This window comes from Aeromonas sp. FDAARGOS 1414 (assembly GCF_019047065.1).
Taxonomy (GTDB): Bacteria; Pseudomonadota; Gammaproteobacteria; order Enterobacterales; family Aeromonadaceae; genus Aeromonas; species Aeromonas veronii_A.
In genome coordinates, this window is sequence record NZ_CP077210.1 from 4220001 (window position 1) to 4430000 (window position 210000).

Sequence of the window (210000 nt, forward strand, 5' to 3'; positions counted from 1 at the left end):
GGTGAAAGTGCGTAGGTGGTGTTTCTAGGCAAATCCGGAGACACAACACTGAGACACGAGACGAACACACTACGGTGTGGAAGCCATTGATGCCCTGCTTCCAGGAAAAGCCTCTAAGCTTCAGATTACAAGTCATCGTACCCCAAACCGACACAGGTGGTCGGGTAGAGAATACCAAGGCGCTTGAGAGAACTCGGGTGAAGGAACTAGGCAAAATAGAACCGTAACTTCGGGAGAAGGTTCGCTCTTGATGGTGAAGTCCCTTGCGGATGGAGCTGTCGGGAGTCGCAGTGACCAGATGGCTGGGACTGTTTATCAAAAACACAGCACTCTGCAAACACGAAAGTGGACGTATAGGGTGTGACACCTGCCCGGTGCCGGAAGGTTAATTGATGGGGTTAGCGCAAGCGAAGCTCTTGATCGAAGCCCCGGTAAACGGCGGCCGTAACTATAACGGTCCTAAGGTAGCGAAATTCCTTGTCGGGTAAGTTCCGACCTGCACGAATGGTGTAACCATGGCCATGCTGTCTCCACCCGAGACTCAGTGAAATCGAATTCGCCGTGAAGATGCGGTGTACCCGCGGCTAGACGGAAAGACCCCGTGAACCTTTACTACAGCTTGGCACTGAACATTGAACCTACATGTGTAGGATAGGTGGGAGGCTTTGAAGGCGTGACGCCAGTTGCGCTGGAGCCGTCCTTGAAATACCACCCTTGTATGTTTGATGTTCTAACGCAGGGCCCTGAATCGGGCTCGCGGACAGTGCCTGGTGGGTAGTTTGACTGGGGCGGTCTCCTCCCAAAGAGTAACGGAGGAGCACGAAGGTTGGCTAATCCTGGTCGGACATCAGGAGGTTAGTGCAATGGCATAAGCCAGCTTAACTGCGAGACGGACAGGTCGAGCAGGTACGAAAGTAGGTCATAGTGATCCGGTGGTTCTGAATGGAAGGGCCATCGCTCAACGGATAAAAGGTACTCCGGGGATAACAGGCTGATACCGCCCAAGAGTTCATATCGACGGCGGTGTTTGGCACCTCGATGTCGGCTCATCACATCCTGGGGCTGAAGTCGGTCCCAAGGGTATGGCTGTTCGCCATTTAAAGTGGTACGCGAGCTGGGTTCAGAACGTCGTGAGACAGTTCGGTCCCTATCTGCCGTGGGCGTTGGATGATTGAAGGGAGTTGCTCCTAGTACGAGAGGACCGGAGTGAACGAACCTCTGGTGTTCGGGTTGTCACGCCAGTGGCACTGCCCGGTAGCTAAGTTCGGAATCGATAACCGCTGAAAGCATCTAAGCGGGAAGCGAGCCCTGAGATGAGTCATCCCTGACCCCTTGAGGGTCCTAAAGGGCCGTTGGAGACCACAACGTTGATAGGCGGGGTGTGTAAGTGCAGCGATGCATTGAGCTAACCCGTACTAATTACCCGTGAGGCTTAACCATACAACACCCAAGAAGTGTTCTAAGGCTTGTAGCGAATGAACGAACTACTCAAATTCAGTGGTAATGACAAAGCAAACTAGCCAAGTTGTTATTCACATCAGCTTTCCAAGATTGAAGAATTTGCCTGGCGGCCATAGCGCCGTGGAACCACCTGATCCCATGCCGAACTCAGAAGTGAAACGCGGTAGCGCCGATGGTAGTGTGGCATTCGCCATGCGAGAGTAGGACACTGCCAGGCACCCAATTAAACGGTGATGTGAAGAATCACGTCACTGGCTGCGAGGATGACACCTCATAAGAAGCGGCAAATGATTTAGCGCAAGCTAACCGAATGCGGAGCGGTAGTTCAGTCGGTTAGAATACCGGCCTGTCACGCCGGGGGTCGCGGGTTCGAGTCCCGTCCGCTCCGCCACTAATTTGAAGGCCTTCCCTGATGGGAAGGCCTTTTTGCTATGGGCGGTTTTTGCCCATAAGTCCCACTAGTTTGCACACCAGAACCAACACAAAGCCCAGTCTCACGACCGCGCGTTGGTGTTTTTAGCGTGTTAAACAGCCAGTATTAGCATTTATCTGCAGGAAGAGAACTAAAAATCCTGTCATTTCCTCCATTTTCTATCTATATCAAGCCCTTATCTGATGGATTACTGGCTATTTTAACTGGTTTACTTTTGGCCAAACTCTGTTCATGGCGCGCGATTAGGGTTGTATCTCGCTTATAACTCGGTAGAGTAAGGGCATCTTGAGTTTGCCTGTCCCGCGCCGAGTTTGCCGGGTTCCAGGTGTAACTTGGCCAGTTTTTATCAACCTTAAGTCAGTGGTATCGATATGGAACAAGTAAACAAGTCCACCTTCAGCGATGTACTGGAATATGTGCGTATGTCCCGTCGCCAGAACAAACTCAAGCGTGAAATTGCGGATAACGAGAAAAAGATCCGTGACAACCAGAAGCGCGTGCTGCTGCTCGACAACCTGAGCGACTACATCAAGCCGGGCATGAGTATTGATGATGTGCAGGCGATCATCGCCAACATGCGTGCCGACTATGAAGAGCGCGTGGATGACCACATCATCAAGAACGCCGAGCTTTCCAAAGAGCGTAAAGAGCTGAGCACCAAACTGAAGGGCATGAGCTCTCACAAATAAGCGTTGCGCTTTCGCTTAAGAGACACCGGCCACTGGCCGGTGTTTTGTTATCAGCTCTGATCTCTGCCACTCCTGCAACAATCGGCTCCCCTTTTTAGAATTGCCCTGTTACCATCACTACAAAGCGGTCAATAGTTTCAAGCCATTGACTTGAAAAGACTAAGCTTGAGTGAAACACAATAAATTGCGCAACCATGGTGGGGCTGATATGGGCGCATCAGAACAGACGGATTTGACACAAGTGGCATCTCAAGATTCATCTGTCCAGACCTCGGACGGGAACCCAAAGCGCAAGCGTCGTCCCTGGTGGCGTTGGCTGTTCTGTTTTCTCTTTTTATTGTGCCTGGGGGCGGTGATCGCTCTGGTTGGCTATGAGATGAAAACCTCGAAGCTGCAATCTCAGGAGATCTCCCGCTATGCCGCCAAGCTCACCTATCAGGTCGAGCCAGGCCAGAGCAAGCAGATCGCTTTCCCTGAGGATGGCCCGTTCGACAAGCGGCTCGGCTATGTGCAACTGCCGATGATGCAGGAGCGTTTGCTTCAGCGGGGCTATGAAGTCAGCAAGCAGGTGCATTTCTCCGACGCGCTCTATGACTACGCCAGTCGTGGCTTCTTCGTGCCCTATACCGAGAAGGTGCAGGCTGGCCTGACGTTGCACGATTGCCGCGCAGAACCTTTCTATCAATTCAAGTATCCGACCCATCACTATCCGGATTTTGACTCCATTCCGCCTCTTGTCATCCAGTCGCTGCTCTTTATCGAGAACCGCGACTTGCTGAGCAACGAAGAGCCGTTGGCCAACCCGGCGGTCGACTGGCCCCGTTTTGCCAAGGCCGCGCTCTCTCAAGTGGGCAAGGCGCTCGATATGCAGGATCAATCTGCCGGTGGCAGTACCCTGGCGACCCAGGTGGAGAAGTATCGCCACTCGCCGGATGGCCTGACCCTGTCGCCGACCGAGAAGATCCGTCAGATGGCCTCTGCCAGCGTGCGGGCTTATCGTCTCGGGCCGGAAACCCTCGAAGCGCGCAAACTGGTCGCCTGGGCCTACCTCAACTCGGTACCGCTCTCGGCTGCGCCGGGATATGGTGAAGTGCATGGTCTGGGAGATGGTCTCTGGGTCTGGTTTGGTGCCAATGTTGATGACGTGAACCGTCTTCTGGACCCCGCCCGCAACCAGAACACACCGCTGGCCGAACAGGGGCTTGCCCTGCGTCAGGTCGTCTCGCTGATGATTGCGCACCGCCGTCCCTCTTACTATCTGGCTCAAGGGCGAGAGGCATTGGCTACCCTGACCGACAGCTACCTGCGCCTGTTTGTGCAGGAGGGAATGATCACGCCACCTCTGATGGAGGCGGCGCTCAAGGCCAAGATTACGTTTCGTGACTTCCTGCAGTCCCCGGCTATCACCCGGGTGAACAACAACAAGGGGTTGCAGGTTGCCCGTACTCGCCTGAGCCGTCAGCTCGGAGTACAGCTCTATGACCTCGACCGGATGGATCTGACCGCCGATACCAGCCTCAACATGCCGTTGCAGAACGAAATCTCCCGTTATCTGCAACAGCTGGCCGACCCGACGTTTGCCGCTCAGGTAGGGCTGTTTGGTGAGCGCCTGCTCTCGCCGGAGAAGACCGGCGATGTGCGCTACAGCTTCACCCTGTTCGAGAAGTCGCCGGATGGGTTCAAGGTGCGGGTACAGACCGACAACACCGATCAGCCGTTCGATATCAACGAAGGCTCCAAGCTGGAGTTGGGCTCAACCGCCAAGTTGCGGGTACTGACTACCTATCTGGAGATCGTGGCCGAGCTGCACGACAACTATGCCGGGATGCCGGTCGAGAATCTGCGCAAGCTGGCTGCCGTCTCTCAGGACAACCTCAGCCGTTGGGCCATCTCCTATCTGATGACGGCTCAGGACAAGAGCCTGCCTGTGATGCTGGAAGCGGCGCTGGATCGCAAATACTCCGCCAGCCCCAACGAAGGGTTCTTTACCGGTGGCGGCATGCACACCTTCAACAACTTCCGCCGCGAGGATAACAATCGCATTCCGACGTTGCGTGACTCTTTGCGTGAGTCGATTAACTTGCCCTTTGTACGGCTGATGCGCGATATCGTGCGCTACAGCCTCTACAAGGAGGGCAACCGTGCCCAGTTGCTGAAGGACGACAAGGATCCCCGTCGTCAGGAGTATCTGGCCAAATTTGCCGACAAAGAGGGCCAGACCTATCTGCTGCGCTTCTGGCGCAAATATCGCGGCAAGACTCCCGAGGAGCAACTCGATACCTTCCTCGACGGTCTAAAGCCGAGTGCGGTACGTCTGGCGGCGGTTCACCGCTACCTGATGCCGGAAGCCAGCGAAGCCGCATTTGCTGCCTTCCTGGCGGAGCGGTTGCCGCGAGAAAGGCTGAGTGCCAAGCGGATTAATCAGCTCTACGTCAGCTATGGCCCGGGCAAGTATTCACTACCGGATCAGGGCTACATCGCCCGGGTTCACCCGCTGGAGCTGTGGTTGCTGGCCTATCTCAAGGAGTTCGACAAGGCCACCTTTGCCGATGCGGTGGCAGCCAGTCGTGACGAGCGGCAAGAGGTCTACAGCTGGCTGTTCAAAACTCGCCATCGCAGTGCCCGTGATAGCCGGATCCGCACCATGCTGGAGGTTGAAGCCTTCCTCGATATCCATCAGCGCTGGGCCAAGCTCGGTTATCCGTTCGACCATCTGGTGCCTTCGCTGGCGACCGCGTTGGGTAGCTCCGGCGACCGCCCGGCAGCACTGGCCGAGCTGATGGGGATTATCCAGAATGGCGGTATCCGCTCGCCAACCTTGCGTATCGAGCACCTCTCGTTTGCCAAGGGAACGCCCTTCGAGACCGAGTTTGAGCCGCAGCACACCGAGGGAACCCGGGTGATGCCAGCAGAGGTGGCGGCCGCCCTGCGCAGTGCGCTCTCCAAGGTCGTTGAAGGGGGCACGGCAAGACGTATAGCTGGTGCCTTTACCCTGCCGGATGGCACTGTGCTGCAGATGGGGGGCAAGACCGGGACTGGGGATAACCGCATCGAAACTGTGGGTCGTTATGGCAACGTGACCAGCTCGCTGGCGCGCAACCGCACCGCGACCTTCGTTTTCTATCTGGGTGAGGATCACTTCGGTACCCTGACCGCCTATGTACCGGGTAGCCAGTCTGATAAGTTCCGTTTCACCTCGGCGCTGCCGGTACAGGTGCTCAAGGGGATGGCTCCCCTGCTGACGCCTTACCTGCAACCGGGCTCCCATACCCAGTGTCTGGCGAACCAGTGATGCGCACGAATTACCGCTCATCACGCAGATAACTGACCAGAAAAAACGGGGAGGCTGACAGCCTCCCCGTTTTTATTTCCTTATCGGACGCAGCAGCGCTCGATTGCGATCAGGCGTTCAGTACGAACTGCTCGATCACCTGAGCCACACCATCTTCATCGTTGCGGGCAGTGGTGTGCTGGGCGAGCGCCTTGATCTCGTCGGTGGCATTGCCCATCGCCACACCGAGGCCTGCGTATTCGATCATGTGGCGATCGTTGCCCGCATCCCCGACGCAGATCACCTGAGCGGCGGTCAGGCCAAGGTGCTCGGCCAGCGCGGCCACGCCGGTTCCCTTGTTGCTCTGTTTGTTCATGAACTCGAGGAAGAAGGGGGCGCTCTGTACCACGGTATAGTGCTCATAGAGCTCTGCAGGCAGTCGCTCGATGGCGCGGGAGAGCTGGGGCGGCTCGTCGATCATCATCACCTTCATGATCTGCTCGTCGGCAGGCAAGGTGGCGAAGTCGATCAGATTGATCGGCATGCCGATAAGGCGAGATTCGTGCTCGGTGTAGGTGCTGACACGGGGACTGATCAGGCCGCGGGTGACCGAGAAACCATGGACGTTCACTTCCAGCTCATCAGCCAGTTTGGCGACGGCGCTGGCGTCACTGCCGGTCAGCAGTTGGCTGCGGATGATGCGCTGATCGGCCACCTGCTGCACCAGGGCGCCGTTGTAGCAGATGACGTAGTCATGCTCTGTGGTGAGGCCGAGCTCTTCCAGATAGCGGCTCATCCCTTCCAGCGGGCGGCCGGAGGCCAGCACTACGGTTACCCCTTTGGCGCGCGCGGCACTGATGGCGGCGTGGGTGCGGGGAGTAATCTGGCCCTGCGGGTTGAGCAGGGTGCCATCCATATCCAATGCGATCAGCTTGTACATCTCTCACTACCTGAGTCTGGCTGGCCCGCCCGGTGGGGCCAAGGAAGTGGCGAGTGTAGCGAAAATCGACGGCGGGATCACGGTCGATGCGGATGGTTCACCTAGCTGTGCCCCTCGTAAGGGGTCATCTCCAGCTGCTCGTCGTGAATAGTCAGGCGGGTAGGGCCTCGGGTGATGGTGACTTTGCGTTTGAAGCAGGCCATCTCGACCTCGATGCCGGAGAACAGATGCTGGGTGGCGATCACCTCCATTTGTGCCATCAAGCTCTGCATCTCTTCATGGTTTGTCGTGATCTGTTCGTGGATGAGGGTCAGCTCTGCCAACTGGTGATCCCGGATTGGTTTGAGTTTGCGCAGGGTATCCGGATTGCGTTTATCGCCGGGCAGTTGCAGCAGCCTCATCACCAGCGCCTTGATCTTGTCGAGTTGAGCTTGGCACTCCTGCTGACGAACCTTCAGCTGGGTCTCCTGCTCCTTGTGGGTGAAATAGCCACCGAGGATCTGCAACCGGGTATGGTTGGCGGCCTCGGCCCCCAGGCTGGGGGCCATGATGAGACGGTTGGCTATGCTGGTGCCACCCAGCAGGGTGCCTTTGCGCATGCTGCTGTCACCCACCTTGATATCCTGCCCGCTGCGGCTATAACAGTGGCTGAGCTGACTCTGGATCTGGATGTCGCCCCCGGCTTCAAGTTGCGCATACTGGGCGTAGCTGGCGTGGATCTCCCCCTGCGCATTGAGCTGACAGAGGTACTCCCCTTGCTCGTTGCGGCGTCCTATGATGCCGTGGCGAACCGTGATGCTGCCGCCGGCCTCGATCACGCCCCCTTCAATAAATCCACCGATGACGATATCGCCGCTGACCCGCACCTTCATGCCTGGATTGACGTCGCCATTGACGATTAATCCCCCTTCAAAGGTAATGTGGCCGTGGCGAACATCTACCTGTTTGACGGTGAGCACTTCATCCACCTTCATGCCCGCTTTCTCCTGACAGGGCAGGCCTGCCCGACCGGCGATCAACAGATCGGGATCGTCGGGGGAGATAAAGGTGCCCTCGCCAGCGCTCATCGGGCTGTCCTTGCCATTCTTGGCGGGCAGCTCCTGGCCTGTCACGGTAAAGCCGGGCACTCCCTGGGTGGCCGGATGACGTCGCATCAAAGGCGCCCCGGCTTTGACGGTGACGATGGAGCCGAGATCCCGCAGGTCGACTTTGCCATGATCCAGTTCCTGTGGTTTGAGGATCCGTTCGGCCGGAGTCTCCACCAGCCGCTCGTAACGGGTGTCCTCACCATTTTGTGCAGGTTGACCACGAGCGATGACCAGCTTGAGCAGGGTGCCGGGGGATGCCTCCTTGGCGGACTGGATGGCGGCGGTGAGCAGGGCGTCACTCACCCCCAGTTTGATCTCGCTCTGGCCGATTGCCTCTTGCAGTTGTTCCAGCGTGATGTACTTGCCACCCCAGTCTGCGGTGATCTGGGCGATGGCACTCATTCGATCTTTCTCCACCATCATGGCAAGTCTGGCATCCTGGCGCTTGCCAATCGGTATGGGGCTGGTAGGCGCGGGGGCTACGGGATTGCTCAACAGGGTATTGAGCAGGCTGATGGCCTGTTTGATCCCCTCGGGCAGCGGCTGATAGCGGCGACAGTTGGAAGCGAGCAGCAGAGCCTGCACATCCTGTTCCGTGACAGGTTTGGTGAGACCGGCGGCAATCCGCAGGCAGACCAGTTCCATATCGCTTGATAGCAGCAGCCACTCTTTGCTTAACACCGCATCTCCTTGCCTGGTGGGGAGAGGGGGGCTCGGTTTTCCCCTCTACTGTCATTTAATCTCTCTGTGATGAATAAAGCGAGTCGCCAACCCTGAGAGTGGGCAGTATTCAGATATTTCTTCTGAATGGTCAATGAATTGAGGTCGGATCGGTGACAAGAGACGGATAAATCGTGGTCGTATAAATGGCGTTCTGTTCGGTGATGACGCCAAGAGGGATGCCGGAGAGTGACCGGATATATCAGCCAGCGGCATGGCCTGCACTGGCCGGGTGAGGGATTGTGGTTAACCGCCGCGTTGTGTCGTTCTGTCCAGCGTGAGGTACTTGCCGAGTACCGGCTCGTCCAACAGGTGGCGGCGCAGCATGTCGAGGGCGGCAAAGGCGAGGATCTTGCGGCGGCTCTCCGGGTCGGGGTGGCTGACCTTGACTGTCTGACCGATGTGCATGCCATCGGCGCTGAGCAGCAGTGGCACTCCCTCTGGCCCCTCTCGCCCTATGGTCAGTTGCAGGCCCGCATCGGTCGTCGGTAGCTGCGCCAGCTCATCGGCCAGTTGTGTACTGAAGTTGGCCTCCAGCCGGGGATGGCCGTGACAAAGCGCCAGCAGGGCGCCGCCACTCTCTCCCTCCAGCAGAGACAGCGGCCTGCCTTGCAGCAGCGCGAGGATCTGCTGCGCCGGTTCCGTATCTCCGCAGCCAACCAGCCAGGGGCGGACCGTATCCAGCAGTCGGCGCTCGGCACTCTCCATATCAGCGGCACTGGCGCCGTGGCCGATCAGTTTCAGCTCGATAAGGGGCATGGAGGATCGGTAACCCAGCTCGATACCCATCGGCCAAGGGGCGCCATCCAGCATATCGCTGAGGGCCGACTCCGAGACGCCGAAGGTGTAAAAGCGACGCAGCTCGGTATCGATCTGTGCCCCGGCCAGCTGTTTGAGGCGCGGCAGAATTTGCTCGCGCACCATCTGCTTGAACTCGAACGGCACGCCCGGGGTGAAGAAGAGCTGGCTCTGGCCACTTCGCACCACAAAGCCGCAGGCGGTGCCGACCGGGTTGTCGAGGATCTCGCACCCCTGTGGCAACCAGGCCTGTTTGGCATTGCTTTGTGCCATGGGGCGGCCACGGCTGGCGTAGCGCGCTTCGATGGTAGCGAGCCAGTCGGGGAAGAGGGTGAGCTGCTGGTCAAAGGCCTCGGCTGCCGCCTGAGCGGTGAGGTCGTCGGCGGTGGGCCCGAGCCCGCCACACACCAGCACCACCTCTGCGCGGCTGGCACTCTCTTGCAGCACCGTTTTCAGGTCGGCGAGGTTGTCCCCCACCGTCAGGCGACGGCGCACCTGCCAGCCCTGCTCCAGCAGCAGAGCGCTGAGCCAGGCCGCGTTGGTATCCACCACCAGACCCGTTACTATTTCGTCTCCGGTACTGATGATCTCGATACGCATGGCGGGCTCCTTGGGTGAAACGGGTGACAACGGTTGGCCTCTGGCCAACACAATCAGGCTTTGTTGTGCTCGAAGTAGTAGCTGATCCGGGTACGCGGATTGAGATACTCGAACACGGCGGGCGGCAGCCGTTTGGGGTGGATCACCTTGGCGATCGACAGTTCGGCTTGCTGCAGGTCGATGATGGCGGCTTCCTGACGGGGAATGCGCGGATCGTAGACCAGCACCGAGGGGTAGAGCAGGCGGGAAGCGTTGACCGACATTACCAGCCCCACCTGACCGTTGGAGAGTTGCACCACGCTGCCGGGGGGATAGATCCCCATCAACCGGATCAGCATGCTGAGGTACTCCGGATTGAACTGGGCCTTGCGCTGCTTGTAGAGGCCGCTCAGGGCCGAGTAAGGCACCTTGGCCTGCATGTGGCAGAGGTTATCGTACTCGTTGATCAGAGACACCATCTGGGTGAGCTGATCGAGCTGGCCACCCTTGAGCCCTTCCGGCCCGCTGCCATCGAGATATTCGTGGTGGTGCAGCACTATCCCCTTCGCTTCCGACGGGAAATCCTTGGCCAGATTGAGCAGATCCAGCCCGTAGCGCGGGTGCTGGGCCATCAGGTTCTGCTCCGGCCTGGTGAGCGGCTCGGTCTTGCGCAGGATCTGGCTCGGGATCTTCAGTTTGCCGATGTCGTGGAACAGCGCCCCCATACCGATATGGCGGATCTGGTCGGCCGACATGTTGCACTCCTTGGCCAGCAGCATGCTGAGTACGCTGACGTTGAGGGAGTGGAAGTAGAGGTTGTTGCCATCCTCGCTGTCGGAGACCAGATGGAGCACCATCTCGTCCACCGAGAGCAGCTGTTCTGTCATGGCGTTGACCAGCTCCTGCGCCTCGCCGATGGCATTGAGGGGGCGGGACTGGAGCTTGCTCATCACGCTGCGCACCTGGGCCAGCGACTGCTGAAACTGTTTCTCGCACTGCTGCAGGTTGCGACGATACTGCTGCAACTGCTCGATGCGGCGGTCCTTCTCCTGCTGCATCTGAGCCTGGCGCTGGGCGGCGTCTGCGCTCTCTTGTGGTTGAGGCTGTACCTGATTGAGGGGCTTGGGCGGAACGTCGCTCTTGTCGGGAATGATGGTGACCAGTTTCAGACCGAGTCGGCGAATGAGCTCGATCTCCTCTTCATTCTTGATCTTGAAGCTGGAAAACAGGAAGGGGTGTTCGCGCCACCCCAGTGGCAGGGAGACATAGTTGCCGACTTGCAGTCGATCTACGGAAATCTTGATACCGGTCATTATCTTGGATGCAGGGGAGATACTGAGCCGTATGCTAGTCAAAGGCGAGAGTGAATACAAAAGGTATCTGATGACAGGGTGGGAGCTTTATTATAGGCTTCTGGATGTCCAGACATATTTACCGATGCAGTACAGGGAGTAAGCATGCCGATCAAGATCCCGGATCAGTTGCCCGCAGCCGAAGTGTTGGGGCAGGAGAACATCTTCGTGATGACGGAATCCCGGGCCGTCACCCAGAACATCCGCCCGCTGCGGGTACTGATCCTCAATTTGATGCCCAAGAAGATTGAGACCGAGATCCAGCTGATGCGGATGCTCTCCAACTCGCCGCTGCAGGTGGATGTGGATCTGCTGCGCATTGATGACAGGGAGTCAAAGAACACGCCGCAGGCCCATCTCGAGAACTTCTATCACGACTTCGAGCAGGTGCGTGGCAACAACTACGACGGCATGATCATCACCGGGGCGCCGCTTGGGCTGGTGGAGTTCGAGGAGGTGGTCTACTGGCCGCGCATTGTCGAGATCATCGAGTGGTCCCATCAGCACGTGACCTCCACTCTGTTTCTCTGCTGGGCGGTGCAGGCGGCGCTTAAAGCCTTGTATGGCATGGAGAAGCAGACCCACGGCGAGAAGCTCTCCGGGGTTTATCGCCACCACCGCCTCGACGAGCATGAGCCGCTGCTGCGCGGTTTCGACGACGAGTTTGTCGCCCCCCACTCCCGTTATGCGGCGTTTGATGGCGATCTGATCCGTGCCCAGACCGACTTGCAGATCTTTGCAGAGTCAGAAGAGGCGGGGGTTTATCTGGCTGCGACCAAGGATTGTCGTCAGGTGTTTGTCACTGGCCATCCGGAGTACGATGCTTTGACACTGGATGGGGAGTATCAGCGTGATCTAGCGGCGGGGCTCGACCCGGCCATTCCGGTCAACTACTACCCGAATAACGATCCGAGCCGGACGCCGCGCGCCAGCTGGCGCAGCCATGGTCATCTGCTGTTTGCCAACTGGCTCAACTACTACGTCTATCAGCTCACCAGTTATCGGGTGGAGGATATCGGCAAGGTCTTCACCTACGACCAGGGGGGCAAGTAGTCAGTCGCCCTGCTCCAGCCGCTCGGCCAGCTGGTCGAGCCATTGGCGGTGGCAGGCTAACGCGAATGCCTTGGGTCTGTGGGCCTTGATGGCGGCCATCGCTTCTTGCTGCGGCTGGCCGAGGGTCATCAGTAGCGCGGCGGCGACCAGCCCGGTACGACCGCTGCCCCCTTTGCAATGGATGACCAGATGCTTGCCATCCCCCAGCAGCTCGCGCAGCTGCGGCAGTGCCTGTTGCCAGGCGGCCTCGAAGGCGGTGTCGGGGGCCAGATCATCCTCGATGGGCAGATGGAACCAGCGCATCCCTTCGTGCTCGACCTGCTGGCCGAGCGGCGCCAGTTCGAGTCGGGTCAGCTCGGCGCTCGTCATCAGGGTCACCACCCCGTGGGCACCGGCCAACCGCAGTTGATCGAGCGCCAGGGTCAGCGGCACCTGCTGGGTGCCGGGGCAGGGAGTCAGCAGTAACTGGCCATCGACACGGGGAACCTCAAGGCTCCAGAAGGGGTGAAACGGGTGCATGGCGGATCCTCGCGTAGTGGCCGCAGGTCTGCGGTCGGTGAATGGCGCCAAGGATAGGCGGGGCCGGAGGGATGTCAATGGCCGTTGTGTTTGCCCCGGTTTACGGGCAGAGTCTAAAAAATTGAGCGGTTCAAGGAGTTAAGATGAGAAACCTGGATCAACTGGATTTGGATATCCTGGCCCATCTGTTTCGGGATGCGGGCATGACCAACAAGGATCTGGCCGCGCTGGTGGGCGTTGCCCCCTCCACCTGTCTGGAGCGGGTGCGCAAGTTGCAGCAGGATGGTGTGCTCAAGGGCGCACACTGCGAAGTGGATTATCAGGCCCTAGGTGGTCACATTCAGGCCATGGTCTCCCTGCAGCTGGCCCGCCACAGCCGCCAGATCATCGATGCTTTCCGCGATGCCATTCTGGCGCTGCCCGAAGTGATCAGCCTGTTCCACATGGGGGGCAAGGATGATTTTCTGGTGCACCTCTGTGTCTCCGATACCGAGCACCTGCGCAACTTCGTCTTCGATCACTTCACCTCCCGCGAAGAGGTGGTGCACCTCGAAACCTCGCTGGTATTCGAGCACAAGTTCAGCCGCTCCCTGCCCTGCTTTCCCCAGCCATAACGGCCTGTGGGCCGACGGTATGGATAGATGGAAAAAACCGCCAGCTGGCGGTTTTTTCTATTCTGCTATGGGTTGAAGCAGCACGAGCGGCTCAATTGGCGGCGGTGCGTTCATCCTTGGCCGTCTGATAGAGGCTCTTCTGATAGGCCATGCTGCCCCACAGGGCAAGACCGAGAGCATCCTCCTTCAAGGCGTCCGGCTGCGCCGCCAGAGTCAGCTTCTCGCTGGCATTGTCGTAGACATAGCCCTCTGCTGCCCGTTCCGGTTGCAGGATCACCACATCCTTGCCGCGCATCAGGGCGAAGTTCTTGTCGTACTGCATGATGGCGCGCCCCGGCCAGTCGGCGGGCATGCGGGTCAGATCCTTGCCGAGCATGGGGTAGTCGGCACTGATCCCCATCAGGGAGAGCAGGGTCGGCGCCATGTCGATCTGGCTGACGATTCGCGGATCCTTCCTCGGTGCAATGCCGTCACCCACAATGACGCCGGGGATATGGAAGCGGGGAATGGGCACCAGACTGGCGCCACCGACCCGGCTGTCGTGATCGGCGATGACCAGGAACAGGGTGTCCTTCCAGTATTCGGACTGTTTCGCCCTCTTGAAGAACTCGCCGATGGCGTAATCCGCATACTTGGCCGCGTTGTTGCGGGTCTGCTTGGGCTGCTCGAAGAGTTCGATGCGGTTGTCCGGGAATTCAAACGGATCGTGATTGCTGGAGCTGAACACCAGACTGAAGAAGGGTTTACCCTCCTTGTGCAACGCCTTGAAGGTCTCGTCGGCCTTGGCCATCAGATCCTCGTCGGAGGCCCCCCATGACCCTTTGAACACCGGATTGTCGAAATCCTTCTGCTCGACGATGGTGGTGAAGCCATTGCCGAGGAAGAAGCTGCGCATGTTGTCGAAGTGACTCTCGCCGCCATAAATAAAGCTGGTGTCGTAACCCCGCTGTTTGAGCAGATCCGCGATGGTGAAGAAGTTGGTCTGGCTCTTGCCGAGTTTGACCACCGACTGTGCCGGGGTTGGCGTGAAGCCGGTCAGTACTGCCTCGATACCACGCACCGAGCGGGTGCCGGTGGCGTAGAGCTGCTCGAAGGCCCAGCCCTGCTGCGACAGGGCATCGATGTTGGGGGTGAGCGGCAGGCCACCGAGGGAGCCGACAAACTGGGCACCCAGACTCTCCTGCAGCAGGATCACCAGATTCTTCGGTTTACCCTGGAAGCTCGCCTGGTTGAAGGTCTGGCTGGGCAGCAGCTCGGAGTTGAAATCACTGGCCGGACGGCCACTCTCCTTGCGCATGACTTCGAGCACCTTCTGCTCCGTCATCTCGCCGTAAAACTGGCCGGCATCCTCCTCGGCGCCCATCTGCTTGATGGCAAAGAAGAGGGAGTAGGCGGAGTTGACGGTGAGCGAGTTGACCAGCGGATCCTCGGCAAAGGCGACCATGGCCGGGTTCAGGGCGCGGTGGCCGAGACTGGAGCGGGCACCGAGAAAACCTATGGCCAGAATGAGCAGTGCGAAGGCCGGACGCAGATACCAGCGGGGGAAGCTGAGGCCATGCACCAGACGGCCGCTCAGCCACCAACCGCCGGTCAGCACGGCGCCACTGAAGAGTAACGCCAGCAGCAGCTCGGCTTTGCGCCCCGCCCACAGCATGGCGAACACCTCTTTCGGATAGATGAGGTACTCCACATAGAGACGGTTGGGACGCACGCCATATTCGGTGACAAACGAGGGGGTGGAGATCTCGAGGAACAGCATCAGCCAGAGTCCGACGGTCAGCCAGACGCGCATCAGTTGCAGCCAGCCCCGGCCGATGGCATGGGGGCCTGCCAGCAGCAGAGTGAGCATGGCGGGGACACCCCAGACCCAGCAGAGGGTCGCAAAGTCGACCCGGATCCCTTGCAGCAGCATCTCCTGCCAACCGGCCACGGCATCCACCCGTTCCAGTTGCCAGAGACCGAGGGCGATTCGGCTGAAAGAGAGAGAAAAAAGCGCGAGCGCGCAGAAGACGGCGAAGGGCCAGAACGGGCCGAGTCGCTGTTTTAGATCTGTCATGTTTGTTCCTGAATGAGACTGTAAACGTCTGTCCACAGACGTTTTTTTAGTTGTTGTGAGGTTATGACAGATCGAATTGGTTAAGGTTGCATTCAAGTTTGTTAAAAGTCGGCATTAACACATTTATCATCTAAAAATGTGATGTCGCGCCACTAATGAGCACAGCATAATCTGCTGGGTAAAATGTGAGCCACAGCGTGTATGGATGGAGCGCTGGTGTTTATAATTGCCGCGAATTATCTCAATCGGAGCCGAAGGGATGCCGGTCTTTATCGATGTCGAGTATGTGCGGGGATGGCGCCTGTTTCTGGTGTTATCGGATGGCACCACGGGTGTGCTGGATCTGACCCCCTGGCGAACCCAGCCGCTGTTTGCAAAGCTGGAGAGCGAGCGTCACTGCGCCCGGGTCTTCATCAACCGTCACCACCAGCTGGAGTGGCCTGTTGGCTGCACGCTATCCGCCCATGAGGTCTATCACCTCATCTCTCCCATCGATGAGCGGGAAGCCTTCAGCTAATCCCCATTTTTTGTGAGCCAACGCCAGATTCCTGTTACTGGAATGTTTGCCCGTTTGCCTTTCTGAGCCAACTTGGGTAAAACCTGCGCAACATTTTGCCAACTTGCCTTCGCTTCACCTGACAGAGGCTTGCCGCTTTCGCGCCGCAGGCCTTTTTTGCGGCCTGATGGCAAACCTTTCCCTTGCTGAAAGGTTTGGTCGGTTGAATGAAAATAACAAAATAAACAAATACATAAGGAAAATGTATGGCTTGTCATATGCGCACACCTCTTGCCCTGCTGGTGGGCGGGCTCGCCTGTCACGGCGCTGCCGGTCAGGAATCGGTTCAACAGCTGGATCCCATGGTGGTGGTGGCAACCCGCCCCGCCAGCACACTTGAAGTGACGCTGGATCCCAAGAAGCCCGGTTCCCCCATGCCCGCTGCCGACGGCGCCGGTTATCTGAAGAATGTCACCGGCATGAGCATGGTGCGCAAAGGGGGGCTCGGTGGCGACCCTGTACTGCGGGGGATGGGGATGTCCCGCCTCAACGTGCAGATGGATGGCGGCATGCTGGCCGGTGGGTGTGGTGGCCGGATGGACCCGCCCACCGCCTATGTGTTCCCCCAATCCTTTGACCGGATCCGGGTGCTGAAGGGGCCGCAATCCCTCGAGCAAGGGGCTACGCTGGCGGGAACCGTGCTGTTCGAGCGGGACAGACCCGAGTTCACCGCACCGGGCCTCAAGGCCGATGCCTCTGCCCTCTTTGGCAGCTTCGGCCGCGATGATCAGATGGTCGACATGACGGCAGGCTCGACCGACGGCTATCTGCGCGGTCAGTTCACCCACTCCGATAGCGACGATTACCGCGATGGCCATGGCAACAAGGTGCGCTCCTTCTATCGCCGCGAGAACGGCACCGCCCAGCTGGGCTGGACGCCGGGGGAGCACACCTGGCTGGAACTCACCGCCGAGCGCAGCAACGCCCGCGCCGCCTATGCGGACCGCACCATGGATGGCCCCATGTTTGATCGCGAATCCTTCGGGCTGAAGCTCAAGCAGGAGCAGATCACCACTCACTGGCAGCGCAGCGAGCTGACCCTGTGGGACAACTATATAGACCACATCATGGACAACTTCAGCCTGCGGCAAAACAGTGGCATGAAGATGCTCTCCAACCCGGATCGCCGCAACACCGGCGGTCGCTGGGCCAACGACATCGCCTTGCCAGCAGACTGGCTGCTGACCGCCGGGCTCGACAGCAACCGGGATCAGCACCGCAGTCGGAGTGGGGTCGACTATGCCACCAAGGATCGCCAGCGCACCCTGCGTTTCGAGCAGCAGGGCGGCTTCGCCGAACTGGGTCGTCAGCAGGGGGCTCACAGCTACAAGGGCGGTTACCGTCAGGATAGGGTAGAGACCACCCGCTATGGCGCCGGTGAACAGACCCTCTACCGCGATACCCTGACCCTGAACAGCGGGTTTGGCCGCTACGAGTACCAGTGGTCGCAACGCTGGTCCAGCTATCTGGCGTGGGGGCAGGCAGAGCGGGCGCCGGACTACTGGGAGCGCAGCAAGGACAGCACCCCGTTCACCCTCAACCCGGAGCGCAGTCGCCAGTGGGATGCGGGGTTGGCTTTGCGCAGCCGCGAGCTGGACCTGACCCTCTCCCTCTTTAGCGCCGATATCAAGGACTACCTGCTCTACAACAGCAAGTCGAACAAGGTGCGCAATATCGATGCCCAGACCCGGGGTGGCGAGCTGGAGGGGCGCTGGCAGTTTGCCGAGCAGTGGCGTCTCGATGGTGGTTTGGCGGTGGTCTACGGCGAAAATCAGAGCGACAACAAGCCGCTGGCCCAGATGCCGCCGCTTGATGGCAAGCTGGCATTGGGCTGGCAGCCGGACGAGGCGCTGAGCTTTACCTTGCTGGGGCGCGCGGTGGCGGCGCAGGATCGGGTGGACGTCGGTTCCGGCACGGTCGCGGGTCAGGATCAGGGGGAGACTCCGGGCTTCTTCACCATGAACCTGAGCGGCGCCTGGCAGTTTGCCAAAGGGTGGCAGCTTTCGGCCGGGGTGGACAACCTGTTCGACACCTTCTACTACGAGCACCTCTCCAAGTCGGTGCACGCCAGTCAGGCGGGGTTGGGCTATGAGCAGAGCGGCCGCATCCCCGAGCCGGGCCGTTCCTACTGGCTCTCGCTCAACTACCGTTTTGCTTCGGCAGGGGTGCTATAACCAGTTGAGTCAGATAACGTTTTCAGTCACAGACACCGCTGTGTGAACATCGCTATCATGGTGAAAAACAGGCGTATCAGACGCCTGCTCTCACAGCGGGAACATAACAATGAAACAGGGAACGTTACGCTATGGCGGCCTGCTCGGGGCCGCCCTGTTACTTGCGGCTTGCGGCGGCAGCGGTAGTTCAGGTGGGGAGAGTTCTCCCCCCGTCGTCAATCCGCCGGTCACCCACCCTCCGGTTGCCACGGCCAGTCGTGCCTGCTATGGCGACGATCAACCCGCCTGCAACCTGCGCATCTATCAGGTAATGGTGGAGTCGTTTGCCGATGGTGACGGCAGTGCCAACTACGGCGTCGGCTATGGCCCCTCCCAGCACAACGGCGATCTGCAGGGGATCATCGACAGTCTCGACCACATCAAGAGTCTCAACGTCAACGCCATCTGGCTCACCCCGGTGTTCGACTCCTGCGCGGGGCAAGGCGGCGATAATAAGCTCGATGCCACCGGCTACTTCGCCTGCGACTTTTTTACCGTGGATCCCAACTTTGGCAGCAATGCCAAGCTCAAACAGCTGGTGGATGGGGCGCACCAGCGCGGCCTCTATGTCTTCCTCGACGGGGTGTTTGGCCACGTCAACAAGGTGGGGGTGAGCAAGCCCTCGCCAGAGGGGCGTCTGCCAGCCCTCACCAGCGGCGGTGCGGGTTATCCCGGCCAGCTGGTGGATTACAGCAAGCCGGAGAGCCTCGCCTACTTCAAGGAGGTGGCCCGCTATTGGGTCGAGCAGTACGGTATCGACGGCTGGCGCCTCGATCAGGCCTATCAGCTTGGGTTGGATGATTGGCGCGCCATTCGCAGCGAGGTGGAGCAGGCCAGCGCAGCGCGCAAGGCGGCAGGGCAGCAGTGGGGCACCCTCGGCTACATGGTGGGCGAGGTGTGGAAGGGGGCTGATGACATTCGCGCCCAGGCTTACGGCAGTAGTGACAATCCGGCGCTCTCCTCAGCCTTTGACTTCCCGTTGCGCTACGGCATCGTGCAGGCGCTGGCGGTCGAGGAGTCCGGCAAGGGCGGGCAGGGGGCCAGCCTGCTCGACGCCAGCTGGAACAAGGTGGAGAACTACCCGAATCACGCCATGCCGAACCTGATGCTGGGCAACCATGATCTGGTGCGTTTTGGTGATCTGCTGGAGCGCGGCAACTTCAAGTCGACCGAGTACTGGCAGCGCCACAAGGCGGCCTTCAGCTTTATGGCGGCCCGCTCCGGCCCCATCACCTTCTACTATGGCGAGGAGTTTGGCGACGAGGTGCCGGGCTTTGCTGCCAAGGTCAGCGGTGACTGCGCAGCGCAGGGCTTGTGCGACGATCATGTGGCCCGCAGCGACGGCAAGGTGCCCGCTGTCACCGGTTTTGTGCCGGGTAGCGAACAGGCCGAGCTGAAAGAGTGGCTCGCCCAGTTGCTGGCGATGCGTGCTGCCCACCCCGCCCTCTATCAGGGAGAGCGAGTCAAGCTGGTGGCCGAGGGCAGTCTCTATGGTGACATCAAGCAGACGGCGGGGGAGCAGATAGTCTACCTGCTCAACCTCTCCACCACGGCGCTCAGCTACAACCTGCCGACGGGCAAACTGCGCAGCGGCAGCGCGCTGGTGGATCTGCAAAGCGGCGAGAGTCTGGCCATCGGCGGCAGCAGCGTGACGGTGGAGATACCGCCCTTGAGCGGGCGTTTCCTGCGTCTGCAATAAGTCAGCCACAGCACGCTTTGATATGAGAGAGGGCCCCATCGCGGGGCCCTCTCTGCCATTGTGGGCGACAACGTCATGGCGGGGTTATGCGGTGCTCTGGCCCCGGTTCTCCAGCCGCTGGCGGAAGGCGCGGGCCAGTCGCTCGTAGAGATCCTGCGCCTCCTTGTCTTCGATATCGCCGCGGATCCAGGGGTTGTCGACGATCTCCAGCAGCACGCAGTCACGCCCTTGCTGGCGCAAGTCGAGCCCGTAGAGGCCATTGCCGAGCTGATGCACTGCGCGGCGAGCGGTCTGCAGTACCCGCTCCGGCACCTCGTTGAGCGGCAGCGCCTCGATGCGGCTCATGTCGAGGGGGTGCTTGCGGCGGCGAATGCGGTTGCCCGGTTCGGGCCGGTAGCGGCGGCAGGCGAACAGCGGCGAGCCGTCGAGAAAGCCGATGCGCCAGTCGAACTCGGCGGGGATCCGGCTCTGCACCAGCAGCAGGGCGGATCTACTCAGCCCCTCGTCCAGCAGGCGGGCCAGCTGCTGCTCGTCGCTGGCCATGGCGAGATCGCGCCCCTGTGCGCCGTCGGGCACCTTCACCATCAGCGGCAGGCCGAGCCGTTGCACCAGCTCGTCCACATGGTGGCGGCCGCGGCGGGTCACCACCATGGTGGGCGGCATGGGCACGCCGCTGCGCACCATCAGCTCGTAGAGATAGAGTTTGTTGCTGCAGGCGAGGATGGCGCGGGAGCTGTCGATCACCGGCATCTTCAGCTGTTCGGCACGGTGGGCGAATTCGAAGGTATAGTGACCGACCGCGGTTTCGGCACGCAGCCAGAGGGTGTCGAACTCCGGCAGCCGCTCGATGGCCGACGGTGGCAGGATCTCGGCACGGATGCCTTGGGCAGCAGCAGCCCGGATAAAGCGCTCCAGCGCCAGCCCGTCACTGCTGGCACGGCCATCATCGGGGTCGACCAGAATAGCGAGCTGGTAGAGCGGCGCCGCCTGCTCCTCATCACCGGTCCCCACCAGCGCCTGAGCGTGGTGCAGCATTAACTCTTTCTCGCTTGGGCTCAGCGCCAGTGGTGACAGGCTCTGCTGCTGGCGCACCGACCAGCCGTGGCGACCGCGCTTGAGGGTCAGCTCCTGCAGCGGCAGCTGGCTCAGGCCATAGTAGTAGCGGGCCAGCCCCGCCAGCTCGCTCTGTTCACACTGGCCGAAGATGGCGCGCACTCTAATTCGATCCTCGCTCTGCTGGGCCAACCATCCTTGCGCCTTGCGCCACAGCTTGGCCGGTGGCTGCTGGGGTTGCAGTCGGCTGATGGCTTGCAGACCAGGCAGGCAGTGGTGGCCGCGGGCCTGGGCCAGCAGCGAGCAGTAGTAGCCTGCGCTCAGGTGCTCCAGATTGCGGCAGAGGTTGATGATGCGGGGTCGGCCGCCGGTGGTCGGCACGCCATGTTGCAGATAGGTGCGGGCGGTCAGCAGATAATCGGCATGGCAAGGCCAGTCGCCCAGCTCTTCGACGATGACATAGGTACTCATATTTTCGGCTCCACAGATCAGACTGCCTGAACAGGCAGGATCCCCAGTGGGCTTCGATGCACCGACAAGCACGACAATGGCGCGAGGGGAAACAAGAGGTTACAGTGCCTAATATGACTCCTTGGTAACTTGTGATACAAGCCGCATTTTTGGTGCTGAGGATAAATAACCGAACAAGGACTCCCCGTGTTGACCGTACGTGCGGCCCGAACCGATGATCTGGGCGCCATCGTTAATCTTGAACGCTACTGTTTTCCTCCCGAAGTCGCCTTTGGCCGCAGCCGCTGGCACTATCTGCTGGCCCACGCCAAGGGGCGCACTCTGTTGCTGCTGGACGAGAAACATCAGCTGATGGGCTATCTCTGCCTGCTGGAGCACAGAGGCTGGGATCGGCTGGTCATTCAGGCGCTGGCCATCCGCTGGACGGTGCGCCGTCTGGGCTGGGCCCGCCGCCTGCTGGAGCAGGTGATCCGCGAAGGACAGGAGGCTGGCTGGGGGGCGATTCGCCTCGAAGTAGGGGATGCCAACGAAGAGGCGCTGGCGCTCTATCAGGGATTGGGATTTCGTCCCCAGCAGCGGCTGGCGGACTACTATGGCCGCGACCAGCATGCGCACCGGCTGGTGCTGCCGCTGGTGAGCGACGAGGAGCGTGAGCGGCGCAGAGTGGCTCGCACTCAGGCTCGCAAGCCGTCTTCACGGGCCAACTGATCATGTTGAACGAGCAGAATCGAGGAGCAGGATGAGCTGCGACAACTGCCTTGCCACCGCCATCAGAGCCAAGCTGGGGCGCTGCCCGGTCTGTGCCATCCAGACCTTTGTCATCGGTCTGAGTGGCTGGCTGGTCTGGTGGTGGTGCGGCGCCGATACCTCGGTTAACGCCCTCACCGGCCTGCTGTTTGCGCTGGGTGGCTCGGGCTTGTTGCTGCTCCATCTGGTGGTATTTGTCTGGCGCAAGGCGACCGGACGTGAATTGAGCGATGAATAAATCAGATTGGTTTCAACAACATAAATAACAATATCGGTTGAGATAATGGAGGTTCAGATGATTGCAATGGTAACGGGCGCCTCGTCCGGTTTTGGTAAAGCCATCAGCCGCCAGCTGGTGCAGGCGGGCTACAAGGTGATCGGTACCGGTCGCCGTGCCGAACGGCTGGCTGCGCTGGCCGACGAGCTGGGCGAGCAGTTTCTGCCGCTGGCATTCGACGTGCAGGAAAAGGCGGCTACCCGCGCCGCCATCGCCGCTCTGCCAGCCGAGTGGAGTGAAGTGGATCTGCTGGTCAACAACGCCGGCCTGGCGCTGGGGCTGGAGCCGGCCCACAAGGCGGATCTGGAAGATTGGGAGCAGATGATCGCCACCAACATCAGCGGTCTGACCCTGCTCACCCGATTGCTGCTGCCGGGCATGGTGGCGCGCAATCGCGGCCACGTCATCAATATCGGCTCCATCGCGGGCACTTACCCCTATCCGGGCGGCAACGTCTACGGCGCCACCAAGGCATTCGTGAAGCAGTTCAGCCTCAACCTGCGCGCCGATCTGGCTGGCACCGCCATCCGCGTCACCAACGTGGAACCGGGCCTGTGCGGCGGCACCGAGTTCTCCAACGTGCGCTTCCACGGTGACGATGCCAAGGCGGCTTCCGTCTATCAGGGGGTGGAGGCTATCCAGCCGGAAGACATCGCCAATACCGTGCTCTGGGTGAGCCAGCAGCCGGCTCACGTCAACATCAACAGCATCGAGATCATGCCGGTGGCCCAGACCTTCGGCCCGCTCAATATCAGCCGTCGCTGATCGCTGCATTGGTTGAAACAAAGAGGCTCCCGTGGGAGCCTCTTTGCATTGGCGAGCCGTTCATAGGCTCATGATCTTCTTGAACTCCTCCGGCGAATACTCCTTCTCGCTGCTCTTGGTCAGATCCGTCATCAGCTTGTAGCGCAGGTCTTTGGCCATCTGATAGGTCTTCTCCAATTGGCCATAGGAGTAGTCGGCGGCCAGCCCGATGGCGGTGGCCTTGTCGCTGGCGTAGGCCTGCTTGAGGCTCTTGTCGAGCAGCGCCACCTCCTTGTAGAGCTTGCTGCTCTCCTTACTCCAGACGTTTCGCAGCAGCGGCTGGTATTTGTCCGGATCGGTGTTGGCCAGCGCGGTCAGGCTGCGGAACTGCCAGTAGGCGGAATCATCGGAGTAGCTGTCGCTGCCGGTGCGATAGGGCAGGGGATAGTTTTCCAGGGTGTTGTAGAGCGGCACCATCACAGATTCGGCCAGCACGCCATAGCTCTGCCAGATGAGCCCCTGCAGCTCTTTGGGCATCTCCTTGCGCAGCTGGATGACGTGGGATTCCAGCTGGCGATCGACGCGGATTGGCCGCTCCGCCTTGCCCGCGAGCGGCGTGCCGTCATAGGTGGCGCTCAGCACCCTGGCCACGTCCGGCACGGCGATGGGGGCATCCGGCTTCATAAACAGTGGATATTGCGCCTGCCGGGTCGCCTGTTTGTGGGAGGCAGTCAGCATGTTCTGGCCGAGCCACTCCCGATCCACGTTGTAGGGGTCGGCGATGACCCCGAACGCCTTGGCGAAGTTGAAATCGTTCGGGTCGGCGTTATCCAGCAGTTTGTGCTCGCGCACGAACTCCAGCAGCTTGGGCGAGTGCAGCACATCGGCGCTGTCGAGATTGACGCCGTGAATGCGCAGGCCGTTGGCCACCATGGCGTAGCTGTCGTCCGGCACCCGCACCGCGATCCAGTGGTGGCCGGAGCCAATTTCCATCAGCCAGGCTTCGTTCACATCCGCCAGATAGAGGCTGTTGCCCTCACCGGCACCATATTGCTCCACATAGCGGCCGAGCAGCTCGACCCCCTCTTTGGCCGTCCTGGCCTGCGGCAGGAGCAGGGTCGGGATGATGGCTTCAATCACTCCCTTCTCGATCAGCGGATCGGCTTTTTGGGCCTTGTCGTTGACCTCAGCACTGGTGGTGGCCGAGATGGCGACGTTGAACTCGTTGATGCCGCGCTCTTCATAATATTTGCCTGCCGGATCGCTGGTTGTGGCATCCCAGTCGTGGATGGCGGAGTAGGCAAAAAATGCTTTGGGCATAGGCACTTCCAGCCCGTTGCCCAGCTTCCAGAGTTTGCCCTCGTTCTGCTGCGCGGGCCGGAAGGCGAGGTACTTGTTCCAGTTGTTGACGCCAAAATCCTCGTTTCTGGCAATCATTACGCTGCCGTCCAAGCTGGCTCCCTTGCCGACAATAAGGCCGGTACAGGCGTCGGCACTGGTGCCAAGCAGGGTGAGCAGGGTGGCGGAGAGAAGACTCAAGGTGTGTTTTTTCATAGGTGTACCCGAAGGGTTGCGGTGAGTGAGAGCTAGACGAGGGGATGAGGTGTGGGGAGGCTGCAACTCCGAACTGGCAGCGGAGTGAGCACGACAGATTGGTCTGCCTGTTATTGGTTTTTCGAACAGATCATCCATGACACGGCTGGCTGGTTGTGATGTGCGCCAAAATTGTATTTCCGAGTGGTTGTTTATTTTGTGATCAAACAGATGTTCATGACTTTTCTCTGGCATCGTGGCGCGTGGACGGCAAAATGTGCCAAAACAGCGTGAACCGGCAGCAGATGAGTCATGATTCTGACGCCTGTTTGCGTGGGGGACGTGGTGAGATCCGCCATCTCTCTGGATCTCGCACTATCTGACAAGTTGGCCTGTAACTTGCTGGTTTAATTGATAATGGTGGGGCCTGACGCCCCATGTGACCGGATCAGCCTGTGCCCATTGCCGCAGATGCGCACCGAATTGGAGCCCCCATGGATATCAAACCTTACAGCCAGCAGCTTGCCCAGAGCGCATCCAACAACCGCGCCCTCGCTACCCTCAACAGTGCCAGTAGCGGCGGTCAGGGCGGTGGCTGGGAGGAGATGGTCAGCCTCTCCACCCAACGCATGACCGGCCAGGCCCAGCAGGTGCTGACCTACGAACATCTGGCCAAGAACAACAAGTTGCCACCGGCGCTGGATATGAGCTCCGACAAGGGGGGCGTGGTGCAGCAGCTGGTGGACAAGGCGCTTGGTTTCGATCGCAAGAAGTTCAACGAGATCGAAGAGAAGCTCAAGACCATCGCCGATAACAAGAAGCTGACGCCGGAAGAGCGTGCGGAGCAGAGCAAGCCGCTCAACGAGCAGCGAGAGGCGATGCTCAAGGAGGCGATGGATCGCCTGACCGGCAAGAAGAGCTCATCCAAAGATGAGGCCAAAACTGCCTGATCCTGCCGCTGTTCTGAGATCTACCCGGTCGGCACCGATGGGCCAGTGTCGACCGCCGATGGGCAAGCTTCTGCCACCTCTTTTGACCTCACCTCCCCACAGGCGCACAATGTCCGCGCATTGAGCCAGTCGAGGAGTCCGCCGTGTACAACTTCCAATATGCCAATCCGACCCGCATCTGTTTCGGCGAGGGGCAGATCGCCAGCCTGCCCGAACTGATCCCGCCCGGCAGCCGGCTGCTGGTGCTCTACGGCGGTGGCAGCATCAAGCAGAACGGGGTGTATGAGCAGTTGATCCGGGCGCTGGAGGGGGTGACGTGGCAGGAGTTTTCCGGCATCGGCGCCAACCCCAGATTCGAGCTGTTGATGGAGGCTGTGGCGCAGGTGAAGCGCGAGCGCATCGATTTCCTGCTGGCGGTCGGTGGTGGCTCGGTAGTGGATGGCACCAAGTTTGTTGCGGCGGCCGCCTGCTACGAGGGGGATGATCCCTGGGATATCTGCGGTAAACAGGCGAGTGTGCATAAGGCGCTGCCGATGGGCTGTGTGCTGACCCTGCCAGCCACCGGCTCCGAGAGCAATCCCACCTCGGTGGTGAGCCGGGGGGATGTGAAGATCTCCTTCAGAAGCCCGCTGGTGCAGCCGCAATTTGCGGTGCTCGATCCGGCGACCACCTACAGTTTGCCGCCGCGCCAGACCGGCAACGGGGTGGTGGATGCCTTCGTCCATATTGCCGAGCAGTACCTCACCTTCCCGGTCGGCGGCGAGGTGCAAGATCGGCTGGCAGAAGGCCTGCTGCAGGTGCTGGTGGAGAACGGCCCCAAGGCGCTGGCTGAGCCGACCAACTATCAGGTGCGGGCCAATCTGATGTGGGCGGCCAGTCTGGCACTCAACGGCCTTATCGGTTGCGGAGTGCCGCAGGATTGGGCCTCTCACGCCATCGGCCATCAGCTGACGGCGCTCTACGGGCTCGACCACGGCCAGAGTCTGGCGGTAGTGCTGCCTGCCCTGCTGCGGGAGCGGGCGAGTCAGAAGCAGGACAAGCTGGCGCAGTTTGCCGAACGGGTGTGGCATTCGACCCGTGAGGACAAGGCCCTGCGCATCGAGGAGGCAATCATCCGCACCGAGCAGTTCTTCCAGAAAATGGGGCTGGGTACCCGGCTGGCCGACTATGGCCTCAGCGAAAGTTGCATTCCGGCGGTCTGCTCCAATCTCAAGCGGGTGGGGCGCACCGCGCTCGGTGAGCAGCAGGATATCGACCCGGATCGGGTGGCACGCATTCTCGCCCGCGCGCTATAAGCCGGCGCCGGTTTGTGTCCCTGGCTGATTCATTTTCCCAATTAAAGAGGGCCGCTTGTTGCGGCCCTCTTGCATGACGGGTTAGCCGATCACTCGGTGCGCGCCTTCAGATAACCGGCGTAATCCGGGATCTGCACGCTGAACGCCTGGCGCATATGGGGGCTGTCCATGATGAAGTCGGCGGTCGCTTCGTTGGTGGCAACCGGGATGTTCCAGACTGCCGCGAGGCGGAGCAGCGCCTTCACATCCGGATCGTGAGGCACCGCATTGAGGGGATCCCAGAAGAAGATCAGCACATCGATCTTCCCTTCGGCGATCAGGGCGCCGAGCTGCTGGTCGCCCCCCATGGGGCCGGAGAAGAGGCAGGTGATGGGCAGTTGCGCCTTCTTGCCGAGCATGGTGCCGGTGGTGCCGGTCGCATAGAGATGGTGGAGCTTGAGCTCCTCCTTGCGGCGCATCACCCAGTTCAGCAGAGGGGTTTTCATGTTGTCGTGAGCCACCAGAGCCACCCGTTTGTGGGGCGCCATCTCGCGTGCAATCTGTTCCATGGAAATCGTCCGTAGCATTGTTATTGGCAGAGAGCCGTATCCTAATCGAAAGCCATGGCAGATGCTGTGTCGGGCGTATTAACTGTGATCCTGTCGAAAAGTTTTCGGGTCATGGCTGCTCAAATGGAGAGACCCGCGCTGGCGGGTCTCTTTGCTTGCTGGCCTGCCTGGCTCAGGAGCCGTGGTGCAGTTGCGACTGCTGGTAGTTCTCCAGCCCGATGCGATCGATAAGGTCTAGCTGGGTCTCCAGCCAGTCCACGTGCTCCTCCTCATCCTCCAGAATCTCCTGGAACAGGTCGCGGCTGATGTAGTCCTGCACCGACTCGGCATAGGCGATGGCTACCTTGAGGTCGGGGATGGCATCCATCTCCAGCGACAGGTCGCAGCGCAACATCTCTTCGACGGTCTCGCCGATGCGCAGCTTGCCCAGATCCTGCAAATTGGGCAGCCCTTCGAGAAACAGCACGCGCTTGACCAGCTCGTCGGCGTGTTTCATCTCATCGATGGACTCGTGATACTCCTTGTGCCCGAGCGCCTTGAGGCCCCAGTCATCGTAGATGCGGGCGTGCAGGAAGTATTGGTTGATGGCAATCAGCTCATTGGCCAGCACCTTGTTGAGGTGGGCAATGATCTTGGGATCTCCTTTCATCGACAGTGCTCCTTGGTTCGTGCCTGAGGCTTCGATCGTTAGAGCTTAGTCCAGAAAAGTGACAACAAGCGGTCTGGCGAGCCAGCTCGCCTGAGAAAAGGGGTGACCCTGTTGGCGGGTCGCATCAGAAAAGAGGTGTCCGGATCAGGCCACTTCGTAGTAGAGCACGGGTTGCTCCTGCTCCATCTTGTCGAGTTCGGCGGCGATGATCTCCATGGTCATGCGCACGCATTTGCCACATTGGGCGCCCACCTCGAGCGACTGCTTGAGCTGGCGGAATTCGCTTTTACCTGACTGCACCGCTTTGCGGATCTGGGTATCTGTGATGCCGCGGCACAAACAGACGTACATGATGGTCACCTCTTGTGGAATGAGATGAAATCTAAATGAGAATGGTTCGTAGTGCAAATAACCATTGGTAATAAGATCCCCTGCTTGCCACTGTGCAACCCCTTGGGGACAATGCTGGCAACCAGAGGAGATCACCATGCTCAAGAAACTGTTCAGCGCCCTGTTCGGGGGCGAGCCGACCAAGGCGCCGGAAGTCACTCCCACCGAATATGCCGGCTATCTCATCTATCCGGAACCCATGGCGGAAGGGGGGCAGTACCGACTGGCGGGCCGCATCACCAAGGAGTTGGACGGCGTGCTGCAAACCCACCGTTTCATCCGCTCCGATCTGTTTGCCAATCCGGCCGATGCCGAGCGTTTCATGGTGCAGAAGGCCCACACCTTTATCGATCAGATGGGAGATCGCATGTTCGAGCCCCGCAAACCGGCTGACAGCCAGGCTTCATGACGCCGCAAGAGCTCAACAGCCTGCGCGAGGCGCTGGCCCGCGCCGGCGAGCGGCGCCTGATCTGGCTGGAGGGGGAGGAGGCCGAGTGCATTGCCCGCGTCCAATCCCTGCTCGGCGAGACCGTCTTCTGGCTGGGTGCCGGGCCCGAGTGTTATGCCCCGCAACCCGCTGCCAAGGCGCTGCAGCGGCTCGGTCAGGAGTGTGACACGCTGGTGTTCAACGCCTTCAGCGGCTTTCACCCCGACGCCTTCGGGGCGCTGGCGGGCACTCTATGCGCCGGTGGCTTGCTGTTGCTGCTGACCCCGCCCAGAGTAGAGTGGCCTTCATGGCCGGATCCTGACCGGATCCGGCTGGTGGCCCAGTCGGAGGAGGCGAGCCGTGCCGGCCACGGCTTTATCGCCCGACTGGTGCGGTTGCTGGAAGGTGATCCAGCCCTCTCTCTGGATCCGCCGGTTTGCTCGCAGCCGTGGCAACCGATTGGGCCCGAGCGCAGGCTGAGCAGCGATCAGGCACGGGCACTGCCCGCCATCCACAAGGTGTTGCATGGTCATCGCCGTCGGCCGCTGGTGCTGAGCGCCGACCGCGGTCGTGGCAAGAGTGCGCTGCTGGGGCTGGCTGCCGCCGAGCTGCTGCGCCAGCAACCCTCGCTGAACATAGTTGTTACGGCCCCCTCGCAGGCGACGGTGGCGACCCTGTTTGCCCACGCCGCTTGCGGGCTAGATACTACGCCTGACCAGCTGGCAGGGCTGAGCTACTGCTCGCCGGATCGGCTGGTGCACGAGGCGATAAATCCCGATCTGCTGCTGGTGGATGAAGCGGCCGCCATTCCGACCCCGCTGCTCGAGGCCATGCTTGCCCGCCACAGTCGCATCGTGTTTGCCACCACCGAGCACGGTTACGAGGGGACGGGGCGCGGTTTTCACCTGCGCTTCAAGCGTGTGCTTGATAGCCAGACCCCGGAGTGGCAGGAGATCCACCTCTCTGAGCCCATTCGCTGGAGTGAGCGCGATCCGCTGGAGCCGCTGATTTTCCGCCTGCTCGGCCTCAATGCCGAAGTGGCAACTCCCTTGCCACCGACCAACCCGAGCTGGCGTCTGGTCAGCCAGGAGGCGCTGGCGAGCGACGAGGCGTTGCTCAACCAGCTGTTCGGCCTGCTGGTGCAGGCCCACTACCAGACCACGCCGAGCGATCTCAGATCGCTGCTGGAGAGCCCGGATCTCGACATCCATCTGCTGGAGCAGGATGCGAGCCTGCTGGGAGTGGCGCTGGTGGCGCGGGAAGGGGAGATAGATCCCGAACTGGCCGAGGCGATCTGGGCCGGGCGCCGCCGTCCGCGCGGCCATCTGCTGCCCCAGTCGCTGCTGGCCCATGCCGGTTTCAAAACCGCGGGGGCGCGCAGCTACGCCCGGGTGATGCGTATCGCCATCCATCCCGAGCTACACCGCCACGGGCTGGGTTCGCTGCTGCTTGGCAGGCTTGAAGAACATTATCGTCAGGCGGGGATCGATTACCTCGGTTCTGCCTTTTCGGCCAGCGCCGACCTGCTCCCCTTCTGGCGCAAGGCAGGACTGACGGTGCTGCGCATTGGTCTGCAACGGGATGCCGCCAGCGGCTGCCACGCAGCCCTGCTGCTAAAGGCGCTGAAACCCGAGCATGAGCCCGAGCTGGATCAGTGGCAGCAGCGTTTCATTCGCCAGTTGCCGACCTTGCTGGCGGGTGAGTTGAGCGAGCTGGATCCCGAGCTGGTATGGCAATGTCTGCAAGGCTGCACCGCTACCGCAGCGGAGCTTGGCGAGTTCGAGCGCGACGAGATTGAGTGCTTTGCCCTGCATCACAAGCCGTTTGAACTGAGCCAATCCAGCCTGCAGTTGTGGTTGGCGCGCAATCTGGCTGTGCTGGCTTCACTGACTCCTGAAGAGCGTTATCTGCTGATCGCAGCCATCTGGCAATATGCCGACTGGGGAAGACTGGCCGCGAGGTTGCAGCTGGCGGGCAAGCCCGCCGTGATCAAGAGGTTGCGGGCACTGCTGGCGCGCCTCCTGACCTCCCCTACCACTCGATAGGTTTGCCCTGCCAGTCGAGAAAACTCAGCTCGCCATCCGGTTGCAGCCGGTTCATCAGGTTAACCAGATGGCCAGCCACCCCCTCGGGACTCTGCACGTTTCCCGCTGGTACATTGGCGTGAAACGGGCGAGAGAGTTGGGTATCCACTGTGCCGGGATGGAAGGCCAGCAATTTGACGCCGGGGGCCCGCCGGGCCAGCTCGATGGCGGCACACTTGAGCAGCATGTTGAGGGCGGCCTTGGATGCGCGATAGCTATACCAGCCGCCCGCTCGGTTGTCGCCAATGCTGCCGACCCGAGCGCTGAGAACGGCCAGAGTGCAAGGCTCGCGGCCAAACAGCGGTAACAACTGGCTGATCCAGCGCAGCGGCAGCAAGGCGTTGGTCTGGTAGAGGCGGGTCATGGCATCCAGATTGATTGCTTCTAGTCGCTTCTCTGGCTGGATCTCCCCCTGATGCAGGATGCCATTGCAGATCACCACCCTGTGCGGTTTCGGTGCAAACTCCGCGATGCGGGCCACCACTTCTGTCATCTGCTCATCGCTGTAATCACAACATAGCCAGTGCAGACCCGGCGATGAGAGGCCAGCAGGTGCGGGCTGACGGCTGATGGCAATTACTGGCCCGACACCCGCCGCCAACCAGTGTGTCACCAGAGCCGCCCCGATACCGCCAGAAGCGCCAATCACGACTATGCCTTCACTCATCTCAGGCTCCTTGTGAGTTCATGATGGATTTCACCATCTGCCAATGTTGTCCTGATTGGCAGATACGCTCCCGCCAGTCTGCGGGATCAAGCGGTTAACGCTGCAATCTTGCCGAGATCCGAGCCGTTGGGTGAATTCCATTCCTATACTGAGGGAAAACCGCAGCGGTCTGCTGCCCGCGCAACCAGAATGAGAGTCACCATGATGTCCAAAGATGGGGAAGAGCGTAAATCTATCCTGACCGAAAGTGGCACCAACGAGCTTGAGATCATCGAGTTTCACCTCAAGAAGCAGCTACCGGACGGTCGTGAAAAAACCGCTTATTACGGGATCAACGTCGCCAAGGTGCGCGAGGTGATCCGGGTGCCGGAGACCACAGATTACCCCAATGCCCAGCGTCATATGGTGGGGGTATTCTCCCTGCGGGATCGCCTCATCCCGCTGGTGGATCTGGCGGGCTGGCTCGGCATCAAGACCAACCCTGACCCCAGCCACAAGGTGGTGATCGTCACTGACTTCAACAAGATGGCCAACGGCTTTTTGATCGATAGCGTCAGCAGGATCCACCGGGTCTCCTGGGAGGATGTGGAGTCCCCCAGCCAGTTTCTGGAGGCGGGGGAGAACGACTGCGTGGTGGCAGTGGTCAGGCGCGATGGCAACCTCATCATGATCCTCGATTTCGAGAAGATCATCGCCGATATCAACCCCGAGCTCAGCATGGAGAAGTACGACGTCACCCAGGACCGCAAGGTGCTCATCGACGATCGCATGATGGCGCTGCGCCAGGGCAAAACCATTCTGGTGGTGGACGACTCGGCCTTTATCCGCAAGATGATCGAAACCACCCTGCGCACCGCCGGTTACAACGTGATCACGGCCAAGGATGGGGGAGAGGGGCTGGAGATGATGACGGATTTCGATCGTCTGGCCCAGGAGGAGAGGATGCCGGTGACCGGCTTCGTCAATGCGGTGATCACCGATGTGGAGATGCCGCGCATGGATGGCATGCACCTGCTCAAGCGACTGCGGGATGCCCCCTCCTACAAGGAGATGCCCATCGTGATGTTCTCCTCCCTGATGAGCGATGACAACCGTCAGAAAGCCCTGCAACTGGGGGCCAACGATACCATTACCAAGCCCGAGATAGGGCGCATGGTGGGGATGATGGATCACATGCTGCTGGGAATTGCCCCGCCTTCGCCCGCCAACAACATCTGACCTGCCATTAACTTGCCATTGGCCGGTCGAATCCACTGATTGGTTGCCTCAAGCGGCCACTCCTTGCCAAGGAGTGGCCGCGCTGTTTTGGCTGTTTACTGCGATCCCGACGCCCCTTGTCTCCCGGATATGATTTGTGTAATGATAATTATTATCATTTGTTGGTGTGAAGCATATGACAGCAACCTGGGTGAAGGGATGGGTCGAGTCGACCGAAGGCGGCAGCAGCATGAGTCACTGGAAACAGCAGACCAGAGAGGGCAACCGGCTGTTTGACTGCGGCGAGTATCATCAGGCGCTGGCTCATTATCAGCAGGCGCTCTGGCTGGCTCGTCAGCAATTGGTGCAGTGGCATGACGCCGATGAGGCGGTGGCGGCGCTGGTTGTGGCTCACCACAATCTGGCGGATCTGCTGGTGGCCATGACTCTGCCCGATCGCGCCGCCGACCTGCTCTGCTATGTGCACGACTGCCTGCTGGCGACCTGTCACTCCCCCGCTTGCTCCTCTCGCCTGCGAGAGGCGGCTTTGCGCCATACCCGCACAACCCGTGCCGAGTTGCTGACGTTCGTACAGCGCCACGGCAGCCACGCCGGGATCATGCGCTCGCTCGGTCACTGCCTGTGTCAGAGCGAGCCCCCATCCCGGCTCCATTAATCCGAACAGAGGTCATCATGAGCCATACCCTGCCAGCCCTGAACTATGCCTACGACGCACTGGAACCCCATATCGATGCACTGACCATGGAGATCCACCATAGCCGTCATCACCAGACCTATATCAACAACCTCAACGCCGCACTGGAAAAGGCGCCCGAGCTGGCCGCACTGCCGGTAGAGGAGCTGCTGCGCCGCTTCGATACTTTGCCCGCCACCTTGCAGGGGGCGATACGCAACCATGGCGGCGGCCATGCCAACCACTCCCTGTTCTGGCTGGTGATGAGCCCGCAGGGGGGCGGTGAGCCGGGCGGTGAGCTGGCTCTGGCCATCGAGCGGGAATTAGGGGGATTCGATGCCTTCAAGCAGGCCTTCACTCAGGCGGCCCTGAGCCGCTTTGGTAGCGGCTGGGCTTGGCTGGTGGTGGACAAGGCGGGCAGATTACAGGTGGAGAGCAGTGCCAATCAGGATAGTCCCCTGATGCATGGCCATACCCCGATCCTGGGGCTGGATGTGTGGGAGCACGCCTACTATCTCAAGTACCAGAACAAGCGTCCTGACTATATCGCAGCCTTCTATCAGGTGGTGGATTGGGCCGAAGTGGCCCACCGCTATCAGGCGGTGCGAGGCTGACCTGGTCGCTGGGAATGGGTGTACAGGCTCACCGCCACAACTCGAGCTGTAATACCAAGACCCGCCAGTTGGCGGGTCGTCTGTTTATGGTGTGGCAGTGCTGGCGCTGGCGGCTGAAGGGGCCACCGGCAATGTGGGCAGGGCCGCGCTGGGCGTCTTGGCGGTGGTTTTTGCCGCGGATTTGGCGGGAGTGACCGGCTCAGTCGTTGCCGCAGCGGATAAAGCTAGCGTGACTTGTTCAGTCACGGCCGAGGAAGATGGAGTAGCTGACTCGGTGGCAACAGCGGCAGATACTGCCGCTGGCTTGGCCTCATCCACCGCCGGTTTGGGTTGTTTGAGGCAGGGTTGCAGGCTGCCGATGGTACTCAGTGACTGGCAAGGCACAGGCAGACCGATGGGGACCGGTGCCCCGAGGAACTTGGGTCCCTTGTCCAGCACATAGAGATCGAGCAGCCCCATCAGGCGGGCAAAGACTTCCCGTACCCGGGTGCGGATCCCCTGATAGGCGCTGGGATCCTCGGCATTGAAGCCGACCGCGTCGATACCGAAATGGCGGGCGATGAAAATGGCCCGCTCGTTATGAAAGCCCTGGGAGACCACGGTAAAGCGCTCCTGGCCGAATACCTCTTTGGCGCGAACCACTGAGTCGAGGGTGCGAAATCCGGCGAAATCCATATAAATGGCGGAGGCGGGGATGCCCGCCTTGATCAGGGCGCGGCGCATCTGGCGCGGCTCGTTGTACTGCACGGTAGCGTTGTCACCGGAGACGATGATGAAGTCCACCTTGGCATTGTTGTAGAGCTCGGCCGCCGCCTTGATACGGTATTTGAAGTAGTGGTTGGGGCCGCCACCGGAGAGATACTTGGAGGTACCCAGCACCACCGCAACCCGGTTGTAGGGCACCTTGTCCACCCGATCGTAGGTGTAGTGACGGGCATCCGAGACGATCCACTCGCTGTAGCCCAGCAGCATGGCAATCAGGGCCAGCAGCAAAACGAGGCAGGCGAGGAGGATCTTGGCAAACTTCTTCATGCGCGGTGCGGTCAGGGTCTGAAGTTGGGAGTGGCTATCGGCATTCTATTACAACTCGGCCGCTGGCGTCAGGCTTGATAGCGGGCGGGCACCTCATTCGGGCAGAGGTTGTCGCAGCAGAGGCCGGGAGAGCGGGAGGATAAAGCGAGGGGCTGCGGTGGCAGCCCCTCTGGACGGTGAAGGTTTATCAGTAGGCGGAGTCATTGCCCTTGCAGGCGTCTGACTCCTTGTTTGCTTGCCACCAGGGTAGCAGATCCCGGGCGAGCCACGCCTGATAGGCGTCGCTGTCGTTGGCGATCAGGCGGTCCAGCTCCCCTTCGAAGTCGCTCATCGCCTGCTGTCGATCCGGATTGCGCAGCGCCTGTGCCAGCGCCAGCCAGCTGGCGCCGCGACCGGTATCGTTTAGGAAGCGGTGCACGGTATAGGACCAGGAGTAGACCATCTCGCCACCCTGCTCGTAGTCAAGGTGGAGGATAGCCGCCAGTGTCGGGCGCTGGTTGGCGGGGCGGTTTGCCACGTTATCCAGACCCCGGGCAAAGCACTGACCGTGGGCGATGTACTCTGCAACCCCCTCGGCCCACCAGGTAGTGCGGTTGAGCGGATAGTGGCCGAAGCTGCCGTACTGGTTGAAGCGGCCGTCGAGATAGTGAACGTACTCGTGGCGCAGGTTCCACACCTGGAAGGCGGGGCGTTTCCACTCCGCCTCATAGGCGAAGAAGCGGGCCTGATTGCCGGGGCGAGCCGGATCCCCCTCGATATAGATGCCGCCATTGTCGGTGGAGACGCCAAACAGCGCGCTGCCGTAGCGGCCCCAGTCGGCGGAGGAGTTGAAGATCACCAGCTCCAGCGCCTCGTTGTGATCATCGGCCACCGGTTGCCAGCCAGTCTCCATCTGCTGGTGGAAGCGCTGCTCTTCATCACCCAGCTCGCGGCAGATCCCTTCGGCCTGAGCCAAGGTCAGATCCTGGGCGCGCAGACGCAGGGTGGGTGAGCAGGTGTGCTCGAACGGCAGAATATCTTCCATGCGGATCGGGGTACAAAGCCCGGCAAACTCGCCGCTGACACAGGCTTCGCTGGTGCGATCCGTGTAGGTGAGGTAGTAGCTGGAGAGGGTCAGGGAAACCTCTTCCAACATGGCGGCCGGATGCTGGCCGCCCGGGACCAGTCCCTGCTGGCGCATGATGGCGATGACATCGCGATCCAGCTGCTGGCGATAGGCAATCGCCTTATCCGGGCTGGTGTGATGGAGGTAGCGCATCATCTGGTAGAGGCGGCTATGGGCATCGAGGATGTTGTTGAAGATAAACAGATCCCGTGAGCCATCGCGCTGTTTCCAGAGGGCCAGCTCGCTCAGGCCCAGTTGCAGCAGGCTCTGGCGCAATGCCGCCTCCTGTTGCATCACAGCTGTGCTGAAGTCTGCTTGCTGACCGTAAGAGGCGCTCTGATCGACCAGATTGAGCAGCTCGAACAGGCCATCGGCCCAGGGTTTGTGGCCATTGATCTGCGCCGCATGTTGCACCGCATAGCCGAGCGCCTGGTTGAGCTGGGCCAGCATGGGGGCGGCACTCTGGCGGAAGGCGGCTTGGCCAAGCTGTCCCTGCGCCGCTACGCTCCAGGCTTCCAGCACTGTGCCAGCCTGATCCTGCGGTTCAGCTCCCAGCAGCAGGGGATGGTTGAGCAGATCAATCATCACCCCGGCCAGTGCCCGGGCAGCCTGATCACTCTCTTTGCCAACGCCGCCGTGGTAGTTGTGGGCGCGCACATAGTAGAGCAGCTTGTCCATTGCCGGATGGGTCGGCTGGTTGGCCGCCAGCAGGGCACGCATGCCGCGCACCACCGCCATCAGCTTGGCGTCATCGTGGCCGTAATCCGCCTGCCAGGCAGGACTGTTCTGGCCGCTCACGTCGGCTACCAGTTTGGCGGCATCGCTGTCGAGCAGATCCACATCGGGCTGCTCGGGCTCGGAGCAGAGACGACCGTTGGCGCGGCGGCACTCCAGCTGCTCCTCCTTGCTGGCCAGCACGATGGGGCGATTGAGCACCCGGCTCTCCTGCCACGCTTTGCTCTCTGGCAGGGGTTGCCACTCGCCGCCGGCGACCGGGTATTGGTAGCCGCTATCTTGCAACGTTACCTGAACCTCGCTGCCAGCGGGGATCACCTGACGGCAGATGCGATAGCGGATGGTGTTGCTCCCCTCCTTGCGCTCCTGCGGCTCATCACACTCCTGCTGAGGCGTGAGCTGATCCAGCTGCCACTGATAGCGGCGCCAGACGTGGATCTCGCTGACCTGAGCGGCAGCCTGACTGCCTGCCACCGGTTGCAGACGGAAGAAGATCTGCTCCAACCGGCCATCCCGCTCGCTCGGGGTCTCTTCAAGTACCTGCAACTGCTGCCAATCCTGCGGCTGATAGTGCCACTCCGGCTCGGCGCAGCGGCCTTGTGCGTTGAGTTCGCAGCGATCCAGCTCCCTTTCACTCTGACCCAGGATGATGGCTTGCGGCAGCGGCAGGCGATCCTGCCGTTGGGCGGTCGGCGTGCCCGCCAGTTGCTCCCAGCGACCCTGCTTGAGGCCATAACCAAAGTCATAACTGCTGGCCGGGATCAGCTTGCCCGCCGGAATCCGATCTTCACAGCGCACGAAGCGGATCTGCCAGCCCGCATCTACCTTGAGCTGCGGCTCGCCACACTGCTGTTCGGCCAGTGCGGCGAGATCGCTACTCTGCCAGTCGAAGCGACGGTAGACCCTGAGCTGCTGGTAAGGAGCATTGCTGCTGCGCGCCTTGAGCTCGTAGGTGATCTCGGTGATGCGCGCGGCCAGTTGCCGGCTCGATTCGCCAGTCAGCTGATACTGTCGCCAGTCATTGGGGGAGTAGTTGGCTTGCGCCGAGGATGTAGCCAAAAGCAGGGGGCCTGCCAGCAGCAGCCACCCGGTACCTGAACGGTTCATTTTTATCCCTTTGTTCTTGTTTGTGTATTGTCTTGCGAGTAATCGCAAGGCAATTTAAACAGTTCCAAAGGGATATCAATTGCCAATTAAAAATCAGATAAATCAATAAGATGGTGACTTTTTGAGTCTGTTCGAGATATCGTGGGTTGGCGCCGCAGTGAGGACTCACATGTTTCTTTTTTTGTTTTCAAAGAAGATCGGGAAATTGTGAGTCCGATCTCATTCAGCTTGTCGTGCCCGAGTGGTCTGTTGTCGGGCTACCTTGCCCAGCAGTTGGCGAGAGGGCTTGAGATTGCCGCCAAGATCGGGCCAGGGGAGCCAGTGGTCGGGCACCATAAAGCCGGGCAGGGTGCTGCGGATCCAGGCTGCCAGTTCGGAGTCGGGAACCGGCTCACCGTGCCAGTCGATAAAGGCGGCGGGGCGTTGGCCCCACTCGTCGCTCGGCACCGGCACCACCAGTGCCTGGGCGACAGCGGGGTGATCCACCAGTCGCTGCTCTATGGTCTCGGGCTGGATGTTTTCGCCACCCGAGATAAAGAGGTTATCGAGCCGTCCCTCTACCAGCAGTTCCCCTGCCGCAGTGAACCTCCCCTTGTCGCGGGTATGAAACCAGCCTTCGTCATCGAGCGGCAGTTCCAGCTCGCCATCTCGGTAGTAACCGGCAAACAGGGTGGCGCCGCGCACGCAGATCTCCTGCTCCCGGATGCACACCTCCCGCCCCGGTAGCGGTTTGCCAACTACGCCTGCATCGCCGGGGATAGCGGTGCAGACCTGACTGCCCATCTCGGAGAGACCATAACTCACCTTGGGTTCGAGCCCCATGGCGCAGAGGCGGCTCACCAGCGGTTGCGGGATGGCGGCGCCACCGAGCAGCAATTCGCGCAGGCGGGTACGGGCGGGATCAAAACCCTCTGCCAGCAGGCGCCAGAGCTGGGTCGGCACCAGCGAGAGATGGGTAATGGGCTGCTGTTCAAGCCGCGCCTTGAGCGGCTGACTGCGATCGTCCAGCACCAACGTGGCGCCCGCCAGAAAGACCCGAAACAGGATGGCATAGCCGCCGACATGGAACAGCGGCAGGGAGAGCAGCCAGCCGCAATCCTCATCGAGGGGAATGAGGCTGGCAGAGCCGCGTGCCGAGGCCAGGTGGTTGCAGAGCCGGTGCACTACCGCTTTTGGCTTGCCGCTGGAGCCCGAGGTGAGGATCATGTTGTTGAGCTGGGTCGATGCCAGCGGCCATGTTTCCTCGCTTGCTGGCAGTTCGCGCGTGAAGTCGAGCTGCAGGGGCTGCCAGTTGCCTGCCGGGCTCTCCCCTGCCGACCAGAAGGCATCGGCATCGAGTTGTACCGCCAGCTCGTGCTGTTTTTCGAGAGGAAAGGCGGGGTTGAGCGGGCAGAACACCACGCCGCTGCGCACGCAGGCCCATGCCAGCAGCACATCTTCCAGCGCACCGCGCACCACCGCTGCCAGATGATCGCCACGACGCACTCCGGCCTGTTCCAGCTGTTGGCACAGGCTGTTGAGGCGGGCATCGAGCTGGCGGTAACTGAGGGGCGAGGCGGCGTGGATTGCAATGCGGTTCGGGGCTGTGATTGCCCGGTGGCGTACCGGGCAAGGTGTCTGTTCGGGTGAACGGGAGGGGTCAATCACGGTAATACAGTTGCTCCAGTCGGCTCAGGTCCGGTTTGCCATCTTCCCCCAGCAGATTGCCTGCCATCCAGCGGCGGGTATCCAGCCCCGGCGCCTGTTCCGGTGCCCACTCGCCTGCCAGATGAAAGAGCTGGTTCAGGCCCAGATCCGATTCGAAACAGGAGGAGATGATCACCTTGAGCCGCAGTTCGCGGGCGCGGGCGATCAGCGCTTCGCAGTTGGCCAGCGAACCGAGCAGGGTGGGCTTGAGCACCAGCGCGCGCAGTTGCGGGATCGGCTCCCACGGCTTGCCCTGCGCCAGCAGCTCATCCAGCGCCACCGGCATGCCGGTGCGGTTGGCGACAAAGGCGATGTCGGCAAAGTCGGCGCAGGGGTCTTCCAGATACTCGATGCGATTCGGGTCGAGGTGGCCGCAGAAGGTCCACGCCTCCTCGCGAGTCCAGCCCTGGTTGGCATCCAGCACCAGCTTGAGGGAGGGGAGGCGGTCGCACAGCAGGCGGATCAGCGCCAGCTCGTCACGCATCGGGTAGCGTGCCACCTTCAGCTTGGCCTTGCCGGGTGTGCGGTGCAGCCACTCTTTCCAGTTGCGCAGCAGCTCCTGGGGGGAGCCTTGAATGAGGGGATAGGGCTCCGGCAGCGGGTTGCGCTGCTCGGGCCATGTCCGGCGCGCGCAGTCGAGGCCAAATTGCACCGACGGCAGCACGGGGTTCGGGGTGTCGCCGGCGGCCAGGGCCGCCAGCGCGGCAAGGGCTTCTGCCTCTGCCTGTTGCAGGCTCTCTTTCGAGAAGCCGGGCAGGGGGGCGATTTCCCCCCAGCCGTCGTTGATGCGCACCAACAGCCCCTCTCGCGCCACCTCCACCTTGCCGTGAAAGGTCAGGGGCTGGGTAAAAGGCAGTTGATAGCGATACAGGGCGAGTGTCATCAGGGGTTCCGCTTGTATTTGGAGAAGTCGGGGCGACGCTTTTCGTTGAAGGCGTTGCGGCCTTCCTGACCCTCTTCGGTCATGTAGAACAGCATGGTGGCATTGCCCGCCAGCTCCTGCAAGCCCGCCTGACCATCACAGTCAGCGTTGAGGGCCGCTTTCAGGCAACGCAGCGCCATCGGGCTGTTTTGCAGCATTTCGCGGCACCAGCGCACGGTTTCACGTTCCAGATCCGCCAGCGGCACAACGGTGTTGACCAGACCCATGTCGAGGGCTTGCTGGGCATCGTACATGCGGCAGAGGAACCAGATTTCGCGGGCCTTCTTCTGGCCGACGATGCGAGCCATGTAGGAAGCACCCCAACCACCATCGAAGGAGCCCACTTTCGGGCCGGTCTGGCCAAACTGGGCGTTGTCGGCGGCGATGGTCAGGTCACACATCATGTGCAGCACGTGGCCACCACCGACCGCGTAACCGGCCACCATGGCCACCACAGGTTTCGGGCAGGTGCGGATGTCGCGCTGGAAGTCGAGCACGTTGAGGTGGTGAGTCCCCTCGTCATCACGGTATCCACCGTAGTCGCCACGGATCTTCTGGTCGCCACCGGCGCAGAAGGCTTTCTCGCCAAAACCGGTCAGGATGATGGTGCCTATCTGATCGTCATAACGGGCATCGGCCAGCGCCTGCAGCATCTCTTTGACGGTGCGGGGGCGGAAGGCGTTGCGCACCTGGGGACGGTTGATGGTGATCTTGGCAATGCCATCGTTGGACTTGTGATAGAGGATGTCCTCGTAACCGGCGGAGCAATCCTGCCACTCAACCGGAGCGTACAGTTCCGCTTCCGTCATTGCTTCAATCATGTTTTTTTCCTTCTGATCTGGGAGAGTGCAGTTGAGCACCGAGTTGACCACTGAGTTGAGCAATCCCGGCATGTTGAACAGGTGCATACAGTTCAGCTTCCGTCATTGCTTCAATCATGACTCGTCTCTTCTTGTTGGTTGACCCACTCCGCGAGGAGTCGGGCAAAGTTATCAGGCTGATGGGCGTGCAGATTATGGCCGCCATCCAGCACCAAGTGGTTGATTCTGCGATTTTGGTTCGCCAGCTGGCAAGCCAGCTGATGGAATTTGTGATCCCGCTTACCACTCACATAAGTAACCGGCAGCTGGCTCGCCATGAGCCAGGGGACGAGATCCGGCTGCTTGCCGAGCGAAGTGGCGCGCAGCATGGTGGCGATGCCCTGACCGTCGTTGCCAAGGCGGCGGGCGATCTGGCTGGCCCGGGCCGCATCGTCAAGATCGGCAAACACCCCTTGCCGGTACCAGTCTGCCAGCACGTCAGCCAGGGGCTCCTGCTCGAAGCGCTGCGCCCACAGTTCATCGTGCTGGATGCGGGCGGCCCGCTCATTGTCTGGTAGCCCCGGGTGGCAGTTCTCCAGCAGCAGCCCCCGCAGCCCGGCGGGCTCGCGGCTGGCGTGATAGAGGGCCAGTCGCCCACCCAGCGAGTAACCTGCCAGCAGATAGCGTTCAATGTTGCGGCTGGCCAGCTCGGTGACCAGCCACTGGTGGCTCTGCTCAAAGTCGCTGACGTTGAGATCGCTATGCTGACTGTGACCCGGCAGATCGAGGGCGATGCAGCGGATGGCGGGCAGCCGGTCGATCACCGGTTGCCAGTCGCCGCCATCCCCCAGCAGACCGTGCAGCAGCACCAGCGGCACATTGGCATCTTTATTTGCCACGGATGGCGGCCCCCAGCGCCTTGAGATCATCGGCCACCTGCTCGCTCGGTACCCGGATCTCGATCAAGGTAACGCCATGTTGGAGGGCGGCGCGGTAATCGCGTTCGAACTCGGGCAGGGTGGTCGGCGCCCGATAGGCGAGGCCAAACATGGCGGCGGCATGTTCAAAGCTGAGGCCGTGGGGCAGCCGGTAGTAGCTCTCCAGCAGCTCCCCTTCGGTGGGCACCGGTAACATACGAAAGATGCTGCCGCCATCGTTGTTGAGCAGGATCACCACCAGCGGTCGGCTCGCCTTGCTGAGCAGGGCGAGGCTATTGAGATCGTGCAGGGCGCTGAGATCCCCAAGCAGCAGGGTGGTGGGCTCATCGCTGCCCGGCTCTATCGATTGGGCAAACCCGTAGGCGGTGGCGATCAGGCCATCGATGCCGGAGGCGCCACGGTTGGTCATCACCCGGCTCGGCCCCTTGCCCGTTTCGCCGAGCATATCCATCAGTCGTGCCGGCATGCTGTTGCCGACAAACAGTTGGCCTTCGATCAGGCGGTTGAGGCGATGGCAGACCCCAAGCTCGGAGAAGTGCTCGCAGGCAGCGGCGATCTGCTGGCTGGCGTTGTGTTGCAGCTCGGCCAATGTGTGCCAAGGGGCTTGTGTGGTGACCGGATGGGCCGCAGCAAAGGCGCTGGCACTGCAGAGCAGCCGGTTGCGCAGCCGGTAGTCGGGATCGAGCCGCGCCGGTTGCGGATCCACCAGCCAGTAATCCTGCCATGAATGGTGTTTGATGAACTGGCCAAGCCGCTTGGAGACAAGCCGCGCACCAAATTGCAGCAGCACCTCGGCGCGGCCCAGCTCGGCGACGAATTCAGGGTCGTTGAGCGCCATATCCATATGGATGAGGTTGCGGCAATCGAAGCGGATCTGGCTCTGCAGATCCGCCAGCAGCGGCCAGCCAAGTTGCTCCGCCAGCGCGGCGGCGGCCTGTGCCTGCTTCGGGTCGGTAATGCGACCAGCCACAACGATGCCGCGCTGTTGGCGAAAGGTTTCCCACTCCGCCTGAGGTGGGCAGGTCGGCTCGTTTTGCTGCCACGGGCTCCAGGGCTTGCGCGAGCCGAGCCAGTCGCCGAGGGGGGCCAGATAGTCGGAGAAATCCTGATAGTGCTCGCCCGGGTAGAGGGGCTCGGGGTACATGCAGTTGAAGTGCACCACCCCGGGGGTGAGCGCCTGTTTGGCCAAGGCTTGGTCCACCGAACTCAGCACAAACGCCGCCGGAATGGTCGGGGTGGGGCTCGGCAGGTTCTGCTGATAGACGGGGTAGCGGCCGAAGATCCCTTGCTGGTCGATCGCCTGATTGGCGCCGTTGTCGATAAGTTCGTGAGGACGATCGGCGGAGAGAATAATCAGCGGCACGCCGGTGAGCTGGGCCTCTGCCACGGCGGGCCAGAGGTTGGCTACCGCGGTGCCCGAGGTCATGATCACCGCCACCGGCCGGTTGCTCCCCTTGGCCAGCCCCAGCGCCATAAAGCCGAGGCCGCGCTCGTCAAAGTGCAAGTGACGACGAAAGCCCTGATGGGCCGCGGCGGCCATGGTCAGCGGCGCAGAGCGGGAGCCGGGGGCCAGCGCGATGTCGCGCACCCCGAGGCGAAAGAGCTCCTCCAGCAAGAGGGAGGACCAGACGTGGTTGAAGGTGGCGTGCTGGCTCGAAAACGGGGGGCAAGCAAACTCTTCGCTGGCAGGCTCTTTACGGGTGGGCATAGGGGCTCTCGTAGCGTGAAAAGGGTGAATGACTATCCCAGCAGGGAGAGCACATTGGCGATCTTGTTGTCGAGTTCGGCCCACTCGGCGACAGGCTCGGAACCGGCGACAATGCCGGCACCGGCAAACAGGGTGACGCTGCCCGGCTGAATGCGGGCGCTGCGAATGGCGACCGAGAACTCCGAGGTCTCCCGGCTCAGCATGCCGCAGGCACCGGCGTACCAGCCCCGATCGTAGGGCTCGAACTCGCGGATAAAGGCGAGCGCTGCCTCGCGCGGGGCGCCGCCCACCGCCGGCGTCGGGTGGAGGGCGTCGAGCAACTGCCAGTCGCAGACCCCGGGCTTGAGCTCGGCTTCGATATCGCACTTGAGGTGTTGCAGCAGCCGCAGTTTCAGAATGCGCGGCTCGGTCAGGGTGGCATCGTGGGTCAGTGGCGCCAGACGGCTGAGGATGTCGGCATGTACCAGCCGGTTCTCCAGCCGGTTCTTGCTGTCGGCCAGCAGCTCGGCAGCCAGTTGGGCATCCACCTCTTCATCGCCGGAGCGGCGGATGGTGCCCGCCAGCGCCTCGGTAAAAAGGTGGCGATCTTCCCGGCGGTAGAGCCGCTCGGGGGAGCAGGCGATAAAGGCCTGCTCGGGGGAGAATTGAAAACCGAAGTGGAAGCAGTCCTGGGCGTGGCGGGCCCACTGGTCGAGCATGGCCCAGGGATTGATATCCGCATCATGGTTCGGACTGGTCAGCACGCTCTCCCGCGACAGCACCACCTTGGGGGTGTGGGCCTGAAAATCGGGGGCGGTGACGCGCTCCACCAGCGTTTGCCACTGGGCGGGGCCGGGGCAATCCTGTCGCTGCCAGGGCTGCTTTTGCAGGGCGGGCAGCGGGGCTTCCGGGCGCAGGGCATCGAGGGCGGCTTCGGCCACCTGCAGTTCGGCCTCGAGATTGTTTTCATTCAGCCATAGGTTGAGGCAGAGACTGACGCACTCGCCACGGCGCACCAGCTCGATGCGGGGTAGCACGAAACGGCAGGGGCCAAACCCTTGCCAGCCGGATTGAGCCGGATCAAACGCCAGTCCGCCATAGTAGCGGGGGCTGTCGTCATGATGCTGGTTGGCTGTGTTAGTGCACACCTGCTTGATGGCGTGCGGCTCGGTCAGTTCATGGATGGCGCCCAGCGCGACATACTCGGGACGAGCCTCTCCACGGGCCTGCCAGTAGATGCGGGGATAGAGGGTTTGCGCCGCGAGCCAGCCCAGAAAGGAGCGGATTTCGATCGCCACTCGCAACCGTACGAAGCCGCTGACGTTGCTGTGACGCAGGGCGTCCAGTTGTTGCTTGATATGGGTCTGAGCCAACATGGATTCTTTTCTGAGCCGGGTAGTAACGAGCGATCCGGTAGCTGGATGCCGTAGGTTTATGCCAAAGGGCGATGATTTCCTATATATTATCTGCCCATTCGTCCATGTAAATCGCCCGCGGGAGCTTCACTCTCCGGGGCCAAGTATACCCAAATCCGGTTCGATAACCCTTAACACGATCAATATCCGATTGTTTGGCCATCACAAAATGACAAATACCTTCTCTGTTTGGTTGCTGGCGGCGCGTTTGCGAACATTGCCGCTCGCCTGTTCTTCCATCCTGCTGGGCTCGGGGCTGGCTGCCAGTCGTGGCGCCTTCGATGGCACCATCATGGCGCTCTCGCTGCTGACCGCCATCCTGCTGCAGATCCTCTCCAATCTGGCCAACGATTACGGCGATGCGGTTTCCGGCGCCGACAACGGTGAGCGGATCGGCCCGCAGCGGGCGGTGGTCTCCGGTCTTATCACCAAAAAGCAGATGTGCGTGGCGATGGGGCTGACTGCGCTAGCGGCGGTGGCCAGTGGCCTGCTGCTGCTGGGCTGTGCCTTCGGCGGCCAGTGGCTGCAGATTTTGGCATTTGTGGTGCTGGGTGGCGCGGCCATTGTCGCGGCGGTGACCTACACGGTCGGCAAGACCCCTTACGGCTATCGCGGGTTTGGCGATATCTCGGTGTTCCTCTTCTTCGGTCTGCTTGGGGTGCTCGGCTCCTACTACCTCTTCACCAAGACGCTGGAGTGGGATCTGTTGCTGCCTGCCACCGCCTGTGGCCTACTGGCCACCGCCGTGCTCAATATCAACAATGTGCGTGATATCGAGACCGACGCCGCCAGCGGCAAGATCACCCTGGCAGTGCGCCTTGGCCGTAACCGCGCCATCGCTTATCACTGGGTACTGCTGGGGGCGGCGCTGCTGGCAACCATCGCCTTTATCCTGATCCAGCCCGCCAGTTTCTGGCCGTGGATCTTCTTGCCCGCCATGAAGCCTCTCAGCGATGCGGCCCGCACCTTGCGCGAAAGCTACGATGGCGAGGTGCTGACCGGTTCCCTCAAGAAGACCGCCATCAGCGCCTTTCTGTTCAGCCTGCTGTTCTCCATCGGGTTGGCGCTCTCCTGACAGCTGGTCGCAGCTCGCCAAGGCGAACAATAAAAAGGGCTCCCGAGATGGGAGCCCTTTTTGGTTTTGGCCGGTTTAGCTGGCGCGCACCATTTTGAGCGTGTGGCGGGAGAATAGCAGAGTATCCAGCAGCCAGATGGCAACCATGGAGGCGCCCACCAGCGGGAAGGCGATCCCCAGCAGGATCAGCAGGGTGATGGCACCGCGCATCGGCGGCAATTTGGCGGGCAGTGGCGGCGCGGCGAGACGGCCCTGCGGACGGCGGCACCACCAGATCCACAGACCACTCACGGCGCTGGCCAGCACCATCAGGCAGATAAGCAGCATGGCGAGCTGATGGGGCCAGCCGTAGAGCTTGCCCATGTGCAGCATGACGCCGCTCTCCACCGTTTTGGCGACCGGGCCGTAATCCTGCCAGCGCACATCGGCCAGCACCTTGCCACTGTATTGATCGATATGCAGGGTAGTGTCGTTGCGCGGATCATCGGCAAAGATTGCGATGGTATAGACACCGGTGGTGCCGATCGGCGGGGTGATGCTGTACCCCGGACTCACCTTCCGGGCTGTGGCGATATCCACCACCTGTTGCAGCGGGATCCGCTGGCTGGCCATCACCACACCCTCGTGCTCGCCGTGGTTCATGGCGCCGTGATCGTGCCCCTCATCGACCGGCTGCGAGCTGGGCATAGGGGTGTTCTCCACCGCCCAGGGGACGGTCTGCTCATGGGCCTGATTCAGGGTGCGGGCCAGCGGTGCCGATTTGGGCACCTCGTTCCACATGGCGGCGGGGAAGCGGTTCCAGACCGCAGCAAACTGATCGCCCCAGAAACCGGTCCAGGTCATGCCGCTCAGCAGCAATAGCAGCAGGAAACCGGCTCCCCAGAAGCCGACCACGGCGTGCAGATCCCGCCACCAGAGGCGTCCGCGCTGGTTTACTCTGGGCCAGAGGATGCCGCCCACCCCGGGCCCCTTGCGTGGCCACCAGAGGTAGAGACCGCTCAGCAGCAGTACCAGCCCCCAGCCTGCCGCCAGTTCGATCAGCCTGTCCCCCGTGGTGCCGAGCAGCAGGTCGGCGTGCAGGGAGCGAGCCACCGCTTGCAGATTCCACTTGTTGTCCATGGTGCCGAGCAGGGCGCCGCTGGCGGGATCCATAAACAGGGTCAGTTCCTGTTCACCCCGATTGACGATGAACTGAGCGCTCAGGTCGGGAGCGGCAGGTGGCAGGTATTTACGCAGGCTGGCATCGGGCATGGTCATCATCGCCTTGGCCAGCAGCTGGTCGGCACTCAGGGTCTGGCTGGCGGGGGCGACCTTCATCAGCTCGGGGTACATCAGGTTGTCGAGCTGGGGTTTGAACAGATAGACGATCCCGGTCAGTGACAGCAGGATCAGGAAAGGGGCGACAAAGAGACCGGCGTAGAAGTGCCAGCGCCAGATCCGTTGGTAATGACTCGAGTCCCTGTTTTTCATTGCACATCCTTGTTGGGGTGTCAAACCTTTCGGCAGGTGGAATGTTTGTGGCGGCGCGGATAATAGCAGTAACGTTTCGTTAACTGCAATCGCACATCTTGAGATCGATTCAGTGCGGGCTGTCGGTAACATGAGGTGCCGACGGTTTGCTGGATAGGATGAGCACGCTTTGGGAAAAGCCTGTTTGCTGCTGGACTTTTCCTTATAAATTATTACCTTGTGGTAACAATTTGCAGGCGATGGTGGTGGTAACGGAATGGGAGCAGTCATGCAGCCACATGGGCAATTCGACATGGAGCGCAGGGGCCAGATGCTGATCTGCCGCCCGAGTGGCCCCTTCAATCTGGCTGGTGCCATGGCCTATGAGGCGCGCTTTCGTCACGAACTGGCCGGATTGATGGATGGCCCCTGGGGGATTGTCGAGGTCGCGACCGAGTTTGAAGCGGCCGGGCCCGAGGTGCTGGCCCGTTTTCGTCGCCAGTTTGGCTGGTGTGCCGAGAGTGGGTGTCAGTTTCTGGCGGTGGTCTTCGTAGGGGGCTTCAAGCGCTATCTGGCGGATAACATCTTCAAGGGATTACCCTTTCGGGCGGTACGTTACTTCGAGCAAGAGGCAGCGGCCATCCAGTGGCTGGGAGAGCAGCTCAACACCGCTCCCTGTGAACCTGCGCACGCTTGACCACCTCGCTCACCGTTTGGACGGGTTTCACTCCAGCTTGATAAACCACTTGTCCCGTTCGTCAACGCAGTCGGGTTCACCCATTTCGAATTCGCGGCAGATCAACGGCCGCACCTCGTACTCGTACATGGATGGGGCACATCATCGTGGTGAGTGCATTCGAGGATCCTGGTCAATCCAGCTTGATAAACCACTTGTCCCGTTCGTCAACGCAGTCGGGCTCACCCATTTCGAATTCACGGCAGATCAGCGGCCGCACCTCGTAGATACGGCACATCATGGTGTTGCGGTCGAGGGCCGCACACCAGCCATCGTCCAGCCGGCGCATGACCGGTATCTCGCCATCCCGTTCCAGTACATAACGGTCCGGCACGCCGGTATCGGTAAAGAGCATCACTTCGAGGCGGCAGCAGCAGGCTTCGCAGTTTTGGCAGCTCACATCGGTTTGGATTGCTTGGGTCATGGTGCCTGTCTTGCCGCATGGCGGCATCGGAGATATGAAACAGGCGCCTGTCAGGCGCCTGTGGTCTGGCTAACGACTTGCAAAGAACCTTAGCCCAGTTTGCGGGCGCGGTAGCTGCGCCCCTTGATCTTGCCTTCCTGCAACCGCTTGAGGGCGGCGCTCGCCACGCTGCGCTTCACCGCGACGTAGGAGTACTGCTCGGAGATCTGGATCTTGCCCACGTCGGCGCCGGCAATGCCGCCTTCACCGGTCAGGGCACCCAGAATGTCACCGGCCCGCACCTTGGTCTTGCGGCCTGCATCGATGGAGAGGGTCACCATCTGCGGGGCGATCGGCTTGATGTCGCGGCCGATGCTGTCGAGATCACCCAGCGGCATCGGAGCCTGCTGGTACTCTTCGATAAAGTTGACGCGTTGGGCCTCGTTCGGCTGATAGAGACTCAGGGCCAGACCCTGCTGGCCGGCGCGACCGGTACGGCCGATGCGGTGCACGTGCACTTCGGGATCATAGGTCAGCTCGTAGTTGATGACGGCGCCCAGCTCCTTGATGTCGAGGCCGCGGGCCGCCACGTCGGTGGCCACCAGAATGGTGGCGCTGCCGTTGGCAAAGCGCACCAGCACCTGATCCCGCTCGCGCTGCTCCAGATCGCCGTTCAGCGCCAGCGCCGAGAAGCCCTTGGCGGCCAGATGGTCGGCCACGTCGTTACAGGCGCGCTTGGTGTTGCAGAACACCACGCAGGAGCTGGGCTGGTAGTGGCTCAGCAGCCAGGTGAGGGCGTCGAGGCGCTGACCGGCAGGCACTTCGTAGAGCTTCTGTTCGATGGCGCTCCCCTCGTGCAGGGACTCCACGCTCACCTCGACCGGACTGCGCTGCACGCCGCGGCTCATTTGGGCGATCCCTTCCGGATAGGTCGCGGAGAAGAGCAGGGTCTGACGTTGCTGGGGGGCATAGCTGATGACCCGGTTGATATCTTCGCCAAAGCCCATGTCCAGCATGCGATCCGCTTCGTCCAGCACCAGCGTCTTGAGGCCGGATAGTTCCAGCGTGCCTTGCTCCAGATGCTTGAGAATGCGACCCGGGGTGCCAACGGCGATGTGGGCACCAAAGCTCAGGGTGGCGGACTGCGGTGCGGTCGGGGTGCCGCCGCACAGGGTCACCAGCTTGACGTTGGGCAGGGCGCGCGCCAGACGACGGATCTCGGTGGCCACCTGATCCGCCAGTTCGCGGGTCGGGCAGAGCACCAGCGCCTGCACTTCGAGGCGGTTGACGTTGAGCTTGGCCAGCAGGCCGAGGCCGAAGGCGGCGGTCTTGCCGCTGCCGGTTTTTGCCTTGGCGATCAGGTCTTTGCCATCGAGCACCAGGGGCAGGCTCTGGGCCTGGATCGGGGTCATCTGCAGGTAACCCAGGCTGGTGAGGTTCTCTTGCAGGGCGGGGGAGAGATTGAGGCTGCTAAATTCGCTGTTGTTCACAAAAGGACTCTATTTCGGAGAAAACGGGGATGCGCGAGCGCTAAGGCCGCGCATCATACCAGAATGTGGCACCGGATGTGGCGGATTTTTGAACGGCTGGCCATGGGGGGCACATTATGGGGGTATTTGTTGCCAGATTGGTTGTGAGCAATATGTGAAAGGATATCGGGGTAATTATTCAAACATGCGTGTAATTATTTATTGCGGATAAACGTTTGCCATTTCTGTTGTTTAAATATAATGGTTGAAAAATATTCTATTGGCGAGTGTGGCATTAAGCACAATGTTGCGAAAATGATATAAAGATATTTTGGAGGGCCATGAAAATGCCATTTTAATTATGTAATATCATGTTTTTTAATGAATTTGTCGTCGTCAAAGTTGTGCGATTAATATCAGGTTGTTGCGTAATTAATTTAAAAACGTTTGTATTATCCTGCATGCATATTATTACACGGGATTGTGATGACTCTCTGATTTTTAAATGTGCAAATGTCTATGATGGCGCCGGTCGAAAATTACAATTCACTCAGGTGCTACAGGTATGGAATACGTTCACTTTGTGCTCGGACTGGTGATGGTCCTCGCTCTTTCTCTGCTGGCTAACCGCCACAACTGGAGACAGATCAAGCTGCGTTATATCGGCCAACTGCTGGTGGTCGAGCTGGCGCTGGCCTGGTTCATGTTGAACTCGGAAGTGGGTCTGGCTGTGGTGGGTGGCTTCGCGGCCGGCTTCACCAAGCTGATGGAGTTTGCCAAGCAGGGAACCGACTTTGTATTTGGCGGCATGATGAATGAAGGTTCATTTACCTTCTTCCTGATGGTGTTGATGCCCATCGTCTTCATCTCCGTGTTGATCGGTATTCTGCAGTACATCCGCCTGTTGCCGCTGGTGATCCGCGGTATCGGTACCGTGTTGGCCAAGATCAACGGCATGGGCAAGCTGGAGTCCTTCAACGCCATCAGCTCCATGATCGTCGGTCAATCCGAGAACTTCATCGCGCTCAAGAACATCCTGCCGCACCTGAACGAGAAGCAGATGTACACCCTGGCGGCAACGGCCATGTCCACCGTCTCCATGTCCATCGTCGGTGCCTACATGCAGCTGATCGAGCCGCGTTACGTGGTGGCTGCGCTGGTGCTCAACATGTTCAGCACCTTTGTCGTGCTGTCGCTGATCAACCCCTACGAGCCGGACAATACCGTGACCGATGCCAAGGCGCTGGCCGAGGGCGACGAGCACCATACGCCGAAGAGAGAGAACTTCTTCGAGATGCTGGGCGAGTACATCATGGCCGGTTTTTCCGTGGCCGTTATCGTGGCGGCCATGCTGGTGGGCTTTATCGCCTTGATTGCCCTGGTCAACTACCTGTTCGAGCTGGCGTTTGGTGTCAACTTCCAGTACGTCATGGGCTACCTCTTCTATCCAATCGCCTGGATCCTGGGTATTCCGAGTGGTGAAGCGCTGCAAGCGGGTTCCATCATGGCGACCAAGCTGGTGACCAACGAGTTCGTGGCCATGATGGATCTGGGCAAGATTGCTGCCGAGCTCTCCCCGCGTACCGTCGGCATCCTCTCCATCTTCATGGTCTCTTTCGCCAACTTCAGCTCCATCGGCATCATCGCCGGTGCAGTAAAAGCGCTGAACGAAGAGAAAGGCAACATGGTTTCGCGCTTCGGTCTGAAGCTGGTCTACGGTTCAACTCTGGTCAGCCTGCTCTCTGCTGTTATCGCAGGCATCATGATCTGATCCTCTAGTGCCATCTGCCACGGTTTGAGCCCCTGACCTCGTCAGGGGCTTTTTTATTTCTGGCTTACAGGCGCCAGCCGCACCACCAGCCGGCAACCAGCAGGGTGAGGGTGCAAAAGCCGGTTTCGATGGCGCCGCCACTGCGCAGCGGCCAGCCCGGCAGGCGGTAACGGCGCTTGATGGGCCAGAAGAGCGGAATGCCCGCCGGGGTGAGCCAGTCCCCCAGCAGATGGCTGAGGTAGCCGACGATCAGGGCATCCTTGACCCCCATGGGCAAGGTGTCCGGCGGCAGGCTCTGGTTCAGCCCCCAGATGGCGGCGGCGACCGCCAGCAGACTGTGGGTGAAACCGCGATGGCCGAACAGCCGCGACAGAGGTTTCGAGATCCACGGCAGTCGCTGCCCCAGCACAGATTTGGGGTGGTCGAGGTCGGGCAACAGGGCGCTGGCCAGCGCGGCAGGGATGGTCTGCCACAGACTGGCATCTGCCAGGGCCGGAGTGAGCTGCAGTTTGTGGGCGATCAGGGTGCAGGTAACGGAGAAGAGCAGGTGCCCTTGGGCGGTCATGATGATTACGGCGTGGACAAGATGGCGGCGCATCTTACCAGCCTGACGGTTGTGGTCAGCTCTTATTTTAAAAATCAGGATGTTACGGCGAAAAAGCGCCCAAATTGGGCGCCTTTATAGCCTATTTATAACTTGCCTTTGACCAGCCACTTGTCGAGGGCGTTGGCGAAGCGCTGCTTGTCGGCGGCATTGAAGGGGGCCGGGCCGCCGGTTTGCACGCCGGCCGAGCGCAGCTCTTCCATAAAGTTGCGCATGCCGAGCCGCGCCTTGATGGTCTCGCGGGTGTAGATCTCGCCACGGGGGTTGAGCGCCTCGCCACCGGCATCGATCACCCAGGAGGCGAGGGGGATATCACCGGTGATCACCAGATCGCCGGGCTGAACCTGCTGGGCGATGACATGATCTGCCACATCGAATCCCTTCTCCACTTGCTGGGTTTTGATGAAAGGCGAGGGGGGCACCCGCAATCCCTGATTGGCCACCAGGGTGGTGACGACCTGGGCGCGGTGGGCGGCGCGGTAGAGGATCTCCTTGACCGGAATGGGGCAGGCATCGGCATCAACCCAGATGGGCATGGCATGGTTTCCTGTAGTGAAAGCGGATGGAAAACGAGAGCGGCCATGTTAACACAGGCCTCCCCTTCCCGGCGCGGGGCTGAGTCGGCCCCGCCTTTGGTGTAAGCTGGGGCCAGCACATGAAACGAGAAGGAGACGAGATGGATCGGGTGCCCGGTGAAGTGATTTATGCCCTGACCCTGGATGGCAAGGGGGGCATGGCGCCGCTGATGGCGGGAAGCGAAGTCCCGGCGGGACATCCCGGCTGGCTGCATCTGGATTACGGCAATCCCGATTCGGCGCGCTGGCTGTTGCAGACCCCCTTGCTCAGCGAGGCGGCCAGGGAGTCGCTGCTCGGCCAGAGCAATCGTCCCAAGCTGGTGCGGATGGGGGAGACGGTGCTGCTGATCCTGCGCGGCATCAACCACAACAAGGATCACAGGCCCGAAGAGATGGTGGCGCTGCGCATCTTCATCACCCCGGATCTCATCATCAGCAGCCGTCGTCGTCCGCTGCTCTCCGAGCAGGATGTCTTCAACCAGCTCAAGCTGGGGGGCGGCGCCGATACCCCGGCCGACTGGCTGGTGGAGATTTGTGATGCCCTGACCGATCGGGCGGGGGAGTTTGTCGAGGAACTGCACGACAAGATCCTCGATCTGGAGGAGATGGTGCTGATGCGCGACATGCCCGCCAATGGCCGCTTGGCGCTGATCCGCAAGCAGCTCATCATGATCCGCCGCTACCTCTCCCCCCAGCGGGATCTGGTGGCGCGCCTTGCCAACGAGAAGATCAGCTGGCTGGATGAGGATGATCGCCGTCGTCTGCTCGATATCGCCGATCGGCTGCGGCGCTGGCTCGACGACCTCGATGCGGGAGTGGCACGCACCGCTGTGCTGGCAGACGAGATCAACAATCTGATGGCGGAGGCGACCAACCGCCGCGCCTACCAGATGTCGGTGATGGCGCTGCTCTTTTTACCTGCCAGCTTCCTGACCGGCCTGTTTGGCATCAACCTGGGGGGCATTCCCGGGGCCGAGAATCCGACCGCCTTCTGGGTCTTCTGTGGTTCGCTGGTGGCGCTGGCCAGCGGGCTGGCTATCTGGCTCAAACATCGGCGCTGGTGGTAAGGAGGCATAACCCATGTGGCAATCAATTGGTCTGACCCTACTGCTGTTGCTGGGGCATACCCTGATCCGGCGGCTGATTCACAAGAGCCTGCTGGCGCTCGGTCAGAGCAGGCAGGTGAGCGAGAACCGGGTGCTCTACGTGGCCCATGTGTTCCACTTCCTGCTCGGCTGCGCCACCTTGCTGGTGCTGGCCGGGGTGTGGGGGCTCGACTTCTCCCGACTGGTGGTGCTCGCGTCCTCCTTCTTTGCGGTATTGGGGGTCGCCATGGTCGCCCAGTGGTCGATCCTCTCCAACATCACCGCCAGCATCACCATCTTCTTTGCCTTCCCCTACAAGATTGGCGACCGGATCCGCATCCTCGACAAGGATGATTCGGTCACCGGCGTCATCACCGAGATTGGCCTCTTCTACGTGCGGGTGCGTGATGACAACGGCGATCTGGTCACCTATCCGGCCAACCTGATCCTGCAAAAGCCGGTCAGAAAGCTGGAGGGCAAGGTGGCGGAACCGCTGCAACCGGAGTAGCAGGACATTTGCTGCCGGGGGGCTGGGCGTAGCGAGGAGTGATGCTCTGGTGTAAATCCACCACGCCTTCATTCGACACAGGCTATTGTGGATGCGTGCTGCGGCCACAATAGCCAGAACGACTCAACAGTTGGCTCCGCAGCTAGATCTCCTGTTGTGAGAGATCGGCCTGCGGCTTGTGTTGCCAGATTGCGCCGAGCAGCAACTTGAGCAGCAGTCCGGGCGGGTTGTCCAGCAGTTTGCCGGACTCCAGCAGCAACTGGCCATCGGCGCGAAATCCGAGGCTGGCATCTATGGTGCCATCCTCCGAGACCACCTGGATCAGGCCATTGAGGGCGGAGCGTTCACCGGGCTGACAGCGCAGCCGCAGTTCGCGGGGTTCCCCCAGCAGAGTGAAGGCGCGGCTCAGCGGGGGTGAGTCTTCATAATCGGGCCAGTTGAAGAAGTGATACTGTTCGGCCAGGGCGCCAGCCTGCTGGCAGAACTGGTCGAACAGCTGCCCGATCGCCTGATACTCCTGATCGAGTCGTCTTGCCTGCTCTTCAATCCGTTTCATTGCTTACTCCTTGTCTATCCACTTGATCAGACATTGCTTTTCTGACCCCGTGACTGCCGTTTTCCAGATATGAGGCCAAATGGCCGCGAGGTCTGTGAGCCGGATCGAAGTTTCAGTCTGAAAACGTTATCTTGTTGAAACTGGATGGTTTTTTTGCCCTCTCGCTCACATTTGAATCGATTGCCGCTGATTAATATGGCACCGCCTGGCAATGACCGGGTGCTCGACTATCGAGACTAACTACAGCGGGAATTATAAAAATATGGATATGAAAAAGACCAAAGTGGCGCTGGTAACAGCCTCACTGCTCGCGCTTTTGTCTGGCTGTAATGACAACAGCTCTGATGCCTCCGGTGTGAACCCCGTCCCCCCTACACCGCCTACACCTGAAGTCACCGATGGGCCTGTCGCTCGTCTGCCCAAGATGGATCCCCCGAAAGAGTTGCTGGTCGCCGGCGATAATCAGGTGGTCATTGCACTGGTGGATACCCAGTCGGCAGCCAAAGGGGCCAAGGCACCGTTTGACAGCTACAGCCTGCACCTTTGGAACAACGACGCCTGCAAGGCAACGGCAGATAGCGGTCTGAATACCGGGTGGGATGACAAGAGCAAGACACCGGCCACCGCCGACAGCTTTGGTCCGGCCTGGGTCGTACCGCTCAATAAGGTGGAAGGGTGCATCAACTTTATCGCCCGCAACGGCGATCTGGCCAACCTGACCGGCAGCGATATGAAGGTGATCTTCAGTGAGCACCCGGATCGCACCGTGGCCATCGTTGCAGGCAAGAAAGATCTGTTTGGCAGCCGTGCCGAAGCCTTTACCGCCGCCTTTGGCGTGGCGGGGGCCAGCGCTCATCTGATCGATGGCAATACCCTGATTTGGCAAGGGGGCAAAGACAAGCCCCACGTTCGCCTCTATTACACCGACTCGGGCACCATCAAGGCCAATGCCGATGGGGTGTTCGATTTCCCCTATATCAGCCTGACCGCGACCAGCCTGACTGCCGAGCAGCAGGCCAAATATCCGCACCTCAAGGATGCGGCCGCCTTCGCCCTGCCTGCCGGTAAAGATCTCAAGCCCCTGCTCAAGGGGGAACTGGTGGCTATCGGCACTGATGCCGACGGTATCCTGCAGGGGGCGACCCTGGTGCAGAGCGCCGGCGCTCTCGATGCGCTCTATGCCCCAGAGGCGACCAAGCTGAGCTATGGCGCAGTGGTAGAGGGTAACCGGGTGACCTTCCGCCTCTGGGCGCCGACCGCCAAGTCGGTCAAGTTGGCCCTCTACAACGCCAGCCACCAGAAGAGTGGTGAGGTGGCCATGACTTTCGACAGCGCCAGCGGCAGCTGGAGTTACGAAGGGGGCAGTGAGCTGATCGGCCAGTTCTATCGCTACGATATGGAGGTCTACCATCCGCTGAGCCGCAAGGTTGAGCACTACGAGGTGACCGATCCCTACTCCCTGAGTCTGGCGATGAACTCCGAGTTCAGTCAGGTAGTGGATCTCGACGATCCGGCCCTGAAACCGGAAGGGTGGGACAGCCTCAAGGCGCCCCACAGCCAGCAGAACCCCGCCGATATCACCATCTATGAGGCCCATGTTCGTGACCTGACCGGTAACGATGCCTCCACCGATGAAGAGAAGCGCGGCAAGTTTGTCGGCCTGACCCAGCCCGACTCTGTACCGGTCAACCATCTGAAAGCGCTGGCAAAGAGCGGCGTCAGCCACTTGCACCTGCTGCCGGTGTTCGATATCGCCACCGTCAACGAGGATCCGGCCAAGGTGGCCAATCTCGGCGATGACTTCAGCAAGCTCTGTCAGGTCAATCCGGATGTGAAAACATCCAAATTTGGCGGCTATTGCGGTGGCGGCCAGACCGTGGGAGATGTGCTGGCCGACCTGCAAGGGGGCGACAGCAAGGATAATCCGCAGGTGCAGGAGCTATCCGGTTACCTGCGCGGCGTCGACTCCTTCAACTGGGGTTATGATCCCTACCACTACACCACGCCGGAAGGCTCCTACGCCACCAACGCCGAGGGCACCAAACGTATTCTGGAGTTCCGCGAGATGGTCAAGGCCATCAAGCAGAACATCGGCATGAACGTGGTGATGGATGTGGTCTACAACCATACCAACGAATCCGGGCTCGGCCCCAAGTCGGTGCTCGACAAGATAGTGCCTTGGTACTATCAGCGCCTCAATCCGGAGACCGGCTCGGTGGAGAACTCCACTTGCTGCTCCAACACGGCGCCGGAACACGCCATGTTTGCCAAGCTGATGGATGACTCCCTGGTCACCTGGGCGCGCGACTACAAGATCGACGCCTTCCGCTTCGACCTGATGGGCCACCATCCGAAAGATCAGATGGTGCAGGCGCTGGCCGCGGTGAAGAAGGTCAATCCCGAGATGTACTTCTACGGCGAGGGGTGGAACTTCGGCGAAGTGCAGGATGACAAGCGCTTCGTGCAGGCTACCCAGAAGCATCTGGGCGGTACCGGTATCGGCTCCTTCTCCGATCGCTTGCGCGATGCGGTGCGCGGCGGCAGTCCGTTCGACGGTGGCGATACCATTCGCAAGACCCAGGGTTTTGGCAACGGTGCCTTCGTCGATCCTAACGAAATGAGCAAGGTGGATCTGGCGACGGCCTTGCACCAGTCCGATCTGGTGCGGCTCGGCATGGCGGGCAACCTCAAGGAGTTCGTGCTGACCGACAAGGATGGCATGCCGAAGAAAGGCGCCGAGATCGACTACAACGGTCAGCCTGCCGGTTATGCCCAGGATCCGGTGGAAGTGCAGAACTATGTCGACAAGCACGACAACCAGACCCTGTTCGACAACCTGATCTACAAGGCGCCTGCCGGAGCCGATCTGGTGCGGATGCAGGGGGTCTCGCTGGCGACTGCCATGCTGGGTCAGGGCATTCCCTTCACCCACGCCGGTGTCGAGCTGCTGCGTTCCAAATCCATGGAGCGGGACAGCTATGACTCGGGCGACTGGTACAACAAGGTCGACTACACCCTGGGCGACAACAACTTCGACAAGGGATTGCCGCGCAAGGACAAGGATGGCGACAACTATCCACTGATCGAGCAGGTGCTCGGCAAGCATGCCAAGCCGGGCTCGGCCGAGATGGCGCAGATGGTGAGCTTCTATCAGGAGCTGGCGGAGCTGCGCAACTCATCCCGCCTGCTGCGTCTGGGCAGTGGCGCCGAGGTGATCAAGCGGGTCGACTTCCGCAATACCGGCCCGGATCAGGTGCCGGGCCTTATCGTCATGACTGTGGATGATGGCGTCAGTGCCGGAGCGGATCTGGATCCGGCCATCGACGGTCTGGTGGTGATGATCAACGCCAGCAACCAGAGCCAGAGCATCGGCGACTTCCGTGACGGTAACGATCAGCCGATCGATCTGAGCGGTATGGTGCTAAGCAGCAAGCATCGCGCAGTCGACAGCATCGCCAGCGGCGCCGCCTATGATAACGGCCAGCTGACGCTGGGGGCCTGGTCTGCCGCTGTGTTCGTCAAGCCGCAGTCTGGTGCACAGGGTGCGGGCCTGCCGGTCAGCAAGAAGACCGACCTGAGCACCCTGCCACCGTTTGGCAACACCGATGTTTATCTGAAGGGGTTCCTCGATGAGTGGGGCAACACCAACCAGATGACCTTCAGCGGCAACTTTATGTACGAGTTCACTACCGAGGTGAGCACCGACAAGCTGGGTACCACCAACGTCAAGATCGCTGACGCCAGCTGGGGGCCGGTCAACTACGGCAGCTGTAACGCCGGTGACAAGCTGGTGGTTGGCACTCCGCTGACCCTTTGCAAGGGGGGAGAAACCGGCAATATCGGTGTCGATCTGGCCAAGGCAGGCAGCTACAAGTTTGTCTTTACCGCCATGAACAAGGACAAACCGACCCTGAGCGTCAGCTTCACCGAGCCTGTGCAGAGCTGCAAGGTGCTGGATACGGTGGCGGGCAATCCGCTTGGCTACAACCTGTTCGTCAAGGGGGAGCTCTCCGGCTGGGGAGCCCAACCTCAGTACCAGCTGAGCTACAAGGGGATGGACGGCGATCTCGCCATCTATCAGGCGGCGTTCAACTACGCTGGCAGCACCGAGTTCAAGGTCGCCAACGAGGACTGGAGCAAGGAGTACCTGCTCAACGGTGGCGGCGCGGTGAACGCTGAAACCGGCTATTCGTTCGCCTTTTCCAAGGGGGGCAGTGCCAATAACAGCATCACCCTGCCGCAGGGGCTGTGGAGTGTGCTGGTGAAGGTTGACCCGGCTGGCGTCAAGGCGGGCACAGCCGTCATTCAGGAGTGCAGCGTCAAGTAAGCAAGCCATTGAGTCCGGGGGATGGCTCGGCGCCCCCGGGTTGAATTCCACCTTGCCAAGGGTGGGATAACTCCGAGAGAGTAAGCAAAGCGCGACTGCCGACCGGCAGGCGCGCTTTTTCTTTTACGGGGTGCCGTGAGAGAAATGAGAGGAAAAAGAAAAGCCGTCCCGGTTGGGGGACGGCTTTTGGCTGGGATGCTATCGGCTGGCTTAACGCTTGCGCAGCAGCCGCAAGGCGTTGGCGGTCACCAGCGCTGTGGCGCCGGTATCGGCCAGCACCGCAATCCACAGACCGGTGATGCCGAGCAGGCTGGTGACCAGGAAGATGGCCTTCAGCCCCAGCGCCAGCGCGATATTCTGGTGAATATTGGCCAGTGCCGCCCGCGACAGCCGGATCATCGCGGCAATACCGCCGAGCTGGTTGTGGGTCAGCGCCGCATCTGCCGTCTCCAGCGCCACATCGGTGCCGCCCCCCATGGCTATGCCGATACTGGCCCGCTTCATGGCGGGGGCATCGTTGATGCCATCGCCGATCATCGCGACTTTCTGCGAGCTGGCGAGCTTGGCAATTTCATTGACCTTGCCCTCCGGCAGCAGACCGGCGCGCCAGCCCATGCCCAGCTCGGTGGCGATCGCCTCGGCGGCACGGGGGTTATCCCCGGTTAACATGATGCTGTTGAGCCCGAGTCGGTTGAGCTCTTGCAGCGCGGCTGCCGCCTCCGGCCGGATCTGATCCCGCAGCGCCAGCAGGGCGACCGGCAGCGCTTGGTCGCCGCTGCTCTGGCAGAGCACCACGACGGTCTTGCCCTGCCGCTCCAGCGAAGCAATCCGGGTTTGCTGTTCCACATTCAGGGTCGCCACTCGGCTCGGTGCCAGCAGTTGCCACAGTTGACCGTTGATGCGTCCCTCAACCCCCATGCCCGGCAGTGCGCGCAGGTCGCGAGCCTCCGCCAGCGTCAGCCCCTGTTCGGTCGCGTTGGCGACCACTGCGCGGGCCAGCGGGTGGTGGGAGCCCTGCTCGATGGCAGCCGCCAGTGCCAGCAACTCGGTCTCCGGTTGGCCATTGAGGCTCACCAGCTCGGTCAGTTGCGGCTTGCCCAGGGTCAGGGTGCCAGTCTTGTCAAAGGCGACGGTGTCGATATGGGCCAGTCGCTCCAGTGCGGCCCCCCCCTTGATCAGCGCCCCCTGACGGGTTGCGGCGGCCAGCGCCGAGGTGACCGCTGCCGGGGTGGAGATGACCAGCGCGCAGGGGCAGCCAATGAGCAGCAGCGCCAGCCCGCGATAGATCCACTCGTCCCAGCTCTGGCCGAAGGCAAGGGGCGGCATCAGCACCACCAGCAGGGCGACCAGCATCATGGCCGGGGTGTACCAGCGGCTGAAGCGGTCGATAAAGCGCTCGATGGGCGCGCGCTGGCTTTCGGCCTCCTCGATGAGGTGCAGAATGCGGTCGATGGCGTTGTTGCCGGGCTCGGAGACGACTTCAAGGCGCAGTACCCGATCGGCCGCCAGACTGCCGGCCGGCACCTTGTCACCCTGACGGCGTTCCACCGGAATAGACTCACCGGTCAGGGCGCTCTCGTCAAACGCACCGAGTTCATCGAGCAGGCGGGCGTCGGCAGGTAGACGGGCACCCGGGGCGATTTCGATGATATCGCCGGGACGCAGCTCATCGGCGGCGACCTCTTCCCGCACCTCGCCCTCGGCAGTGGTACGGATGCGCAGCGCCTTGTCGGGCACCAGCGCCATCAGGGCGGTCACTCCGGCCCGGGCGCGTCCGGCGGCGTAGGCCTCCAGATGCTCGCCCAACATGAACAGCAGCAGCACCATGGCCGCTTCGGCGGTTTCGCCGAGAAACAGGGCGCCCAGGGCGGCGACCGTCATCAGGGTCTCGATGGCGAAGGGGGAGCCGCTTTTGGTCAGCGCCCACGCCTTGCGGGAGATGGGCCACAGCCCCCAGAGGGTCGCCAGGGTAAAGAGTGGCTGACCGAGCTCTTTCGGCAGCAGGGCGGCGACCAGCATCAGACCCGCCAGTGATAAGGGTTGCCAATATTTGCCCAAAAAGTTACCGAATAGATTGCCCTGCAGGGACTGTTGTGAAGCTTGCTTGCGGCCAGCTGCCTGCTTGTCAGCACTTTCCCCCTTGAGCTGGAAACCGGCGGCCAGCACGGCGGCGGTGACGGGATCGGGAGAGAGGCCGGGGGCCAGATCCACTACCAGCTTCTCGGTGGCAAACAGCACGCGTGCCTGCTGCACGCCGCTCACCCGGCAGACGGCTGTCTCGATCTTGCGGGCGCAGCTGGGGCAATCCATCCCCAATACCTGCCAGCTGTGGCGGCTGTTGCCTTGCACCGGCGCAACCAGCGGGTCGGCAGGGGGCATATCATGCTCATGCTCGTGAGCTGGTGATAAGGAGGCGCTGCAGCACGCTTGATCGTGACAGCCTCCTCGGGGAGGCTCTTCATCCCCGGGGGATTCATTGCCGTCACGGGATGCGTGCTCATGAGGCGTCTGGGTTGAACAGCAACTGACGGGTGTGGTGTTGTCGCAGCAGTGGCTATCGTGGTGATGTTCACTCTGGCCGGAGGCCGCCTTGCTGACGGCCTTGATGGGGGCGGCGTGCTGATGATTGCAGCAGGATTTGCTCATGATGAGTCCCTCTTGATGGATCCCGCCCCTGCGAGATCCCTGATTACCGAGAAGGAGTCTAAACCTTGGTGTTAAGTCCAAGGTCAACCCCTTTATATCCCTTGTCTTCGCGGGTGTTTGTCTGGTCCCGCCGCCCCTATACTGATCACTCGGATTTTTACTACACCAATAAAGGACATAACACATGAGCAACTCAGTCACTCTGCAAGGCAACCCGGTTTCCGTCGCTGGTCACTTCCCGGTCGCCGGTGAGCAAGCCAAGCCCTTCTCCCTGGTGGCCAAGGATCTTTCCGACGTGACCCTGGCAAGCTTTGCCGGTCAGCGCAAAATCCTGAATATTTTCCCGAGCGTCGATACTCCCACCTGCGCGACCTCTGTGCGCAAGTTCAACGAGCAGGCCAGCGCGCTGGATAACACTGTCGTGCTGTGCATCTCCGCCGATCTGCCGTTCGCCCAGTCCCGCTTCTGCGGCGCCGAAGGTCTGGACAAGGTAGTGACCCTCTCCACCCTGCGCGGTGCGGCCTTTATGGAAGATTACGGCGTTGCCTTCTCTTCCGGCCCGCTGGTAGGTCTGACCGCTCGCGCCATCGTGGTACTGGATGGTGACAACAAGGTGCTGCACAGTGAGCTGGTCGCAGAAGTGGCCGACGAGCCGAACTACGCCGCTGCGCTGGCCGTGCTGTAAGGCTGCAAGCCATAAAAAATCCCGCTTCGGCGGGATTTTTTATGCGGGAATTGTCTGTTCAGGGTGTTGCGGGCGGGGTGGTCGCCGGTTCAGCCTTGGCGGGTGGGGAGGGTTGCCACTCCACATAGGGGCGGTGGATCTTCTCGTAGATCTCGGCCAGTTTGCCGGTGGCGGCGAGTTGCTCAATGGAACGACTTAAAAATTCGTCTATTTCATCCCCGCCCCCCCCTTTCTGGATGATGAAGACATCCTCGAAATCACCAAAGAATTCACGGCGAATATTGGTCAGCTTCAGATTTTTCAGCATCAGGTCCGCCTCTTCTTGTGCCCAGACAAAGGCGTCTATGCGACCCCGAGACAGTTTGCGCAGTGACTGCTCGATACTCATCGAGCGCTGTACCGAGAAGGGCATATAGTCGGGAACGGCTTCAATCAGCAGATCCCGTTTGGTGGGCACTATGCCATAGGCCATATCTGTGGTGACCGGATGGGCCGTATTGCTGTAAATCACATGGGCCACCTTGCCAAAGCTGCGGGTACTGAAACGGTAGGGGAGCATATCGACCTCCCTGAGATTGCGGATGGCGGGCAGACCGAGATCTGCCTTACCAGCGATCACTCCGGCCATGGCCCGGGCGATGGGATAGATGGTGATCCTGATGGTCACATCGGGATGAAGATCGTCGATGGCGCGCACTAAATCAACGAAAGGTCCTGTCTTGTCGGCATTGATCAGTCCCGGCAGCTCACCGAGATGCGCGTTAAGAGTACGCACCGGTTTGGCCTGTTCGGCCGCACTGTCGCTCGCCGTGCTGCCGGACAGGCCGAGCGAGATGCTGCCAAGCAGCGCACTGGTCAGCAGCAGGATGGGGATGTGTCTGGTCATGACAGTTTTCTCTGTGATGGGTCAGCTCAAGTGTAGTCAGCCCGTTGCAATCCCCCCCTTGGCCTGGCCATCATTGATAGGGTTTTACTTCTCGGCCCCCGCTCACTAGACTTCGCCTCCCACTTCTCTTTGTTAACGTAGCGCCATGACCTTTCGCGAACTTGCCCTCCATCCCGCTCTGCTGGCCTCTTTGCCCGCCACCTTGCAGACGCCGACCCGCATCCAGCAGCTGGCGATTCCGGCGGCGTTGGCGGGGCAGGATCTGCTGGCACTGGCCCAGACCGGCAGCGGCAAGACGCTGGCGTTTGGTTTGCCGCTGCTGCAACGGCTGGATCCTGCCTCCAGCCAGGTGCAGGGTCTGGTGCTGGTGCCAACCCGCGAGCTGGCGATTCAGGTATCTGCCGCGCTTAAAGAGGGGGCCGAGGCGCTGGGATTGTGCATCGTGACGTTGTGTGGGGGCGTTGCGCAGGAGCGGCAACAGGCCGAACTGGCGCAGGGGCCACAGCTGCTGGTGGCTACACCCGGGCGGTTGCGGGATCTGCTGACCCAACAGTTGCTGGGGCTGGATGGTCTGCAGCTGCTGGTGCTGGATGAGGCGGATCGCCTGCTGGAGATGGGCTTTGCTCCCGACATCAAGGCGCTGCTCGGCTTTATTCCGGCGGATCGCCAGACCCTGTTCTTCTCCGCCACCTTGCCTGCCGAGCTGGAGGCGCTGGCCAACGGCCTGCTGCGTGAGCCAACCCGTATCGAGGCCACACCCCTCAACAGCGTGGTGAACGAGATCGAAGAGCGACTCTATCTGGTCAACAAGAGCAGCAAGGTGCCGGCGCTCATCAGCCTGCTCAAGGAGCAGGCGTGGCCGCAGGTGCTGGTCTTTATCAGTGCGCGGGATGATGCCGACGGGGTCGCCAGAAAGCTGGCCAAGGCGGGCATTGCGGTGGCTGCTCTCCATGGCGAGAAGGAGCAGGCGGTGCGCGAGCAGGCGCTCAATGATTTCAAGGAGGGTCGGGTGCGGGTGCTGGTGGCCACCGACCTGATGGCGCGCGGCATCCATGTGGAGGCGCTGCCGCTGGTGATCAATCTGGACTTGCCCGCCAGTGCCCCTGTCTACGTTCACCGCATCGGGCGTACCGCCAGGGCTGGCCGCGAGGGGTTGGCCATCTCGCTGGTTTGTCATGGCGAGAGTGACATGCTGCAAGCCATCCGCACCCTGACCGGCCGCGAGCTGCCGCTGGGAGATCTGGCGGGATTCCCGGTCACCGACCAGCCTGCCAGCGGGGAGGGCAAACGCCCCCCTCGTGACAAGCAGGCCAATCGCCGTACTCAGGCCAAACGCAGCGTCAAGCAGTTCAAGGGCAAGACGCCGCGCAGTTGACCGTCAGGCTCTGGCCAGCGGGTAGGTGAAGAGCGCCAGATGGGCGAAGTTGAAGGCGAAGTGGATCAGGATGGCCACGGAGAGTCGCCCGCTGAGCTGGAATACCAAGCCGTAGCAGCAGCCTGCCAGGGTCGCAAACAGCGCCAGCAGTGGGCCACCGGGCAGGTGGATGGCTCCGAACAGTAGCGCGGCCACGATGATGCCAATCCAGGGGCGGTAACGCTCGGTCAGCCCCTGCTGAATAGCGCCTCGAAACAGCGCCTCTTCCGCCACGCAGGTGAACAGCAGGTTATTGAGTGCAAACAGCCACCACCAGTGGGGCAGACCCACTTCCGGTTTCAGTGCCCCCAACTGCCAGGCGATGACCAGCAGGGCACCCAGCGGCAGCAGTAACAGAGCCAGCGGACGCCAGCGGATAGCGCCTCCCTTACCAAGCAGCGTCGAACAGGCCAGCAGCAGCCCAAAGAAGAGCAGTGGCTTGTCGAGGTTCAGATACATGTTGAATGGCACACTGGCGGGGCCTGCCAGTACCTGATCCAGCACCTTGAGATTGCTGAAACCGGGGATCAGGTGCAGGGTCAGTGCCACCGCCCATGCCAGCAGGGCTGACCATGCGAGGGGGCGGCTATGGCCGGAGAAGGTGGGCAGACGCCAGGCCAGCAGCAGGGCTGCCAGCGTCACCAGCAGTGCGGTCGTGGTGATGCGATCCAGCCAGAGCGCCAGCAGCAGAGCCACAGCAAGCAGCAGGAAACCTGGCAGGCGTTGGCGTGCCATACAGAGCAGGGTGGCCAGTGCCAGTGCTGCCCAGATCAGTATGTCAGGTAGGGGTAACATCGGAACTCCTCTGTAATAAAAGCGCTGCACCTTAGCAGGGGCGTTGGCGCAAAGGCAACCAGACCGGGTTATTTGGGTCAGCCTCCTATACTGAACTGGAGAGTAAAGAGAGGGATGGCGATGAAGCACTATGGCTGGTTGTTCTGTTGTTGGTGTGGATGGTTGTCATGCGCCCCCCTGTCGCTGGTAACCGGAGATTTTTCGCCCTATTCCGGGGCCGGGCTGCCTGATGGTGGGCAGAGCACCCGGCTGGTGACGACCCTGCTGCGCGAGGCTGGCTATGACGAGCTGAAGGTGGATTACCTGCCATGGAACCGGGGCTACGAGCTGGTTCGCAACGGCCTGGCATCCGCCACCTTCCCTTATGCCTGGACGCGTGAGCGAGCCAAGCTGTTCTATTACAGCGCCCCCATTCATATCGATCACCTCTCCTGGTTCACCTATCGTGGCAGTGATGCGGTACTCGATGGCAAGTGGCAGGGGTTGAGAGTCTGTATTCCCGCCAGCTGGAGCACCAGTCACGCAGATGAGGTGATTGCCCGTTTTTCATTGCGGCTCACTCGCCCCAAGAGTTTGGTGCAATGTCTGCAACTGCTTGAGCGGAAACGGGTTGATCTGATGCCGATGAATGATGCGGTGACGGCGGACGCCAGCATGCAGGTGTTCGGCGACCCGAACTATCTGCAACCGCTCCCCTATTTTCGCCAGCGGGATACCTTCTATTTGCTGGTGTCGCGCAAGATGCAAAATGGACGCGAACTGATAGAACGCTTCAACGAAGCCTTGGCTGCGGCACGTGCCAGTGGCCATTACGACCAACTGGTTCCCTGGGGACAGCCACGTCTGCTGCGCTGTGAGCAACCCTGAGTCAGAGCAGATTGGCACCAATTAAAAAGCCGGAGCAGTGGCTCCGGCTTTCTTTATGCCTTCAGGGGCGATTAGCGGCCTGATTCTGCGATCACGCGGGCGATGATATCGGCGCGCTTGCCGGCTTCCAGTTCGCCCAGGGCGATCAGGCCAGCCTTGAAGATGACGTTCTTCGGCAGGCTGACGTCGTCCAGCGTGGCGATCGCTTCAACGTGCATGCCGTTCAGACGGCTGGCATCGCGCGGGCTCAGGTTGACCTGAGTGTTCATCACCTGCTTGCCTTTCTTCTTGGCAGGTGCAGCCGCTTTCTTGGTGGATTCCTGTTCTTCGTCTTCCGGCAGTTCGTCATCAAAATCGTAAATAGACATAGTCAATCCTGTTGAGTTAGGCAAAAGGGCACGTTTGCCCGACATAGTAATCCGACATTGGGTCAATCAGCCCATATCCTCGTTACGGATAAAGGCGCGCCAGGAGCCGAGCACCTGGGCAAAATCTTCCAGCCCGCACATGGCCAGCTGTTCATCATCGTAGTAGGCGAGATCGTCAAGATCCTCACCCAGCTCGATGTTGAGGGCGTTGGCTTTCACCTCCGCCTCTTCATGGGTCAGCAGCAGGGAGTAGTCACCGCCGTTGAGCCGGTATTCGACTCGGGTGCGGTTGGAGAGCTGATCAATGATGGAGAAGAGCTCGTCGAGCTTCTCCTCATCCTTGCCAACCTCGTCGATCAGCCACTGACCGATGGCTTCATGGCCCATGGAGAACCGGGCGCGATAGCCACCAAACGGGTCGCGGCGAAATTCATAATCCATAGCACAGTCCAAATCGGAGGGATGGGCCATCACGGGCAGGCGGGTGCAAGCACGCAATTCCTGCTCCATGGCGGGGCACACATCGGGTAAAGTGGCCTATTCTAGCGATCCCCCTCTCGCTTGTCTTGATGATGTGGCATCTTTGCGCCCATGTGCCCTGAATCGCCTCGTGGTGACGTAGCCAGATCAGCCCCTTGTCCGGAGATGTTATGCAGCTAAACGATAACCTTGCCCGCCAGATCGTCGCGCGGGCGATGAAGATCCTGTCGTTCTCGGTCAATGTGATGGATGAGCCACAGAGACTGGTCATCGCCTCTGGTTATTCCCGGTTGGTTCAGCGGAGTACCTATGCAGCTAAATGACATGCTCGCACGCCAGATTGTGAGCCGGGCGATGAAGATCCTGTCGTTCTCGGTCAACGTGATGGACGAACACGGCCTCATCATTGCGTCCGGCAATCCGGAGCGGATCCATCAGCGTCACGAAGGGGCCGTGCTGGCGCTCACTGAAAACCGGGTGGTGGAGATTAGCGAAGCGACAGCCCTGCAGCTCAAAGGGGTGCGACCAGGCATCAATTTGCCCATCTCCTATCAGGGGGAGCTGATCGGGGTGATCGGCATCTCCGGCGATCCGGAGGAAGTGCGTGCTTACGCTGAGCTGGTGCGAATGACCGCCGAGCTGATCCTGGAGCAGGCGGCGCTCACCGAGCAGCTGCAGTGGGACAAGCGCCACAAGGAGGAGCTGGTGTTGCAGCTCATTCGTGGTGAGGGGCGAGTCGATCAATTGCAGCAGGCGGCCCGTTTTCTCGGACTGGAGTTGGCCCAGCCTCGGGTGGTGGCCGTGCTGGCGCTGGAGGAGGCGGATCCGGCTCGTCTGCGAGAGCTGGTCCATCAGCTGGAAAATCCGGAGCGGGACAATCTGGTCGCCATCAACGGGCTCGACGAGATAGTGGTGCTCAAACCGGCGCAGTTGAGTGAGGGCGTCTGGCAATCGGCGCAGGAGCGCAGCCGGATCAAGCAGTTGCTGGCCCGCATTCCCCACTTCAAGGTGCATATCGCGGTGGGCGATTACTTCGCCGGGATCGACGGGCTGGCGCGCTCTTACCAGACGGCGCGGGATACATTGCGCCGTGGCATGCGGCAGGCGCCGCGCAAACAGGTCTACTTCTTTGAGGACTACCGTTTGCCGGTGCTGCTGGGGAGTCTGGCGGACTCCTGGCAGGCGGATCAGCTGCGCGCACCGCTGCAGAAACTGGCCCGGGAAGATGGCAAGGGGGCGCTGCAGAAGACCCTGCGCCACTATTTCTTGCAGGATTGTGATCTGCATCGCTGTGCCGAAGCGCTGTTCATTCACCCCAATACCCTGCGCTATCGGCTGGGGCGGATAGAGCAGATAACCGGGTTGAATTTCAACAAGTTAGACGACAAATTTTTGCTCTATCTCGGCCTTAATCTCGACTTGTGATTGTGAAGTTGGACAAAAAACCACTTTTACATGACGCAATTTTTGGTTTGTAAGCCAAAGTATTCTGATTGCAGATCTCCATAATGGCGGCCATTCACTCCCATTGAAGGTGTCCGTCATGATCCCGGTTACAGCCCTTGGCGCCATCGCGGCGCTCTCCATCGCCATCATCCTCATTTTGAAGAAGGTGCCGCCCGCTTACGGCATGATCGTGGGTGCCCTGGCCGGTGGCCTGATTGGCGGTGCCGATCTGACCCAGACCGTCGCCCTGATGATCGGCGGCGCCCAGGGGATCACCACTGCGGTGATGCGGATCCTGGCGGCCGGTGTGCTGGCGGGTGTACTGATCGAATCGGGCGCTGCCACCACTATCGCCGAGACCATCGTCAAGAAACTTGGTGAAACCCGCGCCCTGCTGGCGCTGGCGCTGGCAACCCTGATCCTGACTGCGGTCGGCGTATTCGTGGATGTGGCCGTTATCACGGTCGCCCCCATCGCGCTGGCCATCGCCCGCCGTGCCGACCTCTCCAAGGCGGCCATCCTGCTGGCGATGATCGGCGGCGGCAAGGCGGGTAACGTCATGTCCCCCAACCCTAACGCTATTGCCGCGGCTGATGCCTTCCATCTGCCCCTCACCTCTGTGATGGCGGCGGGCATCATTCCGGGTCTGTTCGGTCTGGTGATGGCCTACTGGCTGGCCAAGCGTCTGAACAACAAGGGCAGCAAGGTTGCTGCTGATGAGGTGGTGAGCTTTGCCGGTGCCAAGTTGCCAGGCTTTGCCGCCGCCATCAGTGCACCGCTGGTCGCCATCCTGCTGCTGGCTCTGCGTCCTGTTGCCGGTATCGTGGTGGATCCGCTGATTGCGCTGCCCCTCGGTGGTCTGGTCGGCGCCCTGATGATGGGTAAATTCAGCAAGGTGAACCAGTTTGCGGTATCCGGTCTCGCCCGCATGGCGCCAGTCGCCATCATGCTGCTGGGTACCGGTACCCTGGCAGGCATCATCGCCAACTCCGGCCTGAAAGATGTGCTGATCAGCGGCCTGACTGCCTCCGGTCTGCCCTCCTACCTGTTGGCGCCCATCTCCGGTGCCCTGATGTCACTGGCAACCGCCTCGACCACTGCCGGTACCGTGGTGGCCTCCAACGTATTCAGCTCCACCCTGATTGAACTGGGGATCAGCAGTCTGGCTGGTGCGGCGATGATCCATGCCGGTGCCACCGTGTTTGACCACATGCCCCACGGCTCCTTCTTCCACGCCACCGGTGGCAGCGTCCACATGGGGGTGGGTGAGCGTCTGAAACTTATCCCTTACGAAACCGCAGTCGGTCTGACCATTGCTACTGTCTCCACCCTGATGTTTGGCGTGTTTGGCCTCGCCTAAGGAATTGATATGAAAATTGTTATTGCCCCCGATTCATTCAAGGAGAGTCTGAGCGCCATGGCGGTGGCTGATGCCATCGAGGCCGGTTTCAAGCAGGTGCTGCCGAACGCCACCTACGTCAAATTGCCGATGGCCGATGGCGGCGAGGGCACTGTGCAATCGCTGGTGGATGCCACCGGTGGCCGCATCCTGCCGGTTGAAGTGACCGCGCCCCTTGGCAACAAGGTGCAGGGCTTCGTCGGCCTGCTGGGTGATGGCGAGCGCGCCGTCATCGAGATGGCCGCTGCCTCCGGCATCCATCTGGTGGCGCCCGAGCAGCGCAATCCGTTGCTCACCTCCAGCTTCGGCACCGGCGAGCTGATCCTGGCCGCGCTGGAGATGGGGGTGAAGCACCTCATTCTCGGTATCGGCGGCAGCGCCACCAATGACGGCGGTGCCGGCATGATCCAGGCGCTAGGCGGCAAGCTGCTCAAAGCGGATGGTGCGCCTATTGCTCTGGGTGGCGCAGGTCTCAGTGAGCTCGCGACCATCGATCTGAGCAGTCTGGATCCGCGTCTGAGTGAGCTGGTTATCGAGGTGGCGTGCGATGTGAACAACCCGCTGTGCGGCCCGAAAGGCGCCTCTGCGGTGTTTGGCCCGCAAAAGGGGGCGACCCCCGAGATGGTGGCGCAACTTGATGCCAACCTCTCCCGTTATGCCGACTGCATCGAACAGGCGCTCGGCAAGCAGGTGAAGGATATTCCGGGGGCGGGCGCTGCCGGTGGCATGGGGGCCGCGCTGGTCGGTCTGCTTGGTGCCGAGCTCAAGCCCGGCATTCAGATCGTGATTGAAGCCCTGAAGCTGGCCGATGAAGTGGCCGATGCGGATCTGGTCATCACAGGCGAAGGTCGTATCGACAGCCAGACCATCCATGGCAAGACGCCAATCGGTGTCGCACGTTGCGCCAAGCAGTTCGGCAAGCCGGTGATCGGTATCTCCGGTTGCCTGACCGACGATTGCGGTGTGGTACATGATCACGGGCTGGACGCGGTATTCGCCGTGGTCAACCGCGCCATGTCTCTGCCGGAGGCGCTGGAGAGCGCCAGCACCAATATTCAACTCACTGCGCGCAACGTAGCGGCGCTCTATCAGCTCAAGGGCTGATCCGGTTCGGCCGATGCGCGCCATCGGCCACTCAATATCCCCGTTTGGGGCATCTCCCATCCCGCGAGATGTCTGACTGCCCTGGCACTTATTTGCCGATCCATCGTGATCGGCTCTTTTCTTTCCGTTCCTTTGTCTTGCCATACTTTTGACTCCATGGGTCAGCGCGGTTTTGATAGGCGCACATCTCCCTTTACGGCATAGTGGTCGTACCAAATACAAGGAGAGACTCATGTTCCTGCTGACCCTGGGGGTTGCGCTGTTTACCCTGATCCATCTCTACCCCTGTTTTGCGGTGGCCCATCGGGCGCGGCTACGCGAGCGGCTGGGTGAGAATCGCTACAAGGGGCTTTTCTCCCTGCTGGTGTTTATCGCCATCGCCTGCATCATCGCCGGTTGGCGCTCGGCCAGCTCGCTGCCGCTCTACTTCCTGCCGGAGTGGGGGCCGATGACCATGACGGTGATGATGCCCTTTGCGCTGATCCTCTTCTTCTCCGGCCAGGGGCCCAACCATCTGCGCCGTTGGCTGGTGCATCCCCAACTGCTCGGTACCCTGCTCTGGGCGGTGGCCCATCTGCTGGTCAACAGCGAGGCGCGCTCTCTGGTGTTGTTTGGCGGCATCGGGCTGTGGGCGCTGGTGAGCATGGTCTGGATTTCGGTGCGGGACTGGCAGCGATATCCCCGTCCGGCGGCTAACTGGACGGGCACCGGCATCAGCGTCGGGGCGGGCCTGGCTGCCACCGCGCTGCTGGTGTTCTGGGGCCACGGCTGGCTGACCGGCATTCCATTGCATTGAGAGTGAACTGTGGCTCTGGTAACCGCGTATGATGGACAAAACAAAAGGAGTCTTGGCGATGAAATGGTTCACTCTGTTGCTGTTATTGGGGGCCGGTGCGGCCTCTGCGGCGTGCCCAGATTATTTCAATGTGGAGATGCGGGAGCTAAACAACTCTCAGCGCCATAACCTCTGTCAGCTGACCGAGGGCAAGGTGGTGCTGGTGGTCAATACCGCCTCCTACTGCGGCTACAGCGGCCAGTTTCGCGATCTGGAGCAGCTCTACCAAAGCTACAAGGATAAGGGATTGATTATTCTCGGTTTCCCCTCCAACGATTTCTGGCAGGAGGCGGGCAACGAGACCAAGACTGCCGAGGTGTGTCGCCGCGACTATGGCGTCACCTTCCCGATGTTCAATCGGGTAGCGGTGCGGGGCTCCGATGCTGTGCCACTGTTCAAGGGGCTGGCGGCGGCCGCTGACGGGGATGAGCCGAACTGGAACTTCCACAAGTATCTGGTGGGTCGCGATGGCAAGCTGATCGCCAGCTACGGCGCCAACCAGAATCCGGCTGACGACCCCCTCAAACTGCAGATCACCCGGGCGCTGGGGCTCTGACCCTACCCCTTGGCGGGCGGCTCTGGAATAATGGGCTCCCGCCACTTAATCCGGTTATCCTGTGCTGCAACGTCTTCCTCAAATGGTGATCTTCGATGCGCTGGTGCGTGAGCAGGGGATCTCTGCCGCCGCCCGTCGTCTCGGGGTCTCCAAATCCCATATCAGCAAGCAGCTGGCGCTGCTGGAGACCACCCTTGGCGCCCAGCTGGTGCAGCGCACCACCCGCCGCTTCGTCCTGACCGAGCTGGGTCAGGAGTATGCCCGTCACTGCCATGCGCTCGTGGCGGTGGCGCAGGAGGCTGACTCCATGATCGCCGAGCGGCGCGGCAAGGTGAGCGGTGTGCTCCATCTCGGGGTGGGCCAATCCTTTGGCCGCTTGCACGTCATTCCTCATCTCAAGGCGTTTCAGGATCGCTATCCCGAGCTGGAGCTGGAGGTCTCGCTGTTCGACCACAGAACCAATCTGGTGGATGAGGGGCTGGATCTCTGGCTCACCACCTATGAGGACAAGCCGGAAGGGCTGGTGGGACAGCGGCTGGCCGACATTGGCTTCGTGGTGGCGGCTTCGCCGGATTACCTGCTGAGCCACGGCACGCCGCTTCATCCCAAGGATCTGGCCCAGCACAACTGCATCACTTACCAGAGTCGGGAGCGACGCTATCACCAGTGGTCGTTTCGCCAGGGCAAGGAGCGCCAGACGGTGCAGGTAGCGGGCAACTATCGGGTGGATATGGCGGAGGCGGTGCGCGATGCGGCACTGGCCGGGCTCGGTATCGCCTATATTGCCAACTACTTACTGGACAAGGAGTTACAGAGCGGCAAGCTGATCCCTGTGTTGCCAGGGTGGCGACCGAACCAGCAGATGGCGGTACATGCCGTTTATGCCCGGCGCGAACATCTGGATCCCAAGATCCGTCTCTTCATCGATTTCCTCAAGGCCAGATTTGGCCCCGAACCCTATTGGGAGCAGCGACTGGCCCCCTGGCTTGGGGGTAAATTGTCCGGTGGTGAGGAATGATTGTTTCCATTTAAGAACTCTCGATTTCTCCTGATACTAAAATCGAACCAAATCAGCCAGTTGGCGCAACCGATATCGTGCAAACGTTTTTTCTAACAGGCTTGTAACCAAGCGGACTTGCAGTGACGGGGGGAGAGGCGCAGAATCCGCGCCCATCTTTTGCCCCACCTGATGGAGTCCCTATGATTGCCCTGCTCGGCATCCTGAGTATCCTGGCGCTTGCCGTCATCTGCTCTGATAATCGTCGTCGTATCCCGTTGCGAACAGTTGGCCTTGCCCTCTGCCTGCAAATCATGTTTGCCGGTCTGGTGCTCTGGCTGCCTGCCGGTCAGCAGGTGCTGAACGGGGTCAGCGAGAGCGTAAGCAGCGTGATTGGTTACGGTCAGGAGGGGATCGCCTTCCTGTTCGGTGATCTGGCCAAGTTCAAGCTGGGCTTCATCTTTGCCTTCAACGTGTTGCCGGTCATCATCTTCTTCTCCGCGGTGATCGCCATCCTCTACCACATCGGCATCATGCCGCGGGTGATCGCCCTGCTGGGTGGTGGCTTGCAGAAATTGCTGGGCACCGGCCGTGCCGAGAGCCTCTCCGCGACCGCCAACATCTTCGTCGGCATGGTGGAAGCGCCGCTGGTGGTCAAACCCTACCTCTCCAAGATGTCCGATTCCCAGTTCTTCGCGGTGATGAGCTGTGGTCTCGCTTCCGTCGCCGGTGGCACTCTGGTGGGCTATGCCAGCCTCGGGGTTGAGTTGAAATACCTGATCGCTGCCGCCTTCATGTCGGCCCCTGCCGGTCTGGCGATGGCCAAAATCCTGGTGCCGCCGGGAGCTGAAGAGGTCGATCACCATCAGGATGTTGAGATCCCCCGTGCCACCAACGTGATTGAAGCGGCGGCCGATGGCGCCATGTCCGGCCTCAATATTGCGGTGGCGGTCGGTGCGACCCTGCTGGCCTTCGTTGGTGTGATCGCCATGCTCAATGGCCTGCTCGGCTGGGCTGGCGGTCTGGCAGGGCTGGATCTGAGCTTCCAGATCATTCTGGGCTGGCTGTTTGCCCCCGTCTCCTGGCTGATCGGTGTGCCCTGGGATCAGGCACAAGCCGCTGGCGCCCTGATCGGTACCAAGATCGTGGTCAACGAGTTCGTCGCCTTTATCGGCCTGGTGCAGGATCAGACCCTGAGCGAGTCGAGCAAGGCCATCGTGACCTTCGCCCTGTGCGGCTTTGCCAACATCTCCTCCATGGCGATCCTGATCGGCGGTCTGGGCTCCATGGTGCCGGAGCGCAAATCCTTCATCGCCCGTTACGGCATGCGCGCCATTCTCTCCGGCGTGCTGGCGAACCTGATGAGCGCCTGTCTGGCCGGTCTGTTCCTCGCCCTGTAACAGTCGCGGTACGGAATAGATGTAACAAGGGCGCCCTGATGGCGCCCTTGTCATATGGATAAAATGAAGCCCCGGCCTTGGTCGGGGCTTCTTGTTGCTGCTCAGTCGACGTAGAAGGTCTGCTGGAAGCTGAGGTTCTGTTGCTGCCCACCGCCCATGATCTTCAGGGTGAACTGATAGGTATCTTCGTTGCGGTAGGGGAGGGTCGCCAGATAGTAGATGGCATCGCCCTCTTTTACCTCCTGAAAGTTCAGGGTGCGGATGGTGCCGGTCAGGTTCTTGGCCTCACCGGTGATCCCCACGGCTTGCGCCACTTTCTGCTTGTCCTGTACCGCGATATTGATGATGGCGTTGTAGCGGCTGCGCTCCAGTCCATACGCCTTGGCGACCTCTGGTGTAAGGAAGCTGGAGTTGAAGGCGTTGTAGTGCACCAGCCAGGGCCCCAGCTCCTTCATCTGTTCTGCCTTGAGCGGCAGGGTCATCAGCAGTGCCAGCAGGCCACTCATCCAGGCTGTTTTCATCTGTCATCCCTCTCATATCTACGGTTGGCGCAGGCTGATTCATTCAGCCTTGCGCGTCATTCAGCAGTGCACTCACTTCTTGCGGCAACTGTTTGGGGCTGTCGATGGTGACGGTTTTGTGTCGCCCCAGCTCGCCCCGCACTATGGTGATCTGTCCCTTGGCCACCTTGAACTGCTTGGCCAGAAACTTGATCAGATGGCTGTTGGCCTGGCCATCGACCGGCGGCGCCGTGATGGCCACTTTCAGCTCTTCGCCATGCAATCCGATGATCTGATCCCGACTCGCCTTGGGCTGGATCACCAGATGCAGTACCAGTTCATCCCCTTGTTGCAGGACGGCTGGCATCAAATCATCCACCACAGCTGGCCGAACAGGTCACCCAGCAGGTAGTTGATGGCTTGCAGGCCGATAAAGGCGACCAGCACCGAGAGATCCAGTCCGCCCAGTGCCGGCAGTACGCGGCGGATAGGGGCGAGGAACGGCTCGGTCAGCTGATGCATCACGTATTCGATGGGGTTGCGGCCCTGGCTGACCCAGCTCAGGATGGCGCGGATCAGCAGTACCCAGAAGATCATCGAGCCCGCTTTCTTCAGCACGGTCAGCGCGGCGAACAGGCTGATGCTGAGCCAGTCCGCCAGCAGCACATTCATGCTCTTGAGCAGGGCCAGCTTGGCGAAGGCGATGGCCAGCGCCAGCACCACGGAGGCGAGGTCTATGCCGCCAAAGCCCGGGATCACCCGGCGCAGCGGGATCACCAGCGGATTGGTCAGCTTGACCACCATCTGGCTCATCGGGTTGTAGAAGTCGGCGCGGGCCCACTGCAGCCAGACGCGCAGCAGGATCACCATCAGGTAGAGATCGAAAACGGTGTTAATCAGAAAGTAAGCAGTGTTCATCTGGGCTCCTGTTAGAAGAGGGTTTCCATTTCGGTGGCACGAGCAACGGCCGCCTGCATGGCTTGCGCAGTCAGCGGCATCAGCCCCTGCTGCTGGAATGTCTTGATGGCTTCGGCTGTGGTGCCGCCCTTGCTGGTGACCTGCTCACGCAGGGTTTGCAGCGCCAGCTCAGGGTTCTGCTCCACCATGGCGGCTGCGCCCAGCGCGGTCTGCTGCACCAGCAGGCGTGCCTGATCGGGCGAGAAACCCATCGCCTCCGCCTCTTCGGCGATCGCCTGCATAAAGAGGAAGAAGTAGGCCGGAGCACTGCCCGCCGCGGCGATGACGCCGTTGATGCCAGACTCCTGCTCTACCCAGAGGGTCTTGCCGACCGCCTGCATCATCTGCTCGGCAAAGTCACGATCCACGGCGGCAATATGTTCGGGTGCATAGAGACCGGTCATGCCCAAACCCAGCAGGGCAGGGGTATTGGGCATGGTGCGGATGATGCGGTCATGGCCACCGGCCATCTCGCCAAGGCGCGCCACCTTGATGCCAGCCGCGATGGAGATGAGCAGCTTGCCCTCAAGGGAGCCCAGCTCTTCAACCAGTGCTGCCAGCATGCCGGCCATCAGCTGCGGCTTGACTGCCAGCACGATCACTTCGGCGTCTCGGGCCGCCTCGGCATTACTCTGGGTGATGCGAATGCCATGTTCGCTCGCCAGCGTCTCCAGCTTGGGCAGACTGGGGTTGGCGGCCGTGATCTGCCCGGCGGGATAACCCGCCTTGACCAGTCCGGCGATGATGCTGCGGCTCATGTTGCCCGCGCCGATAAAGGCCAGCGTTCTATGCTGCATCAGATGCTCCTGTTGCACATGGGGTCGCGGCGGGGTTGGCGCTGCCTGCACCACCTGACGCCAGAATTCGGTGTTCCATCAAACGCTCCTGTTGATGAAGTCGCGGCAAGAGGCGGACGTATGGGTTATCCGCTGGCCTTGCCTATGAGTAGTCACGGGCGCCGAAGATGGCGGTGCCGACCCGCACCATGGTGCTGCCGTGGGCTATAGCCAGTTCAAGATCCTCGGTCATGCCCATCGAGAGGGTATCCACAGTGGGGTATTGTCGCGCAAGCTCGGTGAACAGAGTCTGCATACGGGTCATTTGGGCGGCCAGCACGCGCTCGTCACTGGTGTGCTCGGGAATGGCCATCAGTCCCCGCAGCACCAGTCGCTCACTGTGGGAGACCTGCTCGGCAAGGCGGAAAATCTCTTGTTCCGACGTTCCGGATTTGCTGCTCTCTCCGCTAATATTGATTTGCAGACAAACATTTAGCGGTGCCATTGTAGTTGGGCGCTGGTTGTTGAGGCGGTCGATCAGCTTGTCCCGATCCACGCTCTGCACCCAGTCAAACCGTTCGGCGACCAGTTTGGATTTGTTCGATTGCAAAGGGCCGATAAAGTGCCACTCTATGTCGCTATATTCCGGCTGCTGGCGCAAGGTATCGATCTTGGCCGCTGCTTCCTGAGCGTAGGATTCGCCAAAGCAGCGCTGACCTGCGGCATGGGCGGCCATGATGGCCTCGACAGGTTTGGTCTTGCTCACGGCCAGCAGGCGGATCTGCTGCAGGTTGCGGCTCGCCCGTTCGGCGGCCTGGGCAATACGTTCCTTTACCTGAAACAGGTGCTGGGCAATCTGGTTCATATTTCGTTAGTGATCTTGTGATGGGAGAATGACAAGTCTATGGATATCACAGAGTTATTGGCTTTCAGTGTAAAGCATAAAGCCTCGGATCTACACCTCTCGGCCGGGGTTCCCCCGATGATCAGGGTTGATGGTGAGGTTCGCAAGATCAATTTGCCCGCCCTGGAACACCGGGAAGTGCATGCCCTCATTTACGACATCATGAACGACCATCAGCGCAAGGAGCTGGAGGAGAACTTCGAGGTCGACTTCTCGTTCGAGGTACCCAATCTGGCCCGTTTTCGGGTTAACGCCTTCCAGCAGGCGCGCGGTTCTGGCGCGGTATTTCGTACCATCCCCAGCACTGTGCTGAGCCTCGAGGATCTCGATGCGCCGGAGATCTTTCGCAAGATCGCTGAGTTCCCGCGGGGTCTGGTACTGGTGACCGGCCCTACCGGCTCGGGTAAATCGACCACCCTGGCGGCCATGGTCAATTACATCAACGAGAACTTCCATCACCACATCCTCACCATCGAGGATCCCATCGAGTTCGTCCACGAGAACAAGCGCTGTCTGGTGAACCAGCGGGAAGTTCATCGGGATACCAAGAGCTTCAGCAACGCCCTGCGCTCGGCACTGCGGGAAGACCCGGACATCATTCTGGTGGGCGAGATGCGCGACCTTGAGACCATTCGTCTGGCCATGACTGCCGCCGAAACCGGCCACCTGGTGTTTGGCACCCTGCACACCTCGTCGGCGGCCAAGACCATCGACCGTATCATCGACGTCTTCCCTGGTGCGGAGAAGGACATGGTACGCTCCATGCTCTCCGAATCCCTGCGGGCGGTCATCTCCCAGACCCTGCTCAAGCGCATTGGTGGCGGTCGGGTGGCGGCCCACGAGATCATGATGGGCATTCCGGCGGTGCGTAACCTCATTCGGGAGGACAAGATTGCCCAGCTTTACTCGGTGATCCAGACCGGGATGACCCACGGCATGCAGACCATGGATCAGAGCCTCAAGCAGCTGGTGAGTCGTGGCGTGGTGGCATCCCTCGATGCCAAGGCCAAGGCCGTTGATCCCAACAGCATTTAAGCGACTTGTACCCAGGGAGGGATAAATGATGAATCTGGATGATCTGCTGAGCCAGCTGGTCGAGCGAAAGGGATCGGATCTGTTTGTGACGGTGGGATCGCCGCCCATTCTCAAGGTAAATGGCCATCTGGTGTCGCTGGGGGGAGACGCGCTCGACAAGAAAGGGGCGCTGACGCTGGTCAGGGATACCCTCAGCAGCGATCACTTCGAGCGCTATGTCCGCACCAAGGAGGCCAACTACGCGATTTACCGCGAGGCGCTGGGTCGCTTTCGGGTCAGCGCCTTCTGGCAGCAGGAGCTGCCCGGTATGGTGATTCGTCGTATCGAGACCCGCATTCCCACCTTTGAAGATCTGCAGCTCCCCAGGATCCTGCAGGAGGTGGCGATGGCCAAGCGCGGGCTGGTGCTGTTTGTCGGTGCCACCGGGGCGGGTAAATCGACCACTCAGGCGGCGATGATCGGCTATCGCAACCAGCATGCCGATGGTCATATCCTGACGGTGGAAGACCCGGTGGAGTTCGTCCATCAGCATGGCCGTAGCCTGGTGACCCAGCGGGAGGTGGGGATCGACACCGAGTCGTTCGATGTAGCACTGAAAAGCTCGCTGCGTCAGGCACCGGACGTGATCCTGATCGGCGAGATCCGCAGTCAGGAGACCATGGAGTTTGCCCTGCAGTTCGCCGAGACCGGCCATCTCTGTCTCGCCACTTTGCATGCCAACAACGCCAACCAGGCGCTGGATCGCATCCTCCATCTGGTGCCGCAGGAGAAACATCGCCAGTTTCTGTTCGATCTCTCCTTCAACCTCAGAGCTATTGTCGCCCAGCAACTGGTGCCGAGTGTCGATGGTTTGCGGCGCAGTGCGGCATTCGAGATCCTGCTCAATACCCCGCTCATCACCGACATAATCCGCAAGGGAGAGATGCACCGTCTCAAGGAGGTGATGACCAAATCTGCCGAACTGGGCATGCAGACCTTCGATCAGGCGCTTTTCAGCCTGTTCTGCGCCGGCCAGATTGGCTACAGTGAGGCCCTCGCCCATGCCGACTCGGCCAACGACCTGCGGCTGCTGATCAAGCTCTCCGGTCGCGAGCAGCTGGGGTCCGGCACACTGGAAAATGTGACGCTGGATGAATGAAACATGGGGCCGATCCGCTGTTCGGCCCCTAGCCAGAAAGGAACGTTATGCTGATTGTGGTTTCCCCGGCCAAGACGCTGGATTACGAGTCACCGCTGGTGACCCCCCGTTTCACCCAACCCGAGCTGCTGGATCACTCCGCCGAGCTGATTAGCCGAGCCCGCCAACTGAGCCCTGACCAGATCGCCACACTGATGAAGATCAGCGACAAGCTGGCCGGTCTCAATGCCGCCCGTTTTGCCGAGTGGCGGCCAGACTTTACTCCCGCCAACGCCCGTCAGGCGCTGCTGGCCTTCAAGGGGGATGTCTACACCGGTTTGGTGGTAGAGGATTTCAGCGAGGCCGATTTTGACTTCGCTCAGGCACACCTGCGGATGCTCTCCGGCCTCTATGGCGTGTTGCGTCCCCTCGACCTGATGATGCCCTATCGACTGGAGATGGGGACCAGGCTCGACAATAGTCGCGGCAAGGATCTCTACCAGTTCTGGGGGGAGGTGATCACTCATCACCTCAACGACGCGCTGGCAGCCCAGGGGGATGAGGTGCTGATCAATCTGGCCTCCGACGAGTATTTCAAGTCGGTACGACCCAAGAGCCTGAAAGGGCGGATCGTCACGCCGGTGTTCAAGGATGAGAAGAACGGTCAGTTCAAGATCATCAGCTTCTACGCCAAGAAGGCTCGCGGCATGATGGCCCGCCACATCATCAAGCACCGTCTGACCGAGGTGGAGCAGCTGACCGGCTTCAACGCCGAGGGCTACTACTTCGTGCCGGAAGAGTCGGACGCCAATACCCTGATGTTTAAACGCGCCGAAAATTAATTACAAAAAGAGGGAACCAATCTTTCGACCCGAGGGTCTGAATATGTGAATCCTCTGTTGTAAGCACTTTTTATTCGCCGACGTTTGATACGTCGGCTTTTTTATTGCCGTTTTTATTGTCCATCGATTGCCTTCGCCGGGACTATGTGGTTCAGATAGACTCAAGACAGGGAGCGAGTTGTCGTGAGGTGAATATGGAACAGAAAAATGCCATTCGGCAGGTTGCCGTCCCTTGGGCTCCGTCCCGCCAGCTACCGCCCGGTCTGGTTGTGGCCGAGTTGCATCAGGATCTCTGGAGCGACTCCCTGACCATCATGCTGGGGCGGGCGCGCAGCATCGATCTACCCCCGCAAATCCTCTGCCGGGTCTATTTTCGCCATATTTATGCCCTGCGGGTCATCGAGGATTGCGATCTGGCTGAGGGGAAGGATAGCCACGCCATCGAAGAGCAGATCCAGCTCATCACTCCATCCCGTTTTGCCAGCTGGTTCCATCAGGAGTCGGACGGCCTGCATCTGGATGAAGATCTGCAGCACTATCGCATCTCCACTTGGGATTACTGCGCCGATGTGCTGACCTCCTCGGCGCCAGAGCTGCAGTTCCTGCCCCAGAGCGAGTAGCCAGCGATAACGCCAGAGGCCAAGGGGGATCCTTCGCCTCTTGTCTTTGTGGAGGTGCAGAGCGTGCGATGCTCAGGTCACTCAGTCAGAGGGTGGCCTGTTGTGTTGCCACAAAAAAAGCGCCTCAGAGGAGGCGCGGGGAAAAAGACAGATTGGAAGCGTCACATGGGTGCTACTTGAATCAGCGAATGAGCCGTGCCATTCAAGTATGGAGCTATCATGCCAAGCTCAATCTGAAGTAGTTCTGAGGCGATTCTTCATCTTCTGTTCATCTTGTCAGCAAGGCGTGGCCACTGATTGAAAGCCTTTTCATTCTGGTCGCGATATTGTCCCGTTCCTCTCCGGGGACGCTCATTGTCTCATGGGGCCAGCTCGAATGTTGTGCCTGCCTGTTCCAGTGCCAGCAACCAGCGCTTGATGGGAATGCCGCCAGCATAGCCGGTCAGATCGCCGCTGCGTCCGATCACCCGATGGCAGGGTACTATGATGCTCAGCGGATTGCGGCCATTGGCAGCGCCTACTGCTCGCACGGCCTTGGGATTGCCGATAGCCTGGGCAATCTCGAGATAGCTCACGGTCTCGCCATAGGGGATATCACACAAAGCGTTCCACACCGTTTGCTGGAACGGGGTGCCCTTCGGTGCCATGGGCAGATCGAACTGCTGCAATTTTCCGGCAAAATAGGCGGTGAACTGCTCGACGAAAGGAGCAAGAGCCAGGTCATCACGCTGCCACTCATCGGTCGGAGTTACCGGCTGCTCCCCCCGCACGAACTCCACATAGCGCAGACCATCCTGATCGATGGCGACCAGCAGGGGGCCGCGGGCGCTGTCGCAAAAACTGTATCTCATCGGCTGACATCCTTTGGGGGCTGGGGGCTGGCTCAGTCCAGAACCGGTTTGCCGCGGGCGGATTTGATATCCCCCTTGCGCTTTTTGGCATCGACCCGTTTGCGCTGGGAGCTGCGGGTCGGCTTGGTGGCATGGCGAGCCTTGGGGCGCCAGGCTGCTTTCTTCAGCAACTCCACCAGACGGTTCATCGCCTCCTTGCGGTTCATGTCCTGGCTGCGATGGTTCTCGACCCGGATCAGGATAAAGCCATCGTGTACCCGGCTGTCGCTCAGCTTGTCGAGACCCTCCTTGTAGAGGGGCGTCAGGCTGGGAGAGTTGCGGTAATCGAAGCGCAACCAGACGGCGGAGTCGGTCTTGTTGACGTGCTGTCCGCCGTTGCCCTGTGCCCGCATGGTCTGAAATTGCAGCTCATGCCAGGGAATCGTGACGCTGTTGGAGATAACTAACATGCTGTTTTGCTCTTGTTTGGTGCATACCCGCTGACCGCTGCAGCATGGTGCCTCATTATGGGGCGTGCTGGCCGGTTATGGGGATGAGCCTGACGAATGGCGCCGGCATTAAACTCTATCTACATGAAATATAACAATAAAAATACTTGGCATAAGAATTGAAACCCGATTCATGACACACCATGGATTGGGAGCAACCAGATGAAGCTGATTAGTGCGATTATCAAACCGTTCAAGTTGGACGATGTCCGCGAGGCTATTGCCAACCTGGGGGTGGAAGGGCTGACCGTGTCCGAGGTCAAGGGATTTGGCCGCCAGAAGGGACACACCGAATTATACCGGGGAGCCGAGTATCAGGTCGACTTCCTGCCCAAGGTGAAGCTGGAGATTGCCACCGCCGATGATAACGTGGAAGGGGTGATCGAGGCGATCTGCAAGGCGGCCTATACCGGCAAGATCGGCGACGGCAAGATTTTTGTCTACGACTTGCTGCAAGCGGTGCGCATCCGCACCGGCGAGAGTGACGACGAGGCGCTGTGATGAACCGCATCCGTGACGTACAGATCTGTTGACCTCCCGACCTCGGGGAATCCCGATGGCGTGAGCGCTTATTGAAGCCTGATCAACATAACGTTTTGCTCAGGAGAGGCCGAATGGGATTCCATCCGGCCCTTTTCATTTATGGGCGATTAAATATGTGATGTGGCGACGGCGAGCTTTCTTGATCCGCTTATAAGATGTATGCAGAATGCAAACGGAAATCGTTATCACTCTGTATAGCTAATCAAGGAATGGATGATGAAAATGAAGATGTTGGCACTGGCTTTCTCTGCGTTGGCAGCTCAGTCGGCATTGGCGGCCGGGGAAGTGAATGTCTACTCCAACCGGCAGGATGAGCTGATCAAGCCCATCATCCAGCAGTTCGAGAAGGAATCTGGCATCAAGGTGAACGTGGTGTTTGCCAAAGAGGGGTTGAACGAGCGTCTGGAGCGGGAAGGCAAGCTCTCTCCGGCCGACCTGATGCTGACCGTCGATATCAGCCGTCTGACCGATCTGGTGGACAAGGGGCTGGTGCAGCCGGTGGATAGCAAGATCCTGCAGGAGAACATCCCCGCCATCTATCGTGATCCGGAGAATCGCTGGTTCGCCCTGACCACCCGGGTGCGCGCCATCTACTCCAGCAAGGATCGCCTCGGCAAGCTCGACACCATCAGCTACGAAGACTTGGCCAAGCCTGAATTCAAAGGAAAAATCTGCACCCGCAGCGGCAAGCATGAGTACAATGTGGCGCTGGTCTCCTCCATGATTGCCCATCACGGCATGGCCGAGACCAAAACCTGGCTGGAAGGGGTCAAGGCCAACCTGGCGCGCAAGCCGCAGGGCAACGACCGGGATCAGGTCAAGGCGATCAAGGATGGTATCTGTGACGTGTCGCTCGGCAACAGCTACTATCTGGGCGCCATGTTGAAAGATCCGGCGCAGAAGTCCTGGGCGGATGCAGTCTATATCAACTTCCCGAACCAGGCTGACCGCGGTGCCCACGTCAACGTGAGCGGCGTGGCCATGACCAAGTATGCCAAGAACAAGGCCGAGGCCCAGAAGCTGATGGAGTTTCTGGCTGGTGACACCGCCCAGCACATGTATGCGGACGTGAACGCCGAATATCCGGTCAAGGCTGGGGTCGAGCCTTCTGCCATGGTCAAGTCCTGGGGCAGTTTCAAGTCTGACGGACTACCGGTCAGCGATTACGCCAAGCACCGCAAGGACGCCTTGCAGTTGCTGGATGAAGTGAAGTTCGACTTGTAATCAGATGGGGCCAACGGCCCCATCAACATCTGTGGTCTCATGAAAAATTTTGGATGGATGACCGGCAGCTGGGCCAGCGCCCTGCTGCTGGGTTTACCGGTTATAGCCCTGCTTTTCTCTGCCTTCTCGGCTGAGGGGGAGCTGTTTCGCCACCTCGCCGATACCGTGCTGCTCGATTATCTGGGCAATACCCTGGGGCTGGTGGTCGGCGTAGTATTGCTCAGCTTGCTGTTTGGCGTGCCTACCGCCTGGCTGGTGGCCATGTGTCAGGTACCGGGGCGGCGCGCCCTGCAGTGGGCTTTGATGCTACCAATGGCCATGCCCTCCTATATCGTCGCCTACGTCTATACCGACCTGCTCGACTACTCGGGCCCGCTACAAGCTGGGTTGCGAACACTCTTTGGCTGGAACAGTCCGGCCGATTACTGGTTTCCTGCCATTCGCTCCCTTGGTGGCGCAGCCTGGGTGCTGGCACTGGTGCTGTTCCCCTATGTCTATTTGCTGACCCGCGCCTCCTTTCTGGAGCAGTCAGTCAGCCTCATTCATTCCAGCCGCCTGCTCGGCTGTACCCCGTGGCAGAGCTTTCGCCGCCTCAGTCTGCCGTTGGCGCGCCCCGCCATCATGGTGGCGGTATCGCTGGTGGCCATGGAGACGCTGGCCGATTTCGCCACCGTCCACTTCTTTGCCATCAACACCCTGACCACTGCGGTCTACGACACCTGGCTCGGTTACGGCAGTCTGGCCACTGCGGCCAAACTCTCCTGCTTGATGCTGCTGGCGGTGGTGCTGTTGATCGCGCTGGAGCGCCGCTCGCGCAGTCGGCAGCAGGTGTTCCAGAAGTCCATGGGCCATGAGCAGCCGCTGCGCTATCCGCTTAAGGGGATGAGTCGCTGGCTGGCCGCTTTTTGGTGCTGGGGGCTGGTGCTGGCCGGTTTTGGCCTGCCGTTCGTCATCCTGCTCGACTACGGGGTGCGCTACTTCGAGTTGTCGTGGACGCCGGAGTTTGTCCGCTTCGCCGGCAACAGCTTGGCTATCTCGGCGCTGACCGCCCTGCTGGCGATGGGGATTGCCCTGCTGCTCGGCTTCTTCCGCCGCCTCGATGGCGGGATAAAGAGTCTGCTGCCGCTGCGCATCGCCGCCATGGGTTACGCCATGCCGGGTACCGTGCTCGCCATCGGGGTGCTGGTGCCGCTCACCGCCCTCGACTTTGCCATCAACGATCTGGCCGAGTGGCTCGGGCGTCAGGGCCCGGGCTTGCTGCTGACCGGCACCATCACCGCCATTGTGTTCGGTTATCTGGTGCGCTTCGTGGCCATCGCCATCGGCTCGGTGGAGAGCAGCATGGGCAAGATCTCCCCCAGTCTCGACATGGCTGCTCGCTCCCTGGGGCAGGGGGATGGCGACATGCTGCGCCGGGTTCATCTGCCGCTGGTGCGCCGTGGCCTGTTTGCCGGTGCCATGCTGGTGTTCATCGAATCCATGAAGGAGCTGCCCGCCGCCCTGCTGCTGCGGCCGTTCAACTTCGATACTCTGGCGACCCACGTCTATCAGTTCGTCTCGGACGAGATGCTGGAGCGCGGCGCGCTGGGGGCCATCGTCATCGTGCTGGTGGGACTGTTGCCGCTGATCTGGGTCAACCGCACTCTGGACAGTCCGGGCCACTGAGTCGCCGCGTCGGTCAATGAAATTGCATGCGGTGTGCTGAACCGAAAGGCAGCGCGCCGCCAGAAACGAGAGGAAGTCAGCCTTGTCCTGTTTGCAGGTTGAAAATGTCAGCTGCCGTTACAACGGCCGCAATGTGCTGGAACAGCTCTCCCTGACGGTGGCAGACAACGAGATCGTCTGCCTGCTGGGGGCCAGTGGCTGCGGCAAAACCACGCTGCTCAAAGCTATCGCCGGCTTGCTGCCGTTGGCAGAGGGCTCTATTCGCCTCGGCGATACCCTGCTCGACGGGCCGGGTGCCAGCGTGCCGCCCGAGGCGCGCAACATCGGGATGATCTTTCAGGATTACGCCCTCTTCCCCCACCTGACGGTGGCCGACAATGTTGGCTTCGGTCTGACCAAACTCGACCGCCGCGTCCGCCAGCAGCAGGTGGACAAGGCGTTGGCGCTGGTCAATCTGCAGGGGCTGGGGGATCGCTATCCGCACCAGCTCTCCGGTGGTCAGCAGCAGCGGGTAGCCATCGCCCGGGCGCTGGTGTGCAAGCCGCGGCTGATGCTGCTGGATGAGCCCTTCTCCAACATCGATACCCAGGTGCGGATGAAGCTGATCCTCGAGATCCGCGCCCTGCTCAAGCAGCAGGGGATCGGCGCCATCTTCGTCAGCCACAGCAAGGAGGAGGCGTTCGCCTTCGCCGATCGGCTGGCGCTGTTTCGCGCCGGTCACATCGAACAGGTGGGCCAGCCGGAGCAGCTCTATCGCCGCCCGCAAAACCGCTTCGTGGCGGAGTTTCTCGGCGGGGTCAACTATCTGGCCGCCGAGGTGGTGGACAGCCACTGTGTACAGACGGCGCTCGGGGTCATCTGTGGCAGCGAGCCTCATGGCCGGGCGGTGGGCGAGCAGTTGCAGCTGATGCTCAGACCCCAACAACTGCTGCTGGAGAGCGCCGCAGATGGGGAGCTCAAGGTGGTGGAGCAGCAGTTCCTCGGCCACCACTGCCGGGTGCTGTTCGAGTGTGGCGAGCTGCAGCTGGAGGCGAGCATTGGCGAGCCCCTTGATGGGATGCGGGCACGGATCAAGGTTGCCCCCCATGGGCTGGTGTTGTTTGACCCTTTGCCCTGAACGCGTGATATCGTCGTGAAATCAAAGAACTGGAGCTGCTCTGGTTTATAATCGCGCAACGCAAATAGCCCGTAACGCTAACGCCTACTCAGGGGAGAGATATATGAAAGCCCAAGCCGGGATCTGCGCAGAGCCGAATCTGCACGCCCTCTATCTGATGTTCAATCGCACCGGCGATGCCGCCGAACTGGTCGGCCGTTTGGCCAAACTGCCCGCCCTGTGGCAGGCGGTCGCCGCCGATTTCCCCGATGCCGGTTTCAGCGGTCTGGTTGCTGTTGGCGCCGACGCCTGGGATGGTCTCTACCCTGCCGCCCGTCCGCCCCAGTTCCGCAGCTTTATGGCGCAATCCGCCAACGGTCAGGAAGCCCCCAACACCCCGTTTGATCTCTTTATTCAGCTGCGCGCCGATCGGGTGGATGTGCTGCACCACGCCGGTCACCGTGTGATGGCACTGCTGGCCGGACTGGTCGAGCTGGCCGAAGAGGTGCGCGGTTTCCGCAATCTGGATTGCCGTGACCTGACCGGTTTCGTTGATGGCACCGAGAACCCGCAGGATGAGCACCGTGCCGAAGTGGCGCTGGTGGCCGATGGCGAGTTTGCCGGTGGCTCCTACATTCACGTCCAGCGCTGGGTACACGCCATGAGCGACTGGGAGAAGCTGGCGCAGAAAGAACAGGAAGACATTATCGGTCGCACCAAGCCCGACAACATCGAGTATGAGTCTGCTGCCAAGCCGCTGACCGCCCACATCAAGCGGGTCAACCTCAAGACGCCGAAAGGGGAGTCCATGGAGATCCTGCGCCAGAGCATGCCCTGGGGCACCATGACCGAGCAGGGGCTCTACTTCATCTCCTGCTGCCGCACTCCGCAGCACTTCAACGCCATGCTGGCCAGCATGTACAAGGGGGAGGGCAGCCACTTTGACCACCTGCTGCGCTTCACCAAGGCCGTGACCGGCGCGGCTTTCTTCGCTCCATCTGAAGGTTTTCTGATGGCGCAGGGCAAATAAGCCCGCCTGACGAAGACTCAGAAAACAAAAATCCCGGCCTTGGCCGGGATTTTTCGTTCTGGCGTGACCGCTATGACGCGGTAGCGGCCATTACGGCGTCTGTTCGAACAGCTCGAGGGCGGAGAGGTAGAGCTCTTCGATATCGGTGTCGCTGGTCGGGGTGATGAAGATGGTGTCATCACCGGCGATGGTACCGAGGATCCCCTCTGCCTTGCCGAGGGAGTCGAGCAGGCGGGCGATCAGCTGGGCTGCGCCCGGGCTGGTGTGGATCACCACCAGTGCGCCGTTGTGATCGACGTCCAGTACCAGATTCTTGAGCGGGCTGGAGGTGGTGGGCACGCCCAGTTCCACCGGCAGGCAGTAGACCATCTCCATCTTGGCGTTGCGAGTGCGAACGGCGCCGAAGCGGCTCAGCATGCGCGATACCTTGGACTGGTTGATGTTCTCGAAGCCCAGCTCTTGCAGGGCGGTGACGATTTCTGCCTGGGAGCCAAAGCGCTCTTCTTTCAGCAAGGCTTTAAAGGCCTTGGCCAGTTTTTCTTGCTTGTCGTTGTGTTTCATCTTGGTCTCACGAATGAGGAGGTGTGGCGGCCTGTGCAATACAGGCGGCAGATACGAACAGCGGGGCCATTTTGCATTCATATGCCGTTTTTTGCAAGGAAGCGGCGCTTGTTCTGCATATTGATTCAAAAATGGCTTGCATCAACCTTTATTAGGGATAGAATCGGGATGAAATTTTGAAAACTTATTCAATTGGGCTGTATGGGTATTGAATTAATAGGTATCGAGAAGTCCTGGCACAAGGTGCCGGTTCTGCAACAGGTCAGCTTTCGGACATCTCCCGGTGAAACCTTGGTGTTGCTGGGCCCGAGCGGTGCTGGCAAGAGTTCCCTGCTACGGATGATGAATCTGCTGGATACCCCGGATGCGGGTGTTCTGCGGATTGGCGAAAGTGAATTTTCTTTCCCAAGCTCCCTCTCTGCTGCCGAATTCAACCGCCAGTCCCAACTGCTGCGCCGCAAGGTGGGGATGGTGTTCCAGCAGTACAATCTCTGGCCACATCTCACTGTGATGGAGAATCTGATTGAAGCGCCGGTCAAGGTGCTCGGCATGAGCAAGGAGGCCGCCATCGAGAAGGGGGCCTATCTGCTGGCCCAGCTGCAACTGGCCGACAAGCGCGATGCCTGGCCTGCCCGTCTCTCTGGCGGCCAGCAGCAGCGGGTGGCCATTGCCCGTACCCTGATGATGGACCCGGAAGTGCTGCTGTTTGACGAACCGACTGCCGCCCTCGATCCCGAGATCACCAAGGAGGTGGCCGAGATCATCCGTAACCTGAGCCAGACCGGTATTACCCAGGTGGTGGTGACCCACGAGGTTGACTTTGCCCGCAAGGTGGCCAGCCAGGTGATTTATCTGGAGAAGGGGCGGATCATCGAATCCGGCACCGCCGCCATTTTCCAATCCCCGCAAACCAGCCGGTTTGCCGAATTCTTGATGCATTGATACTGAATCGATAAGGAAGCTGTCATGAAAAAGAGTCTGTTGTTGGTTGCTGCCATGGGCCTGTTGAGTACCTCCGTCATGGCCAAAGAGATCAAGTTCGCCACCGAGGCCACCTACGCGCCGTTCGAATACCTAGATGACAAGAACGAGTTTCAGGGTTTTGACATCGATCTGGCCCGCGCCATCTGCGAGCAGGCCAAGCTGGAGTGCAGCTTCCACAACCAGGCCTTTGACAGCCTGATCCCCAGCCTGAAATTCCGTCGCTATGATGCTGCCATCGCCGCCATGGACGTGACCCCTGAGCGGGCCGCTCAGGTCGATTTCTCCGACATCTATTACGAGAACTCGGCCGTATTCGTCGCCAAGAAAGGGGCCTTCAAGGGGCCGGAAGAGATGGTCGACAAGACAGTCGGTGTGCAGAACGGTACCTCTCACCAGTCCTATCTGGTGGATAACTGGGTGAGCAAGGGCCTGCTGACCGTGCCGTACGCCAGCTACCAGAGCGCCTTCCTCGACATGATGAATGGCCGTACCGACGGTGTCTTTGCCGATACCGCCGTTGCTGCCGACTGGCTGAAGCAGCACAAGGAGTATGCGGTGGTGGGTGCGCCGGTGACCGATGCCAAGTACTTCGGTACCGGCTTTGGCATTGCGGTCGCCAAGGGCAATCAGGAGCTGCTGACCCAGCTGAACAAGGGGCTGGCCGAGATCAAGGCCAACGGCACCTATCAGAAAATCTTCGACAAATACTTCGCGCAGTAAGCCATGTTGAGCCTGTTGTTGGATGCAGCCTGGATGACCCTCGGGCTGGCCTTGGCATCACTGGTCGGGGGCATGGTATTGGCACTGGCGTTCAGTGCCGCCGAGCTCAGCAAGCAGCGTGCATTGGCGTGGCCGGTGGCCACCCTGACCACGCTGATCCGTGGCCTGCCCGAGTTGCTGGTGGTGCTGTTCATCTACTTCGGCTCGACCCAGGTGTTGTTCCTCATCACTGGCGAGTATGTGGAGTTCAGCCCGTTCGCCTGTGGCGTGCTGGCGCTCTCCCTGCTGTTCGCCAGCTATGCGACCCAGACCCTGCGGGCGGCGCTCAATGCGGTGCCTTCAGGTCAACGGCTGGCGGCGCTGGCGTTGGGGTTGAGCAAGAGCCACATCTTCTTTCGCATCGTGTTGCCGCAGGCGTGGCGCCACGCCTTGCCGGGCCTCGGCAACCAGTGGCTGGTGTTGCTGAAAGATACCGCGTTGGTGTCGCTTATCGGGGTGAACGAGATGATGCGTCAGGCGCAGATGGCCTCGGCCAGTACCTATGAGCCTTTCACCTGGTATGCCGCCGCCGCCCTCATCTATCTGGCCATCAGTCTGGTGAGTGAATATGGCCTCGGGCTGGCTGCCCGCTACACCCGCCGCTACGGAGGCTAACTGATGCAAGAGTATCTCGTTACGTTGCTGGGCGGTCTGGTCACCACGCTGGAGCTGACCCTGTTCAGCCTGCTGCTGGGGATTGTGTTGGCAGCCCTGATGACCTGGGTGTTGGAGCTGCGCCTGCCGGTGGCGACCCAGCTGGTGCAGCTGTGGGTGCTGCTCTTTACCGGCACGCCGCTGCTCATTCAGATCTTCCTGATTTACTACGGGCCGGGCCAGTTCGAGTGGCTGAAAGCCGGCCCGCTCTGGCCGCTGCTCAAGCAGCCCTGGTTCTGCGCCGTGCTGGCGCTGGGTCTCAACACGGCGGCCTACTCCACCCGGTTGTTCAAGGGGGCGCTCGATGCCATCCCGGCTGGTGAGGTGGAGGCGTGCCGGGCGCTTGGTTTTAATGGCCGCCAGACCTTGTGGATGAAGGTGCGCCACGCCGCCCGTCATCTGGTGCCTGCCTACTCCAACGAGGTGATCCTGGTGCTCAAGGGGAGCTCCCTCGCCAGTACTATCACCATCATGGACATCATGGGGCTGGCGCAGGGGTTGAACGCCCAGACCTACGATACCCTGGCGGTGTTCGGGGTGGCTGGCGGGCTTTATCTGGCGATGAACGGATTGTTAACAATTGGTTTTCGCTGGTGTGAAAAACGGGCGCTGGCATTCCAATCCTGAGACCTTCAAATCTACCTCTTTATGGTAAGGGGGAGTGCAGAAAAACTGTGCTTCTCCTCCAACTTTTTGTATTTCCCTCCAATTTTTGCTCCCGCATGTTTCGTGGCTCACAGAACCCGTGACTGCAACTGTTATCAGATTGTTTTTTATGGGGGGATCCATTAAGGTTGGGCGCACAACAACAAACAACCTTAAACCTACGCTTAAACATGGAGTTGATCATGAAAGTTGCCGTTCTGGGTGCCGCTGGTGGCATCGGTCAAGCCCTCGCTCTGCTGTTGAAAAACCGTCTGCCGGCTGGCTCCGAGCTGAGCCTGTATGACATCGCCCCGGTCACCCCGGGTGTGGCCGTTGACCTCAGTCATATTCCTACCGACGTCGCCATCAAGGGCTTCTGCGGTGAAGATCCGACTCCTGCGCTGGTTGGGGCCGATGTGGTGCTGATCTCCGCCGGTGTGGCACGCAAGCCGGGGATGGATCGCTCCGACCTGTTCAATATCAACGCCGGTATCGTCAAGAATCTGGTCGAGAAGTGCGCGGCCACTTGCCCGAAAGCACTGATCGGCATCATCACCAACCCGGTCAACACCACCGTTGCCATCGCTGCCGAAGTGCTGAAAAAAGCCGGTGTCTATGACAAGCGTCGTCTGTTTGGTGTCACCACCCTGGACGTGATCCGCGCCGAGACCTTCGTGGCCGCTGCCAAAGGGTTGAACATCGACAAGGTACGCGTCAACGTGATCGGTGGTCACAGTGGCGTCACCATTCTGCCGCTGCTCTCCCAGATTGAAGGCGCCTCCTTCACTGCTGAAGAAGTGGCTGCCATGACCAAGCGCATCCAGAATGCCGGTACCGAAGTGGTAGAAGCCAAGGCTGGTGGCGGTTCCGCAACCCTCTCCATGGGTCAGGCGGCTTGCCGTTTTGGTCTCTCCCTTATCAAGGGTCTGCAGGGCGAAGCCAACGTCATCGAGTGCGCCTACGTGGAAGGTAACGGCGAGCACGCCACCTTCTTCGCGCAGCCGGTACTGCTGGGCAAGAACGGTGTCGAAACCGTACTGGATTACGGCAAGCTGAGCGCCTTCGAGCAGGAAGCGATGGAAGGCATGCTGGCTACCCTGAAAGCCGATATCCAGCTGGGTGTCGATTTCGTCAAGTAAGCGGGTCAACCGTGCCAACAAGGGAGCTTCGGCTCCCTTTTGTATTGATGAGAGCCGCCCGGCAGGCTAAGGGGATGGGGCTTGGTGCCGATAACAGAGTGCAGCAGGAGATCCTTATGATGAAACCCCTTACCCTTCTCGTTCTTGTCGGTGCATTCACCGCACCCCTCTATGGTGCCGAGGCGGTATCGGCTGCCGTATCGAGCGATGCGCCTGCAGCAAGTGCATCGGCACCGACAGCAAGCAGTGCTGCGGTGGCAACGGCCCCTGTCTCTGCTGCTACGCCAGCGCCCTCTGAGGCAGTCCCCGTCTTGCTTCCGGCCGAGCCGGTCACACCCGTTGCCAGCAATGGCGAGGGGGCCGCGCCGCTGCCAAAACCGGCTGAGCCTGCTGCTGTGGTGGCGCCTCCCGCACCTCTGGCCGCTGGCGAGTTGCAGGCGGTGCCGCTCTATCGTCAGGACGAGCTGCTCAACTGGATTGAGCAGGGGCGCCACCTCACTCAGGTGAAGCAGGATCGCTGTCAGCTGACTCAGGATATCGAAGCGCGCGCCTCGGTGATGAAGATCCCGGCCTATCAATTCCTCTGGGGGGATATGCTGGCGTGGGGTGTCTGTACCAAACCCAATGCCGAACTCGGGGTGCAATATATGTGGGAGGCGGCCAATCAGGGGTTGGCGCCGGCGCTGGAGCAGCTGGGTCGCTACTACTGGAAAGGAACTTTGGTGCAGAAGGATTTGGTGCGAGCCGAGACCCTGATGCGCGAGGCGGCCAGCCTAGGTTTTCTGCGGGCCCGCATCGAGTGGGTCGAGATGCTGTTGCAGGGGATGGGCAGTCCGCTCGATTATGAGGACGCCTATCGCTGGCTCCATGGCTCCGTCATAGGTGACAAGGCGCTGCACCAGAAGGCGGCGAGTCTGCTCAACCGTCTTGGCAACAGGATGCCGGCCAACGTGGTGGCCCGCGCCAAGGCGATGCACTGATCCAAAAAAATGACCCACAGATCTGCACCTGTGGGTCCGGTTCCAGCCGCCGTGCCATGACAGGCCGGAACCTCCCTCTGTTATATGGCTGCCCGCGCCTTAGAGATCTTGATGGGGGCCAAAAACTTCGTAATGGAGCTGCCCCGCTGGCACCCCAGCCGCCAGCAGCTGCCGCTTGATCTCTTGCATGAAGCCGACAGGGCCACAGAAGTAGTAGTGGGCCTGCGGCGTGATGCGCTCCTTCACGGCAGTCAGATCCATGGTGCCGGCCAGATCGTAATCTTCACCCTGTACATCGCTGGCCTCCGGCTCCCGATACCAGACCCGGCTCAGCAAGTTGGGATGTTGGCGGGATTTTTGCTGAATATCCTCCCGGAAGGCGTGTACAGCGCCCTGTTCGCAGGCGTGCAGCCAGGTGATCTCGGCCTGATGAGCACTCTCCAGCAGCTGGTTGAGTATGCTCATCATCGGCGTCACGCCGACACCGGCTGAGAGCAGTACCACCGGGGTCTGGCTGTCGGCTTTCAGGTAGAAATCGCCGGTAGGGGGCATCACCTTGATCTTGTCACCCGCCTGCAGGTGATCGTGCAGCAGGTTGGAGACCTGACCCTGCGGCTCACGCTTGACGCTGATGCGGTAATCTTGGCCGTTGGGGGCATCGGAGAGGGAGTATTGGCGGATCTCCTGATATTCCAGCTCGGGGTGAACCAGCTTGATGCTGAGATATTGGCCCGGTTTGAAGGTCAGTACCGGCTTGCCATCTTCCGGCGCCAGCAGGAAGGAGGTGATGAGGTCGCTCTCGGCTCGCTTCTCCTTGATGATGAAGGTGCGGGTACCTTGCCAGCCGCCATCCTGATTAGCCTTCTCCTGATAGATCTCCCGCTCGCGGCCGATGAAGATGTCGGCCAGCACGCCATACGCCTTGCCCCATGCCTCCAGCACCTCGTCGGTGACCGCACTTCCGCCCAATTCTTTGAGCGTGGCCAAGAGATGACTACCTACAATGTGATATTGTTCCGGCTGGATCAGGAATCCGGTATGTTTGTGCGCAATCCGCTCGACCGCACCGGCGAGTGCCCCCAGATTGTCAATATTCTTGGCATACGCGGCGACTGCATTGAACAGGGCCAGCGGCTGGCCGCCACTGCGTTGGTGGGCCAGGTTGAAGATATCTTTCAGCTCCGGGTTATGGCTGAACATCCGCTGGTAGAAGTGCTGGGTGAGGGCAGGGCCTGCCGATTCGAGCAGCGGAATAGTGCTTTTGATGACGGCAACGGTGGTTTGATCTAGCATAGGGGCCTCGTTCTAATTGAACATATAAAATGTCATTTAATAAGTGGCATCCTAGATGTTTATTTGATTTGAATCAATACTCCACTTTTCGCATCGCGCTAATCAGGTTTTATGAGACTAACCAGTTATACAGATTTTGGATTGAGAGCCCTGCTCTATCTTGCCACCCTGCCGGAAGGGGAGTTGTCGAGCGTTGCCAAGGTATCGGCCCTGTATGGCGTTTCCCGCAACCACATGGTGAAGGTGGTTAATCAGCTGGTGAAGCTGGGCTATCTGCAATCCCAGCGGGGCAAGAATGGCGGTATTCGCATGGCTTGCGATCCCGCCACCATCAATATCGGGCAGGTGATCAGGGCACTGGAAGGCAATCTGGACGGCATTGACTGCGGCTCGCCCGCTTGCCACATCGTCTCTGTCTGTTTGCTCAAGAGTGCGCTGAAAGAGGCGATGGATGCGTTTCTGGCGGTGATGGACAGCTATACGCTGCAAGACCTGCTGGCCAACCGCGACGAGTTGCAACGGGTGTTTGGCGAGCTGATCCCGACGCTGGTGCTGGAGCCGGATGATGAAGATGAGCAATGACGATGAGCAATAGAAAAGGGCTGCCACTGGCAGCCCTTTTTCAATCTTGCGGATCCGACTCCGCCCGGTACGATGCCGGCATGATCCGCGCCATCTTCACCATGTTGTTCTCCACATCGAGGATCTCGATAGGATAACCGGCCAGCCGGATCCCGATGTTGGGCTGGGGGATCTCCTCCAGATATTCGAGGATCAGGCCGTTGAGGGTGCGCGGGCCGTCGATGGGCAGGTGCCAGTTCATCTCCTTGTTCAGCTCACGAATATTGGCTGAGCCTTCGACCAGATAAGAACCATCTGACTGGGGGTGGATCTCGTCGCTCGGCGCTGGCGTCATGGAGGTGGTGAAGTCGCCCACGATCTCTTCCAGAATATCGTCCAGGGTGATCAACCCCTGAATATCGCCGTATTCGTCGACGATCAGGCCAATTCGCTCCTTGTTGCGCTGGAATTTGGCCAGCTGCACGTTGAGCGGCGTTCCTTCCGGAATGAAGTAGATCTCGTCCACTTCCCGCAACAGGCTCGATTTGTTGAACTGGTCCCTGGCTACCAGCCGCAGGGCATCGCGCGCGTGTAAAAATCCGACAACGTCGTCGATATTGTCGCGATAGAGGAGGATTTTGGTGTGAGCGCAGTGGGCCAGCTGGCGCTGGATGCTCTTCCAGTCATCGTTGATGTCGATGGCGTAGATATCGCTGCGTGGCACCATGATGTCCTCGACCAGCATCTTGTCGAGATCCAGAATGCTCAAAAGCATCTCCTGATGACGCTGGGGGATCAGGTTACCCGCCTCATTGACGATAGTGCGCAGCTCCTCGGTGTTGAGGGAGTCATCCTTGTTGGGATTGATCTTCAGCATCTTGAGCAGGCCGCTGGTGATGCCGTTGATCAGCCAGACCAGCGGTGAGAGCGGCACCATCAGCCCCTTGAGGATCCAGGAGGCGGGATAGGCGATCTTCTCCGGAAACATGGCGGCCAGGGTCTTTGGCGTCACTTCACCGAATACCAGTACCACCAGGGTCAGGCCGAAGGTGGCGATGGCGACCCCGAGATCACCAAACAGCCGGATACAGACGATGGTGGCGATGGCGGAGGCGAGGATATTGACCAGATTGTTGCCGATCAGGATCAGTCCCAGCAGGCGATCGGGGCGGGCGAGCAGTTGCTCGACGCGACGTGCGGCTTTGTGTTTGGTCTGTGCCAGATGCCGCAGTTTGTAGCGGTTGATGGACATCAGGCCGGTTTCGGAACTGGAGAAAAAGGCGGAAAGAAGGATCAAGATAACGAGAACAATCAGTAATGTACTCGTTGAGATGCTGTCCAAAAAGGGCTCCTGTTGGATGGTATGGCTAAAAGAGTATAGGTGTCAGCTCAACAGCACTTCTTTGACGAAGCGACTGCCAAAGTAGGCAAGAGTCAGGATGAAGCTGCCGATCAGACTGAGCGTGATGACTTTGCGGCCGCGCCAGCCATAGGTGTGATGGCCCCACAGCAGCAACACGTAGACACACCATGCCAGGATGGAGAGCACTGCCTTGTGAGACTTGCCCTGGGCGAACATATCTTCGAGGAAGAAGAGGCCGGAGGCGATGGAGAGTGTCAGCAGCAGCACCCCTGCAGAGATCAACTGAAACAGCCGTTTTTCCACAGTCATCAGTGGCGGCATGGCTGGCAGGTTGCTGATTTTTCGAGATTTAAGCTGCTTGTCCAGACAGGCGAGCTGCAGCGCAAACAGACAGGCGATCATCAATACCGAGTAGGCCATCAGGGCGAGGCCGATGTGCAGCAACAGTTGGGGATGGGCCTCCAGATGGGTTATGTAGCGACCCGGGATCAAGGCGCTGGCAGCCAGCAACAGGGCCGAGAAGCTGTAGACCACCGGCAGCAGGATCCAGCCGTTGAAGCGTCGGGTTACGCAAGTCATGAAGCAGCTGATGATGAGGCTGACCAGCGAGGCAACGTTGAGCATGCTCAGGTTTTGACCGGAATGGGTCACCATTACTTCGCTGGCAACAGATGCACCATGGGCTACCAGTGCCAGTCCCACGCAAGCGAACAGGGGGGTGTACCCGACTTGTTTGGCATTGAGCAGCAGGTGCAGTGAGGCGATGATGGCCAGCAGATAAAACGCCAGGGCCAGAACAGAGATCACGATCATAACCAGGTCGTTGTTACACAAGCATTTAGGGATATAAGAGGAGCAGTATACCTTGCACAAGATGTGCTCGCCAGTTGTGCAATGGCCGATCCGCCCATATATAGGGACGAAGCATAGATGAGCGACGGTGCGGTGAATAATCGTCCTCGCGGCTGCTCTGGGTTATAATGCCCCCCATTTATTACGCCAAGAACCGGAATGCGTCATGTTTGAGAATTTGACTGAAAGACTCTCGCGCACCTTGCGCAATGTCAGTGGCCGTGGTCGGCTGACCGAAGAGAACATCAAAGAGACCCTGCGCGAAGTCCGCATGGCGCTGCTTGAGGCGGACGTCGCCCTGCCGGTCGTGCGTGATTTCGTGGCGCGCGTCAAGGAGCGTGCCGTCGGGCAGGAAGTGGCCAAATCCCTGAGCCCGGGTCAGGCATTCATCAAGATAGTGCACGGCGAGCTGGTCACCGTGATGGGGGAGGCCAATGAACAGCTCAATCTGGCTGCCCAGCCGCCCGCCATTATCCTGATGGCCGGTTTGCAGGGGGCCGGTAAGACCACCACGGTCGGCAAACTGGCCAAACTGCTCAAAGAGCGCAACAAGAAGAAGGTGTTGGTGGTCAGTGCCGACGTCTATCGCCCTGCGGCGATCAAACAGCTGGAGACCCTGGCGGGTGACATCGGCGTCGACTTCTTCCCGAGCGATGCAAGCCAGAAGCCGGTTGCCATCGCGACTGCCGCTATCGATCAGGCGCGCAAGAAATTCTATGACGTGGTGATCGTCGATACCGCCGGCCGTCTGCATGTTGATAGCGAAATGATGGCCGAGATCCAGGATCTGCACGCCACCATCAAGCCTGTCGAGACCCTGTTCGTGGTGGATGCCATGACAGGTCAGGATGCCGCCAACACCGCCAAGGCGTTCAACGAAGCGCTGCCCCTTACCGGCGTGATCCTCACCAAGGCGGACGGCGATGCCCGCGGTGGTGCCGCCCTGTCGGTGCGCCACATCACCGGTAAACCGGTCAAGTTTATCGGTATGGGTGAGAAGACCGATGCGCTGGAGCCGTTCCACCCGGATCGTCTCGCCTCCCGCATCCTCGGTATGGGCGATGTGCTGTCGCTGATCGAGGAAGTCGAGCGCAACGTCGATAAAGAGAAAGCGGCCAAGCTGGCCAGCAAGGTCAAGAGCGGTAAAGGCTTCGATCTCGAGGACTTCCGCGAGCAGTTGGCCCAGATGCGCAACATGGGCGGCATGATGGGTATGCTCGACAAGCTGCCGGGCATGTCCGGCCTGCCGGACAACATCAAGGATCAGATGGATGACAAACTCACCGTGCGGATGGAGGCCATCATCAGCTCCATGACGCCGAAAGAGCGTGCCCATCCCGACCTCATCAAGGGCTCTCGCAAGCGTCGCATCGCTGCAGGTTCCGGCATGCAGGTGCAGGATGTGAACAAGCTGCTCAAGCAGTTCACAGAGATGCAGCGCATGATGAAGAAGATGTCCGGCAAGGGCGGCATGCGCAAAATGATGAGCCAGATGAAGAACATGCTGCCACCGGGATTTGGTGGCGGTCGCGGTCCGTTCTGATTATCCGGAGTTAGGTATTGAGCGAGGGTCTGCGAGTTGCAGGCCCTTTTCATTGCAGCCCTGCGCAAAAAATGGCTGGCTTGGTTGCAATTATTACGAATCCAAGTAGAATTATGCGGCTTATTTTAAGCTAGGGTCCGCGTGTTTGCGGGCCTTGTTCATTAGATGTTAATGAGGACGATATGGTAACCATTCGTTTACAACGTGGTGGCGCGAAAAAGCGTCCGTTCTACCAGGTAGTAGTTGCTGACAGCCGTAACGCCCGCGACGGTCGTTTCATCGAGCGCGTTGGTTTCTTCAACCCGGTTGCTTCTGGTCAGGCTGAAAAGCTGAACCTGGACCTGGCTCGTATCGAGCATTGGGTTGCTACTGGTGCCGCTGTTTCTGAGCGCGTTGCCAAGCTGATCAAAGACGCTGCCAAAGCTGCTTAATCAGCCAAACGGTAAGGAGTTAAGGTGGAAAAACCTGTAGTTCTGGGCACCCTGGGGACCGTTTACGGCATCAAGGGCTGGCTTAAAGTGAACTCCTTCACCGATGTTGCCGAAGCGATTTTCGATTACAACCCCTGGCTGATTAATCAGAACGGGGCGTGGCGTGAAATTCGGGTTTCATCCTGGAAACGTCACAACAAGGGTCTGATCTGCAAACTCGATGGTATCGATGTGCGCGAAGATGCCCTGGCATTGACCAATGTCGAGATCGGCGTACCCGCTGATCTATTGCCTGCGTTGCCTGAGGGCGAGTTCTACTGGCGTGACCTGATTGGTTGCTCGGTAGTGACCACCAAGGGATATGACCTAGGCAAGGTGACCGAATTGATGGAAACCGGCTCCAACGATGTGTTGGTGGTTGAGGCCAATGTAAAAGATGCCTTTGGTGCAAAGGAGCGGTTGATTCCGTTCCTGGAAGAGCAGGTGATCAAGAATATTGATCTGACTGCTCGAACAATCGAAGTTGATTGGGATCCTGGTTTCTAGTTTCCCGCGCTAACACGGGTGCCGGAGGTTTCTTATGTGGATTGGGGTCATTAGCCTCTTCCCTGAAATGTTCCGAGCCATTACCGAGCACGGGGTAACGGGTCGGGCCGTCAAGAGTGGCCTGCTGCAGATTGAGTGCTGGAACCCCCGGGAGTTTACCCACGACAAACACCGTACGGTCGATGATCGTCCTTATGGTGGTGGGCCCGGCATGTTAATGATGGTTCAGCCGCTGCGTGACGCGATTCATGCAGCCAAGCAAGCGGCGGGAGACGGGGCGAAAGTCATCTATCTCTCCCCTCAGGGACGCAAGCTGACTCAAGCGGGCGTAACCGAGTTGGCGACGAATCAGAAACTGATTCTGGTAGCCGGTCGATACGAAGGTATCGATGAACGCGTGATACAAACCGAAGTCGACGAAGAGTGGTCTATCGGGGATTACGTGTTAAGTGGTGGCGAGTTGCCTGCCATGACCCTGATCGATGCGGTTTCGCGTCTGGTTCCAGGAGTCTTGGGTGATCAGGCCAGTGCTGAGCAGGACTCCTTTACGGATGGCTTGCTGGATCATCCCCACTATACTCGGCCGGAGGTGTTGGATGGATTGGCGGTGCCCGAGGCGCTGACAAGCGGCAATCACGAAGTGATTCGGCGCTGGCGGCTCAAGCAATCGCTCGGACGAACCTGGCAAAGAAGGCCGGAACTTATTAACAACCTAGCTCTGACTGACGAGCAAGAATCACTTCTTGCCGAGTATGTCCGCGAAGTGCGTGACAGCGTTAAGTAGAGTTTTCAGTTTATCCTAGGTAAGGAAAGACAATGAGCAAGATTATTCAGCAGCTTGAACAAGAGCAAATGCGTACCGACATCCCGGCTTTTGCCCAGGGCGACACCGTACGTGTTCAAGTTCGTGTTAAAGAAGGTGGTAAAGAGCGTCTGCAGGCTTTCGAAGGCATCGTTATTGCCAAGCGTAACCGCGGTCTGCACTCTGCTTTCACCGTTCGCAAGATCTCCAACGGCGAAGGTGTTGAGCGTGTATTCCAGACTCACTCTCCGCTGATCCACAGTGTAGAACTGAAGCGTCGTGGTGATGTTCGCCGTGCCAAACTGTACTACCTGCGCAACCTGTCCGGTAAAGCTGCTCGTATCAAAGAGAAGCTCAACTAATTCGATTCGAATTGGTGTCGGTATGTCGGCTAAAAGCTCGACAGGTAGTGAAAAGGCTCGCCAATGGCGAGCCTTTTTTGTATCCGGAATTCGGTCACTGCTTACTGGCTGACTCGTACCACCGAGTTGTCGCGGCCGTAGGGGCTGGGTACGTAGGCATCGGCTTGCCAGTCATTCTCGTAGAGGGTCTCTCCCTCAGGAGTGATGAACTGGTAGCAATACTCGAAACTCTCCGGCCCGTCGGTCGGCAGATTGAGGGTGGCCTTGAACTCACCGCTCTTCATGCGTTTCAGCTCGACCGGTTGCCACTGGGTGAACTCGCCGATCAGCATCACCTGTTCCGCTCCTGCAGCCGCCTCTTTCTCTACGGCAAAGGTCACCTTGACCTCGGGCTTGGACTTCAAAAACTGTTTGATCAGTGGCATGACGCCTCCTTGTCTGTGAGTTAAAAATGGCTCCTGTCTATTTTTATACCACCATATGACAAAGATGTTGATAAGGCAGATCAAGTCGGCAAGGCAAAATAGCGTTGCAGCAGACTGTGGGTGAAGTCGATCTTGAGATAGAAGCCGCGGGGCAGGGTCATGATGGGTTGACCATCGCGGCCGATGGCGCGAGTCAGCGCCTTGTTGTTGGCCGCCTTGGGCCGCAGTTGCATCACCTGGCCGTGGCGTGCGCTGATCTGCTCCACTTCTCCCAGCACTATCATGTCCATTAGCTCCTCCCAGTCCTGACGCAGTAGCCGATCTTCCTTTTCATTCGGGCTCCACATCAGCGGCATGCCGACCCGCCGCTCGCCAACCGGGATCTCCCGACTGCCTTCCACCGGGATCCAGAGCACCCGGGATAGCTTGTTGCGCACGTTGGACTCCTCCCAGCGCTGGCCGCTGACGCCGATCAGCGGGGCGACGCAGACGAAGGTGGTCTCCAGCGGTTTGCCTTGAGGATCCACGGGGATCGTCTTGAGTTCGATCCCCAGCTCCGGGAAGTCCTGCTCCGGCTTGCTCCCTGCGCTGGCACCCAGTTGCAGCTCGATCAACTGACCGACCCACCCCTTGTCACGGCGCAGGTCTTTGGGCACTGCGACACCAGCCTCGGCGGCCAGCTGCGCCAGCGTGAAGCCGGCCATGGCATAGGCGCGGCTCAATAACTCCTGCTCGGATTGGGGATTGCTTGGCATAGTTGGCTCCATCTTGCTCGCCATATTCTAACAGGGGAGGATCCCGAGAAGGATCGCTGTTTTTATAACCGATCCTGAGTGGATAAGATCAAACATGGATAAGTTGAGTGTTATGTGTGCATCATCATGATTTTAAAGGTTTTTGTATGTTTTATCGAGCACAGTTCCTAGCGGTGCTTGAGCTTGAAATAGTTGTCCAAGGGTTTGCTCGCGATGTTACACACAGTTATCCACAGAAATCTTGGATAAGTGGATGAAAGTGGAAGGTATGGCCGATATGTTACAAAAAATTGTGAATCCTCCCCCATTTTTGCCGAGCAAGCAGGGTAGATAATGTGCCGTGCTTGTGGATAATCTGTCCTGGGTGGATCTTTGACCAGTTGAACTTGTTCACAATCAGTCTCAGGGAGCACGCTACCGGAAGAGCATGGATCCAGATCCAGTATTATGCATTTAAGTTATTGTATATAAAGTGATTTTTATATTGTGTGTCGTGTGGTGACATGAATGTCTTCTTTTCACTACTATTGAAAAAGTACTGTATATACCCGTTTGCTAACAGCTTTATGCACAGCCTGGGTGGGCAACTTGGGGGAGCGGATCCTTGGATTTGTTTATAAGTATGTTTGAAATCGAAAGTTATTCATGAAACAGGGGATTCACTCCTTGTTTGCTGCCACGGAGTGAATGTGGAACAATCTCCTTATAGATTCAGCCTTTATAAGGTGATCACGTGATTGATGGCGACGGATTTCGTCCCAATGTCGGTATCGTGATCTGTAACCGTGAAGGACAAGTGTTGTGGGCTAAACGCTATGGGCAGCACTCCTGGCAGTTTCCGCAGGGGGGGGTTGATGATGGTGAAACGCCAGAGCAGGCCATGTATCGAGAGCTGTATGAGGAGATTGGCCTCAAGCCCGAAGATGTGACCATCATGGCCACCAGTCGTAACTGGCTAAAGTACCGTTTACCCAAACGTCTTGTCCGCTGGGACAGTTCACCGGTCTGTATTGGCCAAAAACAAAAATGGTTCCTGTTACAGCTGAATTCGGGCAAGGAGTCGAGGATCCAGTTCGGCTGTCATGGCCATCCCGAATTTGACGACTGGCGTTGGGTCAGCTTCTGGTACCCGGTGCGTCAGGTCGTCTCGTTCAAGCGGGAGGTTTATCGCCGGGTCATGAAAGAGTTTGCCCCGCTGGCGATGCCAGTGCCGGTAGTGCAGGTCAACAAGAAGGATGGGCGGCGCAACCGCGCCCGTTAAGGAGCACAGATTAGTTGTTAACGGAACTGAGACGTATCGTCGAGAGCATGGCCGAGGCCAATACCCTCGAGCAGGCCTTGCAGGCATTGGTGAGCCAGACCCGGCACGCCATGGCAGTGGACTGCTGCTCCGTCTATGTCTCGGAACCCGAGGTGCGCCGCTATCGCTTGGCGGCTACCGACGGCTTGGCCCCGTCCGCGGTCGGCAAGGTGACCCTGCCCTACGAGCAGGGCATCGTCGGTCTGGTGGGTCAGCGGGAAGAGCTGATCAACCTGGCTGATGCCCCCGCGCATCCCAGTTTCAAATTCCTGCCCGATGTTGCCGAAGAGGCGTTCCGCTCCTTCCTCGGCGCACCCATCATGCACCAGCGTCAGGTGGTAGGCATTCTGGTGGTGCAGCAGAAGGAGAGCCGCCGCTTCGATGAGGGGGAAGAGTCCTTCATGGTCACCCTGGCGGCCCAGCTGGCGGCGCGGATCGCCCAGGCGCAAGCCAAGGGGTGGTTGCAGAAGACCGACTGGAGCAAGCCGCTGCGCGGTATTGCCGGTGCCAGCGGCATCGCCATGGCCAAGGCCTGGGTGTGGCGGCCCCGCAAGGCGCTCTCGTCCATTACCCCGCGCAAGGATGAAGACCATGCCAGCCAGCTGGCGCGGCTGGAGCTGGCGGTTGAGGAAGTGCGGCACGACTTGGAGAGTCTGGCGCTGCGTTTTCGCGAGAGCTACAGCCAGGATTCGGTGGCGATCTTCGACATCTATCTCCATCTGCTGAACGATCCCGGCTACATCAAGCCCATTCGCAACAAGGTGAGCAAGGAGCACTGGACTGCGGTCTCTGCGGTCAAGCTCATCAGCGATCGCTTGATCGAGCAGTTCAAGGGGATGAAGGATCCCTATTTGCAGGAGCGCTCCACCGACGTGAAGGATATTGCCCAGCGGCTGATCAGCCGACTGGTGCAGAATGAGCCCGAACATATCTCCATCGGCGAGCCGGTTGTGCTGGTTGCCGACGAGGTGACTGCCACCATTCTGGCAGAGGTGCCCCGCGAGTATCTGACCGGGGTGGTCTCGCTCAAGGGGGGAACCAACTCCCATGCGGCCATTCTGGCCCGCGCCATGGGGGTGGCCGCCATCATGGGGGTTGATCTGCCCCTTGGTGACATCGGTGGTCGCATGCTGGTGGTCGATGGCTACAGCGGCGATCTCTTCATCGAGCCCAATCAGGTGATCCTGACCGAGTATCGTCAGCTGCTGAGCGAAGAGCGGGCGCTCGATACCCTGGTGCGCAGCGTCGACAACCTGCCATCCGAGACGGCCGACGGCACCAAGGTCTCTCTGCTGCTCAACGCCGGGCTCAGTGCTGATACCGAGATCTCCCTCAATCAGCTGGCGGACGGGGTCGGTCTCTATCGCACCGAGATCCCCTTTATGCTGCAGGAGAGCTTCCCCTCTGAGTGGGAGCAGACTGCCCGCTATCGCGGCATTCTGGAGACCTACCGCAACCGGCCGGTCTGCATGCGGACGTTGGATGTGGGCGGCGACAAGCCGTTGCCATATTTTCCCATCGTCGAGGAAAACCCCTTCCTTGGCTGGCGGGGGATCCGGATCACCCTGGATCACCCCGAACTGTTTCTGGTGCAGCTCAAGGCGATGCTGCGGGCCAGCGAAGGGCTGGACAATCTGGCCATCATGCTGCCGATGATCAGCAGCGTCAGCGAAATCAAGGCCTCCCGTCGTCTGCTGGATCAGGCGTGGCGAGAGGTGTCGGAAGAGGCGGCGAGTCGAGATGCGGTGATCCGCTACCCCAGCCTCGGGGTGATGATCGAGGTGCCCTCAGCCCTCTTTATCTTGCCGGAGATGGCGCCGCTCATCGACTTCTGGTCGGTGGGCAGCAATGACCTGACCCAGTACCTGCTGGCGGTGGATCGCAACAACTCCCGGGTTGCCAACATCTACGATGCCTTCCATCCAGCGGTGATCCGCGCCCTGCAACAGCTGGTTGATGCTTCCCACCGCTACCAGAAGCCGGTGTCGGTGTGTGGCGAGCTGGCCGGTGATCCGGTCGGTGTATTGCTGCTGCTGGCCATGGGTTATCGCCGCTTCAGTATGAATACCCACAACATCGCCCGGATCAAGTACGTGCTGCGTCAATCCACCCTGAGCGAGTTGACCGAACTGATGGCCGATGGCCTCAAACATGACAACCCCCACGTACTGCGCGGCCTGTTTGCCCGCTATCTGGAGGAGCATGGTTTGGGCGGTTTGCTGCGAGCCGGTCATAAATCGAAACAGAGTGATTGATAATCATGCCTTGTCCCTGCTGACGAATGATCGGAAAATGCGGCTTTTATTTTGACTGGGGCCGCATATGCAGCACGATGGATATTGGGTTTTCTCGCAGATTGATCCCGTAGCATTCAGTTTGGGACCACTATCGGTACGCTGGTATGGTCTCATGTACCTGTTCGGTTTCGCTTTTGCCATGTGGCTTGCCGGCCGTCGCGCCGATGCACCGAACAGCGGCTGGACCCGCAACGAGGTGTCGGATCTGCTGTTTTACGGTTTCCTCGGGGTGATCCTCGGTGGCCGTGTCGGTTACGTGCTGTTCTACAACTTCGATCTCTTCCTCGCGGATCCCACCTATCTGTTCAAGATCTGGACCGGCGGTATGTCGTTCCACGGTGGGCTGATCGGGGTGATCACCGCGATGATCTGGTTTGCCCACAAGACCAAGCGTCACTTCTTCACCGTGGCCGACTTTGTGGCACCACTCATTCCGTTCGGTCTCGGTGTTGGCCGGATCGGCAACTTCCTCAACGGCGAGCTGTGGGGCCGGGTCACCGATGTGCCCTGGGCCATCATTTTCCCGGAGGCCGGCCCCGAGCCGCGTCACCCCTCCCAGCTCTACCAGTTCGCACTGGAAGGGGTAGTGCTGTTCATCATCCTCAACCTGTTCTGGCGCAAGAATCCGCCGCGCGGCGCCATCTCCGGCATGTTCCTGCTGTTCTACGGCCTGTTCCGCTTCCTGGTGGAGTTTGTGCGCCAGCCGGACAGCCAGCTTGGTCTCTATTTCCAGGAGATCAGCATGGGCCAGATCCTCTCCACCCCGATGATTATCGCCGGTGCCCTGATGATCTGGGCCGCCTACAAGCGTCCGCAGTTGTTCGGTAATGCCGTGAAGGAGGCGAAATAATGCGAGCTTATCTCGACCTGATGCAGAAAATCCTCGATGAGGGGACCATCAAGTCTGACCGTACCGGCACCGGTACCATCTCCCTGTTCGGCCATCAGATGCGCTTCAATCTGGCGGAGGGTTTCCCGCTGGTGACCACCAAGAAGTGCCACCTGCGCTCGATCATTCACGAGCTGCTCTGGTTCCTCAATGGCGATACCAATACCGCTTATCTGAAGGAAAATGGCGTCAGCATCTGGGATGAGTGGGCCGACGAGAATGGCGATCTGGGGCCGGTTTACGGCGCGCAGTGGCGCTCCTGGCCTGCCGCTGACGGGTCTGTCATCGACCAGATCCAGAAGGCGGTGGATGACATCAAGCACAACCCGGATTCGCGCCGCATCATCGTCTCCGCCTGGAACGTGGGCGAGCTGGACAAGATGGCGCTGGCTCCCTGCCACGCCTTCTTCCAGTTCTATGTGGCGGACGGCAAGCTCTCCTGCCAGCTCTACCAGCGCAGTTGTGATGTGTTCCTCGGCCTGCCGTTCAACATCGCCAGCTACGCCCTGCTGACCCACATGATGGCCCAGCAGTGCAATCTGGAAGTGGGTGACTTTGTCTGGACTGGCGGTGATGTGCATCTCTACTCCAACCACATGGAGCAGACAGCTCTGCAGCTCTCCCGCGAGCCGCGCCCGCTGCCGACCCTGCTGATCAAGCGCAAACCTGACTCCATCTTCGACTACAAGTTCGAGGATTTCGAGATCGAGGGTTATGACCCCCATCCCGGCATCAAGGCGCCCGTCGCCATCTGATAGCAAGGCGCCTCAGGGCGCCTTTTTTATGCAGTTAAATAATTGAAAATTCATTTTATTGATTAATAAGACGGTAGCCAGAGACGAGGAAAAACCTGCTTATAGCAGGTATGTTCTATTTTGCTTTCGGTTTTTTCGTTGTATTGAGCAGCAAGAAACGATTTTCCATTGGTTGTTGCAAGGGATAGACTCAAACCAAAGCAATACGGTGGAAAATTTAACCATGAGTGACGTAATCAAAAAGTTCCTGAAGCTGGAGGCCGCCTCCGGAATTATTCTGATCATGGCTGCCATGCTGGCAATGATTTTAGCCAATACCGCGCTGGCTGGCGGGTATCAGGCGTTTCTCGACACGCCGGTGCAGGTGCGCATCGCGGCTCTCGACATCAACAAGCCACTGCTGCTCTGGATCAACGATGGCTTTATGGCGATTTTCTTCCTGCTGGTTGGTCTGGAAGTGAAGCGTGAAATGTTGGAGGGGGCGCTCTCCTCTCGGGTGCAAGCGACTTTTCCGGCCATCGCGGCGGTGGGCGGCATGCTGGCTCCAGCCTTGATCTACGCCTTTTTCAACTATTCGGACGAAGTGGCGCGTGCTGGCTGGGCGATCCCGGCTGCGACCGACATCGCCTTTGCCCTCGGGGTGATGGCGCTGCTCGGCAAGCGGGTGCCGGTGAGCCTCAAGGTATTCCTGCTGGCGCTGGCCATCATGGATGACCTCGGCGTCATCATCATCATCGCACTCTTCTATACCCAGCAGTTGTCGCTTGAGGCGCTGGCGATCGGCCTTCTGGCTACCTTTACCCTGTTCTGGATGAACCGTCGTGGCGAGGATAGGATCAGCCTCTACATGCTGGTTGGTCTGGTGCTCTGGGTTGCTGTACTCAAGTCGGGCGTTCACGCGACGTTGGCCGGTGTGGTGGTCGGATTTATGATCCCGCTCAAGGGGAAGCGTTATGAGTCGCCACTCAAGCATCTTGAGCACTCGTTACATCCCTGGAGCGCCTATCTGATCCTGCCGCTGTTTGCCTTTGCCAACGCAGGGGTATCCCTTGAGGGGATAGGTCTCTCCTCCCTGTTGAATCCGGTGCCCATGGGCATCATGCTGGGACTGTTTATCGGCAAGCCGCTCGGGGTGTTTACCATCAGCTGGCTGTCGGTCAAACTGGGTATCGCCCAGTTGCCGCCCGGGGTTAACTTCAAGCAGATTTTTGCGGTCAGCATCCTCTGTGGTATCGGATTCACCATGTCGATGTTTATCGCGTCACTGGCCTTTGAGCATGGTGGGCTGGATTACGGCAGCTACTCGCGCCTCGGGATCCTCGTTGGATCCAGCATTGCAGCGCTGGTTGGCTATCTGGCCTTGCGATTGTCACTCCCCAAGAGTGATGGGGACCAGAATGCGGAGGGTTTATGAGAAAACAGGCATGGTTACTGCTCTTCTTGGTCAGTCCTATGGGATTAGCTGGCGGGTTTGAAGAGTGTCGACAGGAGGCTGGTTCGGCCAGCTGTTCGGCCTATCTCAACGGGGTGGTGGAGAGTGCTCTGATGTTGGGGGACAAGCAGGCTAAGGCTCGTTTCGGCGAGACCTTCTCCGAGCGGGCGCTGAGCAGCCGGGCTGGCGAGATGGTCAAGCGTTCCAACAAGCGTTATTGCGCTGACCGGATGCCGGACAAGGCACGCCTCAAGGCCAGTCTGATGGAGCAGTTTGGCGCGAACAAGGTTGACTCGGTTAGCGACATGTATGACATTCTGGCGGTTGAACTCAGCTGCTACCGGAGTCCGCGTCAAGCGGGAACCCCATCGGATGTCACACCTTAACTACAACCATCTCTACTATTTCTGGATGACTCAGAAGAAGGGCTCCGTTACCCAGGCAGCGGAAGCCCTTTTTTTGACCCCGCAAACCGTCACCGGTCAGATCAAGCTGCTGGAGCAGCGCCTCGGGGGCAAGCTGCTCAAACGCAAGGGGCGTTCCCTTGAGGCGACAGAGCTGGGCCAGCTGGTGTTTCGCTATGCCGACAAGATGTTCAGCCTCTCCTACGAGATGCTCGATATCGTCAACTACCGCAATGAGAGCCAGATCCTGTTCGACGTCGGCATCGCCGATGCCCTCTCCAAGCGCCTTGCCAGCCGCGTGCTGCTCTCTGTCATCCCCAATGATGGTTCCATCCATCTGCGCTGTTTCGAATCGACCCACGAACTACTGCTGGAGCAGCTGAGCGAGCACAAGCTCGACATGATCCTCTCCGACTGTCCGGTGGACTCCAGCCAGCATGCTGGATTGCTCTCCAAACGGCTGGGCGGCTGTGGCGTCAGCTTCTTCTGCAAGGCGCCGCTGCCTGAAAAGCCCTTTCCTGCCTGTCTGGAAGAGCGCAAGCTGTTGATCCCCGGTCGCCGTACCGCCATGGGGCGTCAGCTGACCCAGTGGTTCGAGCAGCAGGGTGTCTCCCCCAGCATTCTTGGCGAGTTTGATGATGCCGCCTTGATGAAGGCGTTTGGCTTCTTCAATCAGGGCATCTTCATGGCCCCTACCATCTACCGGGAGGAGATCCTTGAGGGGGAGGGGGTGATGTTGATCGGGGAAACTCAGGATCTGATGGAGGAGTATTACGTCATCTTCGCCGAGCGGATGATCCAGCATCCGGCGGTGAAGCGGGTCTGCGAGAGCGATTTTACCTTTCTCTTTTCCGGCCAGGAGAACTTCTCCGCCATCCAGCCAGCCACCCTGTCGTTTTAAAACAGCCCGTCACCACGTATCATCGGCGATGAGTGGTAGAGGAGAGATGTGATGCAACTTGAAGAGATGGAAGCCAATGCGAGTAAAGCGGTGGCCTTGCTCAAGGCGCTGGCCAACGAGCGGCGGCTGTTTATTCTGTGCCAGTTGCTGGAGCGCGAACTGTCAGTGGGGGAGCTCAACGAGCGACTGGGATTGAGTCAGTCGGCCTTGTCACAGCATCTGGCGCTGCTGCGGCGGGATGAGCTAGTGACGACGCGCAAAGAGGCCCAGACGGTCTACTATTCGCTGCGCAGCCATGAGGTGCGTGAAATGATCAGTTTGCTGCATCGACTTTATTGCAGCGCAGATAAATAAAAAACCGGCACTAAGGCCGGTTTTTTCAGCTTTGATCAGCAGAAGCTGATTAAGCCATAGCTTTGATCTGGGCAGACAGGCGGCTCTTGTGACGAGCAGCTTTGTTCTTGTGGATCAGGCCTTTGGTCGCCATACGATCCATGATCGGCTGAGCAACAGCGAAAGCGGCAGTCGCAGCAGCTTTGTCGCCAGAGGCGATAGCAGCAATGACTTTCTTCAGGTAGGTACGGGTCATGGAACGACGGCTGGCGTTGTGCTGACGGCGTTTTTCTGACTGAAGAGCGCGCTTCTTAGCAGATTTGATGTTAGCCAAGGTAAAACTCCTAAAACTGTCTTAGCGAGTGTATTGAAAAGGCCCGGAAATATGCCCTTCCAACCACATATTGTCAAATGATTTGTGCAAATAAACACCGCCTCCCGGTGGTGTGTCAGTAGGGAGACGGTTAAACTGTCGGCCGATTCTAGCAGCATTCTTTTCATTCTGACAGTTCCAGAGGCCTCGTCTTGAGTAAGAAATTGATCAAATCCGGTATGATAGTGTCCGGAATGACGCTGGCATCCCGCGTAATGGGCTTGGTTCGCGATGTGGTCATCGCAAATCTGCTTGGTGCCGGGGTGGCCGCCGACGTCTTCTTTTTTGCCAATCGCATTCCCAACTTTCTGCGTCGCCTGTTCGCCGAAGGTGCCTTCAACCAGGCCTTTGTTCCCGTGATGACGGAGTACAAGAAAAATGGCGACGAGGGGGAAGTGCGTGAATTGCTGGCTGCGGTGGCGGGTACGTTGGGGGGCATAGTGACTGTGGTCACCCTGCTCGGTGTGCTGGGGTCGGGTGTGCTGACCGCGCTGTTTGGCTGGGGCTGGTTCTGGGACTGGCTGCATGGCGGCCCTGCGGCCGAGAAGTTCGAGCTCGCCAGTCTGATGCTCAAAATCACCTTCCCTTACCTCTGGTTCATCACCTTTACCGCCATGGCAGGGGCTATCCTCAACACCTTCGGCCGCTTTGCGGTCTCGTCGTTTACGCCGGTGTTTCTCAACATCACAATGATTGCCGCGGCCTGGTGGATTGCACCGCTGATGGACAAACCTGAGATCTCGCTGGCGATTGGTGTCTTTTTGGGCGGTTTGGTGCAGTTTTTGTTCCAATACCCCTTTTTGCGCCAAATCAACATGCTGGTATGGCCCAAGTGGGGATGGAATCACCCTGGGGTAGTGAAGATCCGCACACTGATGATCCCGGCCCTGTTCGGGGTCTCGGTCAGCCAGATCAACCTGCTGGTCAACACCATGCTGGCTTCCTTCCTGGCGACTGGTGCCATCAGCTATCTCTACTACTCGGATCGCCTGCTGGAGTTCCCCCTCGGGCTGTTTGCGGTGGCCATCAGTACCGTGATCCTGCCAGCGCTGGCCAAGAAGCATGTGGATGCCGATCCGGCGGACTTCTCCCGCACTATGGATTGGGGGGTGCGGATGGTGATGCTGCTCGGCCTGCCCGCCATGATAGGCATTGCGGTCATGCGCGAGCCCATTTTGCGAGTGCTGTTCATGCGCGGCGAATTTGGCCTGCATGAAGTGAGCATGTCGAGCGCCAGCCTGCTGGCCTCCACTACCGGTCTGCTCTCCCTGATGCTGATCAAGGTGCTGGCCCCCGGTTATTACGCCCGTCAGGATACCAAGACGCCGGTGCGGATCGGGGTGATGTCGATGATTGCCAACATGGTCTGCAACCTCATCTTCATCTACCCGCTCGGTTACGTGGGGCTGGCGCTCTCGACCGCCTGCTCGGGCACTCTGAATGCGGCCTTGCTGTTCAAGGGGTTGTACCAGCAGAGCGTCTATCGTCCCTCCCGCCATACTGGCGTGTTCTGCCTCAAGCTGCTGGTCGCCAGCGTGCTGATGGGCTGTGTGCTCGCCTATCTGTCGCCGGATTTGGCCCAGTGGGGGGCGTGGAGCATGGGCAAGGCCAGTTTGCAGCTGACCATGCTGCTGTCGCTGGGGGCTGCGGTCTATGCCGTGGTGTTGCTACTGCTGGGCATTCGGCCGCGTCACCTTAAATCGGGGCAGTAGTAGTCGTGATCCTGCAGCGCCATGGGGATAGTGCCTCATGGCGCCGCAGGGGGCGTGATTGGGCCCGGATAGTTGAAATCAGGCTATGAGGGCTGACCCTGCCTGCTGCCTGATATATAATCCGCCGATTTCCATGGCAGCAACGCACAAGGCACTGATGGAGCTTATTCGCGGCATTCACAATCTCAAGCCCCGTCACCGGGGATGTGTATTAACCATTGGCAACTTTGATGGGGTTCATCAGGGTCACCATGCGGTATTAGCACGTCTCAAGGAGAAAGCGGCCCAGCTGGGATTGCCCGCCTGCGTCATGCTGTTTGAGCCGCAGCCGCTGGAGCTGTTTGCCGGCACGGCAGCGCCCGCCCGGCTGAGCCGGTTGCGGGAAAAGTACGAAGCGCTGCAGGGGCTGCATATCGATCGCATGCTCTGCGTGCGCTTCAGCCACCGTTTTGCCGAGCAGGCGGCCTCGACCTTCATCGAGCAGTTGCTGGTGGAGAAGCTCGGGGTGCACTATCTGGTGGTCGGCGATGATTTTCGCTTCGGCAAGGGGCGGGAAGGGGACTTCCACCTGCTGGAGGAGGCGGGTCATCGCTTCGGCTTCGAGGTGATCAGTACCCAGAGCTTCCAGCTCGAACGGCAGCGGGTCAGCAGCACCCTCGTACGCGAGGCCCTGAAAGCGGGCCGGATGGCGGAGGTGGAGCTGATGCTTGGCCGCCCCTACACCATCAGCGGCCGGGTGGCCCACGGCGACAAGCTGGGGCGTACCATAGGTTTCCCCACCGCCAATCTGGCCCTCAAGCGTCAGGTGATCCCGGTCGGTGGCGTGTTTGCGGTGGAAGTGATATGTTCCGGCAAGACCTTCCCCGGTGTAGCCAATGTGGGTGTACGGCCGACCTTGAGCGGTACACAAGCCAGATTGGAGGTACATCTATTTGATTTTTCTGGTGATCTATATGGTCAGCAGGTCAAGGTGCTGCTTCGCCACAAGCTGCGCGAAGAGCAGAAGTTTGCCTCTTTCACTGCCTTGAAAGAGCAGATCGAACGAGATGCCCTGGCGGCCCGAGCCTGGTTCGGGCTGCCACAATTCAATTTACCCAGCACTCTTTTAGAAAAGAAGGGAACCCAGGACTGATGAGCGACTATAAACACACCCTGAATCTTCCGGAAACCGAGTTTCCGATGCGTGGCGATCTGGCCAAGCGCGAACCCAACATGCTGAAACGTTGGTACGATCAGGATCTCTACGGCGCTATTCGCCGCGCCAAAGCGGGCAAGCCTTCTTTCATTCTGCATGATGGCCCCCCCTATGCGAACGGCAACATTCACATCGGTCACTCGGTCAACAAGATCCTCAAAGATATCATCATCAAGTCCAAGGGCCTCTCCGGTTTCGATTCCCCCTATGTGCCGGGTTGGGATTGCCACGGTCTGCCTATCGAACTGAAAGTGGAAGGCATGGTCGGCAAGCCGGGCGAGAAGGTTTCTGCTGCCGAATTCCGCGCCGAATGCCGCAAATACGCCAAGACCCAGATCGAAGCGCAGAAGACCGACTTCATCCGTCTGGGTGTGCTGGGCGACTGGGAACACCCCTACCTGACCATGGATTTTGGCACCGAAGCCAACATCATCCGCTCCATGGCCAAGATCGTTGAAAACGGCCACTTGCACAAAGGCTCCAAGCCGGTGCACTGGTGTACCGATTGCGGCTCCGCGCTGGCTGAAGCCGAGGTTGAGTACTACGACAAGAACTCCCCCTCCATCGATGTGCGCTTCAAGGCCGTTGATGAGGCGACCGTTGCCGCCAAGTTTGACTGCGCCGAAGGCCACACTGGTAAGGGCCCGATCTCTGCGGTGATCTGGACCACTACTCCGTGGACCCTGCCAGCCAACCGCGCCATCGCCATGCACGCCGATCTGGACTACGCACTGGTTCAGGTTGAAGGTGAGCACCCCGAGCGTCTGATCCTGGCCGCAGAGCTGGTCAAGGATGTGATGGATCGCGCCGGTATCGAGAAATTCCACAATCTGGGCTATGCCAAGGGTGCCGCGCTCGATCTGCTGCGCTTCAACCATCCCTTCTACAGCTTCGATGTGCCTGTGGTACTGGGTGATCACGTTACCCTGGATGCCGGTACCGGTGCCGTTCACACCGCACCTGGCCACGGTCAGGAAGACTTCGTGGTCGGTCAGAAGTACGGTCTGGAAGTGGCCAACCCGGTTGGCAGCAACGGTGTTTACCTTCCGGATACCGAACTGTTTGCCGGCCAGCATGTGTTCAAGGCCAATGCCTCCGTGATCGAAGTGCTGACCGAGCGCGGCGCCCTGCTGCACCACAAGGTGTTCAACCACTCCTATCCGCACTGCTGGCGTCACAAGACCCCGATCATCTTCCGTGCCACCCCGCAGTGGTTCATCAGCATGGAGCAGAAGGGTCTGCGCAAGCGCGCACTGGAGGAGATCGAGCGCATCGAGAAGGACGGTATTGCCCAGCAAGGCCAGAGCGGCTGGGTACCGGCCTGGGGTAAAAACCGCATTCAGGCGATGGTCGAGAACCGTCCTGACTGGTGTATCTCCCGTCAGCGCACCTGGGGTGTGCCTATCTCCCTGTTCGTCCACAAAGAGACCCAGGAACTGCACCCGGAATCCGTGCGCCTGATGCACGAGGTCGCCAAGCGGGTCGAGCAGTCCGGCATTCAGGCATGGTGGGATCTGGACAAGGCCGAGCTGCTGGGTGCCGATGCCGACATGTACGACAAGGTGCCTGACACCCTCGACGTCTGGTTTGACTCCGGTTCTACCCATGCTTCCGTGGTTGATGCCCGTCCCGAGTTCAACGGCAAGCCGGCCGACATGTATCTGGAAGGTTCTGACCAGCACCGTGGCTGGTTCATGTCCTCCCTGATGATCGGTGTGGCCATGAAAGACAAGGCTCCCTATAACCAGGTGCTGACTCACGGCTTCACCGTGGATGGTCAGGGTCGAAAGATGTCCAAGTCCATCGGCAACGTGGTGAGCCCGCAGGACGTAATGAACAAGCTGGGTGCCGACATCCTGCGTCTGTGGGTAGCGAGCACTGACTACACCGGCGAGATGACCGTCTCCGACGAGATCCTCAAGCGCTCTGCCGATGCTTATCGCCGTATTCGTAACACCGCTCGCTTCCTGCTGGCCAACCTGAACGGTTTCAATCCGGCGACCGACATGGTGGCGCCCGCCGACATGGTAGTGGTGGATCGTTGGGCTGTCGGTCGTGCCAAAGCGGTACAGGCCGAGATCATGGCGGCATTCGACGAGTACAACTTCCACGGCGTAACCCAGAAGCTGATGCAGTTCTGCTCCATCGAGATGGGCTCCTTCTATCTGGATGTCATCAAGGATCGCCAGTACACCGCCAAGGCTGACAGCCTGGCCCGTCGCTCCTGCCAGACAGCCCTCTATCACATCGCCGAGGCCATGGTGCGCTGGATGGCGCCGATCATGAGCTTCACCGCCGATGAAATCTGGGCACTGCTGCCGGGTGAGCGCGGCGAGTTCGTCTTCACCGAAGAGTGGTACGACGGCCTGTTCGGGCTGGAAGCGGGTGAAACCCTCAACGACGAGTTCTGGGCCGAGATCCTCACCGTGCGCGGTGAAGTGAACAAGGCACTGGAAGTGGCTCGTGGCGAGAAGCGCATCGGCGGCTCCCTGCAGGCCGAGCTGACCCTGTTCGCCAAGCCGGAGCTGGCTGCACGCCTGAATGCCCTGGCTGATGAGTTGCGCTTCGTGCTGCTCACCTCCAAAGCCAAGGTTGTGGAGGCTGACACTGCGCCGGAAGGCTCTGTGGCGACCGAGCGTGATGACCTGTGGTTGAGCGTGGCCCAGTCTGCTGCCGCCAAGTGCGACCGCTGCTGGCACCATGTAGAAGATGTGGGCACCATCGCGGGTCACGAAGAGATCTGTGGTCGCTGTGTGACCAACGTTGAGGGTGACGGCGAAACTCGTCAATTTGCCTGATGAACATGACTCAACATAAAAGCGGCCTGCGTTGGCTGTGGCTGGCAGTGCTGGCCTTTGTACTGGACCAGGCGAGCAAGCTCGCCGTGGTCAAGTTGCTGCCATTTGGTTACCCGGGGGTGGAGATCACCCCCTTCTTCAATCTGGTTCACGTCTACAACAAGGGCGCCGCATTCAGCTTCCTGGCTGATCAGGGGGGCTGGCAGCGCTGGTTCTTCGCGGTGCTGGCTTTTGCCATCTGTGGATTGCTGATCCACTGGCTGCGCAAGCAGTCGGTGACCCAGCGTTGGAGCGGTATCGCCTATTCACTCATCATCGGCGGCGCCCTCGGCAACGTCTTTGATCGACTGGTGTTGGGCCATGTGGTCGATTTCCTCGACTTCTACTGGCAGCGTGCGCACTGGCCGGCATTCAATCTGGCCGACAGCTTTATCTTTATCGGGGCCGCCATGATCGTGCTGGACGGTTTCCGTGGTGAGAAAAAGGAGCAGGCATGAGCCAGCAGATCACCGCTAACAGCAGCGTGCTGTTCCACTTCTCCATCAAGCTGGAAGATGGCTCGGTTGCCGACAGCACGGCGCTGCACGGCAAACCTGCCCGCCTGCGGATGGGCGATGGCAGCCTGACCCCCACCTTCGAGCAGTGTCTGCTGGGCCTGTGCGAAGGGGAGAGCAAGAGTTTTACTCTGGCGCCGGAAGAGGCCTTTGGCCTCTCCAACCCCGACAACATCTACCATCTCGACCGTGCCAAATTTGGCGCCGATGTGGAGCCAAAAGTCGGCACCATTATCCTGTTCGATCAGCCCAATGGCAGCGAGCTGCCGGGCATTATCCGGGCGGTAGCCGGGATGTCGGTCACGGTCGATTTCAACCACCCGCTGGCCGGTCATACCGTCACCTTCGAGGTGGAGATCCTGGGCGTTGATGATGAGGAGAAGGTGCATTAATGGATATTCTGCTCGCTAACCCTCGCGGTTTTTGCGCCGGTGTCGATCGTGCCATCAGCATTGTCGAGAGCGCGCTGGAGAAGTTCGGTGCCCCCATCTATGTCCGCCACGAAGTGGTGCATAACCGCTATGTGGTGAACAAGCTGAAAGATGCGGGCGCCGTCTTCGTCGAGGAGCTGGACGAGGTGCCGGACGACAGCATCGTCATCTTCTCTGCTCACGGCGTGGCCAAGACAGTGCGCGAGATGGCCAAGTCCCGCGCCCTCAAAGTATTCGATGCCACCTGTCCGCTGGTGACCAAGGTGCACATGGAGGTTCATCGCGCCAGCCGCAAGGGCTCAGAAGCCGTGCTTATCGGTCATGCCGGCCACCCCGAGGTGATCGGCACCATGGGTCAGTACGAGAACCGTGAGGGTGGCATGTATCTGGTGGAGACGCCGGAAGATGTCGCCAGGCTCAAGGTGAAGAATCCGGATGACCTCTGTTTTGTCACCCAGACCACCCTGAGCGTGGACGAGACCTCTGATGTGATCGATGCGCTGCGCAAGCACTTCCCCAAGATCCAGGGGCCGCGCAAGGATGACATCTGCTATGCCACCCAGAACCGTCAGGATGCGGTGCGGGAGATGGCGGGGCTGGTGGACGCCATGCTGGTGGTGGGGTCTCGCAACTCCTCCAACTCCAATCGTCTGCGCGAGCTGGCCGAGAAGGTGGGCGCCAGAGCCTATCTTATCGATGATGCGTCGATGATTGAGGCGAGCTGGCTGGAAGGCGTGAAAGCGATCGGCGTCACTGCCGGTGCGTCCGCTCCCGAGGTGCTGGTGCAGTCCGTGATTGCACGCCTGCGGGAGTTGGGTGGCAAGGTCGTTGCCGAGCACCCCGGTCGCGAAGAGAACGTGGTGTTTGAGGTACCACCCGAGCTGCGGATCCTCTGATCCCTGTCATCTTGCTAGATGTCGGTTTATTGCCAGAGCCACCTCGTTGAGGTGGCTTTTTTGGTCCTAACGAGTCCTTTGTGCATGTTCGCAACCAGATCGCAGCAAAAATTGATGATGTAGCTCGAACTTTTGCATTGCCGGGATTGAAACCCCAAGTGCCCGGCATAGACTTGCCAGCAAGCCCTTATTCTGGCTTAGCACACATGGAGTGTGTCTGTCCTCCTGGAACAAATCAGAGCGAAACAGGATGTTTTTGCGTTCAGGTTTTAGCCTTATCGAGCTTATGGTCACCATAGCGCTCGTCTCTTTGTTACTCACGTTGGGGGTTCCTTCCTTCAACGCTTTGCTGCGCACTATTTCTCTCAATACTCAGGCTAACAACTTTGTTGCGGCCATCAACCTTGCCCGCTCAGAAGCCATTCGCCGCAACACGGTAGTGACCCTCTCCGCCTCTGCCGATAACCTGACCCAGCATCACTGGGAGGCTGGCTGGCAGATCTGGGTCGATGGCAACGGTAACGGCATACTGGATAATGGTGAGTTGTTGCGAGGCTTTCCCGACATGGGGGGCGGGGTATTGAGCAGCAATACCTCCCTGCTGCGTTTTAATAGCGAGGGTTTTCTTGATGGCCGCACTCCGTTGGCACGGGTATTTTCCCTGCGTCCTGATGAGTGTCGGAATGAGCCCTCCCGTGATATCAACATCACAGTGGCTGGTCGCCCTTCCATTACCGAGGCTAGCTGCCCATGATGCGAGAACGGGGTTTGTCACTGCTTGAAATCATGATCTCGGTACTGGTGCTCTCCATCGGTATTCTGGGCATGGCGACTCTGCAACTGCAGGCTCTCAAGAGTAACCAGTCGGCGCTGACGCGTACCGAGGCGACCCAGTATGCATACATGATCAACGACATGATGCGGGCTAATCGCAGCGCGGCTCTGAACGGGCAATACAATATCGACTTGGGCGAAACTGTCTCGGGTAGCTCTATGGCGGTTCAGGATCTGCAACACTGGAAGCGGGTCGTAGCCGAGCTACCAGGTGGCGATGGCGCCGTATCGGTCAGTGCCGGAAGGGCCACCATCACTATTCAGTGGGATAGCAGTCGGCTGTCGACTGATCCTGCGTCGCGCAGCATGATCCTGAGGACGGACCTATGAGCAGGAGCGGTTTGCCGCTACACCAGCACGGGATCGGCTTGGTCGAGGTGATGATCGCCTTGGTGCTCTCGCTGATAACGGTGGGGGTCATGATTCAGGTGTTTCTCGGCAATCACAAAACCTATCTCACTGGCGAGGCCATTGCCCGGGTGCGGGAAGATAGCGGATTTGCCACCAATCTGCTGCAAAAAGAGCTGCGTATGGTGGGCTATCAGGGGTGTCTCAGCAAACAGGGGGTCAATATCACCAATACCCTCAATAACAGTACGGCACTGCCCTACAACTTCACCACCTTTTTGCGTGGTTACGACAATGTGACGTCCACTTTGCCAGCCGAGCTGTCTGCTCTGTTCAGCGGTTCCGAGCCCAGACCCATGCCGGGTAGCGATATCCTGTTGGTTCAGGGGCCGGTTGGGGTTGGGGTTCCGCTCAGTCGTGATAATCATAACAGTGCCGCCCAGCTGTTTGTGCAGCAGCTATCCAGCAAGGCCGACTATTGTGGTTCCGGCTCACAGGGTTATAGTGATCTGTGCGAGGGAGATATCGTCATGATCTCCGACTGTCAGAAGGCCAGAATATTTCAGGTCACCAAAGTACAGGGCGTGGCAGGGGGGCGTGAGGTCAATATCGTCCACTCCAATGACAACAAATATACGCCAGGCAATGCCAGCAGTTCCTGGGGGGGGGCCAGCAGCCCACCCGAGGAGCGATTCGGTCTTGGCTCGGTCGTGAACAGGGTGGAAACCCGTCTCTACTATATCGCCCGCCCCTCTGCCAGCAGCCCCTACGCGCTTTATCGCAAGAACGGGGTGGCTGCAGGTATGCCCCTTATCGAAGGGGTGGCCAATATGCAACTTACATTCGGCGAGGATCAGAACCGGGATCGGGCGGCAGATCGCTATGTGAGCGCCGCCAGCAATCCAAACTGGAACAATGTACTGGGGATTGGAGTACAGCTTCTTATGCGCAGTAACCAAGGCAATGTGGTGTCGTCTCCGCAGGCCCTTAGCTTTGCCGGAGCCACCTTCCGGGCGACCGATCGCAACTGGTACTGGGTCGCCGAAACCACAGTTGCGCTGCGCAACCGGCTACCTTGAGGAGCCCAGTCATGATGGATCGACAGCAGGGGATGGCGCTGGTGATCAGCCTGATTTTTCTGGTCATGGTGAGCCTGCTGGGTATGGCCAGCATGCGTGGGGCGCAGTTGCAAGAGAAGATGGCGGGTAACCAGAAAGAGGCTCTGCAGGCATTGCAGGCGGCAGAAGCGGGCCTGCGCGCTGCCGAGCGCTATATCGAGGCTGGCAACTCGGGTCCCTATGACAACAGCGCGGGCCTGTATGAATTTATCGACACCGCGGTGGATCCTGCCTCCCCTTCGACCGCCTGGCGTACCTATACCAACAGTGGTCTGGCGGGGCGCGCTCCCGAATACTTTATCGAACGGTTGCCCTATACCCAGGGGGGGAGCGAGGATCTGGCAGTCGATGAGCCCATCAGTGAGCGTCGTCTATATCGTATTACTGCAAGGGGATTTGGTCTCTCTGACGAGAGCCGGGTGCTGTTGCAATCGACCTATAGTCGCTAGGAGGCGGTGTATGGGCAAACTTGGTTTTGGCCTTTCAGTGATGCTCTGCTGTGCTTCGGCACAGGCGGCGCTCGATATTGCCCAGGTTCCCCTCTATCTCGGCACCCGGGCCGATCCCAATATCATGTTTACCCTGGATGATTCAGGCTCGATGCATTTCGAAATCATGCCAGAATCACTCATAGAGAATGAAGCGCGTTATGTTTATCCAAGGGCTAATAAAATATATGGCAATGAGGATTATAATAACTACACGGTAACCTTTGATAGTAATAATGATCGTAATGCTTATATCCGTTCTAACTATAATAATAAATTATATTATAATCCTCAGGTCACGTATCTGCGTTGGGTAAACGCTGATGGTTCCTTGATGGAAAAAGCTAAACCGAAATGCGCTTGGCATAATCCATCCAAGCCCGATATGGGTTGCAGAGATCTTACTCGGGAAAACAACGAGGAAAAACTGCGTTATTATTTCGGTCCGAAAGAACGAGATTATGTGACAGAGGAGATATATTGGCCAGCCGTTTACTTTGACTATAAGGGAAGCGGTAATGTTAAAAATAGCAGTAACTACACTCGGGTGGAAATTCGGCCTGGTAAGACTTACCTTAATCGCCCAACTCGCAGCGATTGTGTCAGTAAACCGGTCTGTAGCTATGAGGAAGAAATTCAAAATTTTGCTAACTGGTACACCTATTATCGCTCGCGGATCTTGGCGGCACGAGCTGGCATTGGGCGTGCCTTTGCCAGCCAGGGGCAAGCGCTGCGAGTCGGTTTTGCCACCATCAATGCCAGCGGTAGTGTGATCCGTGATGTGGCCGCTTTTTCGGGTACTAATCGCAGTGACTTTTTCAACGATCTCTATAGCCGCGATATTCCAGCTGCCGGTACTCCACTGCGGACCAGCCTCCAGCATGTGGGAAACTACTTTTCCAAGACGGGTGGCGATGGCCCCTGGGCCGCCAGTGCCGGTAGCACGCTTCCTCATCTTACCTGTCGCCAGAGTTATAACATTCTGATGACCGATGGTTACTGGAGTGAGGGGCGAGCTTATAATCCTGACCCTGCGGTCGGTGACCAAGACAATGATGGAACCGCTGATACCTTGGCTGATGTGGCTTACCATTACTGGAAAACGGATCTGCGTCCCGATCTCGCAAACAAGGTTCCGACCAGCACGGAGGATCCCGCTAATTGGCAGCATCTGGTCAACTTCACGGTCGGATTGGGGGTCAACGGCACCTTGAACCCTGCCAGCGGGAAGCCTGTGAGTTGGCCCAGCCCCTACGGCTCCGATGCAAAGAAAATCGATGATCTGTGGCATGCGGCCGTCAACAGCAAAGGGAATTTCTTCAGCGCGGCAGATCCCGATACCTTCGCCGCAGCCCTGAGCAGTACGCTGGCACAGATTGCCGCCCGTAACAGCTCCGCCAGCTCGGTAACCGCCAACGCAACCCGGCTGGACAGCAATACCCACATCTACCAGGCCCGCTACAACAGCGGCGACTGGTCGGGGCAACTGGTCTCGATCCCGCTGAACAGCGATGGCACCCTTGGGGAGATCGCTTGGGATGCCGCTACCTTGATCCCCGAGCCTTCGGCACGCAATATCTTCACCCGGCAAGATGGTGTCGGCATCCCCTTTCGTTGGGATACGCTGAATGTGACCAACCGGGCTCTATTCAATGTCGCTGGTGACAACCAGGGAGAAAGCCGTGTCGCCTATCTGCGCGGTGATCGCAGTGGTGAGCAGCGCAATGGTGGTGCGTTTCGTAATCGTAGTGATCTGCTCGGCGACATCATCAATTCTGATCCCGTCTACGTGGGCAAGCGTGATTACGGTTACAGCAGTGCAGCCGGTCTGACCCAGACCGAGCGGGAGGGTTACCAGGCTTTTCTAAGCTCGACGGCGATTACCCGCCGCCCACCCATGCTCTATGTCGGTGCCAATGACGGTATGCTGCACGGATTTCGAGTCGCCGACGGTGTCGAGCGACTGGCCTATATCCCGTCCAGCCTGCTGGGCGAGCTGAATCAGTTGACCAGACCGAATTACAGCCATCGCTACTATGTGGATGGGACGCCCAGGGTGGGCGATGCCTATCTGGGCAGTCGCTGGAAGAGCATCTTGCTGGGATCCACCGGTGCCGGTGGCAAGGCGGTATTTGCCATCGATGTGACGGCCCCGGATAACTTCACCGCCGACAAGATGCAGTGGGAGTTCACCGATAGCGAAATGGGGGTTGCACTGGCGGCACCCACTCTGGTACGTGTCAAAGCCGACAACAAATGGGTTGCTCTGGTTGCGAATGGTTACAACAGCACCAGTCAGACTGCGAGGCTGTTTGTGCTGGATCTGGCGACTGGCGCCATCATCAAAGAGATTGATACCGAGGTAGGGTCTTCCAGCGAGCCCAACGGTCTATCTTCCCCCTTGCCGGTAGATCAAGACGGGGACAGGGTTGTCGACTATGTCTATGCCGGTGACCTGCACGGCAATCTGTGGAAATTCGATCTGACTGACAAAAACAGTGCCCAGTGGGGAAGTGCTTTGAAAACGGGCAACAAGCCCAAGCCGCTGTTCCAGGCTTGTAATGGCAGCTGCAGTGCCGGTACGCGTCAGCCGATCACCATGCGTCCTTTGGCTATTCGGCACCCTAAAGGGGGGGTTATGGTGATGATGGGGACTGGCAGTTATTTTACCAATGATGACAAACTGGTTCCCGCCACGCCGAGGCTGGAAGCGGTGTACGGTATCTGGGATACGGGGGCTACCGTGCTCAGTAGCCAGCTGTTGCAGCAGAGCATCACCCATGAGTTTGTGGCCAACGGCACCACTATCAAGTTCAACGTGAGGGTTGTCTCCAACCGGAATGTCAATTACACCAGCCAAAAGGGTTGGTATCTGCTATTGAAATCGCCAAGCTTGAGCAAGGGGGTCGGTGAGCGGGCCGTCTCCGAGATGCTCTATCGGCATAAGCGATTGATCTTCAATACCTTGATCCCGTCGGCGGATGCCTGTGACTTTGGTGGCCGCTCCTGGCTGATGGAGCTGGATCCCATCTCGGGGGCCAGACTCACCTACTCGGTGTTTGATGTTAACGGCGACGGGGCCGTCAACGATGATGATTACGTCGCGATCGAGGATGAAGCCGGCAATGACATCAAGGTGCCGGTCAGCGGCAAGCAATTTGATGAGCTCACCACGACGCCAAGCGTAGTGGAAGATGCCGAGATGGAGCGCAAATATATCAGCGGCTCCAGCGGAAATATCTCGGTCACGCTGGAAGAGGGGGCAGGCGATCTGGGTGGCCGCCAGTCCTGGTTGCAACTGGAGTAGAGGTTGGCATGGAACGTGGTTTTACCCTGATTGAGTTGATGATAGTGGTCGCAGTGGTCGCCATTCTGGCCGCGATCGCGTATCCCAGTTACAACAACTACATGGCGGCTGCCAAGCGGGCCGAAGCCAAGGCAGTGTTGCTGGAAGCGGCGCAATATCTGGAGCGGGAGTTTACTGCCAATGGCAATTACGACGCCGGTAACCTAGCCTCTGCCGGCTTGGCGACCCTGCCGAGGGATGGGGGGGCTGCGTATTACAATGTAGCGCTCAATGCCAGTGGGGCCCGTTATACCCTGACCGCCATTCCGACCGGTGTGATGAATGGCGATCCCTGTGGATTGTTGACTCTCGATCAGAGCGGACTGCAGGGGGTATCACGAGCCACCATGACAGCCACCGAATGCTGGTAGCGTTCAGTTCCAGCACTCGGCAGGCGTCTTGATGTCGGCCTTGTTGATAGTCAGGGTATCACAGGCCGTATTGCCGGCCTTGTCGCCGACCTGGGCCCCCTTGCTGGTGGCCACCAGTGTGTAGGCGGTGGTGCTGGCGCCAGAAATGCTAAAGGTGTAGTAATCGCTGGTTGGGTTGCCCACACTGGCTATCGCACTGCTGTAACTGGCATTGGAGATGCGAAATTCTTCTTGTTTGAGCTGCATGGTCAGCAAGCCCTTGATGGCATCGGCTCGACGAGATTTACGCAGACCGTCAGTAAAGCTCGGGTAGGCGACAGCGGCAATGATGGCAACGATGGCAACGACCACCATCAATTCCAGCAGGGTGATTCCGGATTGTTTGATTCTCATGGGCGCGGCAGGGTTCGTTAAACAGATAGATACTATAGGATAGTACTGACATCATACTCTACTGGCATGTGCGAAAAGAAAGGAGTCTTTAGCCAATGGAATTCGCAGAGGGGCGCTCAGCCGGTTTTACCATGATTGAATTGATGATCGCCATGGCTCTGGTCGCCCTGCTGCTAACCGTAGCCATCCCCAGTTATCAGTCATTGCGCCAGGAGCAGATAGTCAAGGCGGCTACCCAAGCCGTTTACACGGATATCATGCTGCTCAAGTCTGAGGCTATCAAACGTAATAAACCGATAATCTTCAAGATATTCAATGCGGGGCAGGCCAATTGGTGCTATCGCATCGCTCTTGATTCGGCATGTAATAGCTGCTCGGATTCATGTTCTGCTATTGAAGGTCGCAAGGGCGTTGATGCCAGCGAGTTTAACGGCATTACTCTGACGACAAACTATGAATTATCCGGTTCTGAAAATGCTCTTGAAATCAATAACCGTAGAGGCTCATTCAAAGATCTTCACGGCAGTGGCGGTTTGGGCAATGGTTCTATTTGTCTGAAGAACGGGACCTCTGAGCACAGGGTTATTATTGCCACAAATGGGCGAGTGAGAACCGAGCCAGTCACGGGGAGCTCTCCATGCGATTAGGTCTGGCACGAGGCTTTAACATCGTCGAGTTAATGGTGGCCATGGTCGCAGGTCTGTTTTTGGTTGCAGCCGTAACATCCTTGTTCGCCACTATTCTCAAGGCCAATCAAACATCGATGCAGGTAAGTCGTCTAAATCAGGAGTTGCAAAGTATCACGGACATGATTGCCCGTGATGTACAGCGAACTGGTTACGATCAGGGAGCTACTGTGTTTCTCAATGCTGCATCAGGCTCCAGATCCCCCTTCTATTTTGATACTGGCAGCGACCTGATGAATGAGACGATCACTGGTTCCAAGATTTATCGCTGTATCCGGCTGAAATACGATGATGATAACAATGGAACCCTCGGTGCCAATGAGATCTTTATTTACAGCTACGACAGTACCGACAAAGGGGTGCAGCTCGGTACCAGTTGCAGCACGGGGAATTTACTCAGTACCGATGACACCATTGAGGTGACTGACCTCACTTTTTCGCTGCTTGGAAGCAGTGCGTCGGCTGGCGCGAGAACTGTGCGCTTGGCCATATCGGGTCAGTTAAAGGCAAATAGTGCACTTAAACTCACCTTGCAGCGTGATATCAAGCTGCGTAACGACGGGTATTGATGCCATGAAACGTTATCTTGGCTTTACCACATTCACTATTACGCTGCTGCTTATTGTGATCCTGCTTGGCATCTCTTTGCTGGTGGGCAAGCTGATGGTTGCTGACCGTCGTGTCAGTCTTAATGAAGTACAGTACCGGCAGGCGTTGGCACTGGCCGAGCTGGGTCTCTCGGATGGGGTCGGACGGCTTGCGCAGGATGCAGCTTGGCGCACCCCCAGTAGCGGTATATCTATCACTGTTTCGGCTGGCAATTATACCCTGTGGGCTCTGGATGAACCGACCGTGATTGTCGGTGGGGCGAACGTAGTTCCGGTTAAAGTGCGCACTATGGCAACCCTGGTGGACAGTACCGCCAATGCAGAGGTTGAGGTGAAGGCCATCAAGATAAGCGTGTTGGCCGGCACTCCCGCAGCCCCCCTGACAGTTGCCGGTGGTATGGCAGTATCCGGCAACTTCACTGTGGTGGCCAACCCTAACGGTGGGGGGCCAGGGGTTCCGTTATCTGTCTGGACGAATGGCAATGTGGATTTGACCAATGGTTCTGGTCAGACTTGCCACCAGGGAGACTACAGCGGCGGGTGCAGTACCTACATTAGCCAGAAGGGTGATAAGCAGTCGGACATCAAAGATAATGATACGGCATTCCCCACAGACCTGGTCTGGTATCTGTTTAACGAGAATGATGACGCTACGGGGTGGGCCAATCTGGAGTCACGAGCAGTACAACGGTTGAATAATTGCGACTCGCTCTCGACCGCCTCAAGCGGCCTTATTATCGTCGATGGAGACTGCAAACCGGGTGGGTCTATCGGCTCGGTTGCTGCGCCCGTGGTACTCATCGTTCGCAATGGCAATCTGATGGTCAATGGGAGCGCTACCCTCTATGGGCTGGTGTTTGCCTATTCATCCACGCCTGCTACGGCGACTACTGATATCAGCTTGAAGGGGGGGGCTATCGTCAACGGTGCCGTGGTGGCCAACTATCAACTGGGCAAAACGGCTAACGGTACCTTTGATGCCAAGTATGATCAGGCGGTGTTGAGCAATATCGAAAATGGGGCTGCGTTTCAGAGCATCAATCTGGTGCCTGGTAGCTGGCGCGACTGGTAGGAGCATGTATGAAACCGCACAAGGGATTTGGGCTGTTAGAGATTTTGATCACTCTGGTTCTGCTGGGAGTGGGGGTCGCAGGATTGGTGGCTATGTCTCGTTCGTTGCTCAATACCTCCCAGGATAGCCGCCGTTATGAGGTAGCCATGCGTCTGGCGGAGTCAAAACTGGATGCGTTTCGTACCTTCAATGGAGTGGTAAGCGCGGTTTCACCGCTTACTGCTTATAACAGTATCGCGGCAGGTTCCAGTTCGGCGACACCTCCTGATGGCGGTGGGACTTATGCCCTTAGTTGGACCGTCAGCAATCAGTACTGGAATGGTTCTGGCTGGCAAACGGCTATCCCGGCGGGTTATTTGCATGCCTATTCTGGCCGAAAGGTGGTCAATGTCACTGTCAGTTGGAGCGACAGCGTCGGGCAGTCCCATTCCTTGTTGCTTTCCGGTGCGGTATCGCCTGTTGAGTCATTAACCCAGAATCAGTTTAACGGGGGGTTGGATACCAGTCGTGAACCGCCCCATGTGGTTTATACCCCCGGGGTCGCGCCCGATGTCATTTCCATCCAGATTGACCAGGAAGGGCGCAAGCAAGAGACCAGCAAGCCATTGCCCACTGTGACCTCCAAGGATGGTTCTGTTGGCAAACTGGTGCAATTCGAGACTGTTACCTATAAGCCAGACAATGGTGGCAATACTCAACAGGTGCTGCAGGATCTGGCATCGGTCTCCTGTTCCTGCAGTTATGGCTCGAGTGTCAATGCCTACCTGCCCGGTAAGGCCATTTTGACCAGCAGCAACCTGTTGTACTGGAATGTGGGCTCCCAGGTTACCAAGCAGACCGGGGTACTCAACAGCAGTGTCAGAGATCAACCGAGTCTCTGCACCAGTTGCTGCAAGGATCATTTCGATGGCAGCGGCAGCAGTTTCGAACAGTTTTACGCTCCACTCAATACCAGTCGACTGCGTTACAACAGTGGCCTCTCATCGGTCAATAGTGGCGATTATGTGGATGCCTGCCGCTTTGTCAGACTTGATGGTTACTATCGCCCGCTGCCTGACTGGAACCTGATCAAAGTTGTCGTGACCAGCGCTGATTTTCTTGCCAAGCCCGCAAACCAGACCAGCTATCAGAACTACATCAAGTACGTAGTTACTACCTACATCACCTGGCAGAAAAACACCCTCAACTGGACCGCAAACCCCACGGCCACGCCGCCGACGATCACCGAATTTGCGGATTGGTTGCCTGCCAATGCTGCGACAGGGGGAGATACCAGCACCAAGATCACCATGAATACGGGGACCGCCCAGTTGATTGCTAGAGGTATCTACGTGGATCTGCTCTCGCCGGACAGTCTCTCGAAGCTCGATCTGACCTCTCAGGATCTGTTGGCCAAGGTTCCGTTTCAGGATATCAATCTGACCATGCTGGCGGAGTGGAGCTTGGTGCCATTGAGTGGCCAGTTGACTGGCAGTGCCTCTGACTATGTCGGTGTGACCAACGAGCCTGTCAAGACAGTCGTTGATCTTGGCAGCTATTATTTTGGTAGCTACAGCCGTGGTTATTTGTCCGCCAAGAAGAGCACCAAGGATGCATCCAACGTGTTGCAAAGTGCATCGATCAAGGTGACGGCCTACCAAGGTAACTCGGGGATCACAGCTTCACTTATCTCACCGGTAGATCGAAGTGAGGCCAAGGTCGCCACCATGCCTATCTCGATCGATACCAGCTCCCAGACTGTGCCAACTCTCACGGTATCGGGACGGATCGAGTGTCTTGAGCAGGGGAATGGCAACAATACTGCGCCAGTATCTTGCAGCAAAAATACCTTCGGTGGCTTGAATGTCAGTACCACAACTACGGGGGCTACTTGCCGTATTGATAAACCCCAGGCTAACAACCAGCCGGCTACCTATGTCTGTACGGCAGCGCAAAATAGTAGCTTGGTGGTGAACTTCTCCTACAGTGCACAGGGCAATAAAACTTACTTGTTGAAACCTGCTTCCCTCAGCATCGCCATGACGCCACCCGCCAACGGTCAGGTGATTAGTGGTCCTTGTGCCCTGCTGGTGGATAATGGTGTAACCAATGCAGCTAATCTAAGTTGTACCCCTTGAATCCGGGGCGCTGGCACAGCCAGCGCCTTTTCTTTATCATTCCCCATCATTTTCGAATACAAGATGCATCGCCATGGCAAAAGCCCTCTCTCTGATGCTTGCCCAGTTGAATCTGACGGTAGGCGCCATCGAAGATAACACTGACAAAGTGCTCGCTGCGGCGGCTCAGGCCGAGCAGCAAGGTGCCGATCTGCTGGTCTGCTCCGAGCTGGCCCTGACCGGCTATCCACCGGAAGATCTGCTGCTGCGCGCCGATCTGATGATCCGGGTCGAAGCCGCGTTGGCTCGTGTTGCCGAATGGCAGGGCAACTGTGCCATTTTGGTGGGGCATCCCTGGCGTGAAGGGGAGGCGCTCTACAACGCGGCGTCACTCTATGAGCAGGGCAAGCTGATTGCCCGTTACTTCAAGCAGGACTTGCCCAACTACGGCGTGTTTGATGAGAAGCGCTACTTCACCGCGGCAACCGAGACCTGCGTGGTGCCGTTCCGTGGTCACCAGCTGGGGCTGCTCATCTGTGAAGATCTGTGGCAGCCGGGTCCGGCGCTGGCTGCCAAGGCGGCGGGTGCCGAGCTGCTGCTCACCATCAATGCGTCGCCATACGATCAGGAAAAACCCTGGATCCGCCGCGAGCTGATGGCCGAGCGCTGCGATCAGACCGGTCTGCCGCTGGTTTACCTCAATCAGGTATGCGGTCAGGATGAGCTGATTTTCGACGGCTGCTCCAAGGTGTTCAACAGCCAGGGCGAGTTGACCCACAAACTGGCCCCGTTTGCCGAAGAGCTGGCGCTGGTACGTTTTGCCGATGGCCAGCCGGTGAAAGAACGGGAGCCCGCTGCGCCGCTGGAACCCTTGGCCGAGACCTATCAGGCGCTGGTGCTGGCGGTGCGCGACTATGTCACCAAGAACGGTTTCCATGGTGCCGTACTGGGTCTCTCCGGCGGTATCGACTCGGCGCTGACGTTGGCCATCGCGGCCGATGCCATCGGGGCCGACAAGGTGCAAGCGGTGATGATGCCGTTCCGCTACACCGCCCAGATGAGTGTGGAAGATGCCAAGGAGCAGGCTGAGCGGATGGGGGTTGAGTTCAACATCATCTCCATCGAGCCGATGTTCGAAGGATTTATGACCCAGCTGGCGCCGTTGTTTGAAGGTACCGCTCGCGATACGACCGAAGAGAACCTGCAGGCGCGCTGCCGTGGTGTGCTGCTGATGGCGCTCTCCAACAAGCGTCGCCGTATCGTGCTGACCACCGGCAACAAGAGCGAGATGGCTGTCGGCTATGCGACTCTTTATGGCGACATGGCCGGTGGCTTCGATGTGCTGAAAGATGTGCCCAAGACGCTGGTCTTCAAGCTGTGCGAATATCGCAACTCGGTCGACTATGTGATCCCGCAGCGGGTTATTGACCGCCCGCCTTCGGCAGAATTGGCGCCGGATCAGGTGGATCAGGACAGTCTGCCGCCGTACGACATCCTGGATGCCATCCTCAAGCGCTACGTGGAAGAGGATGCTTCCGTGGCCGATATGGTAGCGGAGGGTTTCGAAGAGGCGGTGGTACGCAAGGTGATCCGGCTGGTGGATCTCAACGAATACAAGCGCCGTCAGGCGGCGGTTGGGCCCCGCATCACGGCCCGCAACTTTGGTAAGGATCGCCGTTACCCCATTACTTCCGGGTTTGGCAAACAGAACTGGTAAGGAGACACCATGAAGAAGATTGAAGCCATCATCAAACCGTTCAAGCTGGACGATGTGCGCGAGGCCTTGGCCGAGATCGGCATCAACGGCATGACCGTCTCCGAAGTCAAAGGCTTCGGTCGCCAGAAGGGGCACACCGAGCTCTATCGCGGTGCCGAGTATATGGTCGACTTCCTGCCGAAAGTGAAGGTGGAGCTGGTAGTGCAGGACGAGGATCTCGATGCCTGTCTGGAAGCGATCCAGAACACCGCCCGCACCGGCAAGATTGGTGACGGCAAGATCTTCGTTTGCGAGGTGGAGCGCGTCATTCGTATCCGTACCGGCGAAGAGAACGAAGACGCTATCTGATGTCGTTTTTGCCTCGTTATGTTCAGGAGAGCAAAACAAGTTCTGCTCTGATGTCCCGAAAGCGCATCGCGGTGGTGGCCGGCCTGCTGGCAGTACTCACTGCGTGCAGTACCCGCCCGCCAGCCCAGCCGGAAAACTTGTGCCAGATCTTTCGCGAGAAGCCGGAATGGCACAAGGCTGCGCTCAAGATGAACGAGAAGTGGGGGACGCCGATCCATGTGGTGATGGCCATGATGTATCAGGAGTCCTCCTTCGTACACGATGCCCAGCCGCCGATGGAGTATTTCCTCTTTATTCCAACCGGGCGGGCGAGCTCGGCTTATGGTTACGCTCAGGTGAAAGACGAGACCTGGGCCGATTACCAGCGAGAGACCGGCAATAGCTGGAGCGATCGCGATGACTTTGCCGACGCCATCGATTTTATGGGCTGGTACACTAACAAGGCCCAGCGGCTCAATGGCACCTCCAAGTGGGATGCCTATGGCCAGTATCTCAACTATCACGAAGGGTGGGGTGGCTATCGGCGTGGCAGCTATCGCAGCAAGGGGTGGTTGATGAAAACCTCGCGCAAGGTGGAAGCTCGCGCCCAGCGCTACGGCGCCCAGTATCGACAATGCAAGGATCAGCTCTCCCGCGGGGGCTGGTTCTGGTAACCAAATCAGGAGTCAGAAATGCCGTTATTGGACAGTTTTACCGTTGACCACACCCGTATGGAAGCGCCAGCGGTGCGTGTGGCCAAGACCATGCAGACCCCGAACAAGGACACCATTACCGTGTTCGACCTGCGTTTCTGCGTACCGAATCAGGAGATCCTCTCCGAGCGCGGTATCCATACGCTGGAGCACCTGTTCGCCGGTTTTATGCGTGACCACCTGAACGGCAACGGCGTGGAGATCATCGATATCTCCCCCATGGGTTGCCGTACCGGCTTCTACATGAGCCTGATCGGCGCGCCGGACGAAGCTCGGGTTGGCGCCGCCTGGCAAGCTGCCATGAGCGACGTGCTGACCGTGCAGGATCAGGCCAAGATCCCCGAGCTGAACGAGTATCAGTGTGGCACCTACAGCATGCACTCGCTGGAAGAGGCCCACGCCATCGCCCGTCATGTGCTGGAGCGCGGTATCGGCGTTAACCACAACGACGAGCTGGCCCTGCCGGAAGAGAAGCTGAAGAGTCTGTGAGGCTGGTGAGCTGCCGCTCATCGGGTAACCTCTTCAGGGAATGTGAAAAGAGCTGGTCAGCTATGCTGACCAGCTCTTTTTTATTCCGCCCGATCGCGGTTATGGGGATGACTTGCTCCCCTTGCCGACTCTGATTAGGATGGTTTTTGACCTGAACCTGTTGGCGGAGGTGTGACGATGAAAGGGGTATTGCTGCGTTGGCTGGCCCGTTACGATGCGTGGTGCGAGGAGTGGGGGCTCACTCAGGAGAACCGGCGCTGCTGCACACCGGTTCGTTATAATGAGGACTCAAGCAAAGAGCGAGCTTGCGCAGAAGAGGCTGAGCTCAATCAAAATTGCGGGTCACGGCACCGGTAACACTGTTGTACTCGAAGCCGAGGCCGTTGGGGTGATCCGGGAAGCGGCCGATAGAATCACGCAGGATATAGCGGCAGTTGTGATGCTCTAACCCTCCGATCTCAGTTTGGTCATCTGCAATAATAAGTTCGGAACTATAGTCAGTTTCAGTGTTGTTATTGTCTAAGTCAGGAACAGTCTGCTCTGTATCAAGTAATCCAGTGAAGAGTAGCTTGCAGTCATCTTCGTTGTTAACAGAGATCTGGTTTTCGTTAGAGCCAGGTGGAAATGTTGTATCTGGCGCTTGGTTATAGTCCTCTTTCGTGCCTACAGGCCAACCATAGCGATTAATATCAAGATCGCCTTTGCCAAAGCTACTCAAGTTGTAGAGCCCGATAGACTCCCCCTTCACTTTCACCGACCAGCCGGCATTTGCCAGTTGAACTGCACTGGCAAAGCTGCCAGCAGTCGCCGAGACCGTGCTTTTCAGGGCATCATCCTTGATATTGATAAAGCGTGGCAGGGCGGTGACGGTCAGGATCCCCAGCACTATGATCACCAACACCAGTTCAATCAGGGTAAAGCCGTTGTTTCTGTTGTTCATCATGTTCAATGACCCATTAAATACCGCAAACAGGTGTGAGTGATATGCAGCTGATAGATACCCATTGCCATCTCGACTTTCCGGTGTTCGACCAGGACAGGGAGGCGCTGCTGGCCCGTTGCCGGGCATTAGGGGTGACGCAGTATATCATTCCTGCCATCGCAGAGGATAACTGGACTCGTGTGATGGCACTGGCAGATCAGCATGACGGCCTTTTTTATGGTTTGGGAATTCATCCCTGGTATACCGGTGAGCAGCGGGAGGGGGTGATGGAACGGCTGCGAGCGTTGGTGATGAGTCAACCTGCCAGGCTGGTGGCCATTGGTGAGTGCGGGCTGGACCTCCGTTCTCACGTGCCGCAGGAGGGGCAGCTTGCGCTGTTTGAGGCTCAGATCCGGCTGGCTGCTGATGCTGGGCTCCCCCTGATGATCCACTCGGTGCGCGCCAATGACACTGTGGTCAAGCTGTTGCGCCGCTTCAAGCCGCCTCGTGGCGGGGTGATCCATGCTTTCAGCGGTTCGTTGCAGCAGGCGGAGGCTTTCTGGCAACTGGGCTTTCGGCTCGGGGTGGGCGGGGTAATCAGTTTTGAGCGGGCGAACAAGACGCGAGAGGTATTTCGTGCTATGCCGCTCGAGGCCCTGGTGCTGGAAACCGATTCGCCCGATATGCCGTTACAAGATGAGCAAGGCACTCGGAATACCCCGGAAGCGCTGCCGAAAATAGCTGAAATATTGATGACTTTGCGGGAGGAATCATCGGTAGATGTTGCTAAGGTGTTATTTGAAACTGCCCGGCATATTTTCCATCACGACCCATTGCCATGAAACAAATTCGCAACACCTGATTTAGTTGTCAGGAAAAAAAATGAGCGTAAAAATCGTTTGCTGTCTAATTTTGTGACACTTGGACATTTTGATAACGATAAAATGTGACCAGCATTCTATTTTATCGGACTTTAATTAGTATAATGCGCTCCCCTTGATTAGTTGGGTTTGATAACAACTCGCTAACAAGCCAGGTGCTACTAGAGGAAGATAATAATGAATTTGTTCATGGGTCTGGTAGGGATGGCGACGCTCGTCCTTATCGCGGTGCTGTTCTCCAGCAATCGCAAGGCAATCAACGTGCGTACCGTTGTCGGTGCGTTCGCAATTCAAGCCGGTCTGGGGGCGTTTGTACTCTATGTTCCGGTTGGTCGCGATATCCTGGTCGGCGTGTCCGACGCGGTATCCAGCGTGATCAGCTACGGCCAGAACGGGATCGACTTCCTGTTTGGCGGTCTGGTCAGCAACAAGATGTTTGAAGTGTTCGGTGGCGGCGGCTTTGTTTTTGCCTTCCGTGTTCTGCCGGTCATCATCTTCTTCTCCTCCCTGATTGCAGTGCTCTACTACCTGGGCATCATGCAGATGGTCATCAAGTTGCTGGGCGGCGGTCTGCAGAAAGTACTGGGTACTTCCCGCACCGAATCCCTGTCTGCAACTGCCAACATCTTCGTCGGTCAGACCGAAGCGCCGCTGGTGGTTCGTCCTTACATCGCCAAGATGACTGACTCCGAGCTGTTCGCTGTCATGTGTGGTGGTCTGGCTTCCGTTGCCGGTTCCGTACTGGCCGGTTACGCCTCCATGGGCGTGAAGATGGAGTACCTGATTGCTGCCTCCTTCATGGCTGCACCGGGTGGTCTGCTGTTCGCCAAGCTGCTGGTTCCCGAGACCGAGACCCCGAACTACGACGAAAGCTCTGCCGATGCCGAGCTGGATGACAAGCCTGCCAACGTCATTGACGCTGCTGCTGCTGGCGCTTCTGCCGGTATGCAACTGGCCCTGAACGTCGGCGCCATGCTGCTGGCCTTCATCGGTCTGATCGCCATGATCAACGGCATCTTCTCCGGTGTGGGTGGCTGGTTCGGTTATCCGCAACTCTCTCTGGAACTGCTGTTGGGCTGGATCTTCTCCCCGCTGGCCTTCCTGATCGGTGTGCCCTGGAATGAAGCAGTGGTTGCCGGTTCCTTCATCGGTCAGAAGCTGGTAGTGAACGAGTTCGTGGCTTACCTGAACTTCGCTCCGTACCTGAAAGACGAAGTGCTGATCAACGGTGTGGCCATGTCCGATCACACCAAGGCGATCATCTCCTTCGCACTGTGTGGTTTTGCCAACCTCTCCTCTGTTGCCATCCTGCTGGGTGGTCTGGGGTCCATGGCGCCGAACCGCCGCGGTACCATTGCACGCTTTGGTCTGAAAGCCGTACTGGCTGGCTCTCTGTCCAACCTGATGTCTGCCACTATCGCAGGCTTCTTCCTGGCACTGTCCGGCATGTAATCGCCGCCTGACTGACAGGGTATAAACACGAACGCCACGGCATCTGCCGTGGCGTTCGCGTATGGAGCGGTGACAACCGTTTTCCTATCTAAACTAATAATAAAATGAGTCAAATCGGAGGTTATATGAATGAAGTGCTACTGGCGATGGTGGCCGGCTTTATAGTTGGTTTGTTGTTTTCTTTCCTCAAATTGCCGATCCCGGCGCCTCCTGTTTTATCCGGGGTAATGGGGATCGTCGGGGTCTATTTGGGGGGATTGGCCTACTCCTGGATCCTGACTCGTTTCTTTTCGTAAGGCTTTTTTAGACCTGGATTTGCCAGATGTGAGGTACCTCTGAAATTGGCAAATCCGGCTTGCAAACAGGGGGTATCTCGGCTGAAATAGGCATTGCCAGCAGGGTGCTGGTAATGACTAATACTCGATGAAATCGGGTGTTGGCGGTCAAATGGAATTGATTGGGAAGTCGGGTCAGATGTTGTCGGCCTTTCTCAAGTCTTCATGGAACCAAGTCCGCACTTTTGTAAGAAAGTGACAGGGCTCTTGCCTTATTTACAGTCGCAGTGCCTGCAGGGTGTTTTGAATAGCATCCCGATAGTGCCGGTGCCTTCGCACTGTAATTCCATTCCCGTATAGCTGGGGATTACTGCCTGTGCATCCATCGCTGGATGGTATGGTGGTGCCCGGTTATCTGGATTAAATCGAGACTTTGGAGAACAGAATGACTGATCTGAAAGTGGCCGCTCAGCGCGCCCTGAACCTGATGGACCTGACCACCTTGAACGATGACGACACCGATCAGAAGGTGATCGACCTGTGCCATAAGGCCAAGTCACCAGCTGGCCTGACTGCCGCCGTCTGCATCTACCCCCGTTTTATTCCTATCGCTCGCAAGACACTGCGTGAGATCGGCGCTGCCGACGTACGCATTGCGACCGTGACCAACTTCCCGCACGGCAACGACGACATCGAGATCGCCGTGGCCGAGACCCGTGCCGCTGTCGCCTACGGTGCTGATGAAGTGGACGTAGTGTTCCCGTATCGCGCCTTCATGGCTGGCAACGAACAGATCGGTTTTGATCTGGTCAAAGCCTGTAAAGAGGCCTGCGGTGCCAACGTGCTGCTGAAAGTGATCATCGAAACCGGCGAGCTGAAAGAAGAGGCGCTGATCCGTCGCGCTTCCGAGATCTGTATCGATGCTGGTGCCGACTTCATCAAGACCTCCACCGGCAAGGTGCCGGTCAATGCGACCCCAGAAGCGGCCCGCATCATGATGGAAGTGATCAAGGCCAAGAATCCGAAAGTCGGCTTCAAGCCAGCTGGTGGCGTGAAAGATGCCGCCGTTGCCGGTCAGTACCTGGCCATGGCCGAAGAGATCCTCGGCAACGACTGGGTATCCGCCCGTACCTTCCGCTTTGGTGCATCCAGCCTGCTGGCCAGTCTGCTGGCCACTCTGGGGCATGGCGACAAGCCGGCCAACACCAGCGGTTACTAATAGGTCGATGAGAGGGCGGACAGCTGTCCGCCCTGTTAGCCCCCACCATGCGGTGTGCGGGCAAAGATTCAGGCTTGTGTAACGCCAGCAATGGCGGAGGGAATGAAAGATGTTTTTGCCTCAAGAAATTATTCGCAAGAAGCGCAACGGTGAAGCGCTCAGTACCCAAGAAATTCAATTCTTCGTTCAGGGCATTACCAACAACACCATCGGTGAGGGGCAGATTGCCGCGCTGGCGATGGCGGTCTACTTCAAAGACATGACCATGGATGAGCGGGTTGCCCTGACCTGCGCCATGCGCGACTCCGGCATGGTATTGACCTGGGATCACCTCAATCTGGGTGGCCCGATTGTCGACAAGCACTCCACCGGCGGGGTGGGTGACGTTGTCTCCCTGATGCTTGGCCCGATGGTCGCTGCCTGCGGCGGTTTCGTGCCGATGATCTCCGGCCGTGGTCTGGGCCACACCGGCGGCACCCTCGACAAGCTGGACGCCATTCCCGGCTACCAGACCTCGGTCGACAACGACCGTTTCCTGAAAGTGGTGAAAGAGGCGGGCGTGGCCATCATCGGCCAGACCGGCGATCTTGCCCCCGCTGACAAGCGTATCTATGCAGTACGTGACATTACTGCCACCGTCGAATCCATCGCGATGATCACCGGCTCCATCCTCTCCAAGAAGCTCGCCTCCGGGCTCGAAGCGCTGGTGATGGATGTGAAAGTGGGCTCCGGCGCCTTTATGCCAACCTTCGAAGCCTCCGAAGAGCTGGCCAAGAGCATTGTGGCCGTGGCCAACGGTGCCGGTTGCCGCACCTCTGCGCTCTTGACCGACATGAACCAGGTGCTGGCCTCCAGCGCCGGTAACGCGGTGGAAGTACGTGAAGCGGTGCGCTACCTGACCGGTGAATACCGCAACCCGCGCATCCACGAAGTGACCATGGCGCTGTGCGCCGAGATGCTGATCTCCGCCGGTCTGGCCAGCGACGAGCGCGATGCCCGCACCAAGCTGCAGGCGGTGCTGGATAACGGCAAGGCGGCCGAGATCTTCGGTCGCATGGTGACAGGTCTCGGTGGCCCGGCCGATTTCATGGAGCGTTACGACGCTTACCTGCCCAAGGCAGCCATCGTACGCCCGGTCTTCGCGGCCAACAGCGGCTTCGTGACCGCCATGGATACCCGCGAGCTGGGTCTGGCGGTGGTCGCCATGGGCGGTGGTCGCCGCGCTGCCGGTGACAAACTTGATTATGCGGTCGGTCTGACCGACTTTATCCGCCTGGGTCAAAGCGTTGATGCTGACAAGCCGATCGCGATGATCCACGCTCAGACTGAAGAGCAATATGCTCAGGCTGCCAGCATGGTGCAGGCGGCTGTCCGGATTGGTGGCGAACGGCCGGAGGCACTGCCTGAAGTGTACCGCCGTATCACCCTGGCCGATTTGTAACAAGGGGAAGACCCATGAAACGTACCTTTATTCTGATGATGGACTCTTTCGGTATTGGCGCTGCTGCTGACGCCGACAAGTTCGGAGATGTGGGCGCCAACACCCTTGGCCATATCGCCAAGGCGTGTGCGGCAGGTGAAATTGAAGGCCGTGGCGCCCTCAATCTGCCCAACCTCAACAAGCTGGGTCTGGGCCACGCCTGCGAGCAGGCTTCCGGCTACTTCCCGGAAGGGCTGAAAAAAGATATCGAGGTAGTCGGTGCCTACGGCTTTGCGCAGGAGCTCTCCTCCGGCAAGGATACCCCGTCCGGTCACTGGGAGATCGCTGGTGTGCCCGTGCTGTTCGAGTGGGGCTACTTCAAGGATCACCACAACAGCTTCCCGCAGGAGCTGCTGGACGCCATCGTCGAGAAGGCTGGTCTGCCGGGTTATCTCGGCAACTGCCACGCCTCCGGTACCCAGGTGCTGGACGATCTGGGCGAAGAGCACATGAAGACCGGCAAGCCGATCCTCTACACCTCTGCCGACTCGGTGTTCCAGATTGCCTGCCACGAAGAGACCTACGGCCTCGAGAATCTCTATGAGCTGTGCCACATCGTGCGCGAGCTGCTGGAGCCCTACAACATCGGCCGCGTGATTGCGCGTCCGTTCGTGGGCAGTGGCAAGGGCAACTTCAAGCGTACCGGCAACCGTCACGACTACTCAGTGCTGCCACCGGCGCCGACCGTGCTGGATTACATGAAAGATGCGGGCGGTCAGGTGGTCTCCATCGGCAAGATTGCCGACATCTATGCCCAGCAGGGCATCACCAAGCAGGTGAAAGGGACCGGTCTGACCGAGCTGTGGGATCGCACGCTGGAAGAGGTGAAAGCGGCCGGTGACAACACCATCGTCTTCACCAACTTTGTGGACTTCGACTCCTCCTACGGCCACCGCCGTGATGTTGCCGGTTATGCCGGTGCGCTGGAGTATTTCGATTCCCGCCTGCCGGAGCTGTTTGAGCTGCTGCAAGATGGCGACGTGGTGGTGCTGACTGCCGATCACGGCTGTGACCCGACCTGGGGTGGGACCGACCACACCCGCGAATACATTCCGGTGCTGTTCTTCGGCAAGCCGGTCAAGGCCGGCTCCGTCGGTCGTCGCGAGACCTTTGCCGATATCGGCCAGAGCATCGCGGCTTACCACGGCCTGCCGAAACTGGCGTACGGTACCAGCTTCCTGTAATTTACCCGCCCGCCACTTCGGCGGCGGGCAATTTATAAAACAATAAAACTCAACCTAGTGTGAAGGAATCAAGAGAATGGCAACTCCTCATATCAATGCGAAAGATGGCGCCTTTGCTGATACCGTGCTGATGCCGGGCGACCCCCTGCGCGCCAAGTACATCGCTGAAACTTTCCTGGAGAACGTCGAGCAGATCTGCGACGTGCGCAACATGTTCGGTTTCACCGGTACCTACAAGGGCCGTCGTATCTCCGTCATGGGTCACGGCATGGGTATCCCGTCCTGCTCCATCTACGCAAAAGAGCTGATCACCGATTACGGTGTGAAGACCCTGATCCGCGTGGGCTCCTGTGGCGCTGTGCGTGAAGACGTGAAACTGCGTGACGTGGTGATCGGTATGGGTGCCTGCACCGATTCCAAAGTAAACCGTCTGCGCTTCAAAGATCACGACTTCGCTGCCATCGCCGACTTCGACCTGGTTGCCAATGCCGTGCAGGCCGCCAAGAACAAGGGCGTTGCCGTGCGTGTGGGTAACATCTTCTCCGCCGACCTGTTCTACACCCCGGACCCCTCCATGTTCGACGTCATGGAAAAATACGGCATCCTGGGTGTCGAGATGGAAGCCGCCGGTATCTACGGCGTGGCCGCAGAGTACGGTGCCAAGGCGCTGACCATATGCACCGTCTCCGACCATATCCGTACCGGTGAGCAGACCACCTCTGAAGAGCGTCAGCTGACCTTCAACGACATGATCGAAATCGCACTGGATTCCGTCCTGTTGGGCGACAACTAATCCCGCAGCCTCTGGAACCATGCAAAAACGGCGACCTCTGGTCGCCGTTTCTTTATCCGTTTACTGCGCCGGATCATTGTTGGTTGGCGGCGGGGAGGGGGGAGGACTTCGTTTTTTGTGCTTGCGCACTCGCATATAGTTGCGACGAATGCCATAGGAGATAAGCAGACCTGCCAGCAGCGCAATCAGCAATATCAGCCGCTGTTTCTCCTGAATCGTTTTGAGTCTGGTGTCCTTGTCCGCCAGCATCTGCTGCTCTTCCAGGGTGATGCGCAGGTAGCCCAGTGTCTGATCGCCATCCAGGACCTCCTGTACGAACTGGATCCGCCCCTTGCCTTGTTCCGGCATCGATTTGTTATTGTCACCGATGGGTAGCAGGCTCTCCAGCGGTACGGCCTGTTCCGACTGGGCGAGGGGAATGCCGCGTCCATCATAGAGTGTGACATCGAGGATCTCCGGCTCGGTCGCCAGATCCCGGGCCAGCCGTTCCAGCTCACTGCTGTTCTCCTCCTTGAGCCAGCGCTTCATGTCGCGGGCAGCATAGGCGACCAGTGCCTGGGCGCGGTTGCGTGCTTCGGTGTGCAGCGCAGCCTGGCTCTCTCCCTGCATATGAAGGAGAACAACCAGTACCCAGCAGCCGAGCAGCAGGCCGGCTACCAGACTGAGTACACGTTTGATGGGAAGATGACGCTGCAAGCGCGAGACCTCATGCTGACAATGAGTGCCGGATCTTGGCGCTTGCCTGCGCAAAAAGCAATACGCTACTCTGGGTCAGCATTGTTAACCCCCTGATCACCAAGGAAGGCGTATCTCTTATGTTGTTGTCCCGGCTCCCCCCTCTGTTATCCGATTGGCCTGCGTTGTTGTCCGGCTCACCCTGTTGGCAGCTCAACGCCGATGCGTTGCAACCGACAGAGACCCCGCAGGCGGGCGGCTGGTTGGTACTGTTTGGCAAGGGGCTGGGCGCCTCCCATCTGACGCATCTGTCACCACTGTTGGCTGCGCAGGGGCTGGTGGCCACCCTCTATCCTCCCACCGAGGTGACGGAGGTGCCGCTGCTGCTGCTTGGCTGCGATCGCTTCTCTTCCGAGTTGGTGGCCGAGCTCAAGAGCGGTGAGTGGGAGATCGATCTCTGCCACCTGCCGGCACTACCCACCCTGAGCGAACCCGGCCTGTTGGTGATGGACATGGATTCCACCGCGATCCGTATCGAGTGCATCGACGAGATCGCGCGGCTGGCGGGGGTCGGCGATCAGGTGGCGGCGGTAACAGCTGCTGCCATGCAGGGCAAACTGGAGTTCTCCGACAGTCTGCGCAACCGGGTGGCCCTGCTGGCTGGAGCGCCGGTCACCATTCTCGACGAGGTGGCCGCCAACATGCCGTGGATGCCCGGCTTGCAACTGATGGTCGATACCCTCAAAGAGGCTGGCTGGAAGGTGGCCATCGCCTCCGGCGGTTTTACCCGTTTTGCCGGCGAGTTGCAGCAGGCGCTGGGGCTCGATGCTATCTTCGCCAACGAGCTGGCGGTGGAAGGGGGTCAGCTGACTGGCAAGGTGAGCGGGCGCATCGTTGATGCCAGCGTCAAGGCCGAGGTGTTACAGCAGCTTGCTCAGGAGTACGGCATTGCTGCCGCCCAGACCGTGGCCATCGGCGATGGTGCTAACGATCTCAAGATGATGGGCGTGGCAGGTCTTGGGATTGCTATTCATGCCAAGCCGCTGGTGCGGGCGCAGGCTGCGGCCACCCTCAATCATCACGATCTGGAGGGGGTGATCTGCCTGCTGGCGGCGCGGGCCTGCAGCGAACAACGCTGGGACAAGCGCTGACTGTGTTTCAAGGAGGAAACCAATAAAAATGGAATTGTTGCAGCAGTCTCTGTTTATCCCCTGTGGCGCCCATCAACTGCATGTTCGCCACATCAAACCCCGGGTCGCCGTGCATGGCGAGCCGATCCTGATGGTGCACGGCGCCATCGAGAACGGCCGCATCTTTTACACCGAATCGGGCAAGGGGCTGGCCTGTTTTTTGGCCCGCCACGGCTATCAGGTCTATGTGGCTGATTTGCGGGGACGGGGGCTCAGCACTCCGGCCATCGCCGAGCAGGCGGAGCACGGCCAGCACGAGCTAATCACCGAGGACTTGCCCGCCCTGCATCGCTGGATTGCCGAGCGCCATCATGGCTTCAAGGTGCACTGGGTGGCCCACTCCTGGGGTGGCGTCATCATGGCCTCGACCCTGGTGCGCTTTCCCGAGCTGGCGGAGCAGGTGGCCAGTCTGCTGTTTTTTGGTACCAAACGCGGCGTGTCGGTGCACAATCCCGAGCGCTGGCTGAAGGTGGATCTGATTTGGAATCGGCTGGCCCCCTGGCTGGCTCGCCGCCGTGGTTTTCTGGCTGCTCGCACTCTGAAGATAGGTGCTGACGACGAGCCGCTGCGCTATCTGCAGGAGACCATCCCCTGGGTCAAGTGTGGCCCCTGGCGGGATCCTCACGACGGTTTTGCCTATGACGAGGGGGCGGCACGGGTCAACTGGCCGCCACTCTGGATGATCTCTGCCAGAGCCGACAAGGTATTGGGCCATCCGACCGATGTGCGCCGTTTCAGCGACGAGATAGGCTCGGCTGCTCGTCACACCCGCTTGGGGCGTGATAATGGCAACCGGCTTGACTATGACCACATCAATATGCTGACCGCCCCGCAGGCGCAGGAGGATCACTTTCCCCGGATCCTGGAATGGCTGCTCAATCCGCAGGCAGCATGACAAAAAACAGGGCGCATAGTGCGCCCGTGTCGATGGGATCAGCGGGGCGGCTGCGTGATGCCGAGCCGGAACAGGGTTGCCTGGGTGGTGTCGGTCAGCTCGCCAACCCCCACGACACTCCACAACTCCTCTTCCAGCCGCTTTGCCTTGTGAATGGCGAACTTGGCGATGTAGTCCAGCTCATTGGCAATGAAGTTGGTGTCGGGGCGTCCGGTGCGGGAGATGCCGACCAGCACCGAGTAGAATTCTCCCTGCTGCAGTGCCAGCTCGATGAACTGGCGCTTCTCTTTTAGGTTGCTAAAGCTGCTGGCGAGGCGGCTGGTGAAGATGGGGAGGCCCGCCTTGGTCTGGATGCTGGCAATATAGACCTCATCTTCACGCGGTTTGTCCTCCCGCTCGATGGCTCGCAACGGATTCATCAGCAGCTCCTTGAACAACTCCCCCTGAAACAGCGGATAGAGGTTCTCCTGCTCAGGTTGCTCGGCACAGGCGGTTAACAGTTGTTGCAGGCTGCGCGGAGTGAGTGACTTGCCGATGGCGGCTGGCTTGGGGGCACCCTTCAGTTTGTTGATATAGACCGGTGAGTTGAACAGGTGGTGGGTGTAAATATTGCGCAGGGCTCGCGCCAGTCCGCGATAACGGCGCTGCTCCTGCGCCGCCTTGAGCTTGTTCTGGTTGCTCTCGATCAGCAGGCTGAAGAACTGACGACCGGTATGACGATCGGAATCCCCGTCGATACAGAGGTGCAGCACGGTGCGAGTCATGTTGAGACTAACCAGCCGGTAGGAGAGATGCTGCAGATCCATGCTCTTGGATAACTCCTGCAGACGGGGCAGGGCGATGGTCACCACATCGTTTTTCTCGCCGATAAAGGCATCTTCCAGCTCGACCTGCAGGCCATGGGCAGAAATATCTCGGGTCCAGCCAAGCCATGACTTGCCATTGTGATGGATGGCAACGGCTGTTTTGTGGATATAGCGCAGCTCCTTGCGCAACTGGACATAGTGCAGGGATTCAATCTCGAAGGGGGCAACGCCCAGCTCGTGACCAAAACGTTGCAATTCATTGGCATTATTGCCCAGCTCGCCCTCCGGGCGGAACTCCTCCCGTTGGGACTCCAGACTGATCTCCTGCAGCAGGCCGCAATACCCAATCAGTTTGAGACGTTCGAGTAACAGAATATCCTGCAGTTGCGAATTTTCGACCCCCTGCAACTGCCCTACATCTGCCTCCAGCGATTCACACGCCTCCAGTGAAAACTTGTAGACACGCCAGCTGGGACGTCGGGAGCCCACCTGGAAGAAGAGGGCGGTGAGACCACTCTGGCGCAGCTCTTCAGCAGTGGCAGAGAAGAAATAGATATGGCTGCGTACCGTGTGGGTGAAGCAGTAGATGAGGGTTTCGGTCGTGGTGCCGGGAGCAGGGCAGAGGCGTTTCATCCGTTTTGCTGAGAAGAGTCCCGCCAGGGCATCGCGGTTTTTCTCGTCGCGCCAATACTCCAGCAGGTGCTGGTTGTTCTCGGTGCGCAGTGCTATCTCGAGTGAGGGACAATCTCCTGTGCTGAAGAAAAGCGGCATGCCGGTCATCCGTGGCAGGTAGAACTGCTCATATCCCTTGATGATGGCGGCGGAGAGCAGATAGTCGACGCTGACCCGATAGCGGATCTTGTTGGCTTCGATAAAGTCGCTGAGGAAGGCATCGAAGGCGGGCTGCTCACCGGAGCGTACCAGCCTCAGCCAATACTTCCCTTCCTTGCTCTCTTCACCGAGGATCTGGTAACCGACCGGCTGATGCAGCACCGGATTGGGGTGATCCCGCTCTAGCCCGGTAAAGAAGACCTCGACCTGAGCGCCGGTCTGGTAATTGGGCAAATAGGGGACCGAGACTCTCATGCCGCCGAGGGAAAGATCGGAACTTTTGGCGAACAACTTCTCCCCGTCATGAAGTTTGATGAGCAAGGGCGAGCTAAAGTGCATCCGCTCTTGTCGTCGCCCGTAGTAACTGGCAAAGACGATTGTGTTGACGTCGTATTGCCGGAAGGGGCTGACAGGGGGTTGCAGCAGGCCATCCACCCGGGCGTGGTGATGGTTCTTTTGCCATTGTTGCAGCGCTTCGTAAACGCCAAGGGTATAGGCGTCACGGTAGAGATAGCACTGGGACTGAAACAGTCCGATGGCCTCGGCCGGCATAAAGTGGGTGATACCGTCGAACTCGTGCACCAAGCACTCGTCCTCCAGTTCATCGCGCATGTCGATAACCCTGCGGCAAGGGGAGCATTTGCGATTGAGCTCCATCTTGATCAGAAAACGGCCGTTACTGTTTTCGTCCTGGGTCAGACGGTTGAAGATCTCTTCGAAATCTTTCTCCCGCAGCAGGGGTACAAGTTGTTCAATCAGATGTTGTTGGTGTACTGAATCCATGTGTTCCTGCCACGGAAAGTCACTTTTCCGATTCTGGGTTTGATCTGTCGGTCGCAAACAAGTATATCAAGCAGGAATTCATCCTGTCCCCGAGTTATCAATGGCTAAAAATAAAACTGCTTATGTTTGTTCCGAATGTGGTGCCGACTTCACACGCTGGCAAGGTCAATGCAGCGAGTGCAAGGAGTGGAATACCATCACCGAGGTACGCCTTGGCTCCGTCACTCCCGCAGGCAAGAGTGCCCGTTACACCGGTTATGCCGGCGCGGTCGGCAGTCAGGTACAGACACTGGCAGAGATCGCCACCACCGAAATCCCCCGTTTTACTTCCGGTTTCAAGGAGTTGGATCGGGTGCTTGGTGGCGGTGTGGTGCCCGGCTCGGCGATTCTGATCGGTGGTAACCCGGGGGCGGGTAAATCGACCCTGCTGCTGCAGACCATGTGTGGTCTGGCAGAGCGGATGAAAACTCTCTATGTCACCGGTGAGGAGTCGCTCCAGCAGGTGGCAATGCGGGCCAACCGCCTTGGTTTGCCTACCGACAAGCTACGGATGCTCTCCGAGACCAGCGTTGAGCAGATCTGCCTGATTGCCCAGCAGGAGCAGCCGCAGATCATGGTGATCGACTCCATTCAGGTGATGCATGTGGCGGATGTCCAATCTTCTCCCGGTTCGGTCTCACAGGTGCGTGAGGCAGCAGCGTTACTGACCCGTTACGCCAAGCAGAACCATGTGGCCATCTTCATGGTGGGTCATGTGACCAAGGATGGCAGTCTGGCTGGCCCCAAGGTACTGGAACACTGCATCGACTGCTCTGTGCTGCTTGACGGTGGCCATGACTCCCGTTTTCGGACTCTGCGCTCTCACAAGAACCGCTTCGGTGCGGTCAACGAGCTGGGGGTCTTTGCCATGACTGAACAGGGGATGCGCGAGGTGAGCAATCCCTCCGCCATCTTCCTCAGTCGGGGGCAGGAGCAGGCGCCCGGTTCCATCGTCATGGTGATCTGGGAGGGCACCCGGCCGCTGCTGGTGGAGTTGCAGGCGCTGGTGGACTACTCCCAGCTCTCCAACCCGCGGCGGGTAGCGGTGGGGATGGATCACAACCGGCTCGCCATGTTGCTGGCGGTGCTGCACCGTCACGGTGGGCTGCAGATGGCGGATCAGGATGTCTTCATCAACGTGGTTGGCGGGGTCAAGGTCGAGGAGACCAGTGCGGATCTGGCGCTGCTACTGGCGATGGTCTCCAGTTTCCGGGATCAGGCGCTGCCCAAGGATCTGGTGGTGTTTGGCGAAGTGGGGCTCTCAGGGGAGATCCGTCCTGTCCCCTCTGGTCAGGAGCGGCTGCAGGAAGCGGCCAAACACGGTTTTCGTCGTGCCATCGTGCCGCACGCCAATGCCCCCAAGCATCCTATCGAGGGGATGGAAGTGGTGCCGGTCAAGAAGTTATCAGAGGCGCTCGAGGCGTTATAACCGTAGCAATAGAGGCTGAATGAACAGAAAAGAGCACCATGTCTGGCCGGGCGTCGTTACGACTGGTTGTGCTCCTGATGCTCGTTCAACAGCTGTTCCAGCTCCCGATGCAGCAGCTCTTCGTCACCTACGTTGAGCTCTATCATCCGCTTGAGGTGGGTGGCACTGTCGATGTCGATGTGGTGGCAGTAGAACCCCAGCTTCTTGCTGGCTTCATGGGTTAGCTCGACCTGCATCTTGATCTCGATGTCGCTGCCACTCAGGACAAAACTGAGCTGGTACTCCTTGTTGTCACGGCTCTCCCAATCATCCGGTCGGATTAACAGGGCGCCCTGCAGGGATATGTCGACAAGCTGAGTCTGCCACTTGTGCTCCCCCTGGGTGAGTTCGGCCGTGGTCAAATAGAGGATCCGTGCAAAACGGCGGCGCTCAGACATGCTCATCTCCTAGTTTGGAATCAGCTGGACACAGGGAATCATTGCTCTGAGTGTAATGCACCTTGGCTGCCAGTATCTTGAACTTGCTCCGAAAATAGCAATCAGGCTTGCTGGGCACTGAGGAACTCCACCACATGGAGTGCCTTGACCAGGCGATCTTCCTGTTTGAAGCGATCCTCCAGTACCGGGCCCAATTCGTTGAGGTCATCATCGAGCAGTAGCAGTTGGGCCTCGTCGGCATCACTGTATTTGTCGTTGAATTCGAGGGCAAACTCGGTAGTGGCACGAATATGGGGATAAATGCGCTTGGCCAGCTCCAGTGTTTCGCCGCTGGCTTGCTCGAAGGCGGTGACGACGTGGTGGTAGATCTCGAAATGGCCCGCGCTGACATAGTCGACTAGACGGTCGCAAAACTGATGCAGCTCTTCTGTTTTGGGCAGGCTGCGTTGCTTGGTCCGCGCCGGAGTAAGGCCTGCCAGCTGCATGTATCCAACCAGCAACGCTTGCCTTGCATCCAGCCAGTCGTCGATAGCTTTATGCTTGCCTGCCAGCGCCTGCTTGGTCTGTTCCAGTTTCGTCAACATAATCCCTATCCCTCCGTGGGGCAAAGGCTGGCCGATTGTTCGGTATTCCGAGCCGTTTGAGCAGTGACACAACCTATAACTAGGGAAAATCTGGGCAAGCGTCAATAGCCATGGGGGGATAATGTTAAGTGGCGAAGAAATAGTCAGCGGATTGTGTCTGCGTGCTAGCAGGTTTCAGGCCTGCTCACGGTTTTTCGCGTGTGGAATGTGACTATTTCCGCAGATCTTGATGAAAACCCCAGCGTTTGACGCGTTCGGCTCGATAAAGGCTTTGCCTGTGCGTTTTTTTTTGCATAGAGTGACCCAGCGCTAAATGCCCGATCATAAAGGAAATGTTATGAACAAAGCTCAACTTGTCGATGCGATTGCCGCCAAAGCAGATCTGAGCAAAGCTCAGGCCAAAGTGGCTCTGGAAGAGATCATCAATGGTATTACCCAGAGCTTGAAAGAAGGCGATGCTGTGCAACTGGTCGGTTTTGGCACCTTCAAGGTCACCCACCGCGCAGGCCGCACCGGTCGTAACCCGCAAACTGGTAAAGAGATCCAGATTGCTGCTGCCAACGTGCCTTCATTCGTGGCTGGCAAGGCTCTGAAAGACGCCGTCAAGTAAGTCCGAAAGTCTGTTTTGTCCAATGCCAGTCAGCTTGCTGACTGGCATTGTTTTTATGGGATTCTCCCATCCTTCCTGACTTTTCCTTTTGTCGGCCTCGTTGCGGCTGAGGCCTTATGCCGTTTGCGGGTTGGATGGCAGCGGCCAGATCCGCTCATAGGCCCAGGTAAAGACCATGATGTAGACGAGGTAGAAGGCGACGAAGCCGAGATCCAGCATCAGGGCGTCCCACACTCCCAAATCGAGCCAGAACATGACGCAGGGGAGGGAGAGCATCATAAAGCTCGCCTCATAGCCAAACGCGTGCAGGAAGCGGTCCAGTGGTCGCTTGTTAGTGCGTCCGCAAAGTTTGAGCAACCCCTTGTCGAACAACAGGTTCCAGCCGTAGGTCCAGGCGGTGGCGACGATGGAGAAGAAGATGGCCAGTGAACCGACCTCGGCGACGCCCTGACCGAACAACTGGCTGATCAGCGGTGCGACCAGTGCCAGCCCGATGCCTTCGTAGAGAACCAGATAACGAAGTCGATCGGGGGTGGTGCGTAGTTGGGTACTACTCATGGGGATGTGCCTCCTGTGGGAGGCGCATTCTAATCAGGGAGTGGTTAAAAGAGAAGCATCGGCCCGTCATGACGGGCGTTGAGGGGCATGATGATGCCCCCTCATTTGCGATACGTCTCTATTGCCAACTTGGGCGTGAGCCCTGAGTGGTCAAGTCTGCGACTCAGGCGCCGGTTGGCGTGACCCGGGTCAGCATGGCAAAGCCCTCTTCCACTTGAGTGAGCTCTACCTTGACCTCTCCCAACTCGGCGAGCGAGGCAACATGGGTGCCGCCACAGGGGATGGTGACCTCCTGGCCTTCCAGCGAGCAGTGCCAGTAACGGGAGTCGATGATCGCCTCGCCGGCCCGGCTTCGGCGAATGTCAGCTCCGCTTGCTACCCAGTCGGCCAGTTGTTGGTTGACTTTCTCTTCAATCAGCGCCAGATCTGCCAGCAGCGCCTCGCTGTTGACTCCTTTCTTGCGCAGGCTCTTGCCGATTCGGTACTGCTCCCACGATCCGCAAGGCTCGACCCGCGAGCTTTGAATAGCAAGACGATCGAAGTCGGGCTGGCCCAGTGCATCGCGCTCGCTTACCTCCTTGCGCCAGTAGGGAGTCAGTACTCGATTGAGCGCCAGCGCGGCCAGATGGCAGCCGCTATGGCCCAGACTCAGGGCGTGGCGGGCAGCGCTATCTACTTGTAATTCGACCTGGCTGCCAACGGCCAGCTCATGGTCACCGGTCAGCGGATGGACCACCACGAAACGCCACCCCTCTGCGCCCCGCTTGACCGGAATCGCAGTATCGACAAACAGCTTGCCATCCGGGCTGATAGCCCCCATCCGGCAAGGGCCAATGGCGGCTTCGCCCCCTTCCCAGCGAGCATGGCCCACATCCCCCGGCTGATCGGGCCAGAGGTGGCTCTGGGGATGAAAGGGGGTGAGGTCGGTGACCAGCAGTGTGGTGTCGCCACGCTGACAGCAGACCACGCTGGCTTGCTCCTGATGATGGCCCAGCACGAAGCTGACTCGGGTATGTTCCATGGCAAGGCTCCCGCAACGATAAATGAGAAAAGAAAGCGGCAGCATACGCCAAAGTGCGAAGAGGCTCATTAACCAGAGTTAATGAGCCCCTCTTCTCGGTTTGACGGTTCGCTAGATCATGGCGACCAGCAGGTAGGCGTTGAGCCCGATCACCAGGGCGACGATGAGGCGGCCGACCGCCTGGGTCACCGGGTGGTTGCGATACTCCCCCATCAGGGCGCGATCGCCGGTCAATATCAGCAGCGGGATGAGCGCCAGCGCGATGCCGAAGCTCAGCACCACCTGGCTCAGCACCAGGATCTCGGTGGTGTTGAGGCCCATGGCGATTACCACGAAGGCAGGGGCCATGGTGATGGCGCGGCGCAGCCAGAGCGGGATGGTGAAGCGCACGAAGCCCTGCATCACCACTTGGCCGGCCAGCGTGCCCACCACGGTAGAGCTGATGCCGGAGGCGACCAGCGAGAGGCCGAACAGAGTCGCGGCCGCCTGACCCAGCAGCGGGGTGAGGGTCTGGTAGGCCGACTCCAGCTCGGCTACTTGCTGGTTGCCGGAGCTGTGGAAGGCGGCCGCCGCCATGGCCATCATGGCCAGATTGACGAAGCCGGCGATGGTCATGGCAATCGCCACATCGACCCGGGTGGTGTGCAGCCGCTGGCTGACCGAGCCCTGATCCTGGGTGTGCTGGGTCAGCGCCGAGTGCAGGTAGATAACATGGGGCATCACGGTGGCACCGAGCACACCGGCGGCCAGATAGACGGCATCGCTGTTGGGCAGACCGGGGAAGAGGGCGCCCTCCAGCAGGCTGGGCAGATGGGGGCGGGAGAAGATCAGCTCGACGATGTAGGCCGCCGCCACGAACAGCAGCAGGCCGCCCACCACGAACTCCAGCGGTTTCTGGCCGCGGGATTGCAGCATCAGGATCCCCCAGGTGACCACGGCGGTGATACAGGCTCCTTCAAGCAAGGTCACGCCAAGCAGCAGCTTGAAGCCGACGGCGGCGCCGATAAATTCGGCCAGATCGGTGGCCATGGCGATGATCTCTGCCTGCACCCAGTAGGCCCAGACCGCCGGTTTTGGCAGTCGGTCACGGATATGTTCCGCCAGATTCTTGCCGGTGACGATGCCGAGCTTGGCCGAGAGGGTCTGCACCACCATGGCCATCAGGTTGGCCCATACCACCACCCAGAGCAACTGGTAGCCAAAGGTAGAGCCCGCCTGAATATTGGTGGCGAAGTTGCCCGGGTCGATATAGCCGATGGCGGCGATAAAGGCTGGCCCGAGCAGGGTTAGTTTGAATTTGCGGGCTGGAATCGTAGTTGTCAGTGCGGGTTGCATGGCATCACCCTCCATAAGGATATGGAGAGAGAATAGATCTAAGTGATAATCATTATCAATTGTTGTTTCTGATGATTTCCATCGGGAAAAACATTTAAGGCAGTCAGTTGCAGTGAGGGATGTGATTTCGTACAATACGCCGCCCTAGAAAAGCAGCGACTAAACACCTTTATGTTCCTTGCCTCCGAGGTCTGGCTGCACCTGGGCGGAGGCTGAATTAATCCGTAAGGAGCTAAAATGCGTCATTACGAAATCGTCTTCATGGTTCATCCGGACCAGAGCGAGCAAGTTCCCGGCATGATCGAGCGTTACACCGGCGCCATCACCACCTCCGGTGGTACCATTCATCGCCTGGAAGATTGGGGCCGTCGTCAGCTGGCTTACCCGATCGACAAACTGCACAAAGCCCACTACGTTCTGATGAACGTAGAAGCAGAGCAAGCCGTTATCGATGAGCTGGAAACCAACTTCCGCTTCAACGATGCCGTTATCCGCAACATGATCATGCGCACCAAGCACGCCGTGACTGAAGTTTCTCCGATGGCCAAGGCCAAAGAAGAGCGCTTCACCCGTCGTGACGACGAGCGCCGCGAAGAAGCTACTGAAGCTGCTTCCGAAGAGTAATTCTGGATCACTGACTAGAGGATAAAGGCCATGGCACGTTATTTCCGTCGTCGTAAGTTCTGCCGCTTCACCGCCGAGAACGTTACCGAGATCGACTACAAAGATATCGTTACTCTGAAAAACTACATCACTGAATCTGGCAAGATCGTACCGAGCCGTATCACCGGTACCCGCGCCAAGTATCAGCGTCAGCTGGCACGCGCCATCAAGCGTGCTCGTTACCTGGCTCTGCTGCCGTACACCGATCTGCACAACAAGTAAGAATCGGCCCGGCACTTAAGCCTAACTCAACGAAATTTATAGAGGAAAGGTAATGCAAGTTATCCTGCTCGACAAAATCGCCAAACTGGGCGGTCTGGGTGACCAAGTTTCCGTGAAATCTGGTTATGCCCGTAACTACCTGATCCCGCAAGGCAAAGCTGTTATGGCCACCAAGGCCAACATCGAAGCTTTCGGTGCTCGTCGCGCTGAGCTGGAAGCCAAACTGGCTGCCAACAAAGCTGCTGCTGAAGAGCGTGCTGCCAAGCTGGCCGAACTGGCTACCGTGGTTATCGCTTCCAAGTCTGGTGACGAAGGCAAGCTGTTCGGTTCCATCGGTACCCGTGACGTGGCTGAAGCCATCACTGCTGCCGGCGTAGCCGTTGCCAAGAGCGAAGTCCGCATGGGCAACGTTCTGCGTAACACCGGTGACTACGAAGTTGCTGTTCAGCTGCACGCTGACGTTAAAGCAACCGTACAGATCCAGGTTGTTGCCCTGTAATAGCGATTCGCTTTTGCAGAGAAAACCCGCGCACTTGCGCGGGTTTTTTATTTTCCGGCCCGGGGGTAGAGTGAAGGTCTGTTCCACTGGAGGAGATCCCTATGGCTTGGGTAGAAGGTCGCGTCATCGAACGCATCGAATGGACACCCACCCTGTTCTCCCTGCGGGTAGCGGCCGAGCTGGCCCCTTACAAGGCAGGCCAATTCACCAAGCTGGCCCTCGAGCAGGGCGATCGCCGCATTCAGCGCGCCTACTCCTTCGTCAATCCCCCCTCTGCGCCATACCACGAGTTCTATCTGGTCGAGATCCCGAGCGGTGAGCTGACTCCCTCGCTCGGCTCGCTGCAAGCGGGCGATACCTTGCTGGTGCAATCCCAGGCCACCGGCTTTCTGACGCTGGATGAGGTGCCCGCCGGGCGCGATCTCTGGCTGCTCTCGACCGGTACTGCTATCGGCCCCTTCCTCTCCATGCTGGCCGATGGGGAAGCCTTCAACCGCTTCGACAATCTGGTGCTGGTGCACGGGGTACGTAAAGGCGAGGAGCTGAGTTATCAGGATTTGATTGCGAGCTTTGCCGAGCAATATGGCGAGCGCTTCCGCTATGTCCCCTTTGTCAGTCGCGAGCCCTGGCCCGATGCAATGGCAGGGCGGATCCCGGCGGCGATTGCCAATGGTCAGCTGCAGGATCGAGTGGGGTTGGAGTTCTCACCCGAGCTGAGTCAGGTGCTGATCTGCGGCAATCCGGAGATGGTGAAAGAGACCCAGCAGACCTTGCTGGCGCAGGGGTTGGCCAAGAATCTGCGGCGGGCGCCTGGCAATATCAGTGCGGAGAATTATTGGTAAAACAATCAGCACAGGGGCGCAAGGCCCCTGCTGCATAAGCAAAGGCGGCAGTCAGTTTTTCTTGCCGTTACCCTTGTTTTTATCCTTCTGTTTGTCGTGACCTTGTCCCGGGTTATTGCCGCTGTGGATGCTGCGGTTGTAGTGATCCCGGTACTTGCCATCCATCTTGTCGCAGTTGAGTTTGATCCGGCTGTCGCCAATGCCAAGATCCAGACAGTTGTCCTGCCACCAGTCGTACTCCTTGTCATCCCAGTCGAGATTGATCTTGATGTCATCACCGGAGATCTTGATGCCATCGCTATTTTTGCTTGGCGGTGCCGCAACCGCGATGCCGTGCGCCATGAGCAGGGAAAGCAGCAGGGCGCCGCGCCGGATAACGGGGTTGTGTTTAGCTTGGGTCATCGCAAGGGTACTCCTGTTGTTACTGGTCGCTCTGCGAGTTGGCTGGGAGCTGGTTGGTTTTCGGTGGCTGGTTGCGATTCTCTTCATCTTCCAGATTGAATTTGACCGCCTTGCAGTCGACGGAGGAGGTCTCCCCGATATCCAGAGTGAGGCAGTCGTTCTGGGTCCAGCCGAACTGTTTATCATCCCAGTCCAGATTGAATTTAAGCTCATCGACGGAAAATTCGGAGCCACTGCTCTCTTGATATTGCTGGGTCGCTGCGGCGTTGCCGGTAACCAGAAGAAGGGAGAGTAGCAAAGTGGTCTTACTGTTCATGATGGCCTCGGATAATTGCAACGGTGGATGAGTGTACAGACCGGAGCTGAACCCGGGCGGAACTGTTCCCCATCTCACCACATGATCAAGTCAGGGAGGGATTGTATCGCTTTTCTGCTGCCGATTTGTCCGTTTTGGTCGCACTCTGGGCAGCTGATTGCCAATCTGAAGGAATTCAGTCATTTGCCCTTCTCTGGGCGAGTCTGGAGACTATAATCGGCAGCCAACTTTTCCTGCACAGCACACCCCTTCATCATGACCACACAGGACTCCTCCACATTGCGCTACCCCAAGGGGTGGTTTGCTCTGACGACGGTATACAGTTTCACCGGGTTGGCCATTCTGGCTTCCATTATCTTCTCCCTGCTGCTGTTCCTCTCCATCGATGACAACCCGCTGATGAAGTGGCTGTTCGGCGGCTTGGCCATCATCTTTGAGCTGGGCAAGTTTTACGTCTGGTACGAGTACGGCGAGCGCAAGGCGCGGCGGGATTTGAGTGGCGCTTTCTGGTCGTTGCTGTTTTACAGCGTGCTGGCGGCCATCTCCATCGGCGGCAGTATTGGTGGCATCAACAGTGCCACCAACACGGTACTGAGCCAGCAGGCGCGCCACGAGCGGGAGCTTGCCCGTTTCGACGAGCAGATCGCCAGCATCGAGCGGCAGATCCAGCTCAACGAGGAGGCGGCCCGCAAATATATCGAGCTGGAGCGCATTTCCAGCGGCGTCTCCTCGTTGCAGCATGCCAACACCAAGCTGCGCTTGCAGCAGGATGAGCTGCGCCAGCAGCGCGATGCCAAGCCGGTCAACGAACAATCCTCCATGCTGGGGCTGATGAGCAGTTTGGCGGACGGGGTGGGGATGAGCATCAGTCAGGTGCAGTTCCTGCTGGTCTGCTTCCTCTCGGTGCTGCTCGACGTGTTCGGTGCCTTTTTCGTCAGTCTGATCGGCGAGGAGAACCGCTTTCGCCGGATGTGGCGTGGGCAGCAGGACCAAGCTCGCAGAGAGGCGCAGGAAGCGTTGGCGATGGCGGCACAGCCCGAGCCCATCATGCCCCCCGAGCCCGCCCCCGAAGTGCTGGAGCAGGTGCGCGGAGCGCTGATGAGTGGTGAGCTCAAGTGCAGCAAGCGCTCGGTGGCGCAGGCGCTGTCACTCTCGCTGGAGGAGGTGGATCGGGTGTTCCACCATCTGCTGTCGCAAGGGGTGCTGGGGCAGGGGAGCAATCGCCACTACTACCTAAATCCGGCGCTGGAGCAGCAAGCCGGTGTCTAGTCCTGAAATAGGTTTACACATTTTCAACTAGCATTTATCTACTCAGAACCCCCTATGTACCGCATCGGGGGTTCTGTATTTCAACGCATGATGCGGCCGCTCCACGTTGTAAATATCCACCGCTTCACGCACCATCTCCCGCGCTTGCGTCAAATCCTGCGGGCTTTGCAACAACAACTCTCCTTTCAAAATCCCGTTCACCCGCTCCGCCAACGCATTCTGATAACAGTCATACCCATCCGTCATCGAACATCTCACCCCGTACCGTTCATGCAATGACTGATACAGCCCCGAGCAATACTGCACGCCGCGGTCTGAGTGATGGATTAGCTCCCCGCTGCCACACCGTTGCTTCAGGGCTTTCCTGAACGCCATCGCTACCGACTCGGCATGCATTCCTTCGTGCACGTGATGGCCCACTATCTTGCGTGAGTACGCATCCGTCACCAGGCTCAGGTACAGTGGCCCGCTCCTGGCTGGCAGATAGGTGATATCAGCGACCCAGACCTGCACCGGGGCCACCGGTGTGACCTGCTCTGGTCCCGACTTGAGCAAGTTGGGATGACGGTAGAAACGGTGAAAACTGTGGGTGGTCTTGTGATACGCCCGTCTGGGTGGCACCAGCAGGCGGTGCTCGGCCAATATCCGAAACAGCCTGTCCCGCCCGACCTTGAGCCCGCCATCATCCTGACCCTGCAGCAGATAATGCAGCTTGCGGGTGCCCACCCGAGGTTGTCGCAGTCGAACCTGACGCACAAAACGCACCACCTGCAATCCCTGTGCATGGCGCTCGTCGGCGACCCGATTGCGCTTGTAGTAAGCCTGCCGGCTTATCCCCTGAAACAGGCAAGCCCTGACGATGGTCAGCCTCTCGACTTGCCGCTGCGAGAGGACTTGCCGGGTCGCTTTTTTACGATGGAGACGCCGTAGTCATTCTTCAGTACATCGACGACGGCCTCAAAGAACTGGGCCTTCTGGCTCATCAGGGCCAGCTGCTGCTCGAGTTCCTTGATGCGCTGTTCTGGCGTCTGGTTGTCGGGGTCAGGCATGGTGATGCTCCTGCCGGCACGTACAGAAGCCCCCCTGGCTCCAATCTTGCCGACCATGTTTACGCAACCATACCAGAACGGTGGAGCGGCCCTGAATGCCATAACGCACCTGAGCCTTTTTGTAGGTGAGCTCGCCTTTTTCAATCTGCTCGACCAGTGCCAGTTTAAAAGTCAGCGAGTAATCGCGCTGTGTCCGTTTCACACCTTGTCCCATCGGGTTCTCCATTTATTGGGGGGGAAAGGTGTAAACCATATTCAGGACGGGACACGGATAGTGAGAAGGCCACCGGAACGCGGTGGCCTTTTTCGTTATCGAGTGGCGATAGCACTCAGTGAGTCAGCACCATCATCAGGCTGAGGAAGGCGGCCAGTCCGCCACCGATGCCGATGATCCAGTAAAACCCCTTGGCCCCCTGTTTGAGCGGGATGCGGAAGTAGAGCAGAAACGCCCACCACCCCAGTGCCAGCAACAGAGGAATAAGAAACATTCGAGCCATGGTGTCCTCGCTGTTATTCTGTTGACCCTTGATCAATCAACAGGATGGATTGTGCAATGACGCAACTACAGATTACCGCATTCGGTGACCCCTCGGTACTCAAGCTCAACCCTTCCCTCGATAAGGTGCCAGCCGACGGCGAAGTGCGGGTACGCATCTGCTTTGCGGGGGTCAATCCCATCGATGCCAAAACCCGCGCCGGTCTTGGCTGGGCGGCGGCCCAGAACAAGGACAAGTTGCCCTGGACACCGGGTTATGACATCTCCGGCGTGGTGGAGAAGGTAGGCCCCGGTGTGACCTCGCTGGTCGAGGGGGATCGAGTGTGCGGTATGGTTGGGTTTCCCCTCACTGCCGGTGGCTACGGGGAGTCTGTGGTGGCAAGCGAGAGCGAGCTGGCCAAGCTCGACGGGGTGAGCCTTCAGCAGGGGGCGGCGCTGCCGCTGGCCGGTCTCACCGCCTGGCAGGGGCTGCTTGAGCACGGCGGCCTCCAGAGCGGTCAGCGGGTCTTGATCCTCGCCGGGGCCGGTGGGGTCGGCCATCTTGCGGTGCAGTTTGCCAGCGCCTATGGCGCCGAGGTGGTGGCTACCGCCAGCCCCGACAACCATGGCTTCCTGCATGCTCTGGGGGCGCGCTGGATGGTGGATTACCACGACGCGAACTGGCCTGCACGGGTGGTGACAGAGGCCGGCCAGATCGATCTGGTGCTGGATCTGGTGGGCGGTGAGAGCGGCAAGGCGGCGTTGGCCTGTGTCAAGCCGGGTGGCCGTCTGGTGACGGTGCCCACCATTACCGCCCAGCAGATCAAGGATGCAGGGGCTGCGGCGGGTATCGAGGTGGTCGGCATGCTGGTTCACCCCGACCAGAAGCAGCTGGGTCAGATGTTGATGCTGCTGCGTCAGGGGGAGGTGAAGGTCACCCTCGCCGGTGAGTTCGCTCTGGCTGAGGGGGCGCTGGCCCATCAGGCTATCGAAGGGGGCCATGTGCGCGGCAAGCTGCTGCTGCGCATGCCCGCCGCCGACGGTTATCCCGGATGAGCGAGATGATGGATATGGGGCTGGGGTGGCTCTTTTTAAGCGCATTCACCTCCGCCACCCTGCTGCCCGGTAGCTCCGAAGTGCTGCTGGGGGCCATGGCGGCCAAGGGAGAGTGGAGCATGGCGAGCCTGCTGCTGTGGGCGACGCTGGGCAATACCCTCGGATCCATGACCACCTGGTGGCTCGGCTGGCTCGCCACCTTCAAGAAAAAACCGGAAGATTTTCAAGGTCGTGGGGAACAAAAAGCCTTAGGCTGGCTCAAACAACATGGTCACTGGTGTCTGCTGCTTGCCTGGACGCCGGTGGTCGGTGATGGTCTCTGTCTGTTGGCCGGTTGGCTGCGCCTCTCCTTCTGGCGCTCTCTCATTCTGATCGGGCTCGGCAAATTGTTCCGTTATGCCCTGGTTTTTCTGCTGGCCAGTCACATTTTCTAGCCTGTTTTTGTCACTCACGAGGTTACCGTGAACAAAGTCATACCTTTAACGATTCTGCTGGGCTTCACCCTGCCGGTGCTGGCGGCACCGACCCTGATCGCCGAACAGGGCAAGGAGGAGGGCAAGCTCGCCATCCCCTACCAGATGTACAAGCTGGACAACGGCCTGACCGTGATCCTGGCCCCCGACCGCTCCGATCCGCTGGTGCACCTCGATGTGACCTATCACGTCGGTTCATCCCGCGAGACGGTCGGCAAGTCCGGTTTCGCCCACTTCTTTGAGCACATGATGTTCCAGGGCTCGAAACACGTCGGTGATCAGGAGCATATGCGGATCATCAACGAGGCCGGTGGCGACATGAACGGCACCACCAACAAGGACCGCACCAACTACTACGAGACTGTGCCTGCCAACCAGCTGGAAAAAGTGCTCTGGCTGGAGGCGGATCGGATGGGCTTCCTGCTCGATGCGGTGAGCCAGAAGAAGTTCGAGATCCAGCGCGCCACCGTCAAGAACGAACGGGCCCAGCGAGTCGACAACCAGCCGTACGGGCTGGTGAGCGAGAAGGTAGGGGAGGCGCTCTATCCGCGTACTCATCCCTACTCCTGGCAGCCTATCGGTTACGTGGAAGATCTCGACCGGGTCGATGTGAACGACCTCAAGCAGTTCTTCCTGCGCTGGTATGGCCCCAACAACGCCACCCTGACCCTGGGCGGCGACTTTGACAGCAAGCAGGCCCTCGAGTGGATCGAGAAATACTTCGGCTCCATCCCGCGCGGTCCGGACGTGGCCGAGCCGACGCCAAAGCCGGTGACTCTGCCCGAGACCCGCTACGTGACGCTGCAGGACAAGGTGCACCTGCCGCTGCTCTATATCAGTTACCCCACTGTCTCCCTTGGTGACCCGCAGGAGCCGGCGCTCGACATGTTTGCCGACGTACTCGGCGGTTCCGCCAGCTCCATGCTCTACCAGTCGCTGGTGAAAACCGGCAAGGCGATCGATGTGGGGGCGTCCCACTACTGCGAAGAGCTGGCCTGTACCCTGACCGTCTACGCCTATCCCAATCCGTCGCAGGATGGCAGCCTCAAGACCCTCAAGGGGGAGGTGGACAAGGTGATCGGCGAGTTCGCCCAGCGCGGCCTCAAACCGGAAGATCTGGAGAAGGCGATCGCCAAGTACCGTGCCTCCGCCATCTGGGGTCTGGACAGCGTCTCCGGCAAGGTGAGCCAGCTCGCCATGGGTCAGGTGTTTGCCCAGGATCCCAACTATGTGTTCAAGACTCTCGATGCCATCGGCAAGGTGACACCTGAGCAGGTGAAGGCGGCCTACGACAAGTTCATCGCCGACAAGCCTGCGGTGGTGCTGAGCGTGGTGCCCAAGGGCAAGACCGAGTGGCAGGTTGCCACCCCGAACTTTACCCCCGCCAAGCGCGAGCTGCCGGATTACAGCAAGCATGACGAAGCGCTGGCCGAACGACCGGTAAAAGACAATTTCGATCGCAGCGTGCAGCCCAAGGCGAGCGAGGCGGTGAGCGTCAAGGGGCCCGCCATTTGGCACGGCAAGCTCGACAAGAACATCGAGATCATTGGCACCAAGAGTGACGAGATCCCGGCCGTCTCCATCATGATCGCCCTGCCGGGCGGCATTCGTGCCGAAGATAAGGGGCAACTGGGGTTGGCCAATCTGACCGCCGCCATGATGGGGCAGGGCACGGTGCGCCTGACCGAGGCTCAGCTGAGCGACGAGCTGCAAAAGCTGGGCTCAAGCATTGATGTCTCCAGCGCCCAGTACAACAACCTCATCACCGTCAGCTCGCTGGCGGACAAGTTGCCCCAGACCCTAGCGCTGGTGCGCGAGGTACTGGAGCGCCCGGGCATGCGGGAGGCTGACTTCGAGCGGGTCAAGGCGCAGCTGCTGCAAGGGATGCAACAGGCCCAGCAGCAGCCCGAGTGGCTGGCCGGACAGGCGTTCCGCGAGCTGGTCTACGGCAAGCAGAACCGCCTCGGTCAACCTACCGACGGGGTAGCGGCTGATGTGGCCAAGCTGACCCTGGCGGACGTGAAGCACTTCTATCAGGCCTACTACAACCCCACCAACGCCAAAGTGGTGGTGGTCGGTGATGTGGACCAGAAGCAGATCGAGGAGCAACTTGGCTTCCTGACAGAGTGGAAGGGGGCAACGCCAACCCTGGGAGATCTCAAGCTCAAGGGTGAGCAGGCCAAGCCGGGCATCTATCTGGTCGACAAGCCGGGGGCGCCCCAGTCGGTGATCCGCATCGGCCGTCGCGCCATGCCGTTTGATACCACGGGGGATTACTTCACCGCCGGGCTGATGAACTTCAACCTGGGTGGCAACTTCAACAGCCGCATCAACCTCAACCTGCGGGAAGACAAGGGTTACACCTATGGCGCCAGCTCGGGCTTCTCCGCCAACCGCGAGGTGGGCACCTTCGCCACCGGCGCCAATGTGCGGGCCGATGCGACTGTGGATGCCATCCGCCAGTTCCTCAAGGAGATGGACAACTACCGCAAGAGCGGCCCGACCCCGGTCGAGCTGGCCTATATGCGCAGCGCGGTCTCCCAGCAGGATGCCCTCTCCTACGAGACCCTCGGCCAGAAGGCGGGCTTCCTGCTGCAGATGGTGATGTATGACCTGAAACCGGACTATGTGCAGGCCCAGAACAACCTGATCAAGACGGTGTCGCCCGAGGCGCTGAAGGCCAGTGCCGCCCGTTGGCTCAATCCGGCCGACATGGTGATCGTGGTGGTGGGAGACAAGCAAAAGCTTGAAAAACCCCTCAAGGAGCTTCATCTTCCCATCTATCCGCTGCAGTTGCCGTAACTGACGCTTTATAAAAATCAAGAGCCGCCCCGGATGGGGCGGCCTCACATGAGCCGTGAATATGACTACAACAAGCTTGTCGCTCACCGAGTTGCTGAATGCGTTGGGATCACCGGAGCGCCTCACCGCGCTCAAGGGGATCCGGCGCGGGATCGAACGTGAATGCCTGCGCATCACGCCGGATGGCCGACTCGCCCAGAGTGACCATCCCCGGGCGCTGGGCTCGGCCCTGACCCATCCCAATATCACCACCGACTACTCGGAGAGCCTGCTGGAGTTCATCACCCCGGCCACTGACTCCATCGACAGTCTGATGGAGCAGCTCGGCGATATCCATCACCATGTGATTCAGCATCTGGGTGACGAGCGGATTTGGCCGCTCTCCATGCCCTGCTTCGTCGGCGGGGAAGAGAGCATCCGGCTGGCCCAGTACGGCAGCTCCAATATCGGCAAGATGAAAACCCTCTACCGTCAGGGTTTGAAGAACCGCTACGGCAGCCTGATGCAGGTGATCGCCGGGGTGCACTTCAACTTCTCCATGCCCGACAGCTTCTGGAGCGAGTGGCAGGATCTGGTGTGCGAAGGGTGCTGCAGCCAGCGTTTTATCTCCGACAAGTACATGGGGCTTATTCGCAACGTCTACCGCTTCGGCTGGCTGGTGCCCTATCTGTTCGGCGCCTCCCCGGCCATCTGCGAATCCTTCCTCAAAGGGCGCAAGAGCAACCTGCCGTTCGAGAAGACCGGCAAGGGCACCCTCTATCTGCCTTACGCCACCGCGCTGCGTCTCTCCGATCTTGGCTATACCAACAGCGCCCAAGCTGGGCTCAAGATCAGCCACGACAATCTGCCGGCCTATGTCAGCAGCCTGCGCCGCGCCATCAACACCCACAATCCCGACTTTGCCAAGATCGGGGTCAAGGTGGATGGGGAGTATCGTCAGCTCAACGACAACGTGTTGCAGCTGGAGAACGAGCTATATGCCCCGATCCGCCCCAAGCGCACCCCGCGCAGCGGCGAGAAGCCCTCGGATGCGCTGGATCAGCGCGGCATCGAATACATCGAGCTGCGCACCGTGGACGTCAACCCCTTCACCCCGCTCGGCATCGATGCGGATCAGATCCGCTTCTTCGACCTGTTCCTGGTCTGGTGCCTGCTGCGCCCCTCTCCGGTTCTGAGTGACGAAGAGATTGCCCGCAACCGCCGCAACCAGAACAAGGTGGTGCTGGAAGGACGTCGTCCCGGTCTGACGCTGGAAGATGAGCAGGGCAATGCCATTGGCCTCAAAGAGTACGGCCTCAAACTGTTTGACGAGCTGGCTCAGGTGGCCGACCTGCTGGATCGCTGCTGCGGCCGCAACCGCTATCGCGAGACGCTGGCGATGCATCGCGAGAAGCTGCTCAACCCCGAGCTCACCTACTCCGCCCGCATGCTCAAGGAGCTGCTGGAGAGCGGCAAGGACAATGGCTGCTACGGCGACAAGCTGGCGACCCGCTATCGCGAGGATCTACTGGCAGGGGAGCTGCAGTACTGGGATGACGCCTACTTTGCCGGTGAGGCGAAGGATTCCTTGGCCAAGCAGAGGGAGCGCGAGCGCAGCGACAGCCTGTCGTTTGATGACTTCCTAGCCGACTACTTCGGTACCACTACCACCACGGCCTGAAGGCGGGTTCGTACCGACCAAAGTGCCAACAAAAAGCCGCTCGAGTGAGCGGCTTTTTGATTTCTCTGAACCTGAGCGATATCAGACGTGGTTATACATTGCCTCGATTTCGCTCTGGTACTTGGCTTCGATGATCTTGCGGCGCAGCTTCATGGTGGGGGTTAGTTCACCCAGCTCCATGGAGAAGGCGCTCGGCAGCAGGGTAAACTTCTTCACCTGCTCGAACTTGGCCAGCTCTTTTTGCAGATCGGCGATGCGGGCTTCGAAGAACTCCATTACCCGGGAGTGGCGCAGCAGCTCGGTCTTGCACTGGTACTGCAGGTTGATGGAGCGGGCGTACTCCTCCAGCGACTCGAAGCAGGGGACGATCAACGCCGAGACGAAGTGGCGGGCATCGGCGACGATGGCGATCTGCTCGATAAAGCGATCCTTGCCGATGGTCCCTTCCACCAGTTGCGGGGCCACGTACTTGCCGTTGGAGGTCTTCATCAGCTCCTTGAGGCGCTCGGTGAAGTAGATATTGCCCTGGCTGTCGAGCTCACCGGCATCGCCGGTACGCAGGAAGCCATCCTCGGTCATCACTTCGGCGGTGGCGTCCGGCTTGTTGTAGTAGCCGCGCATCACTGTGGGGGAGCGCACCAGCAGCTCGTTGTTCTCACCCAGCTTCACTTCGATGCCGTTCAGTGCCGTGCCGATGGAGCCGAGCTTGAACTGGCTGTCTTCGTAGCAGCAGACGGTGGCAGTGGTCTCGGTCATGCCGTAGCCGTACTTGAGGTTGAGCCCCATCGCCTGGAAGAAGAGGTTCACATCGTCGGCCAGACGGGCGCCCGCCACCGGCAGGAAGCGGGTGCGGCCGCCAAAGCGGGCGCGCAGCTTGCGAAACACCAGTCGCTCGGCGAGCCAGAGCTGGCCGTAGAGCAGCGGGGAAGCGGACTTGCCCGTCTGACGGGTGGCAACCATCTGCTTGCCGACACGGGTTGCCCAGCCAAACAGGGCGCGCCGCAGAGCCGGAGCCTGAGCGACTTTGGCCTGGATCATGGCATAGGCCTTCTCGTAGAGGCGCGGCACGGCGCACATCACGGTCGGCTGCACCTCGCCAATCACGTCCATCACCTTCTGCGGATCGCGGATATAGACGTTCTCGGCGCCGCAGTAGAGCACGTAATAGCTCCATACCCGCTCGAACACGTGGCTGAGCGGCAGCATGCAGAGCGACACATCCTGCTGATTGAGGTCGAGGCGGCTGTTGTGCATCTCGAAACAGGCGGCGATGTTGCTGAAGTCGAGCATGACCCCCTTGGGCTCGCCTGTGGTGCCGGAGGTATAGATCAGGGTCAGCAGGTCATCCATCCGGTACTGGGTTTCCCGTACTCGCAGTTCCTGCTCACTGGGCTGATGGTTGCCGGAGACCAGAAATGTCTGGAAGTGGCTCGCCTGCTCGCAGCCGCGCAGGTTGACGTTGCCGTCGAGGGCGATGAGCTGGCGGATCTCGCCGCTTTCAATCAGTTGCAGCGCCTGATCGAACTGAGGTTGTTCGCCAACGAACAGCACCTTGATGCCGGCATCTTTGACGATGTAGCGCAGCTGATCGAGGGTGCTGGTGGGGTAGATAGGGACGCTGACGCCGCGGGCGGCCAAGATGCCGAGATCGGCCTGGGTCCATTCCGGCATGTTGCGGGCATAGATGCCGACCATCTCGGTTGGTTGGTGGCCGGCACGGATCAGCGCCTGTGCGCAGTAGTCCATGGCCTGGCCCAGAGTACGCCAGCCGATGGCGCGCCACTGGCCATCTTGCTGAACCCGCAGGGCAGCCTTGTTGCCAAGCTGGGCAATACGTTCACGCATCAGTCGAACCAGATGAAGCTTCGGCATCAGTTAAACATCCTTTAATTACAGTTGTACGCCCGCGAGGGCACTAAAAATCGGGCTAGAGTTTAAACTCCAACATTACAGCTTACAAGTGTTCGCCGTTTGTCTTGGATCACAAAGAGCGCAAATAGCTCTTCCTTTGCGCAGACTGGCCGATACTGCAAAGGAGCAAAGGGAGAGTTAACGATATGAATCTATGGATGAAAGGGGCATTGGCCGTGATCGGGCTCATGATGGTGGGGGGCGGGGCGGCCTGGTACTTTCTGGGCAAGACACAGCAGCCTGCGAATCCCTGGTATGAAGGGGCGGAGGGATACCAGCAGGCCCAACAGCAGGCATTGGCGCTGGGCTATCCGCTGCTCTATGTGCTGGAGACCCCCAAGTGCCGTCGCTGCAAGGCATTGAACGAACGCTTCTGGCGCAGTGAAGAGATGAGAGTGCCGTTGAGCCGATTGGTCAAGGTGCGGCTCAATCCGGGCAAGGGGGATGGTAGTGAACAGATCCTGCGCCGTTTTCCCAAGGTGGCCACACCGCCCGGCATCTATATCCAGCAGCCGGGTCAACCCCTCAAACCGATCAAGATAGTGGTGGATATACAGCAGATCTGGATGCCGGGGAAAACCTGGCTGCGGGGCTTCTATATGCCGCTTTCCGCCGCCGGATTCGAGGCGGTGGTTCACACCACTCTCTCCTTGCAGGATCCGGCGATGGATAACGCCCCCCTCGATTGAGGCGGGATCAGCTGAAGTCGAACAGGCGGGACATCAGTACCGCATCTTCCCGATCATTGCCGGTGCCGTAGTAGTCGGCGCGGCGGCAATACTCGGCAAAGCCGGCGCTCTCGTAGAGGTTGATGGCGGTCTGGTTGCCTGCCCGCACCTCGAGAAACCAGGCCTCTGCCCCGGCTTGTTTGCTGCGAGTCAGGTAGGCTTGCAGCAGTGTCCGTCCCAACCCCTTGCCCTGAAATTCGGGGTGGACACAGATATTCATCAGCGAGCTGTCTCCGGCCACCAGATCCGAGATATAGAAGCCGGCCGGGCGACCATCGACCAGCATCAAGCCGTTGAGATAGCGAGGACCGAAGCAGGATAGCAGGTTGGCCTGGCTCCAGGGCTCCTTGTGGGCGGCCTGCTCTATGGGATAGACAAGGTCGAAATCGGCTTCGAGCAGGGGACGAAACTCAGGCATGTTGACTCCGGGTGACTGGGTGGAGGATGTCGGGGTTGGCAAAGACGACTTTTGTAAAATCAGGTAAAAAGAGCGGCTTCCAAGAGGGCGTTGAAGGCATGATGCAGGATCATGCCGTACTGTTCGCCAGGTGTCGGCGTAGTTGTTGCCACAGGGCGCGCTTTTGTGCGGCACTGGGGGCCAGCGGACAGATCAACGCATCGGGTCGTTCCGGGTTGGCCTCCGTCAGCCAGAGCAGAGGGGAGGCGCCCGCCGTTTGCAGATCGGTAGGCGGCAGCTCGCTGAGCAGTGAGACCTCGTCGGGGGTCATGCCGAGCAGCTGGCAGATATCCGCCAGCAGCGTGGTGGCAGGCAGCTGAGGCGCCAGCAACCAGAGTTTGCCGCTGGGCAGCGGAGCGCGGGTGGCCGGTGCTGTCTGGTCGGGCTGCACGGCATCTTGCGCAAGCTCGGGTACGAGATCTGCCCCCAGCAATGCCGGACGACGCAGTTGCCAGCTTTGAATGCCCATGCGGGCCAACATGCTCTGACGAACGGGATCTTGCATTTGAGGCGACTCACTCTTGATCTGCATTGGGGAAAATTGTGTTGCGCAGGGTACACTCGAACCGCTTTTGCTGCACCCTTTGCAACGCATCATCTGGCGCATGCGGGCATGGTGCCATCACGACACTGGCTATGCATGGGCGCAGCACGCTGCCGATACGGTATCGTACTGGCCTTGCGTTTTTTCCTGCCAGAGGCGGGTATTGTGCGGCAAGAGATACCAGAATAAACATCATAACAAGACAAAACCCAAGGTCGAGCAAATGGATATCGCGCCTTGGGGCTAACATCATCCCAGCTTCGGAACACTCTCTATGTCGTCTTTAGCTCAAGCCCAGAACCCTGCGCGTCTTATTCCCATCCAGGAGCGCCTGCCCCGGCTGCTGGCAGCCCTCGGTGAGGGGCTTTATGAACGGCAGGATGCCCTGCGCCTCGGTCTGCTGGCAGCCCTCAGTGGCGAGAGTGTCTTCTTGCTGGGGCCACCCGGTATCGCCAAGAGTCTGATTGCCCGTCGCCTCAAGCTGGCCTTTCACGACGCCCGCCACTTTGAATATCTGATGACCCGTTTCAGCACACCGGAGGAGGTATTTGGCCCCCTCTCCATTCAGGCGCTGAAAGAGGATGGCAAATACCTGCGCCTCACTGCCGGCTATCTGCCGGAGGCTGAGGTGGTGTTCCTCGACGAGATCTGGAAGGCGGGTCCCGCCATTCTCAACACCCTGCTCACCGCCATCAACGAACGGCAGTTCCGCAATGGTGATAGCCAGCATCCCATCCCCATGCGGCTGCTGGTGACCGCCTCCAACGAGCTGCCGGCGCCGGACAGCGGGCTGGAAGCGCTCTACGACCGGATGCTGGTGCGGATCTGGATGGACCGGGTGCAGGAGAAAGCCAACTTTCAATCCATGCTGGCCAGCGACGGTCACGCCCACCAGAATCTGCCGGAATCCCTGCAGATCCGGGGGGATGAGTACGAGCAGTGGCAGAGCCAGATTGAGCAGGTGCGCCTGCCGGATGCCTGTTTCGAACTTATCTATCAGCTGCGCCAGCAGCTAGACAGCCAGCTGGCCCATCGCTGTTATGTGTCGGATCGCCGCTGGAAGAAGGCGGTACGGCTCATCAAGGCGAGCGCCTTCTTCAATGGCCGCGATGAGGTCGCACCGGTAGATCTGCTGCTGTTCAAGGATTGTCTCTGGCACGACGAGGAGTCCCGCACCGCCCTGCTGGAGATGATGACCGAGTTCTCCCGTCTCTACGGTTATCAGCAACTGGCCTTGACCCGCCAGCTGCTTGCCCTGCGGGATCAATTCAAACAGCTCAAACAGGGCGTGGCCCAGCGTCTCTGCTGCAAGGCGCGCAAGCGCAAGCAGTGGTTTGGCAGACGGGCGAGGGGGATCGAGATCCCGCTCGCCAACGCCAGACCCTTTGGCAAGCAGGTGCACTTCCATCTGCTCACCCCGGCCCCGCTGGATGGCAGCGATCCCGAGCGTCTCACCAGCACCCTGGTGTTCGATCGTACCCTGCTTTCCCATTGGCATCCGACCGGTGAGGCGCTGGTGGGTTATCAATATGGCAACCCGAAAGAGGGACACTACGAGCTGGTACTTGACGATGAGCTGCGCCTGCAGGTGCTCGATATCCAGCGCCAGCAGATCCCGCTGGTATTGATGGAGCGCAACGCCATCCCCGAGGTGGTGCTGGAGCCCTGGCTGCAAGCGCTCGATGAGCTGCTTGCCCAGGTTGGCAAGGTGGTGCAGGAGCTTAAACAGCAGCGCACTCTGTTCGATCGTCATCGGCAGCACCTCTTTATTGCCCAGCGCTGGCTGCAACAGGTGGAAGACAGCTTCTTCGTGCTGAGCCGGGATCTTGAACTGCTGCGCGGCGAGCTGACACAGTGGCGCGAGCGGTTGCCAAGGCTGGACGAGTAAGGAGCGCTCATGCTTGAGATTGGCATGCTGGATCTGGGGCTCCTGATCGGTGAAGGGGAGCTGGCAGGGGAGGTGGCTCTTTTGCTTGCTGCGTCGCCCAAGATCTCCGAGTTCATCAAGCGCTCCCCGCTGCAGGGCAAGCTGCTGAAAAAGCGCCTGCAGAGCTGGGGTGAGCAGCTTGGCGAGGAGATCCGTCACAAGCCGGTGCCGGTGGCGCTGGAGCAGGAGTACCTGCTCTATCAGGCGCACCGGCAGTTGCCGATGACCGAACTGATAGGCCGTTTGCCCGCCCTGCTGGAGTCGCTGGATCACTACAGCCCCTTTGCCGGTGAGGCCCGTTCGCTGGTTCGCCAGCTGATGGCTCACCCCACCGAGGGGCTGCGCCAGCTCTTTATCGATAAGTGGCGCGCCAGTCTGGTGGGGAGCCTGCTGCAACTGCAGCAGCAGATCGCCGAGGCGGAGCGGGAGAAGCAGCGTCAGGAGATTGAAGATCAGCTGCTGGCGAGCCGCACCCTGGCCGATGCCCTCGATCCGAACCAGATCTCAGCCGGTGGTCTTTGGGATCTGGCGCAGGGGCACTGGCACAAACGCAGTCTGGTGCTGGTCAAGCAATACGCCCGTATGTTGCAGCGCGAGCCCTTGCTGGCGGAGATTGCCGCTCTTCTCGGGCGCAGCGAGCGGGATCGCCGGGCGCAGGAGCAGCCGGTGCCACCGGTTCAGGTGCTGGAGCTGGAGCCCGCCCCCAGCGACGATGTGCCAGACGACCTGGTGGGCATCCACCAGGCGAGCGACCTGATGCGGCTACTGCCAAGCGAGGCGGTGATGCTGGGGCTGCCGGAGCTGGAGCTGGAGTTCTACCGCCGCTATCTGGAGCGGCGCCTGCTCAGTTACCAGTCACGCGGCACCTTGCCGCGCCAGCGCATCATGCTGCGCACCCCGGAGCAGGGGGGGCAGCAGTTGCAGCAGCGGGGCCCCTTTATCGTCTGTGTCGATACCTCCGGCTCCATGGGGGGCTATCCCGAGGAGTGTGCCAAGGCACTCTTTCTTGCGCTGCTCAAGGTGGCGATGGATGAGAAGCGCGGTTGCTACCTGATGCTCTTCTCTACCGAGGTGGCGACCCTTGAGATCACCGCCGATACCGGACTGGACAAGGCGGAGCGCTTCCTCTCCATGAGCTTTCACGGTGGTACCGATCTGGTGCCTTGTCTGGAGAAGGCGCTGGTCAAACTCGATGAGCCCGCTTTTGCCAAGGCAGATGTGCTGGTTATTTCGGACTTTATCGCTCAGAGTCTGCCCCATGCCCTGCTCGAGCAGATGAACCGCTATCGCCAGCGCCAGACCCGCTTTCACGCAGTGGCCATGTCCCGGCACGCCAAACCGGCACTGTTGCGGGTCTTTGACAACAGCTGGCTGCTCGATTGCGGTCTGCGCGGCCGGCTACTGCGGCGCTGGCAGCATCATTAGTTACCGGGAGGGAGCCAGCCCCCTCTTTCGCTCTGTATCCCCCTCCTCATTCCAACGTTATGATATTGCTGTAAAATGTGAGATGAAACCCATTCAAGTCCTCTCTCCTTGCGGTAGCCTTTACAGCCGTTGTTACAGGGTGATTTTCCGGTATCGGGTCGCCTGCTGCTCTTTCCCCATTCATCCGGAGTGTTTATGAGCCGACTTGCCTTGCTGCTGTTGCTGGCGGTATTCGGGCTGGCAGCCAGACCCTTGTCCCCCGAGCAGTTGGAAAATGAACTGGAGGAGATGGAGCAGGTCCATCAGCCTATCGAGTTGCTGCGGGAGCGCGTTGCTCGCTTGCTGCGGGATGGCAGCGACTATCCACCGTCCCAGCTGATGCGGATCAGTCGTCTGGCTTGTTGGGCCCAATCTGCCGATGACATCCAGGCGTCTCGCCGTGCGATTGCGTATGCCGACAGCCAACTGGTGCTGGCTCAACAACGGGGAGATGACGCAGCCATTGCCGAGTTGCTCATCTGTCGTGGCTGGTTCAATCAGCTGCTCGGCGAGGTGGCACAGGCCCGTCGGGATTATGATGAGGGGCTGCGGTTGGCAGGGGAGGCCGCTGTGCTCAAGCTGGAGGCGCTGGCGCTGTCCCACCGGGGAGCCATGTTGTCGTTTCAGGGGGCGTCAGGGCAGGGGCTGGTGGATCTCACCAGGGCGCACGACATCTACGAACGGTTGGGATTGACCACCTGGTATAACCGGGCGCAGCTCGAGATTGCCGCCGCGTTTCGCCGCATGGGTCTCTATGCCGAGGCACTCACTACCCTGAACCGGTTGCATGAACACTTTGCCCACAACCATGACGGGTTCGGTTTGGCCAGGATGAGAGAGCAGCTGGCTCTGGTCTATCTGGAGACGGGGCGCTATCAGGAAGCGCAGCAGGAGCTCGAACGTAGTCTCGCCTTTTTGCAACAACCCGAGTACCGGATTGAACATGCGGATCGTCAAGTGATGCTGGCGGAGGCTCTGCTCGGTCTGGCGCGCCTGGAGCAGGCCGGACGCTTGCTGGCGCAGGCAGCAGGTGTGCTCACCCCTGAAGTCGATCCTATCCTCCACGCCCATCTCGAGCTGGTAATGGCCAAACTGCAGGTGAAAATGCGGGATCCGGCCCCGGCCTTGATCGCACTGGCGAAGATTGAACCGATCCTGAAGGCTGAGGGGCACACTCGTTACCTGATGGATCTCTACGCAGTGCGCAGCGAAGCATTCGAGCTGCAAGGGGACTATCCGGCTGCGCTGGCGGCCTTGCGGGATCATTTGGTGCAAGAGCAGCGCCTCGACCAGATGCAGCGAGAGCAGAGTACAGCCTGGGTGCGCGGCCAGTTTGAACTGACCCGCCAGGCGGAAGAGAACAAGCGATTGCGGGTCGAGCAGCAGTTGCAGCGGCAGGAGCTGGCGCAGAGCAAGGAGCGTCGCTTCTGGTTGCTGGTGGTGATGGTGCTCTGCGGTGGAGTGGCTCTGCTGACGATGAGGTGGTTGCTGGAGCGCAATCGTCGGATGCATCGGTTGGCCTTTACCGATGAGCTGACCGGTATCGATAACCGGCGTCGGGTGCTGGTGGATGGGCGCGAGCACTTTGAGCTGGCCCGCAGGCAGCAAATGCCCTTTTCTCTGCTGCTTTTTGATATCGATCACTTCAAGCGGATCAACGATTCGCTGGGTCATCATCGGGGAGATCGGGTACTGCAGTGGGTATCCAGAATGGTGGCAAGAGAGTTGCGGCAGCAGGATCTGCTGGGCCGTACCGGTGGAGAGGAGTTTTTGGCACTGCTGCCGGAGACGGGGCTGGAGGAGGCGTCCCGTTTGGCTGAGCGGATCCGCGCCAGGGTCGGCCAACGGGCGTTGCCCGGTTTGTCCCATCCGGTGACCATCAGCATCGGGTGTGCCTGCCAGCGCGATGATGATCAGGATCTGGCCGCGTTGATCCGGCGTGCGGATGAGGCTCTCTACCGGGCAAAGGGGGCCGGGCGCAACCGGGTGGAAACAGACGACTGACGGACTGGGTATTTTTCACTCGCGCGGGTATAATGTCGCGCAATTTTGCTTTGACTCAGGCGATAAGACCCATGTAACGCAACCCTCCTCCCTCTCTCCACCAGGTTGGCAACACGCCAGCTGGCGTGGCTTTCGTTGCGTATACATGTGCCGTGAGCGGCATTCCGGATTTATTCCCACGGTGGCTGATGCCACCGCTCAATAGAAGAACGTTGAATTATGTCAGCTGAATTTCTGAGTGAAGTCTCCAAGAGACGCACTTTTGCGATCATTTCGCACCCGGATGCGGGTAAAACCACCATCACCGAGAAAGTCCTGCTGTTCGGACAGGCCATTCAGCGCGCCGGTACCGTCAAGGGCCGTGGCTCGGGCCAGCACGCCAAATCCGACTGGATGGAGATGGAGAAGCAGCGTGGTATCTCCATCACCACCTCGGTGATGCAGTTCCCCTATGCCGATTGTCTGGTCAACCTGCTTGACACCCCGGGTCACGAGGACTTCTCCGAAGATACCTACCGTACCCTGACCGCGGTCGACTGCTGCCTGATGGTCATCGATGCCGCCAAGGGTGTTGAAGACCGGACCCGCAAGCTGATGGAAGTGACCCGTCTGCGTGATACCCCCATCCTCACCTTCATGAACAAGTTGGACCGTGAAGTGCGTGACCCGATGGAAGTGATGGATGAGGTGGAGCGCGAGCTGAAGATCATGTGCGCCCCCATCACCTGGCCCATCGGCTGCGGTAAATCCTTCAAGGGGGTCTATCACCTCTACAAGGACGAGACCTATCTCTATCAGAGCGGTCAGGGTCACACCATCCAGGAGAAGCGGGTGGTCAAGGGGCTGAACAACCCGGATCTGGATGCCGCCGTCGGCGAAGATCTGGCCCAGCAACTGCGCGACGAGCTGGAGCTGGTGCAGGGCGCCTCCCCCGAGTTCGATCACGATGCCTTTATCGCTGGCGAGATGACCCCGGTCTTCTTCGGTACTGCGCTTGGCAACTTCGGTGTTGACCACATGCTGGATGGCCTGACCGACTGGGCGCCGTCTCCCATGCCGCGCAAGGCCGAGAGCCGCGAAGTGGTGGCGACCGAGGAGAAGTTCTCCGGCTTCGTGTTCAAGATCCAGGCAAACATGGATCCGAAACACCGTGACCGTATCGCCTTTATGCGTATCGTATCAGGCACCTACAGCAAGGGCATGAAGATGCGCCACGTGCGTATCGGCAAGGATGTGAACATCTCCGATGCCGTGACCTTTATGGCCGGTGACCGTGAGCAGGCGGAAGACGCCTTCGCCGGTGACATCATCGGTCTGCACAACCACGGCACCATCCAGATCGGCGACACCTTCACCCAGGGTGAGGATCTCAAGTTCACCGGTATCCCGAACTTCGCACCGGAACTGTTCCGCCGCATCCGCCTGCGCGACCCGCTCAAGCAGAAGCAGCTGCTCAAGGGGTTGGTCCAGCTCTCAGAAGAGGGGGCGGTACAGGTGTTCCGTCCGCTGATTAGCAACGATCTCATCGTTGGTGCGGTCGGTGTGCTGCAGTTTGACGTGGTGGTGTCCCGTCTGAAGAGCGAGTACAACGTCGAGGCCATCTACGAGGCGGTCAACGTCTCCACCGCCCGCTGGGTGGAAGGCACCGACGTCAAGAAGTTCGAAGAGTTCAAGCGCAAGAACGAGGTCAACCTGGCCCTCGATGGCGGTGACAACCTCACCTATATCGCACCGACCATGGTCAACCTGCGCCTGGCTCAGGAGCGCCACCCCGACGTGGAGTTCCGCCAGACTCGCGAGCACTGATACTGCTTACCAAATCCCGCCAGATGGCGGGATTTTTTATGCATCAAGGAGAGGTGATGGTTGAATCGATGAATCCTGCCTGCTCGGCTCTGGCTGAGAGTTATCTGTTATCCCTGCCGGTGGCAGCACGGGCTCGTCATGTCTCGGCGGACTACTTCTGTGCTGATGCACACAATGCCAACCTCTGTGCCGCGCTGGTAGTAGCAGGCCGCAAGCGAGCAACCTGTAGCCTCGCTTACTGGTATCTGGAGAAGGGCGAGCGGATGCCGGAACAGGGGGACCTACTGGTGGTGACCGACTGGAGTGGTCTGCCCAAGGCTCTTGTTGAACTGGTGTCAGTCACCTTGTGTCCATTCGATGAGATTGATGCTGCGTTTGCCGCCGAGGAAGGGGAGGGAGATGGCTCTCTGGCTTGGTGGCACGAGGCGCACAAGGCCTTCTTCGAACGCGAGATGAAGGCGGAAGGGAGAGAATTTGATGAGCACGCCACGCTGGTGCTGGAGCGATTTCGGGTAGTGGCGCTGCCATAGTAAACAAAGCGGCAGGCAGGGGATACTTCTGCTTGCCGCTATCACTTTAGATCGCCAAGTCTAACACCATACAGATCTCGCAATCCCCGTGGCCGGTGCAGCCAAGGGGGCCAGGCAGATGTTCAAAGCCCAGTGATTCATAGAGGCTGGTGGCTTCGCGCAAGACCTCGGTCGTTTCCAGATAGCAGCGCTGATAACCAAGTGCGCGCGCCTCGTCCAGTGCCTGCAACACCAGCCGCTTGCCAAGGCCCAGTCCGCGCAGGGCGGGCATAAAGTACATCTTCTGCAGCTCGCAGACTCCCTCTTCTCCCGCCAATGGCGCGATACCACCACCGCCGAGGATGGAACCGTCCGGCCCTTCGATAACCCAATAGCGGCTCTTTTCCCCCTGATAGCTCTGGGAGAGGGTGTCGAGATTGGGATCGGATACCCCATACCCCTTGTCGGCGGTGAGGCCATATTCGGCCGAGACGGCGCGAATTACCAAGGCGATCTGGGCATTGTCCGCCGCCGTGATGGGGCGGATCTGGTAACCCCGCTGGCGACGGGCGCGGGAGAGGGCGCTGCGATAGAGCCGCAGCCCTTGCCAAAGCTGCTCCCGCTCGGGCAGGCTCAACTGCGCCAGCATCTCTTCCATCGCCCCGTCCATCTCCCGGTGCAACTCCAGCAGCATCCCCTGACCGTTGACGGTGAGGCGGGCCTCCTTGCTGCGGCCGTCGGAGGGGTGCGGGTGCCAGCTGATGAGCTCCCGCTCGGCGAGGCGCGCAAGCGGACGACTGGCGTTGGATTTGTCGATGTGCAGCTTTTCTGCCAGCTGCTGGTTGGTGGCCGGGGCGTTTTCCAGCTCGATCAGCAGATGAGCCTCGATGGGGGTGAGGGCCAGGTTGCCGCACTGCTGGGAGAGCATGCCGAGTTCGCGAACCAGATCGCGCGACAGGGCGCGCAGGGGACGGGGATCCATATCGTGGTTTCCTTTTTAGTTGTGCATGACAACTAAAATAGCGTGAAAGTTGTAATTCGCAACCTTTTGCTGTGATGACTTGCAGAATATGGTGTGAGCGGCAGCCCCGTTGATTGGGCTGCCGTAGGCATGGGGGGCGTCAGGCGGCGGCTCTGATAGCCAGCTCCGGGCGGCGGGAGAAGCAGCGGGCGAGCAGCAACATTGTGGCGACGCCTATGGTGCCCAGCACCAGCCAGGGGAGGGCCGGTTGTCCCTGTTGTAGCGAGAAGTCATAGAGGGAGCCGCCGCCCACATAGCCGGTCATGCCCCCCAGCGCCAGTCCGAGGCGGCTGAAGCCCATGTAGCTGCCGCGGGCTGTGGGGTTGGCCAGCCGGGTCATCAGGGTCTCCCGGGCCGGTTCGCAGATGATGATCCCCAGATAGAAGCAGGCCAGCAGTACGAAGATGCCGGAGAGAGTGCTGACAAAGGCGACCAGCCCGATCCCCACCGTCATCAGCAGGATACCTGCCATCAGTCGGCTCTCCAGCCGATAGCGCCGTTCGCTGAAACGGGCGATAGGGTAGAGCAGCGCCAGTGACAGCGCCGTTTCCAGGCTGTACATCCAGCCCACTGCCGTGGTGGTGCCGGAGAGCTGCTTGACCAGAATGGGGAAAATCAGCATCACCTGTACCCACAGCATGTAGTAGCCGCTCAGGATCAGTACCAGTCGGCAGAAGGCGCGATCCGCCAGCACCTGTCCCAACCCTTCCCGCATCGGAGTCGGTTTGACCGAGAGGCGGTAGGCGGGCAGCAGGGTCCAGTTGCACAGGGCCGCCAGGGTGAAGAGCCCGGCGCCCAGCAGACAGACGTAGGTGAAGTCAAAGCGCAGCAGCCAGCTGCCGAGCAGGGCACCGGTGACGGCCCCTGCGCTCTCCAGCATCATCAGCAGGGAGATAAAGCGGCCCCGCTCATGGGGACGGGTAAATTTGATCACCAGTGCCGCCCGGGGCGGGTCGAACAGGCAACCGCCCAGTCCGGAGAGGAAGCAGGAGAAGATCAGCATGGCGCCACTGTCGGCCCAGGCCAGGGTGGCGAAACCCACCGCCCGTAACAACATGCCGGTGACGATGAGCGGGCGGGCGCCGAAACGGTCAGCGAGGGAGCCGCCAAAGATCCCCAGCCCCTGTTGGGTCAGCTGGCGCAGGCCGAGGGCCAGCCCCACCAGACCGGCCGCCCAGCCGAGTTGATCGACGAAGCGCAGGCTGATCATCGGCATCACCACAAAGAACCCCAGGATCACCAGTGTGGTATCCAGCGCCAGAAACCAGCGCCCCCAAAACCTCGCCCTATCGACCATAACGCCCTCTCATTCACAGATACCTTCATTCTGGAGAGGGTTTAGATATAGTGGTAGACGACAACTACCTATATTTCATATCAGGATTATTTATGTCTATGGATTTGGACGATCTGCAACTGCTGCTGGATGTGGCCGAGCTGGGCAGCTTCAGTCAGGCGGCGGCCATTCGTGGCTGGTCACAGCCGCTGGTGAGCCAGCGGATTGCCCAGCTGGAGGAGAGCCTCGGAGCACCGCTGTTTCAGCGTCATCGACGCGGGGTGACGCCGACCCGTGCCTGCGAGGAGTTTCTCCCTGCCGCTCGCTCGGCGCTGGCCACTCTGAGTGAAGGACGGTTGGCACTGCAGGGGGCACCTGCGCTGCCTTGTATCCGTCTCTCCAGTCTGCCATCCCTCACCTCCGTGGTGTTTGGCTCGCTATTGATGGAGCTGGTGGATGAGCCGTTCGAAATCCGCTGCACCACGGATCACTCCGGCGAGATCATGCAGTCGCTGCTGACCGGGGAGGCCGATATCGGCTTTGTACTCAAGCGTCCGCCGGTTGCTGGCCTGCAGATGGAGCTGCTTTGCTGCTCCCCCATTATCGCTATCGCCTCGCCATTGCATCCGCTGGCCGGTTGTCACGGCCTCACCCTGGAGGATATTGCCGACCAGCGGCTGGCGCCTCAGGTATGGGGGCCGGGGTGTGACGTCTTTATCCAGCAGTTGCGGCGGCTGCGGCGGGCTGCCAGCCCCCTGCATGCGGTGCAGCCCGCCAGTGCGGCGCGGGATCTGGCGCTGGAACACGGGTTTATCACCCTGATGCCGGAGCTGGCCATCAAGCGGGATCTGGAGGTGGGGCGGCTGGTCAGGCTCGATGTGCGCAATCTGCCGCAAGAGCATTGGGATGTGATGATGGCGTGGCGCGGTGGCAAGCGGCCCAACCCGGCTAGAGAAACCGTGTTGGCCACCGCCCGCACGCTGGCGAAACGGTGGCGCAATGAGTAGAACGATGCGGGACAAGACCCGCATCGGGTGGCTCAGTAGCTGGCCTTGAGGGTTACGCCACTGAACGCTGCAAACCCTGACAGCTGCACATGCCAGATACCCGTCTTGGGATTGGTGAACGAGCAGCTTTCGTTATTGCCCCCCTTGTAGGGGCGGCAGTCATAACTGCTGCTGGTGGGGGCGCTGCCAAAACGGACGTAGAGGTCGGCATCTCCGGTGCCGCCGCTGCTGCTGATCTGCAGCGACCTGGTGCCCGCCGGCACGTTCAGGGTGTAGTTGAGCTTGCCACCCTTGCTGGCGGCGAGGTTGCTCACCGGCACGCCGTTTTGCAGCACGTTGTCGCTCGGTGGCGGCGTGCTGCCGCAACTGGCATCGACCCCGACGGTCTGGAAGGCCCGTGCCACATCCGCCTGACTGTAACCCAGATCGGCGGTCGCCCGGCTGACGCCGCAGGCCCCTTGCTGGTAGTTGGTGCTGGCGCCCCAGTAGAGGCGGTTGGCCAGCAAGAACACTTCAAATGCCTTGCGGGTGTTCCAGCCGCTGCTGGTGGCGAGCAGGTAGAAGGCGCGGTTATAGACCCCGGAGCTGTGGTGTACATCCATCCCCTCCTGATAATCCGCGGCATGGCCGATGGATCTGCCATCCCGGGTCGGATCCTCGAAGTAACGCAGGGAGCCGTTGCCCTTGAAGATCTGGGCGCCGACCAGCCAGTCGTTGCTCCCCTTCATGTAGAACTCGGCCGCTTCCCCCGCCATATCGGAGAAGGCCTCGTTGATGCCGCCGGATTGTCCTGAATAGATCAGCCCGGAGTTCTGCTCGGTAAAGCCGTGGCTCACCTCGTGGGCCGCCACATCGAGGCTCACCAGCGGGTGGAAGGTGGTGGCGCCGTCACCGAAGGTCATCTGGCTGCCATCCCAGAAGGCATTCTCGTAATTCTTGCTGTAGTGAACCCGCATTTTCAGTTTGAAGGTGAGGGGCGCCGTGTTGTACCAGTTGCGGTACATGTCGAACACCACGTTGCCGAAGTAGTGGGCGTCGTTGAGGGGCGAGTAGGCGCCGTTGATCTCCTTGACCCGGTTCTCCGGGCAGGTGAACTGGTGGATGGCACCGCCTGAGGTGGCGTGGTTGAGGTTGATGGTATCGACGTTGGGGCTGGTCATCCGGCAGTTGTCATCGACGATGAGCGGGCCAAAATCGGTGCCGTAGATGTATTTGCCGGTCTTGATGTTGCCCCCGGGGCCGGTGGCGTCCTTGTGGTTGATCCCCTCCCAGCGTTTGAGCTCCTCACCGCTTTGGGCATCAAGAATGACGAAGGGGCGGCTTGGCTTGTCACCTTCGGCGATGAAGGAGACCTGATAAACCAGCCGGGCCAGCCCGTTCTCATCCTGCATCACGTAGAGTTTGACCTGCTCGTTGCTCCCCTTGCTGCCCCCCTTGGCCTTGCTGGCGGCGTCCTGTGGCGAGAGGGTGGCGGCCGGGCTTGCCACATCCTGATCGATCTGGCGCAGCATGCGCCCGCTGGCCTGTTGCAGCTGGCCGTTCAGGCTCTTGTCAGCTACCACCACCTGACCCATTACCGGGATGCCGTTCCAGACCTGCTCGTAGCGGATCCGCTGCTGGCCGTTGGGCAGCTTGACCACCCGCACCTGACGAAACTCGCCATCTTCCAGCTGCAAGGTACCACTTGCGGCACTGAGGCCGGTCATGGCCCGGATGCCGTTTGCTGTTACGTTGATCTCTACTTCTTGCGCCGCCAGTGCGGCGCTTCCCCAGCAGGCCAGCGCAACGGCCAGATAAATTTTATTCATCTCTTCTTTCCTTAAATCGATGAGGTTGATAAACCGACCGAAGGTCGGGCGTTTTGAAGCTAGTGCCGGTGGGGGAAAGTGCCCCCTGTCAAAAGTGACAGCGCAGCACAAAGGGGTAGCAGGATCTGCCAACGTGCCGTTTTGGGGCATTCGTCGGCGCCATGTGGAGAGCATTATCCGGTTTCAGACACCCACCCTCCTCTTTTGAGGGAGGAGAGTACGCGCGCTGTCACCCTCTGCGAAGCCTGCCGGAGGGGGCCGTAAAAGTGGCTGGCGCGGCCAGTGGCGATTGGCTACATTGGGTGCTGGTTCGCTATTTGATCACTGATTTGAAAGGAGAATCCCATGTTTTCATGGCAGTTGGACGACGAGCTTGCGCTGCTCTTCTTGCAGCCCGATATGGCGAGCGAACTGTTTGCCCTCTGCAATGACAACCGGGAGTACCTCTCCCAGTGGCTGCCCTGGCCGCCACTGATCCAGCGCCCCGTTGACAGCGCCCTCTTCATTCGCAGTGCCATCGAGAAGTTCGCCCGGGGCGAGGGGCTCACCACTGCCATCGAGTATCAGGGGGAGGTGGTGGGGGTCATCGGTTACAACAGCATCGATCATGACCTTGGCAAGGTGGTCATCGGCTACTGGCTGGCGGAGCGCTGGCAGGGTAACGGCATCATCACCCGTGCCTGTCAGGCCCTGATCTACCACGCCTTCGAAGAGATGGGGATGGAGAAGGTGGAGATCAGCGCCGCCACCGATAACGAGCCCAGCAGGGCTGTTTGTGAACGGCTCGGGATGCAGCTTGAGGGGGTGACCCGGCGCGCAGAGCGGCTGGGCAACCGGATTGTGGACCATGCCCACTACAGCTTGCTGCGCGATGAGTGGTTAAGGCAGAGGGAGTCCTGATGGCGCTGCCACATATCAAGACGGCCCGCACCCACCTGACCATACTGTCGCCGGATCGGGCCCCCATGATGCTCGACTTCTACCGGCGCAACCGTGACCATCTCACCCCCTGGGAGCCGCTTCGGGACGAGCACTTTTACACCCTCTCTTACTGGCATGCCCGGCTGCAGGACAGCTACAGCCAGTTCTTCAACGGCACCGGCGTCAATCTGGTGGCCCTCGATCCGGCTGGCGAGCGGGTGATCGCCACCTGCAACTTCAGCAATATCCTGATGGGGGTCTTCAAGGCGTGTCATCTGGGCTATGCCATCGACCAGCAGCACCAGGGGCAGGGGGTGATGAGAGAGGTGCTGTCAGCCGCCATTGACTACCTGTTTCGCGAGCACGATCTGCATCGCATCATGGCTTGCTATATGCCTGACAATCAGCGCAGTGGCGCCTTGCTGGAGCGGCTCGGCTTCGAGCGGGAGGGATTCGCGCGGGCGTATCTGATGATCAATGGTCGCTGGGAGGATCACATCCTCACCTCGCTGATTAATCCGGCTCCCTGATTGTCAGATAAAAAAACGGGCCCGAAGTTGCCTTCGGACCCGTCTTCGAATGAGGTGCAGGCTTAGTTGGCCTTGGCATCGCTCACTGCAGCTTCAACCTTGGTAGCGGCTTCGGTAGCAGCTTTTTCTACGGTTGCAGTCGCTTCGGAGGTGGCCTTCTCTACGGTAGAGGTGGCTTCGCTAGCGGCTTTTTCTACAGTGGCAGCAACTTCGGCGGCCGGAGCAGCAGCAGGAGCTGCAGCTTTTTCTTCTTTCTGACCGCAAGCAGTCAACATCAGACCCAGGATACCGGCTACCAGTACTTTGTTCATGTGCATTCCCTCAAAAAAAGATGGAGAGATGGTCTGTGCAACCATCACAGCGCCCACCGTTGCCCGGTATTGAAACAAGAAGCCGGGAGGCAGCAGGCGGGCGCAATATAGCCCCATTAGTTACCGATGAAAACGGATATCACAATGACATTTTTTCGTGCCGTGGATAAAAAGCTCCACTGCAACGACTGATATCAATACAAGATGCCGTTAAATGGCACTGATTACACAATAAAACACCACTTTACTGCCATCTTGTGGCGGTTTAGCAAGGTCAAGGTTGGTCAAGCGCGGCCGATGACCCGCACCTTAGTCAGACAGCTTCTGACAGGGCAGCCGTTTTCCCTCAAGGTGGCTTTGACGGGCCAGATCCAGCAGCGCCATCACCGCCAGCGCTTCACTTGCTGGCACCGGGTTGCTCCCTTCGCCCTTGATGGCGGCGCAGACACCGCGATAGTAGGCGCCATAATCCCCCGCCTCACCCACCACGCTCTGTTGCTGCAACTGACCATCGACAATGCGGCTGAGCTGACCTAGTTCGCTATCCATGCCCCAATCCGCCGCCGGCGGCCGCTTGCCCAGCTTGAGCTGATCTTCCTGCACATCCATACCGAATTTCACGAACGAACCCTGGCTGCCGTGAATGACAAAGCGCGGCATGGTGGCTGAAACCAGACAGCTGCCATGCAAAATAACCCGCATAGCACCGTAACCCAGCACCACATGGAAGTAGTCGTCCGCCAGTGCGCCGGGGCGCTGCTCGGCCAGATCGGCCTGCAACCAGTCCGGCTGGCCGAACAGCTGCAGCGCCTGATCCAGTACATGGGGGCCTAGATCGAACCAGAGGCCGGAACCCGGGCCACCCGCTTCGCGCCAGCGCTGGCGCACTTCTGGGCGATAGCGATCGAAGTGGGATTCGAACTGGGCGATCTGCCCCAGCGTCCCCTCGGCAATCAAACGGCGCACGGTGAGAAAATCCCCGTCCCAGCGCCGGTTGTGGAAGATGCTGAGCAGTCGCTGCTGCTTTTCGGCCAGTTCGACCAGCGCTTGCGCTTCGGCCAGATCCAGTGCAAAGGGCTTGTCGATCACCACATGTTTACCTGCCAGCAGCGCCTGGCGGGCGAGGGGGGCATGGGTGTCGTTGGGGGTGGCAATCACCACCAGATCGACGGTCTCATCGCTTAGTACATCCTCCAGTGAACCGACCCGGCAGCCGGGCAGATCGGCCTGCACCTTGGCGGCATCGCGGCTCACCACCCAACTCAGGGACAAGCCCGGCGTGGTAGAGAGGAAGGGGGCGTGGAAGGTCTTGCCTGCAAAGCCATAGCCCATCAGGGCTGCGTTGAGAGTGTGGCTCATCGGGGGTTCTCCGCTGACATCGAGTGAGTGGGGTTGCCATCGCAGGCTCTCTGCCGGATGGCCATATGCTGTAAAGGCGATACAAACGAGAAGGGGGCCGATGGCCCCCCGAATGTGCCCATCAGAGCACAGGATTTATTGCAAACACAAGCGGCGACCGCGCCGGGTCATCAGCATCACCAGAGGCGGCAGCAGCAGCCACATATGCAGCGCCAGCTGGCTGAGCGGGTCGTGCATCAGGGCGCCGGTCAGGCCAACCAAAGCGCCGGAGCCGCTCATCTGGAACAGGCCGAGCAGGGCCGCTGCGGTACCGGCGCAGTGGCCGAACGGTGCCAGCGCCATGCCGGCGGCCGAGCCCAGAATCATGGCAAAGCCGATGCTGGAGAGGAATACCGGCCCCATCATCGCCAGCGGATGCTCGATGTGCATGGCCAAAGTCAGGGTGATGGCCGAAAGCATCAACACCAGCAGGCCGATGCGAAGGGTGCGTCTTGGCCCCACCTTGGCGATAAAGCGCGGCGCCATAAAGCAGGCCAGGATGTTGAGCGCGGCGTTGGCGGTAAACCAGTAGCTAAAGCCGCTCATATCGAGCCCCAGTTTCACCATCAGCTGCACCGGTGCAGCGGTGACATAAGCGAGGATCACCGCCATCGCCAGCATGCACAGCGCCGCATTGAACAGGAAGCTGGGGGAGCGCAGTACCGGGCTGTAGCGCGACCAGCTGATGAGGGCCCCTTCGCTGCGGGTCTCCTCCGGGCGGGTCTCCGGCATCCGCCACATCAGCCAGCTGCCGACGATGAGCGCATAACCGGCCATAAACCAGAAGTTGGCAGACCAGCCCGCCTTGGCGGTGAGCCAGCCACCGAGCAGGGGGGCCAGCGCAGGAATAAAGCAGATGGCGCCATTGAGATAGGAGATCATCTGACCGCTCTTTTTCGGGCCGTAGCTGTCACGTACCACCGAGAAGGCGGCGACCGAGGTAGCGCAGGCGCCGAAGCCCTGCAGCACTCGCGCCAGCATCAATTCGCCGAGGCTGGCGGCAAAACCGGCCCCCAGCGCGCTCAGGCCATAGAGCAGCACGCCGCCCAGGGCGATGGGCTTGCGACCGTAGCGATCGGCCAGCGGGCCAACAAGCAGTTGCCCCAGCCCCATGCTGAACAGGAACCAGGTGATGGTGCCCTGCATCAGTGTCACTTCGGCGCCCAGCTGCTCGGCCATCTGCGGAATGGCGGGCAGGTAGATGTCGATAGCCAGCGGACTGAACAGCACCAGTAGTACGAGCAAAAGTATCAATGGCATCTGTCACCTCTTTAGTCAGCCAGGTTAATGAATTGGGGCGCGAGTCTACTGACTCACAGTAATGAATAGAAATGGTATTTAATCACTTTGGTTATTCCATTATGGAAACATGTATTAAAAGCTGGTTATTCGATGGCGGCAAATCCCCCGCAACCCCATCACAGCGGGTGTAATTGACGCTTTTACTAAACGCTTGCGCCGCATAGAATGCGCAGATTATTTTTGCGGAGGTGCTCGATGAACAAGCTTGTCCTGGCAACAGGTAACCAGAAAAAGGTGAAGGAATTGGCCGCCATGCTGGCCGATATGAAGATCCAGGTGATCCCACAGAGCGAGTTTGCGGTCTCCGATGCCGATGAGACCGGCACCACCTTCGTCGAGAATGCCATCATCAAGGCCCGCCACGCCGCCCGTATTACCGGTCTGCCCGCCGTGGCCGATGACTCCGGTCTGGAAGTCGATCTGCTGCAAGGGCGCCCCGGCGTCTACTCCGCCCGCTTTGCCGGTGTGGGTGCCGGCGACAAGGCCAACATCGAGAAGCTGCTCGGCGAGCTGCAAGGTGCCCCCGAGTACCTGAAGAGCGCCCGCTTCTGGTGTGTGCTGGTCTATATGCGCCACGCTGACGATCCCACTCCCATCATCTGTCAGGCGAGCTGGGAAGGGATGATCATCGACGAGCCGCGCGGTCAGCACGGTTTCGGCTATGACCCGGTCTTCTTCGTGCCGGATCACGACTGCACCGCCGCCCAGATGCCAGCCGAGCTGAAAAACCAGCTGAGCCATCGCGGTCAGGCGCTGGCCAAGCTCAAAGCGGCGCTGGCTGCGGCGCACTGAGTCACTTCGCCACCTTGTCGGTTACACACGGTCAATTACACATAGTCATCTACAATGGGGGCCTTGAGCCCCCGTTTTATTGGAAGCCCCATGCTGCAACTGCCGCCGCTCTCTCTCTATATTCATGTGCCCTGGTGCGTCCAGAAGTGCCCTTACTGTGACTTCAACTCCCATGCCCAGAAGGGGGAGTTGCCTCACCTCGAATATGTCGCCGCTCTGCTGGAGGATCTGGATCAGGATCTGAAGTGGGCGCAGGGGCGGCCGCTCTCCTCGATCTTTATCGGCGGCGGCACCCCCAGCCTGCTGACGGTGGAGGCGATGCAAGCCTTGCTGGACGGGGTACGGGCCCGCATACCGCTCACCGCAGATTGCGAGATCACCATGGAGGCCAACCCGGGCACGGTGGAGGCGGACAAGTTTGCCGGTTTCCAGCGCGCCGGTATTAACCGCATCTCCATCGGCGTGCAGAGCTTCCAGCAGGAGAAGCTGACCCGCCTCGGCCGCATTCACGGCCCGGAAGAGGCCCGCAAGGCCGCCGCACTGGCCCATGCCATCAAGTTGCCTACCTTCAATCTGGATCTGATGCATGGTCTGCCGGATCAGAGTCTGGATGACGCCCTTTATGACCTGCAGCAGGCTATCGACTGCGCCCCGCCGCACCTCTCCTGGTATCAGCTCACCATAGAGCCGAACACGGCATTTGCCTCCAAACCGCCCAAACTGCCGGAAGATGACACCCTGTGGGATATCTATGAGCAGGGCCACGCCATGCTCACCGCCAGCGGTTATCGCCAGTACGAAATCTCGGCTTACGCCAAAGAGGGCTATCAGTGCCATCACAACCTCAACTACTGGCGCTTTGGTGACTATCTGGGGATTGGCTGTGGCGCCCACGGCAAGGTGACCGATCTCGCGAACCAACAGATCCTGCGCACCGCCAAGGTGAAGCATCCGAAAGGGTATCTGGACAAGAGTCGCCCCTATCTGGACGAGCAGTGGCAGGTGACGGCAGACGATCTGCCGCTCGAATACTTTATGAACCGCTTCCGCCTGTTTGAACCGGCCCCCAAGGCGGAGTTCGAGGCCTATACCGGCTTGCCGCTGGAAAGGGTAGAGACGGTGCTCGCCATCGCCCAGAGCAAGGAGCTGATCGAGGATTTGGGGGATAGCTGGCAGCTCACTTCTCTCGGCCATCGCTATCTGAACGTATTGCTCGAACTCTTTATGGATGAGTGAGCGGCCTGTTGAGGCTGTGAGTTGGCGTTGCCAAATCGCTTCTTCTGTCAAAACGATCAGGGCGCCAATGGCGCCCTGATCGTTTATGGTCGGTAGAAACCCGCTCAGCAGCAGACGCTGATCATCTGTTGTTGGCCGGGCTCCCACCGCTTGCCAAATTTGGCCTTGCGCTGGTAACTCCCCTTGCCCTTCTTGTTGCGCTCGACCCGGCTGCGAAACAGGGGATCGGAGAGCAGGGCATGCAGATGGTTATCCTTTATCTCGCCGCGCTGATGGGCATAGCTGCCCCCTTGCGCATTTTCCTCACGGGGGAGGGCGGGTTGGTCGACCCGGATCTTGGCCATGATGGCTCCTCTTCTTTTCTCTTGGTGTGTTGATGCTTGTGTCTGGATGGCGGTTTTCGCTGCGGGCGCCTGTTCAGGCTAACGCCCGGCAACCGGATGCACTGGCACCGGTTAAAAACGCGGCGATTTTGTCACCAAATTGCCGCCGGAGCAATGCGTCGGGCGCGCCGAGTCAGTCACTCTGAGCCAGGCACGCTCAGTCAGGCATACCATGTCAGCCGTGAACCGGGTCATGCTGGTCGTGGCTGTGGTGCTCGTGATGGGCCGGGGCGCCAGATTCCAGCGTCTCGAGGATGGCGCAGTGCTCCGCCGAGCGGGGGCCGCCGCAGCAGATATTGGAGAGTTCGCGCAGGTTGTCGCGAAAGCGGGTCAGTTCGATGATCTTCTGCTCCACCTGGGCCAGCTTGGTGTCGGCCACCGCTTTCACCTCCTGACAGGTGACTTTGGCCTTGTTGGTATCGAGGTCGAGCAGTTCGCCGATATCGGCCAGCGAGAATCCCACCGACTTGGCGCGAATGATGAACTCCAGCCGTCGCTTGTCCTGTTCGCTGTAGAGGCGGTAGCCGGATTCGTTGCGGATCCCCGGTGAGATAAGCCCGTTCTTCTCGTAAAAACGCAGGGTATCTGCCTTGACCCCGCACGCCTTGGCCAGTTCACCGATCCGATACATGCTCTTTTCTCCCCTTGAATGTATGCCGCCACAAAAACCGGAATCCACTATCACCCCTTTGCCCATGGATTGCCAGCCAAGGGCATAAAAGGGGCAGATAAACATCTCCTGGCGACCCTTTTTCCCATAAAACACTGAAAGTGCAAACGTTTCGAGAAAATCAAGTGGAAAACGTTTAACGCCGCGCCAAATAAGGCTTTGCTGTTTCAAAAAATCCACCACAGGTCACATTTTTTGTGTAGAATACGCGCCCATAACAGAGCGCCGCACCAAGCGGGCATTTCCTAAAACGCTTTTGCCGGATGTCGGGGTGAGAGTGGTTTGCGAAATCCCCCACTTCCATTTATTTGGGGACTCTCTGTGTTGAGCCTCGCCTCCCATGGAACGGTCCCCGTTATGTTGAGGACGATAGTGTGATGGAACAAGCTCGACCCATTCGCCGTGCACTGCTGAGTGTGTCTGACAAAACTGGCATTCTGGAATTTGCCAAGGCACTCAACGAGCGTGGTGTTGCCCTGCTCTCCACGGGCGGTACCGCCAAGCTGCTTGGCGAGGCGGGTCTGCCGGTGACCGAGGTCTCCGACTACACGGGTTTCCCTGAAATGATGGATGGCCGGGTCAAGACCCTGCATCCCAAGGTTCATGGCGGCATCCTCGGCCGTCGGGATCAGGATGACGCCATCATGGCCCAGCACGCTATCTCCCCCATCGACATGGTTGTCGTCAACCTTTACCCCTTTGCTGCAACCGTGGCCAAAGCGGGCTGCACTCTGGCCGATGCGGTCGAGAACATCGACATCGGCGGTCCGACCATGGTGCGTTCTGCCGCCAAAAACCATAAAGATGTCGCTATCGTCGTCAAAGCTGCCGACTATGATCGGGTTATTCGCGAGATGGATGCCAACGGCAACAGCCTGAAACTGGCGACCCGTTTCGATCTTGCCATCGCCGCCTTCGAGCACACCGCCGCCTACGATGGCATGATCGCCAACTACTTCGGCACCATGGTTCCTTCCTACGGTGAAAACAAGGAGGGTGACGAGGAGTCCCGCTTCCCGCGCACCTTCAACAGCCAGTTCATCAAGAAGCAGGACATGCGTTACGGCGAAAACAGCCATCAGGCTGCCGCCTTCTACGCCGAAGAGCATGCCGCTCCGGGTTCTGTCTCCAGCGCTATCCAGCTGCAGGGCAAGGCGCTCTCCTACAACAACATCGCCGATACCGATGCGGCGCTGGAGTGTGTCAAGGAGTTCGACGAGCCGGCCTGCGTCATCGTCAAGCATGCCAACCCCTGCGGTGTGGCCATCGGTAACGACCTGCTGAGTGCCTACGATCGTGCCTACCAGACCGACCCCACCTCCGCCTTTGGCGGCATCATCGCCTTCAACCGCGAGCTGGATGGCGCCACTGCCGCTGCCATCGTTGCCCGCCAGTTTGTCGAAGTGATCATCGCCCCGACCGTCAGCCAGGAGGCCCGCGATGCGGTCGCCGCCAAGCAGAACGTGCGTCTGCTCGAATGTGGTCAGTGGACTGCTCCGGCGCAAGGCTTTGACCTCAAACGCGTCAACGGCGGCCTGCTGGTACAGGAGCGGGATCTCGGCATGGTGACGCTGGGTGACCTGACCGTGGTCAGCAAGCGCCAGCCGACCGAGGCCGAGCTGCAGGATCTGCTGTTCTGTTGGAAAGTGGCAAAGTTCGTCAAATCCAATGCCATCGTCTACGCCAAAGATGGCCAGACCATCGGCGTCGGTGCCGGCCAGATGAGCCGTGTTTATTCGGCCAAAATCGCCGGTATCAAGGCGGCGGATGAAGGGCTGACCGTGGCGGGCTCCGTGATGGCCTCCGATGCCTTCTTCCCGTTCCGCGACGGTATCGATGCTGCCGCTCAGGCCGGTATCTCCTGCGTGATCCAGCCGGGTGGCTCGATGCGCGATCAGGAGGTGATCGACGCCGCCGACGAACACGGTATGTGCATGGTGTTCACCAACATGCGCCATTTCCGTCATTGATGGGTCAGGGGCTGCCGATGGCGGCCCTTTTGTTGTCTCTTTTCAACTGACTATTTCCGCTGACTGACGGCCCGGGTTGCCGTCCAGTGACCACAAATAGAAGCGAGCGATACGATGAAAGTACTGATCATTGGCAACGGTGGCCGCGAACACGCCCTGGCCTGGAAGGCCAAACACTCCCCGCTGGTGCGTCACGTTTTTGTGGCGCCGGGCAACGCAGGCACCCAGCTTGAGCCGGGTGTCGAGAACGTCGCCATCGAGGCGACCGATATCGAAGGGCTGCTGGCCTTTGCCAAAGAGAAGCAGGTCGGCCTTACCATCGTCGGGCCGGAAGCGCCGCTGGTGAAAGGGGTGGTGGATGCCTTCCGCGCCGCCGGTCAGCCCATCTTTGGCCCGACCGCTGCCGCTGCCCAGCTGGAAGGCTCCAAGGCTTTCACCAAGGATTTCCTGGCCCGTCACGCCATCCCGACCGCCGAGTACCAGAACTTCACCGAAGTGGAGCCTGCGCTCGCCTATCTGCGCGAGAAGGGCGCCCCCATCGTCATCAAGGCCGATGGTCTGGCGGCGGGCAAGGGGGTGATTGTCGCCATGACCTTGCAGGAAGCGGAAGACGCGGTGCGCGACATGCTCTCCGGCAATGCCTTTGGCGAAGCGGGCTCCCGGGTGGTGATTGAGGAGTTTCTGGAGGGGGAAGAGGCGAGCTTCATCGTCATGGTCGATGGCGAGCACGTGCTGCCGATGGCCACCAGTCAGGATCACAAGCGGGTTGGCGACGGTGATACCGGCCTCAACACCGGTGGTATGGGGGCTTACTCCCCGGCGCCTGTGGTGACCGCCGAGGTACATCGACGCGTGATGGAGCAGGTGATCATGCCGACCGTGCGCGGCATGGCGGCCGAGGGCAACGTCTACACCGGTTTCCTCTACGCCGGTCTGATGATCGACGGCGCAGGCAATCCCAAGGTGATCGAGTTCAACTGCCGTTTCGGCGATCCCGAGACCCAGCCCATCATGCTGCGGATGCAGTCCGATCTGGTGGAGCTCTGTCTGGCCGCTTGTGCAGGCAAGCTGGATCAGAAAGAGGCCATTTATGATCCCCGCGCCGCTATCGGCGTGGTGTTGGCGGCGGGAGGCTATCCTGGCGATTACAGTACCAACCACCCCATCAGCGGCTTGCCGGTGGATGAAGTGGCGGGTGAGAAGGTGTTCCATGCCGGTACCCGTCTGGAGGGCGATACCAGCCTGACCGCTGGCGGCCGCGTGTTGTGTGCAACCGCCCTCGGCCACACTGTGGCAGAAGCCCAGCAGCGTGCCTATCAGCTCGCTGGCCGCATCAAGTGGGATGGCGCCTTCTACCGCAAGGATATCGGCTGGCGCGCCATTGCTCGCGAACAGGAGTAACTGACGCAAGCCATTGGCCAGCTGATTCAGACCCCGCTACGGCGGGGTTTTTTGTCCCTGTTTACCGCTTTCAACCATCCCCATGGTGCGTGTCACCTGCGTTCAATCAGTTACCAAGCGCAAACAAGCGCGGCATATCTGTCACTATTTGCCACAAAAAACAGCATTTTTCACAAACGTTTCACCATGAGTCATGGCATCATGCTGGTGATGAATTCTTGTTTGGATTCATAAGTACCCCTAACAATTCGAGCATGTCGTTATATAAGGAAATCCCATGTTGAAAACCGTCCGCCCCCTGCTGCTGCCCCTGATGTTTGGCCTGATGACCCTGCCTGCCGTGGCGGGTGATCTGGAACAGCCGATGAAGAAGATTGGCTTCAACTACAAGCAGGCCGTCAAGGCTGATGATGCAGCCACCATGGAGAAGCACATCAACGAGATGAAGGCCCAGCTTGATGTGGCCAAGCAGAAGAACATGCCGGCCGCCAAGAAAGAGAAATTCCTTGAAGGGATGAACGAGGTACAGACCGAGCTGGACGCCAGCCTGGCCGCACTCAAGGCGGGTGATGAGGCCAAGGCGCGCGAACATCTGGCCAAGGTCAACGACCTGAAGAAGGAGTACCACAAATATGCCAAGCAAAAAGGGTGAGCCCTTTCGCTGGGATCCGCTGGTTCGCCTGACCCACTGGGGCTTGGCGGCGGTCTGCATCGGCAACCTCTGGGTTAACGAAGCGGGCGAGGAGTGGCACGAGTGGCTGGGTTACGGCGCCATTGGGCTGGTCTCCTTGCGTTTGCTCTGGGGGCTCACTTTTGCCCGTGGCTACGCCCGCCTTGGAGCCCTCATCCCCAGTGGTGAGGATTTTCGCCAGCAAGCGCGCGAGATGCGTGAGCGGCAGCCTCCGGCACCGGGTCATCACGGTAGCGGCAAGCTGGCCGTGTGGGCACTCTGGCTGGTTGTGCTGGCCACTGCTGGCAGCGGCTGGTTTCAAAATACCGAGACGGGATTTGAACTGGGGGCTGACGAGTGGCATGAGTGGTGCGTGGTGGCGCTGCAGGGACTGATTGGTCTGCATCTGCTTGCCATCGTCTTTACCTCCTGGCGTCAGCACAGCAATCTGGTTACCCGGATGCTACCCGCCGGGCGTCGCTCATCCATCCAGAGCGGCAGCAACGAGCAAACCTGAGGCTCAGCATTAGGCTCCTTGTCTCTGAGTGAGGCGCCTGATTCGGACCCTGCCCAGACCCGCCCATGGCGGGTCTTTTCTATGACCTCATCGAGCTCATCACTGGACATTGCTCGATCCGCAGATGCAAAAAGGCCGCTCATCATGAGCGGCCTTTTTCAATTTGGTGGCCCCTGGGGGACTTGAACCCACGACCAATCGATTATGAGTCGACTGCTCTGACCAACTGAGCTAAGGGGCCAAATTGTGCGTTTAGCGGCGTGGATTATAGGGGAAGAGGAAAGGGCAGTCTATAGGCATATCAACCACTTGGCGACTAATTGTCCAGCTTGATTGAGGGTGCAAAGCGGGTCGCAAGGGGAAATGCCAGACAAAACAAAGCCCCGCATGGCGGGGCTTTGGCAGAGCAGTTTGACACAGGGTCAGGACTATTCGTCCAGGAAGCTGCGCAGCACTTCCGAGCGGCTCGGGTGGCGCAGTTTGCGCAGTGCCTTGGCTTCGATCTGACGAATACGCTCACGGGTAACGTCGAACTGCTTGCCCACTTCCTCGAGGGTGTGGTCAGTGTTCATGTCGATACCGAAACGCATCCGCAGTACCTTGGCTTCGCGGGCGGTCAGGCCAGCCAGCACTTCGCGGGTGGCGTTGCGCAGGCTTTCGCTGGTCGCCGCATCCGCTGGCAGAGCCAGGGTGGTATCTTCGATGAAGTCGCCCAAGTGGGAATCTTCATCATCACCGATGGGCGTCTCCATGGAGATAGGCTCTTTGGCGATCTTCAGTACCTTGCGGATCTTGTCTTCCGGCATGCCCATGCGCATGGCCAGCTCTTCCGGATTCGGTTCGCGACCCATCTCCTGCAGCATCTGACGGGAGATACGGTTGAGCTTGTTGATGGTCTCGATCATGTGTACCGGGATACGGATGGTACGGGCCTGATCCGCGATGGAGCGGGTAATGGCCTGACGGATCCACCAGGTTGCATAGGTCGAGAACTTGTAGCCACGACGGTATTCAAACTTGTCTACCGCCTTCATCAGACCGATGTTGCCCTCCTGGATCAGGTCCAGGAACTGCAGACCGCGGTTGGTGTACTTCTTGGCGATAGAGATAACCAGACGCAAGTTGGCCTCAACCATCTCTTTCTTCGCGCGGCGGGCCTTGGCCTCACCGATGCTCATGCGACGGTTGATATCCTTGATCTGGGCAATCGACAGGCCGGTCTCTTCTTCAATCTGCTGCAGCTTGCCGATGGCGCGCTGAATATCTTCGTCCATTTCAACCAGACGGGGAGACCAGGCTTTGCCAGCCTGCTTCTGGTATTCGAACCAGGCAGTTTCACACTCGTTGTTGGTGAAGGCCGCGACGAAGGTTTTCTTCGGCATCTTGGCCTGCTCAACGCAGAGCTTCATGATGATGCGTTCCTGCACGCGGACGCGCTCCATCATTTCACGCATGTTGTTGACCAGGCGATCGAACTGCTTGGGCATCAGGCGGAATTGGCGGAATACATCGGCCAGCTGGGCGATGGCGGCCTGGGTATCTTCGTGCGCGCGACCATTCTTCTGAATGGAGAGACGGGTCACTTCATACTGGGCACGCAGTTCGCCAAACTTCTCGCGAGCGACTTCCGGATCCGGACCACCGTCACCGTCGTCGTCAGAGCTGTCGCCATCTTCGTCTTCGTCTTCTTCGTCTTCTTCATCTTCGTCGGCCAGATCGTCTTCGCCGAGTTCGGAACCGATATGCGTGGCGGTAGGCGCCATATCTTCAGTTTCGTTCGGGTCAATAAAGCCAGAGATGATGTCAGAGAGACGCAGCTGCTCGGCTTCGTACTTGTCGTACTGTTCGAGCAGGTAAGTAATTGCTTCAGGGTACTCGGCTACGGAGCTTTGTACCTGGTTGATACCGTCTTCGATCCGCTTGGCGATGTCGATTTCGCCTTCACGGGTCAGCAGTTCGACGGTACCCATTTCCCGCATGTACATGCGGACGGGATCGGTCGTGCGACCAATCTCAGATTCAACAGATGCCAGAGCCTGGGCCGCTGCTTCGGCAGCGTCCTCATCGGCGGTACCACCTTCAGCCATGATAAGGTCATCGGCATCCGGAGCGTTTTCAACCACTTGAATGCCCATATCGTTGATCATCTGAATGATGTCTTCGATCTGGTCTGAATCGACAATGTCTTGCGGGAGGTGATCGTTCACCTCGGCATAGGTCAGGTAGCCCTGTTCTTTACCTTTGGCAACGAGGAGTTTAAGCTGAGACTGCGGGGTTTGCTCCATAGAACTCATCCGGTTGGTGTTGCTAGGTTGCGCGTACAGTGCGCTGCTGCGCAAATAGCCAATTCTAATAGAAAACCGCCAGACATGCTATGTCTGGTTGCGGCGTCGGTCATGAGAAACCCCTGCCCGCAGTATTGTCGGGGCCAGGCGGTTATAAAAATTTTGCTTTTCATCCCGTCGATTCGGGCAACGCTATCCATATTGGGACTAATCACTCAAATATCAAGCCCCACTCTCATTTCTTTTCTCAATTTGCACCTCTCTTATCAGCATCATCAGCTCTTGGGTTTCTTCGGAGCTTAGTCCTTCCTGAGCCACTTTGGCCTGCAATTCTTCGATCCGCTGCTTCAGAAACTGGTTGATGAAGCCGACGAAGGTGTCCTGCAATTCTCCCAGAATATCCGGCTCCTGATCGAGTTTGATCTCCTCGAACAGGTCGTGCATGGCCAGCTGAGCAAGGATCTCTCCTTCCTTGGTACCACGCCAGTGTTCCAGCAGGATACCGGTTGTGATACCAGGCTGTGCCTGGATTTGCTGGTGCAGTTGCAGCAGGAACTTGATGCCCTGTACGCGTAGTCCGGCCAATTCCGGCATGGGGGGAAGCTCAGCCGTTACTGCCGGATATTGCACCATCAGTGCCAGTGCACGCCGCAGTGGTGTCAGCTTGGCTGCCTTGGGTTTGTTGACCTCGGCCTTGGGCTGACTGTTGCGAGCAAAGAGCTCGGCGATGCGCTGCTTGTTCTCGCCCCAACGCATCATGCTGGAGAGACGAGTGATCAGCCCTTCGCGGGTAAACCCTTCCGGAACGCGACGAATAAGCTCGGCGGCCTTGTTGGCCACTTCGAACTTGCCTGCCTCACCCGAAAGTGCGGCATCCCGACCGAGACGCTCGAACATGAAGTCGGCGAACGGTTGGGCTTCATCGAGCAGGGCTTCAAAACCCTCCTTGCCGATCTGGCGTACCAGCGAGTCGGGATCCTCGCCATCGGGCAGGAACACGAACTTCAGCTCGCGGCCATCCTGCAGATGAGGGAGGGCATTATCCAGCGCGCGCCAGGCGGCTTCACGACCGGCGTTGTCACCGTCGTAGCAGCAGACTACCTCGGCGGTGGTGCGAAACAGGGTGTGGATATGGTCGCTGGTCGTTGCAGTACCCAGCGCCGCCACCGCATAGTCGATGTCGTACTGACCGAGTGCCACCACATCCATGTAGCCTTCCACCACCAGGATCCGGCGTGGATCCTTGTGTGCCTGCTTTACTTCGTAGAGACCGAACAGCTCCCGCCCTTTATGGAAGATGGGGGTCTCCGGCGAGTTCAGGTATTTGGGGGTGCCATCACCCAGCACCCGGCCACCGAAACCGATGACCCGGCCACGCTTGTCACGGATCGGGAACATGATGCGATCGCGGAAACGATCATAACTCCCCGGGCCATTGTCACGGGTGATCAGCATGCCGCCCGAGATAAGCAACTGCTCGTGATCCCGGCTGGCGCCGAAGCGGCGACGCACCTGATCCCAATCGCCGGGTGCATAGCCAATATTGAAGCGTTTGACCACTTCACCGGTCAGGCCGCGGCCTTTGAGGTACTCCACCGCATGGGGAGCGCTCTTGAGGTTGCTCTCGTAGAAGCGGGCAATCTGGTTCATCAGCTCGAACAGATCCTTGCTGACAGCGGGCTGGCTATTGGCCGAGCCGCCGATGCTCTGCTCGCGAGGTACCGGCATGCCCTGCATGCTGGCGAGCTCTTCGATGGCATCGGGAAATTCGAGACCGTCGTACTCCATGACAAAGCCGATGGCGTTGCCGTGGGCGCCACAACCGAAACAGTGGTAGAACTGCTTCTCCTGGCTGACGGTAAAAGAGGGGCTTTTTTCGTTATGAAAAGGGCAGCAAGCCTGGTAGTTCTTACCGGCTTTTTTCAGCCGCACTCGCGAGTCGATCAGCTCGACTATGTCTGTGCGTACGAGCAGATCGTCGATAAAGGATTGGGGGATCCTGCCTGCCATAACCGTCCTGTTTCATTGCGGAGAAAATAAAAAAGCCGCGCATTCCAAGGGAAGCACGGCTTCTTCGACCAAACAAGAGAGTTGCCTGTTACGCCAAGCGGGTTTTCACCTGAGCACTGACGGCGCCGACATCGGCACGCCCCTGAATTTTCGGCTTCAAAACAGCCATGACCTTGCCCATATCAGCCATAACGGCAGCACCACTTTCAGTGATGGCTTGCTCGATCAGGGCGGCAATTTCATCTGCGGTCAGCTGTTGCGGCAGGAACTCCTGCAACACAACGATCTCGGCGGACTCTTTGTCGGCGAGATCCTGGCGACCGGCAGCTTCAAATTGGCTGATGGAATCGCGGCGCTGTTTGACCATTTTGGTCACGACAGCGAGGATATCCTCATCATTCAGCTCAATACGGGTATCGACTTCACGTTGCTTGATTTCTGCCATCAACAAGCGGATCGCTCCCAGACGTGCCTTATCTTTGGCAAGCATGGCGAGTTTTTGCTGATCCTTGAGTTGATCCTTCAGAGACACGGCAATATCTCCCGATTAGTACAGGCGGATACGACGTGCGTTTTCGCGAGACAGCTTCTTGGCGTGACGCTTGACAGCAGACGCTTTGGCGCGCTTACGAATGGTAGTCGGCTTCTCGTAGAACTCACGGCTACGAACTTCGGACAGGATACCGGCTTTTTCGCAAGAACGCTTGAAACGACGCAGAGCAACGTCAAACGGCTCATTTTCACGGACTTTGATTACTGGCATGTGCCTTTCACCTCAGTGATAAATTGTTAGCTGACCTTCAATCGATCAGCATGTCTTAAAATGGTGCGAAATTATACTCTGGACAGGGAATGAAAGTAAACCCGCAGAGATCGCTCTGGTTTAAAAAACCCGCGAAGGTTACCATAGCCGTCTCATTTTAGCAGTGAAATTTTTTAGCAATGCGTGTATTGGGCATAGAGACATCCTGTGACGAAACCGGGATCGCGATCTTCGACGATCAAAAAGGGATCCTTTCCCATCAGTTATACAGCCAGGTCAAGCTGCATGCGGACTACGGTGGCGTTGTCCCCGAACTCGCCAGCCGGGATCATGTTCGCAAGACGATCCCGTTGATCCAGGCCGCATTGCAAGAGGCGGGACTGGGCAAAGATGACATCGACGGCATCGCGTATACCGCGGGTCCGGGTCTGGTTGGCGCCATTCTGGTGGGGGCGACCATTGGCCGCTCTCTGGCGATGGCGTGGAACAAGCCGGCCATTGCGGTCCATCATATGGAAGGGCACCTGCTGGCCCCCATGCTGGAAGAGAAAGCTCCCGAGTTCCCCTTCGTGGCGCTGCTGGTCTCCGGTGGTCACTCCATGCTGGTGCGGGTCGATGGTATCGGCAGCTATCAGCTGCTGGGGGAATCCATCGACGATGCCGCTGGCGAAGCGTTCGACAAGACCGCCAAGCTGATGGGGCTGGACTATCCGGGTGGTCCGCTGCTCTCCCGTCTGGCCGAGAAGGGCACTAAGGGGCGCTTCCACTTCCCCCGTCCCATGACTGATCGCCCAGGGCTCGACATGAGCTTCTCCGGCCTCAAGACCTTCACCGCCAACACCATCGCCGCCAATGGTGATGATGAACAGACCCGTGCCGATATCGCTCGGGCGTTTGAAGATGCGGTGGTCGATACCCTGGCCATCAAGTGCCGTCGTGCCTTGAAAGAGACCGGTCTCACGCGTCTAGTGGTCGCCGGTGGCGTCAGTGCCAACCGTCATCTGCGTGCCCAGCTGGCCGAGCTGATGGAGAGCCTCAAGGGCGAGGTGTTCTATCCGCGCACTGAATATTGCACCGATAACGGCGCCATGATCGCTTACGCCGGTATGCAGCGCCTGAAAGCGGGCGTGTTTGAGCCGCTGGCGGTCAAAGCCGTGCCGCGCTGGCCGCTGGATACCCTGGATCCGGTCTGATCCGACGGTTCCCGCCTTCTGGCGTGGTGCTGAGTACCATGGTGGCCTACTACTCCGGCAATCCAGCAGCGGTGGTTATAGCGCAGCTGGTAGGCTGTTGTAGTGTCTGCTGTCGCCGTGGTTGAGCCATCCGGATAAGAGGTCAGCCCTCTTGCTGTCAGACAGCCAAGCCAACCACAGAGTAAAAAGAGATAAAAAAAATCCCCGCCAACTGGCGGGGATTTTTGTTTGGCTATCAGCAGGCGATGAATTACAGCAGGATGCCGCCGAAGAAGAAGCCCAGTGCCACGGCGATGGCGATGGTGGCGGTGCCCGGTACGAAGAAGGGGTGGTTGAAGACCGCCTTACCGATACGGGTGGAGCCGGTGTCGTCCATCTCTACCGCGGCCAGCAGGGTCGGGTAGGTCGGCAGTACGAACAGGGCGCTCACGGCTGCGAAGGAGGCAATCGCAGTCAGCGGGCTGACACCCAGTGCCAGTGCGGCAGGCATCAACGCTTTGGTGGTGGCGCCTTGTGAATAGAGCAGCATGGCAGCGAAGAACAGCACCACGGCCAGCAGCCAGGAGTACTGGTTCAGCAGGTCGCCAGCGATCAGCTGGATGGTGTCCATGTTGCCTTTCACGAAGACGTTACCCAGCCAGGCCACACCCAGTACGCAGATACAGGCGGACATACCGGACTTGAAGGTCGGCATGTTGGTGACCTGGGTGGCGTCCAGTTTGCACACCAGGGTCATGATGGTGGCCGCGGCCAGCATGATGCCCATGATGGCACCGTCACGGGGGATCGGCGGGTTGGTGATCAGGCCCACTTTACCGGAGATGGCAGTGGCATAAGCCATGACAGCAACGATGGCGGCGATGAAGATCCAGACAGACAGTTTGGCGTACGGTTTGATCTCGAGCTTGGTAGTACCACGCAGTTTGATCAGGCCCTTGGCTTTACGCTCCAGATAGACTTCGTCCTGATCCAGCGGTTTGCCCATCATGTTGGCAATGAAGGCGCCCAGGATACAGGCCAGGAAGGTAGAGGGGATGCAGATGGCCAGCAGGGTCAGGTAGTCAACACCGAACGGCTCGAGCATGCCGGAGAAGGCAACCACAGCGGCAGAAATTGGGGAGGCTGTGATGGCGATCTGGGAAGCGACAACCGCGATGGAGAGAGGACGGGATGGGCGGATCCCTTGCTCTTTGGCCACTTCAGCGATCACCGGCAGGGTGGAGAAGGCGGTATGACCGGTACCGGCCAGCATGGTCATCAGGTAGGTGACCACCGGGGCGGCGAAGGTGATGTATTTGGGGTTCTTGCGCAGCGCTTTTTCTGCCAGGAAGACCAGATAGTCCATCCCGCCAGCCAGTTGCATACAGGCGATGGCGCAGATGACGGACGCGATGATCATGATCACATCCCAAGGGATGTAGCTGACCAGTTGATCGCTCGGGATGGGCATGCCCAGACCCCACGTCAATACCAGTACCCCCAGACCACCGGCAAAGCCGATGCCGATGCTGCCTATCCGGGCCCCCAGATAGATAGCGGCGAGCACGACAAGTAACTCGATTCCAATCATAGCGATAACTCCATTTTTTAGTTTTTGGTTTTTATTTGGCAAAAAGCCAATTCCCGATCGGGCTGGGGATAAAGACCAATCGGGAACTGACTTTATGGGCCGGGAAGATCCCGGCCCACACTCGCTTATACGGCAGCTTCGCGGGTGAAACGCTTGGCTTTGTATTGCGGGTTCATCAGGTTCTCGATGGAGAGAATTTCGTCCAGCTGCTCGGCGCTCAGCAGACCGCGCTCAAGAACGACTTCACGGACGTTCTTGCCGGTCTGGGCACAGATCTTGCCGACGATATCCCCTTCGTGGTGGCCGATGAAGGGGTTCAGGTAGGTCACGATACCGATGGAGTTCAGCACGTGATTCATGCAGATTTCCGGGTTGGCGGTGATACCTTCCACGCACTTCTCGCGCAGGGAAATACAGGCTTTTTCCATCAGGCTCAGGGATTCGAACATCGCCTGACCAATCACCGGCTCCATGACGTTCAGCTGCAGCTGACCGGCTTCGGCGGCGAAGGTGATGGTGATGTCGTTACCGAATACCTTGAAGCAGGATTGGTTGACCACTTCCGGGATAACCGGGTTGACCTTGGCCGGCATGATGGAGGAACCGGCCTGCATTTCCGGCAGGTTGATCTCTTTCAGTGCAGTGCGCGGGCCGGAGGAAAGCAGACGCAGGTCGTTACAGATCTTGGACAGCTTCATGGCCAGACGCTTGATGGCGCCGTGCAGCATGACGTAGGCGCCACAGTCGGAGGTCGCTTCGATCAGGTCTTCTGCCGGCACATAGGCACGACCGGTGATCTCGGCCAGACGCTTGATAGCCAGTGCAGAGTACTCGGGCGGAGTGTTCAGACCGGTACCGATGGCGGTCGCCCCCAGGTTCACTTCCAGCAGCAGCTCCTGGCAACGCTTGATGGATTTGATCTCTTCGCGCAGGGTGACGGCGAAGGCGTGGAACTCTTGACCCAGGGTCATCGGAACCGCATCTTGCAGCTGGGTACGGCCCATCTTCAGGATCTTCTTGAATTCTTCTGCTTTGGCATCAAAAGCGGCAATCAGTGCTTCCAGAGCATGCAGAGTCACGTCAGTGCTGTTGACCACAGCAACGCGGAAACCGGTCGGGTAAGCATCGTTGGTGGACTGGCACTTGTTGACGTGGTCGTTCGGGTTGATGACGTCGTAACGGCCTTTCTCCAGACCCATGATTTCCAAGGCGATGTTGGCCAGTACTTCGTTAGTGTTCATGTTGACGGAGGTGCCGGCGCCTCCCTGGTAAACGTCGACCGGGAACTGGTCGAAGCATTTGCCTGTGTTCAGCATCAGGTCGCAGGCTTCTACGATCTTGTCAGCAATTTCAGGACGGATGGTACCGAGCTCGCCGTTTGCCAGTGCAGCAGCTTTCTTGGTCAGCACCATACCGCGGACAAATTCCGGAACGTCAGAAATCTTCTGAGAGCTGATCTTGAAGTTCTCGACAGCGCGCAGGGTGTGCACACCGTAGTAGAGATCATTGGAAACTTCTTTGGTGCCCAGCAGGTCTTCTTCAATGCGGACGTTCTTGATGTCGCTCATTGTAATGCCTCAGAAATCAGATAAATGGAAAAATCCTCACCGAGTGGTCGCGAGTTCCTTGCGCACAGCTCATCCTGAAGCACCACACATCGAGTGGGGCGGTAGGGAGAGTGACCTCCCGAAAAACTAATCAATATACTACTCCAATTGAGGTATCGGTTATTAGAGGTGGATCACTAAATTTGCGACATTTTCAAATTACTTTGAGGAAAGTACACATATGTTATGAAGTTTTTATCGTGATGATTTTTATATATTTTTGTGACTTTTTGCTGGTTTTTTAGATTGCTGATGACGTAGGAGTCAGTTGACCAACTTGAAAAAGGGGGGACGGCCCCCATTTATTCAGGGCAGAAAGTGGTGATGACGGGGCGGCAAAATCGCCTCCGGCCATCGTTGGATGGGCGCCACTTTTTCTCAATTTACCGGTGCTGGAGTGGATATGGGCAAGTTGTTTTTGTTGTTGGTGGGTCTGGTTGTGCTGGAGCTCACCGTGATGATCGAGGTCGGCTCGGTAATCGGGGCGCTGCCGACTGTCGGCTTGCTCATACTGACTGCGGTATTGGGCTCCTCGCTGGTGCGCAGTGAAGGGATCAAGACCCTGTTCAGCGCCCAGCAAAAGATGCAGATGGGCGAGATGCCGGGCCGCGAGGTGATGGGGGGCATGATGCTGGCGTTGGCGGGCCTGCTGCTGATTATCCCGGGTTTCGTGACCGACATTTTCGGTGTGCTGTTGCTGCAACCCTGGCTGCGCAACAAACTGGCTGACAAGCTGATCGGCAGCAGCCAGTTCCGGATGCAGATGGGCGGTTTCCAGCGTACTCAATCGCCGTTTGGCAACGCACCGTCCGATGATCATCTGGGGAACGCCAAGCAGGGCGGCACCACCATCGAAGGCGAATTTGAGCGCAAAGAGTGAGCGTAAAGAGTAATCGACGAAACGAAAACCCGAGGTGAGTGACTGAATCAGGGTTTACCCTGATGGCACAACGCCTCGAAGCGGTGTCGGGCATACCACCATGCGAGGGTGCCCGCCGCCAGATTGGCCAGCAAGATCCCCAGATATATCCCCTGTTCTCCTCCCAGCTTTGCCCCCAGCCAGGCTCCTGGCAACAGAAAACCAAACAGCCGCAATCCGTTGAACAAAAACGAGATACTGGATGCTCGCACGCCATTGAGTGCCGAGGCCAGCAGCATCACCATGCCCTGAAAGCCGTAACCGATCGGCACCAGATGCAGATAGAGAATGATGAGGCGAATGACCTGCGGATGATCGCTGAACAGATTGGCGATGAGTGGCGCCAGTAGCCAGGTCAGGCCATAGATGGCGAGCTGGAACAGCAACGCAAACCTCATGCAGCTTTGCAGCGCAGCCTTGGCGCGGGCCGGATTGCCAGCGCCGCAGTTTTGCGAGATGAAAGGGGCCAGTACGGAGGCGAGGGCCATCATCACAATTAGCAACAGCGCCTCGACCCGCGATGCGGCGCCGTAAGCGGCTACCACCTCGGTACCCAGGCCAGCAAAGATCGTCATCAGCACCGCATTGGCCAAGGGGTTGAGCATATTGGTAAAAGAGGCGGGGACGGCGACATGGAGTAACGCCCGCCAGTGGGACAGCAACCGGGCCCGCGGCGAGAGGCGCCACAGCAGCAAGCCTTCCCGATGACGCAGGATATAGAGGCTGACCAGCATCGCCATCAACCAAGAGATAGAGGTGGCGATGGCGGCCCCGCGGATCCCCCACTCGGGAAAGGGGCCGATGCCGAAGATCAACAGAGGATCCAGTACTCCGTTGACCAACCCGGCTACGGCCATCACCAGACTGGGGGTTTTGGTATCGCCGGTCGCCCGGATGGCGGCATTGCCCACCATGGGCAGCACCAGCATGGGGACTGTGAGATACCAGATCAGCATGTAGTCATGGATGAGGGAGATAAGCTCGGCACTGGCCCCCAGCAGAGTAAACAGGGGTTTGATGGTGAGAGCGCCCCCCGCGGAGAGCAGGGCCACCATGAGCACCGCCAGAAACAGGCTGTCGGTGGCGAGATGGGCCGCCTCATCGTGTTTGCCCTGCCCTAGGGTATGACCGATCACCGCTGACAATCCGGCGCCCAATCCCATCGCCAGCGAGGTAACCACAAAAGTGACGGGAAAGGTAAAACTGATGGCGGCCAGAGCTTCGGTTCCCAGCATACCGATAAAAAAGGTATCGACCAGATTGAAGGCCAGAATGGCGATGATGCCGAAGATCATGGGGCCCGTCATCTGGCGCAGTACGACCGGAATAGGGGCAGTCAACATGGGGTTGGTGCGGGTCAAGGGCTCGTCTCTACAGCTGGCTTTGAAGGTTCTGGCATCGAAAACGGGCGGCTTGAACCGACCTTGCACCAGGGTGCAGACATGGCTGAACCATCGAAGATGTTTATAGTACGTGAAAAAATTTTTTTTGTATTTGCCCTTGAAGGGTTAGCAACTCTGCCCCACATCAGGGACATATCTAATTTGGCCTGGAACGGCCATTCCTCAAAGCAACAATGAGACTCATTTTGGGAGAGTTATCGATGAAAATTCGTCCACTGCACGACCGCGTCATCATCAAGCGCATCGAAGCTGAAGCCAAATCTGCCGGCGGTATCGTATTGACGGGTACCGCGGCCCAGAAGTCCACCCGTGGTGAAGTGCTTGCCGTGGGGACTGGTCGCATCCTGGATAATGGCGAAGTCAAAGCGCTGGCCGTGAAGGTTGGTGACAAGGTGATCTTCAACGAAGGCTACGGTGTGAAGACCGAGAAGCTGGATGGTCAGGATGTCCTGATCCTCTCCGAAACCGACATTCTGGCGATTGTCGAAGAGTAATCCATCCTCCTTTTTCCCCGAATTGATTTAAGGATTGAAGAAAAATGGCTGCTAAAGACGTTAAGTTTGGTAACGAAGCTCGCATCAAGATGCTGGAAGGCGTCAACATTCTGGCCGATGCCGTCAAGGTGACCTTGGGTCCGAAAGGCCGCAACGTGGTGCTGGACAAGTCCTTCGGCGCCCCGACCATCACTAAAGATGGTGTATCTGTTGCGCGCGAAATCGAGCTGGAAGACAAGTTCCAGAACATGGGCGCCCAGATGGTCAAGGAAGTGGCTTCCAAGGCGAACGATGCTGCGGGTGACGGTACCACTACTGCAACCGTTCTGGCTCAGGCCATCGTCAACGAAGGTCTGAAAGCCGTTGCCGCCGGTATGAACCCGATGGATCTGAAGCGCGGTATCGACAAGGCAGTGGTGGCTGCCGTTGCCGAGCTGCAGGCGCTGTCCCAGCCGTGTGCTGACAGCAATGCCATCGCTCAGGTGGGCACCATCTCCGCCAACTCCGACGAGAAAGTGGGCAAGCTGATTGCCGAAGCCATGGACAAAGTGGGTCGCGATGGCGTCATCACCGTTGAAGATGGTCAGGGTCTGGAAGATGAGCTGGCAGTTGTTGAAGGTATGCAGTTCGACCGCGGCTACCTGTCCCCCTACTTCATCAACAAGCAAGAGACCGGTTCCGTTGAACTGGACGACCCGTTCATCCTGCTGGTTGACAAGAAAGTCTCCAACATCCGCGAAATGCTGCCGGTGCTGGAAGGTGTTGCCAAAGCGGGCAAACCGCTGTTGATCGTTGCCGAAGACGTAGAAGGCGAAGCCCTGGCGACTCTGGTGGTCAACACCATGCGTGGTATCGTGAAAGTGGCAGCCGTCAAGGCGCCTGGCTTCGGTGACCGTCGCAAGGCCATGCTGCAGGATATCGCCGTACTGACTGGCGGTACCGTCATCTCTGAAGAAGTTGGCATGGAGCTGGAAAAAGCGACGCTGGAAGATCTGGGTCGTGCCAAGCGCATCGTCATCACCAAAGAGAACACCACCATCATCGATGGCGTGGGCGATGCCGGTGTGATCGAAGGTCGTGTTGCCCAGATCCGTCAGCAGATCGAAGAGACCTCTTCCGACTACGACCGTGAGAAGCTGCAAGAGCGCGTAGCCAAGCTGGCTGGCGGTGTTGCCGTGATCAAGGTTGGCGCAGCCACCGAAGTCGAGATGAAAGAGAAAAAAGCCCGTGTGGAAGATGCCCTGCACGCTACCCGCGCCGCCGTTGAAGAAGGCGTGGTTGCCGGTGGTGGTGTTGCTCTGGTTCGCGTTGCTGCCAAACTGGCTGGTCTGCGCGGTGACAACGAAGACCAGAACGTCGGTATCAAGGTTGCCCTGCGCGCCATGGAAGCCCCACTGCGTCAAATCGTCATCAACGCCGGTGAAGAAGCCTCCGTCATCGCCAACGCGGTGAAGAATGGTGAAGGCAACTTCGGTTACAACGCTTACACCGAGCAGTATGGCGACATGCTGACCATGGGTATCCTGGATCCGACCAAGGTCACCCGCTCTGCCCTGCAGTTCGCCTCTTCTATCGCCGGCCTGATGATCACCACCGAGTGCATGGTGACCGAGCTGCCGAAGAAAGATGCTCCAGCCATGCCTGATATGGGTGGCATGGGTGGCATGGGCATGATGTAATCATCATCCCGGCTCTGTTTGAGAAACGGCTCGCCTTGGCGGGCCGTTTTTTTATATCTGACTAAACTGAGTCTGTTGATAGCAGAAAAGTGTAAGGGGGAAAGATGAAGGTGCTTGGATGGATAACTCTGCTGTTTGCATTGATTGCCATGCCGCTTGTGGCTGCCGAGGCCCTCAAGGGGCCTGTGATCTTGAAAGTAAGCGGCAATATCAGCTCCCCAGATGAGGTGGACGGCAAAGTGCTTTTTGACTTGGCCACGCTGCAGGCGTTGCCGCAATATGAGATAGTCACCAGCAACCCTTGGGTTGATAAACCTCACAAGTACAGAGGGCCCAAGGTAGCGGACGTGCTGGCCGCAGTGGGGGCTAATGGCAAGAGCATAACCTTGACAGCATTGAACAGTTTTCAGATCCGCATCAATTGGGACAAAGTTGCCAAGTATAACCCTATTCTTGCTTGGGAAGATGACGGGGTAGCCATGAGGGTCCGTGACAAGGGGCCGCTCTGGTTTATGTTGCCGCTTGATCAATATCCGGAGCTGAAGCGCTCTGAATATACCGACATGATGATTTGGCAGCTGGACCTGATAGATATTCAACACTGATAAAAGAGTCACGGGAGCACGGGGTGAAAGGAAAGACCAGGGCGTGGGCACTGCTCGTCATTCTGTATGTATCCATTCTGTCGTTTACCGGGAGCACCCTTTATTGTCTGGTTCAGCTCCAGAATGCGACCAGAGCGATGGAGAAATATACCTATGATGTCTCCTGGGCGCTGATGCAGCTGCAGCTCGAGTTGGGGCGTTTCCTCAGTGCTGTAGAGGTCTACCATTATGGTGGAATAGAGCACAATGACCTGATGTTGCGCTATGACATTCTTTGGAGCAGAACCCCCATCCTGTTGAGCGGTCAGTTGCGTAAAAGCATGCAGGATAAGCAGAAAACCTTGCGCTTGGTGCAACTG

At 59.3% G+C, this 210000-nt stretch carries 201 protein-coding genes, 2 tRNA genes, 2 rRNA genes and 3 pseudogenes (2 of these 208 running past the window's edge); 128 read left to right on the top strand and 80 right to left on the bottom strand.

Annotated features, from left to right (window positions below):
- From I6L44_RS19155 to I6L44_RS19175, 5 genes are all read left to right on the top strand, one after another.
- Positions 1–1440: ribosomal RNA gene (locus I6L44_RS19155) — 23S ribosomal RNA — on the top strand (it extends 1451 nt beyond the left edge of the window).
- 123 nt (positions 1441–1563) lie between these two features.
- A 5S ribosomal RNA gene (gene rrf, locus I6L44_RS19160) occupies positions 1564–1678 on the top strand.
- Between the two features lie 97 nt (positions 1679–1775).
- Positions 1776–1852: transfer RNA gene (locus I6L44_RS19165), tRNA-Asp, on the top strand.
- 413 nt (positions 1853–2265) lie between these two features.
- On the top strand, positions 2266–2583 hold the full coding sequence (gene tmaR, locus I6L44_RS19170) for a PTS system regulator TmaR (protein WP_005336024.1): 318 nt from the start codon (positions 2266–2268) through the stop codon (positions 2581–2583).
- Positions 2584–2791: 208 nt separating this feature from the next.
- Positions 2792–5875, top strand: a complete 3084-nt coding sequence (locus I6L44_RS19175) for a transglycosylase domain-containing protein (protein ID WP_216952803.1) — start codon at positions 2792–2794, stop codon at positions 5873–5875.
- A 109-nt stretch (positions 5876–5984) separates the two neighbouring features.
- Here I6L44_RS19175 and yidA read toward each other — a convergent pair whose 3' ends face one another.
- The 4 genes from yidA to I6L44_RS19195 form a co-directional block, all read right to left on the bottom strand.
- Complete coding sequence (gene yidA, locus I6L44_RS19180) at positions 5985–6794, bottom strand: sugar-phosphatase (RefSeq protein ID WP_216952804.1); 810 nt, start codon at positions 6792–6794, stop codon at positions 5985–5987.
- Positions 6795–6895: 101 nt separating this feature from the next.
- Complete coding sequence (locus tag I6L44_RS19185) at positions 6896–8563, bottom strand: DUF342 domain-containing protein (RefSeq protein WP_216952805.1); 1668 nt, start codon at positions 8561–8563, stop codon at positions 6896–6898.
- A 285-nt stretch (positions 8564–8848) separates the two neighbouring features.
- Complete coding sequence (locus I6L44_RS19190) at positions 8849–10000, bottom strand: CinA family nicotinamide mononucleotide deamidase-related protein (protein ID WP_216952806.1); 1152 nt, start codon at positions 9998–10000, stop codon at positions 8849–8851.
- A gap of 53 nt (positions 10001–10053) precedes the next feature.
- Positions 10054–11292: a DUF3391 domain-containing protein gene (locus I6L44_RS19195; RefSeq protein ID WP_201937853.1), complete on the bottom strand. Its 1239-nt coding sequence runs from the start codon at positions 11290–11292 to the stop codon at positions 10054–10056.
- Between the two features lie 144 nt (positions 11293–11436).
- Between I6L44_RS19195 and metA the strand changes: the two genes are divergently transcribed.
- Positions 11437–12384 (top strand): homoserine O-succinyltransferase, encoded by a 948-nt coding sequence (gene metA, locus I6L44_RS19200; RefSeq protein WP_042053667.1) that lies wholly within the window; start codon positions 11437–11439, stop codon positions 12382–12384.
- Here metA and I6L44_RS19205 read toward each other — a convergent pair whose 3' ends face one another.
- A complete protein-coding gene (locus I6L44_RS19205) occupies positions 12385–12903 on the bottom strand; it encodes a cyclin-dependent kinase inhibitor 3 family protein (protein WP_216952807.1) in 519 nt (172 codons plus the stop codon).
- Positions 12904–13046: 143 nt separating this feature from the next.
- Between I6L44_RS19205 and I6L44_RS19210 the strand changes: the two genes are divergently transcribed.
- The gene (locus I6L44_RS19210; protein WP_005336001.1) at positions 13047–13517 is read left to right on the top strand and encodes an Lrp/AsnC family transcriptional regulator; all 471 of its coding nucleotides are present in this window, start codon (positions 13047–13049) and stop codon (positions 13515–13517) included.
- Positions 13518–13608: 91 nt separating this feature from the next.
- Here I6L44_RS19210 and I6L44_RS19215 read toward each other — a convergent pair whose 3' ends face one another.
- Positions 13609–15573 carry an LTA synthase family protein gene (locus tag I6L44_RS19215; RefSeq protein ID WP_216952808.1) on the bottom strand — a complete coding sequence of 655 codons (1965 nt, stop codon included), beginning with the start codon at positions 15571–15573 and terminating at the stop codon, positions 13609–13611.
- Between the two features lie 259 nt (positions 15574–15832).
- On the opposite strand from I6L44_RS19215, the gene I6L44_RS19220 reads away from it, so the two are divergent.
- Complete coding sequence (locus I6L44_RS19220) at positions 15833–16090, top strand: DUF2442 domain-containing protein (protein WP_005335997.1); 258 nt, start codon at positions 15833–15835, stop codon at positions 16088–16090.
- On the opposite strand, the gene I6L44_RS19225 is transcribed toward I6L44_RS19220, so the two are convergent.
- Positions 16087–16347 (bottom strand): hypothetical protein, encoded by a 261-nt coding sequence (locus tag I6L44_RS19225; RefSeq protein ID WP_141108901.1) that lies wholly within the window; start codon positions 16345–16347, stop codon positions 16087–16089. The genes I6L44_RS19220 and I6L44_RS19225 overlap by 4 nt on opposite strands.
- On the opposite strand from I6L44_RS19225, the gene I6L44_RS19230 reads away from it, so the two are divergent.
- Both I6L44_RS19230 and I6L44_RS19235 read left to right on the top strand, forming a co-directional pair.
- Entirely contained in the window at positions 16336–18303 is a 1968-nt protein-coding gene (locus I6L44_RS19230) for a TonB-dependent copper receptor (RefSeq protein ID WP_216952809.1), read from the top strand. The genes I6L44_RS19225 and I6L44_RS19230 overlap by 12 nt on opposite strands.
- Before the next feature lie 109 nt (positions 18304–18412).
- A complete protein-coding gene (locus tag I6L44_RS19235; RefSeq protein ID WP_201953348.1) occupies positions 18413–20041 on the top strand; it encodes an alpha-amylase family protein in 1629 nt (542 codons plus the stop codon).
- An 84-nt stretch (positions 20042–20125) separates the two neighbouring features.
- Here I6L44_RS19235 and I6L44_RS19240 read toward each other — a convergent pair whose 3' ends face one another.
- Positions 20126–21565 (bottom strand): RimK family protein, encoded by a 1440-nt coding sequence (locus I6L44_RS19240; protein ID WP_216952810.1) that lies wholly within the window; start codon positions 21563–21565, stop codon positions 20126–20128.
- Positions 21566–21751: 186 nt separating this feature from the next.
- Here I6L44_RS19240 and I6L44_RS19245 point away from each other — a divergent pair, with 186 nt between their 5' ends.
- From I6L44_RS19245 to I6L44_RS19255, 3 genes are read left to right on the top strand one after another with little or no spacing between them, the layout of a single operon-like run.
- Positions 21752–22273, top strand: coding sequence for a GNAT family N-acetyltransferase (locus tag I6L44_RS19245; RefSeq protein ID WP_216952811.1), 522 nt, complete (start codon positions 21752–21754; stop codon positions 22271–22273).
- 31 nt (positions 22274–22304) lie between these two features.
- A complete protein-coding gene (locus tag I6L44_RS19250; RefSeq protein ID WP_040067114.1) occupies positions 22305–22550 on the top strand; it encodes a DUF3624 family protein in 246 nt (81 codons plus the stop codon).
- A 57-nt stretch (positions 22551–22607) separates the two neighbouring features.
- The gene (locus I6L44_RS19255) at positions 22608–23354 is read left to right on the top strand and encodes an SDR family oxidoreductase (RefSeq protein WP_159144414.1); all 747 of its coding nucleotides are present in this window, start codon (positions 22608–22610) and stop codon (positions 23352–23354) included.
- A 60-nt stretch (positions 23355–23414) separates the two neighbouring features.
- Here I6L44_RS19255 and I6L44_RS19260 read toward each other — a convergent pair whose 3' ends face one another.
- A complete protein-coding gene (locus I6L44_RS19260; RefSeq protein ID WP_216952812.1) occupies positions 23415–24887 on the bottom strand; it encodes a C69 family dipeptidase in 1473 nt (490 codons plus the stop codon).
- A 473-nt stretch (positions 24888–25360) separates the two neighbouring features.
- On the opposite strand from I6L44_RS19260, the gene I6L44_RS19265 reads away from it, so the two are divergent.
- Together I6L44_RS19265 and I6L44_RS19270 are read left to right on the top strand one after the other, a co-directional pair.
- Positions 25361–25816 carry a hypothetical protein gene (locus I6L44_RS19265; protein WP_019446593.1) on the top strand — a complete coding sequence of 152 codons (456 nt, stop codon included), beginning with the start codon at positions 25361–25363 and terminating at the stop codon, positions 25814–25816.
- A gap of 143 nt (positions 25817–25959) precedes the next feature.
- Complete coding sequence (locus I6L44_RS19270; RefSeq protein ID WP_216952813.1) at positions 25960–27111, top strand: iron-containing alcohol dehydrogenase; 1152 nt, start codon at positions 25960–25962, stop codon at positions 27109–27111.
- 89 nt (positions 27112–27200) lie between these two features.
- On the opposite strand, the gene I6L44_RS19275 is transcribed toward I6L44_RS19270, so the two are convergent.
- The 3 genes from I6L44_RS19275 to I6L44_RS19285 all read right to left on the bottom strand — a co-directional run bounded on the left by I6L44_RS19275 (position 27201) and on the right by I6L44_RS19285 (position 28659).
- Positions 27201–27659 carry a methylglyoxal synthase gene (locus I6L44_RS19275; protein WP_005363178.1) on the bottom strand — a complete coding sequence of 153 codons (459 nt, stop codon included), beginning with the start codon at positions 27657–27659 and terminating at the stop codon, positions 27201–27203.
- 172 nt (positions 27660–27831) lie between these two features.
- Positions 27832–28308 (bottom strand): bacterioferritin, encoded by a 477-nt coding sequence (gene bfr, locus I6L44_RS19280; RefSeq protein WP_005354959.1) that lies wholly within the window; start codon positions 28306–28308, stop codon positions 27832–27834.
- A 144-nt stretch (positions 28309–28452) separates the two neighbouring features.
- A complete protein-coding gene (locus tag I6L44_RS19285) occupies positions 28453–28659 on the bottom strand; it encodes a bacterioferritin-associated ferredoxin (protein ID WP_005335965.1) in 207 nt (68 codons plus the stop codon).
- A 136-nt stretch (positions 28660–28795) separates the two neighbouring features.
- On the opposite strand from I6L44_RS19285, the gene I6L44_RS19290 reads away from it, so the two are divergent.
- Positions 28796–29107, top strand: coding sequence for an HlyU family transcriptional regulator (locus I6L44_RS19290; RefSeq protein ID WP_005354958.1), 312 nt, complete (start codon positions 28796–28798; stop codon positions 29105–29107).
- Positions 29104–31170, top strand: a complete 2067-nt coding sequence (locus tag I6L44_RS19295; protein ID WP_216952814.1) for a tRNA(Met) cytidine acetyltransferase TmcA — start codon at positions 29104–29106, stop codon at positions 31168–31170. The genes I6L44_RS19290 and I6L44_RS19295 overlap by 4 nt, the downstream gene beginning before the upstream one ends.
- On the opposite strand, the gene I6L44_RS19300 is transcribed toward I6L44_RS19295, so the two are convergent.
- A complete protein-coding gene (locus I6L44_RS19300) occupies positions 31157–31876 on the bottom strand; it encodes an SDR family NAD(P)-dependent oxidoreductase (RefSeq protein WP_216952815.1) in 720 nt (239 codons plus the stop codon). The genes I6L44_RS19295 and I6L44_RS19300 overlap by 14 nt on opposite strands.
- A 201-nt stretch (positions 31877–32077) precedes the next feature.
- On the opposite strand from I6L44_RS19300, the gene I6L44_RS19305 reads away from it, so the two are divergent.
- From I6L44_RS19305 to I6L44_RS19315, 3 genes are all read left to right on the top strand, one after another.
- The gene (locus tag I6L44_RS19305) at positions 32078–33094 is read left to right on the top strand and encodes a chemotaxis protein CheV (protein WP_216952816.1); all 1017 of its coding nucleotides are present in this window, start codon (positions 32078–32080) and stop codon (positions 33092–33094) included.
- A gap of 175 nt (positions 33095–33269) precedes the next feature.
- Positions 33270–33749, top strand: coding sequence for a tetratricopeptide repeat protein (locus tag I6L44_RS19310; protein WP_216952817.1), 480 nt, complete (start codon positions 33270–33272; stop codon positions 33747–33749).
- Positions 33750–33766: 17 nt separating this feature from the next.
- Positions 33767–34381, top strand: coding sequence for a superoxide dismutase (locus I6L44_RS19315; RefSeq protein ID WP_216952818.1), 615 nt, complete (start codon positions 33767–33769; stop codon positions 34379–34381).
- A gap of 84 nt (positions 34382–34465) precedes the next feature.
- Here the strand turns inward: I6L44_RS19315 and I6L44_RS19320 are convergent, their stop codons facing one another.
- The 9 genes from I6L44_RS19320 to I6L44_RS19355 form a co-directional block, all read right to left on the bottom strand.
- Positions 34466–35413, bottom strand: a complete 948-nt coding sequence (locus I6L44_RS19320) for a vancomycin high temperature exclusion protein (RefSeq protein ID WP_216952819.1) — start codon at positions 35411–35413, stop codon at positions 34466–34468.
- Positions 35414–35600: 187 nt separating this feature from the next.
- Entirely contained in the window at positions 35601–38360 is a 2760-nt protein-coding gene (locus tag I6L44_RS19325; RefSeq protein WP_216952820.1) for a collagenase, read from the bottom strand.
- A gap of 219 nt (positions 38361–38579) precedes the next feature.
- Positions 38580–40007: an o-succinylbenzoate--CoA ligase gene (gene menE / locus I6L44_RS19330; RefSeq protein ID WP_216952821.1), complete on the bottom strand. Its 1428-nt coding sequence runs from the start codon at positions 40005–40007 to the stop codon at positions 38580–38582.
- A complete protein-coding gene (menC, locus tag I6L44_RS19335) occupies positions 40000–40929 on the bottom strand; it encodes an o-succinylbenzoate synthase (protein ID WP_216950106.1) in 930 nt (309 codons plus the stop codon). Before menC ends, menE begins: the two co-directional genes overlap by 8 nt.
- On the bottom strand, positions 40929–41777 hold the full coding sequence (gene menB / locus I6L44_RS19340) for a 1,4-dihydroxy-2-naphthoyl-CoA synthase (protein WP_197724797.1): 849 nt from the start codon (positions 41775–41777) through the stop codon (positions 40929–40931). Before menB ends, menC begins: the two co-directional genes overlap by 1 nt.
- Before the next feature lie 4 nt (positions 41778–41781).
- Entirely contained in the window at positions 41782–41907 is a 126-nt protein-coding gene (locus I6L44_RS20605) for a hypothetical protein (protein ID WP_259265626.1), read from the bottom strand.
- A complete protein-coding gene (gene menH, locus I6L44_RS19345; protein WP_216952822.1) occupies positions 41900–42697 on the bottom strand; it encodes a 2-succinyl-6-hydroxy-2,4-cyclohexadiene-1-carboxylate synthase in 798 nt (265 codons plus the stop codon). The genes I6L44_RS20605 and menH overlap by 8 nt, the downstream gene beginning before the upstream one ends.
- Positions 42657–44414, bottom strand: a complete 1758-nt coding sequence (gene menD, locus I6L44_RS19350; RefSeq protein ID WP_216952823.1) for a 2-succinyl-5-enolpyruvyl-6-hydroxy-3-cyclohexene-1-carboxylic-acid synthase — start codon at positions 44412–44414, stop codon at positions 42657–42659. The genes menH and menD overlap by 41 nt, the downstream gene beginning before the upstream one ends.
- 32 nt (positions 44415–44446) lie before the next feature.
- A complete protein-coding gene (locus tag I6L44_RS19355) occupies positions 44447–45769 on the bottom strand; it encodes an isochorismate synthase MenF (RefSeq protein ID WP_216952824.1) in 1323 nt (440 codons plus the stop codon).
- A 208-nt stretch (positions 45770–45977) separates the two neighbouring features.
- On the opposite strand from I6L44_RS19355, the gene I6L44_RS19360 reads away from it, so the two are divergent.
- Positions 45978–46883 (top strand): 1,4-dihydroxy-2-naphthoate polyprenyltransferase, encoded by a 906-nt coding sequence (locus tag I6L44_RS19360; RefSeq protein WP_216952825.1) that lies wholly within the window; start codon positions 45978–45980, stop codon positions 46881–46883.
- A gap of 75 nt (positions 46884–46958) precedes the next feature.
- Here the strand turns inward: I6L44_RS19360 and I6L44_RS19365 are convergent, their stop codons facing one another.
- Positions 46959–48353 (bottom strand): PepSY domain-containing protein, encoded by a 1395-nt coding sequence (locus I6L44_RS19365; RefSeq protein WP_216952826.1) that lies wholly within the window; start codon positions 48351–48353, stop codon positions 46959–46961.
- 268 nt (positions 48354–48621) lie between these two features.
- Between I6L44_RS19365 and I6L44_RS19370 the strand changes: the two genes are divergently transcribed.
- Positions 48622–49029, top strand: coding sequence for a hypothetical protein (locus I6L44_RS19370; RefSeq protein ID WP_216952827.1), 408 nt, complete (start codon positions 48622–48624; stop codon positions 49027–49029).
- Positions 49030–49056: 27 nt separating this feature from the next.
- Here the strand turns inward: I6L44_RS19370 and I6L44_RS20545 are convergent.
- From I6L44_RS20545 to dbpA, 3 genes and pseudogenes are all read right to left on the bottom strand, one after another.
- Positions 49057–49177 (bottom strand): annotated as a pseudogene (locus tag I6L44_RS20545) (YkgJ family cysteine cluster protein); the annotation flags it as partial.
- Between the two features lie 24 nt (positions 49178–49201).
- Positions 49202–49492: a YkgJ family cysteine cluster protein gene (locus I6L44_RS19375; protein WP_005341481.1), complete on the bottom strand. Its 291-nt coding sequence runs from the start codon at positions 49490–49492 to the stop codon at positions 49202–49204.
- Positions 49493–49581: 89 nt separating this feature from the next.
- A complete protein-coding gene (gene dbpA / locus I6L44_RS19380) occupies positions 49582–50961 on the bottom strand; it encodes an ATP-dependent RNA helicase DbpA (protein WP_216952828.1) in 1380 nt (459 codons plus the stop codon).
- Between the two features lie 544 nt (positions 50962–51505).
- Here dbpA and I6L44_RS19385 point away from each other — a divergent pair.
- A complete protein-coding gene (locus tag I6L44_RS19385) occupies positions 51506–52711 on the top strand; it encodes a NupC/NupG family nucleoside CNT transporter (protein ID WP_216952829.1) in 1206 nt (401 codons plus the stop codon).
- A gap of 64 nt (positions 52712–52775) precedes the next feature.
- Here the strand turns inward: I6L44_RS19385 and I6L44_RS19390 are convergent, their stop codons facing one another.
- Entirely contained in the window at positions 52776–53276 is a 501-nt protein-coding gene (locus tag I6L44_RS19390) for a metal-dependent hydrolase (RefSeq protein ID WP_041235223.1), read from the bottom strand.
- A gap of 125 nt (positions 53277–53401) precedes the next feature.
- Positions 53402–53851: a YaiI/YqxD family protein gene (locus I6L44_RS19395; protein ID WP_005335916.1), complete on the bottom strand. Its 450-nt coding sequence runs from the start codon at positions 53849–53851 to the stop codon at positions 53402–53404.
- Between the two features lie 140 nt (positions 53852–53991).
- On the opposite strand from I6L44_RS19395, the gene zntB reads away from it, so the two are divergent.
- Positions 53992–54957, top strand: coding sequence for a zinc transporter ZntB (zntB, locus tag I6L44_RS19400; protein WP_162895478.1), 966 nt, complete (start codon positions 53992–53994; stop codon positions 54955–54957).
- Positions 54958–54970: 13 nt separating this feature from the next.
- Positions 54971–55483, top strand: coding sequence for a mechanosensitive ion channel domain-containing protein (locus I6L44_RS19405; RefSeq protein WP_005354921.1), 513 nt, complete (start codon positions 54971–54973; stop codon positions 55481–55483).
- 142 nt (positions 55484–55625) lie between these two features.
- On the opposite strand, the gene I6L44_RS19410 is transcribed toward I6L44_RS19405, so the two are convergent.
- Entirely contained in the window at positions 55626–56039 is a 414-nt protein-coding gene (locus I6L44_RS19410; RefSeq protein WP_216952830.1) for a hypothetical protein, read from the bottom strand.
- 262 nt (positions 56040–56301) lie between these two features.
- Between I6L44_RS19410 and pulA the strand changes: the two genes are divergently transcribed.
- Positions 56302–60366 (top strand): pullulanase-type alpha-1,6-glucosidase, encoded by a 4065-nt coding sequence (pulA, locus tag I6L44_RS19415; RefSeq protein ID WP_216952831.1) that lies wholly within the window; start codon positions 56302–56304, stop codon positions 60364–60366.
- A 210-nt stretch (positions 60367–60576) separates the two neighbouring features.
- Here the strand turns inward: pulA and I6L44_RS19420 are convergent, their stop codons facing one another.
- Entirely contained in the window at positions 60577–63012 is a 2436-nt protein-coding gene (locus tag I6L44_RS19420) for a zinc/cadmium/mercury/lead-transporting ATPase (protein ID WP_216952832.1), read from the bottom strand.
- Between the two features lie 184 nt (positions 63013–63196).
- Here I6L44_RS19420 and tpx point away from each other — a divergent pair, with 184 nt between their 5' ends.
- The gene (gene tpx / locus I6L44_RS19425) at positions 63197–63697 is read left to right on the top strand and encodes a thiol peroxidase (RefSeq protein WP_021230929.1); all 501 of its coding nucleotides are present in this window, start codon (positions 63197–63199) and stop codon (positions 63695–63697) included.
- Between the two features lie 58 nt (positions 63698–63755).
- Here the strand turns inward: tpx and I6L44_RS19430 are convergent, their stop codons facing one another.
- A complete protein-coding gene (locus tag I6L44_RS19430) occupies positions 63756–64583 on the bottom strand; it encodes a transporter substrate-binding domain-containing protein (protein WP_216952833.1) in 828 nt (275 codons plus the stop codon).
- A 145-nt stretch (positions 64584–64728) separates the two neighbouring features.
- On the opposite strand from I6L44_RS19430, the gene I6L44_RS19435 reads away from it, so the two are divergent.
- Positions 64729–65958 (top strand): DEAD/DEAH box helicase, encoded by a 1230-nt coding sequence (locus I6L44_RS19435; protein ID WP_216952834.1) that lies wholly within the window; start codon positions 64729–64731, stop codon positions 65956–65958.
- A 3-nt stretch (positions 65959–65961) separates the two neighbouring features.
- Here the strand turns inward: I6L44_RS19435 and I6L44_RS19440 are convergent, their stop codons facing one another.
- Complete coding sequence (locus tag I6L44_RS19440; RefSeq protein ID WP_216952835.1) at positions 65962–66792, bottom strand: CPBP family intramembrane glutamic endopeptidase; 831 nt, start codon at positions 66790–66792, stop codon at positions 65962–65964.
- 162 nt (positions 66793–66954) lie between these two features.
- Between I6L44_RS19440 and I6L44_RS19445 the strand changes: the two genes are divergently transcribed.
- A complete protein-coding gene (locus tag I6L44_RS19445) occupies positions 66955–67659 on the top strand; it encodes an ABC transporter substrate-binding protein (RefSeq protein ID WP_254204244.1) in 705 nt (234 codons plus the stop codon).
- Between the two features lie 71 nt (positions 67660–67730).
- Here the strand turns inward: I6L44_RS19445 and I6L44_RS19450 are convergent, their stop codons facing one another.
- Together I6L44_RS19450 and I6L44_RS19455 are read right to left on the bottom strand one after the other, a co-directional pair.
- Entirely contained in the window at positions 67731–68027 is a 297-nt protein-coding gene (locus tag I6L44_RS19450) for a hypothetical protein (protein ID WP_005348860.1), read from the bottom strand.
- A 66-nt stretch (positions 68028–68093) separates the two neighbouring features.
- Entirely contained in the window at positions 68094–68468 is a 375-nt protein-coding gene (locus I6L44_RS19455; protein ID WP_031227767.1) for a YacL family protein, read from the bottom strand.
- Between the two features lie 209 nt (positions 68469–68677).
- Here I6L44_RS19455 and I6L44_RS19460 point away from each other — a divergent pair.
- The 8 genes and pseudogenes from I6L44_RS19460 to I6L44_RS19495 all read left to right on the top strand — a co-directional run.
- Positions 68678–68809: pseudogene (locus tag I6L44_RS19460) on the top strand (sugar diacid recognition domain-containing protein); the annotation flags it as partial.
- A 7-nt stretch (positions 68810–68816) separates the two neighbouring features.
- Entirely contained in the window at positions 68817–69932 is a 1116-nt protein-coding gene (locus I6L44_RS19465; protein ID WP_216952836.1) for a sugar diacid recognition domain-containing protein, read from the top strand.
- Positions 69933–70050: 118 nt separating this feature from the next.
- Complete coding sequence (locus I6L44_RS19470; RefSeq protein ID WP_005340326.1) at positions 70051–71313, top strand: GntP family permease; 1263 nt, start codon at positions 70051–70053, stop codon at positions 71311–71313.
- A gap of 9 nt (positions 71314–71322) precedes the next feature.
- Positions 71323–72456: a glycerate kinase gene (locus tag I6L44_RS19475; RefSeq protein ID WP_206876095.1), complete on the top strand. Its 1134-nt coding sequence runs from the start codon at positions 71323–71325 to the stop codon at positions 72454–72456.
- A 232-nt stretch (positions 72457–72688) separates the two neighbouring features.
- Complete coding sequence (locus I6L44_RS19480) at positions 72689–73252, top strand: NnrU family protein (protein ID WP_139462374.1); 564 nt, start codon at positions 72689–72691, stop codon at positions 73250–73252.
- A 58-nt stretch (positions 73253–73310) separates the two neighbouring features.
- A complete protein-coding gene (locus tag I6L44_RS19485; protein WP_076495785.1) occupies positions 73311–73847 on the top strand; it encodes a glutathione peroxidase in 537 nt (178 codons plus the stop codon).
- Positions 73848–73929: 82 nt separating this feature from the next.
- The gene (locus tag I6L44_RS19490) at positions 73930–74865 is read left to right on the top strand and encodes a LysR family transcriptional regulator (RefSeq protein ID WP_005340335.1); all 936 of its coding nucleotides are present in this window, start codon (positions 73930–73932) and stop codon (positions 74863–74865) included.
- A 182-nt stretch (positions 74866–75047) separates the two neighbouring features.
- Positions 75048–76244, top strand: coding sequence for a NupC/NupG family nucleoside CNT transporter (locus I6L44_RS19495; RefSeq protein WP_216952837.1), 1197 nt, complete (start codon positions 75048–75050; stop codon positions 76242–76244).
- A 101-nt stretch (positions 76245–76345) separates the two neighbouring features.
- Here I6L44_RS19495 and I6L44_RS19500 read toward each other — a convergent pair whose 3' ends face one another.
- The 5 genes from I6L44_RS19500 to I6L44_RS19520 all read right to left on the bottom strand — a co-directional run bounded on the left by I6L44_RS19500 (position 76346) and on the right by I6L44_RS19520 (position 79342).
- Entirely contained in the window at positions 76346–76765 is a 420-nt protein-coding gene (locus tag I6L44_RS19500; protein ID WP_005340339.1) for a DUF4426 domain-containing protein, read from the bottom strand.
- A 43-nt stretch (positions 76766–76808) separates the two neighbouring features.
- On the bottom strand, positions 76809–77111 hold the full coding sequence (gene yggU / locus I6L44_RS19505) for a DUF167 family protein YggU (RefSeq protein ID WP_101530189.1): 303 nt from the start codon (positions 77109–77111) through the stop codon (positions 76809–76811).
- A complete protein-coding gene (locus tag I6L44_RS19510; protein WP_005341416.1) occupies positions 77111–77662 on the bottom strand; it encodes a YggT family protein in 552 nt (183 codons plus the stop codon). Before I6L44_RS19510 ends, yggU begins: the two co-directional genes overlap by 1 nt.
- Positions 77663–77673: 11 nt before the next feature.
- Entirely contained in the window at positions 77674–78498 is an 825-nt protein-coding gene (gene proC / locus I6L44_RS19515) for a pyrroline-5-carboxylate reductase (protein ID WP_216952838.1), read from the bottom strand.
- 142 nt (positions 78499–78640) lie between these two features.
- On the bottom strand, positions 78641–79342 hold the full coding sequence (locus I6L44_RS19520; RefSeq protein WP_216952839.1) for a YggS family pyridoxal phosphate-dependent enzyme: 702 nt from the start codon (positions 79340–79342) through the stop codon (positions 78641–78643).
- Positions 79343–79381: 39 nt separating this feature from the next.
- Between I6L44_RS19520 and tapT the strand changes: the two genes are divergently transcribed.
- The 4 genes from tapT to I6L44_RS19540 all read left to right on the top strand — a co-directional run bounded on the left by tapT (position 79382) and on the right by I6L44_RS19540 (position 82995).
- On the top strand, positions 79382–80416 hold the full coding sequence (gene tapT, locus I6L44_RS19525) for a type IVa pilus ATPase TapT (RefSeq protein WP_005340354.1): 1035 nt from the start codon (positions 79382–79384) through the stop codon (positions 80414–80416).
- 28 nt (positions 80417–80444) lie between these two features.
- Complete coding sequence (gene tapU, locus I6L44_RS19530) at positions 80445–81554, top strand: type IVa pilus ATPase TapU (RefSeq protein WP_216954525.1); 1110 nt, start codon at positions 80445–80447, stop codon at positions 81552–81554.
- A 47-nt stretch (positions 81555–81601) separates the two neighbouring features.
- Entirely contained in the window at positions 81602–82375 is a 774-nt protein-coding gene (yaaA, locus tag I6L44_RS19535) for a peroxide stress protein YaaA (protein ID WP_216952840.1), read from the top strand.
- Positions 82376–82569: 194 nt separating this feature from the next.
- Entirely contained in the window at positions 82570–82995 is a 426-nt protein-coding gene (locus I6L44_RS19540; RefSeq protein WP_005340360.1) for a hypothetical protein, read from the top strand.
- A 359-nt stretch (positions 82996–83354) separates the two neighbouring features.
- Here I6L44_RS19540 and I6L44_RS19545 read toward each other — a convergent pair whose 3' ends face one another.
- Together I6L44_RS19545 and arfB are read right to left on the bottom strand one after the other, a co-directional pair.
- Entirely contained in the window at positions 83355–83846 is a 492-nt protein-coding gene (locus I6L44_RS19545) for a methylated-DNA--[protein]-cysteine S-methyltransferase (protein ID WP_216952841.1), read from the bottom strand.
- A gap of 32 nt (positions 83847–83878) precedes the next feature.
- A complete protein-coding gene (gene arfB / locus I6L44_RS19550; protein ID WP_216952842.1) occupies positions 83879–84295 on the bottom strand; it encodes an alternative ribosome rescue aminoacyl-tRNA hydrolase ArfB in 417 nt (138 codons plus the stop codon).
- 201 nt (positions 84296–84496) lie between these two features.
- Here arfB and glnK point away from each other — a divergent pair, with 201 nt between their 5' ends.
- The 5 genes from glnK to I6L44_RS19575 all read left to right on the top strand — a co-directional run bounded on the left by glnK (position 84497) and on the right by I6L44_RS19575 (position 89892).
- Positions 84497–84835: a P-II family nitrogen regulator gene (gene glnK, locus I6L44_RS19555; RefSeq protein WP_005341406.1), complete on the top strand. Its 339-nt coding sequence runs from the start codon at positions 84497–84499 to the stop codon at positions 84833–84835.
- A 258-nt stretch (positions 84836–85093) separates the two neighbouring features.
- Positions 85094–86101 (top strand): Fe(3+) ABC transporter substrate-binding protein, encoded by a 1008-nt coding sequence (locus I6L44_RS19560; protein ID WP_216954527.1) that lies wholly within the window; start codon positions 85094–85096, stop codon positions 86099–86101.
- Positions 86102–86140: 39 nt separating this feature from the next.
- Complete coding sequence (locus I6L44_RS19565; RefSeq protein WP_216952843.1) at positions 86141–87766, top strand: iron ABC transporter permease; 1626 nt, start codon at positions 86141–86143, stop codon at positions 87764–87766.
- 82 nt (positions 87767–87848) lie between these two features.
- Positions 87849–88883 carry an ABC transporter ATP-binding protein gene (locus I6L44_RS19570; RefSeq protein ID WP_216952844.1) on the top strand — a complete coding sequence of 345 codons (1035 nt, stop codon included), beginning with the start codon at positions 87849–87851 and terminating at the stop codon, positions 88881–88883.
- Between the two features lie 103 nt (positions 88884–88986).
- Positions 88987–89892 carry a Dyp-type peroxidase gene (locus tag I6L44_RS19575; protein ID WP_042011894.1) on the top strand — a complete coding sequence of 302 codons (906 nt, stop codon included), beginning with the start codon at positions 88987–88989 and terminating at the stop codon, positions 89890–89892.
- A gap of 90 nt (positions 89893–89982) precedes the next feature.
- On the opposite strand, the gene argR is transcribed toward I6L44_RS19575, so the two are convergent.
- On the bottom strand, positions 89983–90453 hold the full coding sequence (argR, locus tag I6L44_RS19580; RefSeq protein ID WP_005340378.1) for a transcriptional regulator ArgR: 471 nt from the start codon (positions 90451–90453) through the stop codon (positions 89983–89985).
- A 201-nt stretch (positions 90454–90654) separates the two neighbouring features.
- Between argR and I6L44_RS19585 the strand changes: the two genes are divergently transcribed.
- The 6 genes from I6L44_RS19585 to I6L44_RS19610 all read left to right on the top strand — a co-directional run bounded on the left by I6L44_RS19585 (position 90655) and on the right by I6L44_RS19610 (position 95614).
- Positions 90655–91395 carry an ATP-binding cassette domain-containing protein gene (locus I6L44_RS19585; RefSeq protein ID WP_005348895.1) on the top strand — a complete coding sequence of 247 codons (741 nt, stop codon included), beginning with the start codon at positions 90655–90657 and terminating at the stop codon, positions 91393–91395.
- 24 nt (positions 91396–91419) lie between these two features.
- A complete protein-coding gene (locus tag I6L44_RS19590; RefSeq protein WP_005340381.1) occupies positions 91420–92157 on the top strand; it encodes a transporter substrate-binding domain-containing protein in 738 nt (245 codons plus the stop codon).
- A 3-nt stretch (positions 92158–92160) separates the two neighbouring features.
- Positions 92161–92811, top strand: coding sequence for an arginine ABC transporter permease ArtQ (artQ, locus tag I6L44_RS19595; RefSeq protein ID WP_216952845.1), 651 nt, complete (start codon positions 92161–92163; stop codon positions 92809–92811).
- Positions 92812–92814: 3 nt separating this feature from the next.
- Positions 92815–93477, top strand: a complete 663-nt coding sequence (gene artM, locus I6L44_RS19600; RefSeq protein ID WP_216952846.1) for an arginine ABC transporter permease ArtM — start codon at positions 92815–92817, stop codon at positions 93475–93477.
- Between the two features lie 221 nt (positions 93478–93698).
- Positions 93699–94634, top strand: coding sequence for a malate dehydrogenase (gene mdh / locus I6L44_RS19605; RefSeq protein WP_069554449.1), 936 nt, complete (start codon positions 93699–93701; stop codon positions 94632–94634).
- A 395-nt stretch (positions 94635–95029) separates the two neighbouring features.
- Positions 95030–95614, top strand: coding sequence for a tetratricopeptide repeat protein (locus I6L44_RS19610; RefSeq protein ID WP_041202422.1), 585 nt, complete (start codon positions 95030–95032; stop codon positions 95612–95614).
- Between the two features lie 99 nt (positions 95615–95713).
- Here I6L44_RS19610 and hmpA read toward each other — a convergent pair whose 3' ends face one another.
- The gene (gene hmpA / locus I6L44_RS19615) at positions 95714–96907 is read right to left on the bottom strand and encodes an NO-inducible flavohemoprotein (protein WP_216952847.1); all 1194 of its coding nucleotides are present in this window, start codon (positions 96905–96907) and stop codon (positions 95714–95716) included.
- Positions 96908–97018: 111 nt separating this feature from the next.
- Between hmpA and I6L44_RS19620 the strand changes: the two genes are divergently transcribed.
- Positions 97019–97489 (top strand): Rrf2 family transcriptional regulator, encoded by a 471-nt coding sequence (locus I6L44_RS19620; RefSeq protein WP_005340388.1) that lies wholly within the window; start codon positions 97019–97021, stop codon positions 97487–97489.
- A gap of 40 nt (positions 97490–97529) precedes the next feature.
- Here I6L44_RS19620 and I6L44_RS19625 read toward each other — a convergent pair whose 3' ends face one another.
- Positions 97530–98810: an HlyC/CorC family transporter gene (locus I6L44_RS19625; protein WP_216949688.1), complete on the bottom strand. Its 1281-nt coding sequence runs from the start codon at positions 98808–98810 to the stop codon at positions 97530–97532.
- A 42-nt stretch (positions 98811–98852) separates the two neighbouring features.
- The gene (gene ccsA, locus I6L44_RS19630) at positions 98853–99644 is read right to left on the bottom strand and encodes an inner membrane protein YpjD (RefSeq protein ID WP_216952848.1); all 792 of its coding nucleotides are present in this window, start codon (positions 99642–99644) and stop codon (positions 98853–98855) included.
- A 205-nt stretch (positions 99645–99849) separates the two neighbouring features.
- On the opposite strand from ccsA, the gene ffh reads away from it, so the two are divergent.
- The 5 genes from ffh to rplS all read left to right on the top strand — a co-directional run bounded on the left by ffh (position 99850) and on the right by rplS (position 103367).
- Positions 99850–101226 (top strand): signal recognition particle protein, encoded by a 1377-nt coding sequence (gene ffh / locus I6L44_RS19635; protein WP_005341384.1) that lies wholly within the window; start codon positions 99850–99852, stop codon positions 101224–101226.
- 182 nt (positions 101227–101408) lie between these two features.
- The gene (rpsP, locus tag I6L44_RS19640) at positions 101409–101657 is read left to right on the top strand and encodes a 30S ribosomal protein S16 (protein ID WP_216952849.1); all 249 of its coding nucleotides are present in this window, start codon (positions 101409–101411) and stop codon (positions 101655–101657) included.
- Positions 101658–101681: 24 nt separating this feature from the next.
- Entirely contained in the window at positions 101682–102203 is a 522-nt protein-coding gene (rimM, locus tag I6L44_RS19645) for a ribosome maturation factor RimM (protein ID WP_005340394.1), read from the top strand.
- 34 nt (positions 102204–102237) lie between these two features.
- Positions 102238–102987, top strand: coding sequence for a tRNA (guanosine(37)-N1)-methyltransferase TrmD (gene trmD / locus I6L44_RS19650; RefSeq protein WP_005340400.1), 750 nt, complete (start codon positions 102238–102240; stop codon positions 102985–102987).
- 32 nt (positions 102988–103019) lie between these two features.
- Positions 103020–103367, top strand: coding sequence for a 50S ribosomal protein L19 (gene rplS, locus I6L44_RS19655; RefSeq protein WP_005308701.1), 348 nt, complete (start codon positions 103020–103022; stop codon positions 103365–103367).
- Positions 103368–103468: 101 nt separating this feature from the next.
- Here rplS and I6L44_RS19660 read toward each other — a convergent pair whose 3' ends face one another.
- Both I6L44_RS19660 and mutH read right to left on the bottom strand, forming a co-directional pair.
- Positions 103469–103792: an isoamylase early set domain-containing protein gene (locus I6L44_RS19660; protein WP_216952850.1), complete on the bottom strand. Its 324-nt coding sequence runs from the start codon at positions 103790–103792 to the stop codon at positions 103469–103471.
- Between the two features lie 80 nt (positions 103793–103872).
- Positions 103873–104547: a DNA mismatch repair endonuclease MutH gene (mutH, locus tag I6L44_RS19665; protein WP_216952851.1), complete on the bottom strand. Its 675-nt coding sequence runs from the start codon at positions 104545–104547 to the stop codon at positions 103873–103875.
- A gap of 733 nt (positions 104548–105280) precedes the next feature.
- Between mutH and rppH the strand changes: the two genes are divergently transcribed.
- The 8 genes from rppH to I6L44_RS19705 all read left to right on the top strand — a co-directional run bounded on the left by rppH (position 105281) and on the right by I6L44_RS19705 (position 112879).
- Positions 105281–105808, top strand: a complete 528-nt coding sequence (gene rppH / locus I6L44_RS19670) for an RNA pyrophosphohydrolase (protein WP_005357996.1) — start codon at positions 105281–105283, stop codon at positions 105806–105808.
- A gap of 14 nt (positions 105809–105822) precedes the next feature.
- Positions 105823–108102 (top strand): phosphoenolpyruvate--protein phosphotransferase, encoded by a 2280-nt coding sequence (gene ptsP / locus I6L44_RS19675; protein WP_005340422.1) that lies wholly within the window; start codon positions 105823–105825, stop codon positions 108100–108102.
- Positions 108103–108169: 67 nt separating this feature from the next.
- On the top strand, positions 108170–108994 hold the full coding sequence (lgt, locus tag I6L44_RS19680; protein WP_031227775.1) for a prolipoprotein diacylglyceryl transferase: 825 nt from the start codon (positions 108170–108172) through the stop codon (positions 108992–108994).
- Positions 108994–109788: a thymidylate synthase gene (gene thyA, locus I6L44_RS19685; protein ID WP_216952852.1), complete on the top strand. Its 795-nt coding sequence runs from the start codon at positions 108994–108996 to the stop codon at positions 109786–109788. The genes lgt and thyA overlap by 1 nt, the downstream gene beginning before the upstream one ends.
- A 223-nt stretch (positions 109789–110011) precedes the next feature.
- Positions 110012–111202 (top strand): Na+/H+ antiporter NhaA, encoded by a 1191-nt coding sequence (gene nhaA, locus I6L44_RS19690; protein ID WP_005341370.1) that lies wholly within the window; start codon positions 110012–110014, stop codon positions 111200–111202.
- 38 nt (positions 111203–111240) lie between these two features.
- Positions 111241–111606: a hypothetical protein gene (locus tag I6L44_RS19695; RefSeq protein WP_216954529.1), complete on the top strand. Its 366-nt coding sequence runs from the start codon at positions 111241–111243 to the stop codon at positions 111604–111606.
- Positions 111593–112525: a transcriptional activator NhaR gene (nhaR, locus tag I6L44_RS19700; RefSeq protein WP_216952853.1), complete on the top strand. Its 933-nt coding sequence runs from the start codon at positions 111593–111595 to the stop codon at positions 112523–112525. Before I6L44_RS19695 ends, nhaR begins: the two co-directional genes overlap by 14 nt.
- A 51-nt stretch (positions 112526–112576) precedes the next feature.
- Positions 112577–112879, top strand: a complete 303-nt coding sequence (locus tag I6L44_RS19705; protein ID WP_013724128.1) for a metalloregulator ArsR/SmtB family transcription factor — start codon at positions 112577–112579, stop codon at positions 112877–112879.
- Between the two features lie 49 nt (positions 112880–112928).
- On the opposite strand, the gene rpsT is transcribed toward I6L44_RS19705, so the two are convergent.
- Positions 112929–113192: a 30S ribosomal protein S20 gene (gene rpsT, locus I6L44_RS19710; RefSeq protein ID WP_005308808.1), complete on the bottom strand. Its 264-nt coding sequence runs from the start codon at positions 113190–113192 to the stop codon at positions 112929–112931.
- Positions 113193–113383: 191 nt separating this feature from the next.
- Here rpsT and murJ point away from each other — a divergent pair, with 191 nt between their 5' ends.
- The 12 genes from murJ (at position 113384) to tppA (ending at position 127322) form a co-directional block, all read left to right on the top strand.
- Positions 113384–114943: a murein biosynthesis integral membrane protein MurJ gene (gene murJ / locus I6L44_RS19715; RefSeq protein WP_216952854.1), complete on the top strand. Its 1560-nt coding sequence runs from the start codon at positions 113384–113386 to the stop codon at positions 114941–114943.
- A 157-nt stretch (positions 114944–115100) separates the two neighbouring features.
- Positions 115101–116075 (top strand): bifunctional riboflavin kinase/FAD synthetase, encoded by a 975-nt coding sequence (gene ribF, locus I6L44_RS19720; protein WP_216954531.1) that lies wholly within the window; start codon positions 115101–115103, stop codon positions 116073–116075.
- The gene (ileS, locus tag I6L44_RS19725; protein WP_216952855.1) at positions 116075–118936 is read left to right on the top strand and encodes an isoleucine--tRNA ligase; all 2862 of its coding nucleotides are present in this window, start codon (positions 116075–116077) and stop codon (positions 118934–118936) included. Before ribF ends, ileS begins: the two co-directional genes overlap by 1 nt.
- Positions 118936–119433: a signal peptidase II gene (gene lspA, locus I6L44_RS19730; RefSeq protein ID WP_005340447.1), complete on the top strand. Its 498-nt coding sequence runs from the start codon at positions 118936–118938 to the stop codon at positions 119431–119433. Before ileS ends, lspA begins: the two co-directional genes overlap by 1 nt.
- Positions 119430–119882 (top strand): FKBP-type peptidyl-prolyl cis-trans isomerase, encoded by a 453-nt coding sequence (gene fkpB, locus I6L44_RS19735; protein WP_042059691.1) that lies wholly within the window; start codon positions 119430–119432, stop codon positions 119880–119882. Before lspA ends, fkpB begins: the two co-directional genes overlap by 4 nt.
- Positions 119882–120817, top strand: a complete 936-nt coding sequence (gene ispH, locus I6L44_RS19740) for a 4-hydroxy-3-methylbut-2-enyl diphosphate reductase (protein ID WP_216952856.1) — start codon at positions 119882–119884, stop codon at positions 120815–120817. Before fkpB ends, ispH begins: the two co-directional genes overlap by 1 nt.
- A 250-nt stretch (positions 120818–121067) precedes the next feature.
- The gene (tppE, locus tag I6L44_RS19745) at positions 121068–121571 is read left to right on the top strand and encodes a type IVa pilus pseudopilin TppE (RefSeq protein ID WP_100646794.1); all 504 of its coding nucleotides are present in this window, start codon (positions 121068–121070) and stop codon (positions 121569–121571) included.
- On the top strand, positions 121568–121981 hold the full coding sequence (gene pilV / locus I6L44_RS19750) for a type IV pilus modification protein PilV (RefSeq protein ID WP_100654571.1): 414 nt from the start codon (positions 121568–121570) through the stop codon (positions 121979–121981). The genes tppE and pilV overlap by 4 nt, the downstream gene beginning before the upstream one ends.
- Positions 121978–123078 (top strand): PilW family protein, encoded by a 1101-nt coding sequence (locus I6L44_RS19755; protein ID WP_216952857.1) that lies wholly within the window; start codon positions 121978–121980, stop codon positions 123076–123078. The genes pilV and I6L44_RS19755 overlap by 4 nt, the downstream gene beginning before the upstream one ends.
- An 11-nt stretch (positions 123079–123089) precedes the next feature.
- Positions 123090–123566 carry a PilX N-terminal domain-containing pilus assembly protein gene (locus I6L44_RS19760; RefSeq protein ID WP_123173790.1) on the top strand — a complete coding sequence of 159 codons (477 nt, stop codon included), beginning with the start codon at positions 123090–123092 and terminating at the stop codon, positions 123564–123566.
- A gap of 10 nt (positions 123567–123576) precedes the next feature.
- A complete protein-coding gene (locus tag I6L44_RS19765) occupies positions 123577–126912 on the top strand; it encodes a pilus assembly protein (protein WP_216952858.1) in 3336 nt (1111 codons plus the stop codon).
- A gap of 8 nt (positions 126913–126920) precedes the next feature.
- Positions 126921–127322, top strand: coding sequence for a type IVa pilus pseudopilin TppA (gene tppA, locus I6L44_RS19770; RefSeq protein WP_100654567.1), 402 nt, complete (start codon positions 126921–126923; stop codon positions 127320–127322).
- A 3-nt stretch (positions 127323–127325) separates the two neighbouring features.
- On the opposite strand, the gene I6L44_RS19775 is transcribed toward tppA, so the two are convergent.
- A complete protein-coding gene (locus I6L44_RS19775; protein WP_216952859.1) occupies positions 127326–127715 on the bottom strand; it encodes a type IV pilin protein in 390 nt (129 codons plus the stop codon).
- Positions 127716–127810: 95 nt separating this feature from the next.
- On the opposite strand from I6L44_RS19775, the gene I6L44_RS19780 reads away from it, so the two are divergent.
- From I6L44_RS19780 to I6L44_RS19820, 9 genes are all read left to right on the top strand, one after another.
- Positions 127811–128362, top strand: a complete 552-nt coding sequence (locus tag I6L44_RS19780; RefSeq protein ID WP_216952860.1) for a GspH/FimT family pseudopilin — start codon at positions 127811–127813, stop codon at positions 128360–128362.
- Between the two features lie 20 nt (positions 128363–128382).
- Positions 128383–128970: a PilW family protein gene (locus tag I6L44_RS19785; protein WP_216954532.1), complete on the top strand. Its 588-nt coding sequence runs from the start codon at positions 128383–128385 to the stop codon at positions 128968–128970.
- 4 nt (positions 128971–128974) lie between these two features.
- Positions 128975–130081 carry a PilX N-terminal domain-containing pilus assembly protein gene (locus I6L44_RS19790; protein WP_216952861.1) on the top strand — a complete coding sequence of 369 codons (1107 nt, stop codon included), beginning with the start codon at positions 128975–128977 and terminating at the stop codon, positions 130079–130081.
- Positions 130082–130089: 8 nt separating this feature from the next.
- Positions 130090–132198 (top strand): prepilin-type N-terminal cleavage/methylation domain-containing protein, encoded by a 2109-nt coding sequence (locus tag I6L44_RS19795; RefSeq protein WP_216952862.1) that lies wholly within the window; start codon positions 130090–130092, stop codon positions 132196–132198.
- Between the two features lie 73 nt (positions 132199–132271).
- On the top strand, positions 132272–133894 hold the full coding sequence (locus I6L44_RS19800) for an NAD+ synthase (protein ID WP_113740109.1): 1623 nt from the start codon (positions 132272–132274) through the stop codon (positions 133892–133894).
- Positions 133895–133903: 9 nt separating this feature from the next.
- The gene (gene glnB, locus I6L44_RS19805) at positions 133904–134242 is read left to right on the top strand and encodes a nitrogen regulatory protein P-II (protein ID WP_005308848.1); all 339 of its coding nucleotides are present in this window, start codon (positions 133904–133906) and stop codon (positions 134240–134242) included.
- Between the two features lie 50 nt (positions 134243–134292).
- Positions 134293–134895 carry a transglycosylase SLT domain-containing protein gene (locus I6L44_RS19810; protein ID WP_216952863.1) on the top strand — a complete coding sequence of 201 codons (603 nt, stop codon included), beginning with the start codon at positions 134293–134295 and terminating at the stop codon, positions 134893–134895.
- An 18-nt stretch (positions 134896–134913) separates the two neighbouring features.
- Positions 134914–135423: an S-ribosylhomocysteine lyase gene (gene luxS, locus I6L44_RS19815; protein WP_005340462.1), complete on the top strand. Its 510-nt coding sequence runs from the start codon at positions 134914–134916 to the stop codon at positions 135421–135423.
- A gap of 177 nt (positions 135424–135600) precedes the next feature.
- Positions 135601–135780 (top strand): DUF5363 family protein, encoded by a 180-nt coding sequence (locus tag I6L44_RS19820; protein ID WP_216952864.1) that lies wholly within the window; start codon positions 135601–135603, stop codon positions 135778–135780.
- Here I6L44_RS19820 and I6L44_RS19825 read toward each other — a convergent pair.
- Entirely contained in the window at positions 135749–136366 is a 618-nt protein-coding gene (locus I6L44_RS19825) for a type II secretion system protein (RefSeq protein WP_302055907.1), read from the bottom strand. The genes I6L44_RS19820 and I6L44_RS19825 overlap by 32 nt on opposite strands.
- Before the next feature lie 41 nt (positions 136367–136407).
- Between I6L44_RS19825 and I6L44_RS19830 the strand changes: the two genes are divergently transcribed.
- The 7 genes from I6L44_RS19830 to deoD all read left to right on the top strand — a co-directional run bounded on the left by I6L44_RS19830 (position 136408) and on the right by deoD (position 143629).
- Positions 136408–137187, top strand: coding sequence for a TatD family hydrolase (locus I6L44_RS19830; RefSeq protein WP_216952865.1), 780 nt, complete (start codon positions 136408–136410; stop codon positions 137185–137187).
- Between the two features lie 216 nt (positions 137188–137403).
- Positions 137404–138678, top strand: coding sequence for a NupC/NupG family nucleoside CNT transporter (locus I6L44_RS19835; protein ID WP_005340466.1), 1275 nt, complete (start codon positions 137404–137406; stop codon positions 138676–138678).
- Between the two features lie 125 nt (positions 138679–138803).
- Positions 138804–138974 carry a XapX domain-containing protein gene (locus tag I6L44_RS19840; protein WP_005340467.1) on the top strand — a complete coding sequence of 57 codons (171 nt, stop codon included), beginning with the start codon at positions 138804–138806 and terminating at the stop codon, positions 138972–138974.
- Between the two features lie 424 nt (positions 138975–139398).
- Positions 139399–140172, top strand: coding sequence for a deoxyribose-phosphate aldolase (gene deoC / locus I6L44_RS19845; RefSeq protein WP_005340468.1), 774 nt, complete (start codon positions 139399–139401; stop codon positions 140170–140172).
- 109 nt (positions 140173–140281) lie between these two features.
- Positions 140282–141613 (top strand): thymidine phosphorylase, encoded by a 1332-nt coding sequence (deoA, locus tag I6L44_RS19850; RefSeq protein ID WP_005358033.1) that lies wholly within the window; start codon positions 140282–140284, stop codon positions 141611–141613.
- A gap of 14 nt (positions 141614–141627) precedes the next feature.
- Positions 141628–142836: a phosphopentomutase gene (locus tag I6L44_RS19855; RefSeq protein ID WP_216952866.1), complete on the top strand. Its 1209-nt coding sequence runs from the start codon at positions 141628–141630 to the stop codon at positions 142834–142836.
- 76 nt (positions 142837–142912) lie between these two features.
- Positions 142913–143629 (top strand): purine-nucleoside phosphorylase, encoded by a 717-nt coding sequence (gene deoD / locus I6L44_RS19860; RefSeq protein WP_040096807.1) that lies wholly within the window; start codon positions 142913–142915, stop codon positions 143627–143629.
- Between the two features lie 60 nt (positions 143630–143689).
- Here deoD and I6L44_RS19865 read toward each other — a convergent pair whose 3' ends face one another.
- Positions 143690–144325 carry an AhpA/YtjB family protein gene (locus I6L44_RS19865; RefSeq protein ID WP_216952867.1) on the bottom strand — a complete coding sequence of 212 codons (636 nt, stop codon included), beginning with the start codon at positions 144323–144325 and terminating at the stop codon, positions 143690–143692.
- Between the two features lie 119 nt (positions 144326–144444).
- Between I6L44_RS19865 and serB the strand changes: the two genes are divergently transcribed.
- Complete coding sequence (gene serB, locus I6L44_RS19870; protein WP_216952868.1) at positions 144445–145455, top strand: phosphoserine phosphatase SerB; 1011 nt, start codon at positions 144445–144447, stop codon at positions 145453–145455.
- Between the two features lie 28 nt (positions 145456–145483).
- Complete coding sequence (locus tag I6L44_RS19875) at positions 145484–146389, top strand: alpha/beta fold hydrolase (RefSeq protein ID WP_216952869.1); 906 nt, start codon at positions 145484–145486, stop codon at positions 146387–146389.
- A 38-nt stretch (positions 146390–146427) separates the two neighbouring features.
- On the opposite strand, the gene I6L44_RS19880 is transcribed toward I6L44_RS19875, so the two are convergent.
- Entirely contained in the window at positions 146428–148809 is a 2382-nt protein-coding gene (locus tag I6L44_RS19880) for a PilZ domain-containing protein (protein WP_216952870.1), read from the bottom strand.
- Between the two features lie 100 nt (positions 148810–148909).
- Between I6L44_RS19880 and radA the strand changes: the two genes are divergently transcribed.
- Positions 148910–150277, top strand: coding sequence for a DNA repair protein RadA (gene radA, locus I6L44_RS19885; protein WP_005341318.1), 1368 nt, complete (start codon positions 148910–148912; stop codon positions 150275–150277).
- Positions 150278–150333: 56 nt separating this feature from the next.
- Here the strand turns inward: radA and I6L44_RS19890 are convergent, their stop codons facing one another.
- Positions 150334–150714, bottom strand: a complete 381-nt coding sequence (locus I6L44_RS19890; protein ID WP_216952871.1) for a PilZ domain-containing protein — start codon at positions 150712–150714, stop codon at positions 150334–150336.
- A 101-nt stretch (positions 150715–150815) separates the two neighbouring features.
- Entirely contained in the window at positions 150816–151298 is a 483-nt protein-coding gene (gene rsd / locus I6L44_RS19895) for a sigma D regulator (RefSeq protein ID WP_216952872.1), read from the bottom strand.
- A gap of 337 nt (positions 151299–151635) precedes the next feature.
- On the opposite strand from rsd, the gene hupA reads away from it, so the two are divergent.
- Positions 151636–151908 carry a nucleoid-associated protein HU-alpha gene (gene hupA, locus I6L44_RS19900; RefSeq protein WP_005340484.1) on the top strand — a complete coding sequence of 91 codons (273 nt, stop codon included), beginning with the start codon at positions 151636–151638 and terminating at the stop codon, positions 151906–151908.
- A gap of 114 nt (positions 151909–152022) precedes the next feature.
- Here hupA and I6L44_RS19905 read toward each other — a convergent pair whose 3' ends face one another.
- The 3 genes from I6L44_RS19905 to I6L44_RS19915 form a co-directional block, all read right to left on the bottom strand.
- Positions 152023–152466 (bottom strand): PACE efflux transporter, encoded by a 444-nt coding sequence (locus I6L44_RS19905; RefSeq protein WP_005358045.1) that lies wholly within the window; start codon positions 152464–152466, stop codon positions 152023–152025.
- A 163-nt stretch (positions 152467–152629) separates the two neighbouring features.
- Positions 152630–153487 carry a hypothetical protein gene (locus I6L44_RS19910; protein WP_216952873.1) on the bottom strand — a complete coding sequence of 286 codons (858 nt, stop codon included), beginning with the start codon at positions 153485–153487 and terminating at the stop codon, positions 152630–152632.
- 111 nt (positions 153488–153598) lie between these two features.
- Entirely contained in the window at positions 153599–154822 is a 1224-nt protein-coding gene (locus I6L44_RS19915) for an Nramp family divalent metal transporter (protein ID WP_216952874.1), read from the bottom strand.
- Positions 154823–155059: 237 nt separating this feature from the next.
- On the opposite strand from I6L44_RS19915, the gene rpsF reads away from it, so the two are divergent.
- The 4 genes from rpsF (at position 155060) to I6L44_RS19935 (ending at position 157048) form a co-directional block, all read left to right on the top strand.
- Positions 155060–155446 carry a 30S ribosomal protein S6 gene (gene rpsF / locus I6L44_RS19920; RefSeq protein ID WP_005308887.1) on the top strand — a complete coding sequence of 129 codons (387 nt, stop codon included), beginning with the start codon at positions 155060–155062 and terminating at the stop codon, positions 155444–155446.
- 30 nt (positions 155447–155476) lie between these two features.
- The gene (rpsR, locus tag I6L44_RS19925; RefSeq protein WP_005308890.1) at positions 155477–155707 is read left to right on the top strand and encodes a 30S ribosomal protein S18; all 231 of its coding nucleotides are present in this window, start codon (positions 155477–155479) and stop codon (positions 155705–155707) included.
- A gap of 52 nt (positions 155708–155759) precedes the next feature.
- Positions 155760–156206: a 50S ribosomal protein L9 gene (gene rplI, locus I6L44_RS19930; protein WP_005340490.1), complete on the top strand. Its 447-nt coding sequence runs from the start codon at positions 155760–155762 to the stop codon at positions 156204–156206.
- Positions 156207–156307: 101 nt separating this feature from the next.
- Positions 156308–157048: a ferredoxin--NADP reductase gene (locus tag I6L44_RS19935; protein ID WP_216952875.1), complete on the top strand. Its 741-nt coding sequence runs from the start codon at positions 156308–156310 to the stop codon at positions 157046–157048.
- Positions 157049–157099: 51 nt separating this feature from the next.
- Here the strand turns inward: I6L44_RS19935 and I6L44_RS19940 are convergent, their stop codons facing one another.
- Complete coding sequence (locus I6L44_RS19940) at positions 157100–157450, bottom strand: hypothetical protein (RefSeq protein ID WP_042053367.1); 351 nt, start codon at positions 157448–157450, stop codon at positions 157100–157102.
- 19 nt (positions 157451–157469) lie between these two features.
- Positions 157470–157766 carry a hypothetical protein gene (locus I6L44_RS19945; protein WP_216952876.1) on the bottom strand — a complete coding sequence of 99 codons (297 nt, stop codon included), beginning with the start codon at positions 157764–157766 and terminating at the stop codon, positions 157470–157472.
- Between the two features lie 255 nt (positions 157767–158021).
- Here I6L44_RS19945 and I6L44_RS19950 point away from each other — a divergent pair, with 255 nt between their 5' ends.
- Positions 158022–159035 carry a Preprotein translocase subunit SecY gene (locus tag I6L44_RS19950; protein WP_216952877.1) on the top strand — a complete coding sequence of 338 codons (1014 nt, stop codon included), beginning with the start codon at positions 158022–158024 and terminating at the stop codon, positions 159033–159035.
- Between the two features lie 42 nt (positions 159036–159077).
- On the opposite strand, the pseudogene I6L44_RS19955 reads toward I6L44_RS19950, so the two are convergent.
- Both I6L44_RS19955 and I6L44_RS19960 read right to left on the bottom strand, forming a co-directional pair.
- Positions 159078–160298: pseudogene (locus I6L44_RS19955) on the bottom strand (IS3 family transposase).
- 115 nt (positions 160299–160413) lie between these two features.
- Positions 160414–160581 (bottom strand): hypothetical protein, encoded by a 168-nt coding sequence (locus I6L44_RS19960; protein WP_005308905.1) that lies wholly within the window; start codon positions 160579–160581, stop codon positions 160414–160416.
- Between the two features lie 56 nt (positions 160582–160637).
- On the opposite strand from I6L44_RS19960, the gene I6L44_RS19965 reads away from it, so the two are divergent.
- The 4 genes from I6L44_RS19965 to gshA all read left to right on the top strand — a co-directional run bounded on the left by I6L44_RS19965 (position 160638) and on the right by gshA (position 166550).
- Positions 160638–161615 (top strand): NADP-dependent oxidoreductase, encoded by a 978-nt coding sequence (locus tag I6L44_RS19965; RefSeq protein ID WP_216952878.1) that lies wholly within the window; start codon positions 160638–160640, stop codon positions 161613–161615.
- Complete coding sequence (locus I6L44_RS19970; protein WP_058058683.1) at positions 161612–162049, top strand: YqaA family protein; 438 nt, start codon at positions 161612–161614, stop codon at positions 162047–162049. The genes I6L44_RS19965 and I6L44_RS19970 overlap by 4 nt, the downstream gene beginning before the upstream one ends.
- Positions 162050–162076: 27 nt before the next feature.
- Positions 162077–164890: a pitrilysin family protein gene (locus I6L44_RS19975; protein WP_216952879.1), complete on the top strand. Its 2814-nt coding sequence runs from the start codon at positions 162077–162079 to the stop codon at positions 164888–164890.
- 61 nt (positions 164891–164951) lie between these two features.
- Positions 164952–166550 (top strand): glutamate--cysteine ligase, encoded by a 1599-nt coding sequence (gene gshA, locus I6L44_RS19980; protein WP_216952880.1) that lies wholly within the window; start codon positions 164952–164954, stop codon positions 166548–166550.
- A gap of 81 nt (positions 166551–166631) precedes the next feature.
- On the opposite strand, the gene I6L44_RS19985 is transcribed toward gshA, so the two are convergent.
- Positions 166632–168422, bottom strand: a complete 1791-nt coding sequence (locus tag I6L44_RS19985) for a long-chain fatty acid--CoA ligase (protein ID WP_216952881.1) — start codon at positions 168420–168422, stop codon at positions 166632–166634.
- Between the two features lie 185 nt (positions 168423–168607).
- Between I6L44_RS19985 and I6L44_RS19990 the strand changes: the two genes are divergently transcribed.
- The gene (locus I6L44_RS19990; RefSeq protein WP_216952882.1) at positions 168608–169150 is read left to right on the top strand and encodes a hypothetical protein; all 543 of its coding nucleotides are present in this window, start codon (positions 168608–168610) and stop codon (positions 169148–169150) included.
- 7 nt (positions 169151–169157) lie between these two features.
- Here the strand turns inward: I6L44_RS19990 and rimI are convergent, their stop codons facing one another.
- Positions 169158–169607: a ribosomal protein S18-alanine N-acetyltransferase gene (gene rimI / locus I6L44_RS19995; protein ID WP_216952883.1), complete on the bottom strand. Its 450-nt coding sequence runs from the start codon at positions 169605–169607 to the stop codon at positions 169158–169160.
- Between the two features lie 109 nt (positions 169608–169716).
- A complete protein-coding gene (locus tag I6L44_RS20000; protein WP_216952884.1) occupies positions 169717–170151 on the bottom strand; it encodes a DNA polymerase III subunit psi in 435 nt (144 codons plus the stop codon).
- A gap of 313 nt (positions 170152–170464) precedes the next feature.
- Between I6L44_RS20000 and I6L44_RS20005 the strand changes: the two genes are divergently transcribed.
- The 5 genes from I6L44_RS20005 (at position 170465) to I6L44_RS20025 (ending at position 177921) form a co-directional block, all read left to right on the top strand.
- Complete coding sequence (locus tag I6L44_RS20005) at positions 170465–172078, top strand: ATPase RavA domain-containing protein (protein ID WP_216952885.1); 1614 nt, start codon at positions 170465–170467, stop codon at positions 172076–172078.
- A gap of 9 nt (positions 172079–172087) precedes the next feature.
- Complete coding sequence (gene viaA, locus I6L44_RS20010; protein ID WP_216952886.1) at positions 172088–173542, top strand: ATPase RavA stimulator ViaA; 1455 nt, start codon at positions 172088–172090, stop codon at positions 173540–173542.
- Positions 173543–173737: 195 nt separating this feature from the next.
- A complete protein-coding gene (locus tag I6L44_RS20015; protein WP_216952887.1) occupies positions 173738–175585 on the top strand; it encodes a diguanylate cyclase in 1848 nt (615 codons plus the stop codon).
- 216 nt (positions 175586–175801) lie between these two features.
- The gene (gene prfC, locus I6L44_RS20020) at positions 175802–177391 is read left to right on the top strand and encodes a peptide chain release factor 3 (protein WP_085942998.1); all 1590 of its coding nucleotides are present in this window, start codon (positions 175802–175804) and stop codon (positions 177389–177391) included.
- A 56-nt stretch (positions 177392–177447) separates the two neighbouring features.
- On the top strand, positions 177448–177921 hold the full coding sequence (locus tag I6L44_RS20025) for an ASCH domain-containing protein (protein WP_088870136.1): 474 nt from the start codon (positions 177448–177450) through the stop codon (positions 177919–177921).
- Positions 177922–177967: 46 nt separating this feature from the next.
- Here the strand turns inward: I6L44_RS20025 and I6L44_RS20030 are convergent, their stop codons facing one another.
- Positions 177968–178882, bottom strand: coding sequence for a bifunctional helix-turn-helix transcriptional regulator/GNAT family N-acetyltransferase (locus I6L44_RS20030; RefSeq protein WP_216952888.1), 915 nt, complete (start codon positions 178880–178882; stop codon positions 177968–177970).
- 139 nt (positions 178883–179021) lie between these two features.
- A complete protein-coding gene (mdtH, locus tag I6L44_RS20035) occupies positions 179022–180218 on the bottom strand; it encodes a multidrug efflux MFS transporter MdtH (protein WP_005340523.1) in 1197 nt (398 codons plus the stop codon).
- A 92-nt stretch (positions 180219–180310) separates the two neighbouring features.
- On the opposite strand from mdtH, the gene I6L44_RS20040 reads away from it, so the two are divergent.
- Positions 180311–181204, top strand: a complete 894-nt coding sequence (locus I6L44_RS20040; RefSeq protein ID WP_005340524.1) for a LysR family transcriptional regulator — start codon at positions 180311–180313, stop codon at positions 181202–181204.
- A gap of 32 nt (positions 181205–181236) precedes the next feature.
- Here I6L44_RS20040 and I6L44_RS20045 read toward each other — a convergent pair whose 3' ends face one another.
- On the bottom strand, positions 181237–183012 hold the full coding sequence (locus I6L44_RS20045) for a M4 family metallopeptidase (protein WP_216952889.1): 1776 nt from the start codon (positions 183010–183012) through the stop codon (positions 181237–181239).
- Between the two features lie 345 nt (positions 183013–183357).
- On the opposite strand from I6L44_RS20045, the gene I6L44_RS20050 reads away from it, so the two are divergent.
- Positions 183358–183912, top strand: coding sequence for a GNAT family N-acetyltransferase (locus tag I6L44_RS20050; protein WP_040067529.1), 555 nt, complete (start codon positions 183358–183360; stop codon positions 183910–183912).
- Positions 183912–184463, top strand: a complete 552-nt coding sequence (gene rimJ, locus I6L44_RS20055; protein WP_040067531.1) for a ribosomal protein S5-alanine N-acetyltransferase — start codon at positions 183912–183914, stop codon at positions 184461–184463. Before I6L44_RS20050 ends, rimJ begins: the two co-directional genes overlap by 1 nt.
- A 62-nt stretch (positions 184464–184525) precedes the next feature.
- Here the strand turns inward: rimJ and I6L44_RS20060 are convergent, their stop codons facing one another.
- The 3 genes from I6L44_RS20060 to I6L44_RS20070 all read right to left on the bottom strand — a co-directional run bounded on the left by I6L44_RS20060 (position 184526) and on the right by I6L44_RS20070 (position 187432).
- Positions 184526–184774 (bottom strand): hypothetical protein, encoded by a 249-nt coding sequence (locus tag I6L44_RS20060; RefSeq protein WP_005340533.1) that lies wholly within the window; start codon positions 184772–184774, stop codon positions 184526–184528.
- A 309-nt stretch (positions 184775–185083) separates the two neighbouring features.
- Positions 185084–186133: an oxidoreductase gene (locus I6L44_RS20065; RefSeq protein WP_216952890.1), complete on the bottom strand. Its 1050-nt coding sequence runs from the start codon at positions 186131–186133 to the stop codon at positions 185084–185086.
- Positions 186134–186268: 135 nt separating this feature from the next.
- Complete coding sequence (locus tag I6L44_RS20070) at positions 186269–187432, bottom strand: multidrug effflux MFS transporter (RefSeq protein WP_005340537.1); 1164 nt, start codon at positions 187430–187432, stop codon at positions 186269–186271.
- Positions 187433–187669: 237 nt separating this feature from the next.
- On the opposite strand from I6L44_RS20070, the gene rdgB reads away from it, so the two are divergent.
- Both rdgB and hemW read left to right on the top strand, forming a co-directional pair.
- Positions 187670–188266 (top strand): RdgB/HAM1 family non-canonical purine NTP pyrophosphatase, encoded by a 597-nt coding sequence (gene rdgB, locus I6L44_RS20075; RefSeq protein WP_005340539.1) that lies wholly within the window; start codon positions 187670–187672, stop codon positions 188264–188266.
- Positions 188267–188356: 90 nt separating this feature from the next.
- Complete coding sequence (hemW, locus tag I6L44_RS20080) at positions 188357–189502, top strand: radical SAM family heme chaperone HemW (RefSeq protein ID WP_058056772.1); 1146 nt, start codon at positions 188357–188359, stop codon at positions 189500–189502.
- Between the two features lie 104 nt (positions 189503–189606).
- Here hemW and I6L44_RS20085 read toward each other — a convergent pair whose 3' ends face one another.
- Both I6L44_RS20085 and zntR read right to left on the bottom strand, forming a co-directional pair.
- The gene (locus tag I6L44_RS20085) at positions 189607–189846 is read right to left on the bottom strand and encodes an alternative ribosome-rescue factor A (RefSeq protein WP_234926049.1); all 240 of its coding nucleotides are present in this window, start codon (positions 189844–189846) and stop codon (positions 189607–189609) included.
- A gap of 214 nt (positions 189847–190060) precedes the next feature.
- Complete coding sequence (zntR, locus tag I6L44_RS20090; protein ID WP_005341244.1) at positions 190061–190516, bottom strand: Zn(2+)-responsive transcriptional regulator; 456 nt, start codon at positions 190514–190516, stop codon at positions 190061–190063.
- Positions 190517–190932: 416 nt separating this feature from the next.
- Between zntR and purH the strand changes: the two genes are divergently transcribed.
- The 4 genes from purH (at position 190933) to I6L44_RS20110 (ending at position 195113) form a co-directional block, all read left to right on the top strand.
- Positions 190933–192525, top strand: a complete 1593-nt coding sequence (purH, locus tag I6L44_RS20095) for a bifunctional phosphoribosylaminoimidazolecarboxamide formyltransferase/IMP cyclohydrolase (protein ID WP_158109190.1) — start codon at positions 190933–190935, stop codon at positions 192523–192525.
- A gap of 114 nt (positions 192526–192639) precedes the next feature.
- Positions 192640–193926 (top strand): phosphoribosylamine--glycine ligase, encoded by a 1287-nt coding sequence (purD, locus tag I6L44_RS20100; protein ID WP_005358115.1) that lies wholly within the window; start codon positions 192640–192642, stop codon positions 193924–193926.
- 277 nt (positions 193927–194203) lie between these two features.
- Entirely contained in the window at positions 194204–194578 is a 375-nt protein-coding gene (locus tag I6L44_RS20105) for a cytochrome b562 (RefSeq protein WP_005349056.1), read from the top strand.
- Positions 194559–195113, top strand: coding sequence for a cytochrome b/b6 domain-containing protein (locus I6L44_RS20110; protein ID WP_216952891.1), 555 nt, complete (start codon positions 194559–194561; stop codon positions 195111–195113). The genes I6L44_RS20105 and I6L44_RS20110 overlap by 20 nt, the downstream gene beginning before the upstream one ends.
- Before the next feature lie 164 nt (positions 195114–195277).
- Here the strand turns inward: I6L44_RS20110 and I6L44_RS20115 are convergent.
- The 5 genes from I6L44_RS20115 to rpsU form a co-directional block, all read right to left on the bottom strand.
- Positions 195278–195354: transfer RNA gene (locus tag I6L44_RS20115), tRNA-Ile, on the bottom strand.
- A gap of 187 nt (positions 195355–195541) precedes the next feature.
- Positions 195542–197398: an RNA polymerase sigma factor RpoD gene (gene rpoD, locus I6L44_RS20120; protein WP_005340563.1), complete on the bottom strand. Its 1857-nt coding sequence runs from the start codon at positions 197396–197398 to the stop codon at positions 195542–195544.
- 222 nt (positions 197399–197620) lie between these two features.
- Positions 197621–199408 (bottom strand): DNA primase, encoded by a 1788-nt coding sequence (gene dnaG, locus I6L44_RS20125; protein WP_216952892.1) that lies wholly within the window; start codon positions 199406–199408, stop codon positions 197621–197623.
- A gap of 88 nt (positions 199409–199496) precedes the next feature.
- Entirely contained in the window at positions 199497–199940 is a 444-nt protein-coding gene (locus I6L44_RS20130; protein ID WP_005349081.1) for a GatB/YqeY domain-containing protein, read from the bottom strand.
- Between the two features lie 15 nt (positions 199941–199955).
- A complete protein-coding gene (gene rpsU, locus I6L44_RS20135) occupies positions 199956–200171 on the bottom strand; it encodes a 30S ribosomal protein S21 (RefSeq protein WP_005309452.1) in 216 nt (71 codons plus the stop codon).
- Between the two features lie 179 nt (positions 200172–200350).
- On the opposite strand from rpsU, the gene tsaD reads away from it, so the two are divergent.
- Positions 200351–201364, top strand: a complete 1014-nt coding sequence (gene tsaD, locus I6L44_RS20140) for a tRNA (adenosine(37)-N6)-threonylcarbamoyltransferase complex transferase subunit TsaD (protein WP_005340567.1) — start codon at positions 200351–200353, stop codon at positions 201362–201364.
- 250 nt (positions 201365–201614) lie between these two features.
- On the opposite strand, the gene I6L44_RS20145 is transcribed toward tsaD, so the two are convergent.
- Both I6L44_RS20145 and aspA read right to left on the bottom strand, forming a co-directional pair.
- Entirely contained in the window at positions 201615–202934 is a 1320-nt protein-coding gene (locus I6L44_RS20145; protein ID WP_042052808.1) for an anaerobic C4-dicarboxylate transporter, read from the bottom strand.
- 125 nt (positions 202935–203059) lie between these two features.
- Positions 203060–204502, bottom strand: a complete 1443-nt coding sequence (gene aspA / locus I6L44_RS20150) for an aspartate ammonia-lyase (RefSeq protein WP_005341227.1) — start codon at positions 204500–204502, stop codon at positions 203060–203062.
- Positions 204503–204944: 442 nt separating this feature from the next.
- Between aspA and I6L44_RS20155 the strand changes: the two genes are divergently transcribed.
- Positions 204945–205421 carry an FxsA family protein gene (locus I6L44_RS20155; RefSeq protein WP_005340570.1) on the top strand — a complete coding sequence of 159 codons (477 nt, stop codon included), beginning with the start codon at positions 204945–204947 and terminating at the stop codon, positions 205419–205421.
- 47 nt (positions 205422–205468) lie between these two features.
- Here the strand turns inward: I6L44_RS20155 and I6L44_RS20160 are convergent, their stop codons facing one another.
- Positions 205469–206803, bottom strand: a complete 1335-nt coding sequence (locus I6L44_RS20160; RefSeq protein WP_254204302.1) for an MATE family efflux transporter — start codon at positions 206801–206803, stop codon at positions 205469–205471.
- 260 nt (positions 206804–207063) lie between these two features.
- Between I6L44_RS20160 and I6L44_RS20165 the strand changes: the two genes are divergently transcribed.
- The 4 genes from I6L44_RS20165 to I6L44_RS20180 form a co-directional block, all read left to right on the top strand.
- The gene (locus I6L44_RS20165) at positions 207064–207357 is read left to right on the top strand and encodes a co-chaperone GroES (RefSeq protein ID WP_005340573.1); all 294 of its coding nucleotides are present in this window, start codon (positions 207064–207066) and stop codon (positions 207355–207357) included.
- Between the two features lie 44 nt (positions 207358–207401).
- On the top strand, positions 207402–209036 hold the full coding sequence (groL, locus tag I6L44_RS20170) for a chaperonin GroEL (protein ID WP_005341224.1): 1635 nt from the start codon (positions 207402–207404) through the stop codon (positions 209034–209036).
- A gap of 104 nt (positions 209037–209140) precedes the next feature.
- Positions 209141–209641, top strand: coding sequence for a molybdopterin-binding oxidoreductase (locus I6L44_RS20175; RefSeq protein WP_216952894.1), 501 nt, complete (start codon positions 209141–209143; stop codon positions 209639–209641).
- 23 nt (positions 209642–209664) lie between these two features.
- A protein-coding gene (locus I6L44_RS20180) for a bifunctional diguanylate cyclase/phosphodiesterase (RefSeq protein ID WP_216952895.1) crosses the window boundary here: on the top strand, positions 209665–210000 show its beginning. The gene runs 1596 nt beyond the window's last position; only the first 336 of its 1932 coding nucleotides appear in the window; it begins with the start codon at positions 209665–209667; its stop codon lies beyond the right edge, outside the window.

Bases quoted from the DNA above. Each gene is read 5' to 3' on its own strand.
- tmaR (WP_005336024.1), top strand. From the start codon at position 2,266: ATGGAACAAGTAAACAAGTCCACCTTCAGCGATGTACTGGAATATGTG.
- I6L44_RS19175 (WP_216952803.1), top strand. From the start codon at position 2,792: ATGGGCGCATCAGAACAGACGGATTTGACACAAGTGGCATCTCAAGAT.
- yidA (WP_216952804.1), bottom strand. From the start codon at position 6,794: ATGTACAAGCTGATCGCATTGGATATGGATGGCACCCTGCTCAACCCG.
- I6L44_RS19190 (WP_216952806.1), bottom strand. From the start codon at position 10,000: ATGCGTATCGAGATCATCAGTACCGGAGACGAAATAGTAACGGGTCTG.
- I6L44_RS19195 (WP_201937853.1), bottom strand. From the start codon at position 11,292: ATGACCGGTATCAAGATTTCCGTAGATCGACTGCAAGTCGGCAACTAT.
- metA (WP_042053667.1), top strand. From the start codon at position 11,437: ATGCCGATCAAGATCCCGGATCAGTTGCCCGCAGCCGAAGTGTTGGGG.
- I6L44_RS19205 (WP_216952807.1), bottom strand. From the start codon at position 12,903: ATGCACCCGTTTCACCCCTTCTGGAGCCTTGAGGTTCCCCGTGTCGAT.
- I6L44_RS19210 (WP_005336001.1), top strand. From the start codon at position 13,047: ATGAGAAACCTGGATCAACTGGATTTGGATATCCTGGCCCATCTGTTT.
- I6L44_RS19215 (WP_216952808.1), bottom strand. From the start codon at position 15,573: ATGACAGATCTAAAACAGCGACTCGGCCCGTTCTGGCCCTTCGCCGTC.
- I6L44_RS19220 (WP_005335997.1), top strand. From the start codon at position 15,833: ATGCCGGTCTTTATCGATGTCGAGTATGTGCGGGGATGGCGCCTGTTT.
- I6L44_RS19230 (WP_216952809.1), top strand. From the start codon at position 16,336: ATGGCTTGTCATATGCGCACACCTCTTGCCCTGCTGGTGGGCGGGCTC.
- I6L44_RS19225 (WP_141108901.1), bottom strand. From the start codon at position 16,347: ATGACAAGCCATACATTTTCCTTATGTATTTGTTTATTTTGTTATTTT.
- I6L44_RS19235 (WP_201953348.1), top strand. From the start codon at position 18,413: ATGAAACAGGGAACGTTACGCTATGGCGGCCTGCTCGGGGCCGCCCTG.
- I6L44_RS19240 (WP_216952810.1), bottom strand. From the start codon at position 21,565: ATGAGTACCTATGTCATCGTCGAAGAGCTGGGCGACTGGCCTTGCCAT.
- I6L44_RS19250 (WP_040067114.1), top strand. From the start codon at position 22,305: ATGAGCTGCGACAACTGCCTTGCCACCGCCATCAGAGCCAAGCTGGGG.
- I6L44_RS19255 (WP_159144414.1), top strand. From the start codon at position 22,608: ATGATTGCAATGGTAACGGGCGCCTCGTCCGGTTTTGGTAAAGCCATC.
- I6L44_RS19260 (WP_216952812.1), bottom strand. From the start codon at position 24,887: ATGAAAAAACACACCTTGAGTCTTCTCTCCGCCACCCTGCTCACCCTG.
- I6L44_RS19265 (WP_019446593.1), top strand. From the start codon at position 25,361: ATGGATATCAAACCTTACAGCCAGCAGCTTGCCCAGAGCGCATCCAAC.
- I6L44_RS19275 (WP_005363178.1), bottom strand. From the start codon at position 27,659: ATGGAACAGATTGCACGCGAGATGGCGCCCCACAAACGGGTGGCTCTG.
- bfr (WP_005354959.1), bottom strand. From the start codon at position 28,308: ATGAAAGGAGATCCCAAGATCATTGCCCACCTCAACAAGGTGCTGGCC.
- I6L44_RS19285 (WP_005335965.1), bottom strand. From the start codon at position 28,659: ATGTACGTCTGTTTGTGCCGCGGCATCACAGATACCCAGATCCGCAAA.
- I6L44_RS19290 (WP_005354958.1), top strand. From the start codon at position 28,796: ATGCTCAAGAAACTGTTCAGCGCCCTGTTCGGGGGCGAGCCGACCAAG.
- I6L44_RS19295 (WP_216952814.1), top strand. From the start codon at position 29,104: ATGACGCCGCAAGAGCTCAACAGCCTGCGCGAGGCGCTGGCCCGCGCC.
- I6L44_RS19300 (WP_216952815.1), bottom strand. From the start codon at position 31,876: ATGAGTGAAGGCATAGTCGTGATTGGCGCTTCTGGCGGTATCGGGGCG.
- I6L44_RS19305 (WP_216952816.1), top strand. From the start codon at position 32,078: ATGATGTCCAAAGATGGGGAAGAGCGTAAATCTATCCTGACCGAAAGT.
- I6L44_RS19310 (WP_216952817.1), top strand. From the start codon at position 33,270: ATGACAGCAACCTGGGTGAAGGGATGGGTCGAGTCGACCGAAGGCGGC.
- I6L44_RS19315 (WP_216952818.1), top strand. From the start codon at position 33,767: ATGAGCCATACCCTGCCAGCCCTGAACTATGCCTACGACGCACTGGAA.
- I6L44_RS19320 (WP_216952819.1), bottom strand. From the start codon at position 35,413: ATGAAGAAGTTTGCCAAGATCCTCCTCGCCTGCCTCGTTTTGCTGCTG.
- I6L44_RS19325 (WP_216952820.1), bottom strand. From the start codon at position 38,360: ATGAACCGTTCAGGTACCGGGTGGCTGCTGCTGGCAGGCCCCCTGCTT.
- menC (WP_216950106.1), bottom strand. From the start codon at position 40,929: ATGACACTCGCCCTGTATCGCTATCAACTGCCTTTTACCCAGCCCCTG.
- menB (WP_197724797.1), bottom strand. From the start codon at position 41,777: ATGACGGAAGCGGAACTGTACGCTCCGGTTGAGTGGCAGGATTGCTCC.
- I6L44_RS20605 (WP_259265626.1), bottom strand. From the start codon at position 41,907: ATGATTGAAGCAATGACGGAAGCTGAACTGTATGCACCTGTTCAACAT.
- menH (WP_216952822.1), bottom strand. From the start codon at position 42,697: ATGATCTCAAGGCGCTGGGGGCCGCCATCCGTGGCAAATAAAGATGCC.
- menD (WP_216952823.1), bottom strand. From the start codon at position 44,414: ATGCCCACCCGTAAAGAGCCTGCCAGCGAAGAGTTTGCTTGCCCCCCG.
- I6L44_RS19355 (WP_216952824.1), bottom strand. From the start codon at position 45,769: ATGTTGGCTCAGACCCATATCAAGCAACAACTGGACGCCCTGCGTCAC.
- I6L44_RS19360 (WP_216952825.1), top strand. From the start codon at position 45,978: ATGACAAATACCTTCTCTGTTTGGTTGCTGGCGGCGCGTTTGCGAACA.
- I6L44_RS19365 (WP_216952826.1), bottom strand. From the start codon at position 48,353: ATGAAAAACAGGGACTCGAGTCATTACCAACGGATCTGGCGCTGGCAC.
- I6L44_RS19370 (WP_216952827.1), top strand. From the start codon at position 48,622: ATGCAGCCACATGGGCAATTCGACATGGAGCGCAGGGGCCAGATGCTG.
- I6L44_RS19375 (WP_005341481.1), bottom strand. From the start codon at position 49,492: ATGACCCAAGCAATCCAAACCGATGTGAGCTGCCAAAACTGCGAAGCC.
- I6L44_RS19385 (WP_216952829.1), top strand. From the start codon at position 51,506: ATGGAATACGTTCACTTTGTGCTCGGACTGGTGATGGTCCTCGCTCTT.
- I6L44_RS19390 (WP_041235223.1), bottom strand. From the start codon at position 53,276: ATGACCGCCCAAGGGCACCTGCTCTTCTCCGTTACCTGCACCCTGATC.
- I6L44_RS19395 (WP_005335916.1), bottom strand. From the start codon at position 53,851: ATGCCCATCTGGGTTGATGCCGATGCCTGCCCCATTCCGGTCAAGGAG.
- zntB (WP_162895478.1), top strand. From the start codon at position 53,992: ATGGATCGGGTGCCCGGTGAAGTGATTTATGCCCTGACCCTGGATGGC.
- I6L44_RS19405 (WP_005354921.1), top strand. From the start codon at position 54,971: ATGTGGCAATCAATTGGTCTGACCCTACTGCTGTTGCTGGGGCATACC.
- I6L44_RS19410 (WP_216952830.1), bottom strand. From the start codon at position 56,039: ATGAAACGGATTGAAGAGCAGGCAAGACGACTCGATCAGGAGTATCAG.
- pulA (WP_216952831.1), top strand. From the start codon at position 56,302: ATGGATATGAAAAAGACCAAAGTGGCGCTGGTAACAGCCTCACTGCTC.
- I6L44_RS19420 (WP_216952832.1), bottom strand. From the start codon at position 63,012: ATGAGCAAATCCTGCTGCAATCATCAGCACGCCGCCCCCATCAAGGCC.
- tpx (WP_021230929.1), top strand. From the start codon at position 63,197: ATGAGCAACTCAGTCACTCTGCAAGGCAACCCGGTTTCCGTCGCTGGT.
- I6L44_RS19430 (WP_216952833.1), bottom strand. From the start codon at position 64,583: ATGACCAGACACATCCCCATCCTGCTGCTGACCAGTGCGCTGCTTGGC.
- I6L44_RS19435 (WP_216952834.1), top strand. From the start codon at position 64,729: ATGACCTTTCGCGAACTTGCCCTCCATCCCGCTCTGCTGGCCTCTTTG.
- I6L44_RS19440 (WP_216952835.1), bottom strand. From the start codon at position 66,792: ATGTTACCCCTACCTGACATACTGATCTGGGCAGCACTGGCACTGGCC.
- I6L44_RS19450 (WP_005348860.1), bottom strand. From the start codon at position 68,027: ATGTCTATTTACGATTTTGATGACGAACTGCCGGAAGACGAAGAACAG.
- I6L44_RS19455 (WP_031227767.1), bottom strand. From the start codon at position 68,468: ATGGATTATGAATTTCGCCGCGACCCGTTTGGTGGCTATCGCGCCCGG.
- I6L44_RS19465 (WP_216952836.1), top strand. From the start codon at position 68,817: ATGCAGCTAAATGACATGCTCGCACGCCAGATTGTGAGCCGGGCGATG.
- I6L44_RS19470 (WP_005340326.1), top strand. From the start codon at position 70,051: ATGATCCCGGTTACAGCCCTTGGCGCCATCGCGGCGCTCTCCATCGCC.
- I6L44_RS19475 (WP_206876095.1), top strand. From the start codon at position 71,323: ATGAAAATTGTTATTGCCCCCGATTCATTCAAGGAGAGTCTGAGCGCC.
- I6L44_RS19480 (WP_139462374.1), top strand. From the start codon at position 72,689: ATGTTCCTGCTGACCCTGGGGGTTGCGCTGTTTACCCTGATCCATCTC.
- I6L44_RS19485 (WP_076495785.1), top strand. From the start codon at position 73,311: ATGAAATGGTTCACTCTGTTGCTGTTATTGGGGGCCGGTGCGGCCTCT.
- I6L44_RS19490 (WP_005340335.1), top strand. From the start codon at position 73,930: ATGGTGATCTTCGATGCGCTGGTGCGTGAGCAGGGGATCTCTGCCGCC.
- I6L44_RS19495 (WP_216952837.1), top strand. From the start codon at position 75,048: ATGATTGCCCTGCTCGGCATCCTGAGTATCCTGGCGCTTGCCGTCATC.
- I6L44_RS19500 (WP_005340339.1), bottom strand. From the start codon at position 76,765: ATGAAAACAGCCTGGATGAGTGGCCTGCTGGCACTGCTGATGACCCTG.
- yggU (WP_101530189.1), bottom strand. From the start codon at position 77,111: ATGCCAGCCGTCCTGCAACAAGGGGATGAACTGGTACTGCATCTGGTG.
- I6L44_RS19510 (WP_005341416.1), bottom strand. From the start codon at position 77,662: ATGAACACTGCTTACTTTCTGATTAACACCGTTTTCGATCTCTACCTG.
- proC (WP_216952838.1), bottom strand. From the start codon at position 78,498: ATGCAGCATAGAACGCTGGCCTTTATCGGCGCGGGCAACATGAGCCGC.
- I6L44_RS19520 (WP_216952839.1), bottom strand. From the start codon at position 79,342: ATGAACCAGATTGCCCAGCACCTGTTTCAGGTAAAGGAACGTATTGCC.
- tapT (WP_005340354.1), top strand. From the start codon at position 79,382: ATGGATATCACAGAGTTATTGGCTTTCAGTGTAAAGCATAAAGCCTCG.
- tapU (WP_216954525.1), top strand. From the start codon at position 80,445: ATGAATCTGGATGATCTGCTGAGCCAGCTGGTCGAGCGAAAGGGATCG.
- yaaA (WP_216952840.1), top strand. From the start codon at position 81,602: ATGCTGATTGTGGTTTCCCCGGCCAAGACGCTGGATTACGAGTCACCG.
- I6L44_RS19540 (WP_005340360.1), top strand. From the start codon at position 82,570: ATGGAACAGAAAAATGCCATTCGGCAGGTTGCCGTCCCTTGGGCTCCG.
- I6L44_RS19545 (WP_216952841.1), bottom strand. From the start codon at position 83,846: ATGAGATACAGTTTTTGCGACAGCGCCCGCGGCCCCCTGCTGGTCGCC.
- arfB (WP_216952842.1), bottom strand. From the start codon at position 84,295: ATGTTAGTTATCTCCAACAGCGTCACGATTCCCTGGCATGAGCTGCAA.
- glnK (WP_005341406.1), top strand. From the start codon at position 84,497: ATGAAGCTGATTAGTGCGATTATCAAACCGTTCAAGTTGGACGATGTC.
- I6L44_RS19560 (WP_216954527.1), top strand. From the start codon at position 85,094: ATGAAAATGAAGATGTTGGCACTGGCTTTCTCTGCGTTGGCAGCTCAG.
- I6L44_RS19565 (WP_216952843.1), top strand. From the start codon at position 86,141: ATGAAAAATTTTGGATGGATGACCGGCAGCTGGGCCAGCGCCCTGCTG.
- I6L44_RS19575 (WP_042011894.1), top strand. From the start codon at position 88,987: ATGAAAGCCCAAGCCGGGATCTGCGCAGAGCCGAATCTGCACGCCCTC.
- argR (WP_005340378.1), bottom strand. From the start codon at position 90,453: ATGAAACACAACGACAAGCAAGAAAAACTGGCCAAGGCCTTTAAAGCC.
- I6L44_RS19585 (WP_005348895.1), top strand. From the start codon at position 90,655: ATGGGTATTGAATTAATAGGTATCGAGAAGTCCTGGCACAAGGTGCCG.
- I6L44_RS19590 (WP_005340381.1), top strand. From the start codon at position 91,420: ATGAAAAAGAGTCTGTTGTTGGTTGCTGCCATGGGCCTGTTGAGTACC.
- artQ (WP_216952845.1), top strand. From the start codon at position 92,161: ATGTTGAGCCTGTTGTTGGATGCAGCCTGGATGACCCTCGGGCTGGCC.
- artM (WP_216952846.1), top strand. From the start codon at position 92,815: ATGCAAGAGTATCTCGTTACGTTGCTGGGCGGTCTGGTCACCACGCTG.
- mdh (WP_069554449.1), top strand. From the start codon at position 93,699: ATGAAAGTTGCCGTTCTGGGTGCCGCTGGTGGCATCGGTCAAGCCCTC.
- hmpA (WP_216952847.1), bottom strand. From the start codon at position 96,907: ATGCTAGATCAAACCACCGTTGCCGTCATCAAAAGCACTATTCCGCTG.
- I6L44_RS19620 (WP_005340388.1), top strand. From the start codon at position 97,019: ATGAGACTAACCAGTTATACAGATTTTGGATTGAGAGCCCTGCTCTAT.
- ccsA (WP_216952848.1), bottom strand. From the start codon at position 99,644: ATGATCGTGATCTCTGTTCTGGCCCTGGCGTTTTATCTGCTGGCCATC.
- ffh (WP_005341384.1), top strand. From the start codon at position 99,850: ATGTTTGAGAATTTGACTGAAAGACTCTCGCGCACCTTGCGCAATGTC.
- rpsP (WP_216952849.1), top strand. From the start codon at position 101,409: ATGGTAACCATTCGTTTACAACGTGGTGGCGCGAAAAAGCGTCCGTTC.
- trmD (WP_005340400.1), top strand. From the start codon at position 102,238: ATGTGGATTGGGGTCATTAGCCTCTTCCCTGAAATGTTCCGAGCCATT.
- rplS (WP_005308701.1), top strand. From the start codon at position 103,020: ATGAGCAAGATTATTCAGCAGCTTGAACAAGAGCAAATGCGTACCGAC.
- I6L44_RS19660 (WP_216952850.1), bottom strand. From the start codon at position 103,792: ATGCCACTGATCAAACAGTTTTTGAAGTCCAAGCCCGAGGTCAAGGTG.
- mutH (WP_216952851.1), bottom strand. From the start codon at position 104,547: ATGCCAAGCAATCCCCAATCCGAGCAGGAGTTATTGAGCCGCGCCTAT.
- lgt (WP_031227775.1), top strand. From the start codon at position 108,170: ATGCAGCACGATGGATATTGGGTTTTCTCGCAGATTGATCCCGTAGCA.
- thyA (WP_216952852.1), top strand. From the start codon at position 108,994: ATGCGAGCTTATCTCGACCTGATGCAGAAAATCCTCGATGAGGGGACC.
- nhaA (WP_005341370.1), top strand. From the start codon at position 110,012: ATGAGTGACGTAATCAAAAAGTTCCTGAAGCTGGAGGCCGCCTCCGGA.
- I6L44_RS19695 (WP_216954529.1), top strand. From the start codon at position 111,241: ATGGGATTAGCTGGCGGGTTTGAAGAGTGTCGACAGGAGGCTGGTTCG.
- nhaR (WP_216952853.1), top strand. From the start codon at position 111,593: ATGTCACACCTTAACTACAACCATCTCTACTATTTCTGGATGACTCAG.
- I6L44_RS19705 (WP_013724128.1), top strand. From the start codon at position 112,577: ATGCAACTTGAAGAGATGGAAGCCAATGCGAGTAAAGCGGTGGCCTTG.
- ribF (WP_216954531.1), top strand. From the start codon at position 115,101: ATGGAGCTTATTCGCGGCATTCACAATCTCAAGCCCCGTCACCGGGGA.
- ileS (WP_216952855.1), top strand. From the start codon at position 116,075: ATGAGCGACTATAAACACACCCTGAATCTTCCGGAAACCGAGTTTCCG.
- lspA (WP_005340447.1), top strand. From the start codon at position 118,936: ATGAACATGACTCAACATAAAAGCGGCCTGCGTTGGCTGTGGCTGGCA.
- fkpB (WP_042059691.1), top strand. From the start codon at position 119,430: ATGAGCCAGCAGATCACCGCTAACAGCAGCGTGCTGTTCCACTTCTCC.
- ispH (WP_216952856.1), top strand. From the start codon at position 119,882: ATGGATATTCTGCTCGCTAACCCTCGCGGTTTTTGCGCCGGTGTCGAT.
- tppE (WP_100646794.1), top strand. From the start codon at position 121,068: ATGTTTTTGCGTTCAGGTTTTAGCCTTATCGAGCTTATGGTCACCATA.
- pilV (WP_100654571.1), top strand. From the start codon at position 121,568: ATGATGCGAGAACGGGGTTTGTCACTGCTTGAAATCATGATCTCGGTA.
- I6L44_RS19755 (WP_216952857.1), top strand. From the start codon at position 121,978: ATGAGCAGGAGCGGTTTGCCGCTACACCAGCACGGGATCGGCTTGGTC.
- I6L44_RS19760 (WP_123173790.1), top strand. From the start codon at position 123,090: ATGATGGATCGACAGCAGGGGATGGCGCTGGTGATCAGCCTGATTTTT.
- I6L44_RS19765 (WP_216952858.1), top strand. From the start codon at position 123,577: ATGGGCAAACTTGGTTTTGGCCTTTCAGTGATGCTCTGCTGTGCTTCG.
- tppA (WP_100654567.1), top strand. From the start codon at position 126,921: ATGGAACGTGGTTTTACCCTGATTGAGTTGATGATAGTGGTCGCAGTG.
- I6L44_RS19775 (WP_216952859.1), bottom strand. From the start codon at position 127,715: ATGAGAATCAAACAATCCGGAATCACCCTGCTGGAATTGATGGTGGTC.
- I6L44_RS19780 (WP_216952860.1), top strand. From the start codon at position 127,811: ATGGAATTCGCAGAGGGGCGCTCAGCCGGTTTTACCATGATTGAATTG.
- I6L44_RS19790 (WP_216952861.1), top strand. From the start codon at position 128,975: ATGAAACGTTATCTTGGCTTTACCACATTCACTATTACGCTGCTGCTT.
- I6L44_RS19795 (WP_216952862.1), top strand. From the start codon at position 130,090: ATGAAACCGCACAAGGGATTTGGGCTGTTAGAGATTTTGATCACTCTG.
- I6L44_RS19800 (WP_113740109.1), top strand. From the start codon at position 132,272: ATGGCAAAAGCCCTCTCTCTGATGCTTGCCCAGTTGAATCTGACGGTA.
- glnB (WP_005308848.1), top strand. From the start codon at position 133,904: ATGAAGAAGATTGAAGCCATCATCAAACCGTTCAAGCTGGACGATGTG.
- I6L44_RS19810 (WP_216952863.1), top strand. From the start codon at position 134,293: ATGTCCCGAAAGCGCATCGCGGTGGTGGCCGGCCTGCTGGCAGTACTC.
- luxS (WP_005340462.1), top strand. From the start codon at position 134,914: ATGCCGTTATTGGACAGTTTTACCGTTGACCACACCCGTATGGAAGCG.
- I6L44_RS19820 (WP_216952864.1), top strand. From the start codon at position 135,601: ATGAAAGGGGTATTGCTGCGTTGGCTGGCCCGTTACGATGCGTGGTGC.
- I6L44_RS19825 (WP_302055907.1), bottom strand. From the start codon at position 136,366: ATGATGAACAACAGAAACAACGGCTTTACCCTGATTGAACTGGTGTTG.
- I6L44_RS19830 (WP_216952865.1), top strand. From the start codon at position 136,408: ATGCAGCTGATAGATACCCATTGCCATCTCGACTTTCCGGTGTTCGAC.
- I6L44_RS19835 (WP_005340466.1), top strand. From the start codon at position 137,404: ATGAATTTGTTCATGGGTCTGGTAGGGATGGCGACGCTCGTCCTTATC.
- I6L44_RS19840 (WP_005340467.1), top strand. From the start codon at position 138,804: ATGAATGAAGTGCTACTGGCGATGGTGGCCGGCTTTATAGTTGGTTTG.
- deoC (WP_005340468.1), top strand. From the start codon at position 139,399: ATGACTGATCTGAAAGTGGCCGCTCAGCGCGCCCTGAACCTGATGGAC.
- deoA (WP_005358033.1), top strand. From the start codon at position 140,282: ATGTTTTTGCCTCAAGAAATTATTCGCAAGAAGCGCAACGGTGAAGCG.
- I6L44_RS19855 (WP_216952866.1), top strand. From the start codon at position 141,628: ATGAAACGTACCTTTATTCTGATGATGGACTCTTTCGGTATTGGCGCT.
- deoD (WP_040096807.1), top strand. From the start codon at position 142,913: ATGGCAACTCCTCATATCAATGCGAAAGATGGCGCCTTTGCTGATACC.
- serB (WP_216952868.1), top strand. From the start codon at position 144,445: ATGTTGTTGTCCCGGCTCCCCCCTCTGTTATCCGATTGGCCTGCGTTG.
- I6L44_RS19875 (WP_216952869.1), top strand. From the start codon at position 145,484: ATGGAATTGTTGCAGCAGTCTCTGTTTATCCCCTGTGGCGCCCATCAA.
- I6L44_RS19880 (WP_216952870.1), bottom strand. From the start codon at position 148,809: ATGGATTCAGTACACCAACAACATCTGATTGAACAACTTGTACCCCTG.
- radA (WP_005341318.1), top strand. From the start codon at position 148,910: ATGGCTAAAAATAAAACTGCTTATGTTTGTTCCGAATGTGGTGCCGAC.
- I6L44_RS19890 (WP_216952871.1), bottom strand. From the start codon at position 150,714: ATGTCTGAGCGCCGCCGTTTTGCACGGATCCTCTATTTGACCACGGCC.
- rsd (WP_216952872.1), bottom strand. From the start codon at position 151,298: ATGTTGACGAAACTGGAACAGACCAAGCAGGCGCTGGCAGGCAAGCAT.
- hupA (WP_005340484.1), top strand. From the start codon at position 151,636: ATGAACAAAGCTCAACTTGTCGATGCGATTGCCGCCAAAGCAGATCTG.
- I6L44_RS19905 (WP_005358045.1), bottom strand. From the start codon at position 152,466: ATGAGTAGTACCCAACTACGCACCACCCCCGATCGACTTCGTTATCTG.
- I6L44_RS19910 (WP_216952873.1), bottom strand. From the start codon at position 153,487: ATGGAACATACCCGAGTCAGCTTCGTGCTGGGCCATCATCAGGAGCAA.
- I6L44_RS19915 (WP_216952874.1), bottom strand. From the start codon at position 154,822: ATGCAACCCGCACTGACAACTACGATTCCAGCCCGCAAATTCAAACTA.
- rpsF (WP_005308887.1), top strand. From the start codon at position 155,060: ATGCGTCATTACGAAATCGTCTTCATGGTTCATCCGGACCAGAGCGAG.
- rpsR (WP_005308890.1), top strand. From the start codon at position 155,477: ATGGCACGTTATTTCCGTCGTCGTAAGTTCTGCCGCTTCACCGCCGAG.
- rplI (WP_005340490.1), top strand. From the start codon at position 155,760: ATGCAAGTTATCCTGCTCGACAAAATCGCCAAACTGGGCGGTCTGGGT.
- I6L44_RS19935 (WP_216952875.1), top strand. From the start codon at position 156,308: ATGGCTTGGGTAGAAGGTCGCGTCATCGAACGCATCGAATGGACACCC.
- I6L44_RS19940 (WP_042053367.1), bottom strand. From the start codon at position 157,450: ATGACCCAAGCTAAACACAACCCCGTTATCCGGCGCGGCGCCCTGCTG.
- I6L44_RS19945 (WP_216952876.1), bottom strand. From the start codon at position 157,766: ATGAACAGTAAGACCACTTTGCTACTCTCCCTTCTTCTGGTTACCGGC.
- I6L44_RS19950 (WP_216952877.1), top strand. From the start codon at position 158,022: ATGACCACACAGGACTCCTCCACATTGCGCTACCCCAAGGGGTGGTTT.
- I6L44_RS19960 (WP_005308905.1), bottom strand. From the start codon at position 160,581: ATGGCTCGAATGTTTCTTATTCCTCTGTTGCTGGCACTGGGGTGGTGG.
- I6L44_RS19965 (WP_216952878.1), top strand. From the start codon at position 160,638: ATGACGCAACTACAGATTACCGCATTCGGTGACCCCTCGGTACTCAAG.
- I6L44_RS19970 (WP_058058683.1), top strand. From the start codon at position 161,612: ATGAGCGAGATGATGGATATGGGGCTGGGGTGGCTCTTTTTAAGCGCA.
- gshA (WP_216952880.1), top strand. From the start codon at position 164,952: ATGACTACAACAAGCTTGTCGCTCACCGAGTTGCTGAATGCGTTGGGA.
- I6L44_RS19985 (WP_216952881.1), bottom strand. From the start codon at position 168,422: ATGCCGAAGCTTCATCTGGTTCGACTGATGCGTGAACGTATTGCCCAG.
- I6L44_RS19990 (WP_216952882.1), top strand. From the start codon at position 168,608: ATGAATCTATGGATGAAAGGGGCATTGGCCGTGATCGGGCTCATGATG.
- rimI (WP_216952883.1), bottom strand. From the start codon at position 169,607: ATGCCTGAGTTTCGTCCCCTGCTCGAAGCCGATTTCGACCTTGTCTAT.
- I6L44_RS20000 (WP_216952884.1), bottom strand. From the start codon at position 170,151: ATGCAAGATCCCGTTCGTCAGAGCATGTTGGCCCGCATGGGCATTCAA.
- I6L44_RS20005 (WP_216952885.1), top strand. From the start codon at position 170,465: ATGTCGTCTTTAGCTCAAGCCCAGAACCCTGCGCGTCTTATTCCCATC.
- viaA (WP_216952886.1), top strand. From the start codon at position 172,088: ATGCTTGAGATTGGCATGCTGGATCTGGGGCTCCTGATCGGTGAAGGG.
- I6L44_RS20015 (WP_216952887.1), top strand. From the start codon at position 173,738: ATGAGCCGACTTGCCTTGCTGCTGTTGCTGGCGGTATTCGGGCTGGCA.
- I6L44_RS20025 (WP_088870136.1), top strand. From the start codon at position 177,448: ATGGTTGAATCGATGAATCCTGCCTGCTCGGCTCTGGCTGAGAGTTAT.
- I6L44_RS20030 (WP_216952888.1), bottom strand. From the start codon at position 178,882: ATGGATCCCCGTCCCCTGCGCGCCCTGTCGCGCGATCTGGTTCGCGAA.
- mdtH (WP_005340523.1), bottom strand. From the start codon at position 180,218: ATGGTCGATAGGGCGAGGTTTTGGGGGCGCTGGTTTCTGGCGCTGGAT.
- I6L44_RS20040 (WP_005340524.1), top strand. From the start codon at position 180,311: ATGTCTATGGATTTGGACGATCTGCAACTGCTGCTGGATGTGGCCGAG.
- I6L44_RS20045 (WP_216952889.1), bottom strand. From the start codon at position 183,012: ATGAATAAAATTTATCTGGCCGTTGCGCTGGCCTGCTGGGGAAGCGCC.
- I6L44_RS20050 (WP_040067529.1), top strand. From the start codon at position 183,358: ATGTTTTCATGGCAGTTGGACGACGAGCTTGCGCTGCTCTTCTTGCAG.
- rimJ (WP_040067531.1), top strand. From the start codon at position 183,912: ATGGCGCTGCCACATATCAAGACGGCCCGCACCCACCTGACCATACTG.
- I6L44_RS20060 (WP_005340533.1), bottom strand. From the start codon at position 184,774: ATGAACAAAGTACTGGTAGCCGGTATCCTGGGTCTGATGTTGACTGCT.
- I6L44_RS20065 (WP_216952890.1), bottom strand. From the start codon at position 186,133: ATGAGCCACACTCTCAACGCAGCCCTGATGGGCTATGGCTTTGCAGGC.
- I6L44_RS20070 (WP_005340537.1), bottom strand. From the start codon at position 187,432: ATGCCATTGATACTTTTGCTCGTACTACTGGTGCTGTTCAGTCCGCTG.
- rdgB (WP_005340539.1), top strand. From the start codon at position 187,670: ATGAACAAGCTTGTCCTGGCAACAGGTAACCAGAAAAAGGTGAAGGAA.
- hemW (WP_058056772.1), top strand. From the start codon at position 188,357: ATGCTGCAACTGCCGCCGCTCTCTCTCTATATTCATGTGCCCTGGTGC.
- I6L44_RS20085 (WP_234926049.1), bottom strand. From the start codon at position 189,846: ATGGCCAAGATCCGGGTCGACCAACCCGCCCTCCCCCGTGAGGAAAAT.
- zntR (WP_005341244.1), bottom strand. From the start codon at position 190,516: ATGTATCGGATCGGTGAACTGGCCAAGGCGTGCGGGGTCAAGGCAGAT.
- purH (WP_158109190.1), top strand. From the start codon at position 190,933: ATGGAACAAGCTCGACCCATTCGCCGTGCACTGCTGAGTGTGTCTGAC.
- purD (WP_005358115.1), top strand. From the start codon at position 192,640: ATGAAAGTACTGATCATTGGCAACGGTGGCCGCGAACACGCCCTGGCC.
- I6L44_RS20105 (WP_005349056.1), top strand. From the start codon at position 194,204: ATGTTGAAAACCGTCCGCCCCCTGCTGCTGCCCCTGATGTTTGGCCTG.
- I6L44_RS20110 (WP_216952891.1), top strand. From the start codon at position 194,559: ATGCCAAGCAAAAAGGGTGAGCCCTTTCGCTGGGATCCGCTGGTTCGC.
- rpoD (WP_005340563.1), bottom strand. From the start codon at position 197,398: ATGGAGCAAACCCCGCAGTCTCAGCTTAAACTCCTCGTTGCCAAAGGT.
- dnaG (WP_216952892.1), bottom strand. From the start codon at position 199,408: ATGGCAGGCAGGATCCCCCAATCCTTTATCGACGATCTGCTCGTACGC.
- rpsU (WP_005309452.1), bottom strand. From the start codon at position 200,171: ATGCCAGTAATCAAAGTCCGTGAAAATGAGCCGTTTGACGTTGCTCTG.
- tsaD (WP_005340567.1), top strand. From the start codon at position 200,351: ATGCGTGTATTGGGCATAGAGACATCCTGTGACGAAACCGGGATCGCG.
- I6L44_RS20145 (WP_042052808.1), bottom strand. From the start codon at position 202,934: ATGATTGGAATCGAGTTACTTGTCGTGCTCGCCGCTATCTATCTGGGG.
- aspA (WP_005341227.1), bottom strand. From the start codon at position 204,502: ATGAGCGACATCAAGAACGTCCGCATTGAAGAAGACCTGCTGGGCACC.
- I6L44_RS20155 (WP_005340570.1), top strand. From the start codon at position 204,945: ATGGGCAAGTTGTTTTTGTTGTTGGTGGGTCTGGTTGTGCTGGAGCTC.
- I6L44_RS20160 (WP_254204302.1), bottom strand. From the start codon at position 206,803: ATGTTGACTGCCCCTATTCCGGTCGTACTGCGCCAGATGACGGGCCCC.
- I6L44_RS20165 (WP_005340573.1), top strand. From the start codon at position 207,064: ATGAAAATTCGTCCACTGCACGACCGCGTCATCATCAAGCGCATCGAA.
- groL (WP_005341224.1), top strand. From the start codon at position 207,402: ATGGCTGCTAAAGACGTTAAGTTTGGTAACGAAGCTCGCATCAAGATG.
- I6L44_RS20175 (WP_216952894.1), top strand. From the start codon at position 209,141: ATGAAGGTGCTTGGATGGATAACTCTGCTGTTTGCATTGATTGCCATG.